This is a genomic window from Pseudomonas monsensis (genome assembly GCF_014268495.2).
GTDB lineage: Bacteria > Pseudomonadota > Gammaproteobacteria > Pseudomonadales > Pseudomonadaceae > Aquipseudomonas > Aquipseudomonas monsensis.
The window spans coordinates 4,545,001-4,773,153 of sequence record NZ_CP077087.1 but is presented as its reverse complement, the minus strand read 5'-3'; the positions used below and the strand labels follow the sequence as shown (position 1 = coordinate 4,773,153).

Below are 228,153 nucleotides of genomic sequence, written 5' to 3'. Positions count from 1 at the left end.
CAGCTGTGTCAGGAGACGGCGGGCGGATTTTAAGCCAGCAGTGGCTCGTGCTTGTCTTGTAGCGCTCAACAAGCGAGCATATGGCCCTCTGCCGTTAGTGTTGTAGGGTCCATGAAAGCGATTTTTTCTGCCGCCGGAGTCATCTTGGGTTTGCTACTGATCAGTCATGCGCCGAGTGCCTTGGCGGCAGCCGTTCAAGAAAAGCCGGCAACGGCTACCTCAGAAAAAAAGCCTGCAACGAGCGCAAAAGCGGCCCCGGACAAAAAATCGCAGCAGAAGAAAGCCGCCCCGGTGAAGAAGCGCCCGCCGATTGCGTCGAAATCAAAGTCGGCCAAAGAACTGGTGAACACACCGTTGCCGCCCGCCAGGCTCGACCTGAGTCTGCCCAAGGACATGGTTCAGGAGCTGAAACCGCCCGGCACCGTGGTGCTGCCGAAGCACGATCAGATCCTGCCGCAGTTTTTTGGCGAGAAAAACAGTGGATTCCAGCTCAACGGCCGCTTGCTCAGCAACGAAATGCAGTTGCAACTGCGCAACGAAGACCGCCGGGAAATCGAAGGCGCGGCGCTGGATTTCGAATTCAAGCAGTAATTCCTGCTCACCTGTGACCCGCAGACCAGACGCTTTGTCGGAGACTGGTCAGTCACATTCACTTATCGGTAAAAACCCCGGATCAGGGAATTTTAAACAGCCGTTTTAGCGGTTACTCTGTTCCGCGTCTCTTTAGCACATTACCCGTCGTGAGGATTTGCCCGTCATGAAATGCCGTGAAGGCTGTGGCGCTTGCTGCATTGCCCCTTCCATCAGTTCGGCGATTCCCGGCATGCCTGATGGCAAACCTGCCGGCGAACGTTGCGTGCAACTCTCGGTCGAAAACCTGTGCAGCATTTTCGGCCAGCCGGAGCGTCCCGCTGTCTGTTCCGGTTTTGCCGCCGATGTCGAAGTCTGTGGCAGCAGCTCGGAAGAGGCGATCAGGTTGATCGGCTGGTGGGAGCAAATGACGGCGGCGTGATGTGTCAAACGAACGGAACTTCAACAATAAGGAATAAGACTATGGGTTCGCTGCATCGTATCGCTGTGTTGTGTGGTTTGACTGCCGTGCTGGCTACTTCGGCGGTTCAGGCTGAAGACTGGAAGGTCGCCAAGAACGAAGACGGCATCAAGGTTTCCCTGAGCGAAGTGCCGGGTTCGGACTACAAGTCCTATCAGGGCGTGGTCTTGATGAAGACCACCATCGCCAAACTGCGCGCACTGCAGGAAGACGTTTCCGGCGCCTGTGCCTGGATTCACGAATGCAAGACCCAGAAACTGCTCAAGCACGAAGGCGATCAGAGCTGGACCTACACCCAGTTCAACACGCCATGGCCAGTCACTCCGCGCGATTCGGTGCTGCACATCACCACCGTCGAAGGCGCCGATGGCAGCCTGACCCGCAACCTTGAAGGCGTACCGAAGTACGTGCCGGAAGAGAAAGGTTTCGTGCGCGTTGCCCAGGTCAAGGGTTTCTGGAAGTTCGTGCCCAAGGGCGATCAGGTCGAAGTGACCTATCAAGTCCACACCGAGCCGGGTGGCAGTGTGCCGGCGATGGTGGCCAACAAGTTTGTCGTCGATGCGCCGTTCAACACGCTTAAAGCGTTGAAAGAACGCGCCGAGAAGTAATCGCCGCCGGTTGAGCAAAACGCCCCGATCAAGTCGGGGCTTTTTTGTTTTGTCGCTATATTGTGTTTCCAGATATGCGTTGAACGAAATTTTCACAACGTGTTCAAGACAATTCGCCCGCGCCGTTGGCACGCGGCCGCGCTACTGTGGCATTAAATGAAAGTGTCCGGCACCGAGGCAGTAATCAATGGTAATGGTGCGGGTGATCGTGCAACATTTGCGCACCGCGCAAGCCCCGGGGTCTGGAATGGCCAATAGAGGGCATGGCGCCGCTGTATTTTTGCAACTTTAACTTCCAATGGGTCCTAAAACGACATGGCAAACCCGGACGCCCTGAATCAGCAGCGATCTTCTGCTCGCCTGCTGCAACCGACCGTCAAATCGCATCTGGCCTACACGCTGCTTTGTGCACTGGTCATGATGGTGATGTTTTCCGTGCTGCGCCTCGCGCTGCTGGTCTACAACCGCGAGATGATCCTCGACACCCCGGCTTCGACCTTCATTGAAGCGTTCGCCAACGGCCTGCGTTTCGACCTGCGCCTGGTGGTGTACATTTGCATTCCGCTGGTGCTGGCGCTGTTCAGTGCCCGCGCCATGGCCGTGCGTGGTTTCTTCCGTCTGTGGCTGACGATCGCTTCGAGCATCGCGCTGTTCCTCGGCCTGATGGAGATGGATTTCTATCGCGAATTCCACCAGCGCCTCAACGGCCTGGTCTTCCAGTACGTGAAAGAAGACCCGAAAACCGTTATGAGCATGCTCTGGTACGGTTTCCCGGTGGTCCGTTACCTGCTGGCGTGGGCGATCGGCACTGTCATCCTGACCCTGGCGTTCAAAGGCGCCGACCGTGCGACCCGTCCACGCGGCCCCTTCAGTGGCGGCAACGTCGGCACCCGTCAGGTGGCGCCGTGGTACACCCGCCTGGCGGTGTTCGTGGTCTGCCTGCTGATCTGCGTCACCGCTGCTCGTGGCACCCTGCGTCAGGGCCCGCCGCTGCGCTGGGGTGACGTGTACACCACCGAGTCGAACTTCGCCAACCAACTGGGTCTCAACGGTACGCTGTCGCTGATCGCTGCCGCCAAGGACCGCATGGGCGAAGATCGCAACAACATCTGGAAAGCCACCCTGCCACAGGAACAGGCGCAGAAAGTCGTGCGCGACATGTTGCTGATGCCCGACGACAAACTGGTCGATACCGACATCGCCGCCGTGCGCCGTGAATACACGCCGCCCGCCGACAAGACCTTGCCGATCAAGAACGTCGTTGTGATCCTGATGGAAAGCATGGCCGGTCACTCGGTGGGTGCTTTGGGCGCGCCGGGCAACATCACCCCGTACCTCGACAAACTGTCGAAGGAAGGCCTGCTGTTCGACCGCTTCTTCTCCAATGGCACGCACACCCACCAGGGCATGTTCGCGACCATGGCATGTTTCCCGAACCTGCCGGGTTTCGAATACCTGATGCAGACCCCGGAAGGCAGCCACAAGCTCTCCGGCCTGCCGCAACTGCTCAGCGCGCGCAAGTATGACGACGTCTACGTCTACAACGGTGACTTCGCCTGGGACAACCAGTCGGGCTTCTTCAGCAACCAGGGCATGACCAACTTCGTGGGTCGTAACGACTTCGTCAACCCGGTGTTCTCCGACCCGACCTGGGGCGTGTCCGACCAGGACATGTTCGACCGCGGTCTGATCGAACTGAAGGCGCGGGAAAACGGCAAGCCGTTCTATGCGCTGCTGCAAACCCTGTCCAACCACACGCCATACGCTTTGCCGACACCCTTGCCGGTCGAGCGCGTGACCGATCGTGGCAGCCTCAACGAGCACTTGACCGCCATGCGTTATGCCGACTGGGCGTTGGGTCAGTTCTTCGAGAAGGCGCGTAAAGAGCCGTACTTCAAGGAAACCCTGTTTGTCATCGTCGGCGACCACGGTTTCGGCAACGAGCGTCAGATCACCGAAATGGACCTGGGCCGCTTCAACGTACCGATGCTGATGATTGCGCCGGGCATCCAGGAAAAGTTCGGTACCCGTGACCACACCGTGGGCACGCAAATCGACATCGTGCCGACCATCATGGGCCGTCTGGGTGGCGAAGTACGTCATCAGTGCTGGGGCCGTGACCTGCTCAACCTGCCGGAAGGCGACACCGGCTTCGGTGTGATCAAGCCGTCGGGCAGCGAGCAGACCACTGCCATCGTCACCGCTGACCAGATTCTCGTGCTGCCGAAGGATAAAGAAATGGCACCGAAGATCTGGCAGTACCAGTTGGGCGCCAATCCGCATGCCGAGATCGTGCCGGATGCACCGCGTACCGCTGAATTGAAACTCAAGCTCGAATCGTTCCTGCAAACGGCGACCAAGAGCCTGATGGACAATACCGCCGGCGTGATTAACGGCAAGCCGGACTGATAAAAAAACGCTGCATAAAAAAGAGGCCCCTGAGGGCCTCTTTTTTTGTCCTGCGTTTTATATCCTGCCGAGTAACAGCAAGACCAGCAGCACTACCAATACCACGCCAATAATGCCCGACGGGCCATAACCCCAACTTCTGGAGTGCGGGAAGACCGGCAGACCACCGATCAGCAACAGGATCAGGATAATGATAAGAATTGTGCCCATGTCGATTTTCCTTGTTGATAGTATTCGAGAAGTCTTGATGTTCAGGGGCGGCTGGTAATTAACTAAATCCAGACGGCTTACAAATTCCGACTGTTGTGCATGAAAAAAAATTCAATGTTTTTTTAATGTATTTGGATCGCTCCCTTATTTCCTTTGAAACAAAAAAATCGCGGCCTGGTTCCTCTCGGCCGCGCCTGCACGAATCTTGTAGGCGCTGCCGAAGGCTGCGATCTTTTGATCCTGTATTCAGCAGTCTGATGGAGCGTGGAGGGCTAAGGATCCTTCGCTACACTCCGCGCATCTTCCCCGGAACAACAAGGCTGTCTGCTATGCAAAATCGCATGATGATCACTGGCGCGGGCTCGGGTTTAGGTCGGGAAATCGCGCTGCGCTGGGCGCGTGAAGGCTGGCAACTGGCCTTGTCCGACGTCAGCGAGCCCGGTCTGCAGGAAACCCTGAAAATGGTGCGCGAAGCCGGTGGCGACGGTTTTATCCAGCGCTGCGATGTGCGTGATTACAGTCAGCTCACGGCGTTCGCCCAGGCCTGCGAAGAGAAGCTTGGCGGCATCGACATCATCGTCAACAACGCCGGCGTGGCATCGGGCGGGTTCTTCAGTGAGTTGTCGCTGGAAGACTGGGACTGGCAGATCGCGATCAACCTGATGGGCGTGGTCAAGGGCTGCAAGGCATTCCTGCCGCTGCTGGAGCAAAGCAAAGGCAAGATCATCAACATCGCGTCCATGGCGGCCTTGATGCAAGGCCCGGCCATGAGCAACTACAACGTCGCCAAGGCCGGTGTCGTAGCGCTGTCGGAAAGCCTGCTGATCGAACTGGCGCAACAGGAAGTCGGCGTGCATGTGGTGTGCCCGTCATTCTTCCAGACCAACTTGCTCGATTCGTTCCGTGGGCCGACCCCGGCAATGAAAGCGCAGGTCGGCAAGTTGCTGGAAAGTTCGCCGATCAGCGCAGCAGACATCGCCGACTATATCTATCAGCAAGTCGCCGCCGGCGAATTCATGATCCTGCCCCATGAGCAGGGCCGCATGGCCTGGGCCATCAAGCAGAAGAACCCGCAACTGCTCTACAACGAAATGACCGCGATGGCGGAAAAAATGCGCGCCAAGGCCAAACAGAACAACGGCTGAGCTTGCCCGGCGGGTGTCGCGTGGTTAGGGTGGCCGCAATGGTCACCCTGACGAGACGCTTCGATGCTCAATTACTTGTGGTTTTTCCTTGCGGCGCTGTTTGAAATCGCCGGTTGTTTCGCTTTCTTCATGTGGCTGCGTCAGGGCAAAAGTGCCCTGTGGGTGATTCCTGCGTTACTCAGCCTGACCCTGTTCGCCCTGTTGCTGACCCGCGTTGAAGCGGCCTACGCCGGTCGCGCCTATGCCGCGTATGGCGGGATTTACATTGTCGCGTCGATTGGCTGGCTGGCCGTGGTCGAGCGCGTTCGCCCGTTGAGTTCGGACTGGATCGGCGTGGCGTTGTGTGTGATCGGCGCCAGCGTGATTCTGTTCGGTCCGCGCTTCTCGGTTGCTTGAATTGACGGTTTTGTACGAAACGTCTGACGGCCTGTCGGCGTGGTGGGTGTAAGGCAAGACTGATTTGCCGGGCGCGCATTGTGTCGCACCGGCAAGCCGCGCATCTTCAGGGTTCGTTAACCCGGAAGGACGAATCCCATGCTTGTACTCAGCCGCGTCGTCGGTGAATTGATTTCAATCGGCGACGACATTTCCCTGCGCGTTCTGTCAGTGAACGGTTCCAGTGTGCGTTTCGGCGTCGAGGCGCCCCAGAAAGTCAACGTGCATCGCGCCGAAGTCTATGAACGGATCCAGCGCAAGCAGGCCTCTGAAAAGGCCCGCTGACGGGCTCAGTCGAACAGGTGCTTGGGCACGTCGTGCTTGAGCATCAATTGGCATTGCTCACTTTCCGGGTCGAAGACGATCAGCGCCTGGCCTTTGGTCAGGGCCTGGCGTACGCGCAGGACACGGGTTTCCAGCGGCGTGTCATCGCCGTTGTCGGTGCCGTCGCGGGTGACGAAGTCCTCGATCAGGCGGGTGAGGGTGTCGACTTCAAGTTGGTCGTGGGGAATCAGCATGGGCACCTCGGTTCAATCAAGGTCAGGATGCTACGGCGATTGTCGGTTGCCTGCCAGTTTTGTGTGGGGTGTACCGGCCTCATCGCTGGCAAGCCAGCCCCTACAGTTTTTGGTTGGACCACAGGGCCTGTGAGCGGCACAAGCCCTGTGGGAGCTGGCGTGCCGGCGATGCGGGCAGTCCAGCCGCTACAGTAACCGAATCAACTGTCGGAACGCTGCCCCACCAGACTGTCCACCGACGGCACCCGCGTATCACTTTCCATCTGCGTGTCGTGCTCGATCTGATGACTGAACCGGTCGAGCGACGCATTGGCCGGCGCCGCGTCGCTGGCAAACACCGGCGGACTCAGAATATAGGCCCCGAGCAAGCGACTGAGCGCCGCCAGGCTGTCGATGTGCGTGCGCTCGTAACCGTGGGTGGCGTCGCAGCCAAAGGCGAGCAGGGCGGTGCGGATGTCGTGGCCGGCGGTCACCGCCGAGTGGGCATCGCTGAAGTAATAGCGAAACAGGTCGCGGCGCACCGGCAACTCGTTTTCACTGGCCAGGCGCAGCAAATGCCGTGACAGGTGATAGTCGTACGGCCCGCCGGAATCCTGCATCGCCACGCTCACCGCGTGTTCGCTGGAATGCTGGCCGGGGGCGACCGGTGCAATGTCGATACCGACGAATTCACTGACGTCCCACGGCAATGCTGCCGCCGCGCCGCTGCCGGTTTCTTCGGTGATGGTGAACAGCGGATGGCAGTCGATCATCAATTCCTGACCGCTGTCGACGATCGCCTTGAGCGAGGCGAGCAGCGCTGCAACCCCGGCCTTGTCATCCAGGTGACGGGCGCTGATGTGACCGCTTTCGGTGAACTCCGGCAACGGATCGAACGCCACCACGTCACCGACACTGATGCCCAGCGAATCGCAATCGGCCTTGGTTGCGCAGTAGGCGTCCAGACGCAGCTCGACGTGATCCCAACTGATCGGCATTTCGTCCACGGCGGTGTTGAATGCGTGTCCGGACGCCATCAACGGCAGCACGCTGCCGCGAATCACGCCATTGTCGGTGAACAGGCTGACGCGGCTGCCCTCGGCAAACCGGCTCGACCAGCAGCCGACCGGGGCCAGGGTCAAACGCCCGTTGTCTTTCACGGCGCGCACGGCCGCACCGATGGTGTCGAGGTGCGCCGAGACCGCGCGGTCGGGGCTGTTTTTCTTGCCCTTGAGGGTGGCGCGGATCGTGCCGCGACGGGTCATCTCGAAGGGAATGCCAAGTTCTTCCAGACGCTCGGCGACGTAACGCACGATGGTGTCGGTGAACCCGGTGGGGCTGGGAATGGCGAGCATTTCCAGCAGGACTTTTTGCAGGTAGTTCAGATCCGGTTCAGGGATTTGTGTGGTCATGGAAACTCCTGATGAGTTGAGGCGCATCGATGGTTTCGATGAGGGAAAATTTGTGGTGTCTGTTGCGGCCCCTTCGCGAGCAAGCTCGCTCCCACATTTGGAATGCGTTCCTCTGTGGGAGCGAGCTTGCTCGCGAAGGCGTCAGTGGACGCGCTGCATGATCAAGAAACAGCCGGCTGACTGTGCGGAAACAGCAGATCGACAAACCGCTCCGCCGTCGGCTGCGGTTCATGGTTGGCCAGCCCGGCCCGTTCGTTGGCTTCGATAAACACGTACTCCGGTTGATCCGCCGCCGGCACCATCAAATCGAGACCAACCATCGGAATGTCCAGCGCCCGTGCTGCGCGCACGGCGGCATCGACAAGGGTCGGGTGCAGGATCGCCGTGACATCTTCCAGTGTGCCGCCGGTGTGCAGATTGGCGGTGCGCCGCACGAACAGATGCTCACCGGCCGGCAGGATGCTGCTGTAGTCATAACCGGCCGCGTGCAGGGTGCGTTGGGTTTCGTGATCCAGCGGGATCTTGCTCTCGCCACCGGTCGCCGCCTGACGGCGCCGGCTCTGCGCTTCGATCAACGCACCAATCGAATGGTGCCCGTCACCGACCACTTCCGCAGGCTTGCGAATCGCCGCCGCCACCACGTCAAAGCCAATCACCAGAATCCGCAGATCGAGGCCTTCGTGGAAGCTTTCCAGCAGCACCCGGCTATCGAATTGTTTTGCGGTTTCGATGGCGCGCTGCACCTCTTCGATACTCTGCAAATCCACCGCCACGCCCTGGCCCTGTTCACCGTCGAGCGGCTTGACCACCACTCGCTGATGCTCGTCGAGAAACGCCAGGTTGTCGTCGGCATTGCCCGCCAACTGTTGCGACGGCAGGTTGAGGCCGGCGGCTTTCAGCACCTTGTGGGTCAGGCTTTTGTCCTGGCACAGGCTCATGCTGATCGCGCTGGTCAGGTCGCTCAACGATTCCCGGCAGCGCACCCGGCGCCCGCCATGGCTGAGGGTGAACAGCCCGGCGTCGGCGTCATCGACCTGAACGTCGATGCCACGTCGATGGGCTTCTTCGACGATGATCCGCGCATAGGGATTGAACTGCGCCTCCGGTCCCGGGCCGAGGAACAACGGCTGGTTGATGCCGTTCTTGCGTTTGATGGCAAACGTCGACAGGTTGCGAAAACCGAGCTTGGCGTAGAGATTCTTGGCTTGACGGTTGTCGTGCAACACCGACAGGTCGAGATAGCTCAAGCCGCGACTCATGAAGTGCTCGATCAGATGACGGACCAGCACTTCACCGACACCGGGCCGCGAGCATTGCGGATCGACCGCCAGGCACCACAGGCTGCTGCCGTGCTCCGGGTCGTTGAACGCTTTGTGATGATTCAGGCCCATGACGCTGCCGATCACCGCGCCGCTGTCTTCATCTTCAGCGATCCAGTACACCGGGCCGCCCTGATGATGCGGGGTGAGCCGCGTGGCGTCGATCGGCAACATGCCGCGCGCCTGGTACAGCACATTGATCGCCTGCCAGTCCGCCTCGCTCTGCGCGCGACGAATGCGGAAGCCGCGAAACACCCGCGTCGCCTGACGGTAATCGCTGAACCAAACGCGCAAGGTGTCGGACGGATCGAGAAACAACTGGGTCGGTTCAAGACCGAGAATCTGCTGCGGCGCGGCGACGTACAGCGCGATGTCGCGCTCGCCGGGTTGCTCGTTGAGCAATTCCTGCGCCAGCGTCGCCGGTTCAGGAAAGGTGTGGCCGATCAGCAGCCGGCCCCAACCGCAATGCACGGCGATAGGGTCGGCGCCGAGTTCGCTGCCGTCTTCGGCCAGACGCGCCTGCAAGCGTTCATACGACGGTGTCTGACCGCGCAGCAGGCGTTGGCTGATAGCCGTGGCGTGGGGTTTCATCAATCAGATTCCTTGTTCACTGAGCCACAGGTTCAAGGCCGCCAGTTGCCACAGTTTCGAGCCGCGTAACGGGGTCAGTTGGCCTTGCGGATCGGTCAGCAGTTTGTCGAGCATCGCCGGGTTGAACAGGCCGCGATCCTGACTCGGATCAAGCAGCAGTTCGCGCACCCAGTTCAGCGTGTCGCCTTGCAAATGCTTGAGGCCGGGCACCGGGAAGTAGCCTTTTTTGCGATCAATCACTTCGCTCGGAATGACCCGTCGCGCCGCCTCTTTGAGCACCTGTTTGCCGCCGTCAGGCAGCTTGAAGCGACCAGGCACACGAGCCGACAGTTCGACCAGGCGATAGTCGAGAAACGGCGTGCGAGCTTCCAGGCCCCAGGCCATGGTCATGTTGTCGACACGTTTGACCGGGTCATCCACCAGCATCACCGTGCTGTCCAGGCGCAGGGCTTTGTCCACGGCGGCATCGGCGCCCGGTTGGGCGAAATGTTCCTTCACGAAGTCGCCGGCAGCGTCATTGGCCGTCAGCCATTTCGGCTGCACGGTGGCAGCGTAGTCGTCGTAGCTGCGGTCGAAGAATGCCGCGCGATAGGCCGCGTACGGATCCGCCGCACCGTCCACTTGCGGGTACCAGTGATAACCGGCGAACAACTCGTCGGCGCCCTGGCCGCTTTGCACTACCTTGCAGTGTTTGGCCACTTCGCGAGACAACAGGTAGAACGCGATGCAGTCATGGCTGACCATCGGTTCGCTCATCGCGCGGAAGGCAGCAGGCAGTTGTTCGATGATCTCTTTTTCGTCGATGCGCAACTGATGGTGCTGCGTGCCGTAGTGTTTGGCGATCAGGTCCGAATACTGGAACTCGTCACCGCGCTCGCCGCCAGCGTCCTGGAAACCGATGGAAAAGGTCGACAGGTTTTCCACGCCGACTTCCCGCAGCAGACCGACGAGCATGCTCGAATCGACACCGCCGGACAGCAGCACACCCACATCCACCGCCGCACGTTGGCGGATCGCCACGGCTTCGCGGGTGCTGTCGAGCACGCGGTCGACCCAGTCTTCCAGCGTCAGGTTTTTCTCATCCTCGTGCGGGCCGTAGGGCAGGGTCCACCAGGTTTTCTGTTCGGTGGTGCCATCGGCTTCAACGCGCATCCACGTGGCGGGCGGCAGCTTTTCGATGCCGGCCAGCAAGGTGCGCGGGGCCGGGACCACCGCGTGGAAATTCAGATAGTGATTGAGCGCCACCGGGTCAAGGATCGGGTTGATGTCGCCGCCCTTGAGCAGCGCCGGCAGGGCCGAGGCGAAACGCAAACGCTGACCGGTGCGCGACAGGTACAACGGCTTCACGCCGAGACGGTCGCGAGCGATGAACAGGCGCTGGGCGTCGCGCTCCCAGATGGCGAAGGCAAACATACCGTTGAGTTTCGGCAGCATTGCTTCGCCCCAGGCGTGGTAACCCTTGAGCAGCACCTCGGTGTCGCCACCGGAATAGAACGCGTAACCGAGCGCTTCGAGTTCGGCGCGCAGTTCCGGGAAGTTGTAGATCGCGCCGTTGAAGGCCAGGGACAAGCCCAGTTGACTGTCGATCATCGGCTGCGCCGAGCCGTCCGACAGGTCCATGATTTTCAGGCGACGGTGGCCCAGGGCAATCGGCCCTTGAGCATGGAAGCCCCACGCGTCGGGGCCGCGAGGCGCCAGGTGATGGGTGATTCGCTCAATGGCTGCAAGGTCTGCAGGGTGTTGATCAAAACGTAACTCGCCAGCTAATCCGCACATAAAATCCTTACCGGTTTTTCCGTTGGGGAGGGTGATTCTCAGTCAGGCCAAAATGGCCGTTACTCAGAAACTGACCCGGTGCAGTTGTGGGAGTTTTAGAACGATGAGTTATAAGGGGCGGCGACTGACCAGCGGCCAGTCGCTCTTTTTCATTTGCCGCGAATCAACGTGCGCAAGGCAAAACGGTTGGGATGGCAGGCTTCGGCGACGCTTCTGGGCAGGGGCAGCGGCTCGTTGTCCAGCCACGCCGCCAGCAGTTCGCCGGACAGCGGTGCGGTGATCAGCCCGCGTGAGCCGTGGCCGCTGTTGACATACAAGCCGTCGAGCCACGGGCAGGCAATGTCCGGCACTTGTCGCGCATCCTTGCTTAACGCCGCGTAGGCCTGAGCGAAGGCTTCGCGGTCGGCCAGCGGACCGACAATCGGCAGATAATCGGGGCTGGTGCAGCGAAAGGCGGCGCGGCCCTCCAGCGTTTCTGCAGGCAGGTCATTGATGTGCAGACGCGCCACCAGATCGCCGGAGATCTCCTCAAGCATTGCCAGATTGCCCAGGTGTTCGGCGGTCGTCGGTGTCAGGTCATCGCTGGTGAAATCGAAACTGGCGCCCAGTGTGTGTTCGCCCAGGCGTGCCGGGGCGACATAACCTTCGGCGCAGACCACGGTGCGTAGCGTCTGGCTTTCCGTGGTTTGCGGCAGGCGCGTGATCTGCCCGCGAATGCGTTTGAGCGGCAGCTCGGCACTGTGTGCAAAGCGTTTGATTTCCGCAGCGCCGGCCAATACCACCACCGGTGCGCTGGCGAGCACACGGTCGCCGGCGAGGGCTTGCCACTGACCCTCGACCTTGCGCAGTTCCAGCGCCTCGTGATGCTTGAGCAATTCGATGTTCGGTTGCGCGGCCTGTGCCTGGCACAGCGCGGGCGGATGCACCCAGCCGCCTTCGGGGTAATACAAGCCGCCGTGGCTCAGTCCGACCCCGGCCTGAATCTCGGCCTGCGGCTGGTCGAGCCAGTGCACCAGATCTTCCGGGAACGCCGCCGCCAGTTGCGCGTGGCGCTCGGCTTCCTTTGTATTGAATGCCAATTGCAGCACGCCGCAATCGTCCCAATCCGAGCCGCGTTGCAGGGTTTCCAGCAGGCGGCGGGTGTAGCCGAACCCGCTGACGATCAGTTGCGACAACGCGGTGCCGTGGGCCGACAGCTTCAGGTACAGCACGCCCTGTGGATTGCCCGATGCTTCCTGCGCCACGTCGGCATGCCGTTCCAGCAGGCTGACCTGCCAGCCCCGCGCCGCGAGACTGGCGGCGCTGGCGCACCCGGCCAGCCCGGCCCCGATCACCAATGCCCGGCGCTCACCGGTCAGCGGGGCAGGGCGGGCGAACCACGGTTTGTCTGGCGCGGGTGGCGCAACGTCCTGCGGCCAGCCGACAAATTCACCGCGCAGGATTTCCCACTTGTGGCCGATGCCCGGCGTGCGTTTCATCTTGAACCCGGCGGCATTGAGCAAGCGCCGCACCCAACCGGTGCTGGTAAAGGTGCTGATAGTCGAGCCGGGCGCGGCCAGGCGGGCCAGTTCTACGAACAGTTCGGCGGTCCACATGTCCGGGTTTTTCGCCGGGGCGAAGCCGTCGAGAAACCACGCGTCGATCTGCGCATCGAGCTGCGGCAATTGCTCCAGCGCATCGCCGATCAACAGCGTCAGCGTGACCCGGCCATTGCCCAGAATGAGCCGCTGAAAACCCTGATGGATCGCCACGTAATGGGTCAGCAACTGATCGGCCAGCGACTTCAGCTGCGGCCACAAGGCCAAGGCCCGCTGCAAGTCCGCAGGGCTCAGCGGATACTTTTCGACGCTGACGAAATGCAGGCGCGCCCCGGCCACCGCATGTTGCTCGAACAGCTGCCAGGCGCAGAGAAAATTCAGCCCGGTGCCGAATCCGGTTTCGCCGATCACCAGTCGCCCGTGCGCTGGCAACGCGGCAAAACGTTCGGCCAGACGGTTCTGTTCGAGGAATACATAACGGGTTTCTTCCAGACCTGACTGATCGGAAAAATACACGTCATCGAACACCCGCGAACGCGGGCGTCCCTGGTCATCCCAGTCGAGCTGGGCGTGGGGCAATACGGGTTTCATGGCAGGCTCGGCAATCACAAGGCGGCCATTCTAGCCGATCGGGCGCTGGGTGCTTGATCCATGGCAAGGGGGGCCAGGGTCGAATGCAGGATCATCAGCGGCTTTTGTGGCGAAGGCGCTTGCTCCCGCCGGGGTGCACAGCAGCCCCAAAACCGGTGAACGCGATGTGTCTGGAGGACCGTGGTGGCAGGTCTTGCGACTGCTGCGCAGCTGAGGGGGAGCAAGCGCCCTCGCCACCGTTGTTCATTCATTTAACTCACCTTGGCGGAGGAATTTCTCCGCCATCGCCGTGCCCAATCCGCTAGTCTTGCTGCATTCTGGAAGGAGCCGTCCCATGTTTGAATCCGCTGAAATCGGTCACGCCATCGACAAAGAAACGTACGACGAGGCGGTGCCTGCGCTGCGTGAAGCTTTGCTGGAAGCGCAGTTCGAGTTGCAGCAGCAGAAACGCTTCCCGGTGATCATTTTGATCAACGGCATTGAAGGGGCCGGCAAGGGCGAGACCGTCAAGTTGCTCAACGAGTGGATGGACCCGCGTCTGATCGAGGTACGCACCTTCGATCAGCAGACCGATGAAGAGCTGGCGCGGCCACCGGCCTGGCGTTACTGGCGGATGCTCCCGGCGAAGGGGCGGATGGGGGTGTTCTTCGGCAACTGGTACAGCCAGATGCTTCAGGGGCGGGTTCACGGTCTGTTCAAGGATCCGCGCCTGGATCAGGCGATCAACGCCGCCGAGCGTCTGGAAAAGATGCTCTGCGACGAAGGCGCGCTGATCTTCAAGTTCTGGTTTCACTTGTCGAAGAAGCAGATGAAGGCGCGGCTCAAAGCCCTGGCCGATGACCCGCTGCACAGCTGGCGCATCAGCCCGCTGGACTGGCAGCAATCGCAGACCTACGACAAGTTCGTCAAATACGGCGAGCGCGTGTTGCGCCGTACCAGCCGCGACTACGCGCCGTGGCACATCATCGAAGGCATGGACGCCAATTACCGCAGTCTGGCGGTCGGCAAGATTCTGCTCGAAGGTCTGCAAAATGCGCTCAGGCGTCAGCAGGTGCACACCGAAGAAGTCAACGCGGCACCGCTGGGTACGGCGGTCGATCAACTGAACCTGCTCGACAGCCTCGACCTCAGCCAGCAGTTGGAAAAGAAAGACTACGAAGAACAACTGATCACCGAGCAGGCGCGGTTGTCCGGGCTGATGCGCGACAAACGCATGCGCCGCCACGCTCTGGTTGCGGTATTCGAAGGCAACGATGCGGCGGGCAAGGGCGGGGCGATCCGTCGAGTGGCGGCGGCGCTCGATCCGCGTCAGTACAGCATCGTGCCGATCGCCGCGCCGACTGAAGAGGAACGTGCGCAACCGTACTTGTGGCGGTTCTGGCGGCACCTGCCGGCGCGGGGCAAGTTCACCGTGTTCGACCGCTCCTGGTATGGCCGGGTGCTGGTGGAGCGGGTCGAGGGCTTTTGCAGCCCGGCCGACTGGCTGCGCGCCTACAGCGAGATTAATGACTTCGAAGAACAGATTGCCGACGCCGGGGTCATCGTCGTCAAGTTCTGGCTGGCGATCGACAAGGACACGCAGATGGAGCGCTTTCAGGCGCGGGAGCAGATTCCGTTCAAGCGCTTCAAGATCACCGAAGACGACTGGCGCAACCGCGACAAGTGGGACGCCTACCGCGCTGCCGTGGGCGATATGGTTGACCGTACCAGCACCGAAATATCGCCGTGGACGCTGGTCGAGGCCAATGACAAACGCTGGGCACGGGTCAAGGTGCTGCGCACCATCAACCGTGCGCTGGAAGAGGCGTTCGAGAAGTCCGACAAGCGCACGAAAAAGCACAAGGACTGAACCGATGGGCACGCATACGCGGGGTGAATGATTGTCGCGGTCGGCGATGAGGTGGACTTATGCTCGGTCCACTCTCAACCGACAACAACAATGAGGTATGCCATGCGTGAAGTGGTGATCGTCGACAGCGTGCGGACCGGCCTGGCCAAGTCCTTTCGCGGCAAGTTCAACCAGACCCGCCCCGATGACATGGCGGCCCATTGCGTCAACGCGCTGCTGACACGCAATGACATCGACCCGGCCAGCGTCGAGGACTGCATCGTCGGCGCCGGTTCCAATGAAGGTGCGCAGGGCTACAACATCGGCCGCAACGTGGCAGTGCTCTCGCGCCTGGGCACCCACGTGGCCGGCATGACCCTCAATCGTTTTTGTTCCTCGGGTTTGCAGGCGATCGCCATTGCCGCCAACCAGATTGCCTCGGGTTGCAGCGATATCATCGTCGCCGGCGGCGTCGAGTCGATCAGCCTGACCCTGAAAAGCGTCAACACTGATCACCTGATCAACCCGCTGCTTCAACAGCAGACGCCGGGTATCTATTACACGATGGGCCAGACGGCCGAAGTGGTGGCGCGCCGTTATGGCGTGAGCCGCGAGGACCAGGATCGCTATTCACTGCAAAGTCAGATTCGCACGGCACAGGCGCAGGCTGCGGGGTTGTTCGATGACGAAATCGTACCGATGGCCGTGAAGTATCGGGTCGAGGACAAAACCAGCGGTGAAGTGCAGGTACTCGACGGTGTCGTCGAGCGCGATGACTGCAACCGCCCTGACACCACTTATGAAAGTCTGGCGGGGCTCAAACCGGTGTTTGCCGAGGACGGTTCGGTGACCGCGGGGAACTCCTCGCAACTGTCCGACGGGGCCTCGATGACGCTGGTGATGAGCCTGGAAAAAGCTCTGCAACTGGGACTGAAGCCGAAAGCGTTTTTCCGCGGCTTCACCGTCGCCGGTTGTGAGCCTGACGAGATGGGCATCGGCCCGGTGTTTTCGGTGCCGAAACTGCTCAAGGCCAAGGGCTTGCAGGTGGCGGACATTGATTTGTGGGAGCTGAACGAGGCGTTCGCGTCGCAGTGCCTGTACAGCCGCGATCGGCTGGAGATTGATAACGAGAAGTACAACGTCAATGGCGGCTCGATTTCCATCGGCCACCCGTTCGGCATGACCGGGTCGCGGCAGGTCGGGCATCTGGTGCGCGAGTTGCAGCGGCGTCATCTGCGTTACGGCATCGTCACCATGTGTGTGGGCGGCGGGATGGGGGCGGCGGGGTTGTTTGAGGCGGTGCGCTGAATCAGGAAGAAAGTTGTTGGCTGATAGATTGCTATCGCGAGCAGGCTCACGCCTACATTTTGGAATATGTTCCCTGTAGGAGTGAGCCTGCTCGCGATTGAATCAATCCGGTGACCGATTGGAATCCACAACCTGCATCCGCGCGATATACGCCTTTATTTCCAGCTCAGCCTTTTGCGCACTGGCAAACGGCCCCTCCAGGGTATTTTCCCGAGTGCTGAAGAACAGCTCGCCATTGACCCGACACAACCGCTCACTGCGAAAATGCGTCGCGGGGGCGCTGTCCTGAGCGCGCATACCGTACATGATCGGCCTCCTTGGTATGAAGTCAGTGAATGCATCCCATGAGCTTATGCCTGAAGCACTTGGCGCGCCTGGCCAGACGATCAACGGCAATCCGTCAATTTAATGCTGCGACCTGCACAGTTTCATTCGCGGCCTGGCCTGAACTGTCCCTGTGTTGCGCCTGCATGCGGGCCTAGAATGACCGCTCTTGTCAGCAGGCATTGGGGTTCGCATGCACATTTCATCCGGTCGCTGGGTTTACGGTCTGTTCCTGGCGCTGCTGACCGCGTTTTTGTGGGGCATTTTGCCGATCAAACTCAAGCAGGTATTGCAGGTGATGGACCCGATCACGGTGACCTGGTTTCGCCTGATGGTCTCGGGCGGCTGCCTGTTCATTTATCTGGCCTCGGTCAAGCGTCTGCCGAGCCGTAAAGTGCTGGGGCCCAGAGGCGGTTGGCTGGTGCTGATGGCGGTGCTCGGGTTGGTGGGCAATTACGTGCTGTACCTGATGGGCCTGAATCTGCTCAGCCCCGGCACCGCGCAACTGGTGGTGCAGATGGGCCCGATCATGTTGCTGATCGCCAGCCTGTTTGTGTTCAAGGAGCGTTTCAGCATTGGCCAGGGGATCGGGCTGGCGGTGCTGCTGATCGGGTTTGTGCTGTTCTTCAATCAACGTCTGGCTGAATTGCTCACCTCATTGTCGGACTACACCGCCGGCGTGTTGCTGGTGCTGTCGGCCTCGACGGTCTGGACGTTCTATGCGCTGGGTCAGAAGCAGTTGCTGACGGTGTGGAATTCGTTGCAGGTGATGATGGTGATCTACCTGTTCTGCGCGCTGTTGCTGACACCCTGGGTGCATCCGCTGGAGGCGCTGGCGCTGAGCCCGTTGCAGGGCTGGCTGCTGCTGGCGTGCTGCATGAACACGCTGATTGCCTATGGCGCATTTGCCGAGGCGCTGGCGCATTGGGAAGCGTCGCGGGTCAGTGCCACGCTGGCGATCACGCCATTGGTAACCTTTGGTGCGGTGGCGCTGGCGGCGTGGATATGGCCGGAGTATGTGCATGCCGAGCAGATCAATGGTCTGGGCTATGGCGGGGCGGTGCTGGTGGTGCTGGGCTCGGCGCTGGTAGCGTTGGGGCCGTCGTTGATTGCCGGACTCAAGGCGCGGCGGATGAAGATGGCAGCAGGCTAACCGCGTCAGGGCCATCTCGAGCAGGCTCACTGCTACAGGGGGGAACGCATCCCCCCTGTAGCAGTGAGCCTGCTCGCGATGACTTATTAAGCAATGCTACAAAATCAGCCCTTGGCGCCAGCCTCGATCATGTTCTCCGGCCGCACCCAGGCATCGAACTGTTCATCGCTCAGATACCCCAGTTGCAGCGCCGCCTCACGCAAGGTCAGGCCTTCGCTGTAAGCCTTCTTGGCGATTTCCGCCGACTTGTCGTAACCGATGTGCGGGTTCAGCGCCGTCACCAGCATCAGCCCGCGCTCCAGGTGTCTGGCCATGACGTCGGCATCCGGCTCAAGCCCGGCGATGCAGTGCTGCTGGAAGTTGCTGCAACCATCGGCGAGCAAGCGGATCGATTGCAGCACGTTATGGATGATCACCGGTTTGAACACGTTCAACTGCAAGTGACCCTGGCTCGCGGCGATGCCGATCGTCACGTCATTGCCCAACACCTGACACGCCAGCATCGACAGCGCTTCGCACTGGGTCGGATTGACCTTGCCCGGCATGATCGAGCTGCCCGGCTCGTTCGCCGGCAGCTTCACTTCGGCAAACCCTGCGCGTGGGCCGGAACCGAGCAGACGCAGGTCGTTGGCGATTTTCATCAGCGCGACGGCGAGGGTTTTCAGCGCGCCCGACAGGTTGGTCAGCGGTTCATGGCCGGCCAGTGCCGCGAACTTGTTCGGTGCGGTGACGAAGGGCAGGCCGGACAGCGCGGCGAGCTCTGCGGCAATCGCCTCGCCGAAGCCGTGTGGCGAATTCAACCCGGTACCGACCGCCGTGCCGCCCTGCGCCAGTTCACACACCGCCGGCAGCGCTGCGCGAATCGCCCGTTCGGCGTAATCCAGTTGCGCGATGAAGCCGGACAGTTCCTGACCGAAGGTGATCGGTGTGGCGTCCATCATGTGTGTACGGCCGGTTTTCACCAGTTTCATGTGGCGTGCGGCGAGTTCCGCCAGGCCGCCGGACAGCTCGGCAATCGCCGGCAGCAGTTGCTCTTGCACCGCTTGCGCGGTGGCGATGCTCATGGCGGTGGGGAAACAGTCGTTGGAGCTTTGCGAGCGGTTGACGTGATCGTTCGGGTGCACCGGCGTCTTGCCGCCGCGCGGGTTGCCGGCCAGTTCGTTGGCGCGACCGGCGATCACTTCGTTGACGTTCATGTTGCTCTGGGTGCCGCTGCCGGTCTGCCAGACCACCAGCGGGAACTGGTCGTCGTGCTGGCCGTCGAGCACTTCGTCGGCAGCCTGTTCGATCAGGCGGGCGATGTCGGCGGGCAGGTCGCCGTTGCGATTGTTGACCCGGGCGGCGGCTTTCTTGATCAGGGCAAGGGCGTGCAGGACCGGCAGCGGCATGCGTTCCTGACCAATGGCGAAGTTGATCAGCGAGCGTTGCGTCTGAGCACCCCAGTAGGCGTCGTCCGGGACTTCGATCTGGCCCAGGCTGTCGGTTTCGATACGGCTCATCGTGCACACTCCTGTTGGTCTGTTTGCGCAGTTTAGGCCCGGTCAGGCCCAGGTGGTTCCATCGGGGCGATTGTTGACCGGTAAAACCCGGTCAATCAAGCGCGGCAAGGGGCGGGGGTTGAGCCACAGCGTTTTTTAGGCGCAGAATGGGCGCCCTTGGGGTTTGACCTCGCCTGTTAGAAAAGGAAACTCGATGACTCGTCTTCGTGCCATCTGTACCGCGGTTGCACTGGTTTGCGCCAGCGGCCAGGTGCTTGCCGATACCGCCAGCCACAACGCCAGTGCCGAAGCTTTCCTGACCCTGGCGCACGCTGACAAACTGGGTACTCCGGTGTACATGCAAGTGCAGCAAATGTTCGCCCAGCGCTTTGAACAGACCAAAGCCCCGGAGTCGAAGAAAGCCGTACTGGAAACCTACCAGGCCAAGGCCAACGCCGCCCTGGACCAGGCCATCGGCTGGAACAAGCTCAAGCCTGACATGGTCAAGCTCTACACCAGCAACTTCAGCGAGTCCGAGTTGAAAGACCTGGTTGCGTTCTACCAGTCGCCACTGGGCAAGAAGGTTCTGGAAAAAATGCCGCAGCTGACCCAGCAATCGGCCCAGATGACTCAAGCCAAACTGGAAAGCGCCGTGCCGGTCGTCAACAAGCTGCTCGACGACATGACCAACGAGCTGGCACCGAAAGGCGCTGCGCCGGCCAAGAAGAAGTAAGCGGAGTTCGTGATGACCATGCAACAACGCATCGAATCGACGCTGGGCCTGCTTCAGCCTGAACATCTGCAGGTGCTGGATGAAAGCCACATGCACAGTCGCGGGTTACAGACTCACTTCAAGGCAGTGGTGGTCAGCGCGCAGTTCGAAGGCCTGAACCGGGTCAAGCGCCACCAGAAAGTCTACGGCACGCTCGGCGAGCTGATGGGCGAGTTCCATGCGTTGGCGCTGCACACCTACACCCCGCAGGAATGGGCAGAGGTGGGCGCCGCTCCGGCGTCGCCAACCTGTGCAGGAGGAGGGCACTAAAAGCAGCTGCAAGCTTTGAGCTCCAAGCCGCAAGTTAAAGCACTGCGCTGTCAGCTTGTCGCTTGAAGCTCGCCGCTTGAAGCTGCTTTTTTGCTAGAATCCGCAACGCGCCGTTCAACCGGCGCGTTTTTTTTTGAATCCGGTTCACCCTTTGCGAGGGTAGCCACCTGGAGAAATACCCATGACACAACCGATTGTCGTGGCGGCACTGTATAAGTTCGTCACCCTCGAAGATTACGTCAACCTGCGCGAGCCCCTGCTGCAAGCGATGGTCGACAACGGTATCAAAGGCACTCTGCTGATCGCCGAAGAAGGCATCAACGGCACGGTGTCCGGCAGCCGCGAAGGCATTGATGGCCTGCTCGCCTGGCTGAAGAACGACCCGCGCATGATCGACATCGACCACAAAGAGTCGTACTGCAACGAGCAGCCGTTCTACCGTACCAAGGTCAAACTGAAGAAAGAGATCGTCACCCTCGGCGTCGAAGGCGTGGATCCGAACAAAAAGGTCGGCACCTACGTCGAGCCGCAAGACTGGAACGCCCTGATCAGCGACCCGGAAGTGCTGCTGATCGACACCCGCAACGACTACGAAGTGTCGATCGGCACCTTTGAAGGCGCCATTGATCCGAAAACCACCAGTTTTCGCGAATTCCCCGACTACATCAAAGAACACTTCGACCCGGCCGTGCACAAGAAGGTCGCGATGTTCTGCACCGGCGGTATCCGCTGCGAGAAGGCCTCGAGCTACATGCTGGGCGAGGGCTTCGAAGAGGTCTACCACCTCAAGGGCGGTATCCTGAAGTACCTCGAAGAGGTGCCGCAGGAAGAAACCAAGTGGCAGGGCGACTGCTTCGTGTTCGACAACCGCGTGACCGTGCGTCACGACCTCAGCGAAGGCGACTACGATCAATGTCATGCCTGCCGCACACCGGTCAGCGTTGAAGATCGCGCTTCCGAGCACTACGTGGCCGGCATCAGTTGCCCGCATTGCTGGGACAAGCTGAGCGAGAAAACCCGCCGCAGCGCAATCGATCGGCAAAAACAGATCGAACTGGCCAAGGCGCGCAACCAGCCGCACCCGATCGGCTACAACTATAAGCAAGCATCTACCGAGGCTTAATCATGTCTGCGCGCCTGCTCTATGTGATGGATCCGATGTGTTCCTGGTGCTGGGGGTTCGCTCCGGTGGCCAAGGCACTGGTCGAGCAGGCGCAGGCCGCCGGGGTGGAGTTGCACTTGGTGGTTGGCGGCTTGCGCACCGGCAGCGGTGCGGCACTGGAGCCGACCACTCGGCGCTACATTCTCGAACACTGGCAAGCGGTCACCGAGGCGACCGGTCAGCCATTCAAGTTCGACGGCGCATTGCCGGACGGATTTGTCTACGACACCGAGCCTGCCTGCCGCGCGATCGTCACGGCGCGCAGCCTGGCACCGGATTGCGCGTGGACCTTGCTCGGCCTGATTCAACACGCGTTTTACGCTGAAGGTCGCGATGTCACCCAGGCCAGCGTGTTGGTCGATCTGGCCGAACAGGCGGGCGTACCGCGCATCGAATTTGCCGAACACTTTGACCGCGCCGAACAGCACGAAGCCACTCTGGCGGATTTCAACTGGGTGCAGGATCTGGGCATCGCCGGTTTCCCGACCCTGCTCGCCGAACGCAATGGCCAACTGGCGTTGCTGACCAATGGCTATCAACCGCTCAGCGAGCTGTCGCCGTTGCTCGGCCGCTGGCTGGAGCGCGCAGCCTGTGCCTGACCTGGCCGATGACACGTCAGCCGTAAAGCGTGTCGACCGGCTGAGCTGGGCAGAAGTCCGGCGACTGGCACTTCATCACAAAAAATCCTTGTGGATCGCCAATGGCGTCGCCGTGCTGGCAACGCTGTGCAGCGTGCCGATTCCGTTGCTGCTGCCGTTGCTGGTGGATGAGGTGTTGCTCGGTCACGGCGATGCCGCACTGAAAGTCATGAACCACGTACTGCCGGGTATGTGGCAACAAGCGGCGGGTTATATCGGCCTGATGCTGGTAGTCACGCTGACCCTGCGCTGCAGTGCCCTGTGTTTTGGCGTGTTGCAGTCGCGGTTGTTTGCGCGACTGGCCAAGGACATTGTTTATCGAATCCGCGTGCGCCTGATCGAACGCCTCAAGCGTATTTCCCTCGGCGAATACGAGAGCCTCGGCAGCGGCACAGTGACCACGCACCTGGTCACCGATCTGGACACCCTCGACAAGTTCGTCGGCGAAACCCTCAGCCGCTTTCTGGTGGCGATGCTGACCCTGGTCGGCACGGCGAGCATCCTGATGTGGATGCACTGGAAACTCGCGCTATTGATCCTGCTGTTCAACCCGCTGGTGATTTACGCGACGGTGCAGTTGGGCAAACGGGTCAAGCACCTGAAGAAACTCGAGAACGACAGCACCTCGCGTTTCACCCAGGCGTTGAGCGAAACCCTCGATGCCATTCAGGAAGTGCGCGCCGGCAACCGTCAGGGTTACTTTCTGGGTCGCCTCGGTCTGCGCGCGCAGGAGGTGCGCAACTACGCGGTCAATTCGCAGTGGAAAACCGACGCTTCCAACCGTGCCAGCGGTTTGCTGTTCCAGTTCGGCATCGACATCTTCCGTGCGGCGGCGATGCTCACGGTGTTGTTCTCCGACCTGTCGATCGGCCAGATGCTTGCGGTGTTCAGTTACCTGTGGTTCATGATCGGCCCGGTCGAACAACTGCTCAATCTGCAATACGCCTACTACGCCGCCGGCGGCGCGCTGGCGCGGATCAACGAACTGCTGGCGCGCGCCGATGAGCCGCAATATCCGGGCGGTGTCGATCCGTTCAAGGGTCGCGAAACCGTCGGCATCGAGGTTCAGGGCCTGAGCTTCGGTTATGGCGATGAGCTGGTGCTGGATCAGATGAACCTGTCCATTGCCCCGGGTGAGAAAGTTGCGATCGTCGGTGCCAGTGGCGGTGGCAAAAGTACCCTCGTGCAGTTGCTGCTGGGGTTGTACACGCCGTTGGCCGGTACCATCCGCTTCGGTGGTTCGACCCAGCAGGAAATCGGTCTGGAGCTGATCAGGGAGAACGTCGCGGTGGTGCTGCAGCACCCGGCGCTGTTCAACGACACGGTACGCGCCAACCTGACCATGGGCCGCACCCGCAGTGACGAAGCCTGTTGGCAGGCACTGGAAATCGCTCAGCTCGAAGCGACTATCCGCGCCTTGCCGGATGGCCTCGACAGTATCGTCGGGCGCTCCGGCGTGCGCCTGTCCGGCGGTCAGCGCCAGCGTCTGGCTATCGCGCGGATGATCCTCGCCGAGCCGAAAGTGGTGATCCTCGACGAAGCAACCTCGGCCCTCGACGCCGCCACCGAATACAACCTTCACCAGGCCATGGCGCGGTTCCTCAATGGCCGCACCACGCTGATCATTGCCCATCGTTTGTCAGCGGTGAAGCAGGCTGATCGCGTGCTGGTGTTCGATGGTGGTCAGGTCGCCGAAGATGGCGATCATCAACAGTTGATTGCCGACGGCGGTCTGTATGCCAAGCTTTATGGTCACCTGCAGCAGATCCAGCGCCCTTGAGTTTCGAGCCGATTTCTGTGCTTAGTGCTTGAATTGCATTGAGTAAAATCACTCGGAACGCCCGCACAGTCCCGCCATTTGCACAATCGACCTAGAGGACGGCCAAGCTGTCCCTTTGACTTGGCGAAAATTAGCCTAGGCTGAGCTGTCAGGAGCGGGATTTTCCGGTGTTCATCTGGCAGTGCTTGCGCAAGGGATCTCATGAAGCAAAAGCGGACTCTCGGAACGCCACGGTTGTTGGGCATCGTCTGGCCATTTATTGCCGTCGTGTTGTTTCAAGCGTTATTGGGCGGCGTGAGTCTTTACGTGCTCTCGGCGGTTCGCGGTTACGTCGCCGGCGAAAGTCTCTGGTCCAAGGGCCAGAAAGACGCGATTTACTACCTTAATCTCTACGCCGACAGCCGTGACGAGGCGATCTTCCTCAAGTACCGCACTGCGATCGGTGTACCGCAAGGCGGGCACCAGTTGCGTCTGGCGCTGGATCATCAGCCGCCGGATCTGGCCGCAGCGCGCGAAGGCATTCTCAAGGGGGGCAACCACCCGGATGACGTTTCCAGCCTGATCTGGCTGTACCTCAACTTTCGCCATTTCAGTTATCTGGAGACCGCGATTGACCGCTGGACGGTCGGTGACGCCTATCTAATCGAGCTGGATAACGTGGCGCAGGAGATGCACCGCAGCATTTCACAGAACAATGCCGGCAGCGCCGATATCCAGCGCTGGAAGGCACGGATTTTCGCCATCAACGATGGCGTGACCCCAGCCGCAAAAGCCTTCAGCGATGCCTTGGGCGAAGGCTCGCGGATGATTCTGCGGCTGCTGCTGTTAACCAATCTGGCCACGGCGCTGGGGCTGATCGTGCTGGCCTTGTGGCGCACGCACAAGCTGCTCAAGCAGCGTCATGCCTTTGCCGAGGCGTTGCAACTGGAGAAGGATCGGGCGCACGTTACCTTGCATTCGATCGGCGACGGGGTGATCACCACCGATGTCGACGGCGCCATCGACTACATGAACCCCGCCGCCGAAGCCATGACCCACTGGAAGGCCGAACAGGCGGCGGGCCTGCCGCTGGCGGCGTTATTCAATCTGCTCGATGACAACGCCCAGTCCGAAGGCCTGACCCTGATCGAGCACATTCTCAGCGGCAAGCTCAGTGGCGGCAGCGAGCATTCGAAACTGATCCAGCGCCTGGACGGCAGTACGGTGTCGGTGACCCTGGTCGGCGCACCGATCCGCAATGCCGGCAAAGTCAGTGGCACCGTGCTGGTGCTGCACGACATGACGCAGGAACGGCAATACATCGCCAACCTTTCGTGGCAGGCCACCCACGATGCGCTGACCGGTCTGGCCAACCGCCGCGAGTTCGAATATCGCCTGGAGCAGGCGCTGCACAACCTCACCCGCCAGGCCGGGCGGCACGCGCTGATGTTCCTCGATCTGGATCAGTTCAAGCTGGTCAACGACACGTGCGGCCATGCGGCGGGGGATGAGCTGTTGCGGCACATCTGCACCCTGCTGCAGTCGGGATTGCGCGAAGGCGACACCTTGGCGCGGCTCGGCGGCGACGAGTTCGGCATTCTCCTGGAAAACTGCGCGCCGGACGCGGCAGAAAAAATTGCCGAGGCACTGCGCCAGACCGTGCAGAACCTGCATTTTGTCTGGAAGGGGCGGCCCTTCCTCACCACCGTCAGTATTGGCCTGGTGCATGTCGCCCAGACCCCGACGACCCTGGAAGCGTCCCTGCGGGCGGCAGACATGGCCTGCTACATGGCCAAGGAGAAGGGGCGTAACCGCGTGCAGGTCTACCACGCCGACGATTCCGAACTGTCCCTGCGCTTTGGGGAAATGGCCTGGGTGCAACGCCTGCACATGGCGCTGGAAGAAAACCGCTTTTGCCTGTACGCCCAGGAAATCGCTCCGCTCAAGCCCAGTGACGGCAAAGGCGGGCACATCGAAATCCTGCTGCGTCTGCATGACGAGGCCGGTCGGATGATTCTGCCGGACAGCTTCATTCCTGCCGCTGAGCGCTATGGTTTGATGAGTCAGCTGGATCGTTGGGTCGTACAAAATGTTTTTAAGGTTATTGCTCAATGTATTGCCCAGGAACAGCAAGGGCCATTAGCAATGTGTGCGATTAATCTGTCAGGCATTACTATAGGAGATGACGCGTTTTTGCACTTTCTGCGAGAACAGTTTGTTAACTACGCTATACCTCCTGAAATGATTTGTTTTGAAATTACTGAAACCAGTGCAATTTCAAACTTGGGCAGTGCAATTAGATTTATCAATGAGCTCAAAGGCTTAGGTTGTTACTTCTCGCTAGATGACTTTTGTGCCGGAATGTCTTCGTTCGCTTATCTGAAACATTTGCCTGTAGACTTCCTGAAGATCGACGGGAGTTTCGTAAAGGATATGCTGGACGACCCGATTAACCGGGCAATGGTCGAAGTGATCAATCACATCGGGCATGTCATGGGTAAGCAGACAATTGCCGAGTTTGTTGAAACCACCCAGATCGAGCAGGCACTGCTTGAAATTGGCGTGGATTACGCTCAGGGTTATGTCATCGAGCGCCCGCAATTGTTTACCTGCGACAGTTTGCAAAGTCGGCCCGCCAGACCGCAACCGCTGTTATTCAAAGCGCCTGGCACGTTCCGTTGAAGTCTCTCGCCGATCCTTACAATCACAAATCAAAAGGAGCCGAACAGTGATCGACACATTCAACCGAACCGGACCACTCATGGAAGCTGCAAGTTATCCCGGCTGGGCACAACAGCTCATTCAGGACTGCAGCGAGAGCAAGCGCCGGGTTGTCGAACATGAACTTTACCAGCGCATGCGTGATAACAAACTCAGCGCCAGGACCATGCGTCAGTACTTGATTGGCGGCTGGCCGGTGGTCGAGCAGTTTGCGTTGTACATGGCGCAGAATCTCACCAAAACCCGATTTGCCCGTCACCCCGGCGAAGACATGGCGCGCCGCTGGCTGATGCGCAATATCCGCGTCGAGCTCAATCATGCCGACTATTGGGTGCACTGGAGTCGGGCGCATGGCGTCAGCCTGGAAGATCTTCAGGCCCAGCAAGTGCCGCCGGAACTGCATGCGCTGAGTCACTGGTGCTGGCACACCAGTTCGGCCGACTCGTTGATCGTCGCCATCGCCGCTACCAACTACGCCATCGAGGGCGCGACCGGGGAGTGGTCGGCGCTGGTTTGCTCGACGGGCGTATACGCGGCGGCGTTTCCCGAAGAAGATCGCAAACGCGCGATGAAGTGGCTGAAGATGCACGCCCAGTACGACGATGCCCACCCTTGGGAAGCTCTGGAAATCATCTGCACGCTGGCCGGCCTGAACCCGAGCAAGGCGTTGCAGGCCGAATTGCGCCAGGCCGTGTGCAAAAGCTATGACTACATGTACCTGTTTCTGGAACGCTGCATGCAACTGGAGACGTCGGAACGCTTGCTGGTCAACCGAGAGCGCAGGGTAGTCGTCGAGAGCTGATACACCGCGTAAAAATGTAGGAGTGAGCCTGCTCGCGATAGCGGACTGTCGGTCAACATCAGTGTTGGATGTCAGATCGTCATCGCGAGCAGGCTCACGTCTACAGTAGTTTTGTAGTGTCTGGAAAGGCTTAGCCCGCCATCGCCAGGCGGTTACGACCTTCGCGCTTGGCCACGTACAACGCACTGTCGGCGCGACGCAGCAGGCTGTCGGCCGATTCGCCGGGCAACAGCGTCGAGCAGCCGAGGCTGACCGTCAGTTCGATCAACTGGCCATCGGCGTAATACTCCGCCGCTTGCGCCGCATAGCGCAGTCGCTCGCCGACCATCGCTGACGCTTCGCGGCCGGTGTTCGACAGCAGAATCAGAAACTCTTCGCCGCCATAGCGAAACACCATATCGACGTTGCGCAACTGACCCTTGATCGAGGCGGCCACGGCTTTGAGCACATCATCGCCTGCACTGTGGCCGTGACTGTCATTGACCCTTTTGAAGTGGTCGATATCCAGCATCAGCACTGACAATGGTTGCAGGTGCCGGCGCGACATTTCGATCTCGCGTTGCAGGGTCTGCTCCATGGCGATGCGGTTGCCGGCACCGGTCAGCGGATCGCGCAGGGCGCTCTGGGTCGCGGCGCGGTAGAGCAGGGCGTTGCGCATCGGATACAGCAACACCGACAGCAGCGATTCGAGGTGCCCTTGCTCCTGATCGTTGAAGCGCTGATTGCGGCGGAACACCAGTTCGCCCATGTGCTCGCCTTCATGGCTCAGGCTATAGCTGACGGAATGATGACCGCGAGCACCGAACTCCAGGCGCAAGTCGCTGCCCTTGTGCACATAGTGCAAGGCGTCCAGCGGCACGAGGCGCTGAACTTCGCGGAAAAACAGACCGAGGATGCGTTGCGGTTCGAGGCTGGTTTGCAGTTGCAGGCTCAGTTGCTGGCGCAATTGCGCGAGACTGGCGGGCCGCTCCAGAAGTGGCGGCTGCTGACCGAAACCCAGGCGTTGCAATTTGGCGCTGTCGAAGTCAATTGCATTGGTCTGGGAAGGTGATTTCATATGGCGTGAGCCCCTAAGCAGTAAGTCTGTCTTACAGGCTGGGTGAGAGCGGCTATGGGCTGCGCGTCATACTGATCCATCAGTCCCGTAGGACATTTGGCGTAAGTTTAGTCTGCCTGATGTCGATTAGTCAGCTATCGAAATCGCCCCGGCGCCACTGCCTTCACACGGCATGCTTTGAGGGAATTTAGAGCGAAAGTCGTGCCATTCAGTTCAGGTTAATTAAAGCCTTTTGTATTCAATGGCTTACGATCTTGATGGGGAAAACAGCGCTGGATTTTTGACTGGCTGGTGACGGTCGGTGCTGGTAAAAGCCTGCCGCGACGGGAATCCGCCGCGGCAACAAAAGCGACGTATGGCACTACTGAGCGTTGAATGCCTGGCCGTTGATACCCGTACTGTCCGGGCCCATCAGGTAGAGATAGACCGGCATGATCTCCTCGGGCGTCGGATTGTTCAGCGGGTTTTCCCCCGGATATGCCTGGGCGCGCATGCTGGTGCGGGTGCCACCCGGGTTGATGCTGTTGGAGCGAACTGGTGCCACGCCGTCGACTTCGTCGGCCAGGGTTTGCATCAGGCCTTCGGTGGCGAACTTCGACACACCGTAAGCGCCCCAGTAAGCCCGGCCCTTGCGGCCGACGCTGCTGGAGGTGAATACCACCGAAGCGTCCTGCGACAGCTTGAGCAACGGCAGCAGGGTGCTGGTCAGCATGAACATGGCATTGACGTTGACCTGCATGACCCGCATGAAGTTGTCGCCGGAGAGTTGTTCGATTGGCGTGCGCGGGCCAATGATCGAAGCGTTGTGCAGCAGGCCGTCAAGGTGGCCGAATTCGTTTTCGATCATCGCCGCCAGTTCATCGTATTGATGGGGCAGGGCGGTTTCGAGGTTGAACGGAATTACCGCCGGTTGCGGGTGACCGGCCGCTTCGATTTCGTCATAGACCTGGGTCAGATTGGCCTCGGTCTTGCCCAGCAGCAGGACGGTAGCGCCGTGGGCCGCATAGGTTTTCGCGGCAGCTGCGCCGATGCCACGACCGGCTCCGGTGACCAGAATGACCCGATCCTTGAGCAATTCGGGGCGAGCGGTGTAATCAAACATAAAAACCTCACAATCCATTCATGAAGACCTGCTTCGCACTTGTGGCGAGGGGATTTATCCCCGATGGGTTGCGAAGCAGCCCCAGCATTCTTCCAGTTCGATTTGACGTGCAGGTTTTACGGCGGCTTCGCCGCCGATCAGGGATAAATCCCCTCGCCACAAAGGCATCCTGCAAACAGTCAGGTCAGCAACTGCAGAGTGCGCTGTCCAGCACCTTGCGCAGCTCCAGCGGATGATCCACCACTACGTCCGCGCCCCAGTGCCGCGGGTTGTCGTCCGGGTGAATGTAGCCAAAGGTCACTGCGCAGGTCTTGGTGCCGGCATCGCGCCCTGACTCGATATCGCGCAGATCATCGCCCACAAACAGAACGGTCGATGGATCCAGATCAAGCATTTTGCATGCGAGGATCAGCGGTTCCGGATCCGGCTTGCTGTTTTTCACGTGATCCGGGCAGATCAGCAGTGCAGAGCGCTCGGCCAGCCCCAGTTGCTGCATGATCGGCTCGGCAAAGCGCAGCGGCTTGTTGGTGACCACGCCCCAGATCAGATTGGCTTTTTCGATATCGGCCAGCAATTCGCCCATGCCATCGAACAGCTTGCTGTGCACGGCGCATCCCACCAGGTAGCGTTCGAGGAACTCAAGGCGCAGCTCCTCGAAGCCCGGCGATTCCGGGTCCATCGAAAACGTCACCGCGACCATCGCCTTGGCGCCGCCGGAAATTTCGTCACGGATGTGCTTGTCGTTCATCGGCGGCAGGCCGCGGTCCGTACGCATGGCCTGGCAGATGGCGATGAAGTCCGGCGCCGTGTCGAGCAGGGTGCCGTCCATGTCGAAAAGAACTGCTCTGATGGCCATCGGCTTATTCCTCGCGCAGGGTCTGGATCATGTAGTTGACGTCAACATCGTTGGCCAGCTTGTAGTGCTTGGTCAGCGGGTTGTAGGTCAGGCCGATGATGTCCTTGACGGTCAGGCCAGCCATGCGACTCCAGGCGCCGAGCTCGGACGGGCGGATGAATTTCTTGAAGTCGTGGGTGCCGCGCGGCAGCAGCTTCATGATGTATTCGGCGCCGATGATGGCGAACAGATACGCCTTCGGGTTGCGGTTGATGGTCGAGAAGAATACCTGGCCGCCGGGCTTGACCATGCGGAAGCAGGCGCGGATCACCGACGATGGATCCGGCACGTGCTCAAGCATCTCCAGGCAGGTGACCACGTCGAACTGCTCGGGCATTTCTTCGGCCAGGGCTTCGGCGGTGATCTGCCGGTATTCGACGTTGACGCCGGATTCCAGCTGATGCAGTTGCGCAACGGCCAATGGCGCTTCGCCCATGTCGATGCCCATGACAGTGGCGCCACGCTGGGCCATGGCTTCGCTGAGGATGCCGCCGCCGCAACCGACGTCGAGGACTTTCTTGCCGGCCAGATTGACTCGTTCGTCAATCCAGTTGACCCGCAGCGGGTTGATGTCGTGGAGCGGTTTGAACTCGCTCTCGCGGTCCCACCAGCGGTGGGCCAGGGCTTCGAATTTGGCGATTTCGGCGTGGTCGACGTTGCTCATGATCAATTCCTCGAAAAACTTGAAAAAGGCTGTAGTCCCGGAGTCTGTCCCGGGGTGTTTACGATTCGGTGTGGCCGCTGATGCGCTGTCCCCAGGCGCGGGCGGTGGCGCCCAGCTGTTGTTCATCCATACGCGTCAGGCGCCGGTCGTCGAGTAACTGTTTGCCGGCGACCCACAGGTGCTTCACGCAGTCGCGACCGGTGGCATAAATAAGTTGCGAAACCGGGTCGTAGACCGGTTGCTGCGCCAGGCCGGACAGGTCAAAGGCGACGATGTCGGCGGCTTTGCCGATCTCCAGCGAACCGACTTGCGCTTCGATGCCCAGGGCTCGCGCGCCGTTGAGGGTGGCCATGCGCAGTGCGCGATGAGCGTCCAGTGCGGTGGCCGAACCGGCGACGGCTTTGGCCAACAGGGCCGCGGTGCGGGTTTCGCTGAGCAGGTCGAGATCATTGTTGCTCGCTGCACCGTCGGTGCCGATCGCGACATTTACCCCAGCCTGCCACAAACGTTCTACCGGGCAGAAGCCGCTGGCCAGTTTCAGGTTCGATTCCGGGCAGTGGATCACGCTGGTGTTGCTTTCTACCAGCAGCGCTAGGTCGTCATCGCTGATCTGCGTCATGTGCACGGCCTGGAAGCGCGGGCCGAGCAGGCCGAGGCGACCGAGGCGCGCCAGCGGGCGCTCGCCACGCTGCTCGACGGCTTGCTGCACTTCGAAGGCGGTTTCGTGCACGTGCATATGAATCGACGCGTCCAGCTCCTCGGCGATCACGCGGACTTTCTCCAGGTTCTCGTCGCCGACGGTGTAGGGTGCATGAGGGCCGAAGGTGATCCTGATCCGCTCGTGGTGCTTCAGATCGCCGAACAATTCGACGCCCTGACGAATGGCTTCATCGGCGCTGCCAGCGCCCGGGATCGGGAAATCGAGGATCGGAATGGCGATCTGCGCACGAATGCCGCTGTTGTGCACGCGCTCGCTGGCGACCTTCGGGAAGAAATACATGTCAGAGAAACAGGTGATGCCGCCCTTGATCTGCTCGGCGATGGCCAGGTCGGTGCCGTCACGGACGAAATCTTCATCGACCCATTTGGCCTCGGCCGGCCAGATGTGGTTTTCCAGCCAGGTCATCAGCGGCAGATCATCGGCCAGGCCACGGAACAGCGTCATCGCCGCGTGGCCGTGAGCGTTGATCAGGCCCGGAGCGAGCAGCATGTCCGGCAATTCACGGGTTTCAGTGGCGTTACACTTCAGTGCTTCGACGCGTGGGCCGATAAATACGATGCGACCGTCGCGGATCCCCAGGCCATGCTCTTTGAGCACGACGCCAGCGGGTTCGACAGGTACCAGCCAGGTCGGCAGCAATAATAAGTCGAGCGCAATGGCAGGTTTCGGCATCGAGGTCGGTTCCAGTGCTTTTGTAAAGGATGGCGAAGTATACCCGAGCGTCTTCGCGGGGGGATCGCTATAATCGGCGGCTTTTGTTCATGAGTGCGGGGTGAGGGATGCGCGATCGACTGTTGGCTGCGGAGAAAGTAAAGGCCATCGTTTGGCGAGACGGCGCGCTCCACCTGCTGGATCAGCGTGTTTTGCCATTCGAGGAAACCTGGATCGCCTACACCAGTGCCGCGGGCGTGGCTGAAGCCATTCGTTCGATGGTGGTGCGTGGCGCGCCGGCCATCGGCATCAGTGCCGCGTATGGCATCGTCCTCGCGGCCCGTGCCCGCGTGGCCGAAGGTGGCGACTGGTATGCGGCGCTGGAAGAGGATTTCGCCTTGCTGGCCGATTCTCGTCCGACCGCAGTCAATCTGTTCTGGGCGTTGGGTCGCATGCACGATCGGCTGGATCGTCTGAAAGAGCATGCCGATCCACTGGCCGCGCTTGAAGCCGAAGCTATCGCCATTCATGAGAGTGACCGCGAAGCCAACCTGACCATGGCGCAGCTCGGCGTCGATCTGATCCGCAAGCACCAGGGTAATGCGCAGGCGATCCTGACCCACTGCAATACCGGCGCACTGGCCACCGGCGGTTTCGGTACGGCGCTGGGGGTGATACGCGCCGCTTATCTGGAAGGCATGGTCGAGCGTGTCTACGCCGACGAAACCAGGCCATGGCTGCAGGGTTCGCGACTGACCGCCTGGGAACTGGCCAACGAAGGCATCCCGGTCACGTTGAACGCCGACTCCGCCGCTGCGCACATCATGAAAACCAAAGGCGTGACCTGGGTGATCGTCGGCGCTGACCGGATTACGGCCAACGGTGATGTGGCCAACAAGATCGGCACCTATCAGCTGGCCGTGAACGCCATGCATCACGGCGTGCGTTTCATGGTGGTGGCGCCGAGTTCGACCATCGACATGACTCTGGCCAGTGGCGATGACATTCCGATCGAAGAGCGTGATGGCGCCGAGTTGCTGGAAGTCGGTGGCAAGCGTGTGGGGGCGGACGTCGAGGCGTTCAATCCGGTGTTCGACGTCACCCCGGCGGATCTGATTGATGCAATCGTCACCGAAAAGGGCATCGTCGAGCGTCCGGATACGGCGAAAATGGCTCAGTTGATGTGCCGCAAGCGCCTGCATTGATTGGCTTGATATCTGCGCTGTTCTCTTCGCGAGCAAGCTCGCTCCCACAGGTTTTGTGAGCGCCACAGAACCCTGTGGGAGCGAGCTTGCTCGCGAAGGGGTCCTAAATGTCAATAAACATCGCTAAACCAAGCCTCAATTCTGCATTCAAAGAAGCTCTGAGCTTCTCTGGTCCCCTTTAAGCCTGTCACCGGTCAACTAACTATGCTCCATGCGCATCTGGGGGATAGGTGCGTGGCGGCTCTTGTGATAACATCCGGCGTTTTCCGAGGCAGCTTCACGGAGCTGTCTTCACTGCGCAAATCCGCGATCCAATGTTGATTTGTCGTAAGTCGGTGCATGGCACTCGGCCGGCCCCGACGAGCTTCGTTGCTCCCACATGGATATGACGAAGTTTCACCAGAAAAAGGAATCAGGCTTCTCATGGGCGAACTGGCCAAAGAAATCCTCCCGGTCAATATCGAAGACGAGCTGAAACAGTCCTATCTCGACTACGCGATGAGCGTAATCGTCGGCCGTGCACTGCCGGATGCGCGCGATGGCCTCAAGCCCGTGCACCGTCGCGTACTGTTCGCGATGAGCGAGCTGGGCAACGACTTCAACAAGCCGTACAAGAAATCTGCCCGTGTTGTCGGCGACGTGATCGGTAAGTATCACCCGCACGGTGATACTGCGGTGTACGACACCATCGTTCGTATGGCTCAGCCTTTCTCCCTGCGCTACCTGCTGGTAGACGGTCAGGGCAACTTCGGTTCGGTCGACGGCGATAATGCTGCGGCCATGCGATACACCGAAGTGCGCATGACCAAGCTGGCGCACGAGCTGCTGGCTGACCTGCACAAGGAAACCGTGGACTGGGTGCCGAACTACGACGGCACCGAAATGATCCCGGCGGTCATGCCGACCCGTATCCCCAACCTGCTGGTCAACGGCTCCAGCGGTATCGCCGTGGGTATGGCGACCAACATTCCGCCGCACAACCTCGGTGAAGTCATCGACGGTTGCCTGGCGCTCATCGACAACCCTGAGCTGACCGTCGATGAACTGATGCAATACATCCCCGGTCCGGACTTCCCGACCGCCGCGATCATCAACGGTCGCGCCGGCATCATCGAAGCCTACCGTACCGGTCGTGGCCGTATTTACATGCGCGCCCGCTCGATCATCGAAGACATCGACAAGGTCGGTGGTCGTCAGCAGATCGTTATCACCGAGCTGCCGTACCAGCTGAACAAGGCGCGTCTGATCGAGAAGATCGCCGAACTGGTCAAAGAGAAGAAGCTCGAAGGCATCACCGAGCTGCGTGACGAGTCCGACAAGGACGGTATGCGCGTCGTGATCGAGCTGCGTCGCGGCGAAGTGCCTGAGGTGATCCTCAACAACCTCTACGCCCAGACCCAGCTGCAATCGGTATTCGGCATCAACATTGTTGCGCTGATCGACGGCCGCCCGCGCATCCTGAACCTCAAGGATCTGCTGGAAGCCTTCGTCCGTCACCGTCGCGAAGTGGTCACCCGTCGTACCGTGTTCGAACTGCGCAAGGCGCGCGAGCGTGGTCACATCCTCGAAGGTCAGGCCGTTGCTCTGTCGAACATCGACCCGGTCATCGCCCTGATCAAGGCTTCGCCGACCCCGTCGGAAGCGAAAGAGGCGCTGGTCAGCACCCCATGGGAATCCTCGGCGGTGGTGGCGATGGTTGAACGTGCCGGTGCGGACTCGTGCCGTCCGGAAAACCTCGATCCGCAATACGGTCTGCGCGAAGGCAAGTACTTCCTGTCGCCAGAGCAGGCGCAAGCCATTCTCGAACTGCGTCTGCACCGTCTGACCGGTCTGGAGCACGAGAAGCTGCTGGCCGAGTATCAAGAGATCCTCAACCAGATCGGCGAGCTGATCCGCATCCTCAACAGCGCCGTGCGCCTGATGGAAGTGATCCGCGAAGAGCTGGAAGTGATCCGCGCCGAATACGGCGACGTGCGCCGCACCGAAATTCTCGATGCCCGTCTCGACCTGACCCTGGGTGACATGATCCCGGAAGAAGAGCGCGTCGTGACCATTTCCCACGGTGGCTACGCCAAGACCCAGCCATTGGCGGCGTACCAGGCTCAGCGTCGTGGCGGTAAAGGCAAATCGGCGACTGGCGTCAAGGATGAGGACTACATCGCTCACCTGCTGGTTGCCAACAGCCACACCACGCTGCTGCTGTTCTCCAGCAAGGGCAAGGTGTACTGGCTCAAGACTTACGAAATTCCGGAAGCATCGCGCGCCGCCCGTGGTCGTCCGCTGGTCAACCTTCTGCCGCTGGATGACGGTGAATACATCACCACCATGCTGCCGGTCGAGGAATACACCGAAGGTCACTACATCTTTATGGCGACCGCCAACGGCACCGTGAAGAAGACCCCGCTGGAATCCTTCAGCCGTCAGCGCAGCGTCGGTCTGATCGCGCTGGAGCTGGACGAAGGCGACGTGCTGATCTCCGCGGCCATCACCGATGGCGAGCGTGAAGTGATGCTGTTCTCTGACGGCGGCAAAGTCACCCGCTTCAAAGAGTCCGACGTCCGTGCGATGGGCCGTACCGCCCGTGGTGTGCGCGGCATGCGTCTGCCAGAAGGGCAGAAGCTGATTTCGATGCTGATCCCGGAAGAAGGCAGCCAGATCCTCACCGCTTCCGAGCGTGGTTATGGCAAGCGCACCGCGATCACCGAGTTCCCTGAGTACAAGCGTGGCGGCCAAGGCGTGATCGCCATGGTCAGCAACGAGCGTAACGGCCGTCTGGTCGGTGCGGTGCAGGTGCTCGACGGGGAAGAAATCATGCTGATTTCCGATCAGGGCACCCTGGTGCGTACCCGTGTCGACGAAGTGTCGAGCCTGGGTCGTAACACGCAAGGTGTGACGCTGATCAAGCTGGCCAAGGATGAAACCCTGGTCGGTCTGGAGCGGGTTCAGGAGCCGTCGGAAGTCGAAGGTGAAGAGCTTGAAGGTGAAGAGGGCGAGGAGTTCGAAGGCAGCGTCGTGAGCGACGATGCTGGCGAAGACCAGCAACTCGACGCCGCAGCAGACGAAGAACCGCAAGAATAAGCGGGCAAACGAGGGGGCGGATGAGAATTCGCCCCCTTGTTATTTGTCCGGTATGAAATATCGACGCCCATGATGAACCCTGTGGGAGCGAGCTTGCTCGCGAAAGCGGAGTAACAGGCGACATTGTTGTTGAATGTCAGTCCGCTTTCGCGAGCAAGCTCGCTCCCACACACGATTGGCGCCGACTGATATGTGATACCACCAAATCAGAGCGAGATTGGATGTGAGCAAGCGAGCCTATAACTTCTGCGCCGGTCCTGCGGCGCTTCCTGAAGCTGTCCTGCAGCGCGCCCAGGGTGAACTCCTTGATTGGCACGGCAAGGGTTTGTCGGTCATGGAAATGAGCCATCGCAGCGATGAGTTCGTGTCCATCGCCACCCAGGCCGAGCAGGATCTGCGTGACCTGCTGAATATCCCGTCGAACTATAAAGTGCTGTTTCTGCAAGGTGGCGCCAGCCAGCAATTCGCGCAGATTCCACTGAACCTGTTGCCTGAAGGCGGCTCTGCCGACTACATCGACACCGGTATCTGGTCGCAGAAAGCCATTGAAGAGGCCTCGCGCTACGGTCACGTCAACGTTGCCGCTACCGCCAAGCCTTACGACTATTTCGCCATCCCGGGCCAGAACGAGTGGAACCTGTCGAAAGACGCCGCTTACGTTCACTACGCGCCGAATGAAACCATCGGCGGTCTGGAGTTTCAGTGGATCCCGGAAACCGGCGACGTGCCGCTGGTGGCTGACATGTCTTCGGACATTCTGTCGCGTCCGGTCGATATCTCGCGTTTCGGCATGATCTACGCCGGCGCGCAGAAGAACATCGGCCCGAGCGGCATCGTCGTCAACATCATCCGCGAAGATCTGCTGGGCAAGGCCCGTTCGCTGTGCCCGACCATGCTCGACTACAAGGTCGCGGCCGATAACGGCTCGATGTACAACACCCCGCCGACCCTGGCCTGGTACCTGTCCGGCCTGGTGTTCCAGTGGCTGAAAGAGCAGGGCGGTGTCGAAGTCATCGCCAAACTCAACGACGTCAAGCAGCGCACGCTGTACGATTTCATCGACGCCAGCGGCCTCTACAGCAACCCGATCAACAAGTCCGACCGCTCGTGGATGAACGTGCCGTTCCGTCTGGCTGACGACCGTCTGGACAAGCCGTTCCTGGCCGGTGCCGACGCGCGTGGCCTGCTCAACCTCAAGGGCCACCGCTCCGTGGGCGGCATGCGCGCCTCCATCTACAACGCCGTCGACATCAACGCCGTCAATGCGCTGGTGGCGTACATGGCTGAATTCGAGAAGGAACACGGCTGATGTCCGAGCAAGAACTCAAGGCACTGCGCGTTCGCATCGACGCTCTGGACACCAAGGTCCTCGAGCTGATCAGTGAGCGTGCGCGTTGCGCCCAGGAAGTCGCGCGAGTAAAGATGGCCTCGCTGGCCGAAGGCGAAGTGCCGGTGTTCTATCGTCCCGAGCGTGAAGCTCAGGTGCTCAAGCGGGTGATGGAGCGCAATCAGGGGCCGCTGGGTAACGAAGAGATGGCGCGGTTGTTCCGCGAAATCATGTCCTCGTGCCTGGCGCTGGAGCAGCCGCTGAAAGTGGCTTATCTGGGGCCTGAGGGCACTTTCACCCAGGCGGCGGCCATGAAACACTTCGGTCACGCGGTGATCAGCAAGCCGATGGCGGCGATCGACGAAGTGTTCCGTGAGGTGGCAGCAGGTGCGGTGAATTTTGGCGTGGTGCCGGTGGAGAACTCCACCGAGGGCGCGGTCAACCACACGCTGGATAGCTTCCTCGAACACGACATGGTGATCTGCGGCGAAGTCGAGCTGCGCATTCACCATCACTTGTTGGTTGGTGAAAACACCAAGACCGACAGCATCAGTCGCATCTACTCCCACGCGCAGTCGCTGGCCCAGTGCCGCAAGTGGCTGGACGCGCACTACCCGAATGTCGAGCGCGTGGCGGTGTCCAGCAACGCCGAAGCGGCGAAGCGGGTCAAGGGCGAGTGGAACTCGGCGGCGATTGCCGGCGACATGGCGGCAGGGCTGTATGGTCTGACGCGTCTGGCGGAGAAGATCGAAGACCGTCCGGACAACTCGACGCGCTTCCTGATGATCGGTAACCAGGAAGTGCCACCGACCGGCGACGACAAGACTTCGATCATCGTCTCGATGAGCAACAAGCCCGGCGCGCTCCACGAGCTGCTGGTGCCGTTCCATGACAACGGCATCGACCTGACCCGGATCGAAACCCGTCCGTCGCGCAGCGGCAAATGGACCTACGTGTTCTTCATCGACTTCGTCGGCCACCACCGTGATCCGTTGATCAAAGGTGTGCTGGAAAAGATCAGTCAGGAAGCAGTAGCACTCAAAGTGCTGGGTTCCTACCCGAAAGCAGTTCTCTAAGGGCGGTAGCAAATGAGTGGCAACTTCCTCGCTCTGGCACAGCCGGGCGTGCAACAACTTTCGCCGTATGTTCCGGGCAAGCCTGTGGATGAGCTGGCCCGCGAGCTGGATCTGGATCCGGCGAAAATCGTCAAACTGGCGAGCAACGAAAACCCGCTGGGCGCCAGCCCGAAAGCGCTGGCGGCGATCCGTGAAGAGCTGGCCGAGCTGACCCGTTATCCGGACGGCAACGGTTTTGCACTGAAATCCCTGTTGGCCGAGCAGTGCCGCGTCGAGCTGAGCCAGGTCACTCTGGGTAACGGTTCCAACGACATTCTCGAGCTGGTGGCGCGCGCCTATCTGGCGCCGGGCCTGAACGCAGTGTTCAGTGAGCATGCGTTTGCTGTCTATCCGATTGCGACTCAGGCCGTTGGCGCTCAGGCCAAAGTGGTTCCGGCCAAGGATTGGGGGCATGACCTGCCGGCCATGCTCGCGGCCATCGACGCCAACACCCGCGTGGTATTCATCGCCAACCCGAACAACCCGACCGGTACCTGGTTCGGCGCCGAAGCGCTGGACGAGTTCCTGCAGGATGTGCCGGAGCACGTTCTGGTGGTGCTGGACGAGGCTTACATCGAGTACGCCGAAGGCAGTGATTTGCCGGACGGTCTGGACTTCCTTGCCGCGTATCCGAACCTGCTGGTTTCGCGCACCTTCTCCAAAGCTTACGGTCTGGCGGCACTGCGCGTTGGCTACGGTCTGTCGACTCCAGTGGTCGCTGACGTGCTGAACCGCGTTCGCCAGCCGTTCAACGTCAACAGCCTCGCCCTCGCGGCAGCCTGTGCAGCATTGAAGGACGATGAGTATCTGGCGCAAAGCCGTCAGCTCAACGAGTCGGGCATGCAGCAACTGCAAGCCGGTTTCCGTGAGCTGGGTCTGGGCTGGATCGAATCCAAAGGCAACTTCATCTGCGTCGATCTCGCTCAGGTCGCTGCCCCGGTGTTCCAGGGACTGCTGCGCGAAGGCGTGATCGTGCGTCCAGTGGCCAACTACGGCATGCCGAACCACCTGCGGGTGACCATCGGTCTGCCAGCGGAAAACAGCCGCTTCCTCGAAGCGCTGCGCAAGGTTCTGGCTCGTGGGTGATGTCACTGCACTGCAATCTGCTGCACCTATGATCGGGCGCCTTGTGGTGGTCGGTCTGGGGTTGATCGGTGGTTCGTTTGCCAAAGGCTTGCGTGAAAGCGGCGTGTGTCGCGAAGTGGTCGGGGTCGATCTCGACCCGCAATCGCGCAAGCTGGCGGTCGAGTTGGGGGTGGTGGATCGTTGCGAGGACGATCTGATCGCCGCGTGTCAGGGCGCCGACGTGATTCAGCTGGCGGTGCCGATCCTGGCCATGGAAAAAGTGCTGGCCCGTCTGGCGAGCGTTGATCTGGGCGCGGCGATTCTCACTGATGTCGGCAGTGCCAAGGGCAATGTGGTGCGTGCGGCGACCGAGGCGTTCGGCGGCATGCCGGCGCGTTTCGTGCCGGGGCATCCGATTGCCGGTTCCGAGCAGAGCGGGGTGGAAGCTTCCAACGCTGAACTGTTCCGTCGGCACAAGGTGATCCTGACACCGCTTGAGCAAACCGATCCGGCGGCGCTGGCGGTGGTCGATCGCTTGTGGCGCGAATTGGGCGCAGACGTCGAGCACATGCAGGTCGAGCGTCACGATGAAGTGTTGGCTGCGACCAGTCATCTGCCGCACCTGCTGGCCTTCGGTCTGGTCGATTCGTTGGCCAAGCGCAATGAAAATCTTGAGATCTTCCGTTACGCTGCGGGCGGTTTCCGCGATTTCACAAGAATCGCCGGAAGCGACCCGGTGATGTGGCACGACATCTTCCTCGCCAATCGCGAGGCTGTCCTGCGCACACTCGATACATTTCGCAGCGACCTCGACGCCTTGCGCGACGCGGTCGATGCAGGGGATGGGCACCAATTATTGGGCGTCTTCACGCGCGCCCGGGTTGCCCGCGAGCATTTCAGTAAAATCCTGGCCCGCAGGGCCTATGTGGACGCTATGAATTCCAACGATCTGATCTTCCTGGCTCAACCTGGTGGCCGCCTTTCCGGTCGGATTCGCGTACCGGGTGACAAATCGATTTCCCACCGCTCGATCATGCTCGGCTCCTTGGCTGAAGGCGTGACTGAAGTGGAAGGTTTCCTCGAGGGCGAAGACGCCCTGGCGACCTTGCAGGCTTTCCGCGACATGGGTGTGGTCATCGAAGGCCCGCACCACGGCCGCGTGACCATTCACGGTGTCGGCCTGCACGGCCTGAAACCGGCACCGGGCCCGATCTATCTGGGCAACTCCGGTACGTCGATGCGCCTGCTGTCCGGCCTGCTGGCCGCGCAGGACTTCGACAGCACCCTGACGGGTGACGCTTCGCTGTCCAAGCGTCCGATGAATCGCGTGGCCAATCCACTGCGTGAAATGGGCGCCGTGATCGAAACCGCTGCCGAAGGTCGTCCGCCGATGACCATTCGCGGAGGTCACAAGCTCAAGGGGCTGACCTACACCATGCCGATGGCCAGCGCCCAGGTGAAATCCTGCCTGCTGCTCGCCGGCCTGTACGCCGAAGGCAAGACCACTGTGACCGAGCCGGCTCCGACTCGCGACCACACCGAGCGCATGCTGCGTGGTTTCGGCTACCCGGTCAGCGTTGAAGGTGCGACGGCTTCGGTCGAGTCCGGTGGCAAGTTGACTGCGACCCACATTGAAGTGCCGGGTGACATCTCGTCGTCGGCATTCTTCCTGGTGGCAGCGTCGATCGCCGAAGGTTCGGAGCTGGTGCTTGAGCACGTCGGCATCAACCCGACTCGTACCGGTGTTATCGACATCCTGCGCCTGATGGGTGCGGACATCACTCTGGAAAACCAGCGTGAAGTCGGCGGCGAGCCTGTGGCTGACCTGCGCGTGCGGGCAGCTAAGCTTAAAGGTATCGAGATTCCGGAAGAGTTGGTCCCGTTGGCGATCGACGAATTCCCGGTGCTGTTCGTGGCTGCTGCCTGTGCTGAAGGGCGCACCGTGCTGACCGGCGCTGAAGAGCTGCGGGTCAAGGAATCGGATCGTATTCAAGTGATGGCGGACGGCCTGTTGGCGCTGGGCGTCAAATGCCAGCCGACTCCGGACGGCATCATCATCGACGGCGGCCAGATCGGCGGCGGCGAAGTGCATGGTCACGGCGATCACCGTATCGCAATGGCTTTCAGTGTGGCCTCCCTGCGTGCCACCGCACCGATCCGCATCCATGATTGCGCCAACGTCGCGACGTCGTTCCCCAACTTCCTCGCATTGTGCGGGCAGGTCGGCATTCGTGTGGCACAAGAGGCTCAGTCGTGAAAAACATTGCACCGGTCATCACCATTGATGGGCCAAGCGGCTCGGGCAAAGGCACCGTAGCCGGGATTCTGGCCAAGCGTCTGGGCTGGAACCTGCTGGATTCCGGTGCGCTTTACCGTTTGCTCGCCTTTGCCGCGCATAACCATGGCGTTGATCTGACCAATGAAGAGCTGCTGAAGAAACTCGCCGCTCATCTGGATGTGCAGTTCATTGCGGCGACCGAAGGTCAGTTGCAGCGAATCATTCTGGAAGGTGATGAAGTCAGCGATGTCATTCGCACCGAAAGCGTCGGTTCCGGCGCTTCGCAAGTGGCTGCATTGCCCGCCGTACGCGAGGCGCTGCTGCAGCGCCAGCGTGCTTTCCAGGAAGCGCCGGGCCTGGTGGCCGATGGTCGCGACATGGGTACGGTGGTGTTTCCCGATGCACCGCTGAAGATTTTCCTGACCGCCAGTGCCGAGGAGAGGGCGCGCCGTCGATATTTGCAGTTGAAGGGCAAAGTCGAGGGTGTTAGTCTGTCGAGTCTGCTAGATGAGATCCGTGCACGCGACGAGCGTGATACCCAGCGCGCAGTGGCCCCGCTCAAACCGGCGGCCGACGCGATACAGTTGGATTCCACGGAGTTGTCCATCGATCAGGTGCTTGAACGCATCATGAGCGAGATCGCCATTCGCGATATCGCCGGGTGACCAAGAAGGTTGCAGGGGACCAGTCATAGTCCTGCGGCGCTTCTTCTATATGAAACTAACCCACACCGTCTGGGGTGTGGAGATGGGCGTATCCTTCGCCCTCATTTACAGGAATTAAAATGAGCGAAAGCTTTGCGGAACTCTTTGAAGAAAGCCTAAAAACCCTGAACCTTCAGGCAGGCTCCATCATCACCGGTGTTATCGTTGATATCGATTACCAAGCTCGCTGGGTAACCGTTCACGCTGGCCTGAAGTCTGAAGCACTCATCCCGCTTGAGCAGTTCTACAACGACGCTGGCGATCTGACTATCAATGTCGGTGACGAAGTTCACGTTGCGCTGGACTCGGTTGAAGACGGTTTCGGTGAAACCAAGCTGTCCCGTGAAAAAGCCAAGCGCGCTGAATGCTGGATCGTTCTGGAAGCAGCCTTCGCAGCTGAGGAAGTGGTCAAGGGCGTTATCAACGGTAAGGTTAAAGGCGGCTTCACTGTCGACGTTAACGGCATCCGTGCGTTCCTGCCAGGCTCCCTGGTTGACGTCCGTCCAGTGCGCGACACCACGCACCTGGAAGGCAAAGAGCTGGAATTCAAGGTCATCAAGCTGGACCAGAAGCGCAACAACGTTGTCGTTTCCCGTCGCAGCGTCCTGGAAGCCGAGAACTCCGCCGAGCGTGAAGCTCTGCTGGAATCCCTGCAGGAAGGCCAGCAAGTCAAAGGTATCGTCAAAAACCTCACCGATTACGGCGCATTCGTCGATCTGGGTGGCGTGGACGGCCTGCTGCACATCACCGACATGGCCTGGAAGCGCATCAAGCATCCTTCCGAGATCGTCAACGTTGGTGACGAAATCGACGTTAAGGTTCTGAAATACGATCGCGAACGCAACCGTGTTTCCCTGGGCCTGAAGCAACTGGGCGAAGATCCATGGGTTGCTATCAAAGCCCGTTACCCAGAAAGCACTCGCGTTACCGCTCGTGTAACCAACCTGACTGACTACGGCTGCTTCGCTGAGCTGGAAGAAGGCGTTGAAGGTCTGGTACACGTTTCGGAAATGGACTGGACCAACAAGAACATCCACCCTTCGAAAGTCGTACAAGTCGGCGACGAAGTGGAAGTCATGGTTCTGGACATCGACGAAGAGCGTCGTCGTATCTCCCTGGGCATCAAGCAGTGCAAGTCGAACCCGTGGGAAGACTTCTCTGGCCAGTTCAACAAGGGCGACAAGATCTCCGGCACCATCAAGTCGATCACCGATTTCGGTATCTTCATTGGTCTGGACGGCGGCATCGACGGTCTGGTTCACCTGTCCGACATCTCCTGGAACGAAGTGGGCGAAGAAGCCGTACGTCGTTTCAAGAAGGGCGACGAGCTGGACACCGTTATCCTGTCGGTTGATCCAGAGCGCGAGCGCATCTCCCTGGGCATCAAGCAACTGGAAAGCGATCCGTTCTCCGAGTACGTCTCGGTTAACGACAAAGGCGCAATCGTTACTGGCACCGTGAAAGAAGTTGACGCCAAAGGCGCCATCATCGTTCTGGCCGACGATATCGAAGCGACTCTGAAAGCCTCCGAAATCAGCCGTGACCGCGTTGAAGACGCGCGCAACGTTCTGAAAGAAGGCCAGCAAGTAGAAGCCAAGATCATCAGCGTTGATCGTAAGAGCCGTGTAATTCAGCTGTCGATCAAATCGAAAGACGATGCTGAAGAGAAAGAAGCTATCCAGAGCCTGAACTCCGTTCAGGAAGCTCCAGCCGATACCACTATGGCTGCTCTGCTGAAGCAAGCAATGGCCAAACAGAACTAAGTTCTGCTTGATCATGAAAAAGGGCGACTTCGGTCGCCCTTTTTTGTGCCTGCGATTTACCGATTTTTGCCGTCCTTTTTTATGAGTGTGCTTGTAGGTGAAACCAAATCATTTACCTGATGGTCTGTTTCTTTAATCGGATCAATCGCCTATTCACGACTAAGCTAGGTCTTAAGCGTGTAGTCGTCGGGCTTCGCCTGGCATAAGGAAGTGAATGAACAAGTTTATCGTCCTCTTGGCTGCTGTGGTTCTAGCGGGCTGTACCACCAGCGCCAAGACCCATGCGGTGCGAGGTGTCAGTGGCATAGAGATAGACTGCTCCGGATTGGGCTCTGGCTGGGACAAGTGTCAGCGGCGTGCGGCGAAGGAGTGCAAGGGGGCTGGATACAAGGTGATCACGCGATCTGACGATGCCAGGGATGAGGAGGAGTTTCCTTTTGGCTTCAACCCGGCAGGCTACGTCACCCGCACGATGCTGGTGATATGCCGGTAGAGCGTGTTTGCGGGTTTGATGCCCTGAAAACGGGCGTTTCGGCGCCGAGGAAGATATGTCAATCCCTGGGCTGTTCAAAATCTTCCGGGCGTGCTAAAACCTTTCAAGCGCTGATCTAGCTGCTTGAAAAAGAAGGGAAAAATATGACGAAGTCGGAGTTGATCGAACGAATTGTCACCCATCAAGGGCTACTCTCATCCAAGGATGTGGAGCTGGCCATCAAGACCATGCTTGAACAAATGTCCCAATGTCTGGCGACCGGTGATCGTATCGAGATCCGTGGGTTTGGCAGCTTCTCATTGCACTATCGTGCCCCGCGCGTAGGCCGCAATCCAAAAACCGGCCAGTCGGTCAGCCTTGACGGCAAATTCGTTCCGCATTTCAAGCCAGGTAAAGAGCTGCGTGATCGGGTGAACGAAGAGGAGGACGAGATTTGACAGTCGCGACTCTGCAGGGAGTTTTTCATGCGTAATCTCAAGCGCATGCTTCTTGGCGCATTCATTCTTTTGCTGGTGTTGGTTGTTCTGGCATTCGTTCTGGAAAACCAGCAATCGATCTCGCTGATATTCCTCGGCTGGTCGGCTCCACAACTTCCGGCATCGCTTGTAATGGTTTTGGCGTTGCTTGTCGGTATGTTGATTGGTCCAATACTCGCCTGGTTTCTGGGGCGTTCGTCCAGAGCCTCGCGCAAGCGTCTGGTCTGAAATGGCAGCGGCGGGGTATCTGTCGAAATTGCGCTCTGGTCCATCTATATCCATTAGTAAATCGTTCATTAAGCTGTAAAATGCCGCCCTTATTCGATAGCGGCCTGTTTGCGCGTCGTCAAAGGCTGGCTTCGGCAGACGCCTTTCGATGTAATGACAGTTGCGATCATGGACCGGACAGCGCTCGATTGGCGGTACTGTCAGCAACTCAAGGGTATGGTTTCGCGTGAAAATTCTAGTGACCGGCGGCGCCGGGTTTATTGGCTCGGCAGTTATTCGTCATATTATTTCCAATACAACCGACTCCGTAGTGAACGTCGACAAGCTGACGTATGCCGGTAATCTTGAATCGCTGGCGCAAGTCAGTCAGGACGAACGTTATGTTTTCGAGCGAGTGGATATCTGCGATCGCCAGCAGATAGACCGTGTGCTGCAAGCGCATCAGCCGGATGCGATCATGCACCTGGCGGCAGAGTCCCATGTCGACCGTTCGATTTCCGGGCCCTCCGAATTCATTCAGACCAACATCATTGGTACGTACACCTTGCTGGAGGCAGCACGCCACTATTGGCTGGCCCAGGACGATGTGCGCAAGGCCGCTTTTCGCTTCCACCATATCTCGACGGATGAGGTGTACGGCGACCTTGAAGGGCCTGAAGACCTGTTCACCGAAGAGACACCCTATCAACCGAGTTCGCCATATTCGGCCAGCAAGGCCAGTTCCGATCACCTGGTGCGTGCGTGGGCCAGAACCTACGGCCTTCCGACCCTGGTCACCAATTGCTCGAACAACTACGGTCCGTGTCACTTTCCCGAGAAGCTCATTCCGCTGATTATCCTCAATGCGCTGGAAGGCAAACCCTTGCCGGTGTATGGCAAAGGTGACCAGGTACGTGACTGGCTTTATGTCGAGGATCATGCCCGCGCGCTTTATAAAGTCGTGACCGAAGGTGTGGTCGGCCAGACTTACAACATTGGCGGCCATAACGAAAAGCAGAATATTGAAGTAGTGCACACGCTGTGTGCGTTGCTCGATGAGTTGCGCCCCGATTCGGCCTATTGCCCGCACGCCAGTCTGATCACTTATGTGCAGGATCGACCTGGCCACGACCAGCGTTATGCAATCGATGCCAGCAAGATCCAGCGTGAGCTGGGCTGGACGCCAGAGGAAACCTTTGAGACCGGGATCCGTAAAACGGTCGAATGGTATTTGAGCAATGCTGATTGGGTTGCACATGTGAAGAGCGGCGCCTACCAGCAATGGATCGATCAGAATTATGCGGATCGTTCGAGCCAGTGATGAAAATTCTGCTGCTTGGCAAAAGCGGGCAAGTCGGGTGGGAGCTTCAGCGCTCGCTCGCTCCGCTCGGCCAGTTGATTGCCCTTGATCGTCACGGCGCAGATGGCCTTTGCGCAGATCTCTGCGACCTCGTCGGGCTGCGCGCCACGATTCGCACGCTTCGTCCCGATGTCATTGTCAACGCTGCTGCATACACCGCCGTCGACAAGGCTGAGGTCGAGACGCAACTGGCCGATTGTGTGAACGCTCAGGCCAGTCAGGTCATGGCTGAAGAGGCGGCGGCCTTGGGGGCATGGCTGATTCACTATTCGACCGACTATGTATTCAACGGCCAGGGAACCACGCCCTGGGTGGAAACAGATGCCGTCGATCCGCTGAATCATTATGGCGCGAGCAAAATGGCTGGTGAAAACGCCATTATTGCCTCGGGCTGCAAACATCTGATTTTTCGAACCAGCTGGGTTTACGGCGCCCGGGGCAGCAACTTTGCCAAAACCATGATGCGCCTGGCCAAAGAGCGCGAAACCCTGAAGGTCATTTGCGACCAGATTGGTGCGCCAACGGGGGCGGATCTGATTGCCGATGTCACCGCTCTGGCGATTCAGCGCGTCAAGCTGGATCCGCAGTTGTCCGGCGTGTACCACCTGGTGGCCGGCGGGGAAGTGTCCTGGCATGGTTATGCGTCCTTTGTGATTGACTTTGCCCGTACCTGCGGCGAAGCGTTCGCGGTCACTGCGATCGACCCGATTCCTACCAGCGCCTATCCGACGCCGGCGTGCCGTCCCTTGAATTCTCGTTTGAATACACGGAAGTTGTGTGACGCCTTTTCTCTACACTTGCCGGACTGGCAAAGTGGTGTAACCCGAATGCTCAGGGAAATTCTGAATAAATGATCAAGACTAACCGTAAAGGCATCATTCTGGCCGGCGGCTCGGGGACTCGTTTGCACCCGGTCACCCTGGGCGTGTCCAAGCAGCTGCTGCCCATCTACGATAAACCGATGATTTTTTACCCGCTGTCGGTACTGATGCTGGCAGGCATGCGTGAAATCCTGATCATTTCCACCCCGGAGGACTTGCCGAATTTCCGCAAGTTGCTGGGTGATGGCAGCCTGTACGGGATCGAGTTGAGTTATGCCGAACAGCCAAGTCCCGACGGGCTTGCGCAAGCCTTCATCATTGGTGAAGAGTTCATTGGCGACGACCCTTGCTGCCTGATTCTCGGCGACAATATTTTCTACGGACAATATTTCACCGAGAACCTGCGCTCCGCCAATGCCCAGCCTTCGGGGGCGACGGTCTTCGGTTATCACGTTTCCGATCCGGAGCGTTTCGGGGTGGTGGAGTTCGATGCCAACGGCAGCGCGCTGAGCATTGAAGAGAAGCCGCAAAAACCGAAATCCAATTACGCGGTCACCGGCCTGTATTTTTACGATAACCAGGTCGTGGAAATCGCTAAAAACATCAAGCCTTCAGAGCGTGGCGAGCTGGAAATTACCGACATCAACCGCGCTTATCTGGAACAAAAGACGCTCAACGTCGAAATGTTGGGTCGCGGTTTCGCCTGGCTGGATACCGGTACACACGACTCGCTGCTTGAAGCCGGTCACTTCGTGCATACCATCGAGCATCGCCAGGGCTTGAAGGTCGCTTGCCTGGAAGAAATCGCGTATCACAACGGCTGGATTACCGCTGAGCAGGTCGATGCCCAGGCACAACGCCTGAAGAAAACCGGTTATGGTCAATATTTGCAGAAGTTGCTGGATCAGCCGTCGCATTGATGGCCGTTTTGCCCTTGGCGTCGGTCTGTTGCATTCAATTGTCGAGTTATTAATAGCGGGCAGCCGCTGTAGAATGGCCGACAGTATCGGGCAATGTATTCGACGCTTGTAAAGGTGCGAGTGTCATGGGTTCCGTCGCCTTGAAGCGGGCAGACGGGGCAAGGGTCCTTCACCTGATTCGGTGCAGGAACGACTAGAAACATAACTGAGCCTGCTTTCCTGAAGATCACCGCAGGAAAGGGGATTAAGGACTTAGAGCATGGAACTGATTCCCGTAATTTTGTCTGGCGGAGTGGGCAGCCGGTTGTGGCCTGTTTCCCGTGAAGCCCATCCCAAGCCCTTCATGGATTTGCCGGATGGCCAGAATCTGATCCAGAAGACGTTCCTGCGTGCTTCACGTCTTGAAGGTGTCGTGGAAGTCCTTACGGTGACCAACCGTGAGTTGCTGTTCAAGACTGAAGACGAGTACGGGGTGGTCAATACCGCCAAGCATGCGCAAGGGTTCATCCTCGAACCGTTCGGGCGCAACACTGCGGCGGCAGTAGCGGCGGCAGCATTGCAACTGGAGGCCACTCATGGCCCCGACGCCCATATGCTGGTGCTGGCAGCCGATCACCTGATCAAGGACGAAAAGGCCTTCGCCGCCGCAGTTGCCAGCGCGGTTGCGCTGGCAGGTGAAGGCTGGCTTGTCACTTTCGGTATTCAGCCGACGTATCCTGAAACGGGCTTTGGCTACATCGAAGCGCAAAAGGATGCCCCGCTCAACGGTGGTTTGAAGGTCGCGCGGTTTGTCGAAAAGCCGGATCTGGAAACCGCACAGGCTTACGTAGGTGCTGGCAACTACTTCTGGAACTCGGGCATGTTCTGCTTCCGTGTCGGCACCGTTCTGGAAGAGCTGCGTCTGCATGCGCCCGACGTCGTCGAGGCTGTTGCCAAAACCATCGAGGTGTCGCGTCTGACCTCGTCCAGCAAATACCGTTGCCTGGCTCTGGATAGCGAAAGCTTCGCCCAGGTGCCGGATATCTCCATCGACTATGCGCTGATGGAGCGCTCGGACAAGGTCGCGACCATTCCTTGCGATATCGGCTGGAGTGACATCGGTTCCTGGAACGCCGTAAGCGAATTGACTGCGCCAGACGAAAACGGCAACCGCTTCGAAGGTGAAGTGCTGTCTCACGGTTCGCGCAACAACTATGTGAACAGTGAGGGGCGTCTGACAGCTCTGGTCGGTGTGGAAGACCTGTTGGTCATCGACACCCCGGATGCGGTGATGATCGCCCACAAGGACCATGCCCAGGATGTGAAGCACATCGTCAACCAGCTCAAGGCCTGCAGTCATACGGTGCATTTGCTGCATCGCACGGTCCACCGGCCATGGGGTACCTACACCACCCTGGAAAATGGCGAGCGCTTCAAGATCAAGCGTATCGTCGTGAAACCGAAGGCTTCGCTCTCATTGCAGATGCATCACCATCGCAGTGAGCACTGGATTGTTGTCAGCGGGATGGCCGTGGTGGTCAACGACCAGCAGGAACTGATGCTCAACACCAACGAATCGACGTTCATTCGTGCCGGACACCAGCATCGCCTGATGAACCCGGGCGTGATTGACCTCGTCCTCATTGAAGTGCAAAGCGGCGATTATCTGGGTGAAGACGATATCGTGCGTTTTGAAGACAACTACGGCCGCGTTGACAAGTAACCGCGTGCTGCCAGTCATAAGCCTGGTCGGTGATTGTTTTGCCGATCAGGCTTATTTGCATGTGCCCACCTGCGACTTCAATCCCTATAGATGACACACAGCCGTGGCGCTCCCCATCCGCCGTCTCGGACTACCAGGCAAGAGATCAAAATGCATACCCCGATCAAAACCCGATGCTTCAAGGCTTATGACATCCGTGGCGAAGTGCCGTCCGACCTGAACGAGGATGTCGCTTATCGAATTGGCCGTGCAATGGTCGTTGAGCTGCAAGCTAAAAGCATTGTGCTGGGGCGAGACATGCGCCTGGAAAGCCCGATGCTCGCCGAGGCGATGACCCGGGGTTTGAGGGAGGCGGGCGCGGATGTCATAGATATCGGACTGTGCGGTACCGAAGAGGTCTATTTTGCCACCAGTGCATTCGGTGCCGACGGCGGGGTGATGATCACCGCCAGCCACAATCCAAAAGGCTACAACGGGATGAAGCTGGTCAAGTCGCAGTCGCGACCGATCAGTGGCGACACAGGCCTCAATGCGATTCGTGACCGGGTGGAAAGCGGCGATCTCGGTGCGCTGGCGGACAAGGCTGGTGAAGTTCGGCATGAGCTCGATAAGAGCCGCTACATCGATCACTTGCTCACCTATATCAACGTCGCAGAGCTCAAGCCGCTGAAAGTGCTGGCCGATCCGGGCAATGGCGCGGCCGGTCCGGTGTTGCAGGCCCTGATCGACAAGCTGCCGTTCGAATGGGTAGTGATCAATGCCGAGCCAGATGGCCATTTTCCCAACGGCGTACCCAATCCGCTGCTGCCGGAAAATCGCGAGCTGACCCGCCAGGCGCTGCTCGACAATGGCTGTGATGTCGGGCTGGCATGGGACGGCGATTTCGACCGCTGCTTCTTTTTCGATGAAACCGGCCGGTTTATCGAAGGCTATTATCTGGTCGGGTTGCTGGCAGAAATGCTGCTCAAGCAACACCCTGAAAGCAAAATCATTCATGACCCGCGCCTGACCTGGAATACCATTGATCAGGTGGAGCAGGCCGGTGGTGTGCCGGTGTTGTGCAAGACCGGGCATGCCTTCATCAAAGAGCGCATGCGTCTTGAAGATGCCATTTATGGTGGCGAAATGAGCGCTCACCACTATTTCCGCGATTTCGCCTACTGCGACAGCGGGATGATTCCCTGGTTGCTCGTGACGGCCCTGATGTCCACCACGGGCAAGACCCTGGCGCAACTGGTCGACGAGCGCATTGCTGCCTATCCGTGCACCGGCGAGATCAACTATCGCGTCGAGGATGTACCGGCGATGCTGCAGAAGGTTCTGGCGCATTATTTGCCGCAGAATCCTGAGATCGACAGAACCGACGGCATCAGCGTTTCCTTTGCCGACTGGCGTTTCAACCTGCGCGGCTCCAACACCGAACCGCTGTTACGGCTCAATGTCGAAGCCAGAGGCGATCAGGCGTTGATGTGGGCGCGTTTGAAAGAGATCGAGCTGTTGATCAAGGGCGCTTGAGTCTTCGTTTCTTTGGTATTCGACGGCGCCCGAGTCTCGATGAGCGAACCATTGCGGTGCGGGTGCAGGTTGTGAAATATCAATTCAATAGGTTCCTATTTTGAAAACGGTTTTATTGTTAAGCACCTATCCGATCGCCTCTCCCCGACACGGGGGGCAGGTCCGGGTTGCCAATATCGCGAAAACCTTTGGCGAAAATGGCTGGAGTGTGACTCATCTGGCGGTTTATGAGCCGGAGGGCTATCCGCCTTCGAGCCTGGGAGCCAACGATGTCAGTTTTCCCGCTGGCAGCCCCTTCCGGAAATACAAGGGCACCTATGTTCCCTTGATCAACGACTTGCTTTCGGGCGAATTCGCCGCATCGGAACAAGGCGGGTTCGCAGACATTCTCAAGAAATTGCCGCCGGTTATCGACGTGATTCATGTCGAGCAGCCGTGGCTGTGGCCCTTGGTACTGAAGATCCGTCAGATGCCGCAGCACGCCAATGCGTGCCTGATTTACGGATCGCAGAACATCGAGGCTCCGCTGAAGCAGGAAATCCTCGACAGCTACGCTATCAAAGGTGCGGAGCCGGTCATCGCGGATATCGAGGCACTGGAGCGCAAGGCGGCTCTTGAAGCCGATATTGCCGTGGCCGTTACCCAGGCGGATTACGACATTCTCCAGGCCTGGGGGGCGAAGAAACCACTGCTTGCCTCCAATGGAATCGCGCCTTGGTCGGCGAAGCCGGAGCTGCTCGCCAGCTGGAAAGAGCGTCTGCCGCAGTCTCCGTGGATTCTCTATGTTGCCAGCGCCCACCCGCCTAATTTCAAGGGCTTCAATGAGTGCCTCGGCAGTTCACTGGCGTGCATACCGCCGGATAGCAAACTGGTGGTGGTCGGCAGTGTGTGTGAGCACCTTGAGGCAGCGCTGCGTGACAGTCGCTGGGGACAGCTGAATCTGTCGCGTCTGCAGCTGCTCTACATGCTGCCGGATGAAGACCTGGATGCCGTGAAAACGCTGGCGCATGCGTTCCTGTTGCCGATTCCTCATGGTGGCGGTTCCAACATCAAGACGGCCGAAGCCATCTATTCGGGCAAGTACGTCATTGGCACAGAGTCGGCTTTCCGTGGCTTTGAGCAGCACCTGAATCTGCCGGAAATCAGTGTTGCCCGTACGCCGGACGAGTTTCATGCGGCGATTCGCCTGCGCCTGACGGGGCCGGCAACCATTGATGCCAACGGGCCGGACAGGGTTTCCCGCGAACCATTGACCTGGGTCCGTAGCCTTGAGTCGATCCCGCATGCAGCGGCAGAAGTCATTGAAAAGAAGGCGCAAGCATGACCACCTGGTTTGATGTAACGACCATTCTCGGCTGGCGTCGGCCGGCGGTAGGCATTATTCGCACGGAGGCAGAGGCTGCCACCCATGCACTTGAGTTGATTGCTGCGGGCGAAGATGTGAAGTTTTGCTTCTACAGTCATGCCACCGGTTACAGCGCAATTGACGCAGCCGAGGTCGCTGCCACCCTGAAAAGAATTTCTGGCGCGCACATGCCTGCGCCAGGCCGGATCGCTGCAGGCAGTTCGAATAAAAGTTCAATCGAGGCCCGGTTGAAAGAAAAGGCAATCAAGGTACTCAATCGCCTGCCGCCCAAGGTGAGCGGGCGCATTTATCAGTTCTTTCAATTGCGTCGTACCTCCATTGTCGAAGCCGTGATTGGTGTTCGACACCTGAAGTCGGCGACTCTGGCGTTCTTCAGGCCAGCCAATCGCAGCCATGTGTTCAATCCTTCGTTTCACAAGGTGCGCACCGGCGGTCATCCTTTTGCAAAGGGCGATAGTTACATCTCGGTTGGGCTGGACTGGGACAACAAGAACCTGCCGCATCTTTATGAACTCAAGAAGCAAGTTGGTCTGCGCGTCGTTCTTTTCTGCTACGACGTGATTCCGGTAAGACTGCCGCATCTGTGCGTCGGTGATGTGGCCGCCAAGTTTGCCAACTACTTTGCCGATGTTGCGTGGTGTGCGGACAAGATCCTGTGTATCTCGGAATGCACGCGCAAGGATCTGGTCGCGCTACTCGAAGAGTTGGGTGCCCCTGTGCCCGAGACAGCGGTGGTCAAGTTGGGTTGCCAGCTCTCCCATGAGTTGAGCGACACCATCAGCGCAGATGTGCAGGCCTTGTTGAAAGAGCGCTTCGTATTGTTCGTGTCGACGATCGAGCGCCGCAAGAACCATGAGGTGCTGTACCGTGCCTATACCCGTCTGATCGATGACGGAGTCAAGGATTTGCCGAAACTGGTGTTTGTCGGGATGCCGGGTTGGGGGGTAGGTGATTTGTTGTCGGATATCGCGCTTGACCCGCGGACAAAGGACTACATTCGCATCCTCAACAACGTTTCGGATTCTGACCTCATGCACCTGTATCGCAACTGCATGATGACGGCATTCCCGTCCTTGTATGAAGGCTGGGGTTTACCGGTTGCAGAAAGCCTGGCTGCCGGCAAGTACTGCCTGGCCTCCAATGCAGCGTCGATTCCCGAGGTGGGCGGGGAACTGCTGGATTATCTGGAGCCATGGGATGTGTCGGCGTGGGTCGCCGAACTGCAGAAGTATGCTTTTGATCCGCTGGCACTGGCGGCCAAGGAAGAAGCGATCAAGCGTGACTACAAACCCGTTGCCTGGAAAGACACGGCACAGTTTGTTTTTGGAAGTTTGAAGCAACATTAACGCGGGCGGTTTGCGGTGGATCAGATGCTGATCCACCGCACGTCCGGTTCAGACGATCGTATTGGTATTGAAGATGCTCAAGGGCTTGAGGATCTCCGGAGTCCCGAGCAATTCAGGGCTGGCTGACCATTTTTCGATGATGGTCGCAAAATGATCGACTGCCGAAATCACCACCTTCGCTCGAAGCACGACCGGAATGGCTTGTTCCAGCTTGTGAGCGTAATTCTCGGCGGTGAAAGTCTCTTTGGCCCATGCTTGCGCCTGTTTGCCGATCTCGGCGGCCGAAGATGGCTTGCTGCGCAGCGAAAGGAAAATCTTTTTCAGATCTTCAATCTCGTTGTCGGGCGACACTTTCAATACATATTGGTCCGGTAGTTCCTTGTAGAAACCGGTGTCGGTGACGATCGTGGCTTTGCCATAGAGCATCGCTTCAATGGCTGAAGCAGAAGCGGCTTCCAGGCTAGGCCAGCGCAGGCAACTGATCACGTCGGCTTCTCTGATGGCTTCGGACAGCGTGGCATCGTCGACTTCGTTGGAAATGATCAGTTCGACCCCACCCTTGGCGGCCATTTCGGTCAGTTTACTTTCGACGTCCGGAAGAATGGCGCCTACCAGGCGATAGCTGATGTTCTTGCGCAATGAAGCGTTGCTTGCGATGGCCTTGATGCAGCTTTCAACCCGCTTGTTCGGGTTGACATGGCCGATCGTCAGCACCTTCAGTTTGCCGTCACCTTTGCGTTCTTCTTCGGCGTCAACAGCTCCCGGTGCATCGTAGGCCAGCGGCGTCACGAAAACCGGACCTGCACACGCAGCCATTACCCGCTTGCAGCCCCAGTTACTGTGGGTGATCACACCGGTGGCCATCGAGCTGATCCATTCGGTCAGCGGGGCAGTCTCGCGTGTCGAGCTGATAAAGGTGGCGCTGTCACTGACATTGAAGTAGTTGGTGGCAATTTTGCCGCCATACCACTGAGTCAGGATGTCATTGGCCTCATCGCGTCGTTGTTGCGCCCAGCCCCAGAACAGGTGGCCAAGAAAGAAATCGTGCAGGCAAACAATGCCCGGGGCCTTATGCAGCCAGGCCACGCCACCTTCATGAAACTCGTAATTGTCGCCGATCTGGTAGACAAGGCAGTCGGCGCTGGCCACTTCTTGAGCAACCTGCTCTTCGTCGGTCCAGGGGATGGCGGTGCAACCAAAGTCGTGCGGCTCTTTGGCCAGGACATGGGCGCTCTCGGTTCGTACCAGAACAACGTGATGCTGCTGGCTCAGCAGTGCACGCACCACGAGGCGCGTCATCCGGCCAATGGCAGAGGATTTGACGCCGGGTGTGAATATGACAAGTTTCATTTGAGAAGCGCCTCGATGGTCTCGGGCCAATTGATGCCCAGCGTATTCCACAGCGCCTGGGCGCCTTCACCATACTGGATGGTCCGGGTCTTGCTCTCAAAAGCGGCATTCATGGCTTCCGCGAGACTTTCGGCGGTGGGTTCTGCCCGCCAGCCGGACTCGTGGGGGGTGACCAGGCCAAGGATCCCGCCACTGTCTGTCGTGGTGATCAGCGCTTTGCGCGCCGTTGCAGCTTCCATGGCCACATAGCCCAGCGAATCTTCGTCAAAAGGGATGTAGGCGACGGCGAGCGCCTGATTGACGTAGTTGACGTAGGTGGCACGGGGCAGGAAGCCAAGGTCAAGCTTGACGCGGTCATGCAGGCCGAATTCGTTGATGATCGAATGCAGTTGCAGCGTATCGGCATGGGACTCGGGAGGGCCGGCAATGACCAGCTTGACGCGTTGATCGGCTTTGGCGAGCGCCTGCAGGAGCAGGTACTGACGCTTCATGCTGTTGACGCGGCCACCGGCAAAAATATAGTCGCCATACTCCCCGCCGGTGAGCGCTTCCGGGTCGTTGACCGGCGGCAGCAGCACCTGCGAATCGAACCCGTTGTATTTGAGCAGGCGCTGTCGCGTGACTTCCGAGTTGGTGTAGATGTGGCGGCTCTCGGCGAAGGTTTCGTTGTCCGCGTTGATGATGGCGTTGCGAATGTCCGTACCGCTTTGGTCCGCTGGCAGATTGGTATGCCCGACATCGTACAGGTCGTAGGCCTGACGATATTGATGCAGCAGCCACAATGACTTTCTGTGGTGGCGGACCAGATACGCCGGAAACTTCAAGGCGATGACGTGATCGGTGTTGAAGATTTCCATGGTGCGCGTCATCAGCATCTGGGAGGGGATGCGCGAGGCAGGTTCCCACTGAGCCGGTATGCGCATGACTTCGGCATCGTGACCGGCAATGATCAGGTTTCTTTGCAGATTGACAGCCAGCTCTTCCGCACCGCCCCAGATGAACGGGGCCATGTTGTTTACAATCAGGACTTTCATGCCAACAGACGCTCCAGCACATGTGACCAGGAAATTTTCAAGTCAACCAATCGCTGTTTGGCGTTCTTGCCCATGGCTTCGGTGTTGCTCCGATCCCTGTACAGCTTGTCCATCGCCTGGGCCAGGGACTCGGGCGTCGGTTCGGCGATGTAGCCGTTATAGCCGTCCTTGACCAACTCCAGCACGCCACCCGAGTCGGTGGTGGTGAGAATCGGTTTTTCGGCGTGACTGGCTTCCAGGCTCGGATAGCCGTAGGAGTCCTCGTCGACCGGCAGGTAAGCGGCGGCGAGACATAACGACAGATGCTCGACCTTTTCCTCTTCAGTGATCCAGCGATCATCAAGGGTCACGCGATCTTCGAGACCGAATTCCTCGATCTTCTGCCGCAGGGAAATACCGTAGTCAGGCCCGGCCCCCGTTCCCAACAGACGCAGGCGAACCGGCGTCGTGGTATAGCTCAGTGCATCGATCAGCAAGTGCTGGCGCTTGTGATGTTCGAGGCGGCAGATATAAGCGATCTCGTCGTTGTATCCGGCGCAAAAGAACCGTTCCGATTCGAATACAGGCGGGTAGAGCACCTCGCTGTCGACATCGTTATAGGTCTTGAGTCGGTTGGATACGACCTTGGAGTTGGTGAAAATGGTCTTTGCTTCGCCCAGTGCCCTGGTATCGGCGTCAGCCAGTGCATCGCGGATGGCGCGATGCTTGGCGTTGTCCGGAAAGTCGCGATACGGGCTGTCCCACATATCGTAGAACGCACGGATATGGTGGATAAACCAGAGGATTTTATGCGGGTGAGGAATCAGGTGCGACTGGGGTCGGAAGCAGATGATCCGATCGGCGGCCTGAAGGTCCACCCAACGCAGCGCCATCATCTGCTGGAACAGCAGATCCGGTGCATCCAGTTCAGGCAGGTAGACGACTTCGACCTGATGCCCGGCAGCCGTCAGGGTAGAGGCCAGCCAGTCGACGATATTTCTTCCGCCCCCGCGGATAAAGGGCACAAAAGTGGAGCAAAGGGCGATTTTCATCAGTCTGCCAGGACCTCACGCAGGCTGGCTGCAATTCTGATGATGTCTGCCTGAGTCAGGTCCTGGTGCGTTGGCAGGTTGATGCCGCGGCCCGACCAGAGGTCCGCCACAGGGTAGACATTGTCTTCCTTGTAAGGTGGCAGAACGTGCATCGGATAGAAAACGGGGCGGGTTTCGATGCCCATCGCATCCAGTTTCTGCATGACCGCGTCGCGTTTGTGCTCGTCACCATCGGCCAGGAAGATGTTGTACATCCAGAATACCTGTTTGGCCCAGGCGGCCTCGGTTGGCAGAACGATCTTGCCCTTGAGGTCTGCCAGCGCTTCGTTGTACCAGCCGGCCAGACGATCGCGATCGGACAGTGCAGTGGCAATGTTTTCCATCTGGGCCAGACCGATGGCTGCCTGGATGTTGGTCATGCGGTAGTTGTAGCCAATCACCGGGAACCAGTACCGACGATTCGGATCCATGCCCTGACCACGGAACAGGCGCAGTTTGGCGGCCAGTTCATCGTCGTTGGTGGTGATCATGCCGCCTTCGCCGGTGGTGATGATCTTGTTGCCGAAAAAGCTGAAGGTCGCACAAGTCCCCAGGCTGCCGACTTTGCTGCCTTTTACTTCGGCACCGTGCGCCTCGGCAGCATCTTCCACCACCCAGAGGTTGTGTTTGCGGGCGATTTCATTGACGACATCCATTTGTGCAGGATGGCCATAGAGGTGCACCGGGATAATGCCTTTGGTTTTTGCAGTGATCTTGCTTTCGATCGTCTGCGGATCGATGTTCATGGTGTCGGCGCACACATCCACCAATACCGGGGTCGCCCCGCAATAGCGCACTGCGTTCGCCGTGGCAATGTAGGTCACCGTCGGGATGATGACTTCGTCGCCCGGTTGCAGGTCCAGTACTACCAGGGCCAGGTGCAGCGCAGTCGTGCCGTTATTGGTGGCGATCGCATGCTTGACGCCGCAGAAGGCTGCAAAGCTTTCTTCGAAGGCGCCGATGTATTTGCCGTTGGAAGAGATCCAGTTGGTGTCCAGGCAATCCAGCACGTAATTGCGTTCATTGCCGGCGAGCTTTGGTTGTGCAACAGAAATACGTTTCATGTTTCTTCCTTCAAATTTTGTGTAGAGCTTTGGCTGGCACGCCGACTACTGTGGTTGCCGACCCGATATTCGAAATGACCACGCTTCCGGCACCGACCATGACCGACTCACCGATGTGGATCTCGGGAATGATTTTGCTGCCGACACCGATAAAGCTCAGGGGGCCCACCTGCACGTTGCCCGCCAGCGCGCACTGAGGGGCGATATGTGCCGCGGCTCCAATCACGCAATCGTGGTCAATGGTGGCGCCGGTGTTGATGATGCAAAGGTCCGAAATCGTCGCCTCGGCATTGATGACCGCACCGGCCATCACCGCAATGCCTGTTCCCAGCAAGGCTGAAGGTGAAACCACCGCCGCCGGACTGATGGCATTGACCAGGCGGAACCCCATTTCGGTGACTTTCCGGGCCAGCTTGTTTCTCAGTGAATTCGAGCCGATGGCAATGAACGCCTGTTCGTATCCGTCCTGACGCAGGGCTGCAAGGTGATCGTCGCTTTTGAGTACGGGGATGCCCAGGCAGGTATCCGGGCTGTCCGGATTACCAACGCAATAGGCCACCTTGTCGCCTTGCGCATGCAGCAGTTCGATGCACACCTTCGCGTGCCCGCCGGCACCGACCACGATGACTTCAGTCTTCATGCGTCCTCACCTCGGGCCAGCCGCGTATTGTCCACGCGTTCACCCGGTGGGGCGTCTGCTACCGGGATATTGTTGCCGAGGCTTTTCTGTTCTATCCGGTCCAGTTGCTGTTGCAGACTTTCCAGCGAGTGCTGGCTGGAAAAGATTTTCTGTGACAACCGGGTCTGGATTTTCGCCGAGTTTGCCAGGCGCTGAAACTCCAGGACGATCTGCTGGTGCTGCTGATACTGGATCTTTTGCAGCTTGCTGAACTCTTCCAGCATTTCCTGGCGGATGGCTGCGGTGAAGTAATTGCGTAGACGAAACAAAAGCGGGCGGGTCAGCGGTCGGGCGACGCGCAAGCTGTGGTGAGCGATGCGACGAAGCGTCTGCTTTGTGTAGTGGCGAATGATCAGGCGCATGCCTGGCTGCATTGGCGCGACGTCCTCGGGTACGGCGGGACCCGTTTCGATGGTGTGTTTTGCGTGCAGTCGTCTGGATGCCAGGGTGAAGGCCACCTGGATATCCACGCCATTGCGCTTGGTACTGTTCATTGACTCAAGCTCCGAAATAGGCAGCGGTGACCGTCGCCGGGTCGCCATCCATCTTTATTTTGCCGTGTTCCAGCCACAACACCCGATTGCAGGTGTGCATGACCAGTTCGCGCGAATGGCTGGCGATTACCAGGATATTGGTCGACTTCACCAGCTCGTTCATGCGGATTTCAGCCTTGTGCTTGAAGCCTTCATCGCCCACCGAGAGCCATTCGTCCATCAACAGGATTTCCGGTTTGATCGTCGTCGATACCGCGAACGCCAAACGCAGGTGCATGCCTGACGAGTAGGTACGGATTGGCATATCGACGAAATCGCCCAATTCGGAAAACTCGATGATCTCGTCCAGCTTTTCGGCGATCTGTGCCTTGGTCATCCCGAGGATGCCGCCACGCAGGAAAATGTTCTCCCGCCCGGTGGCTTCCGGATCCGTGCCCAGCGAGATGTCGATCAGCGAGCCGATTTCACCCTTGATCACGGCAGTGCCAGTGGAGGGCTCGTAAACGCTGCTGAGCAGGCGCAGCAGGGTGCTCTTGCCGGCGCCGTTATGTCCAAGCAGTCCGACGCGATCGCCGTCGCGCAGGGTAAACGTCAAGTCTTCCAGTGCTCTGACAACTACGCGACCTTGTTGGTCCGCACCCAACTGACCGCCGGTCGCAACCTGCATCAGACGCTTTTTCAGGGATCGGCCGTTAGCGTTGTAGATCGGGAAATCTACACAAACATTTTTGAATTCGATCAAGGACATTAGTAGTTCTTCTTAGAGCCAGTAAGCGATACGGCGCTTGTAGCGACCGTAGACCACGAGCGCAATGGCCCAGCCGACGACGGCCATGCCCAGGGAAACCCACCAGTTGGTGGCAGTTGGCAATTGACCGATCAGCGGCGAACGAACCACCGACATGATGTGATAGGCCGGGTTCAGGTCCAGCAGGTACAGCCCGGCACGCTGTGGCAGCAGGCTTGGCATCCACATGATCGGTGTGAGGTAGAACACGACCTGCAACAGACTCCCGACGATTTGCGGGAGGTCGCGGTAGCGTGCGCAGAGAATCCCCAGCAGCAGGGCAATCCACGTCAGGTTGAGCAGTGCCACGGCGAAGCCCGGAATGCTCAGCAGCGCCAGCCAGGTCAGTGGCTTGCTGACCGCGAGCAGCACCAGGGGAAAGATCACGATGTTGTGACCCAGAATCAATATGTTGCGCCAGATCATGCGCATGATGTGCGCGAATAGCGGGATCGGCAGTTGTTTGATGATGCCTTCGGCCGCAATGAACCCGGTGCATCCTTCAGTAATGACCGTGGACATGAAACTCCACAGGATCATGCCGATGGCGAGGAATGGAAGGAATTCCTGAATCGGCGAATTGAAGATCTGGCCGAAAACCACGCCGATGGTACCGATCATGACGCCCATGCTGATGGTCAGCCAGAACGGTCCCAGTGCCGACCTTCTATAGCGCTGCCGGACGTCTTGCCAGCCTAGCATCCCTACTAATGAGTAGCGCCTTGTCGCGGCGATGATGTCCGACACGGCGATACTTACTGAACCATTGCGCATTAATAGCACCAGATTGTTGATCAAAAAAACACGCCATTTTAGGCTGGGGGGCGGGGAGTGTCACCCTTTCTACATTATTTCTTTGTACTGTGCGGTGCGCAGTGTCAGGTAGCGGCATGAAGCCCGCAACTTCCTGATTTTTATAGTGGGTGCCGGAGAGTGGAGTCGTGCAGAATGCAAGCCTTGTCAGTCGAAAGACTGTCACGCAATGCTGGCATTATGACTCTGTTACGTGTTGCCAGCAGCTTTGGTATCGTCGTCACGAACCGCATTCTGTATGATCTGCAAGAACTTGCGGCTCGTCGCATAGAGCTCAATGGCGCACATGACACAGCAGGGCCTGGCAAAGGCTCTTTAATGGAGTTTAGAGGAATCGCATGAAAGCTATCGTTACTGGCATTACTGGGCAAGACGGCGCCTACCTGGCGGAACTGCTGCTGGAAAAGGGTTATACGGTGTACGGCACCTACCGTCGGACCAGTTCTGTCAATTTCTGGCGCATCGAAGAGCTTGGGATTGAAAAGAATCCCAACCTGCATCTGGTCGAGTACGACCTGACCGACCTGTCGGCCAGCATCCGTCTGCTTCAGACCACCGAAGCGACCGAGGTCTACAACCTCGCGGCCCAGAGTTTCGTAGGCGTGTCTTTCGATCAGCCGCTGACTACCGGCGACATAACTGGTATGGGCTGTGTGAATCTTCTGGAAGCGATCCGTATCGTTAATCCGAAGGTGCGCTTCTATCAGGCTTCGACGTCCGAAATGTTCGGCAAGGTGCAGGCGATTCCTCAGGTTGAAAGCACGCCTTTCTACCCGCGCAGCCCTTACGGTGTTGCCAAGCTGTACGCTCACTGGATGACCATCAACTACCGCGAGTCCTACGGTATCTTCGCGACCAGTGGCATCCTGTTTAACCACGAATCGCCACTGCGCGGCCGTGAGTTCGTGACCCGTAAAATCACTGACTCCGTTGCCAAGATCAAGCTCGGCCTGCTCGACAAGATGGAACTGGGCAACCTCGACGCCAAGCGCGACTGGGGCTTTGCCAAAGAGTACGTCGAAGGTATGTGGCGCATGCTGCAGGCCGATGAGCCGGACACCTTCGTATTGGCCACCAACCGTACCGAAACCGTGCGTGATTTTGTCACCATGGCCTTCAAGGCTGTCGGCATTGATCTGTCCTGGAGCGGCGTTGCAGAAGACGAGCAGGGTACTGATGCGGCCACCGGTAAAGTGCTGGTCACGATCAATCCGAAGTTCTATCGCCCGACGGAAGTGGAACTGCTGATCGGCAATCCGGCCAAGGCCAAGGCTGCCCTGGGCTGGGAGCCGAAAACCACGCTGGAAGAGCTGTGCCGCATGATGGTGGAAGCTGACCTGCGTCGAAATGAAAAAGGATTTTCGTTCTGATGAGTACTGCCGGTAAACGCGCGCTGATTACAGGTATTCAAGGTTTCACTGGGCGGTACATGGCTGCTGAGCTTCAAGCCAGCGGGTATGAGGTGATAGGGCTGGGATCCCAGCCTTCGGATGAGCCTGGATACTTTCAGGTTGATCTGGCCGACGGTACTGCTCTGCGTGACGTGCTGGCAACTATTCAACCGGATGTCGTCATCCATTTGGCGGCGTTGGCGTTCGTCGGGCATGGTGCTGCCGATACTTTTTATCGGGTCAATCTGATAGGCACGCGGCACTTGCTCGAAGCCATTGCGGCGTGCGGCAAAGTGCCTGACTGCGTACTGCTCGCCAGTAGCGCCAATGTCTACGGCAATGCCTCCGCCGGACTGTTGAGCGAAACCACGGCGCCTGCGCCGGCCAACGATTACGCCGTCAGCAAGCTGGCCATGGAATACATGGCCAGTCTCTGGCACAACCGCCTGCCGCTGGTGATCACCCGGCCGTTCAACTACACCGGCGTCGGCCAGGCTGAAAGCTTCCTGTTGCCGAAGATCGTCGCCCATTTTCGTCAGCGTGCTGACAAGATCGAGCTCGGCAACCTGGATGTCTCGCGGGATTTCAGTGATGTCCGGGCAGTGGTCAAGGCTTATCGCGGTCTGATCGAAGCCCGGCCTTTGGGGCAAACGGTCAACGTGAGTTCTGGCAAAAGCCACTCGCTTCGTGAAGTCATCGACATGTGTTCGGCGATCACCGGTCACCAGATCGAAGTGGAAGTTAATCCGGCATTTGTCCGCGCCAATGAAGTAAAAATCCTGTGCGGTGACAATTCCCGTCTTTGCGAACTGGTCAAAGGGTGGGATACACCCGGTCTGGACCAGACGTTGAGCTGGATGCTTTCGGCGGAATAAAATGAAGCTAGTCCTGTCTGTCGAGCCGATCCGCTTTCCGCTGACCGGCATCGGCCGCTATACCTATGAACTTGCGCTGAGACTTCAGCAAAGTCCTGAAATCACTGATCTGCAATTTTTTGCCGGTCGACGTTTTTTGCCTGAACTGCCGACCGCTGCCAATGAATCCGGCAGTGGTTATGGCTTGAAGCGTGCGGTACAAAAGAACTTTCTCGCCGTAGAGGCTTATCGGTTACTGATGCCGATGCTGCGCAAGGCAGCCCTCAAGGGACATGGCGATTTTCTGTATCACAGCCCCAACTATTATTTGCCGCCCTTTGCTGGTCGAAGTGTGGCGACCTTTCATGATCTTTCGCCCTTCACCTGGGCCCATTGCCACGCGCCGCAACTGGTGCGTTATCTGCAAAAGGAACTGAAAACCACGTTGGTGAGGGCTGACGCGCTGATCACCGATTCGGAGTTCACTCGCCAGGAACTGGCGAGTTATTTCTCTTGGCCGGTCGAACGTATTCATACCGTGCCCCTGGCGAGTTCTCCAGAGTTCTACCCGCGGCCGCTCGAAGCGTTGCGCAGTGTTCTGGCTCGGCACGGTCTGGAGCCGGGTGGCTATACACTTTTTGTCGGCACCATCGAGCCGCGCAAGAACATCGAGACATTGCTCGTGGCCTATAGCCGCTTGCCGCTGGCGGTACGAGCCCGTTGGCCGTTGATCCTTACCGGCTACCACGGTTGGCGCAATGACACGATTCACGAAAAACTCGAAAGCGCCAGGCGCGAAGGCTGGGCGCATTACCTCGGGTTCGTTCCCAGTGAAGACTTGCCTGTACTGTTTGCGGGCGCACGCCTGTTCGCCTTTCCATCGCTCTATGAAGGTTTTGGTCTGCCCGTTCTGGAGGCCATGAGCTCCGGTGTGCCGGTGGTCTGCTCCAATAGTTCCTCGTTGCCTGAGGTGGCGGGCAACGCCGCTCTGATGTGCGCCGCAATGGATGTCGATGAGCTGACGCGCTTGATCGAGCGAGGGCTGACTGATCAGGCCTGGCGTGAAATCGCCGTCGTCAATGGAATGAAACATGCCCAAGGCTTTTCCTGGGAGCGTTGCGCCAGGGAAACCTTGCAGGTCTATCGAAAGGTAATCGACGGAAAATGATCAAGGTTCTGCACTTTTTCAAAACCTACTATCCGGAAACGATGGGGGGCATCGAGCAAGTCATCTTCCAGATAGCCCAGGGCGGTGCCGAGCATGGATTTTCGTCCGAAGTGCTGTATCTCAGTGAGCGGGGCGCGGCGCGCAACGAAACGGTTGGTAATCACATTACCCATCGTTCAAAGCTTGATCTGCATGTCGCTTCGACCGGTTTCTCCCTGTCTGCGTTCAAGGACTTTGCCGAGTTGGCGAAAGCGGCGGACGTGGTGCATTTCCACTTTCCCTGGCCGTACATGGATCTGGTTCATTTTGCGACCCGCCATGGCAAGCCCTCCGTGGTCAGCTACCACTCCGATATCGTCAAGCAAAAGACCCTGCTCAAGCTGTATCAGCCGTTGATGAACCGCTTTCTGGGCAGCGTTGATTGCATCGTCGCCTCGTCGCCGAACTACGTGCAAAGCAGTCCTGTGCTGTCTCGGTTTCGCGACAAGGTCGAGATCATTCCCTATGGTCTGGACAGGGCGACCTATCCGTCGGTCTCCGAGGCGAAGCTTGATTTTTGGCGCGGCAAGGTCGGTTCAAAGTTTTTCCTGTTTGTCGGTGCGCTGCGTTATTACAAAGGGCTCGACTACCTGCTCGACGCGGCGAAGATCACTGGGTTGCCTGTGGTCATTCTCGGGGGAGGGCATCAGGAGGCCGAGCTTAAGGCGCAAGCTGCGCGGCTCGGACTTTCCAACGTGCATTTTCTGGGTGGTTTGGCCGATGACGACAAAGCTGCGTTGCTGACCCTGTGCCATGCGTTTGTTTTTCCATCGCACCTGCGGTCGGAATCGTTTGGCATTTCGCTGCTTGAGGCGGCGATGTATGGCAAACCGCTCATTTCCTGTGAAATCGGTTCGGGCACGACCTATATCAATATCGCCAACGAAACCGGTTTGGTGGTTCCCCCACGTGATTCTGTGGCGCTCGCCAATGCAATGTTGGCTTTATCGAGCAATCCTGAGCTCGCAAAGATCATGGGCGAGAATGCGCTTCAGCGCTATTTGAAGGTGTTTTCGGCGGACTCAATGGTGTCTGCGTACGCTTCAATATACCGGCGCTTATTGCAAGAGTCCTGAGATCCCAGGCCTTTCCTTCAGCCGCTTGATACCTGTGTGTACTTGAACCTCACATCCGTGGGGTTTAAGAGTGCGCGTGAGGGGGGGAATTAGTTGTTATCAATGATGGCGGGAGGGGATGCAAGTCATCCTCTCCCGCCATCGTTGTGTCTTTAATTCAATTGAAAAGCCGGGCTGGAGATCGCGGCTTTAGCAATCATGAACGCTACAGGTACGGCGATTACGAACAGTATGCCGAGTGGAATCAGAACTTTCATGGGCGTCGCTTTTACACACTGCTTGGAGAGTCCAAAAGCGATCGCGCAGTAAGCCATTACATGCAACGGCAAGAAAAATCTGGTTTCAATGGCGCCCGGAAGAATGGCGAATACCGGAAGGACGATAAGCGCAAGCCAGCAAGTGCGAGTTGCCCAATGGCTGGAGTGTTGCTGTTTTCTGATAATTAGCAAAAACAGACAGATTAGGCCAAACAAGGCTGTCGCGATACTGGTTGCCGAGCGAGTATCGTTTTCCTTCGAACGGATCTTTGTGTAAGTGTCATAGTCACGCACGTCCAGTCCGTTTACAAAGTGTTTCGTGTATATCTTCAGGAAGGAAACAGGTTCGGAGAGCATTAACTTGAAATACCAGGGCAGCGTCGGAACGGTACCTTTGATTTTTAGTTCATCAGTCAGTCGAACGCCGATGGGATCGAAATAGAAAATGGGAAAGATCGCACCGGATTGAGTGTCGTATCCCGTTTCATAGCGCTGGATAGTAATGCCCCACTTCAACTGGCTGGCAAAGAGCGAAGCGTCGTTAACACTCGCAACAACGAGCGGGGTAGGAGAATCAAGGTGCTTTTGGTTTATCAGGCATTGAGGGATGGCGGTAATCGCTGCGCCTGCGACGAAGAACCCCACCATCAACAATTTCTGACGTAGCGACTGGCTTTTAAAGGCCAGCAGCGGAATGGCTGGAAGCAAGGCAATGAGGGTGAACAAATAGATCGTACGAGTATTGTATGCACCGTAGGCCAGTACACCGGCGAGGAAAATCAGGATGATCGCGATTACGGTGTTCTTTTGCTCGCTGGCTTTCAGAATCAGTGCCAGTGCACCGACAATCAAGCAAAAAGCGGGGAGATCGCTAAGTGTGTAAGCGATAAGAGGGGGGAAGAAAATCGCTACCAGCGCGGGCGCCACAAGGCGACGCATCAGTGTGATCCTGCCTCCCAGCACCTTGCTGAACACGTACGGTAGCGAGATGGTCAATGCAAATGAAAAGGCCGCAGCCTGTATCAGGTGGACTGCCAGATAACCTGTGCCGGGGTAAGCATCAAAGAATATTCTTGCGGGCGAAAGAAGGAGTGGATAGACGTACCCGCGCAATGATTTTGGAAACGAAAAGTCCCAGATTTTTGAACTTAAATCCCAATAATTGTAGGCGTCACCCAGAAAGGTTTGTGGGTTGATATACAGTTGTGCCAAAAACATTAGCAAAGTTGCCAGTATGAGTGCTGCCAGCTTTTCGCTTATCTTGATGGTGTATGTTCGTGACATTTGCGGTAGCGGATCTGTTTCAGCTTTCATTGCATCCATGTTTTTGCTCCGTATTCAGCGTCGAGTATGCAGGTGCGACGTGAAGGTGAAATCTGAAAGGCCCATACCTCTTCAGTCTATAAAGAAGAGGTATGGCGCGCTTGGAGTTATTCAGGAACTATCTTGACCCAATCCATCCGGGCGGAATATCCATAATAATCGGTGTTGGGTATGGTCTCGAACTCAAGAACATTACGTCCGGATTTTAGAAGGGCAGGGTTCACGGCTCCGCTAAACTTTCCGACTTCACTCCAGTCAACCGGAATCTCTGTGCCGTTGATGCGGAACTTCATGTTGCTTCGACTTGCTTCGTTAGGGAATGCATCGAAGAAGCCGCTGAGCGTATACCTTGCGTTTTTCGGTTCAAGATCGAAATACAGGGATGCTTTCGGAGCGTTCATCCATGCGGTAGAAATATGGTTGAACCGGCGAGGTTCCCAGTCCACGTCGCGCCACCCAGAGCCGGCTGTAGGAAGATCAAGGTTCCACCAGTTGCCGAAGCCCCAGAAGTATTCGTCGTTGGCCTGTTGGTCGCGAAATTTGAAGAAGTTAAACCATGGTTTGGTCTCGGTGATCCCGCGATACCTTAGGCTGGCGGGAGCGTTACCTGTTTCCAGTTCCTGCCGATAACTGTCGGGCAAATTGTTTGCTGCTTTCGGGTTTCTCTCTCCAATAGCAACGGTTACCACTTCCGATTTGGAAAGCTTCATGCTCGGAGTGGCGGGTGTCGGTTCCATTCCCGGGCCGCTGACCGGAGAAGGAAAGTTGAATGTCCAGTCATCCTTTCCTTCTTCGCAAGTTCCTTTGCGTTGCACAGAAGGGGTCGGTGCTTGCCATTCGTGGCTAGGCATGTAGCAAACCTGGATATTGTCGACGGGCTTGCCGTATATATAAGTGAGAACGTTTGCCAGGTCGGGGTTCAAAAACATCCAGACATGATTGAGCTGGTTGTTGTAATCGAGGATCAGCAGGGTTTTGTTGACTGCATTGCCATCAAAATTTTGCACGATGTCTCTGAGCGCAAGTTGTTGCTGTTTAGAGATCTCGATGTAATGGTGAAACTGAAACAACTGGAAGCCGAGGCCAATGAAAATGAGGGCTGCGAAGGATGTCGATGCCAGGGCTCTTGACGCCTTGCTAAGCACCCAGAGCAGCGATACCACCAACAGTGCGGCGCCAGGCTCGGCGAACAGGAATGTCCGTTGGCTGATCGCCATATGCGGAGGGGATAGCAAAAACGGAGCATAGCCAATGCAGATGAGTGCTAGGCCGATCAGACCGAGTCGAAAGATGACAGCAATGTCAGCGCTGCTTTCTTTCGATAAAGTGGATTGTTTCGATTTTTTTACGATGAAGTAAATCAGCGCCAACAGTACGGCCGTGGCGAGTGCCAGGTACCAATAGCTGTTGATCTCGATGCGAGTTATGCGCCATGCATCGATCCATCCGCCGAATATGCTGCGGAACAATCCAACTTTGAATAAGTTGGGGTAGTACGTCATCAACGTCGTAAGTGCGCTATTGCCAGCTAGCACGCTTTGATAGCTTTTGACCAATGGCGCGGTATGGATCACATAGGCGATATAGGCTAGCGCTCCGGATATCCAGATCAGGTAGTGAACGCAGTTATTTTTCAGGTGCGCAAATAACGGCTTCAAGCCTGTTTGAGTGAAGGCAACCAGAAATGGAACTGCAACCAGAAGCAAGGAGGCTTCATACATTGCGCTGGCGCAAGCCAAGAGAAAGCCTGCCGCGAGGCTAAGAAGATACGCGCGAACCCTTCTCGGTTGGTCGATGGCCGCAAGTAGCAATACGCTACCGAGTAATACCAGGCTGAGTGCCCAGTTGATATGTATCGCCCTGAACGAAAGCTGCATCGTGTCTGCAGGATAGATAATGATCAGGATGCTGGCGAACATTCCCCATTTGATGGAGCCTGTCACTCGTGTGGTTATGACGCTCAATGAGAAGCCTTTGATCGTCAAGGCAATCATCAGCAATATATGCCAGAAATTGAAGGTGTTCGGATCAAGAAAGTAAGCGACGGCGTGGGGAAATACAGTCAGTGGCCGCAAGGCGTGTGCGGGCAACGGGCTCGATATGTCCGTTACAAAAAACAGGCCCGCTCTGCTGAACAGGCCGATGACCCCCCATTCCTCGATAAGCCCGGTTAGCAGGAAGCCGAACGGTAGCCATATGAACATGACGGTGAACAGAGCTGGAGCCAGGTGGGCGAGCCAGTGCAATGATCGGCCATTGGAATGGGTTGGCATTGCAGGCAATGCCAATTTTGTAGTTGCTGTCATGGGGCGCCTGTTAATCCTTCGCGGGCTTTGTTTTGTGAGTTGCCTTAAGAACGATTTTGTTTAAAAGGTAACTTGAGGGTAGGAGCAGCAAGATGACGAGAATCGGGGCAATCGCCTTGTGCAGGTGCAAGTGCTCGACCAAAAGGTTAAGGAGCAGGGCGCCAAAAATGTATTGCACAAGATAAATGGTCGGATAAATGAGCATGCCAAGCAGCGAATGTTCGACCTTGAATACCACTTTCGAGTTGAAAAAGTAGGCGAAGACGATCCCGGCCACGTAAGCAATTGCATAAGCTATCTGATAGTCGATCAGATAGCTGAGCAATAAATAAAGGCAGTAAGTCAGTCCGGTATTAAGTCCGCCGCCGATCAGAAAGCTGATCCAGCGGCGAACTTGCGGATTGTTTTTCAGTGTATTCACAGTGCGGATTTTTTTGCGGTCAGCTTGGTGAACTCTGAATAGTCACGGATGTAGTCGTCCGCGTCGTAGTAGTCGGAGGTGAACACCAGCAAGACCGCGTCTTCAGAATATTTGTACTGAATGCCCCAGATCAGTGGTGGCAGGTAGATGCCTTTGTTCGGGGCGTCCAGCATGACTTCTGCACGGTTGGTGCCGTCATCCACGACTACGGCGCAACTGCCTTTCACGCAAATCAGAAACTGGTGGCATTTGTGGTGAGCGTGCTCGCCACGGGTTTTCTGGCTTGGTACGTTGAAGACCAGGAAGTAGCGCTTGGGCGTGAAGGGGATTTCCTTGTGGAACTCACCGACGGAGAGATCGCCACGCATGTCCGCAATGTATTTGAAGCGGTGAGTGGTGACATCGCCCACGCCGAGGCGGACAACTGCGTCTTCCTGCTCTTGCGGCTTTTGTGTCGGGGTTTTGCTGGCATCGCTGGAGGCGGAATTTTCCACGTAGCCGGTGATGCGCGCCGGAGAGCCGGTAACGATGGCGTACGGTGGCACGGATTTGGTCACGACCGCACCTGCGCCAACCATGGCGCCGGTACCGATGGTGATGCCAGGCAGAATCACTGCGCCGCCGCCAATCGAGGCGCCGTCCTGGATGACTGTCTGCGAGAACGACTCGGGGTAGACCTTGGAGCGCGGAAACTTGTCGTTGGTGAACGTGGCGTTCGGACCGATGAACACGTCGGAGCCGATGCGCAGGCCGTCCCACACGTACACACCGGATTTGATGGTAGTACGATCGCCGATGACCACATCGTTTTCGATCAAGGAGTGCGAACAAACGTTCACGTCGTCGCCGATCACTGCGTCCGGGAACACCACCACGTACTGCCAGATGCGCGTGTTTTTACCGATGTTCTTGCTTTTTACGTCAGCGCTGGCATGGATGAAAGGCTCAGACACTTGGGTTCTCCTTGTTATCGAGTTTCATGCAAACGATCGCCAGAGGCCGTTGTTTGCTGTTTTCGTAGGCGCGCCAGGCATACGTGCCCACCAGGCCTATCCCGAGCAGATTCAGCGTGCCGAGCAGCAGCACCACCGACATGGTCGCGGCATAACCCGGCACTTCAATGGCACCTGACAGTTTTGCAACGATCACCATCAAGCCGATAAACAGCGAAATCAGCGAGCCCATCGCGCCCATGCGCGTCAGCAGCCGGATCGGGTAGTCGGTGAACGCGAACACGCTGTCCATCATGTATTCGAGTTTTTTCTTGAAGGTCCAGGCCGACTTGCCTTCGAGTCGGGTCTGGCGCTCGTACTCGATAAACTTGCGGCGAAAGCCCAGCCAGAAAATCAGGGCGATCAGCGACGAGCGCGATTCGTTCAGTTGCAGCAGTTGTTCGCGGAAGGCCTTGTTGCAGCCGAAGATGTCGACGCCGCCCTTGGGCATGTCATGGACCACCAGACGGCGGTACAGGCCCCAGAAAATCGACGAGGCCATGCGGCTCGAGAGCGGATCCTGGCGGGCATTGCGGGTGCCGATGGCGACGTCGCACTCATCGTTGGACAGCGATCTGAAAAAGCTGATCAACAGCTCGGGCGGCTCTTGCAGGTCGGCCGCCATCACTCCGAAATAATCGCCTTTGGCGGCCATCAGACCGGTACGAATAGCGGGGAACGAACCGAAGTTTCGCGAATGGGCCAGCAGTTGGGCCGAGAAACGCATGCTGCCCAATGCCTGTTTGAGCAGCAGGAACGAGTCGTCAGGGCTGCCATCCACCACAAACACCACCTCGAGCTGGTTCTCGAGCGCGGTGTTCATGTCCGTCAGGGCCTGGATCAATCGGGGAATCGAATCAGCGTTTTTATAGACGGGAACGATGACGGAATATCTCATGCAGTCCATCCGTTGACTGCGGTGATCACGTTGCTGACTTCCTCGTCGGTCATTTCCGGGTAGCAAGGCAGGGTCAGGATCAGCGAAGCCAGTTGCTCGGTATTGGCCAGGCTGAGTCCGGCGAACTGCTGGCCGAATACCGGTTGCTTGTAGTCCGGGATCGGGTAGTGGACGTCGGAGGCGATCTGCGCCTCGCGCAGGTGCAATTGCAGAGCGTCGCGCTTCGGCGACTTGATCACATACAGGTGGGCAACCGACGCCAGGCCCGCGTCCTGCGCATGACTGATGTCGCTGTGGCGGATTTCGTTGCGATAGCGCGCTGCAATCTCGCGACGGCGGGCATTGCCTGCATCAAGGTGCGGCAGGAATTCGGACAAAATTGCTGCCTGCATTTCATCGAGGCGGCTGTTACGGGCGCCGTCCAGTTCAACGCAATACTTGGAAGACCAGCCGTACTGGCGCAATTGGGCCACGCGCTGAGCGATGGCCGCAGAGTTGGTCACAACGGCACCGCCATCGCCGAGTGCACCAAGGTTTTTGGTCGGGTAGAAGCTGAAGCTGGACGCATCGCCGAACGTGCCGACGCGCTGACCATCGCGTTCGGCGCCATGCGCCTGGGCGCAGTCTTCCAGCAGCGGAATGCTGTGCGTGGCGCAGTAGTCGGCGATCGCTTTGATTTCCGGTACTGCCAGGCCATACAGGTGGGTCACGACCACGGCTTTGGCGCCGGCCTCGATAGCCTGTTTGACGCCGTCCAGGGTGACGACGTGGGTGTGCAGGTCGACATCCATGAACACAGGCGTGGCGCCGATGGCCAGCACCGAGGTGGTGGTGTACATGCCGGCGTTGGCAACAGTGGCCACGGAGTCGCCTTTCTCGATGCCGAGCGCCTTGAGCGCCAGTTCGATGGCGTCGGTGCCGTTGGCGACGCTGACGCAATGACCGGCGTTCAGGTATTGCGCAAAGGCTGCTTCAAAGCGTTTGACTTCCGGCCCCAAAATCACCCAGCCGCTGGCGACCACCCGTTGCACCGAAGAGTTAATTTGCGACTGAAACTTGTCTATCTTCGCTGCAAGGTTGTTGATTTGCTGCATGGGTGCTCTCCATTTCGAAGCAAAAAGCGTCTGATATCTGATTTTTTGGCGGTGTTAGCCGAAATTCTGCATGAAGGGAAACTGAAATCCTAAATCAGGAAAGCGCTCTGATCCCTTTTCCGCACGGATTCTATCTGTACCCTGAGCCCGCTCCAACCAGCAAAGTGCATTTAGAGGAAGTTGGCTGTTTTAGCGATGATGTTGCCGCGCATTTGCAGGCGGTGTGCGAGAAGTGGCTAACCCGGCGTCGATTCAATAAACTGCCTCCCTCAAGCCGTTCTCCCTTTCAATCTTCTGACCTGCGCGGCAGAAACGGGTGATCGCCACTTTACGAAAGGACTGGCTGCAGTCTCTTTGCAGCATTCATTTTTCCCAAGGGACGCCCGTGAGCACCAAGACATTTCTGGTAACTGGTGGCAGTGGTTTTGTGGGGCGGGCACTGATCAAGCAACTGGCGGCGTCAGCGCAGCGATGCGTGGTTGCCCCGGTGCGACATAGGGAGGCATCCCTTGCGCCGGACGTGCGTCAGGTTCCGTGGGCCGGTCTGGGGAGCGGGGAGGACCTGACTGAAGCCTTGCAGGGCGTCGATTGCGTCATTCATGCCGCGGCACGGGTCCACGTCATGAACGAGGCGGTCGCCGATCCGCTGGCAGCGTTTCGTCAGGTCAATGTCGAAGGCACTCTGGAACTGGCGCGTCAGGCCGCAGCGGCGCAGGTCAGGCGTTTCATTTTCATCAGTTCGATCAAGGTCAACGGTGAAGGCACGCCACCCGGCCGTGCGTATACGGCCGACGACGTGCCGGCGCCAGTCGATCCCTACGGGATTTCCAAGTACGAGGCTGAGCAGGCTTTGCTGGCGCTGGCCGGGGCGACCGGGATGGAGGTCGTCATCATCCGTCCGGTGCTGGTCTACGGACCCGGCGTCAAGGCCAACTTTCTCAGCATGATGCGCTGGCTGGAACGCGGGGTGCCGCTGCCATTCGGCGCTGTCGACAACCGGCGCAGCCTGGTGGCCCTCGATAACCTGGTCGACCTGGTGTTGACTTGCACTGAGCATCCGGCTGCGGCAAATCAGGTTTTCCTCGCCAGTGACGGCGAAGACGTGTCAACCACGCGCTTGTTGCGCTCGCTGGGTGTGGCGCTGGGCCGGCACGCCCGCCTGCTGCCGGTGCCGGTCTGGCTGATGCGTGGCGTTGCCCGTTGGCTGGGGCGTGAGGCACTGTCGCAAAGGCTCTTCGGTTCGCTGAAGGTCGATATCAGCAAAAACCGCCAACTATTGAACTGGGTGCCTCCGGTCACCTTCGATCGCGCCTTGAGTCTGACGGCGCAGCATTTTCTGGATAATCGCCAAACATGAAGTACGGATGGTTCATCGCGTTCATCGCGCTTCTCTCCCTGGCGCTGACCTGGGCTCTGCGTCATTACGCACTGTCGCGCAGCCTGATGGATATTCCCAACGCTCGCAGTTCGCACTCAGTGCCAACCCCGCGTGGCGGTGGGGTGGCAATCGTCCTGACGTTCACTCTGGCGCTGGTGTTCCTGTGGTGGCGGGATCTGATCGCGGTCTCGCAATTCTGCGCGATTGCCGGGGCCGGGGCGCTGGTCGCCGTGATCGGTTTCATGGATGACCACGGCCACATCGCCGCGCGCTGGCGGCTGTTGGGCCATTTTGTTGCGGCTGGCTGGTTGCTCGTATGGCTGGGAGGCTTGCCTGCCCTGCGGTTCGCAGGCGTGGTGGTTGATCTGGGCGTGGTCGGCCATGTGCTGGCGGCGTTTTACCTGGTCTGGCTGCTCAACCTTTATAACTTCATGGATGGCATCGACGGCATCGCCAGTGTCGAAGCCATTTGCGTGTGTCTCGGTGCCTGCCTGCTTGGCTGGCTCGGCGGCTGGCCGCAAATGGTCTGGGCACCGCTGTTGCTGGCGGTTTGCGTCGGTGGCTTCCTGTTCTGGAACTTCCCGCCCGCGAGGATTTTCATGGGCGACGCCGGCAGCGGCTTCCTCGGCATCGTGCTGGGAGGTCTGTCGTTACAGGCAGCCACCCAGAGTGCCGAGTTGCTGTGGGGTTGGCTGATTCTGCTGGGCGTCTTCATTGTCGATGCAACATTTACCCTGTTTCGGCGTCTGTTGCGGGGCGACAAGGTGTATGAAGCGCACCGCAGCCATGCCTATCAGTATGCCTCTCGTCGGTTCGGCAGTCATCTGCCCGTCACTATGGCCGTTGGCGTGATCAATATGTTCTGGCTGCTGCCTATTGCTGTCGCGGTCACCCGTTTCGGGCTGGACGGCAGCCTGGGCGTCATTGTCGCCTATGCTCCATTGCTGGGCCTTGCAATCAGGTATCGCGCAGGTGAGCTCGAAAAAAGCTGAACAACAACCCGGTAACAGATTTGTCATTTGGGTTTAAAGTGCATGGCATTCAAGCGGATCGACCACGGGAATACGGCAGTTGAAGGGAGGAGACTGAGTGTTTGAAGAACTGATGGACAAGGTCCGGGAGCGGCTTGTCGCGCTGCCGAGACGACGCAAGCGTCTGATACAGGTGGCGACGGACATTGTTCTGGTCTGGGCCGCCCTCTGGCTGGCGTTCATCGTCCGTCTGGGCATTGATGACATGTATAACCCCTTCAGAGTGCACTTCTGGCTGTTTGTCTGCGCGCCGGTCGTGGCCATTCCCCTGTTTATCCGTTTCGGCATGTATCGGGCGGTGATGCGGTATTTCGGTAACGATGCCCTGATCGCCATTATCAAGGCTGTCAGTCTGTCTTCGCTGATTCTGGCGGTCGTCGTGTACTGGTACAGCAACCACGAAGCCGTGGTTCCTCGCTCGATCATCTTCAATTACTGGTGGCTGAGTATGGTCATCATTGGCGGCCTGCGCCTGTGCATGCGCCAGTATTTCATGGGCGACTGGTTTACGGCGGCTCAGCATGTGCCATTCACCAGTCGCGAAAACGGTTTGACCAAAGTGGCCATTTACGGTGCCGGCGTCGCTGGCAACCAGTTGGTGGCGGCGCTGCGCATGGGCAAGGTCATGCGGCCGGTGGCGTTCATCGACGACGACGCCAGCATTGCCGACCGATCAATCTCGGGGTTGCATGTCTACAAGCCCAAGCACATTCAGGAAATGATCGACGTCACCGGCGCTCAGGAGATCCTGCTGGCCCTGCCTTCCTCCACGCGGGCCCGGCGCCGGGAGATCCTTCATCTGCTCGAAGGCTTTCCGCTACACATCCGCAGCGTGCCGAATTTCACTGACCTGGCCAGTGGCAGGGTCAAGGTCGAGGATATCCAGGAAGTGGATATCGCCGACTTGCTGGGGCGTGACGCGGTGCCCGCACAACCGGACCTGCTGCAACGTTGCATCAAGGGCAAGACGGTCATGGTCACCGGTGCCGGTGGTTCGATCGGTTCGGAGCTTTGCCGACAGATTTTTGCCTTGGGGCCGACCACGCTGCTGCTGTTTGACCACAGTGAATTCAATCTCTACAGCATTTTGTCCGAGCTGGAGCAGCGTGGATGCCGGGAGTCGGTAGCTGTGCATCTGCTGCCGATCCTGGGATCCATCCGTCACCCGCACAAATTGCTCGACGTGATGAAAACCTGGCGTGTCGACACCGTCTATCACGCTGCCGCGTACAAGCATGTGCCAATGGTCGAGCACAACATTGCCGAAGGCGTGCTGAACAATGTGATGGGCACGCTGAATACGGCGCAAGCGGCGCTGCAATCGGGCGTCGCCAATTTTGTGCTGATTTCCACCGACAAGGCTGTCCGCCCGACTAACGTGATGGGCAGTACCAAACGTCTGGCCGAACTGGTCCTGCAGGCATTGAGCCGCGAGATCGCCCCGGTATTGTTCGGTGACAAGGGTAACGTGTCGAGGGTCAATAAAACCCGTTTCACCATGGTGCGCTTTGGCAATGTGCTGGGCTCCTCCGGCTCGGTGATCCCGCTGTTTCACCGGCAGATCAAATCCGGCGGCCCGTTGACCGTCACCCACCCGAAAATCACCCGCTATTTCATGACCATCCCCGAAGCGGCGCAACTGGTCATCCAGGCCGGGTCGATGGGGCAGGGGGGGGATGTGTTCGTACTGGATATGGGTGAGCCGGTGAAGATTGTCGAACTGGCGGAAAAGATGATCCACCTGTCCGGTTTGAGCATCCGCTCCGAGCGTAATCCCCAGGGCGATATCTCTATCGAGTTCACTGGACTGCGCCCAGGCGAGAAACTGTATGAGGAATTGCTGATCGGTGACAACGTGGCGGCGACCCCGCATCCGATGATCATGACCGCCAATGAAGATCACTTGCCCTGGGAAGTCCTGAAGGCGCGGCTGGGTGATTTGCTCGCGGCGGTCGAACTCGATGATTATGCTCGTGTCAGGCAGCTACTGCGCGAAACGGTCAGCGGCTACACCCCCGACGGTGAAATCGTTGACTGGATCTACCAGCAACGTCGTCTCGAACCCTGATTGTTTCACATCCTGTAACCCACGCATTTTTGACATGGGCGCACCATGACCTAAGTTTGGAGAGCAGCTTCGGAAAAGCTGCTTTCTCAAACGATGATGGAGCGTCACAAATGCGTACCGGTTACTTCTACTCTCTGATTTTCGCTTTCCTCACCAGCGCCTCGATTGCCGCAATCGCCGCACCTGTCGCGCCTTCCGATTCACCCAAGGCGCCTCTGGTGATGGAAGTGCCAGCGGCCGCCCAGAGTGCCAGGATTGATCTCAACGACGCCGATGCGGTAACGCTGCAGAAAGAGCTCTCAGGCGTGGGTGAAGCCAAGGCGAAGGCGATTGTTGCATATCGCGAAACAAACGGGCCCTTTGCCTCGGTGGATGAGCTGCTGGAAGTGAAGGGAATCGGCAAGGCAATCCTGGATCGCAATCGCGAGAAGCTGGAAGTCAACTAAGCTGAAGGTTCAACGCCAAGGGGCCGGTCATTGACCGGCCTTTTTCGTTTTGCAGTGCGAACACCTGCGGCAGGCAGGCGAGGTGCTCTCCGGAAAGGTAAAAATTACGACTATCATATTGGCTTGATATTATGCCTATAATAATTCGCCGCCCCTGAGCTGCCCGGCTCGGGGGTTATTTGCCCACTCACAAGTGTTTCAGGAGCAAAGTCATGAATTCTGTGCAGTCTCAAGGTACGGCTCTGATCACTGGCGCCTCGTCCGGTATCGGTGCGATTTACGCCGAGCGTCTGGCGGCGCGTGGTTTTGATCTGTTGCTGGTGGCCCGTGACAAGGCCCGTCTGGACAGCGCCGCCAGCCAATTGCGCGACGCTCACGGTGTGCACGTCGAGGTGTGGAAAGCGGATCTGACCCAAAAGGACGATGTGATCCAACTCGAACAGCGCTTGCGCAGCGATTCGAGCATCAGCCTGCTGGTTAACAATGCCGGCGTGGCCGCCGACGGCCCGCTGGCCAATGCCGACATGGATCAACTGGAACGCCTGATCCAGTTGAACATCACCGCCGTCACGCGTCTGGCGTCGGCCGCCGCTGCCAGTTTCGCCAAGGCAGGTCGCGGCACGATCATCAACATCGCCTCGGTCGTGGCGTTGTTCCCCGAGCGCTTCAATGCGACCTACACCGCCAGCAAGGCCTATGTGTTGAGTCTGACCCAATCGTTGAACGCGGAGCTCGAAGGCTCGGGCGTGCAGATCCAGGCCGTGCTGCCGGGCGTGACCCGCACTGAGATCTGGGAGCGCTCGGGGATCGACGCCAGTGGCATTCCGGCGGAAATGGTCATGGACGCCGGGGAGATGGTGGATGCCGCCCTGGCCGGTCTGGATCAGGGCGAACTGGTCACCATTCCATCGCTGCCCGATGCCGGCGAATGGCAGTCGTTTGTGGCGGCGCGCCATGTCATGGCGCCGAACCTTTCGCGCAGCGCTGCAGCCCAGCGCTACAAATCAGGTCATTGAATCGAACAGGGGTAATTACGGTATGAGTCAGCGTCGAGTAGTCGTCACCGGCATGGGCCTGGTGTCTCCGTTGGGCAGTGGTGTCGAAGCGGTCTGGCAACGTTTGTTGGCGGGACGTTCGGGTTTGCGTGCGCTGCCTGACGCGGTGGTCGCCGATTTGCCGGCACGGGTCGGTGGCAGCGTGCCGACACCGGAAGAAGACGCCGAGGCCGGATTCGATCCGGATCGTGCCACACCGCCCAAAGAACAGAAGAAAATGGATCGCTTCATTCTGTTTGCCATGGAGGCAGCACGCCAGGCGCTGGAGCAGGCCGGATGGCACCCTGCCGAAGCCGCCGAGCAGGAGCGTACGGCGACCATCATTGGCTCCGGTGTCGGTGGCTTTGGTGCCATCGCCGACGCGGTGCGCACCACAGACAGTCGAGGGCCTCGGCGTCTGTCCCCATTCACCATTCCATCTTTCCTGGTCAATCTCGCCGCCGGTCATGTGTCGATCCAGCATGGCCTCAAAGGACCATTGGGGGCGCCGGTGACGGCGTGCGCCGCCGGGGTCCAGGCGATTGGGGATGCTGCGCGGCTGATACGTGCCGGTGAAGCGGATATCGCCGTGTGCGGCGGTGCCGAAGCGGCAATCGACCGAGTCAGCCTCGCCGGTTTTGCTGCTGCCCGGGCGCTTTCCAGTGCTTTCAACGATACTCCCGAGCGCGCTTCACGACCGTTCGATCGCGACCGGGACGGTTTCGTCATGGGCGAGGGCGCCGGTCTGCTGGTGATCGAATCACTGGAGCATGCTTTGGCCCGTGGCGCGCAGCCACTGGCCGAGCTGGTCGGTTATGGCACCACTGCCGATGCCTATCACCTGACTGCCGGGCCGGAAGACGGCAGCGGTGCGCGGCGGGCGATGGCACTGGCGCTGGCGCAGGGTGGAATCACGCCGGCTCAGGTGCAGCATCTCAATGCGCATGCGACTTCGACCCCGGTGGGCGACCTGGGTGAACTGGCAGCGATCAAGGCGCTGTTCGGCACGCAGAATAAAATTGCCGTGACCTCAACCAAATCCGCCACCGGCCACTTGCTCGGTGCTGCCGGGGGGCTTGAAGCGATCTTCACGTTGTTGGCGATTCGCGATCAGGTGGTGCCGCCGACCCTCAACTTCGATAACCCCGACCCTGCCAGCGAAGGGGTGGACATTGTCCATGGCCAGGCGCGGTCGATGCCGATCGAATACGCATTGTCCAACGGCTTCGGTTTTGGCGGAGTCAATGCCAGCGTGCTGTTCAAGCGCTGGCAGGCTTAATCTTCGGTGTGCTTGAGGTGTTCGCGGGTAACGTCGAGGATGCGTTGCGCAAACCCGGCATCCGCGACACTGCGCGACAGCAGCAACGCGCCGACGAGCGTCGACATGATCACAATGGCGCGGTCGGCGCAGTTGTCTCCCTCAAGGTTGTCCTCGATTTGTTCCAGTCGGGCATTGAGGACCTGATCGCTGGTAGGGCTCGGTTGTCCGCGCAGGCCCAGTTCCGAAGAAATGGTCAGCAGCGGGCAACCTTCATCGGGCGATGTCCTGTGCCATTCCGACAAATAGGTATCTATGAACGCCTCGAGCGGGTTGTCTGCGGCAAAGATTTGCGCACAGACCCCGGCGACTTGTTCACCCGCCTCCTGCAAGGCTTTCTCGACCAGTTCGTCCTTGGACTTGAAGTGCGAATAGAAACCGCCGTGGGTCAGCCCCAAGGCTTTCATTAACGGTTGCAGGCCGGTCGCGCCTATGCCGTCCTTGCGAAATCGTGCCGAGGCCTCCTTGATAATGCGCTGATGGGTCTGGGCTTTATGGTCTTGCGAGTAACGCATGTGTAGCTCTCCGCAACAATGCCCCATCTTAACCAAGGAAAATTACATGGTGACTGTACTTCAACTTCTAAAAACAGCGCGGATAAGTCCAACAGGTTACTGAAATGAAAACCCCGCCAGTCAGGCGGGGTTCGGGTTCAGCGGTCTTGGGCTTCTTTGGCGTCCGCTTCGGCGTTGCGCTCGGCCACGCGTTTGCGTTCTTCATCGGTCAGTTCGACTTTGTTGGCGGTGTCGCGCAGCATCATCAATCCACCCACGATCGAGCCGATTGCAACGACCAGAATCAACCAGGCATACCAGGGCATAACGGCTCTCCTTAATGGCAGATCGACGGACGAGAATTTCGCCGTACGAAGCTGCATACCACTTTTGAGCGAAGTGACGTCGCAGTGGTTCCATTCTAGGCCGGTTATGCCGGATGCACCTTAGTTCCTTGCAGGTGCAGCCCGCGCCTGCTTGAGCTTTACAAACCGGTGAGCATTGCGTCGGCCGGTGCGTTGGCGCGCAACTGGCCGGTGAGCAGGAAGTAAGCGAAACCAACGGCCATGAAGCCGAGGAAAATCAGCCCGATCAGCGCGTTGAACCAGGCCATTGCCACCAGGCATACCACCGCCAGTACCAATGCAATCATCGGCACCAGCGGATAGCACGGCGCGCGGAAAGTGCGCTCCAGATTCGGCTCTGATCGACGCAGTTTGAACAGACTGAGCATGCTCATGATGTACATCACGATTGCCCCGAACACCGCCATGGTGATCATCGCGGCAGTGAGCGTCATACCGCCAAGGTTGATCAAGCCGTCGCTATAGATGGCAGCGATGCCAATGATGCCGCCCACGATAATCGCGCGGTGTGGCGTCTGGAAACGCGAGAGTTTTGCCAGCGAGGCCGGCAGGTAACCGGCGCGGGCGAGGGCGAAGAATTGTCGCGAGTAACCGAGGATGATTCCGTGGAAGCTCGCCACCAGGCCGAACAGGCCGATCCACACCAGCATGTGTAACCAGCCGGAGTTGTCGCCGACCACGGTTTTCATCGCCTGCGGCAACGGGTCGTTGATGTTGGCCAGCGTGCGCCAGTCACCGACGCCGCCGGCGAAGAACATCACGCCCATGGCCAGCAGCACCAGGGTCAGAATGCCACTGATATAAGCCTTGGGAATCGTGCGTTTCGGATCCTTGGCCTCTTCGGCGGCCATCGCCGCACCCTCGATGGCCAGGAAAAACCAGATCGCGAATGGAATCGCCGCGAACATTCCGGCAATCGCCGGTGCGCCGAACACGTCCGAACCGGCCCAGCCATTGAGGGCGAAATGGCTGAAGCTGAACGCCGGCGCGACCACCCCCATGAACACCAGCAGTTCGGCGACGGCCAATACGCAGACGATCAGCTCGAAGGTCGCGGCCAGTTTCACGCCGAGAATGTTCAACCCCATAAAGACGATATACGCGCCAACCGCCGCGTGTTTCGGATCCAGCGCGGGGAACTGCACATTCAGATAAGCGCCAATCGCCAGCGCAATCGCCGGTGGCGCGAACACGAATTCGATCAGCGTCGCCAGCCCGGCAACCAATCCGCCTTTTTCACCGAAGGCGCGGCGGCTGTAGGCGAACGGCCCGCCGGCGTGGGGAATGGCGGTGGTCAGTTCGGTGAAGCTGAAGATGAAGCAGGTGTACATGGTCGCGACCATGAATGAGGTCACCAGAAACCCCAGCGTTCCGGCCACGCCCCAGCCGTAACTCCAGCCGAAGTATTCCCCGGAAATCACCAGCCCGACGGCGATGCCCCACAGGTGCAACGTGCCCAGTGTGGGTTTGAGTTGTGTGTTCATGCGCTTGCTCCCTGAACGGTTTGGACAGCTTCGGAGGAGGGCGTGTGCAGTGGGCGTGCCATTGCCGTGAAACAAGTCGTAATGAGTTGAAAGCTGTCGTATCGGGGATGTTCGCGGTGGGATAGCTGCTTTTTGTGCGCCAGTTGAGTGCGATGTTGCTCGTTATGCCGTCTTCGCGAGCAAGCTCGCTGCCACATTTTTGAAATGCGCTCGCCTGAACAACGCCGACACCTTTGGGAGCGAGCCTGCTCGCGAAGAGGCCCGCCCATACGGCGCAAAACCCACCTGTAACGCCGGCATAAACCCACTCTTTACGCTTTCTTTATGCACAGCCAACACCCTCGCTCTCGTTCCTTTACAGCCTCCTTTCCGACAATGCCTCCACACGCGGCAATACGCCGTAACACGGAGATCTTCCATGAGCGTTCTGGACGGGGTGTCACTGCTATTGGCAGTGGGGCTGTTCATTTATCTGTTGGTTGCGCTGTTGCGCGCGGATCGGAACTAGGAGCGGCTATGCACAGTTATGACTATTGGCTGATCCTCGCGTTTTTCGCGGTGGTCTTGCTGCCGGCGCCGTTCCTCGGGCGCTTTTACTACAAAGTGATGGAAGGGCAGCGCACCTGGCTGACGCCGATTCTCGGCCCGGTCGAGCGCGGTTGCTATCGCGTTGCCGGGGTTGATCCGAACGCCGAGCAGAGCTGGCAGAAATACACGCTGGCGCTGCTGGCGTTCAACCTCGCCGGTTTCCTCCTGTTGTTCGCGATCCTGTTGTTTCAGGATCACCTGCCGCTGAACCCGCAAAACCTGCCGGGCCAGGAATGGACCCAGGCGTTCAACACTGCGGTCAGTTTCATGACCAACACCAACTGGCAGTCCTACAGCGGTGAAGCGACCCTCAGCTACCTGAGCCAGATGGTCGGTCTCACCGTGCAGAACTTCGTCAGCGCCGCCACCGGTCTGGCCGTGCTGGTTGCGCTGTGCCGTGGTATCGGCCGCAAGTCGACCAAGACCCTCGGCAACTTCTGGGTCGACATGACCCGCGCCACCCTCTACGGCCTGCTGCCACTGTGCCTGCTGCTGGCGCTGTATCTGGTGTGGCAGGGCGTGCCGCAGACCTTCGCGCAATACGTCAATGCGGTGACCATGCAAGGCGTTGATCAAGTGATCCCGCTCGGCCCGGCGGCCAGCCAGATTGCGATCAAGCAACTGGGCACCAACGGTGGTGGCTTCTTCGGCGTGAACTCGGCGCACCCGTTCGAGAACCCGAGCGCCTGGAGCAACCTGTTCGAGGTGTCTTCGATCATTCTGATCCCGGTGGCACTGGTGTTCACCTTCGGTCACTACGTCAAAGACCTGCGTCAAAGCCGCGCGATCATCGCCTGCATGCTGGCGTTGTTCCTGATCGGTGGCGCGACTTCGCTGTGGGCCGAATATCAGCCTAACCCGGCCCTGAACAACGTCGCCGTCGAACAGACTGCGCCGCTGGAAGGCAAGGAAGCACGCTTCGGCACTACCGCCACCGTGCTGTGGTCGGTGACCACCACCGCCGCATCGAACGGTTCGGTCAATGGCATGCATGACAGCCTCAACCCGCTCAGCGGCATGGTCGCGCTGGTCAACATGATGGTCGGCGAAGTGATTTTCGGCGGCGTCGGTGCCGGGCTCTACGGCATGTTGCTCAACGTGCTGATCGCGGTGTTCCTCGCCGGCCTGATGATCGGCCGCACCCCGGAATACCTCGGCAAGAAACTCCAGGCGCGGGAAGTGCAACTGCTGGTGGTGACCTTGCTGGTGATGCCGATTGGCGTACTGGTACTCGGCGCCATCGCGGCGACCCTGCCAGGCCCGGCGGCGACCATCAGCAACCCCGGCCCGCACGGTTTCAGCCAGTTGCTGTACGCCTACACCTCGGCCAGCGCCAACAACGGTTCGGCGTTCGGTGGTCTGAGCGCGAACACACCGTTCCACAACCTGATGCTGGGCTTGGGCATGTTGATCGGCCGCTTTGGTTACATCCTTCCGGTACTGGCCCTGGCCGGCAGCCTGGCGATGAAGAAAACCGCACCGATCGGCCAGAACAGCTTCCCGACCCACGGCCCGTTGTTCGTGACCCTGTTGACCGTGACCATTTTGCTGGTGGGCGGCTTGACCTTTCTGCCAACCCTGGCGCTCGGTCCAATCGCCGAACACCTAAGTATGGGCTTCTAAGGAATCCATCATGAATATGCATGTTCCTGCAAAACCTGCGGTGCCGGCCAAGTCGGCAGAAGCACCGAAAACCGCGATCTCGGCCCTGTGGCGTCCGGCGCTGGTGCAAGCCTTCGTCAAGCTCGACCCACGTCAGCTGGTGCGTTCGCCCGTGATGCTGGTGGTCGAACTGACGGCGATTTTCACCACCGTGCTGTGCTTCATCCCGGACAACGTCGTGCCGACTTTCGTCGCCGCGCAGATTGCCCTGTGGCTGTGGTTCACCGTGCTGTTCGCCAACTTCGCCGAAGCCTTGGCCGAAGGTCGCGGCAAGGCCCGCGCCGACAGCCTCAAGGCTGGCAGCGAAGGCCTCAGTGCGCGGCGCAAGCAGGCCAATGGCAGCTTCCAGGTGGTGCCCGCCGCCAGCCTGCGCAAAGGGGATGTGGTGCGCGTCGAAGCGGGGGAGATGATCCCTGGTGACGGCGAAGTCATCGAAGGCATCGCCGCGGTCAACGAAGCGGCGATCACCGGTGAATCGGCGCCGGTGATTCGCGAGTCCGGCGGCGACCGTTCCGCCGTCACCGGCAACACCCGGCTGGTGTCCGACTGGTTGCTGGTGAAGATCACCGCCAACCCCGGTGAGTCGACCCTCGACCGCATGATCGCGCTGGTCGAAGGCGCCAAGCGCCAGAAAACCCCGAACGAAGTGGCGCTGGACATCCTGCTGATCGGCCTGACCCTGATCTTCCTGTTGGTGGTGGTGACCCTGCAACCGTTCGCCCACTTCGCCAATGGCAGCCTGCCGCTGGTGTTCCTGGTGGCGCTGCTGGTTACGCTGATTCCGACCACCATCGGCGGCCTGCTGTCCGCCATCGGGATTGCCGGGATGGATCGCCTGGTGCGCCTGAACGTGATCGCCAAGTCCGGTCGCGCCGTGGAAGCGGCCGGTGACGTGCACGTGCTGCTCCTGGACAAGACCGGCACCATCACCTTCGGCAACCGTCGTTGCAGCGCGGTGCATGCCGCCCCCGGTGTGAATGGTCGCGAACTGGCTGAAGGTGCATTGTTCGCCTCGCTGGCGGACGAAACCGCTGAAGGCAAATCCATCGTCGAATACCTGCGCGGTCTGCACCCGCAGTCCGAGCCGGCCCTGGATACCCTGACCGCCGTACCGTTCAGTGCCGAAACCCGTTTGTCCGGTGTCGACTATCAGGGCCGGGTTTATCGCAAAGGTGCGGTGGATTCGCTGCTGAGTTTCATCGGACAAAAACGCGCTGATCTGGCCCCGGCCCTGTCGCGGGAAATCGACAAGATCGCCCAGAGCGGCGGCACCCCGTTGCTGGTCTGCGTCGACGGCAAACTGCTTGGTGTGATCCACCTCAAGGACGTGGTCAAACCAGGCATTCGCGAACGTTTCGCCGAGCTGCGCAAACTGGGAATTCGCACTGTGATGGTCACCGGCGACAACCCGTTGACCGCTGCCGCCATCGCCGCTGAAGCAGGCGTCGATGACGTGCTCGCCGAAGCCACTCCGGAGAAAAAACTGGCGCGCATCCGTCACGAACAGAACGACGGTCGTCTGGTCGCCATGTGCGGCGACGGCGCCAACGACGCCCCGGCGCTGGCCCAGGCTGACGTTGGCATGGCGATGAACGATGGCACCCAGGCGGCGCGCGAAGCGGCGAACATGGTCGACCTCGACAGCGACCCGACCAAGCTGCTGGACGTGGTGCAGATCGGCAAGGAATTGCTGGTGACCCGTGGCGCGCTGACGACCTTTTCCATCGCTAACGACGTAGCCAAGTACTTCGCGATCCTGCCGGCGCTGTTCGCGGCGATCTATCCGCAACTGGGCGTGCTGAACATCATGCACCTGACCAGTCCGCAGAGCGCGATTCTTTCGGCGATCGTGTTCAACGCCTTGATCATTGTCGTGCTGATTCCGTTGGCCCTGCGCGGTGTGCGGGTGCAGGCGGCGAGTGCGGCGGCGTTGTTGCGGCGCAACCTGCTGATCTACGGACTGGGCGGGATTCTGGTGCCGTTCGTGGGGATCAAGGCGATCGACATGCTGCTCACGGCGCTGCATCTGGTGTGAGGCTGATATCGCAGCCCCTCACCCTGACCCTCTCCCAAGGGGAGAGGGGACCGACCGAGGTGATTACGGAAGCTGCATCGACCTGAAATACCGAGCCGAATTCAGGTCTTGAACGATACAGAAATCGGCTCCCTTTCCCCCTCGCCCCCTTGGGGGAGAGGGCTGGGGTGAGGGGGGAAGAAGTCTCCCTGACACTCCACCCAAGTTGCCCAACGAATTCGAGGATTTTGCAATGTCCACAATGATACGTCCGGCCCTGAGCCTGCTGGTGCTGATGACCCTGATCACCGGCGTCGCCTATCCACTGGTGGTCACCGGTGTCGCGCAGGTTGCCTTTCCCGAGCAGGCCAATGGCAGCCTGGTGCATGACGCTGCCGGTAAAGTCCGCGGCTCGTCGCTGATCGCCCAGGATTTCGTCGGTGATGCGTGGTTTCATCCGCGTCCTTCGGCGGGCGCGTTTGCGACCGTTTCCAGCAGTGCCAGCAACCTGGCGCCGAGTAATCCGGCTCTGGCGACACGGGTCATCGACGACGCCAACAAGTTGCAAGTGCCCGGCCAGGGGCCAGTGCCTCTGGCGCTGCTGACCACCTCCGGCAGCGGCCTCGATCCGCACTTGCCACCGGCCGCAATTGCCTATCAACTGGCGCGTGTCGCGGCGGCGCGAAACGTGCCGGTGTCGACTTTGCAGCAACTGCTCGATGCGTATACCGAACAGCCGCTGGTTGGACCGCCAGTGGTGAATGTGCTGGCGCTGAACATGGCACTGGAAAAACTGTAGTTCTGTGATGTTGCCATTCGCGAGCAAGCTCGCTCCCACAGGAGGACGCGTTCCAAATGTGGGAGCGAGCTTGCTCGCGAAGGGGCCATAACGAACACCGAATCAACATCAGCAAGAGAGAACTCCCAGCATGAGCGACTCCGGCCGCGCCGATGCGCTGTTAGCAGACCTGCCCCGCGACGGCCGTGGCCGGCTCAAGGTTTTCCTCGGCGCCGCCCCCGGCGTCGGCAAGACCTACGCCATGCTCCAGGCCGCCCACACCCAACTGCGCCAAGGCGTGAAAGTCATCGCCGGCGTGGTCGAAACCCATGGCCGCGCCGAGACTGAAGCGCTGCTTGGCGGTCTGCCGCAGCAACCGCTGGTGCGCTCGGAATACCGTGGCGTCATGCTTGAAGAAATGGACCTTGACGGTCTGCTCGCGGCGAAGCCGAAACTGGTGCTGGTCGATGAACTGGCCCACAGCAACGCCCCCGGCAGTCGCCACGCCAAGCGCTGGCAGGACATTCAGGAGCTGCTCGCCGCCGGCATCGACGTGTTCACCACCGTCAACGTCCAGCACCTGGAAAGCCTTAATGATCAGGTGCGCGGCATCACCGGTGTGCAGGTACGCGAAACCCTGCCGGACTGGGTGCTGCAGGAAGCCTACGAACTGCTGCTGATCGACCTGCCTCCCCGTGAACTGCTCGAGCGTCTGCGCGAGGGCAAGGTCTACGTGCCGGAACAGGCGCGCGCGGCAATTGATGCGTTTTTCACCCAGACCAACCTCACTGCATTGCGTGAGCTGGCGATGCAAACGGCGGCCGCGCAGGTCGATAACGATCTCGCCCAGGGTTATCGCCAGCTCGGTCAGGCGGCCCCGGCAGTGCGCGGCCGTTTGCTGGTGGGCGTCGATGGCGATGCACAGGCTGAACGTCTGGTGCGTCACGCCAGTCGCGTCGCCCAGCGTCGGCATTTGCCGTGGAGTCTGGTGCATGTCGACAACGGCACGGTGCGCGATGAGCAGTCGCGCCTGCGCCTGCAAAGCGCGCAGCAATTGGCCGAGCGTCTGGGCGGTGAAGTGGTATTGCTGCGTGCCGGTGAAGTGGCGAAGACCCTGATTCAGCATGCCGCCGAACGCCGTGCGAGTCTGGTGTTAGTCGGTCAGTCGCGGCCGAGTCTGCGTCGTCGCCTGTTCGGTGGCGGGCTCGCCGCACGTTTGCTGCGGCAGGCGCATGGCCTGGAAATCAACGTCCTCGATAACGACCGTGAACACCCTCAGCAGCGCCTGCAAGTGACGCCGACGCTGGTCTGGTTCGACTATCTGCTGGCATTGGTTGCCACGGTGCTGGCCTGTGCGCTGGCGTGGGCGGTATCGAGTATTTTGCCGTTGCCGAACATCTCGCTGGTGTTCCTCGCCGCGGTGTTGCTGGTGGCGGTGCGCAGCAGTCTCGGGCCGGCCCTGGCCTGTGCCGCGCTATCGTTTCTGACTTACGATTTTCTGTTCATTCCGCCGAATTTTTCCTTCGCCATCCAGCGTGAAGAAGACGTCCTGACCTTGCTGTTTTTCCTGCTGATGGCGGCGCTCACCGGCAACCTCGCGGCGCGTCAGCGTCGACAACTGCAGGCGCTGCGTGACACCCAGGAAGAGACCACCGAACTGCTCGACCTGTCGCGCAAACTCACTGCCGCGACGGATCGTCAGGCCGTGGTCAGCGCCGCAGCGCAACACCTCAACGGCTGGAGTGATCTGCAACTGTGCCTGCTCAATCGCGACGGCCAGGGCGGCTGGAAAGTCGAGACCGGCGGGCCGCTGGAATTCAGCGAAGCTGAACGCGCCGCCGCCGACTGGGCCTGGCAACACGATCAACCCGCCGGCATGGGCACCGGCACGCTGCCGTTCGGACGTTGGTGGTGGTGGCCGCTGTCGGTCGAGGATGGGCCGCTGGCGCTGCTTGGGGTCTGCGCCAAAGAAGGCCAGACCTTGAGCGGTCAGCGTCGTCGCTTGCTCACCGCGTTGAGTCAGCCGCTGGCGCAGGCGCTGGCCCGGGCACAACTGGCGGATGATCTGGAAGCGGCGCGCCTGCATGGCGAAACCGAGCAGTTGCGCAGCGCGTTGCTGGCCTCGGTGTCCCACGATCTGCGCACGCCGCTGACCGCCATGCGCGGCAGCATCGACAGCCTGCTGGCACTCGGCGAAGCGATCCCGCTGGAGGACCGTCGCGAGTTGCTCGAAGGTACCCGCGATGAGGCCGAGCGCCTCGACCGCTACATCCAGAACCTGCTCGACATGACCCGCCTCGGCCACGGTGCACTGAAACTGGCGCGCGACTGGGTGTCGCCGGCAGACATCGTCGGCAGTTCGCTCAATCGCCTGCGCGCAGTGCTGGCGCCGTTGCAGGTCAGTGCCGATGTGCCCGGCGAGTTGCCGTTGCTGTACGTGCACGCCGCGTTGATCGAACAGGCGCTGGTCAACGTGCTGGAGAACGCAGCACGGTTCTCGCCGCCCCACGGTCGGTTGCAACTCATCGCAGGCGCCAATGACCAAGAGATTTTCTTTTCGGTCAGCGATGAAGGCCCGGGGATTCCCGAGGACGAGCGGGCGAAGATTTTCGACATGTTCTACACCGCCGCACGCGGTGATCGTGGCGGCCAGGGCACCGGCCTGGGGCTGGCGATCTGTCAGGGCATGGTCGGCGCCCACGGCGGGCGCATCAGCGTCGCCGACGGTATCGACGGCCGCGGCACCTGCATCACCTTGCACCTGCCGTTGCAGACGCAGCCGGGGATGGACGATGAAGCCTGATCGCTACTGCGCTACTCTCTTGCCAATCTTTTGTGTTGATGTGAATTCATGAGCCAGACCGCGACCATTTTGGTGATCGACGACGAACCGCAGATTCGCAAGTTTTTGCGCATCAGCCTCGCGTCACAGGGCTACAAAGTGCTGGAGGCCGGCACGGGTGCCGAGGGCCTGGCGCAGGCGGCGCTGAACAAGCCGGACTTGCTGGTGCTCGACCTCGGTCTGCCGGACATGGACGGCCAGCAAGTGCTGCGCGAATTTCGCGAGTGGGCCACGGCGCCGGTGCTGGTGCTGTCGGTGCGCGCCAGTGAAGGGCAGAAGGTGCAGGCGCTGGATGGCGGCGCCAATGACTACGTGACCAAGCCGTTCGGCATTCAGGAGTTTCTCGCACGAATCCGCGCGCTGTTACGTCAGGCGCCGGCAGGAGAAGCGCAACAGGCGGCGTTGAGTTTCGGCCCGCTGACCGTCGACCTCGCCTATCGCCGGGTGCTGCTCGACGGGGTCGAAGTGGCGCTGACCCGTAAGGAATACGCCGTGCTGGCGCAACTGGCACGGCATCCGGGACGGGTGATCACCCAGCAGCAATTGCTCAAGGACATCTGGGGGCCGACCCATACCGAGGACAGTCATTATTTGCGGATTGTGGTGGGGCATTTGCGCCAGAAACTCGCGGATGATCCGACGCAGCCGCGGTTTATCGTGACGGAGGCGGGGGTTGGGTATCGCTTGTTGAGTGAGAACAGTCTGTAGGTTTTGTGTTGGCTGGTCTGGCCTCTTCGCGGGCAAGCCCGCTCCCACAGTGGATGGTGTGCAGCACATATTTCAGTAACACCCGAGAACCCTGTGGGAGCGGGCTTGCCCGCGAAGAGGCCCGGTCAGGCTGCCGGGATTTCAGCCCTGCTCGCTGTCATAGCGATCCAGCGTATCCCGGGCAATCTCCCGTCCCAGCGCGATCAACTCCGGCGCCTTGTAAAACTCGAAAAACCGGCACACCCGTTTCGGCACGTTGATCAGGATATCCGGCGGATACCCGGCAATCTTGTACTGCGCCAGCGAGGTCTGCATTACTTCGAAACTCTGGTTGATCAGGTCGAGCAACGACGCCGGCCCGACGTTGTCGATGATGAACGAACCGGTCGCCGACTTCGGTGCGCCTTCACGCTCGGGGGCGGCCGCCGGTTGCTGGCTCTCCGGCCCGACACCTTCGAGCCACGGGTTGATGTCTGCCGCCTCGGCGCGCAACGCTTCCTGCTCAAGCATCAGTAATTGCTCGGCCTGTTTGCGGCGGAATGGCATCTTCGAACCCAGTGACGCGATCAGACTGTCAAACCGCGAGCGGAACGCGGCGGGGCGCTGGATCACCGGCAATTGGTAATGGCGCTGGTTGGTCGAGTTGAGATTGACCGCGATGATCAGATCACAATGGCTGGACACTACCGGCACGATCGGCAACGGGTTGAGGATGCCGCCGTCGACCAGCATGCGATTGCCTTGCATCACCGGGGTGAACAGGCTGGGAATCGCCGCCGAGGCGCGCATGGCCTGGTGCAGGCAACCTTCCTGAAACCAGATCTCCTGCTGGTTGGTAAGGTCGGCGGCGACAGCGGTGTAGGGGATGCGCAGGTCCTCGATATTGATTTCGCCGACGATCTTGCGGATCTGCCCGAAGACTTTCTCGCCACGAATCGCGCCGAGGCGAAAGCTCACGTCCACCAAGCGCAGCACATCGAGGTAATCCAGGCTTTCGATCCAGTTGCGGTACTCGTCGAGTTTGCCGGCGGCGTAAATTCCGCCCACCACGGCGCCCATCGAACAACCGGCAATACAGGCGATGTCGTAACCGCGTCGTTCGATCTCTTCAATGACCCCGATATGGGCATAACCCCGGGCGCCCCCGGAGCCCAGCACCAGCGCGACACGTTTTTTCATCAAGCTTCCTCCCGACAAGGTCCCACAATGCACCCTTCGACAGACGGGCTCAATCGCCGAGGTCGCTCAGTGCGCCGGTGGCGTCGTTTTTCACAATGGCGTGATGTTTCAGCGCTATCCTTTTCGCCAGCGCAGATTCGAGTCGGGCAAGGCACTTTTTTGCAGCCCGACCGTCTTACCTGCACGTCTGTTGACCTATCGTTGAGGTGTGAGTGATGAAAGCCTGGATCTGTGTGCCGTTGATGGCTCTGGCATTGGCCGGTTGCGCCGGCAAGACCGCGTACCGTGACACCTGCGGCAGCCAGCTCGATGCGGCGTGGCATGAGCTGGACCTGGCCAAGGCCGAAGGGTTTGCCGGTACGGTCAGTTATTCCAAGGCGCTGTCGTTACTGACGGCGGCGAAAACCCAGCAGCAATTCGAAGGTTTCGAAGGGTGCAGCAACAAAGCCGAGAAGGCGCGCTTCTACATTCGCGAATCCCGCGCCGGACGCTAAGCTGCTGACGTGAAGCAAGGATGCTGAGTTCGCAAAACATCAGACTCGTCCCGCAAGCCATTTGAATCAGGAGCAAGTGATGTCTGTGTTGGTTGACCGGTTGGTAGCTCATGTTCTGAGCCTGGAAGTGCGGTTGCTGGCCTGTCAGGCGCGCCTGACTGCGCGCACCGACCCCGAGGCGTTGCACGACTTGCGCACCACCGTGCGACGCTTGCGCAGCCTGTTGCGGCCGTTGCGCGGCTTGCCCGGCGTCGAGCAACTGGAAGACGCCGCGTCAGCGGTTGGCCAGGTGACGACGCCGTGGCGCGACCGTGAAGTGCTGGCGGCGTATCTGCTGCAACACCATCAGCCTGACGCCGCGCAACGGCGCATGGCGCAAATGGCCGAAGCCTACCCGGCGCTGGCGGCGAGCGCGGAGCTCAATGCGTTGCTGATGATTCTCGACGCGTTCCCGCGCTTCCTGCGGGCGTCCCAGCGGCAAGGATTGCTCAAGGACCTGGACAAACGCATTGAAAAACGTCTCGGCAAGCAATGGGAGAAACTCGACGAGGCACTGCACGATCCGGCCCACGATCGTCATCGCCTGCGCTTGCTGATCAAGCGTGTGCGCTATGGCATCGAAGCCTATCCCGAGCTGGATCGCTTGCCGAAGGCGGCGCTGAAACACTTGAAGGCCACGCAAGGGGCACTGGGTGACTGGCACGATTGCTGGCAATGGCTGGCCAAGGCGCAGCAGGAATCCGACCTGCAACCCTGTGTCGCCACCTGGCAGGCCGGGCTGATCGCGGCCGAACTCAAGGCCGACCGCGTGCTCGAAAAATTCAGCGCGACCTGCTTCAAATCCTGAATTCCCCTCAGATCCCCCCGAGGGAGCGGGCTGGCAAATCGGTGTAAGGCCTTTCTGTCAGCCCATTTGACCGGAATAGACGCTGCGGCGCTCTGCCATGCTGGTTAAGATCGCGGCATTCATTTCTTGATTGCCGAGGTTGTCATGCGCTTTTCCGATCTGCTGGAGGCGGTCCGCCGTCAACCGGAACTGACGATTCCCGCCGAGTGGGGTCAGGGCCGCGCCAGTTTTGGTGGCCTGGTGGCGGCGCTGCAATATGAAGCCATGCGCGCGAAGGTGCCGGCAGATCGCCCGGTGCGGTCGCTGGCGATCACCTTTGTCGGCCCGGTCGAGCCGCAAGTGCCAGTGAGTTTCGAAGTCGATGTGTTGCGCGAAGGCAAAGCGGTCAGCCAGGTGCTGGGGCGGGCCATGCAGAACGGGCAGGTAGTGACGATCGTGCAAGGCAGCTTCGGTGCTTCGCGACCTTCGGAAGTGGCCGTTGCGGCCTATCCGGCCGTCGACATGAAGCACTGGGAGGAATGCCAGGAATTGCCCTATATCAAGGGCGTGACCCCGGAGTTCATGCGTCATCTGGCGATGCGCTGGAGTGTCGGCGGCATGCCGTTCACCGGCACTCAATCGCGGCAGATGGGCGGCTGGGTGCGGTTGCGTGGGGACGTCAAGGAAGAGCCGGTCAATGAGGCGCATCTGCTGGCGCTGGTGGATGCATGGCCTCCGGCACTGTTGCCTTATCTGAAGAAACCGGCACCGGGCAGCACGTTGACCTGGACCATTGAATTCGTGCAACCGTTACACGATTTGAGCACGCTGGACTGGTGCAAATACCTCGCCGACATTGAATACGCCGCCGACGGTTACGGCCATGTGGCCGCCAAGCTCTGGAGCGCGCAAGGGCAATTGATTGCCATGAGTCGCCAGACCGTCACGATCTTCGCCTGAATCAATGCCGACGGTGGCGCTCACGCCAGGCGCGCCACCAGCCGCCGCTGAGGAAAAACCGTGGAAAGGTCAGGAATTGTTCGACCAGCAAGCGCGACACGGCATCCTTGCGGTCACTGAACGGCTCGGAGGCTTGCGCCTCCAGGCTGTGGCCGTGGCGCTGCAGACCCAGCGCCGCGATGATGCCGATCACACCGATAGCCACGCTGCCCAGGCTCAGGCTGAACACCCCGGAGACGATCAGCAGAAATGCCACGATGAACAGCGGTACGGCAATCAGGTGCAGCACCAGATTGGTCGGGTGCTGATGATTGTTCGGGTACGCGCGCCATTGCCACGCGGGAAGATTGGGGTGACGTTTGCCCATGTTGACTACTCCTCGATCCATGTTGAACACAAGGTTGAAGAATAGGCCGGGGCGGGTGGGGCGGCGAATCGAGGTTGGCTATGGCGGTGATAGGCACTATGGCTGGATTCGCTGGTGTCTCGGCAGACGCCAGCGCGGGCAAGCTCGCTCCCACAGTGATCTGCAGTGAGCAGCCATTTTGTGAACACCCATGAAACCTGTGGTAGCCGGCTTGCCCGCGATGAGGTCTTCAGAGTTTGAGTTGGCCTATCGCCTTGCTTAACTCCCCAGCCAACGTCGCCAACTCATTACTGGTCGTCGCTGAATCCACGGTCTGCTGCACTGTGTTCTCGGTCACATCCCGAATGCTCACCACCGCCCGATTCATCTCTTCCGCCACCTGACTCTGCTGTTCCGCAGCCACCGCAATCTGCGTGTTGCTCTCGCGCATCTGCGCCACGGCACCGGTGATTTCCGCCAGCGCTTCACCGGCCGCTTGCGCCTGTTGCACACAGTCATCGGCCTTGTACGAACTCTCCTGCATGAAATCCACCGCGTCGCGTGTGCCGGCCTGCAACGCCGAGACCATGGTGGTGATCTCGTCCGTCGAGGTCTGCACCCGTTTCGCCAGGTTGCGCACTTCATCGGCGACCACGGCAAAGCCACGGCCCATCTCGCCGGCACGCGCGGCTTCGATGGCGGCGTTCAGCGCCAACAGGTTGGTCTGTTCGGCGATGCTGTGGATCACGCTGACCACGCCGTTGATCTTCTGGCTGTCTTCGGCCAGACGCTGAATCATCTCGGCGGTCTGCTGCACGCCGCTCGATAACCCGGCGATCGAATGCTGCACCCGGGCCACCACTTGCTGGCCGCTGCCGGCCAGGCCATCGGCGGTCTGCGACAGGTCACGGGTGGCGCCGGCGTGTTGGGCGATGTGGTAAACGGTGGCGGTCATCTCGTTGATGGCGGTGGCGGCCTGATCGGTTTCGCTCTGTTGCCCGAGCATGCCGTGGCGCACTTCGTTCATGCTCGACGCCAGCCGCGCCGCGCCGACATCCAGTTGCCGCGCCGTGTTGGCAACGGTGGTGACCACTCGCTGATAACCGGCCTGCATCGCGTTAAACGCATTGGCCATCTGCCCGACTTCATCTTTGCAGGCCAGCGGCACCCGAGCGGAGAGGTCACCGCTTTTCTCGACATGCAGCATCACGTCTTTCAACGTGTTGAGCTGGCTGAGCAGAAAGCGGATCAGCAACTGCGAAGCGCCGAGCATCGCCAGCATCAGGATAAACACCGCCACCGCGTAGTTGGCGAATCGCTCGCTGAACACCTGGCTCAGGCTCGGGCCATAGGCAATCACGGCGACGTGCTGACCGTCGGCGCGGCTGAACACTTCGGCGCCCATCAGCGGGTTGTCACCGAACAGCGGCATCGGATTGATCTCGTTCCAGCCGTTGCTGTCGGTGACCTCCAGCAGCGGCTGATCATTGAGGCGGGGCGCTTCGCCGCGTTTGAAGGTCAGTACCTGATCGGCCTTGGGCAGGGCTTGCCCGGCCGGCCAGGCCTTGAGCAACTGCGCCTGAGCCTGAGCGGACGCTTGCGCGGCGTGGCTGCGAGCCTGCTGTTCAAGTTGCACGGCGTACAACACCAACAGCAGGGTGGTGACAAAGGCGACCGCGTTAACCGCCCAGAATTTGTATTTCAGCGAGATATTGCTAAGCCAGGCACCCATGGAGGTCTTCTCTGATAGCGGAAACAGCATTGGCAAGGTGCCATTATTGTGCCGCTATGCAGACTGGAAGATTTTGATATGAGTCAACAGACGATCAGGTCCCGCCCGTGTAGGAGTTAGCCTGCATTGAATTTTTAGGGTGTCAGGGAAGTGTGGGTAAACCGTAAAACACGCGGGCACATGCAGTGGTATGCGCCGCCAGATCTTCCTCGGTCTCACCTCGATGCAACGCCACTTCGCGCAACACCTCGGTCAGGTAGGCCGGTTCATTGCGGCCGTTTTTCGGTTTCGGCCGCAGGGTGCGAGGCAGCAAGTACGGCGCGTCGCTTTCCAGCATCAGCCGTCCGCGCTTGATCTCTTTGACCAGCGGGTGCAAATGCGTGCCCCGGCGCTCATCGCAGATCCACCCGGTGATGCCGATGTGCAGGTCCAGATCGAGGTAACTGAACAACGCCTTTTGCTCGCCGGTGAAGCAGTGCACCACGGCGGCCGGCAGTTGATCGCGGAAGTCTTTGAGAATCTCCAGCAGGCGCTGGCTGGCGTCGCGCTCATGCAGAAACACCGGCAACTGCAGTTCAGCGGCCAGCGCCAGCTGTTCTTCGAGGACTTTTTCCTGCTGTGGGCGCGGCGAGAAATCACGGTTGAAATCCAGTCCGCATTCACCCACGGCGACCACGTTGTTCTCTTGCAACAGACTGCGCAAACGGCGGGCGCTGTCGGCGTTCCAGTCGCTGGCCGAATGCGGATGGATGCCGGCGGTGGCGAACAGGCGCTGAGCGCTTTCATCCAGTTGCTGGCACAGTTCCAGGGCCTGTTGGCTACCCTCGACGCTGGTGCCCGTCAGTACCAGTTGGCAGACCCCGGCAGCGTAGGCGCGGTCGAGTACGGCCTGGTGTTTGTCGGCGAAACTTGGGTTGGTCAGGTTGACGCCGATATCGATGAGTTGCATGGTTGCTACCTCGGGCCGAAGGCCGGAAAGCATACCAGAGCTGTAGATTCATAAGAAAAGCCAAGAACTACAACGAGTTATAGCTGTCTTTTGATGCCGCGACGCAGTCCGGGTTGGCAGTAATGCCATCACTGTGCCAGTCTCTCGCACTTTGTCAGCGCTCCAGGCGCTCTGTTTTCGTCGGTGATTTCGACCGTTCAGCGGTGAAATTACCCCGTATTCTTTCCGGAGAGTGGATGGTTCGTCCCTCGATGTTGCTCCTGTTGTGTGGTTCGCTGCTGCTGCCGATGACGGCGGTTGCGCGCCTGCCCGGGCCGCTGCAAGCCGTACCGGCGGCCAAGGTGCGTGACTTGTCCGAGATTCGCAGCAGCCGCGTCTTGCGCGTGCTGGTCAACCAGAGCCGCAACAGCTCCGGTGAAGTTCAAGGGCAGGCCATCGGTGTCGAATACCATCGCCTGCGCGCCTTCGAGCAATACCTCAATGGCCACGCCCGTGACGGCCAGGAAATCACCCTCAAGATCATTCCCAAGGCCAAGGATCAGCTGCTGGGCGCGTTGCAGCGCGGCGAGGGTGATCTGGTCGCACCGGGCGAGTTGCTTGAACTGCAACCGGGCCATGCGGTGGCCAGCAGTGAGCCGATCGCCAGCAACGTGCCACTGGTGCTGGTCGGGATCAAGGGCGAGCGGCGTTACACCAAGGTCGAACAGCTCTCCGGCAAGACCCTGGCGTTGCCGACCGGCAGTGCGGCGGGGGAGGCGGTCAGTCAGCTCAATCAGAAACTGGCGCTGCACAAACTGGCGCCAATCAAGATCGAATGGGTCGACCCGACGCTGGCGGTCGAAGATGTGCTGGAGATGGTGCAGGGCGGCATCTTCCACCTGACCATTGTCGAGCAACCGATTGCCGAGCGTTGGGGCAAAATCTTGCCGAAGCTGCGTTTCGACCGGCAACTGATGATCAGCGAGCCGGGAGAGGAATACTGGTTCGTGCGTCGCGATGCTTCGATGCTACGGGCGAGCGTTGATCGTTTCCTCAGCGGTTACAAAAAACCGTCGAACGAAGATGCGGCGTTTCTGCGTATCTATCGGCGGCTTTACCAGGTTCACTATCCACTGGCCAGGGCTGATCGCCAGCGCCTGGAAAAACTGCGCCCGACCCTGCAAAAACATGCCCAGGCGCAGAACATGGACTGGTTGAACCTTGCCGCGCTGGCGTTCAAGGAATCGGCGCTGCAACCCAGCGCCCGCAGCGGCAGCGGCCCGACCGGGTTGATGCAAATCACGCCGTCCGCCGCCCAGCGTGTGGGTGTCAACAATATCCAGAATCTCGATGCCAACGTGCAGGCCGGCGCCAAGTACCTGGCGATGATCCGTCGCAAGTTCTTCAACAGCCCCAAGCTCAATGAGCGCGAGCGCATGGCCTTCACCCTGGCGGCCTACAACATCGGTCCCGAACGTGTGCAGGGCATGCGCGCTGAAGCCCGGCGGCGTGGGCTGAACCCCAATCAGTGGTTTTTCCAGGTCGAACGCATCGCCATGGAGCAAGTAGGAATGGGGCCTGTCAGCTATGTTAATAGCGTGAACAAGTATTACTTGGCGTTCGACCGGGAGCGGGAGTCGTTGGAGCCCGGGGCGCAAAAAATCGTCTCACGGAAATGATCTAATAAACTGATTGTTATGGCGGAATATTTGCGCTTTTAACATGAAATTTACTGATTAATATAGCGGCCAACCAACACACACAACTTCTCGCAAAAACAAGGAACGCCCCATGAGCTCTCTGATCAACAAAGTTCTGTTCACCCGCGCCGGCTACGGTCTGACCATCCTGCGCATCGCTGTCGGCGTGATCTTCGCGGCTCACGGTTCGCAAAAACTTTTCGGTCTGTTCGGTGGTTACGGTCTGGCGGGCACGGCGCAGTACATGGACAGCATCGGTCTGCACCCGGGTTACCTGATGGCCACACTGGCCGGCGGTACCGAGTTCTTCGCCGGGCTGGCGCTGATCATCGGCCTGCTGGTGCGTCCGGCAGCGCTGGGTCTGACCTTCCTGTCGCTGGTGGCCATCTTCACCGTGCACATCAGCAACGGTCTGTTCATGGCCAACAACGGCTACGAGTTTGCCCTGGCGTTGCTCGGTGGCAGCCTCGCAGTACTGATTGAAGGCGCCGGCAAGCTTTCGGTGGATCGCGCCATCGCCGGTTAAGCGCTCTGGCTCAAGCAACAGGCCCGCATTGTGCGGGCCTTTTTTGTTGCGGCTGATTCTTGACACCCATCGGTCACGTTCTCTAGGATGTTGCTCATGCGCCGATTTAAACAGCTACTTGCGGGGCGCCAGGTGACTCAGACAGTTGCCGTCAGAAGCCGGAACAGGGCTTCGAAATACCGCTAAAGCGCTGGTTCGGTGTTGCCTCTCACCTGCCATGCAGACTTTTGAGGCAGAGACACGACACGATGAATGCACTACGCCCTCCAGCACGTCCAGCGCCGATCACCGCGCATATCACCCAGCGCAACCCGAAAATCCTGCTTGGTGGCAAACATCAGCCGACGCTGTTGCGTTATCTCGATGGCTGGCCACGTCGCAGCGGCGGTCCTGCCGCGTTCCTGATCCAGTTTGTCGAAGACGGCGAGTCACTGGCACGCTTTGCCAGCGACAGTTTCGACCTGGCCGTGATTCAGGCGCCCAGCGCGGCAGATGCTGCGGAAATGATCAAACAGCTGACCCGTGTTGCGCGGCAGGGACTGATCACCCGGGGTTGAAATGCGTTACGGGTAGTCGATCGCCACGACATAGACGAATTGCTCGCCAGTCGGCGTCTGCACCCGCACTTCGGCGTCCAGCGCCTTGCCGATCAAGGCGCGGGCCAGCGGTGAGTCGATGCTTATCAAACCCAGCTTCAGATCCAGTTCATCCGGACCGACGATGCGGTAGCGCGACTGCTTGCCGTCTTCGTCTTCGATGGTGACCCAGGCGCCGAAATAGACCTTGTTCGGATCGCTGGGTTTTTCGCTGACGACCTTCAAGGCTTCCAGGCGCTTGGTGAGAAAACGCACGCGACTGTCGATCTCGCGCAGCATCTTCTTGCCGTAGGTGTACTCGGCGTTTTCCGAGCGATCACCCTGTGCCGCCGCCTCACTGACCGATTGCGTCACCTGCGGGCGGCGCACATGCCACAACTCATGAAATTCGGCGCGCATCCGCGCTTCACCTTCAGGGGTGATCAGCGCGGTGCCGGCGGTGCGGGGAGGGCGATAACGGCTCATGGCAAGTTCTTGTGATGGAGAGTGCTTGAGTCTATCAACCCTCGCGCAACACTGTCAGTGGGCTCGCGTTCAACGCGCGCCGGGTGCCGAACACTCCGGCGCCGCCAATCAAGGCCGCGCCAATCAGTGGCAATAACAGCAACCACGGGTGCGGATGCCACGGCAGATCGAAGGCGTAGCGGTACAGCACCAGGCTCACCACTTCCGAACCGATGGCCGCCAGCAAGCCGCTCACGGCGCCGAGCAAACCGAACTCGATGCGCCGCGCCTTGATCAGCAACCGCCGTTCCGCGCCGAGTGCGCGCAGCAACGCACCTTGGCGGATGCGTTCGTCCAGGGTTGCCTGCAATCCGGAAAACAGCACCGCCATCCCCGCCGCCAGCACGAACAACAACACATACTCCACCGCCAGCGTGACCTGGGCGAGGATGCTGCGCAGCTGTTCGAGCAGCGCTTCGACCTGCAGAATGGTCACTGCCGGGAACGCCCGCGACAGCTCGATGATCTGCTGATCGTGGCCGGGAGCCAGATAGAAACTGGTCAGGTAGGTCGCCGGCAGATCCCTCAAGGTGCCGGGCTGGAAGATCATGAAGAAGTTTGGCTGGAAGTTGTCCCAATTGATTTCACGCAGGCTGGTGACCTTCGCTTCTCGGTTGACCCCGCCAACGCTGAACACCAGGTGATCGCCCAGTTTCAGCTTGAGGCTCTCGGCGACTTTGCCTTCCACGGAAACGCCAGGAATCTCGTCGCCCGGCTGATCCTTCCACCATTCCCCGGCGGTCAGCTTGTTGCCGGCCGGCAGGTCGGCGGCCCACGTCAGACTGAGATCGCGCTGAATGGCGCGGTCGCCGGCCGAATCCTTGCTGACGATCTGCTGCACTGCTTCGTCGTTGATGCTGATCAGGCGTCCTGGCACCACCGGGTACAGGGGCGCTGCTTGCGCGGACACGTTGACCAAATGATCGGTGAAGGCCTGTTTGTCCGCCGGCAGGATGTTCAGGGCAAAGTAGTTCGGGGCGTTTTTCGGCAACTGGTTCTGCCAGGTGTCGAGCAGTTCACCACGCAGCAGGGCGATCAAGGCCATCGACAACAGAATCAAACCGAACGCCAATGCTTGCCCGGCGGCGGCCAGTGGATGACGCAACAACTGGCCAAGGCCCAGGCGCCACGGCAGGGAGGCGCGGGCCAGCAGGCGGCGCAAACTGTTGAGCAGCAACAGTAGCAATCCACCCAGAATGACCGCCGCTACCACACCGCCGCCGAGCAGGGCGAAGGTCAGCAGCAGGTCCAGGCTCAGGCGCCACATGATCAGGCCGAGGGCGCCCAGGGCTGCGCCGTAAACCATCCAGGTGCTCGAAGGAATCGGCAGCATGTCGCGGCGCAGTACGCGCAGCGGCGGTACACGTCCCAACGCGGCGAGCGGTGGCAGGGCGAATCCGGCCAGCGCCACCAGTCCGGTGCCGATCCCGGCAATGGCCGGGAACACTCCGCCCGGTGGCACATCACTTGGCAGCAGGTCATGCAGCAGCGCGAACAGACCCAGTTGCGCCAGCCAGCCGAGCAGCGCGCCGCTGAGGGCGGCAAGCAGCCCGAGCGCCGTCAGCTGCAGGCTGAACAACACCATGGTTTCCCGGCGCGACAGACCCAGGCAGCGCAACAAGGCACTGGCGTCGAAGCGGCGACTGGCAAAGCGATTCGCCGACAACGCCACGGCCACCCCGGCCAGCAGCACCGCCACCAGACTGGCCATGTTCAGATAACGCTCGGCTTTGCCCAGCGCGCCGCCAATCTGCCGATTGCCGTCACGGGCATCCTGAATCCGCTGGTTCGCCGCCAGCCCCGGTTTGATCAATTGCCGATAGGTTTCCAGCGCCTGCGGTTCACCGCGCCAGAGTTCGCGGTAGCTCACGCGACTGCCGGGCTGGACCACGCCAGTGGCGGCGAGATCATCGAGGTTGATCATGACCCGTGGCGTCAGGCTGTAGAAGTTGCCGGCGCGGTCCGGTTCGTAGGTCAGCACGCGCGTCAGCTTCAACGTCTTCATGCCGACGTCGATGCTGTCGCCGATCTTCAGGTCCAGTGCGGTCAGCAGGCGCGCCTCGACCCAGGCCTCACCGGGTTGCGGTTCACCGCCGGACGCTTCGACAGCGAATGGCGCCGGGGCGCTCTTCAGTTCACCGCGCAAGGGATAGGCGCGATCGACCGCTTTGATGCTCGATAGCTGAATGCCGTTGTCGGTAGCAATGACGCTGGAAAACTCCACCACCTGCGCGTGATTCAAGCGCAGCTCGGTGCCGCTGCGGATCTGTTCCTCGCGTGCCGGCGAGCTGCCTTCCAGCACCAGGTCGGCGCCCAGGAACTCGGTGGCGCGCAGCATCATGGCGCCATTGAGGCGGGCACCAAAGTAGCCGATGGCGGTACTGGCCGCCACGGCGACCACCAGTGCGAAGAACAACACGCGCAACTCCCCGGCGCGGGCATCGCGCAGCAGTTGGCGAATGGCGAGGCTGAACAGGCGCAACAGCGGCAGACGTGCCATCAAGGCTCCAGAGGGGCAACCAACAGCCCGGCTTCAAGTCGGATCAGACGCCGGCAGCGATGGGCCAGGCGTTCGTCATGGGTCACCAGCACCAGGGTGGTGCCGCGTTCCTTGTTCAATTCGAACAGCAAGTCGCTGATGCGCTCGCCGGTGTGGCTGTCGAGGTTGCCGGTGGGTTCGTCGGCGAACAGCACATCCGGCTCGGCAGCGAACGCACGGGCAATGGCTACACGTTGCTGTTCGCCACCGGAGAGCTGGCGCGGCGAATGTGTCAGGCGCTGGCCGAGACCCACGCGCTGGAGCAATTCGGTCGCACGTTCACGGGCGTCTTTGCGGCCATCGAGTTCCAGCGGCAGCATGACGTTTTCCAGTGCGTTGAGGCTGTCGAGCAACTGGAACGACTGAAAGACGAAGCCGACGTGCTCGGCACGGATGCGCGCGCGCTGGTCTTCGTCGAGATTGCTCAGGCCCTGGCCGGCGAGAATGACTTCGCCACTGCTCGGCAGGTCGAGGCCGGCGAGCAGGCCGAGCAGGGTGGATTTGCCGGAACCGGACGCGCCGACGATGGCCAGGCTGTCGCCCTTGTTCAGTTCCAGGCTGAGTTCGTGCAGGATAGTCAGTTCACCTTCCGCGCTGGGAACCACTTTGCTGAGGTTCTTCGCGGTGAGAATGCTTGCGCCCATGGAGAATCCGATGCGTGTGTGGTTTTTGAGTGCTGGCCTGGCCCTGACGTGCATGGCCCAGAACGCAGCGGCGGGTACTGTCCTGATCGTTGGCGATAGTATCAGCGCCGGTTTCGGACTGGATACCCGGTTGGGGTGGGTATCGCTGCTCGAGCAACGGCTCAAACAGGAGGGTTTCGACGATAAAGTCGTTAACGCCTCCATCAGCGGCGACACCAGTGCCGGAGGCCAGGCACGGCTGCCGGCGCTGCTTGCAGAGCATAAGCCGGAACTGGTGATCCTCGAGTTAGGCGGCAACGATGGCCTGCGCGGAATGCCGCCAACGCAATTGCAACAAAACCTTGCGGCGATGATCGACAGCTCGCGCCAGAGTGGCGCCAAGGTGCTGTTGCTCGGCATGCAGCTGCCTCCCAACTACGGCAAGCGCTACACCGATGCCTTTGCCGAGGTTTACGGCAAACTCGCCGACGAGAAGAAGATCCCGCTGGTACCGTTTTTCCTCGACGGCGTCGGCGGTCATCCGGACCTGATGCAGGCCGATGGTCTGCACCCGGCAGCCGGGGCTCAGGGCAAGTTGCTGGAAAATGTCTGGCCGACGCTAAAACCGCTGTTATGAGGCTTTTCTAGTGGCAGGCTTTCGGCTAATGTGGCGCCCCCTTATTTGGAGCCCCCAATGCCGCGTTCTGCCTGGTCCCTGTTTGCCTACCAACTGATCGAGCCTGACGAACAGCTGGATCTGTTCGCCTGCCAGGAAGTGCGGGTGCATCTGGTGACCCGTCAGCTGGAACTCGGCGGCTCGGCGGATCGCACCTTGTGCGGCAGTCTGCTGCCGGCGCAACCACGCTGGTCGAGCGTGGATCGCCGGGTGTTCCAGGATCAGCGCCTGTGTTCGTTGTGCCGGGCAATTCTGGAATCGCAGAAGCGCGGCACCTCGCCGATCTGGCCCGAGTTGCGTTTCGAACTCTAAGCTGCCCGGCGAGGCGTCCGGTGCGGGAGCGGGCTTGCTCCCATCCAAAGCACCTTGTCGCTTGCTGCGGGGTGGTCTCCCCGAATTCCCAAGGTGCGGTGTACAATCGCGCACTTATACCCTTGATGATCATGCGAAGGATTTTCCGGATGTTGCCGCGCTTTCCTGCCGTCACCCGCTGCCTGTCACTTGCCGCCCTGTGTGTGGCCGGTCCCGTTGCTGCATTGGAGTTTCCCCTGCCACCCCCCGGTGAAGACATCATCGGTCAGGTCCAGGTGATCAAAGCCAAGTACGAAGACACCTTCGCTGACCTGGGAACCAAATACGATCTGGGTTATTCGGAAATGGTCGCCGCCAACCCGGGCGTCGATGCGTGGTTGCCGGGCGCCGGTACCGAAATCGTCCTGCCGACGCGCTTCATCCTGCCGCCGGGGCCGCGCGAGGGCATCGTGATCAACCTCGCCGAATACCGCCTCTATTACTACCCGAAAGGCCGCAACGTGGTGTACACCTTCCCGTTGGGTATCGGTCGTGAAGGCTGGGGTTCGCCAATCGCGCACACCTCCATCACTGCGAAGACGCCGAACCCGACCTGGACGCCTCCGGCCTCGATCAAGGCCGAGCACGCCGCTGACGGCGATCCGTTGCCGAACGTGGTGCCGGCCGGCCCGGACAACCCGCTGGGGCCGTTCAAGTTCACCCTCGGCACGCCGGGCTACCTGATCCACGGTTCGAACAAGAAGTTCGGTATCGGCATGCGCACCAGTCACGGCTGCTTCCGCATGTTCAACAACAACGTGCTGGAGATGGCCAGCATGGTGCCGGTCGGTACTTCGGTACGCATCCTCAACGATGCCTACAAGTTCGGTCGCAGTGGCGGCAAGGTCTACCTGGAAGCGCACACGCCGATCGACGACAAGGGCAACCCGTCGGTGGTCGACAAGCACACAGCGGTGATCAACGCGATGCTCAAGCGTGACGACATCACCAACAACCTGCGTATGAACTGGGATGTGGTGCGTGATGTGGTCGCGGCTGAAGATGGCTTGCCAACCGAGATCGGCACGCCGAATACCTCGGCGCCGATTGTCTCGAGCGCGCCGATCGACCTGCAGCAGTAAGGTCTGGTCCGAACCCGTCGATGCGTCAGGCGTCGACGGGTTTTTTATTGCCCGGACGAAAGTGCGGGCAATAAAAAAGCCGACCCAAAAAATGGGTCGGCTTGATAACAATCCCGAGGGATTATTACTTGCGGCTAGCTTTGTCCAGCATACGCAGAGCACGCTCGTTAGCTTCGTCAGCAGTCTGTTGTGCTTTTTGAGCAGCAGCCAGAGCTTCATCAGCTTTACGGTATGCTTCGTCTGCACGAGCCTGGGCGCGAGCAGCTGCGTCTTCAGTAGCGGTCAGACGTGCTTCGGTTTCTTTCGATGCGCTGCTGCAACCGGTAGCCAGAACTGCGGCCAGAGCCAGAGCAGAGAATTTCAGAACGTTGTTCATCGTGTTCCCCTTCAAGGACTTTCAAATTAAGTGGCTGTCTCCTCACGATTGAGGAAATAGCCGGCGTACATACTACCCATTACTTGTAGTAAGTAAACTGACGTAGCGCAAGAAGCAAAAAAAATTGTAGGCGTTGATTCTTTTTCGAGCAACTTTTAACAGGTTGTATAAAAAACACCCAGCTGCAAGCCCCGCGCCGAGCGAGTTAATGAGAAAAAGTTCCCTTGGCCGCGTGCTGTTTTCGCAGTCTTGGCTAAAGTCTGACTAGATGACTTCGTCTACACTTTTGTTTCGGTTTTGCGTGCTGCTTCGCTTATCTTTGTCCATGTTGAGGTGACTTTAAAAAAGGCGCTGCGTCTTAAGTCTCAACATCCGGCAATGTTCAGGTGCATCGATCGGGAAGAGGGTCTCCCGCACGATCCCTGCGTCCAACGGAGCAACCCCCCGTCAACCACCCGTGATGACGAGTGCACCTTGAGCATTTTTGCCAATGGTGCCTACTATTTATCAGGTGCTCGGTTGCGCGAGATCGGTGTGGCTCTTCTCGGTGTCCATCAGGCACGGGGTGGCGTAGTTGTTCCTTCGCCGGAAAAACATCGGTAAGGTAGGGGTCAGAATCCAAGACCCGCGAGGAGTAGTGATGAGCGAGGCGTTGTCCATCCACCATGACCAGGCTGGTCATCAGTTCGAGACCAATGTGGACGGTCATCGTGCCTACCTGACATACATGGATCTGGGGAAACAGACCCTGGATATCTATCGCACGTTCGTGCCCAATGCCTTGCGTGGTCGTGGCATTGCCGCAGCGCTGACGGAAAGCGCGCTGCAGTACGCCGAAGAAATGGGCTACACGGTGATTCCGTCGTGCTCCTACGTCGAGCGCTACATGGAACGTCATCAGCGCCGCGCCGCGAAGATCTAATCGAACACACACAAAAACGCCGGGCAATGCCCGGCGTTTTTTTTATGCCTGCGAAACCTGAATCAGCTGCGCTGACGTTTCGGCAACACGTCCTTGAGCTTGGCGTGCATGCTGCGCAGGGTGTTCTCGGTGGCGGACCAGTCGATGCAGGCATCGGTGATCGACACGCCGTATTGCAGGTCGGCGAGGTCTTTTGGAATCGCCTGGCAACCCCAGTTCAGGTGACTTTCGACCATCAGGCCGATGATCGACTGATTGCCTTCCAGGATCTGGTTGGCGACGTTTTCCATCACCAGCGGCTGCAAGGCCGGATCTTTGTTGGAGTTGGCGTGGCTGCAATCGACCATGATGTTCGGCTTGATCTTCGCCTTGTCCAGCGCCTGCTCGCACAGGGCGACGCTGACCGAATCGTAGTTCGGCTTGCCGTTACCACCGCGCAGCACCACGTGACCGTAGGCGTTGCCCTTGGTGGTGACGATCGACACGCCACCTTCCTGGTTGATGCCGAGGAAGCGGTGCGGGCTGGACACCGACTGCAGCGCGTTGATCGCCACGGTCAGGCCGCCATCGGTACCGTTCTTGAAGCCAACGGCCGAAGACAGGCCGGAAGCCATTTCACGGTGGGTCTGGGATTCGGTGGTGCGCGCGCCGATGGCCGACCAGCTGATCAGATCCTGCAGGTACTGCGGGGAGATCGGGTCGAGGGCTTCGGTGGCGGTCGGCAGGCCTTTTTCGGCCAGATCCAGCAACAGCTGGCGACCGATATGCAGACCGTCCTGAATCTTGAACGAGTCGTCCAGGTACGGATCGTTGATCAGACCTTTCCAGCCGACGGTGGTGCGCGGCTTCTCGAAGTACACCCGCATGACCAGATACAGGGTGTCGGAGACTTCCTCCGCCAGCACCTTGAGGCGATCGGCGTATTCGTGGGCGGCCTTGATGTCGTGGATCGAACACGGGCCGATCACTACGAACAGACGGTGATCGGTGCCATCAAGAATGTTGCGAATGACTTCGCGGCCCTTGGTGACGGTGCGCAGGGCAGCGTCGCTCAGAGGAATATCACGCTTGAGCTGATCGGGAGTGATCAGGGTCTCGTTAGAGGCGACGTTTAGGTCGTTGATCGGTAAATCAGCCATCGTTTACTCGTCAGGTCACGGGTGCCGGCCGCCAGCGATCCCCGCGCGGCGGAGCACAGCAGATTTAAGCGCGTCGGGGAGCGGAACCTTAGCGCGTCAGACGCTGCTCGACAATGGGCACGTAACGCTTTAGAAAACTGCGTCAGTCCGGCACAGGCTGGGCGAAAGCCTTGCGCACGCTGTCGTGGGAGAACTCGTCGGCATGCTGTTCGACCCATTGCAGGGCCAGTGCCTGAATATCCTGCAGATCTTCGTGGGCGTCGTTCATGCGGCAGAAACGCTCGATCTGACACACTTGCTCACCCATTCTTGCGCTGAACAGCGTCTGTTCGTCAGTGAAGGCGATCCCCACCAGATAACCTTTTTTGCGCCGCAGACACCACGCCACGTAGCCCGGATAGCAGATATCGGCATTGAGCGTCGGCATGCGCACTTGCAGCGCCGTGCCGTGGCGCCAGGCGCGGTGGTAATTGCAAGCGATGCCGCCGAGGCTGATAGTGTGCAGCTGTTGCCTGGAAATACACTCAGGCTTGAGCAAGGTTAATTCAACCGGCACCTCGTCCGGATGAGGAATGAAACGTCCCATGAGCACAGACTCCCTGTGTCGGCCATTTGACATTGTTTCCCCCAGTATAGTGGTCGAATCCGAGCTGACCGATTTCGACGCCGACCAGCGGCTGCTGGCAATGAGCGGCGTTTCCTTGGTGATTTTCACCAGTGTCGGCTGTGCCAGTTGCCGTTTCGCCCGCGAAGTGTTGCCGGGAATGGCGCTGGCGGTGGATCGCTTGTGCTGGATCGATGCCGGCGCCAACGGCGGGTTGGTCGAGCGTTATCAGGTCTTTCATTTGCCGGCGTTGTTTGTGGTGCGCGACGGCGAGTTCTTTGGAGCATTGCACACGCGCCTGACGGCCGATGCTCTCAACGGGGCATTGGTGCAGGCACTGGGTCGAATTGCAGAGGAGTTGCCATGATGGGGGCAGTGAACAAACCGGTGGTGGGGATTATCGGTACCGGTGCGATTGGCGGTTTCTACGGTGTGATGCTGGCGCGGGCCGGCTTCGATGTGCACTTTCTGTTGCGCAGCGAGTTCTCGGCGGTGGCCGAGAGCGGCTTGCAGGTGAACAGTGCGGTGCATGGTCCGCTGGCGTTGCATCCGGTGCAGGCCTATGCGGCGGCCGAAGACATGCCTCAGTGCGACTGGCTGCTGGTCGGCGCCAAGACCACCAGCAATGCCGGTCTGGCACCGTCGATCATTCAGGCGGCGAAGCCTGACGCGAAGGTGCTGGTGCTGCAAAACGGCCTCGAAGTCGAAGACAGTTTGCGTGAGCTATTGCCCGAGTCCCTGCATCTGCTGGGCGGGCTGTGCCTGATCTGCGTGCATCGCGAGGGGCCGGGGCAGATCACGCATCAGGCCCTGGGCGCGGTCAACGTCGGTTATCACAGCGGTCCGGCGCTGGAGAATGCCGCACGCATGGCGCTGGTCGAGGAGGGCTCCGGCCTGTTCCGTGCGGCGGGCATCGAGTCGCAAGCGATGCCCGATCTGCATCAGGCGCGCTGGCAGAAGCTGGTGTGGAATATTCCCTATAACGGTCTGTCGGTGCTGCTCGGCGCCGGCACCGCACCGCTGATGGCCGATGCCGACAGTCGCGTGCTGATTCAGGCATTGATGGCCGAAGTGGTGCAGGGCGCCAAGGCCTGTGGCCACGACATGCCGCCGGGTTACGCCGACTACCTGTTCACCATGACCGAGAAAATGCCTGACTACTGGCCGAGCATGCACCACGACTTTGTGCACAAACGTCCGCTGGAGCTTGAGGCGATCTACGCCCGGCCACTGGCGGCGGCCAAAGCGGCGGGTCTCGAACTGCCGCGTATCGACGCGCTGTATCGCAGTCTTTGTTTTATCGACCGACGTAACGTTTAGGTCGATTTTTGTGTAAGGGGTGGGGGAAGGCATGGCCAAGAACATCGATGACAAACTGGTGCTGGCGATCTCGTCGCGGGCCCTGTTCGACCTGAGCGAAAGCCACAAGGTTTACCTGTCGAGCGGCGTCGAAGCCTATCGGCAATATCAGATCGAACACGAAGACGAAATCCTCGCGCCGGGCGATGCCTTCCCGCTGGTGGAAAAGCTCCTGAGCCTCAACAGTCGTCTCGGCCGCGCGCGGGTCGAGGTGATTCTGGTGTCGCGCAACAGCGCCGACACCGGCTTGCGGGTGTTCAACTCGATTCACCATTACGGCCTGGCCATTTCCCGCGCAGCCTTCGTCGGCGGGCGTAGCCCTTATCCGTACCTGAAGGCCTTCGGTTGCGACCTGTTTCTCTCCACTCACGCCGAGGACGTGCGCGCAGCGCTGGATGCCGGGTTCGCGGCGGCGACGATTCTGTCCGGCGGCGCCAGCCGTGCGGCGAGCGACGAATTGCGCATCGCATTCGACGGTGACGCAGTGATTTTTTCCGACGAGTCGGAGCGCGTCTATCAGTCTGGTGGGCTGGAAGCGTTTCAGGCCAAGGAGCGTGAGTCGGCGCGTGAGCCTTTGCGCGGCGGACCGTTCAAAGGCTTTCTCGCTGCGCTCAATCTGTTGCAGCGCGAGTTTCCCGACGACGCGTGTCCGATTCGCACGGCGTTGGTCACCGCACGTTCGGCGCCGGCCCATGAGCGCGTCATCCGCACCTTGCGCGAATGGGATATCCGTCTCGATGAATCACTGTTTCTCGGCGGCCTGACCAAATCGGCGTTTCTCGAAGCGTTTGCCGCCGATGTGTTTTTCGACGATCAGACCGGTCACTGCGAACTGGCCCGTGAAGTGGTCGCCACGGGCCACGTGCCCCATGGCATCAGCAACGAACCGCCGGTCTAAAGCCCTGTGGTTCAAGACGTTGCGTCGCCCGTCGTAGTCGCCAAGGCACTGCTAAGCTGAATCAAATCTCCGCCATGTTGGCACGCGAGGAGGTCATATGATTCGTTCGATGCTGTATGCCACTGACCTCGGTCTGTACGCACCGTTAGTGATGCAGCATGCCCTGGCGCTGGCGCGAACGTTCAATGCCGACCTGTATGTGGTGCATGCCGTGGAGCCGATGGGGCTGTTTGCCGAATCGGTGTTGCAGAGTTATCTCGACGAGCAGGCACTGAACGAATTCCACAGTCAGGGTCTGAAAACCGTCATCGCCAGTATCGAGCAGCGCGTGCTGGAAAGTTTTCGCGAAGAACTGGGTGAAGAGGGCGAGCAGGATCTGCAGCGCATTTGTGCCGTGCGTGTGCTGCAGGGCGATCCGTCGCAGGTGATTCTGGACCAGGTGCAGAAACTCTCTGTCGATTTGCTGATCGTAGGAAGTCACAGCCACGGGGTGGGCGCAGAAACGCCATTGGGGCGCACGGCGGCCCGGGTCCTGCAATTGGCCAAGGTGCCGGTGTATCTGGTGCCCTTGGTGGAGCGTCGGCGCCGGGAGGATCGCTGAGCAGGAATAATGGTCTTTTGATAAAAAAGTTCTAGATTTATTCTTCAAACCATTAATATAGTTATATACCAACGCTGATGCCCGTGGCGTCTACCTGCTTTGAGGGATTCATATGAAGCTTCAACAATTGCGCTACATCTGGGAAGTGGCGCACCACGACCTCAACGTTTCCGCTACAGCCCAAAGCCTTTACACCTCGCAACCGGGCATCAGTAAACAAATCCGCTTGCTGGAAGACGAACTCGGCGTCGAAGTGTTTGCCCGCAGCGGCAAACACCTGACTCGCGTCACGCCGGCCGGCGAGCGCATCATCACCACTGCCGGTGAGATTCTGCGCAAGGTCGAAAGCATCAAACAGATTGCCCAGGAATTCTCCAACGAGAAAAAGGGCACCCTGTCGATTGCCACCACGCACACTCAGGCGCGTTATGCGCTGCCGCCGGTGATCAGCAATTTCATCAAGCAATACCCGGACGTGGCGCTGCACATGCACCAGGGTTCGCCGATGCAGATCGCCGAGATGGCCGCTGACGGTACCGTCGATTTCGCTATTGCCACCGAGGCGCTGGAGTTGTTCGGCGATCTGGTAATGATGCCGTGCTACCGCTGGAACCGTTGCGTGGTCGTGCCGCAGGGCCACCCGTTGACCAAACTGCCGAAACTGACGCTTGAAGCGCTGGCCGAATACCCGATCGTGACTTACGTGTTCGGGTTTACCGGCCGTTCGAAACTCGACGAAGCCTTCAGCCATCGTGGCCTGACGCCGAAAGTGGTGTTCACCGCCGCCGACGCCGACGTGATCAAAACCTACGTGCGTCTGGGCCTGGGCGTGGGCATCGTGGCGAAGATGGCGGTCGACACCAAACTCGACAACGACCTGGTAGTGCTGGATGCCAGCGAGCTGTTCGAGTCGAGCATCACCAAGATCGGTTTCCGTCGCGGCACCTTCCTGCGCGGCTTCATGTGCGATTTCATCGAGAAGTTCGCGCCGCACCTGACCCGCGAAGTGATGGCCAAGGCCATTCAGTGTCACAACAAGCAGGAACTGGAAGAGCTGTTCGACGGCGTCGAACTGCCGGTTCACTAAGCGGTTGTCCTACAGCACCTCGGTGACAGCGAACTGTTGCCGGGTGCCCGCCACCAGAATCTCCACCTCATCGCCCTCGAATTTGCCCAGCAGGCTGTTGCCCAGCGGCGAGCGCGGGGTGATGACGGTAATCGGCTGACCCACCACATCGACTTTCAGGCCCGCCGCATCCGGCGCCAGAAACAGCCATTGTTCGCGACCCTTTTCGTCCTCCAGACCGAGCAGGGAGCCGACCTCGATGCCACGGCTTTCGTCGTAGGCACGCAACGTCAGGTTCTGGCACAGCGCCAGTGACTGGCGAATTTCCTCGACCCGTTTCGCCTGACCTGCTGCCAGATACGACGCTTCCAGTCCGAGGGTGTCGTACTTGTTTTCGGCGATGTTTTCCTCGTGGGTCGCGGTTTCGTAAGCGGTTTGCGCGGCGCGCTCGGCGATGTCGAGGTCAACGCGCAGTTTGTCGAGAATCAGTTGGTGGACGATGTGTTTGTTCATGATCAATCGCAGAATTGCAAAACATTGGCGCGGCTCTTTTCGCTCGGCGCGGTCTGGTCCTGTTGCAGCCAGAACTGGCATTTAGGATTTGACTGGTTGCGCGTGTTACCGCGTGCCTGATCCAGTCGCGCCTGTTGTTCGTTTTTGCGCAGGTTCTCTTCGTACTGCTCGAACAGCCGGTTTTGCGGTGGACTCTCCGGTTGGACCTGGACGGCCGGCGGATTGGCCAGTTGCTGTACCGCCTGGGCGACCGGCGCCAATTGTTCCTTGAACAGCACAGGCGCGAGCAGCCAGCAGGTCAGCGCAATGGCCAGGAACCCCAGCCACATGCCCAGGGCAATACTGCCGGTCAGGCGCAGCGCGCTAAGCTGGACAGGCAAGGGGCGACGCGGATTGGGGCGATAGGGCATGGCTGCCTCCTGGCGGATGGTTGCGGGCAAGTGGCGATTGTCGCACGAAGATTAATCGCCGTCGGCTCTTCTGCGCGAGGTCATTTATGCGGACAATCGCGGCTTTTGCCAACGGGAGTCTTGAATGTCGGATCTGAAAACCCGCTGGGATATTTTTTGCACCGTGGTCGACAACTATGGCGACATCGGCGTGACCTGGCGTCTGGCCCGGCAACTGGTGGCCGAGCATTCACTGACGGTGCGCTTGTGGGTCGATGATCTGCGTGCCTTCGAGCGTATGTGCCCCGAGATCAATATCCATGTCGCGCAGCAATGGCAGGAGGGCGTCGAGGTATGCCACTGGCCGAGCGAGTGGACACAGGCGCAAGCCGCAGACGTGGTGATCGCCGCGTTTGCCTGTCAGTTGCCGCCTGCGTACATGGATGCCATGGCCGAGCGCCAACAGCCGCCGCTGTGGATGAACCTCGATTACCTCAGCGCCGAAGACTGGGTCGTCGGTTGTCATGGTTTGCCTTCGGTGAAATACAAATCGGTGCAGAAGTTTTTCTTCTTCCCCGGGTTTCAGCCGGGCACCGGTGGCTTGCTGCGTGAACGCGGTTTGCTTGAGCGGCGTCGGCAATTTCAACAGGACGCCGCTGCACAGCGGCAATTCCTCGACAGTCTGGGGATCGTTCGCGCACCGGGCGCACAATTGATTTCATTGTTCGCCTACGAGAACACCGGTCTCGCCAGCTGGCTGGATGTGCTGGCCGCCGATGACGAACCCACCCATCTGCTGGTGCCGGAAGGGCGAATTCTCGGTGATGTTGCGCACTGGCTCGGGGTCGATTCGCTGGCCGTCGGCGACCTCAACGTGCGTCAGGCGTTGACGGTGCAGGTGCTGCCGTTCGTCCGTCAGGATCAATACGATCACCTGCTCTGGTGCTGCGATTTCAACGCGGTGCGGGGTGAAGACTCGTTCGTGCGGGCGCAGTGGGCGGGGCGGCCGATGCTCTGGCACATCTATCAGCAGGACGAAGACATCCATCTGGACAAGCTCGACGCGTTCCTCGCGCTGTATACGAAAGGGCTTTCACCGGCCGCCGCTGAGGCGATGAACGGTCTGTGGCGGGCGTGGAGTGCCGGTCAGCCGATTGGCGATCACTGGCTCAACGCCCGCAAACATTGGCCAGAACTGCAGAAAAACGCTGAAGTGTGGTGTCTGGAACAAGGCTTGCAGGCCGATCTTGCCGCAGCGCTGGTAAGGTTTTACCTAAATTGGATATGATACGCGGCCTAGATTTTTGTAAATCCCATCCAAATTCGGATATTCGCAATGAAAACTGGTAAAGAACTCAAACCCGGTACCGTGATCCGTATCGACAACGATCCTTGGCTGGTTCAGAAAGCTGAATTCACCAAGTCGGGCCGTAACAGCGCGATCATGAAGACCAAGCTGAAGAACCTGCTGACCGGTTACAAGACCGAAACCGTTTACGGTGCGGACGACAAACTGGACGACGTGATCCTGGATCGCAAAGAAGCCACCCTGTCTTTCATCAGCGGTGACTCCTACACGTTCATGGACACCACCGACTACACCATGTACGAGCTGAACGCTGAAGACATCGAAGCTGTTCTGCCATTCGTGGAAGAAGGCATGACCGACGTTTGCGAAGCCGTGTTCTTCGAAGAGCGTCTGGTTTCCGTAGAACTGCCGACCACCATCGTGCGTCAGGTTGACTACACCGAAGGTTCCGCTCGCGGTGACACTTCCGGCAAGGTGATGAAGCCTGCCAAACTGAAGAACGGTACCGAGCTGTCGGTTGCTGACTTCATCGAAATCGGTGACATGATCGAGATCGATACCCGCGAAGGCGGTTCCTACAAAGGCCGTGCCAAATAAGCATCGCTTTTCGCGGAAAGAAAAAGCCCGACCATTGAGTCGGGCTTTTTTGTGCCTGCGATTTGAGTTTCACGCAATCCCCTGTGGGCGAAGGCCGACATTGGGATTTGCGTATGGCTTCAGACGGTGGTGTGCAGACGCACGTCAACGTTGCCACGGGTAGCGTTGGAGTACGGGCAGACCTGATGCGCCGCTTCGACCAGGCTCTGTGCATCGGCCTGTTCCAGACCCGGCAGGCTGATGTGCAGGTCGATGTCCAGACCGAAACCGCCCGGGATCTGGCCGATACCAACGTGTGCGGTGATCGAGGCGTCGTCAGGGATCTTGCGTTTGGTCTGGCTGGCGACGAATTTCAGTGCGCCGATGAAGCAGGCCGAGTAGCCGGCAGCGAACAGTTGCTCAGGGTTGGTCGCAGCACCGCCGGCACCGCCGAGTTCTTTCGGGGTGGCGAGTTTGACGTCAAGGATGTTGTCGCTGGAGATCGCACGACCATCACGGCCGCCGGTGGAGGTTGCGATTGCGGTGTAGAGCGTTTGCATGGTGTGAGCCTCGTTGAGTGTATTTGTGCGCTAATTGTTTGCGCGCTAACTAAGTGCGAAGTGAATGTAGCTCGCTAATGTTTAGCGCGCAAGATATTTTTTCGAGAAATGTTCGCTTCGACGCTAAAGCGCGCGCCCGGTTATCCTGGAAAGCGCTGTTTAGACGGGTTGGCGGGGAAGTTAGGCGTGAAAAAATATTGTTCAGACAACGAAATCACAGGTAGGAGCGAGCCTGCTCGCGATAGCGGTGTAACAGTCAGTACGATGGCGCTACCGATATCGCGAGCAGGCTCACTCCTACAGTGGAACTAATGGCGGGTCAGATCAGGCTGTCCTGCAGATGGCTACGCAGTGCCTGTAACTCCGCTTGCAGCTTCTGCAGGCGTTCCAGGGTGAAGCCGCTGGCGCCCAGGATGCATTGCGGAATGGTTTGCGCCTTGTCGCGCAGCGCACGGCCCTGTTCCGTCAGTTCGACGATCACCACGCGCTCATCCTCGCGACTGCGTGTGCGGCTGAGCAAGCCTTCGCTTTCCAGGCGCTTGAGCAATGGCGTCAGCGAGCCCGGATCGGTCAGTAGTCGAGCGCTGATTTCTCCGACGGTCAAACCATCCTTCTCCCACAGCACCATCATCGCCAGGTACTGCGGATAGGTCAGGTTCAAGACCTGCAACAGCGGCTTGTAAACCTTGGTCATCATCAGCGAAGTGGAGTGCAGGGCGAAGCAGGCCTGGTTATCCAGCAGCAGGTCCTCGCAGGTATCGCGTTCGGAAGTCATGTCAAAGCCTTGTTCGAGAGTGGTCATGAATCTAGCGCCCGAACCTTTAATGCGCCAGATAATTTTCCCGTCCTAGTGCCGGCCCAGCTCGCGCTGCAGCGCCAGATCCCAGGGCGGCACCGGGCTAAACCGCGTTTTGAGGTATTCCAGCAGCAAACGGCTGCGCGAATGGGTTTGCTGTTCCATGCGTAATGCGTAGATACCGGTGGATTCCGGTTCCGGCAGACCGTGTTCGCAGAACAGCGGCAACAACTCACCGCGCAGCAGGTATTCGCTCGCCAGCCAGGTCGGCAGGTGTGCAACGCCCAATCCGGCCAGAGCGCCACATACCAGCGCTTCGGCATTGTTGGCACTCATGCGGATGCGACCCGGCCGATGCAGTTGCATCTGGCCGTCCTGCTCGAAGCGCCAGGCGAAAGGCGGGGCGAGGCCGTCCCAGTCGAGGCCGTCGTGTTCGGATAACTGCGCCGGAGCACTCGGTAAGCCTCGGCGCTTGAGATAGTCCGGGCTGGCACAGGCGATGCGCACAATACTTGCCAGCGGGGTGGCGACCAGTCGGGTATCAGCCAGTTGCCCGGCGCGCAACACCAGATCGACCTTGCCCAGATTCGATCCGGCCATGTCGACGAAGCTGTCGATCAGGTGCAATTGCACATCCAGCCCCGGGTAGAGGACGAGAAAGTCGGCAATCACTGGCGCCAGATGCCGTCGTCCGAAGGCTGCCGGCGCGTCAATACGGATCAGGCCTTCCGGCGCGCTGCTCAGGGACACGGCCTCGGCCCGGGCCAGTTGCAACTCGGCAATGATGCGCCGCGCCCGTTCGGCGAACGCCAGACCCGCGGGGGTGGCCAGCACGGCGTGGGTGCTGCGGATGAATAATTGGCTGCCGACTGCACTTTCGAGGCTGTCGATACGCCGCGCGACCGCCGATGGTGTCAGCGGATGGCGCCGCGAGGCGGCGGAAAAGCTCCCGCTTTCCAGTACATCGAGAAACAGTCCGAGTTGCTCGGTCAATTGGTTGGGGTTCATGAAAAAGCTACGCCTGTGCGAAATCTGCATAGCCATTGTGCGTCGCTGTGCGTTTCCCCGCCAGCCGTGACTGCGTAGGATGATTCGCCTGACGTAAGAGGAATTCGCCTGTGATGGAGTTTTTGTTGTACCTGTTGTTCGGCGCCGCCCTCGGTACGCTCGGTGGCATCTTCGGCATTGGTGGCGGCTTGATCGCGATCCCGCTGCTGGGCGTGTGGTTCGGCCTTGATCAGCAGATCGCTCAGGGCACCGCATTGGTCATGGTGGTGCCGAATGTGATGCTGGCGTTGTGGCGCTACCATCAGCGCAATCGCATCGAACTGCGTCATGCGATGCCGTTGGCGGTCATGGGCTTTTGCTTTGCCTGGCTCGGCTCGATCTGGGCGGTGGGTATCGACGCGCAAACCATGCGCATCGGTTTTGTCGCATTTCTTGTGGTGCTGTCGGCCTATAACTTGCTGAAGATGTTCGGCAAGCGTCCGGCGGCGACGTCCGAAATGCGTTACTCCTGGCCTTGGCTCGGCGTGCTGGGAGCGGCCTCCGGGACCATGGGCGGTTTGTTCGGTGTCGGCGGGGCAGTGGTGGCGACGCCCGTGCTGACCAGCCTGTTCGGCACCACTCAGGTGGTTGCTCAGGGTTTGTCGCTGGCCCTGGCATTGCCGAGTACCGGGGTCACGCTGGTGACGTACGCGGTGCATCATGAAGTGGACTGGATGATCGGCTTGCCGCTGGCCATCGGGGGGCTGGCCAGCATCAGTTGGGGGGTGAAGGTCGCCCACGCGATGCCGGAAAAGCTCTTGCGCGGGCTGTTTTGCGGTTTTCTGGTGCTGTGTGCGGTGATGCTCGCGTTTAAAGTTTGAAGCCTTCGACGATGTGCTCGGCCAGGCATTCGGTGATCGGCGACGGATTGTTCAGGTTGCGGATCAGCATGATGCTTGCCTCGGGTAACAGTGGCAGATCTTCGTTGGCGCCGAGAATGCGCATGTCCGGAGTGATCAGGCTTTCCAGCTGCGCGGTGATCGCCAGGCCGGCGCTCACCACCGCCATCAGCGCCGACAGGCTGGTGCTGTTATAGGCGATGCGGTATTCGCGGCCCATCGCGTCCAGTGCGTTGCAGGCCCACAAACGGCAAAAACAGTCACTGTTGAACATCGCCAGCGGCAGCGGCGTCTGTTCGTGAGCACTGAAGTTCTGTGCCTCGGCCCAGACAAAACGCTCCTTGCGCAACAACTGGCCAATCTCGTTGCCCGGCTCGCGAGTCACGATCGACAAGTCGAGATCGGTGCGCTGCAGCAGCTGTCGGGTCGATTCGCAATGCACTTCGATCTGGATCAGCGGATAGAACTGCGCAAACCGCGAGAGGATCCCCGGCAGAAAACGCATCACGTAATCATCCGGCGTGCCGATGCGCACCGTGCCGACCATGTGCGGCTCGCGCAATGTGTTGAACACTTCGCTGTGCAACTTGAGGATGCGCCGCGCATACCCGAGCAAGACCTGGCCCTCGGCAGTCAGGCGCACCTGGCGACCATCACGCTCGAACAACTGGCGCTGCAACACGTCCTCTTCCAGACGCTTCATCTGCATGCTCACCGCCGACTGTGTGCGGTTGACCATTTCGCCGGCGCGGGTGAAACCGCCCTGATCGGCAATCGCGACAAAGGTGCGCAGAACATCGGTATCAATACTGGGGTAGGCCGACAATTGATGAATCTCCGTGATGCATGCCATCAGAAACATTCGTTGGATTGATCTTAGCGTCGGCGCGAGACTTGAGCCATCCACAAGGAGGGCAACACGATGAAAGGTCAAAGAGAGTATGTAGACGAAACAAAATTTTCCGGCCACGGCCATATCGTTTCCGACCTGCTGCACAAGTTTAGCCGCTGGTACGAACTTCACCGCGAACGCGAGTTGCTCGCCAGTCTGAGTGATGAAGCGTTGAAAGACATCGGCGTCAGTCGGGCCGACGTCGAGCACGAAGCGGTGCGGCCGTTCTGGGACGATCCGATGCATAAATGATCAGGCACTTACTACACAAACCCCTTTCCGGTGAGGTAGGTTGCGAGCAGACAAGGAGATGTTCATGCCCGCGACGCTGTCCTTTTCCCTCAAACAGGCGCGACGACTGGCGCTGGCTGCCCAAGGGTTCAACGGGCGCCAGCCGTCGACCGTCAAGGCGCCACACCTCAATCGTCTGATCGAACGGCTGGGTCTGCTGCAGATCGACTCCGTCAACGCCGTGGTGCGCTCGCACTACCTGCCTTTGTTTTCCCGTCTCGGTTGCTATTCCTCTGATTTGCTCGACCAGGCTGCCTGGAGTTCGGGTAGACGTCGCACGCTGTTCGAATACTGGGGCCATGAAGCGTCGTTGCTGCCGTTGGCGATGTATCCGCTGATGGGCTGGCGGATGCAGCGCGCCAAACGTGGTGAGGACATCTATCAGCAACTGGCAACGTTCGGACGTGAACAACAGGAGACGATTCGCCGGGTTCTGGCCTCGGTCGAGGAGCGGGGCGCATTGGGCGCCGGCAGTCTGTCGACCCGCGAAGACAAGGCCGGGCCCTGGTGGGACTGGAGTGCGGAAAAGCATGCACTGGAATGGTTGTTCGCCGCCGGCGAGGTCACCGTGGCCGGCCGCCGGGGTTTTGAGCGTTTGTATGATCTGCCGGAGCGGGTCATCCCGTTGTCGATTCTGCAGCAGCCACTGCCGGATGAAGCCGAAGCGCAGCGCGGTTTGCTGCTGCACGCGGCCCAGGCATTGGGCGTGGGGACGGAAAAGGATCTGCGCGATTATTTCCGCTTGAGCCCGGGGGACGCCCGGTCGCGTCTGGCGGAACTGGTCGAGGACGGGCAGTTGCAGACCTGCGAAGTCGCCGGTTGGCGACAGATCGCCTATTGCCTGCCGGAGCCGAAAGTGCCGCGCAAAGTCGTCGCCAGTGCGCTGTTGTCGCCGTTCGATTCATTGATCTGGGAGCGCAGTCGCACCGAGCGGTTGTTCGATTTCCGCTATCGCCTGGAGATCTACACGCCGCAGCACAAACGGGTCTACGGCTATTACGTGCTGCCCTTTTTGCACAACGAGCGCATTGCCGTGCGGGTCGATCTGCGCGCCGAGCGGGCGGCGGGACGCTTGGCGGTGCATGCGCTGCACGAGGAGGCGCCGGGGCTGGAGGATGAGGGGGTGCTGGCGCTGGCTTTGAATTTGCGGAGCATGGCGGTTTGGTTGGGGCTGGAGCGGGTGCAGCTCAATTGTCAGCGTGAGAGTGCAGGGCGTTTGCGGGTGGCATTGGCGCAGATCGGCGGTGACTGAACTGGCCTCTTCGCGAGCAAGCTCGTTCCCACAGTGGATTTGTGAACGACACAGATCCACTGTGGGAGCGAGCTTGCTCGCGAATGCGGCCTCTCAGGCGCGAGATACCTGACTGATTCAGCGCCGGACTTGTTTCAGCGTTTCGGCAATCAAAAACGCCAGTTCCAGCGACTGATCGGCATTCATCCGTGGATCGCAGTGGGTGTGATAACGGTCCGACAACCCATCTTCAGTGATCGGCCGCGCACCACCGATGCACTCGGTCACATTCTGCCCGGTCATCTCGATGTGAATCCCGCCGGCATAACTGCCTTCGGCTTCGTGCACCTGGAAGAACTGCTTCACCTCGCCAAGGATCTGCGCGAAGTCGCGGGTCTTGTAGCCGCTGCTCGCCTTGATCGTGTTGCCGTGCATCGGGTCGGAACTCCACAGCACCTGCTTGCCCTCACGCTGTACGGCGCGAATCAGCGCCGGCAGGTGATCGCCGACCTTCTTCGCGCCCATGCGAGCGATCAGGTTCAGGCGGCCCGGGTCGTTGTCCGGGTTGAGCACGTCGATCAGGCGGATCAGGTCGTCCGGGTTCATGCTCGGGCCGACTTTCACTCCGATCGGGTTGTTCACCCCGCGCAGGAATTCGACATGGGCGCCGTCGAGCTGACGGGTGCGGTCGCCGATCCACAGCATGTGCGCCGAGCAATCGTAGTAATCGTTGGTCAGGCTGTCGCGACGCACGAAGGCTTCTTCGTAGTTCAGCAGCAGCGCCTCGTGGGCGGTGAAAAAACTGGTTTCGCGCAGTTGGGGCGAGCTGTCCATGCCGCAGGCACGCATGAACGCCAGGGTTTCATCAATGCGATCGGCAAGGTGGCTGTACTTTTCGGCGAGTGCCGAGTTGGCGATGAAGTCCAGGTTCCACTTGTGCACCTGATGCAGGTCGGCAAACCCACCCTGGGCGAAGGCGCGCAACAGGTTCAGGGTGGCGGTGGACTGGTGATAGGACTGCAGCAGGCGCTCCGGATCCGGCACGCGGCTCTTTTCGTCGAAGCCGATGCCGTTGACGATGTCGCCGCGGTAGGCCGGCAGGGTCACACCGTCGAGGGTTTCATCGTTGGCCGAGCGCGGCTTGGCGAACTGACCGGCCATGCGCCCGACCTTGACCACCGGGCAACCGGCGGCGAAGGTCATGACGATCGCCATTTGCAACAACACTTTAAAAGTGTCGCGAATCTTCGCCGCAGAGAACTCGGCAAAGCTTTCCGCGCAATCGCCGCCCTGCAGCAGGAACGCCCGGCCCTGGGTTACTTCGGCAAACTGCCGGCGCAGCTCGCGCGCTTCGCCGGCAAACACCAGCGGCGGGTAGCTGGCCAGAGTCTGCTCGACCTGACGCAGATGCGCGGCGTCGGGGTATTGGGGTTGTTGCTGGATCGGCAGGGCACGCCAGCTGTCAGGGCTCCACGGTTGGCTCATCACGGTCTCGAGTTTTCTAAGCACGGAAGGGCATGGTATCAGCAAATTAGTGCGTGACCTGTTCCCGCCCCATCGCCGACAATCGCCGCTTTGCCACGGCACCATAGCGGTGCCATCGCGTCACCGCGCCCGGTGACCATCAGGAGACGAAATGACTGAGGAGCGCGTCGAGCATCTGCTCGCCGAAGTACAGGATGAGTTCGGCGTGATTCGCGTGCTGGAAGTGGCTGATTACCGCTTTCTGGAGTTCGGTGATGCCATCGAGCAAAGCTGCGTGTTTACCGCCGATCCAAGCTGGCTGGAATACGACTACACCCGGGCGATGCTGATTGGCGCGCTGTGCCACGAGCAACCGGAGAGCGCGCTGTTCCTCGGCCTCGGTGCTGGCACGCTGACCCAGGCCTGCCTCAAGTTCCTGCCGCTGGAGGACGTCGAAGCCATCGAACTGCGCCCGGACGTACCGCGTCTGGCGATCGAATACCTCGGGCTGGACGACGATCCGCGGCTGTACATTCGTGTTGGCGATGCGCTGGAGTTGTTGCCGACGGCCGAGCCTGCAGATCTGATTTTCGTCGATCTGTATACCGATGTCGGTCCTGGCGTCGGGCATCTGGCATGGAGTTTCCTCGGTGACTGTCAGAAACGCCTGAATCCGGGCGGCTGGCTGGTGATCAACCAGTGGGCCACCGATGACGGCAAACCGCTGGGCGCCGCGCTGTTGCGCGGGCTCTATCACCGGCATTACTGGGAACTGCCGGTGAAGGAGGGCAATGTGATTCTGATTGTGCCGGCGGACCTCGATCAGGCGCTGGACATGCAGGCGCTGACTGCGCGGGCTGCAGCCCTGGCGCCGAAGTTGGGGTATTCGTTGCAGTCGTTGATCAATGCGATTCGCCCGGCGACCTGAGTTGTCAGTGATGGCCCCTTCGCGAGCAAGCTCGCTCCCACAGGGTTAGCGTCGGTCACAAAATCCGTGAACGACCTGGTCACTGTGGGAGCGAGCTTGCTCGCGAAGGGGCCTCAAGACCACCACAGATTCATATTCCTTTGAAGATGCCGGGTCGCCGCTCCACCAGCGACCGTACTCCCTCTTTGGCATCTTCACTGGCCAGCAACTTCTTCACCAGCGCCGGCAACCCTTGCGCCGCCGCTGTCTCACCTTCATAGCGCGCCTGCCGCGCCGACATCAACGTCGCCTGCACCCCCAGCGGTGCCTGCCGGGCAATCCGTTCGGCCAGTTCAATCGCTCGCGGCAACAAGTCTTCGCTGGCCATCACTTCCTGCACCAATCCCAGGCGCAGGGCATCGTGGGCATCAAACTCATCGCCGGTCAGCAGCCAGCGCATCGCGTTGCCCCAACCGGCGATCTGCTGAAAACGTAAAGTCGCACCACCAAAAGGAAAGATCCCACGCTGCACTTCCATCTGCGCGAAGCGGGTATTGCTCGCACACAGGTTTATATCGGCTGCCAGCATCAGCTCAATGCCGATGGTCAGGCAGTAACCCTGCGCGGCGACAATCACTGGCTTGCTCACCCGTGGCCCGACGAAAACACCCCATGGATCGCAACCGCCGGTCGGAACCTGCCAGCCCTGGGCGAGGGCCGAACTGGCGTTGACCAGATCCAGGCCAGCGGTAAAGTGCTCGCCATGCCCGAACACCACCGCCACCCGCGCTTCGCTGTCGGCCTCGAACTCGCCGTAGGCCAGGCTCAGTTCGTTGAGCAGGTCGAGGTCGAAGGCGTTGCGTTTGGCGGCTCGATCCAGGCCGATCAGGTGGACATGACCACGACGTTCACGGCTGACGCGGCCGGCGCAGGGCTGATTCATGGCTAAATCCTCGGACGGGAAGGGCGGGTGCAGCGACGGTATGTCGCAGCTCGGTGAATCGTTTAAGCGTCATCGCCCGCAGGGCCGGGCCCTTGAAAAATAGACCTTCGCCCGATTATCCGCAAAACCCCGTTACACGGCGGTGACACACGGATTCAGGCAATAAAAAAAGCTCCCTTTTTGGGCAAATTCCGGTATAGTGCGCGCCGGCCTTTAACCGGGCCGCGTTTAGGTAGCGCAATTCCCCGAAGTCAGCTTCGGCTGCACGTCCGCACTGCGGGCTCTTCCTTGACGATTCTTTTTCATTCATACGTTTTCGCAAATCCCCGCCGACAAAGCTGCCAGGGCGACTCTTGAGTCTCAACACGGCATGTGCAGCTTTGGAGCATGGGTCTTTGCGGATGCACTTAGAGGCAGACCCATGACCCAGGAAATCGGCGGCTTCGCCGCTCTTGAACTTCATCCTAATATTGTCGCTGCAGTAGTCGCTACCGGCTATGAAGAGCCTTCGGCCATTCAGCAGCAGTCGATCCCGATCATCCTCGCCGGTCACGATATGATTGGTCAGGCGCAAACCGGTACCGGTAAAACCGCTGCCTTTGCCCTGCCTATCCTGCACCGCATTGATCCGTCCAAGCGCGAGCCGCAAGCTCTGATCCTGGCCCCAACTCGTGAGTTGGCGCTACAAGTTGCAACCGCTTTCGAAACCTACGCCAAGCAAATGCCGGGCGTAACTGTTGTGGCTGTCTACGGCGGCGCGCCGATGGGCCCACAATTGAAAGCAATCCGTAATGGCGCACAGATCGTTGTCGCCACACCGGGCCGTCTGTGCGACCACCTGCGTCGCGACGAAAAAGTCCTCGCTACCGTGAACCACCTGGTTCTGGACGAAGCAGACGAAATGCTCAAACTCGGTTTCATGGACGACCTGGAAGTGATCTTCAAGGCCATGCCGGAAACCCGTCAGACCGTATTGTTCTCGGCGACCCTGCCGCAGTCGATCCGTGCCATCGCCGAGCGTCACCTGCGCGATCCGAAGCACGTGAAGATCCAGAGCAAGACCCAGACCGTTACCGCGATCGAACAGGCTCACCTGTTGGTTCACGCTGACCAGAAGACTTCGGCCGTTCTCAGCTTGCTGGAAGTGGAAGATTTCGACGCTCTGATCATGTTCGTACGCACCAAGCAAGCGACCCTGGATCTGGCCAGCGCCCTCGACGCCAAAGGCTACAAAGCCGCGGCGCTGAACGGTGACATCGCCCAGAACCAGCGTGAGCGCGTCATCGACTCGCTGAAAGATGGCCGTCTGGACATCGTTGTCGCGACCGACGTAGCTGCTCGTGGTCTGGACGTTCCGCGCATCACTCACGTGTTCAACGTTGACATGCCGTACGACCCAGAGTCCTACGTTCACCGTATCGGCCGTACTGGCCGTGCCGGTCGCGAAGGTCGTGCGCTGCTGCTGGTGACTCCACGTGAGCGCCGCATGCTGCAAGTGATCGAGCGTGTCACCGGTCAGAAGGTGGCTGAAGTTCGCCTGCCGGACGCTCAAGCCGTTCTCGATGCACGCATCAAGAAACTGACCAACAGCCTGTCGCCGCTGGTCGCTGATGCCGAATCGACTCACGGTGAGCTGCTGGATCGTCTGACCGCTGACATCGGTTGCACCCCGCGTGCACTGGCTGCAGCCCTGCTGCGCAAGGCTACCAACGGTCAGGCGCTGAACCTGGCAGCGATCGAGAAGGAACGTCCACTGGTGCCGAACAACGCACCGCGTGGCGACCGTCCTGAGCGTTCCGGTGACCGTCCTGATCGTGGTGATCGCGAGCGTCGCGCGCCAATGCCTCTGGGCGAAGGCCGTGCCCGTTGCCGTACCGCGCTGGGTGCGCGTGACGGTATCGCCGCCAAGAACCTGCTGGGCGCCATCCTCAACGAAGGCGGTCTGGCCCGTGAAGCGATCGGTCGCATCCAGGTGCGTGACAGCTTCAGCCTCGTCGAGTTGCCGGAAGATGGTCTGGATAAGCTCCTGACCAAGCTGAAGGACACTCGCGTTGCTGGCAAGCAGTTGAAGCTGCGTCGCTATCGCGAAGATTGATCCGCCCTTGGGCTGATTGATCGAACAAAAAAATCCCCGACTGGTTCGGGGATTTTTTTTGCCTGCTGCCCGGGTTCACACAAAACCCTGTGGGAGCTGGCTTGCCAGCGATGACGTCAGCCGAAGCGATAGATATCCATCCCCAGCGCACCCATCGTGAATCCCTGATGCGCCACACTGAATTCACCCCCCGCGCCCCGGGCGAAATACAACGGCAACAAATGCTCATCACTCGGATGGCTGCGCACCGCATTCGGTGCTTGCTGACGGTAGTCTTGCAGCGCCGCCTCATCATTTGCCGCCAGCTTGTCGATCATCCAGTCGCGAAAATCCCGTGCCCATGGCGCGACGCTCTCCGGACCCGCATGCCAATCCAGTTCCCGCAGATTATGGGTGATGCTCCCGGACCCGATCAGCAAAAGTCCCTGATCACGCAGCCCTGCCAGCGCACGGCCGACCCGGGTTTGCAGTGCCGGACCACCACGAGTCGGTAGTGAAACCTGCACCACCGGGATATCCGCCTGCGGGTACATCAACGACAACGGCACCCACACGCCGTGATCGAACGGCCGTTGCGGGTCGAGGCGTGCAGGCAGATGCGCGGCGTTCAGCAGTTTGGTGACTTCGGTCGCCAGTTGCGGATCGCCCGGTGCCGGGTACTGCACTTCAAACAGCGCCCGAGGAAAGCCGCCGAAGTCGTGCCAGGTTTCGGGCTGTGGATGACTACTGACCAGCAATTCGTCGCTCTCCCAATGGGCAGAGACGATCACGATGGCTTTGGGACGGGGCAGCTCGGCGGCCAGTCGGGCCAGTGCCGGGCCGCTGGCGCCGGGCTCGAGAGCGAGCATGGGCGAACCATGGGAAATAAACAGGCTGGGAAACATGGAGGGATTCCTGAGCGTTAAGATGAGCCATCTTCGGTCAGTACATTGATCTAAATCTAATATAAGTTTTAACGCATTTTGATCGGTTTTTTGGGAGTGATGCATGCAGCCTGAGTTTTGGCACAAAAAGTGGGCGTCGAATCAGATCGGCTTTCATCTGTCGGAGGTGAATCCGTATTTGCAACGGCACTGGCCGGATCTGTCGATCCCGGCAACGGCGCGGGTGCTTGTGCCTCTGTGCGGGAAAAGTCTGGATCTGGCGTGGCTGGCAGGGCGCGGTCATCAGGTGCTCGGGATCGAACTGTCGGAAAAGGCCATTGAGGACTTTTTCAACGAGCACCAGATACAGCCGCAGATCAGCGAGAAGGGCGCATTCAAAGTCTATCGCAGTGATGCCATCGAGTTGTGGTGCGGCGATTTCTTTGCGCTGACGGCGAGCGATGTGGCGGATTGCGTGGCCTTTTACGACCGCGCCGCGCTGATTGCCTTGCCCGCGCCGATGCGTGAGCGCTATGCGGCGCATCTTCAGCAGATCCTGCCGCAGGGTGTGCAAGGGGTGTTGATTACGCTGGATTACGATCAGGCGCAGATACCAGGTCCGCCATTTGCGGTGGGGGATGATGAGGTAAAGCGGTTGCTCGGGGATCTCTGGCAGGTGCAGGCGCTGGAAGAGCGGGATGTGCTGGGTGAGAGCTGGAAGTTTCTGCAGGCAGGCGTGACGCGGCTGGAGGAGCGGGTTTACCGGGTTTCTGGCCGATAGATTTTTTATTGGCAGGGCCGGCCTCATCGCTGGCAAGCCAGCCCCCACAGTGATCCGTGTTGTATCAGAGATCCAGATAACAGCACAAAAGCCTGTGGGCGCTGGCTTGCCAGCGATGGGGTCAGAACAGGCAATCCACTATCCCGAGCACAAAAAAGGCCCGCATCGCTGCGGGCCTTTTCGTTACAGATTGATCAACCGCGACGACGCAACGCGTCGATACGCTCTTCCAGAGGCGGGTGGCTCATGAACATACGGGCAAAGCCCTGTTTGATGCCACCGTTGATGCCAAAGGCGTTCAGGGTGTCCGGCATGTGCACCGGCAGGCCCTGTTCGGCGCGCAGGCGTTGCAGGGCGCCGATCATGGCGTTGGTGCCAGCCAGGCGTGCACCGGCTTCGTCGGCACGGAATTCGCGTTTGCGCGAGAACCACATGACGATCGCGCTGGCGAGAATGCCCAGCACCAGTTCGGCGAAGATGGTCGCCACGTAGTAGGCGATGCCCTGGCCTTCTTCGTTCTTGAAGATCACCTTGTCGACGAAGTTACCGATGATCCGTGCGAAGAACATCACGAAAGTGTTCACCACGCCCTGAATCAGTGCCAGGGTAACCATGTCACCGTTGGCCACGTGACCGATTTCGTGGGCCAGCACCGCTTTCACCTCGTCGGGCGAAAAGCGCTCCAGCAGACCCTGGCTGACCGCGACCAGCGCGTCGTTCTTGTTCCAGCCGGTGGCGAAGGCGTTTGCTTCGTAGGCCGGGAAGATACCGACTTCGGGCATCTTGATCCCGGCTTCGCGGGACAGTTGCTCCACCGTTTGCAGCAGCCATTGCTCATGCCGGGTACGTGGCTGGCTGATGATCTGGGTACCGGTGCTCATTTTCGCCATCCACTTGGAGATGAACAGCGAGAACAGGGAGCCGGCGAAACCAAAGACCGCACAGAAAACCAGCAGCTGACTAAGGTCGAGATCAACCCCGTTGGCCGCCATGAACCCGTTGAAGCCGAACAGGCTCAGGGTGATGCTGGCTATCAGCACGACCGCCAGGTTAGTGGCCAAAAACAGCAGGATGCGCATCATGGTTATAGAAATCTCCTCAAGCTAAAGATGTAGCGTACTGCGGGGTATATAAGGTGCTGCACCGGGCTATTCAACCGAGTGACTATTTCAAACTGTGTCCTACAGCCAATTCCCCGGTATGAAGGACAATTCTCACCGCCAATATCGAAACGGATGACGCGCGGCAGCGACCCGTCGCCATTACGCCAAGTGCGGATGAGCTGTTCGAATCGCAAGTGTAGAAGGGCTGTGGAAGTGCGGTTCACAGAAGTGTTGCTGAATCAGACAGTGCGCAACGTTCGGGCCGTTGCGCACTGCTGGCCAGTTACTGGCGGTACGACTTGAGGAAGTTGCCGATGCGGCCGATGGCCATTTCCAGGTCATCGACGCGGGGCAGGGTGACGACACGGAAGTGATCCGGCCACGGCCAGTTGAACGCCGTGCCTTGCACCACCAGCAGCTTTTCCGAGAGCAGCAGGTCGAGGACGAATTTTTCGTCGTTGTGGATCGGGCAGACCTTCGGGTCGATTTTCGGGAACGCGTACAGCGCGCCCATCGGCTTGACGCAGCTCACGCCCGGAATGTCGTTGAGCAACTCCCAGGTGCGATTGCGTTGTTCCAGCAGGCGACCCTGCGGCAACACCAGGTCGTTGATGCTCTGGTAGCCGCCCAAGGCGGTCTGGATGGCGTGCTGGCTCGGTACGTTGGCGCACAGGCGCATGTTGGCGAGCATGTCGATGCCTTCGATGTAGCTCTGGGCGTTGTGCTTCGGTCCGGAAATGGCGATCCAGCCGGAGCGGAAACCGGCCACGCGATAGGACTTGGACAGGCCGTTGAAGGTCAGGCACAGCAGGTCGGGCGCCAGCGAAGCGGTGCAGATGTGCACGGCGTCGTCGTACAGGATCTTGTCGTAGATTTCGTCGGAGAACACCACCAGGTTGTGCGCCCGGGCAATTTCCAGCATGCCTAGCAGGACTTCCTTCGAATACACCGCACCGGTCGGGTTGTTCGGGTTGATGATCACCATCGCTTTGGTGTTCGGGGTGATCTTGGCCTTGATGTCGGCCAGGTCCGGGAACCAGCCGGCGCCTTCGTCGCACAGGTAATGCACGGCGTTGCCACCGGCAAGGCTCACGGCAGCGGTCCACAGCGGATAGTCCGGGGCCGGCACCAGCACTTCGTCACCGTTGTTGAGCAATGCCTGCAACGACATCACGATCAGCTCGGAAACACCGTTGCCCAGGTAGATGTCTTCGATGCCGACACCTTCGACCTGCTTCTGCTGGTAGTACTGCATCACGGCCTTGCGCGCGCTGAACAGGCCTTTGGAGTCACTGTAGCCTTGCGCGGTCGGCAGGTTGCGGATCACATCCTGAAGGATTTCGTCCGGCGCTTCGAAACCAAATGGCGCCGGGTTGCCGATGTTCAGCTTGAGGATGCGCTGGCCTTCCTCCTCCAGTCGTTTGGCGTGCTTGAGCACCGGGCCGCGAATGTCGTAGCAGACGTTGGCGAGCTTGTTCGATTTGCTGAACTGCATGGCGATGTGATCCCGAAAATGAACGATCCAGACGGCGAATGGCCAACCGTACTGGGATTCCTGCGTCTTCGCACAGGCGGAGTCTTGCGCCGTGGCGCCGAGAATCCGTTTGAATGCGCCCGGTCTGACTGCCAGACTGGCGTGTGACGAGGCGCAATCATACGTGCCACCCGATCCGTGGAAAAGGTACAGATCGGGCTTTTTCAGCCGCTGAGGTGTGATGATGGAAAAGTTGGAAAAAACCCTGGAAGAATGGCGTGCGATGCTCGACCCCGAGCAATACAACGTGTGCCGTCTGAGTGCCACCGAACGACCGTTCTCCGGCAAATACAACGCCACCAAAACCGACGGTGTTTATCACTGTGTCTGCTGTAACGAGCCGCTGTTCGATTCCACGACCAAATTCGATTCCGGCTGCGGCTGGCCGAGCTTCTACGCGCCGATCGGCGCAAGCGCCATGACCGAAATCCGTGACACCAGCCACGGCATGATTCGCACCGAAGTGAAATGCGCCCGTTGCGATGCGCACCTGGGGCACGTATTCCCGGACGGCCCGCCGCCGACCGGTTTGCGTTATTGCATCAATTCGGTGTGCCTGAACCTTGAACCGCGCGAATGAACTTCACGTTTGAACGGTTGGATTGAACCTCGGCAGGAGCTGCCGAGGGCTGCGATCTTTTGATCTTCAAGACAAATCGAAAGATCGTCCGAATGCGGCCCGAGCCTTTGGCGGTTCCTGCGGGGAGTGATTTCAAATATTAAATTGCACACAATTTAATTGCTCGCTATGTTTGGCCTTCGTCGATAATCCGAGGACCTTGTGCCATGAGCGACAACCTGCTGAATATTCCGTGCACCACCATCAAGGGTGAGCAAAAGACCCTGGCTGATTTCGCTGGCAAAGCGGTGCTGGTGGTCAATACCGCCAGCAAATGCGGTTTCACTCCACAATACAAAGGCCTTGAGCAACTGTGGCAGACCTACAAGGACCAGGGCCTGGTCGTGCTGGGTTTCCCGTGTAATCAATTTGGCAAGCAAGAGCCGGGCAATGAAGGCGCGATCAGCGAGTTCTGCGAGCTTAACTACGGCGTCAGTTTCCCGTTGTTCAAGAAGATCGACGTCAACGGTGCCGAGGCCCATCCGCTGTTCGTGCAGTTGAAAAAACGTGCCCCGGGTGTGCTCGGCTCCCAGGGCATCAAGTGGAACTTCACCAAGTTCCTGATCGGCAAGGACGGCCAGTTGGTCAAGCGTTTCTCCCCGGCCACCAAGCCGCAGGACCTGACTGGCGAGATCGAAGCCCTGCTCAAATGAACCGCCTGCCCGTCGATTCGCTGAAGCTCGACAGCCAGTTGTGCTTCAAGTTGTATGCCGCGTCCCGGGCGGTGATTCGTGCTTACAAGCCGATGCTCGATGAGCTTGGCCTGACCTATCCGCAATACCTGGCGATGCTGGTGTTGTGGGAGTGGCAGGATTGCGCGCCGGAGCAACCGACGGTCAAGGCGCTGGGTGAGCGCCTGGCCCTGGATTCCGGGACGCTGACGCCCTTGCTCAAGCGGCTGGAGCAGTTGCAACTGGTGCAGCGTCGACGTTCGGCGCGCGATGAACGTGAAGTGCACTTGAGCCTGACCCCGGCAGGTCAGGCGCTGCGTGAGCAGGTCGGGCCGCTCAAGGCGCGCCTGCTATGCGACAGCGGGGTCGATCTGGATCGCCTCAACGACTTGCGCCACGGTCTCGATCATCTGCTGGGGCAGATCAAGGCGCTGTCGTAGCCGGAATCCATTGATCGAGCAGGGCTGCCAGTTCTTCCCGGCGGAACGGCTTGGCCAGATAGTCGCTCATGCCCGCTGCCCGGCAGCGTTCGCGCTCCTCGGACATGGCGTTGGCGGTCAGGGCGATGATCGGCAGGTCCGGCCAGCGTCCGCTCTGGCGGATCTGCCGGCTGGCTTCGTAGCCGTCCATCACCGGCATGTTGCAGTCCATCAGCACCAGATCGAACGAGTGATACTCCAGTTGATCCAGCGCCTCGGCACCGTGGGCAGCCACCACGACGTCGCAGCCCAGTTTGCCGAGCATGCCCTTGGCCACCAGTTGGTTGACCGGATTGTCCTCGACCAGCAGCACCAGCCCGCGCCGCACGTTGGGGGTTGTTTCCAGGCGAGTATCGTGGATGGCCGCGGTGTCGGGTTGCAGGGTGCGGCGCAGATTCTGATAGAGCGCATTGCGTGCCAGCGGACGCGCCTGTTGCTGCAGTGGCGCAAGGGCCGCCGCTTCTTCGCTGGGCAGGAAACTGCCGTAAGCGGTCACCAGCAGGATCGGGGCGGTGAGGGTCGGACGCAGCCCGAACAGGCATTCCGGGCAATCGGTGATCAAAACGTCAGGCGTCAGACCGAGCAGTGAATCCTCGATGGTGCGCTGCTCGTATTCAAGGCCCCAGGCCGGCAGCAGGCTTTTCAGCAATTCGGCCAGGCCACTGCTGGCGGCGGTGATGGCCAGTACCTTGCCGTGCAATGGCGCGGGTGGCAGAGCCCGGGTGTGGCAGGGCAACGGCAGTTCGGCACAGAACTGGCTGCCGAAACCGGTCTCGGAGCTGATGGTCAGGCGCCCTTGCATCGCTTCGCACAGGTTGTACGTCAGCGCCAGTCCGAGCCCGGTACCACCGTACTGGCGCGTAATGCCGGCACCGGCCTGGGTGAACGGCTGGAAGATCCTGACCTGCGCTTCCTGGGCAATGCCGATACCGGTGTCGCAGACTTCGATGCGCACGCCGTCGTTATAGGTCGACAGGCGCACATCCACGCGACCGAAACGGGTGAATTTCAGCGCGTTGGACAACAGGTTGCTGACGATCTGCCGCACGCGGGTCGGGTCTCCCAGCACCAGCGCCGGGAAGTACGGATCGATCAGGCAGGTCAGTTCAACGCTCGGTGCGGCGTTCTGCGACAACAGGTTGGCCGTGTCCTCGATCAGCGAACCCAGATCGAACGGGATGTGCTCGAGCTCCAGTTGCCCGGCATCGAATTTCGACAGGTCGAGAATATCGTTGAGCAGTTCCACCAGCACCTTGCCCGAGTCGTGGGCGATCGAAAGCTGTTGCTGTTGCTCGGCATTCAACGGCCCGTCGAGGGACAGTGCGATCATCCCCAGCAGACCGTTGAGCGGCGTGCGGATTTCATGGCTCATGTTGGCGAGGAACGCCGATCGCGCTTCGGCCATTTCCAGTGCGGTGCGGCGGGCGACTTCGAGCTCCTCGTTGGACTGACTGAGCCGGGCATTGATTGCCTTGAGCTCGGCGGTGCGCGCCGAGACAATGTGTTCCAGTTGACCGAGGTAGTCGGTCAGACGGTTTTCGGCGTTGCGCCGCTGCTGGATCTCGGTGGCGATATTTTCGAATTGTTGATTGGCCACTTTGACCAGCACACCGATTTCGTCATTGGCGTGTCCGCCCGGACAGATCAGTGAGGTCGGTTCTGCGCTGCGTGGATCGCGCCCGCTGAGTTCGCGAATCACCCGCACCAGCGGTTTGGTCAGCATCACGTAGAACAACGCCAGCAACAGGCCGGTGAGGATCAGGCTGCGGGCGAAACCGTTGAACAGGGTAATCTCGGCGCGGCGCAGAAAGCGGCTGCCGAATGCGTAGGTATCGACTTCAAGGCTCAACACCCCCAACGATTCGTTGGGCAGATGATCCAGGTACAGGCGATCCTCGAACTGGCGCTTGGCGCCGAACAGAAAATCGCTGATCACCCGGTAGCCGCTTTGCAGTTCCGGACGTTTGACGCTGGCCAGCACGTTACTGTTGTTGTCGGTCAGCTGCGCGGAGATGATCGCCGGTGAGCGCAACAGGCCCAGGGTGAGTTCCTGCGCGAGTTCGGCGTCGATGTTGTAGGCGATGCGTGATGCCGGATTGTGGCTGATTTCCAGCAAGGACAGGATTTCACGGTTGATGGAGGCGTCTTCGCTGGCATAATCGATGCCTATTTGCAGCAGACTGAGCAGCGTGCCCAGAATAAACCCGACCAGCACAGTCAGCCTGGCTTGCTTGTATGACAGCCGGTGGGTGAATTTGATATCCATGGGGTGTTGAACCACTTCCGTTTCCCTTCGCTGCTCAAGCATAGTCGATCATGTCTCGAAACCGAGGTTCCCGAATCGCCTTGTAACAAGGCGCGGCGCGGGATTATTGATCTGATTGTCGTCGCTGGATCACCATCATCACTGTGAACGTGCCCGAGGAGAAGACGTGGATTCCCGATTGAATGCTTTTCTTGAGCGCGCCGAGTCGGTTCTGGCGCGGATCGAGCCGCTGTTGCCGGCACCGCGTCCCGTCATTGACTGGAGCACCTGCCTGGCGGCGCGCTGGCAGCGCGACGGGCGCAGCGGGTATCTGCTGCCGCTGGAAGTCAGTCTCGACATGCGCCTGAGCGACCTGATCGGTGTTGATCGGCAGCTTGAGCAACTGGGTCGCAACACACAGCAATTCCTTGACGGCATGCCGGCCAACCATGCCTTGCTCTGGGGCTCGCGCGGTACCGGCAAATCGTCGCTGGTGCGGGCGCTGCTCGCCGAACACGCCGGGGCGGGTCTGCGCCTGATCGAAATCGAGCGTGACCATCTGGCCGACCTGCCGCGTGTGGTCGAGCAGATCGCCAAGTTGCCGCAACGGTTCGTGCTGTTCTGTGATGACTTGTCGTTCGAGTCCGGTGAAGGCGATTACCGCGTGCTCAAAAGTGTGCTCGACGGCTCGCTGGAGCAGGCGCCGGATAACGTCTTGCTGTACGCCACTTCCAACCGCCGCCATCTGGTGCCGGAGAAGGAAAGTGACAACGAAAACTGGAAACGCGTCGATGGTGAGCTGCACCCCAGCGAGGCCGTGGAAGACAAGATCGCGCTGTCGGACCGTTTCGGTCTATGGCTGTCGTTTTACCCGTTTACCCAGGAACATTTCCTCAACGTCGTCGAGCACTGGATCGGTCAGTTGGCCGCCAAGGCCGGTTTGAGCTGGCAGCGCGACGAAGCACTGGACATCCTCGCCGTGCGTTGGGCCACCGGCCGCGGTAACCGCAACGGACGTTGCGCGTACCAATTCGCCCGTTACTGGGTGGGACTGAAATTGTTGGAGCACAAGGCATGATTGATTTGCAACAAAGCGGCCAGGGCCTCGAAGGCTATGGCATGTTGGCCGCGCAACTGGAATCGCTGCTGGCGGACGAGCGCGATTTCATCGCCAACGCCGCGCAGTTTTCGGCGTTTCTGTTCAACCAGCTCGAGGACCTGAACTGGGCCGGTTTCTACCTCAACCGCAACGAAGAGCTGGTGCTCGGCCCGTTTCAGGGCCAGATCGCCTGCGTGCGCATTCCGTTTGGACGAGGTGTGTGCGGCGCGGCAGCTGCCAGTCGGCAAACCCAGCGGGTGGAAGACGTGCATGCGTTTCCCGGCCATATCGCCTGCGACAGCGCCTCGAACAGTGAGCTGGTGGTGCCGTTGGTCAAGGATGGCCGTTTGATCGGCGTGCTCGATCTGGATAGCCCGAAGCTGGCGCGCTTCGGCGTCGACGATCAGGCCGGCATCGAGCAACTGGCGGCGATTTTCCTGCGCCTGACCGACTGCTGATCAAGCGCTGAGGCCAGCCTTGCGCAACAGGCTGGCGGCATCCACGGCATCAATCTGCTGTGGATCGAGAAAGCGCGTGGCGTACTGCAGGTAGACGCCATCGCTGATGAACAGGCCGAACAGCGGCGCGTCAATGTGCGCTTCGCGACACATGGTGGCCATGATCCCCAGCGCTTCGCTGAGGGTCTTGGCCTTCTTGTAGGGGCGATCGGCCGCCGTTAACGCTTCGAAAATATCGGCGATCGCCATCATCCGCGCCGGCAGGCTCATGTCTTCGCGCTTCAGGCGTTTCGGGTATCCGGTACCGTCCATTTTTTCGTGATGACCGCCGGCGATTTCGGCGATGCTGTCCAGATGGCCGGGGAAGGGCAGGTGGCTGAGCATCATGATCGTCTGCACCATGTGATGATTGATGATGTAGCGCTCCTCACGGGTCAGTGTGCCGCGGGTGATGCTCAGGTTGTACAGTTCGCCGCGATTGTATTTATAACGTGGCACGTCCAGCTTGAACCCCCATGGATTGTCGTCGGGAATCAACTCGTTCTTGTCTCGTTCGAACAAATGTTCGGGCTTGTCCGCCAATAACTTTTCGCGAACCGGCAGGGTCGATGCCGGTGTTTGTGCCTGACGTCTGTTTTCTGCCCACGACACCCCCAGACGGTCATCCAGAGTGCGCATCCAGGTGCGTTGGGCAAGGTCGTTGAGGCGTTCGAGATCCGCTTCGGCCATCGCCTCACTGCCAAGATTGCAGCGCGCGACGAAGGCAAAATCGTCGTCCAGCGCGCTCAGCGTGGCGTCTCGCTCTTGCGCCAGTGTTGTCGCGTCAGCACCGAGCGCCAGTGCCTGCCAGTAGTTGATCCACGCATCGCGCTTGAGCACCTCGAAGCGGGTGCGGATCTCGTGGATGCGGTCGTTGATGGTTTCCAGTTTGGTGGCTTTATCGACGACGTATTCCGGCGTCGTGACCTTGCCGCAATCGTGCAGCCAGGCAGCGATGTGCAGGGCTTCCCATTCATCCTCGGTCGGCCGATAGGCGCTGAACGCCGGGGCCTGACTGGCCGCGGCGGCCTGGGCCAGCATCAGGGTCAGCTCCGGCACGCGTTGGCAATGGCCGCCGGTGTAGGGGCTCTTGGCATCAATGGCGCCGGCGAGCAGTTGAATGAACGCATCCAGCAACTGTTTCTGTCTGGCTTGCAGACGCTGGCTTTCGATACTCACGGCGGCGGCACCGGACACCGCTTGCAGGAACGCGATGCGATCAGGCTGCAGTTTTTCCAGATCCGCCGCCGTGCCGCTGTCGTTGACCAGCAGAATCAGCAGACCGATGGTTTCATCGTGGCGGTTGTGCAGGCGGATGCCGATCATATGAACGCGCGGCGCTTGCATGGCCAGCAGGACTTGCTGCAGATCCGCCGCCTGATCGAAACCCAGATCGCTGACCAGGCTGTTCGCACCGATCAGTTGCCTGAACCACATCGGGCCGTGGTCCTGTTGCAGGTCATGCGCCTGAATGTCGAAGTTCTCCAGGGGCTGCGGCGTGCCATTGATCACCAGCCCGTAAGGCACCATGCGCGTGTCGTCATTGTCGCGCAGATAAATCAGGCCGGCCTGGGCCTGGGCGATTCCCACGGTTTCGAACAGCACCCTGTGCAGCAACGGTGCGAAACGGGTTTCCGCGCACAGGCTGTCGGTGATGCGGAAGAAGCTCGCCAGCGTGTCTTTCATCTGCGCCATCGACACGCTCAACTGATCGACTTCCAGCACGGGTGAGCGTCGGCTCAGGGGAAAGTTGAAGTCGAAGCTGCGGATTGCGTCGGCTTCCTTGACCAGCGCATGCAAGGGTTTGACCAGAATCCGCGAGATCAGCCAGCCCAGCGGCAGACACAGCAACAACGTGGCCAGGGTCACCAGTGCGCCTTGCCAGCGCATGCGATAGGCATCGACCAACAGTTCGTCTTCGGGCACCAGCAGCGCCAGTTGCAGGCCCTTCGGCCCACCTTCCTGCATGCTGCTGCGGGCGACGATCCATTGCCGGCCATCGGCCTGCAGGCGCTTGCCAGGGTTGTCTGTCGTCAGCAACACGTGCAGCCCGGGGCTCAGATCAGCCACTCTGGCCTGGCGTGCGTTGCGATCATCGACAATCAAGCGGTCGCTGTCGGGGTAAGCCACGACGTTGCCATCAGCATCGAACAGGGCAATCTCGGTCGATGGGGTGACCCGGTGCTTGATCAGGGTGGCCGACAGTGTGGCCAGGGTCAGATCGGCACCGATCACGGCGTTCTCTCCACTGCGCCGGGCCAGCGTGGTGCCGATATTGTGGGTGGAGAAAAACACGTAGGGTTCAGTGGTGATCTGACCGGGTTGCCGGCGTGCATCGGTAAACCAGGCACGACTGCGCGGATCGTAGGCGTCGTCGCGGTTCTCCAGGCGGCTGACCGGCTGCAAGGCCTGATCGAAGAACAGCGATTGCGAGTGCGGCGTGCCCTGCGCGTCATGCTCGATGCTCCAGACTTGATAGCTTGCAGCATCCGGAGCCTTGAACCGTGTTTTCAGGGCGGCGTCGCGCAGCGGCCGGACCATGAAAAAATCGCCGTTGCTGTAACCCAGGTACAAGGAGGCGAGGTTGGGGTTGTCCGTCAGTGACTGGGCGAAGGGTTTGAGCAACGGCAAGCGTTCTTCAAGGCGCTGGGCCTGAGTGGCCGGGTTGTCCGCCAACAGACTGAGCACGTGGCGGATCGGCTGATAGGTTGCACGCAGGTCCAGGCGTACATCCTGTTCGATACGGTTGAACAGTTGTTCGCTGCTCGACAGGATGATTTTCGTGGTCTGGTGATAATTGAACAGGCCCAGCACGATGCCAGTGAGCAACAGGAGAAACGTGAACATGACGCTGATGTGCACGTGCAGCGGGAACCGGCGTTGCTCCGGGCGCAGTGGGCTGGGCATTTCAGGCTCTCCATGATGGTTAACTCACTGCTCAGCGTTCAAGCATAGTTAAGGCAGGCTCATCGTGCTTCGATCCGCGAGGGCAAGTTGTTGCCGTAACGCCTGTTCGAGTTCGAGCATGGCCCGGTCAGTCGCCGCGCAATGGCGGGCGATGTCTTCGCTCGACAATGCCTGCGCGCAGGCCTGTTCGAGTGCATCGCAACAGACGATCACCCGCGCTGCCTGGGCGATGCGGGCAGCGCCCTTGATTTTGTGGGCGACGATCGCCAGTGCGCCGAGATCGGAGGCGGACGACAGCGCGAGCAGTTCCTCCCGGTCAAGACGACTGCTCTTGAGCAGTTCAACCAGCAGGCGCCGAGCCTGCGTCGGGTCGCCACCGCACAGCAGATTCAGACTTTGCAGGTTGAAGGCCGGCGGTTGTGCCTTCGGGGTCATGCCATCGACCCATTGGCCGAGCACGCTTAGACTCAAGGGTTTGAACAGGCAGTCGTCCATGCCGGCCTGTTTGCAGCGCTGAACTTCCTCGGGCTGCGCATTGGCCGTGAAACCCAGCACGGTGCAGGGCGAGCAGCGCGTGAGCAGCTCATGCTGACGAATGGCGCGAGTCAGTTCATAGCCGTTCATCAAGGGCATGTTGCAGTCAACGATGACCAGGTCGAACTGGCCAGCCTTCCATTGCTCAAGGCCAATGCTGCCGTTCTCGGCAATGCTGAAACGATGCCCGAGAAACTCCAGTTGCTGACACATCAACAGGCGATTGGCGGGGTGATCGTCCACCACGAGGACGTTCAGCGGCGTCGGCGCAGTCTTGATAGATGGCACCTGTTGAGGGGGGCTCGCCTGGGCCGGCAGGGTTTGCAGGGGCAGAGAAACGCAGACCTGCGTGCCGATGCCTGGCTGGCTGCTCAATTGCAGATGGCCTCCCATCATTTCGCAGAGGTTGCGACTGATCACCAGACCGAGGCCGGCGCCACTTCTGGCCTGCTGACTGCTGTTTGGCGCCTGGGCAAAGGGTTCGAACAAGCGCTGCTGATCCTCGGCACTGATGCCGACGCCGCTGTCCTGCACGGTCAGTTGCATCAGCGCATGGGCAGGGGCCTCGGTTTGCATGAGGTCGAGGGTGATTCTGATCTGGCCTTGCTCGGTGAATTTGATGGCGTTGCTGATCAGATTCGACAGGACCTGCTTGAAACGCAGGGGATCCAGTTGCACGTCGACCGCGAGGTCCGGCGGATTGAAGTACGTGTGCAGGGCCAGGCTCTTCTGGCGTGCAAGACCGTCGAAGATTCGGGTGACGGACGCCACGGTTTCGACCAGGTTGACCCGCTCCGGGCACAGGCTCAGGCGTCCGGATTCGATCCGGGCAATGTCGAGAATGTCGCCGATCAGACCGAGCAGGTCTTTGGCCGAGTGGTAGGCGGTATCGATGGATGTTCGGTCCGGGTGCTGTTGATCCATGCGTCGGAGTGTCAGTTCGAGCATGCCGATCACCGCATTCATCGGTGTGCGGATCTCGTGGCTCATGGTGGCCAGGAACGTGCTTTTCGCCCGGTTGGCTTCATCGGCGCGTTCTTTGGCCGCGCGCAGTTCCTCGAAGAGCTGGCGGCGCTCACTGATGTCGATCCAGCCACCGATGACGCCTTTGACGGCTCCACTGGAATCACGATACGGGAGAATCCAGTGATAGATGGTCAGGCGGCGGTTGCCGATGTGCAGGGGACGGTCAAGTATCAACGGCGTGCCTTCGGCTACGACGCGGCGGTAATCGGCCTCAAAGGCCTGGGCTTCGAACGCGTTGCTCAGGGAGCCCTCAATCACGCTTTTGCCGATGACGTCTTCGCGCCTGGCGTTGAATGCTTCGAGGTAGCTGTCATTGCAGCTTTGCAGCAGGCCTTCGCGATCGCGAACGTAAATGGGGTGCGGTGTGCCGTTGACCAGCGAGCGCATGAACTCGAACTGATCGTTCAGGGCGCGCTCGGCTGCCTGGCGTTGCTTGATCTGGTGACGCATGTAGGCGTTCCACGCCAGTAACAGCAGGAGAACCAGCCCGGCGGCGCCGATCACTTGATAAAACAGGCGCTGATAATTGCGCCAGATATTCTGCGAGGTGGAGTAGCCGCGCCAGCGACCGTTGATCACCCCCAGTTCCTCGGGGGCGATGCTCAGCAACGCCTTGTTGATGATCGAGACCAGTTCGGTGTTGTCCCGCGCTGTTGCCAATGAGAACGCGGCCTGGCTGGTGCCGATGGTGGTGGTGATTTGCAGCGCCTGATCAAAGATCCGCGAAGAGATGAAATAGTTGGCGATCACCAGTGAGTTCACCGCGCCATCGACATGCTTTTCGGCGAGCAGCGAGACCGCGCTGAAGGTGTCCGGCGTCTCGATCAACTGGATGAGAGGAAACTCCCGGCGCAAGTACTCGACCATTGGATTGCCTTGGGCAATCGCCAGTTGTTTGCCCTTGAGCTGGCTCAGGTTTGTCGGACCATCGGCGCTCTTGCGGGTCAACAGGACATAGGAATTTTCCAGGTACGGGCGACTGAAGTTCAGGGTTTGCTCGCGTTCGGCGGACGGCAACAACGCGGCAATCAGATCGGCCTGGTGACTGTCTATTTGCCGGATCATTTCCGCGTCGTTGCGACTGCGCCGGATGTCGAAGCGCAGGCCTGTGCGCAAACGGATCAGTTCGAGCAGGTCGGCGCTGATACCGCGTAAATTGCCGCCGCTGTCGAAGAACGTCAGCGGTGCCAGCGCTTCATTCACCACCACACTCACCACGGGGTGCTGTTTGATCCAGGTTTCTTCACGCTGGGTCAGTTGCAGTTTCTGGTCGGTCAGCAACAGGTCACTGCCGGCACTCCAGCGCTTGGCGATGTTATCGCGTTCGCTCCTGGGTACGGCATTGAGTACGGTGTCGATGATCGACAGCAACTGCGGATTGTTGCGCCGTACGGCAAAGCTGAATCCCCGGGTTTCCTGCTTGCCGAAATTGGCCATGCGCACGTTATTCAGGTAGCCCTTGTTGACCATGTATTGGGTGGAAACGATGTCGCCGAGAAACACGTCGGCCTGATCGAAGGCAACCGCATTGATGGCATTCTGGTAGGAGGGATAACAAGTGATGAGCGCTTTGGGGTACAGCGCCTTGACCTCGTGCAACGGCAGATAGTGATAGACCATGCTCAGGCGCAGTCCGGCCAGGCCTTGGGCCAGGGAGCGGGTTTCGTCTTCACGGGTGACCAGCGCCGGCTGATCCCTCGCGTAGGGCACCGTCAGCGCGAGGTTCGCGTTGCCCGCCTCGAAAGCGTTCGCGGTGCCGAGCAGATCGATCTGGCCATCGACCAGGGCGCGTATCGCTGCGTCCCGGGAGGCAAAGCGCATGACACGGATCGGCAAGCCGGTGGCCTGACTGAGGAGTCCGGCGTAGTCGGCCGTCAGACCTTCGTAGTCCTTGCCGCTGACAGTCATGTCAAAAGGCGGATAGTCGGGTGCAGAGGTGCCCAGTATCAATTCTTTACGAGCACTCAGCCACACGCGTTGGGACTGTTCGAAGATGACCGGCACCGCCTCGCCTGAAGACCGGCTGAGCAGGGCATAGTCCGGTGCCGCGTTGGGCATGGCAAGGGCGTAGGTACTCAAAAAAAGAGCAACGCTCAACGCAACTAAATAGTCCTTTAAACGACTGGGCATGCGGGGTCTCACACGAGTGCGTTTCGTTTGGCCATCTCGATAAGTTCGACAAGGGATCTGGCTTTGAGCTTTTGCATCAACCGCTTCTTGTAAGTGCTGACGGTCTTGTTGCTCAAGAACATGCCCTTGGCGATTTCCTTATTGGTGCGGCCTTGTGCAAAGAGTTGAAGCACCATCAATTCGCGATCGTTGACGGACTTGAATAATTCCAGTTCGGCATAACGAATATCGTCGCTGCGAACCGGGTTCAATGCCTGACTGGGGAAATAGTTGTAGCCGGAAAGTACGGCTTTGATTGCACTGACCAGTTCGCTCAAGTCCTCTTGTTTACACACATAACCTGATGCGCCGGATTGCATGCAGCGAACGCCGAACAGCGTTGGACATTGAGCAGTGAGTACCAGGGTTTTCAATGGCGAACTCATGGCGTTGAATCGGGCCAATACCTCAAGGCCGTCGAGCTTGGGAATGCTGATGTCGAGAATGATCAGGTCTGGCATGCACTCGCGCACCATCTGCATGGCATCGACCCCGTTATCGGTTTCACCGACGACCTTGTAACCCTCATGCTCCAGCAGCATTCGAACGGCGAGACGGATGACCGGGTGGTCGTCGACAATAAAAACGGAGTTCATAATCAAATCCCATACAAGCACGAATAAAGGGCGCACCTTAGCTCAGATGAATGAGCACTCGCATGAACTGTCATGAACTCACTTGCGTTATCAGATAATTCCTACAACTAATGAGGAAAGGGACTACGACTAATCCGGGTTTGGCGTAAGGATGCTCAATTTTTTAATTGGCTTATAGTTGGCAATGGATGTTTTGCAAATGCGGCGGATTAATGGTTTTAGAGGGGCGGTTGGTGTTGTGTCAGTTGTTTATTATTTGTTTGTGTAAATGTCTGGGCGGTGAATAAAAATACCGCAGCCTTGGGGAAACAGCGTTGACCACATTAACGCTGTACATGAAACAGCCCGTATTCAACCGGCCAAGAGCGCCGGCTGAATACGTCAGGATCAATGACTGGAGCGCCCGGTCATTTCCATGGCCATGTCGCTGGCGTAGCTGTCGGTCATACCGGCGATAAAATCGATCATGCGCAGAAACGAGGTGTGCAACGAACCGTGTGGGTCCGGCGCATTGTTGCCCAGCAAGTCGAGGATGCGCCGGCTCTTGAAGGAAGGCGTACGGCCATTGTGTTGCTCCAGGGCAGCCCCGCAGAAGGCATTCAGCAGGATTTCCAGCGTCGTATAGGCGCCGATTTCGTGCAGGGTCTTGCGTTTGTCCTGGAAGATCTTCTTGCGGGCGATGTCCTTGGCGTTCAACACGCAGCGCTTGGCCGGTCCGTGCATGTGCTCAACCAGATCGCCGTGCAGCGTGCCGTCGAGCAGGGCATCCTGCTGCTCGACGAAGGCCCGGGCCGCAGCATTGGTCAAATGTTCGATGGCCTTGCCGCGCAGAATCGCCAGTTTGCGTCGGCGCGAATCCTGCGGACCGAGTTGCCGGTAGGTTTCCGGCAGGTCGTCACCGACCAGCCCCAGCAGCAGCGATTCGACTTCGCTGTAATCGAGCAGGTCCATCTCCAGACCATCTTCGAGGTCAATCAGCGCGTAGCAGATATCGTCGGCGGCTTCCATCAGGTACACCAATGGATGCCGCGCCCAGCGCTGGTCTTCCAGTTGAGGCAGGCCGAGCTTGTGGGCAATCTGCTCGAGTAACGGCAACTCGCTCTGATAGCAGCCGAACTTGTGCTTCTTGTAGCCGAGGGAGTCGGCGTGACGCGCGGTCCACGGGTACTTCAAATACGTGCCGAGGGTGGCGTAGGTCAGTCGCGTACCGCCGTCAAACTGATGGTACTCAAGCTGCGTGAGCACCCGGAAGCCTTGGGCATTGCCTTCGAAATTGAGGAAGTCAGCACGTTCTGCCTCGTTCATGCCATCGAGCCAGCCGCGCCCGGCGGCCTGCTGGAACCAGTGGCGAATGGCATCTTCCCCGGAGTGGCCGAAGGGCGGATTGCCAATGTCGTGGGCCAGGCAGGCCGATTGCACGACCATTCCCAGATCGCTGGGATCGCACCATTCGGGCAGGGCATTGCGCAGGGTTTCGCCAACGCGCATGCCCAGCGAACGGCCCACGCAACTGACTTCCAGTGAATGGGTCAGGCGTGTGTGGATATGGTCGTTGCTCGACACAGGGTGCACTTGGGTCTTGCGCCCGAGGCGGCGAAAGGCACCGGAGAAAATGATGCGGTCATGGTCTTTGTGAAAAGGGCTGCGGCCCAGTTCTTGCGGGCTGTGCAGCGGTTTTCCGAGGCGTTCGCGGTTGAGCAGGGTTTGCCAATCCAAGGCTGGTTCTCTCCGTTAAAGTGACTGTTGCCCTAGCTTCCCGGTTCATGCTGCCACCTGCAAGCGGAACTACAGCCCCACCGCATCAATATCGATCAACAGCAGCCGCTCGCCGTTATCGAAAAACTGCCCGGCCGTCAGGCAGTACTGATTGCTGGTGGCATCGCGGTAGGTGCTGGACAGGGTCAGGCGACGTTCCTCCCAGCCCTCGGCCAGCAAATGATAGAAGTAGGGTCGCCATGACCAGTTATGCCCCAGGTACCGGTTGTCGGCGACCCAGCCATGGTGCCGCCACTCCAGGTTCGGAGTCAGCTGCGTACCGTGCCGGTCGCATTGGTAAAACCGCAGCAGCCAGGGAAACGCCTCCAGATGGGGCAGGGCGCTGAGAGGTGCATGGGCCTGCGCCCAGCCCTGCAGGATCGCCATCAATTCCGCCAGTTGCTGGCGCATCCGCATCAAGCGCCCGCGCTCAGCGAGTTTCTGTTGGACATAACGCTGGCGCAACTCGGCGAAGCGCGGCACAAACGCGTCGGTAGCAAAAAAGGCTTCCTGCGCCCGCGCGAACAGAAAACCCTGCACATAACGTGAGCCGCACTCGAGGGCGAAATTCAGTTGGGCTTCAGTCTCGACGCCTTCGGCGATGATCCAGCAACCCGTCTTCTCGGCCATCTGTGCCAGCGCCTTGACCACGTCACTGCTCGGCCCGCCTCGTGCGGCGGCCTGGAACAGGCGCATGTCGAGTTTGAGGATGTCCGGCTGTAGCGCGAGCACGCGATCGAGTTGCGAGTAGCCGGCACCAAAGTCATCAATGGCGATTCTCGCCCCGGCCTCGCGGTAGCGGGCGACCACTTCGGCCAAACGCTGACTGTTGCCACCCAACTCGGTGATCTCGAACACAATGCGCTGCGCATCGACACCGTGACGCGCCAGTTGCTTGAGGCTGGGCAAGGCTTGATCGGGGCGCAGGCGACTGATCCAGCGCGGCGACATGTTCAGGCTGAGAAACCAGTCCGCCGGTGCTTGGTGCAAACGGCTCAGAGCGTTGTCGCGGATTTGCCGGTCGAGACGCCGCAGGGCGACTGCCGGCGTACGCGGATCGGCGAACAGCGGCCCGACCGAGGTCAGTTGACCGTCATTCTGGCGCAGACGACCCAGTGCTTCGACGCCTGCTATACGGCCGGTGGCGGTGTCGATGAAAGGCTGAAAGCAGGCGAGCGGTTGCCCGTCGATCACGGGGCCTCCTTAGTCGTTCTTGTTCTGATTGAACCCTGTCGACCGGGTAGGCGTGCAGGGATCGAACCTCTCGATAAAAGAGGTTCATCCCGGTGATATTGCAAGAATGCAGCCAGATGTGTCGGTTTAACGCTTGGCCGAGCTTTGCATGACCAGTTTGATCAGTGGTCCGAGGCTGGTCCCGAGTCGGATCAACCGCGTCAGGCCGCTGATACCACCGCTTTTCGCGCCTTTGCCGGTAATGAAGCCCAGCAGAGTGACAGCGGCTACGCCCCATAACGGCGCGTGTTTGATGCCGAAGCCGTCGTGCAGGTTTTGCGTCATGCCGCGCACGCGCTGCAACGGTTGCAGGACCTGTCCGGCTTCGTGGCGGATTTCCTGGCGATGCATTTCCATGCGCAGGCGAATCAGCGCCTTGCGCATTTCCCGGCGCGAGCTGTTGTGAGGCAGTTCAGGCAGGCTCATGGCAAGAGGCGCTCCCGGTCGTTGGCCAGCTCTTCCAGCGTACCGTGGAAGGGTGAGGATTCATCGAAGATCGCTGCCTTGAGGCGCAGCCCGCAGAAGATTGCCGCCAGGGTGTAGAACACGCACAGGCCGATAATCCCGGCCAGCCGGTAGGTGTCCCAGAGCAGGATCAACACCAGGGCTGACAGGCCGACCAGCAACAGCAGCGCAAACACCAGCGCCAGACCCGCAAACAACAGCAGGCTGACGGTACGGGATTTCTGCTCCTGCAGCTCGATGCCGAACAATTCGACATGGCTGTGCAGCAAACCAAGGACAGCGGCGCCCAGACGCCGCGTGGAGGAGGCGGTGCCCGCAGTCGGGCCGGATTCACCGATCGACATGATCAGCGCCGAGTGGCCAGCAGGCCAATCAGGAAGCCGACGCCAGCGGCGATACCGACCGACTGCCACGGATTGGCCGACACGTAATCCTCAGTGGCGTTGACCGCTGCCTGACCGCGATCACGCAACGTCTCTTCAGTCAGTTTCAGGGTCTCGCGGGCACGCAGCAGGCTGTCGTGAATCTGCTCACGCAACTCATCCGCCTGATCACCGGCCAAGGTCGCGGTGTGCTCGAGCAACCGTTCGGTGTCGGCAACCAACGTCTGGAAGTCGTTCATCAGGATTTCTTGAGCAGTCTTTGCCTTGATGCTGGCCATGGGTGGATCTCCGTAAGTGGCGTCTGAAGCGTTCGAGTATGAGCCTTGCGCGAAGGTTCATTACAAATGACTGGTACAACTTTTGCTGTGTGCTGGTGCGTCGTCCGGCAGTCGTGCGCTGTTGCCGGGCGTGCATGCCGGAAAACCTTAACTCAAATAATCCCGGTTCGTGTCAGGACATCGACCTCGTGCGCCAAAACGGTACAGCGAATCTGCGGATCCCTGACCGGGCGGTCGCAACTTGGTGCATGAAATGCCCGCATGAACCGCTTTGGTGCTCTTTTTTCCTTCAGGTCTGCCTCTCCATGGAAAATCTGCAAAGTGCTGTGGACACACTGGTGCACAGCTCCAATACATTGTTCATTCTGATCGGTGCGGTGATGGTGCTGGCGATGCACGCCGGTTTCGCTTTTCTGGAGGTCGGTACGGTTCGCCAGAAAAACCAGGTCAACGCGTTGTCGAAAATCCTCAGTGATTTTGCCGTCTCGACCCTGGCCTATTTCTTTATAGGCTATTGGATCTCCTACGGTGTGACGTTCATGCAGCCAGCGGCCGTTTTGAGCGCTGATCATGGGTATGGGCTGGTGAAGTTTTTCTTCCTGCTGACTTTCGCCGCAGCGATCCCGGCGATCATTTCCGGCGGCATCGCCGAGCGTGCCCGGTTTGTTCCCCAGTTGTGTGCCACGGCGTTGATTGTGGCGTTCATCTATCCGTTTTTCGAGGGGATGATCTGGAACGGCAACTACGGCCTGCAAGCCTGGTTGACCGCGCAGTTTGGCGCAGCCTTCCATGATTTCGCCGGTTCCGTGGTGGTGCATGCCATGGGGGGATGGCTGGCGCTGGCAGCGGTGCTGCTGCTCGGCCCGCGCAACGGCCGTTACCGCGATGGAAAACTGGTGGCGTTCGCGCCGTCGAGCATTCCGTTTCTGGCGCTGGGCTCGTGGATTCTGATTGTCGGCTGGTTCGGCTTTAACGTGATGAGTGCGCAGACCCTGCAGGGCGTCAGTGGCCTGGTGGCGGTCAACTCGTTGATGGCAATGGTCGGCGGCACGGTGGCGGCGTTGATCGTCGGACGCAATGACCCGGGTTTCCTGCACAACGGCCCGCTGGCCGGACTGGTGGCGGTTTGCGCGGGCTCCGATCTGATGCATCCGGTCGGCGCGCTGCTGACTGGGGCGATTGCCGGGGCGCTGTTTGTCTGGTGCTTTACCGCCGCGCAGGTGAAATGGCGCATCGACGACGTGCTGGGCGTGTGGCCATTGCACGGTTTGTGCGGGGTGTGGGGCGGCATTGCCTGTGGCATCTTCGGTCAGGCGACGCTTGGCGGTCTGGGCGGTGTCAGCCTGATCAGCCAGTTGATCGGCAGCGCCCTCGGTGTGGCGGTGGCACTGATCGGCGGCTTCGCCGTTTACGGCGTGATCAAGGCGCTGCACGGATTGCGCCTGAGTCAGGAGCAAGAGTATTACGGCGCCGATCTGTCGCTGCACAAAATCGGCGCGGTGAGTCAGGATTAGGTTTCCACATCGTCGGCACCGGGATAAAAACCGTGCAACAGACGGTAGCGACCGATGCGCACCTGATCGACTTTCTCCTGCACCTGATGCGCCGGCAGACCCAGCATGATCAAGGCATGTGAGGCGAGCATCAGGCTCGACTCCAACAGCTCCGGCACCACCTCGGTGGCGCCGGCGGCTTTCAGTTCCGCCCATTGGCTGTCGTCGCGTGTGCGCACCAGAATCGGTACATGGGCGTTGAGCCGGCGTGCTTGCGTGAGGATGCGCAGCGCGACGTCACTCTGGTCCACGGCGATCACCAGCAACCTGGCACGCAGCAGGCCGACGGCGGTGAGTAGATCGCCGCGTGTCGAATCGCCGTAGTGCACGTCGCTGTCCCCGCTTGCGGCTTCCTGAACGCGCACCGGATCGTTGTCCAGCGCAATGTAAGGCTGTTGCGCGTTACGCATGAATCGGCCGATCGACTGGCCGACCCGTCCGTAGCCGCAGATCACCACATGCTTGTCGAGGTCGGCATTGAGCGCACTGATTTCTTCGATCTGCGCTTCCTGATTGGGCTTGCGGTGCAAGGTCGCGGCAATGCGCGGGGCTGCGCGCAGTAACAGCGGCGTCAGTACCATCGAGCAAAAGGTGGTTGCCAGCAGCAGGGCGCCCAACCTGTCGGGCAGCAGGCTGTTTTGTTGCATTTGCGCCATCAGCGCGAAACAGAACTCGCCACCCTGGGCGAGGGCCAGACCACTGCGCCAGGCCGTTTCGCTGTCGCTGCCGCGCCACTTCACCAAAAGGGCCACGACGAGGCCCTTGATCACCATCAAGCCCAAGGTGAGACCGAGGATCAGCAAGCTGTGACTGACGAACAGTTGCAGGTCGATCAGCATGCCGATGCTGACAAAAAACACCCCGAGCAAAATGTCGCGGAAAGGCCGGATGTCCGCCTCGATCTGATGGCGATAATGGCTTTCGCCCAGCAACATGCCGGCGAGAAATGCGCCGAGGGCCGGCGACAGCCCCAGCAGGTGAGTCAGCCAAGCGGTCAGCAGCACGATCACCAGCGCCAGCAGCACGAACAATTCTGCCGAGCGTGACGCCGCCACTTCATGGAAAAGACGCGGCAACAACCAGCGGCTGGCCAGCAGCAGGCCGACAAACAGCAGCACGGTTTTCAACAACGTCAGTGGCAAGGCCCAGTACCACGCCTGAGTGCTGCTGCCAGCGAACACCGGCACCAACGTCAACAGCAGCACCGCGACCACGTCCTGAAACAGCAAGACACCCACGGCGTTCTGCCCGTGGCTGCTGAACACTTCACCGAGGCTGCCAAGTTCCTTGGTGACGATCGCCGTGGAAGACAACGAAAGCCCGGCGCCGAGCAGCAGCGCGGGCGTCGCGGACATGCCCAGCAGCATCAGCAACAGACCGAGCAGCGCCGTACTGATCAGCACCTGCTGACTGCCGAGACGGAATACCACCTGACGCAGGGCAATCATTTTCGACAGAGAGAATTCCAGGCCCAGCGAAAACAGCAGGAACACCACGCCCAGCTCCGCCACATCCGGCAGGTGTTCGCTCTGGTTGACCCAATCGAATGCGCTGGGCCCGACCAGCAAACCCACGCACAGGTAACCCAGCACGGGTGGTAGCCGCAGCCGACGAAACAGGGCAATCACCACGAGGGACGAGGCGAGGATAATCAACAGATTGGCAAACACTGGGCACTCCGATGTCAGGTTTTGACCTCTCAAGCGTAGAGGCAAAAAGTCCGGGAGCATCGTGTAATTGGCTTCTGGGCGAACTGATTTGCGTCAGGGTTTTGCGCGCCAACCCCCTGCAGGAGGGTTGCAGCCTTTGAGCGGCGTTGGCTCGACGGGTTTTCAGGCGCGGCCTAGAATAAGCCCACGAATTTTTGGTTGAGCGATCATGCTTCCTGAATGTCAGTTGTTCGGCACCCTGGGGTGTCATCTGTGCGAAGTCGCGGAATCCATGCTGATGGAGTTCGTCGAGCGCGGTCTGCTGGTGGAACTGGTGGATATCGCTGACGACGAGTCATGGTTTGAGGCCTACAGCCTGCGGATTCCGGTACTGCGCCGGGTCGATACCGGCGCAGAGCTGGGCTGGCCGTTCAGCGCGGATGAAGTCGTGGCCTTCTTGCGTTAATCCTTCACCCCGCTGGTCGCAACGCTTATCCATCCCTTGGCACCTCGCGGCTTATTCGGTTACTGTATGTTCATACAGTAATTGAGTCAGAGGGACGAACCGTGGTCAATGTCGAACAGTTGAAGAACAGCGTGAACCGGATGTCGGTTGACGTGGTGCGCGAGGCCGTCCTCGAGTTGCGCCTTGACGGGCTGGTCACGGAAGGCAAGACGCCGTTCAACAAACTGCATTTCAACACCTGCTTTGCCGAGATCGAAGCCTTGTTTCAGCGGGCCGGGTACCACAAGCAGCTGGATGTGGTCGGCTATCAGGGCTTGCTGTACGCCTTGTATGATCCGGGGCGCTGGGAGGCTGTCGACGTGCTGCGCTGGCTCAAGGAGTTCACGGAGGCGGCTGCGCTCAAAACGATTCCGGCCTGAGGAATCTGCGCTAGGTTCGTGGCCTCTCGTGCTGGATAATGCCGGCCTGCATTGAGGGTTCGAATTTCCGTATGTCCACATCTCCATTTTCCGCTGCGCAGAATCAGGCCAGCACGCTTTATCTGCCGCCTGGTCACTGGCTGACCGTACTCGACTGCCTGTGCGATCACTTCAGCGCCATCGGCCGCGAGCAATGGCTGGACCGGATCGCCCGGGGCCGCGTGCTGGATGGTCAGGGACAGCCGATTGCAGTGGATCTGCCCTACAAGGAAGGCCTGCGGATTCATTACTTTCGCGAAGTGCCGGACGAAAAACCGATTCCGGTGATCGAGTCGATTCTGTATGCCGATAACCATCTGGTGGTCGCCGACAAACCGCATTTCCTGCCGGTGACGCCGGCCGGCGAGTATGTGGAGCAGACATTACTGCGCCGGTTGATCCGACGCCTCGACAATCCCCATCTGGTGCCGCTGCACCGGATCGACCGGCATACGGCGGGACTGGTGATCTTTTCCGCCAATCCGCAGTCCCGTTCTGCTTACCAGTCACTGTTCCCGACGCGGCAGATCGACAAACGCTATGAAGCCATTGCGCCGGCGCTGCCCGGACTGGAATTTCCCCTGATCCATAAAAGTCGCCTGGTCGATGGCGAACCGTTTTTCCGCATGCAGGAAGGGCCGGGCGTCAGCAACACCGAAACAGCGGTTGAGGTGCGTGAGAAAAACGGCGATCTATGGCGTTATGGCCTGTATCCGGTCACTGGCAAGAAGCATCAACTGCGGGTACACATGACCGCGTTGGGGGCGAGTATCTGCAACGATCCGTTTTACCCGGATGTATTGAAAGATGTTGAGGATGACTACGCCAATCCGTTGAAGCTGCTGGCGCAAGGGCTGCGGTTTGTCGACCCGGTGACCGGTGAGCTGCGCGAGTTCGAGAGTCGAATCACCCTGCAGTGGTGATATCACCGGACTTTCCGAGCGCCCATGAAAAAGCCCGCATCGAATGCGGGCTTTTCTGTATCGGGTGTCGACCCGGAGCTTACAGCTCCTTAACGGTACGAACCTGATCCTTGTTGATGCGAGTTTCTTTGCCGTCCAGCTGTTTGAACTCGTAGAAGCCCGAATCATCATCGTATTTCGGGGTGTCGACGGCCTGGATTTCGCGACCGTCATTCAAGGTGATCACTGTTGGCGACGAGCAACCTGCGAGGGTAGCCAGGCCCAGTGCGAGCATGAAAGTGGCGAGGGTCCGTTGAGTCATGAGTGTGTCTCCGAATGGGAATTCTTTTGGTTACTGAGCTTGAGACGTATACAAGGCGTGAGAGTTCCTTGAATGGTGTCAGTCTGACACAGTGTTGTGCGAACTTAACAGTTCAGGGGTGTTGAGGTTGGCCAGCCGCGGGTCATTGTCCGGGCATTGCAACGCGGTGGCACCGAGACCGCGCATCACCCGGCCGGGGCTGCGTTCACCGGCGTTCCAGGCGGTTTCGAAGGCCGGCAGAAGCGCAACCGGAATCACGCAGAGCAAAGGTTCCCAATGTTCATCGTGGCGCAACATTAAAGGTTTTTCAGGTTGCAATTGAGCGGCTTCGCGCATGCTTTGCACGAGTGCCGCGTCGATTCGCGGCACATCGCACGGCAATACCAGCAAATGCGAATGGTGCGCGACTTTCAGGCCGGCACGAATGCCGGCCAGGGGGCCCGGAAAATCGCCTTCGTCATCCACCACCAATTGATCGGCGAACGGTGCGTACCGCTCGCGATTGCGATTGCAGGAAATGATCAAGTCATCGGTCAGATCACGCACCTTGCGCTGCAAATGGGCGATCAAAGGCTCGCCCAGCCACTCGACCAACCCTTTGTCCTGGCCACCCATGCGTTGGCCGCGTCCACCTGCCAGGAGCAGGATGGAGCAGGGCGGCAATTGGGTATTCAGCGTCATGGCAGCTCTCCGGTAGGGCGGCGGGAAATGGGGGCGCTGTGATATAACACCGGGCTGTTTCCCCTACAACTGGACGAGCCTATGAAAGCCAAGGCTGATGTACCTTTCGTGCCGCTCAATATAGCGGTGTTGACGGTCAGCGATACCCGAACTCTGGAAACCGACACTTCAGGCCAGGTCTTCGTCGACCGCTTGACGGCCGCCGGCCATCTTTTGGCCGAACGGGTTCTGCTCAAAGATGATCTCTACAAAATTCGCGCGCAAGTTGCCAACTGGATTGCCGACGACGTTGTGCAGGTGGTGTTGATCACCGGCGGTACCGGTTTTACCGGGCGTGACAGCACGCCGGAAGCCGTTGCCTGTCTGCTCGACAAGCAGGTCGACGGGTTCGGTGAGTTGTTCCGGCAGATTTCGGTGGCGGATATCGGCACCTCGACCGTGCAATCGCGGGCGTTGGCCGGTCTGGCCAATGGCACGCTGGTGTGCTGCCTGCCGGGTTCGACCAACGCGGTGCGTACCGGCTGGGACGGGATTCTGGGTGAGCAACTGGACGCTCGTCACCGTCCGTGCAATTTCGTCACCCACCTGAAGCAGGCGGCGCCTTGTGAATCCCGTGGGTAAGCCGGGCAAGACCGGTAGCTTGCTGCCTGTCGAGGTGGCGTTGGCGCGGTTGCTGGAAATGGCCGAAGCCACGCCCATCACAGAGCATGAGTATTTGCCTCTGGCGCAGGTCGAGGGGCGGGTGCTGGCTGAAGATCTGGTGTCGACCCTCGATTTGCCACCTTGGCCCAACAGTGCGATGGATGGTTATGCCCTCAACCTGGCGGACTGGACGGGGGAAGCCATGCCGGTCAGTCAAAAGGTGTTCGCCGGGCAGGCTCCGCAGCCATTGACCCCGGGGACCTGTGCGCGAATCTTCACGGGCGCACCAGTGCCACCGGGCGCCGATTGCGTGGAAATGCAGGAAAACGCCGAGGTTGGGGCGGATGGTCGCGTACGTTTCATCGAGACAATGGCGGTCGGGCAGAACATTCGTCCGCAAGGCCAGGAAACCACCGTCGGCGAGCTGATCCTGACGGCGGGGACTCGACTCGGCCCGATCGAGCAAGGTCTGTGCGCGTCGCTGGGGCGCGCCGGACTGAACGTCGTGCGCAAGGTACGCGTGGCGGTGATCTCCACCGGCGATGAGTTGGTCGAACCGGGTCAGGCGCTGGGGCCGGGGCAGATTTACAACAGCAATCGGGTGGTGCTCTGCAGTTGGCTGCAGCGCTTGGGCTGTGAGGTGGTCGATGCCGGTATTCTTCCGGATGACCTGGCCGCGACCCGCGCCCGCCTGGGTGAGCTGCAGGATGTCGATCTGATTCTTTCCACCGGCGGCGTATCGGTGGGTGAAGCGGATTTTCTGGGTATCGCCTTGCGCGAAGAGGGTGAACTGGCGCTGTGGAAACTGGCGATCAAGCCCGGCAAGCCCCTGACGTTCGGTCATTTCCGCAACGTGCCGGTCATTGGTCTGCCGGGTAATCCGGCCTCGACGCTGGTGACCTTTGCGTTGTTGACCCGGCCTTATCTGTTGCGACGCCAGGGTGTGCAGGATGTCGAGCCACTCAAGTTCACGGTGCCAGCAGGTTTTGTCTGGCCGATGGCGGGCAGTCGGCGTGAATACCTGCGGGGCCGGCTCGAACAGGGACGGGCGATTATTTATCGCAACCAGAGCTCCGGTGTGCTTCGCAGTGCCGCGTGGGCAGACGGCTTGGTGGAAGTGCTGGAGGGCCGAACGTTGCTTGAAGGCGATGCGGTGGTCTTCATTCCGCTGAGCGACCTTTTGGGGTGACTCCCGCCTTGCAAAGGCAGGCTTCGATGAATATCAGCGAAGCCTGCCACGATTGGCCCGCTCAATGGCTGATCAAGGTTACGAGCTGGTCGAACCGGCTATTGGCTACCCAGCCCAGCAGCGCCAGCACAACAGCGGTTGCTCCCGCCGAGTAGGCCAATCGGTGCTTGATCGTTTTGACGTCACCGCGAACCTCGTCCATGTCCCGCCGAATGTATTTCAGGTGGGTTTCCAGCTCGGTCACACGAGGTTCCATATTCACTTCTCCAGTGGTTCTGGTGTTTTGCCCAAAACCGGATTTGATGTTCGCGTGTTGTTCTTCCAGGCCGGGCACCGAACACACCGGTATTCTCGCCTCAAGGCTTCCCATGGGAAAAACCACCGGCAGTTTCAACGGTACGCTTGCTGACGCTTCCGGCGCTCGAACGCCAGGAGGTATTGGGGGTGTATCCACTCATTAAATGCACATCCGTGTGGTGTTGAATTGAAAATTGATACCGCCTGCGCACGTTGAAGCATTGGTCGAGGTGGGTCAATTAAGCCGATTCCGTATGTTTTGTACGAAAAAATACCGCTGTGTAGGACGCGGTGCTCCGATGGGCGAATTAATTGCGGTGCCTGTGGCTTTTTTGCGTGTCTGAGTGGTCAAGATGTTTCAACCGATTCATTTCAGGGAGTGACGCTATGAGTGAGCGCCGGGCGCTGTTGATTCTGCATGGCAAGCAAGCGTTGAACGAGGCGGTCCGTACCGCCGTCGAGCAAAAGCGCCAACAAGGCTGGGAACTGGCGGTACGTCTGACCTGGGAAGCGGGCGACGCCCAGCGATGGGTCGAGCAGGCGCTGGCGGACGGCTACAGGACGATTATTGCCGGTGGCGGCGACGGCACTTTGCGCGACATCGCCGAGGCCTTGGCGGCGCATCCGGGCAAAGCCAGCCTGGTTCTGCTGCCGCTGGGCACTGCCAACGACTTTTCACGGGCAGCGGGTATTCCGCTGGAGCCGGCCGAGGCGCTTGAACTGCTGGATGTGCCGCCCAGGGATATTGATCTGGGTGAAGTAGGCGGGCAGATTTTTCTCAATATGGCCACCGGCGGTTTCGGCAGCCAGGTGACGGCCAATACCTCGGAGGATCTGAAAAAGGTGCTGGGCGGCGCGGCTTATCTGTTTACCGGTCTGTCGCGTTTCAGTGAGTTGCATGCCGCGTACGGCGAATTGCAGGGCCCCGACTTTCACTGGAGTGGCGAGTTGCTGGCCCTGGGGATCGGCAATGGTCGCCAGGCGGGTGGCGGGCACGTGTTGTGTCCCCAGGCGCTGGTCGACGACGGCTTGCTGGACATCAGCATCCTGCCGGCGCCGCAGGAACTGGTGGGCACCTTGAAAAACCTGCTCAGCGACGGTTTCGGGATCGACAATATGTTTGTCCGCACCCGTTTGCCGTGGGTCGAAATCAAAGTGGCCGAAGGGCTGTACATCAATCTCGATGGCGAGCCGCTGGAGGGCGACAGCATGCGGTTCGAGGCGCGACCGGCAGCGTTGCGCGTGCATTTGCCGGAGCACTCGCCGCTGTTGGGCGGCGTGCCTGCGGTCAGTCGTCCAGACTGATGATCTGTTCACGTACGGCGAACAGCACCAGGCCCGCCACGTCGTAGATCTGCAGGCGCTTCATGATCTGCGAGCGGTGGGTTTCTACCGTTTTGATGCTCAAACCCAGGCCGTTGGCGATTTCCCGCGTGGATTTTCCACGCACGATCAGGCGCAATATTTCCAGCTGTCTGGCGGTCAGGTTGTGCGAGTCGCTGGTTTCCGGCGCCTGCTTCTGATTGCGGGTCAGTGCCTGGTTGATCACCGTGTGGGCGATGGCCGGACTCAGGTAGCGTTCGTTGTTGCGCAACGCTTCCAGCGCGTGTTCGAGTTCGGTGGCCGTGGTGTCCTTGAGCAGGTAGCCGTGGGCGCCGGACTCCAGCGCCTGCATGATCAGGGCGGGGTCGGTGTGCATCGACAGGATCAGCACTTTGCTCTGCGGGCGCACGCGTTTGAGCCGTTGCAGGGCTTCCAGGCCACCGGTTTCTTTCATGGATATATCCAGCAACACGATATCGGGATTCAGTTGCTCGACCATTTCGAGCAACTGCGAGCCGTCATTGGCTTCGCCAATCACCGCGTAACCGGGAATATCCAGCACCAGAGCGCGCACGCCGGCCCTGATCAGCGAGTGGTCATCCACCAGAAGTAAGTTGCAAGTCAACGCATAACCTTATTCGTACTGGCCCGCTCGAGTGCCCGCGGCGCCCAGGGGAAGAGTGCTTCGATTCGAGTGCCTTTGCCAGGCTCACTGCTGACGCTCAGGGTGCCACCCAGTTGCTCGATCCGTTCGGCCATCCCGGCCATGCCGCGTTGTCCTTCTCGCCCGGGATCGACAGCCGGGGCGAACCCCTGACCGTCATCGCTGATCAGCAACGTCAGGCCTTGCGGCAACCGTTGTACACGAATCAGCAGATTTTTCGCCTGGGCGTGACGCAGAATATTGGTGACCGCTTCCTGGGTGATTCGAAAGGCGGCGACCGCCATTTCTTCCGGAATGCCATTGAGCCGCTGCTGGCAATCAAGGCTCCAGTGCACGTTGGTGTTGGCCATGGTCTTGAGCAAGTGCGCACGCAGGCTGGCTTCAAGACCGAGACTGGTCAACTGTCGTGGATTGAGAATGGCCGAAACATCGCGCACTTTGTTCAGCGTTTCTTCCAGGGTGTCGCACAGGGTTGTGCAGTGTTCCTGCAGATCTTCCGGTATTCGCCTTTTCAGCCACTCACTCTGCAGCTTGGCGGCCGTCAGCAATTGACCGATATCGTCGTGCAGTTCGCGACTGAGTCGGTGACGCTCGTTTTCCTGAACTTCCAGCAAGCGGTCGGCGAGTTCCTGTGGCTGGAACTTGATCGATTTGCGCGACAGCCGATATTGCACCCAGACACACGCGGTCGCGGCGAAGTTGAGCAGCAGCAGCCCGACGTGAACGGGCGCGGAAAAACCATAGGTCAGCAGACTGCCAAGCGCTGCCGCGATACACAGTATGAGTGTGAACCGGCGGGCGTTTTCCCGGGAAGGTGGCCATGTGATGATTGACTTGAGGCTGGCGTACATAACGGATGGAGCCAATGGATGTTCGCTGCGGGTAGATCGACCGGTCGCGGGCGGATCTCTGTCTGGAAATACTGTCAATAATGTTATTGGTTTCAACGCGGATCAGTAAGCGAAAGTTGACGGCAAACTTTGCATGATTGTCGATCACTGAAGTCACTGTGCCATTAATTGAAAGCAACTAATGGGCGGCATAATACCACTTAAGATACCGTTGGTCGCGTTTGCTATATATGTCCAATGAGTCAGGAAATACGCCGTGTTGGACGCGAGTTCCATTATGGAAACCCCGTTTAATTGTCTTGCGTGGATATCGCCGGCAGCGCAAGTTGATGGCTTTAGCTGCACACAGGAAAACCCTGAGGTCGCCGGAAAAGATCCGTCTCGGTCAGGCGCAATTATTTAATTCGTTATGTCGCTGGCAGGTATGAACTATTCATTTGCGACATGTGGCATGGCAGTCTCACTGAGCAGCTCAGTGTCTACTCGCGCCGGTCAGGCCTGTCGCTCCGACCAGGAAAGGGGCGCCAAACGTTTGCCCGTCATGGCTGGCTGGAACCGGGTCTGGCCGACCTGGAAGGCAAATGCCTCGATCAGCGAAGCCTGTTCGCTTTCATCGAGGCTCAGCTGGCCGGTGCTCGGATCGACCAGCTCAAGCTGCCAGGCCATCAAGGTCAGGCAGTCCTGCAAGGCTTGCAGCGCCTGTTCGTGCAGGTCGATCTGATCCTGGGCCTGAATGAGCAGATCGTGGATATTCAGGGAAAACTCGGACACCGCCTCAAGCGCCAGGGCCTGGGCCCGGCTCGCGAGTTTGAGCAGCGTGCTGAGCATGCAGTCGATGGCGTCCTTGTCATTGCTGATCAGTTGCAGGTGACTGAGGCATTCTTCGGACTTGGCCAGGAGCGTTTCGGCCTCGACAAGAAATTCGGGGAACCGCTGGGTCCACTCTTTACGGTCGATAGGCATGCTTATCTCCACAACGTCATGTCTGATGAGGGAATGCCGTGTGTGCCGACGATCATGCACCGTCGCGAGATCGCGCCCCACTGCGCAGGTGCACAGATCCGGGGTTTCGAGAGGATGTGTTTCCACTGACCTGCGATCGCACACAATAGCCTGACTCCGTTCATGCAATGAGAATGGCGTCACATTAATGGCTATTGGATATTGCGAACATCAGGTTGGGCCTGATTGTGACTAGGGGAATCCCTTAGGCGCGGGAACCTAACGTGCGAACCGAGGTCGCGCCGTCAGGACTGTAGCAGATGAAATCACGAGAGCCAGTAAAGCATGATGTTAATGTGACATCAATGCCCGGCTGTGGCATTTTGATGGCGAATTTTGCGGGAATCAAGATTCGTTATTTACCGCCGATAACCCTTCTTAGTGAATTCAACAGAACAAGCCCAGGAGTCATTGATGGCCGGCATTCTCGACACGGTAGACCAACGCACGCAACTGGTGGGTGAGAATCGCCTGGAAATTCTCATGTTTCGACTGGCCGGACGCCAATTGTTCGCAATCAACGTGTTCAAGGTGCAGGAAGTCCTGCAACTGCCGAAACTGACCTTGATGCCACAACGTCACCCGTTCGTGTGCGGTGTGGTCAATCTGCGCGGGCAGACCTTGCCGGTGATCGACCTGTCCCAGGCGATCGGCATGCGTCCGTTGGTGCCCGGTCCGAACAGCACGATCATCGTGACCGAGTACAACCGTTCGGTGCAGGCGTTCCTGGTCGGTGGCGTGGACCGCATCGTCAACATGAACTGGGAAGCCATCCTGCCACCGCCGACCAGCGCTGGCCGCCAGCATTACCTGACGGCCATCAGCAAGGTCGACGATCAACTGGTGGAAATCATCGACGTCGAGAAAGTGCTCGCCGAAATCGTCCCGTACAACGCCAAGGTGTCCCGCGACAAACTCGATGATCCGGTGCTGGAGCGCGCCCGTGGCCGTGAAGTGCTGCTGGTGGACGACTCCAACGTGGCGCTCTCGCAATTGCGCGACACCCTCGGCCAGCTCGGGGTGAAAATGCACATTGCCAGCGACGGTCTGAAGGCGCTGAACATGCTCAAGGCCTGGGCTGACACCGGCGTGAACATGACCGACAAATTGCTGATGGTCTTCACCGACGCGGAAATGCCGGAAATGGACGGCTATCGCCTGACCACCGAAATCCGTAACGACCCGCGCCTGCGTGGGCTGTACGTGGTGTTGCACACGTCGCTGTCGGGCAGTTTCAACGACTCGATGGTGAAGAAGGTCGGCTGTGACAACTTCCTCTCCAAATTCCAGCCGGACAAACTGGTCGATGTAGTGCGTCAGCGTCTGATGCTGGATGAAGTGCCGGCCTGATCACACCACCCCACGGCATCCGTAGGCGCTGTCGAGTGAAGCGACGCTGCGCCTGCGTTGTCGTGCAGTGCCCGATCTCAGGCTTTGATTCGCAGATAAAGCTCGTATAGGGTGGCTTTCTTTAGCCACCAGGGAGCTGGCCATGCTGCGTCTGAGCGCGCTTTATCGTTACCCGTTGAAATCCGGCAAGCCCGAGATTCTGCAATCGATTGGCCTGGACAAACTGGGCCTTGAAGGTGACCGCCGCTGGATGCTGGTGGACGAGGCCAGCGGACGGTTCCTGACCCAGCGCGCCGAAGCGAAAATGAGCCAGCTGGCGGCGCTGTGGAATGCGCAGGGCGGGTTGACCCTGAGCGCTCCCGGGCACGCAGCGCTGGAGGTGCCATTGCCTGAGGCTGATTCCGACCTGCGCGGCGTGACCATCTGGCGCGATACCTTGCGCGTTCCGGATGCCGGCGACGAAGCGGCCCGCTGGGTCAGCGAGTTCATTGGCAAACCCACGCGGCTGGTGCAGGTGCCACTGAGTCGCGCTCGCATGACTCAATCCGGTTATGGCCATGAGGACGACCAGGTTGCGTTTGCCGACGGCTTCCCGTTGTTGCTGATCGGTGAGGCGTCGTTGCAGGACCTGGTACAAAAGGTTGGGCGGCCGCTGGAGATGCTGCGTTTCCGACCGAATCTGGTGATCGAGGGCAGCGAGGCGTTCGCCGAGGATGGCTGGAAGCGGATCCGTATCGGTGATGTTGAGTTCCGGGTCGTGAAGCCGTGCTCGCGGTGCATTCTGACCACCATCGATCCGCAGACCGGCGAGCGCAGTGCCGATCGCGAACCGCTGGCGACCTTGCAGAAATACCGTGCCCAGGCCGACGGCGCAATGTTCGGGCAGAATCTGGTCAACGACAGCAACGGTCAGCTGCAAGTCGGAATGCCGGTGGAGATCCTCGAGTAACCGGCCCTGAAATGAAAATGCCCGTGTCCTTGGACACGGGCATTTTTTTGCGCCGGGAAAAACCGCGGTGTCAGCCGCGGTATTCGCACAGGTAAGCGGTGTCGACGGCGACTTTCAGCTGGAACTTGCTGTTGGCCGGAACGTTGAACTGGCTGCCGGCGGCGAAGGTTTCCCAGTCGTTGCTGTCCGGCAGTTTGACCGTCAGAGCGCCGGAAACGACGTGCATGATTTCGCGCTGGCTGGTGCCGAATTCGTATTCGCCCGGGGCCATGACGCCGATGGTCGCCGGACCTTCAGCAGTGCCAAAGGCGATCGACTTGACGGTGCCGTCGAAGTACTCGTTGACTTTAAACATGGGCGATTCCTCGAAAAAGGGCTAAAAAATGGAGGCGGCCAGTATGCACAAGGCTTCTGGCGCCGTCACCTGCCTGGCGACTGTCCAGTGAGTTCTCGAATTGACCCTAGAGTGGCAAGACCAGCGGCAGCAACCGCGCAGTGTTGCGCGCATCTTCCAGGGCGCGATGCTGTTGGCCACTGAACTGCAAGCCGGCCAGTTGCAATGCACCGTTGAGGCCCAGCGGTCGCTCCAGGCGTCGCGCCTTGGCAAAGCGCTGCTTGAGGTTCATGTGCGGCACCCGGCCCAAACCGCTGTCGAGTTGCAGGCGCTGCCACTCTTGCAGCAATTGCTTTCGGTCGTAATCGCCCCAACTGGCCCAGCCTTCGAGCCGCGCCTGATGCTGGGCGAGCCAGCGCTCGAACGCCGGCCAGACTTCGCTTAACGGCTGCGCAGCGTCGATATTGGCCTGGGTGATGTGCGTCAGTTCACGGCAAAACGGCGTCAGCAAGGGCCGCCGAGTCGGTTTGACGAAGCGCTGAAAGTGATCCTGCTCGCGTCCGGCGCGATCGACGAGTGTTGCGCCGATCTCGATAATTTCCATCTCGGTGACTGGCCAGCCCCCCTCATCGGTGGTGGCTTCCAGATCTATGACCAGCCAGTGTGGCATCGCAGGGTTCCTGATTTCCGCGTCCTGATTCATCAGAGCGTAGTCAAACCCGGCGTTTGTGTCTGGGCGACTACTCGACCTGCAACAGAACCTGACGATTTTTTACCTGATCGCCAACCTTGACCTGCACCCGCTTGAGCACGCCGTCGATGCCGGCCTTGAGCGGATGCTCCATTTTCATTGCTTCCAGCACCACCAGCAGCTGACCTTTGCTGACCGCGCTGCCTTCGCTGACCAGGACGTCGACGATGGCGCCGTCCATCGGTGCCTTGAGGGTGCCGGAACTGACGCTGATCTGACTGCTGATGATGGCGTGAGTTCGATCCTCCAGATGCAGACTGCCGGGATGGACGAACAGCCACAGTTGATCGGCCGCCTGGCGAAAAGCATGGCGTTGCTGCAGGCCATCGATTTCCAGGGTCACTGAACGTGCATTGCAGTTGATGAGTTTCAGTTCGAATGTGCGCTCAAGCACCTGTACCTGAAAACAGCCATCGCGCCCGGCATGCAGTTGCAGCGTCCAGTCCTGGTCGTCGAGGCCGAGGCGATAATGCAGCGGCACACTGGCGTTGTTGCGCCAGCCTTTCAATGAGGTGCGATGCCCTTGGGCGGCGGCCTGGTAAAACAGGACGGCGGCCATTGCCAGTTGCTCGGCACTCGGCACGTAGCGATGCAGGCTGGGGTGATCGCTGAAGTACTCAGGGATGAACGCCGTGCTGAATTCGCCACGGATGAACTGCGGGTGCTGCAGCAGGCTGGCCAGCAACCGTTGATTGCTTTGCACACCCAGCAACACGCTGTCCTGTACCGCCCGCAACAGTTTGCGCCGGGCTTCGTCGCGGGTCGCGCCGTGGGCGATCAGTTTGCCGAGCATCGGGTCGTAGAACGGGCTGATCGACTGGCCTTCGTACAGGCCATGATCGATGCGGGTGCCGGGTTGCAGCGCCGGTTCCCACGCGGTGACGCGACCGGTCTGCGGCAGGAAATCCTGCGCCGGATCTTCGGCATAGAGGCGCACCTCCATGGCATGGCCGTCGAGCACGACCTGGTCCTGCGTCAGCGGCAGTGGTTGCCCTTCGGCGACCAATAGCTGCCAGGCGACCAGGTCCAGCCCGGTGATCAGTTCGGTCACCGGATGCTCCACCTGCAGCCGGGTATTCATCTCCAGAAAGTAAAACTGCCCACGTGCGTCGAGCAGAAATTCCACGGTGCCGGCGCCGACATAGTTGACAGCGCGTCCGCCCTTGAGCGCCGCTTCCCCCATGGCCTGACGCAGCTCGGCGGTCATCACCGGGCACGGTGCTTCTTCGATGACTTTCTGATGGCGGCGCTGGACGGAGCAGTCACGTTCGCCGAGGTAGATGAGCTGGCCATGTTGATCGCCGAACACTTGCACTTCGACGTGCCGGGGTTCGATCAGCGCCTGTTCGAGGATCAACTCGTCGCTGCCGAACGCGCTCATTGCTTCCGAGCGGGCGGTGCGCAGTTGCGCCGGCAAATCGGTTGCGCTGTGCACCAGGCGCATGCCGCGACCACCACCGCCGGCACTGGCCTTGATCATCAGTGGATAGCCGATGTGTTCGGCTTCGCGCAGCAAGGTGGCATCGTCCTGCGCGGCGCCCTGGTAACCGGCGATGCACGGCACGCCGGCGTCGAGCATGGCGATTTTCGACAGGCGCTTGCTGCCCATCAGCTCGATGGCCTCGGCACTCGGGCCGATAAAGGTCAGGCCAGCCTCTGCGCAGGCCCGGGCGAACCCGGCATTTTCCGAGAGGAAGCCGTAGCCGGGATGGATCGCGTCGGCGCCGCTACGGCGCGCGGCGTCGAGGATCGCCGGGATGTTCAGGTAGGACTGCTGCACCGGTGCCGGGCCGATGTTCACTGCCTGGTCGGCCATCTGCACGTGCAGAGCATCGGCGTCGGCGTCGCTGAACACGGCGACCGTGCGATAGCCCAGAGCCTGGGCGGTGCGCTGGATGCGGCAGGCGATTTCACCGCGGTTGGCGATCAGGATTTTGTGGATGGCGGGCATAGTCTTGTTCCTGAAATTGTGGCGGTGAATGTGTTGGCCTCATCGCGTGCAGGCTCACTGCTACAGATAGTGTGAGTGACGCAAATCCCCTTGTAGGAGTGAGCTTGCTTACGATGCTTTTAAAGGGCCCACCCGGGTTTACGCTTTTGCACAAAGGCCATGGTGCCCTCGATCCCTTCGGCCCCGGTTACCGCCTCGCTGAACCACTGCGCCGCCTCATCCAGCAATTCACTCGACGGTTGCCCGGCGCTGGCCAGCAGTAACTTCTTGGTCATGGCGTTCGCCTCTGGTGCGCAACACAACACATGCTGCAGAACCTCATCGAGGCGCTCGGCCAGCGCCTGCGGGTCCTGCTCGACAAAGTGCACCAGCCCCAGGCGTCGTGCCTGATGGCCGTCGAAGCGCGCCGCGGTCAGTGCCAGTCGGCGGGTTTCGGTGAGGCCGATGCGCTGCACCACGAACGGGGCAATCTGCGCCGGCAGCAGGCCGAGGCTGGTTTCCGGCAGACCGAACTGCGCCTGGTGATCGGCGATGGCGATGTCACTGACGCAGGCCAGGCCGAACCCGCCGCCCAGCACTGCGCCCTGTAGCACGGAGATCAGCACTTGCGGCGCGTGCTGAGCTTCCTCCAGCAGAGCGCCGAAAGCGCGGTTCAACTCGCGATAGGCTGCCGCCCCCTGGGCGCGGGCATTGGCCATGTCCTTGATGTCGCCACCGGCACAGAAATGGCCGCCGGCGCCACTGAGCACCAGAGCGCGAACACGGCGGTCATCCCGCACAGCCGCCAACACCGCACGCAGTTCCGCAACCATCTGCAGGCTCATCGCATTGCGGCTGTCCGGGCGATTGAGGGTGATGTGCAACACGCCGCCATGCTCTTCGAGCAGTAGCGTCTGGCAAGTGGGCAGGGGGCTCATTTGTTTTTCCCCGGCAGGATGCCCATCAGTTTGCAGATGATCCCGAGCATGATTTCGTCGGCGCCGCCGCCAATCGACACCAGCCGCACATCGCGATAGGCGCGTGCTACCGGGTTGTCCCACATGAAGCCCATGCCGCCCCAATATTGCAGGCAGCTGTCGCTGACTTCGCGGCCGAGGCGTCCGGCCTTGAGCTTGGCCATCGACGCCAGACGCGTGACGTCCTGGCCCCTCACATACTGCTCGGTAGCCTGATAGACCAGCGCGCGCAGGCATTCGATTTCAGTCTGCAACTCGGCAAGGCGGAAGTGGATCACCTGATTGTCGATCAGTGCGTTGCCGAAGGTCTTGCGCTCCTTGCAGTACTCGATGGTGCTGTCGACGCAATATTCCAGGCCCTTGATCATGTTCGCCGCACCGAACAGGCGTTCTTCCTGAAACTGCAGCATCTGCATCATGAAGCCGGCGCCTTCGTGGCCGATGCGGTTGCGTTGCGGCACGCGAACGTTATCGAAAAACACCTGGGCGGTTTCCGAACTGCGCATCCCGAGTTTGTCCAGGTGCGAACTGAGGCTGATCCCCGGGGTGTTCATCGGCACCATGATCAGTGACTTGTTGATGTGCGGCTTGTCGTCCGAGGTGTTGGCCAGCAGGCAGATGAAATCGGCGCTCGGCGAGTTGGTGATCCACATCTTGCTGCCGTTGATCACGTAGTCGTCGCCGTCCTTGCGCGCGCTGGTTTTCAGCCCGGCGACATCGGAGCCGGCGCCGACTTCCGAGACGCCGATGCAGCCGACCTGCTCGCCGGTAATCGCCGGCCGCAGGAACTCTTCACGCAATTCATCAGAGCCGAAGCGGGCCAGCGCCGGGGTGCACATGTCGGTCTGCACGCCGATCGACATCGGTATGCCGCCGCAATGAATGGTGCCGAACTCTTCGGCGGCGACAATCGAGTAGCTGTAATCCAGGCCCATGCCGCCGAACTTTTCCGGTTTGGAAATCCCCAGCAGACCGAGGTCGCCCGCCTTGCGAAAAATCTCGTGGATCGGAAAGCGTCCGGCCTTTTCCCACTCGTCGACGTGCGGATTGATCTCGTGTTCGACGAACTGGCGAACGGTGCGGCGCAGGGCTTCGTGTTCCGGGGTGAAGATCATTTTTATTGTTCTCCTTGGGGTCCGTGGCAGTCAGAAGCGGCTGACGCCGAAGCTGTTGGGTTGCAGCGTGCGAATGTCGGCCTCGTGGCAGATGTCCAGCAGGTAGCCGAGCAGGGTGCGGGTGTCGCGCGGATCGATCAGGCCGTCGTCCCACAGGTTGGCGCTGCCGTAGAGTGCGGTGGACTGGCTGTCGAGTTTCTGCGCAGTGACCTGCTCGAGCATGTCGAGCATCTTCGGGTCCGGCGTCAGGCCATCCTTGAGCTGTTTGGCTTCAGTGACGATGCGCAGGACTTTACCGGCCTGCGCGCCGCCCATCACCGCCGTGCGGCTGTTCGGCCAGGCGAAGATGAAGCGTGGATCGAGACCGCGCCCGCACATCGCATAGTTGCCCGCGCCGTAGGAGCCGCCGACGACAATCGTCAGTTTAGGCACCCGCGCATTGGCCACTGCCTGAATCAGTTTCGAACCGTGCTTGATCACGCCTTGCTGTTCGGATTCGGTGCCGACCATGAACCCGGTGGTGTTGTGGAAAAACAGCAGCGGCGTCTGGCTCTGGTCGCACAACTGAATGAACTGTGCGGCCTTGCTCGCGCCGTTGGGCGTGATCGGGCCGTTGTTGCCGATGAAGCCGCAGGCGCGGCCCTGGATCTTCAACTGGCCGCAAAGGGTTTGCTGGTCGTACTCGCCCTTGAATTCGAGGAAGTCCGACTCGTCGGCGATCCGCGCAATGATTTCGCGCACGTCATACGGCTTTTTCGCATCGTCCGGAATCAGTCCGAGCAACTCCTCGATGGGGTACAGCGGTTCCTTGTATTGCGGCTCCGGCAGCCACGGCAGTTGCTCGTTCCACGGCAACATACGGAGGATTTCACGCACCTGACGCACGCCGTCGGCGTCGTTCTCGGCCAAGTATTCGGCAGTGCCGGCAATTTGTGCGTGCATCTCCGCGCCGCCCAGTTCCTCATCGGTGGCCACTTCTCCGGTCGCGGCTTTGAGCAGCGGTGGCCCGGCGAGAAACAGCTTGGCCTTGCCGCGCACCACCACGACGTAATCCGACAGACCCGGCTGATAGGCACCACCCGCCGTGGCCGAACCGTGCACCACGGTAATCTGCGGCAAACCCATTGCCGACATGCGCGCCTGATTGGCGAAGCTGCGTGCGCCTTCGACGAAAATTTCTGCGGCGTAATTAAGGTTGGCGCCGCCGCTTTCGGCAAGGGTGATCAAAGGCAGTTTGTTTTCCTGGGCGATCTGCTGCAGGCGCAGGGACTTTTTCAGGCCGCTCGGCGAAATGGTGCCGCCCTTGATCGCACTGTTGTTCGCCACCACCATCGCGCGCACGCCGCAGACGTAGCCGATACCGGCAATCAAGCCGCCACCGGCGGCGCTGCCGTCCTTGTCGTCGTGCAGTTTGTAGCCGGCCAGGCTCGCCAGTTCGAGGAACGGTGCGCCGGGGTCGAGCAACAGGTTCAGGCGTTCGCGGGGTAGCAATTGCCCGCGCTTGTCGAATTTCGCCTTGGCTTCGGCGGCTTTGTTCAACAGGTTCTGTTCGAGTTGCTGGACGTGCTCGATGGCCGCGAGCATCGCCGCGCGGTTGCGGGCGAAGTCTTCGCTGTGCGGATCGAGTCGTGACTGGATCTGCGCCATGGTTTATTCCTTATCCTTGAGCACGTCGGGCAAGTACGCCCGGTGGAACCCGTTGAATGATTCGCTGTGGGTCGCCTTGTGCAACGGCCACGCACGGCTGCCGAGGCTGGCGGCACCGTCGATTTTCAAGGTGCTGCCACTGATGAACGCCGCCGCCGGGCTGAGCAGGAACACAATCGCCGCACTGACTTCCGATTCCGTGCCGATGCGCTTGAGCGGCACGTGTTCGCGCAAGGTCGGGATCACCGCTTTGAAGGCGCCTTCGTAGGTGTCCATGCCGCTGGAGGCGATCCAGCCCGGTGCTACTGCGTTGACCCTGACCCCGGCGTAACCCCACTCGACGGCGGCAGTCTTGGTGAAGTTGTCCATGCCCGAACGCGCCGCGCCGGAGTGGCCCATGCCGGGCATGCCACCCCACATGTCGGCGAGCATGTTGACGATGTTGCCACCGTGCTTGCTCATCGACTGGTTGAACACTTCCCGGGCCATCAGGAAGCCGCCGACCAGATTGGTGCGCAGTACGGTTTCAAAACCTTTCTGATTGATCGAGGCCAGGGGGGAGGGGTACTGGCCGCCGGCATTGTTGACCAGTCCATGAATCGGCCCGTGTTCGGCGATCAGTTCGCGGACCCGTTGTTTCACCGCTTCTTCGTCACGGATGTCGCAGGCTTTCCAGTGCACACGGCCGCCGTCCTCGGCGATTTCGGCGGCGACTTTTTCGAGCTTTTCCGGTTTGCGCCCGACCAGCAGCACATTGGCGCCGAGCGCCGCCAGTTCATGCGCGGTACAACGCCCGATGCCGCTGCCACCACCGGTGACGATGAGGGTCTGGCCGCTGAACAGATCGTTTCTGAAAACCGACGCGTAAGCCATGCACACCATCCTCTAGTCGAACTGTTCGGCGATGCTCTGCGGCACCGGTATCTGGATTTCCAGCAGTTGCTGGGCGAAGGCTTTGCCTTGGGGGTCGATGCGCAGGCTGGCCACGCCGCCGCCGCCAAGGGCGTTTTCCAGGAGGAAATTCAGGCTGTGGGTGCCGGGCAGGTACCAGCGCTCGACGCGGCCATGGATCGGATCGAGCACGTGGCTCATCCAGTCGACGATGACGGCCGGGGTCAGCGCCTCGGCGATCCACGGCAGGTAGTCGGGTTTACGCGGCATGACGCCGATGTTGCTGTGGTTGCCCTTGTCACCGGAGCGCGCCACGGCCAGTTTCACCAGCGGCACACTGGCGTCGGCCCGGCCTTGAGGCCTGGGTGGCTGATCGGGCGCTGGCAGCGCCTGGCTGTCGAGTGGCATGGGCGCCGGCAGGGCGCAGGGGTGCCGTTTGCCTGCGATATCGACTTCGAGGTTGCAGACACTTTTATCGATCAGGAACGAGAACAGGCGGATCACCGGGTATACCGTCGGCCGGCCGCCGACAATACCGGTCAGTCCCGGCGCCATGCCGGTGGCCGCTTGGGCGATTTCCCGGGAGAACAGGACCAAGGCATGTTTGTCCGCATGGCGCACGGCGATCTTGATCACCACTTCGCGGCTGTCGCGGCGCCGCCCGTGGGGGCCATAGGTGGCTTCGCTGCCGAGCAGTTCGATATCGGTTTCGCTGTAGGGCCCCCAGCCGCGCTGGCTGAACATCCCGGATGTCTTGTCGATGATCGCCTGACTGACGCGCCTGGCCTTCTCCACCGCGTCGATACCGGCGATCAGGCAGCTGGCGGTGCAGCGAAAACCGTCCGGGTAGGTGGCGCTGACCTTGTACTTGTCGCTTGGTGGCAGGCCTTTGGCACCGTGCACATGCACGGCGTTTTTGCCTTGTTGCTGGAGTTTGACCTGTGTGAAGTCACAGACCACATCGGGCAACAGATACGCCTGCGGGTCGCCGATTTCATAAAGCATCTGCTCGCCAACGGTGAGCGGCGTGACCAGTCCACCGGAACCTTCGGGTTTGCTGACGATGAACTGGCCGTCGCTACTCACCTCGACGATCGGGAAACCGATGTGTTCGTAATCCGGCACGTCGCGCCAGTCGGTGAAGTTACCGCCGGTGCATTGTGCGCCGCATTCGATGATGTGCCCGGCCAGAGCGGCCTGGGCAAGTTTGTCGTAGTCATGCCACGACCAGCCGAACTCATGCACGAGGGCCGCGCTGACCACCGCACTGTCGACCACTCGCCCGGTGATGACGATGTCGGCACCCAGTCGCAGCGCTTCGACAATCCCCGGTGCGCCGAGGTAGGCGTTGGTCGATACGCACATCGGCGGCAACGGCGCACCACTGAACATTTCACTGACGCCGCCGAGTTGTTTGAACTGCGGTTGCAGGTCATCGCCAAGTAATACGGCGATTTTCAGCGCGACCCCGGCCTTGTCGCAGGCGGCTTGCAGAGCGGCGGCGCAGGCTTGCGGGTTGATGCCGCCGGCATTGCTGATCACGCGGATTTTCTGCTTCGCCAGTTGTGACAGCAGTGGCGTGAGGACTTCGATGAAGTCACCGGCAAAACCCGCTTGCGGATCCTTCATGCGAGCGCCCGCCATGATCGACATCGTGATCTCGGCGAGGTAATCAAACACCAGATAATCCAGGCGTCCACCGCCTACAAGCTGCGCGGCGGCGGTGGAGGTGTCTCCCCAGAATGCGCTGGCGCATCCGATGCGGACGGTGGTGGGCATTTTTATCTCCGACTCAGAAACCTGCGACAGAAGTGTCTGGAGGCTACCAAGCAAGCGCTTGGTTTGTAAACAGCTGAAATATCTTCTGCCCAAGCGCTTGCTTGGTCGTCGTCGGCGGCTTAAATTGCGCGCAACCCTGTGGTTTCAGGGGGCAACAGACTGATCGACTGTAGGAGAGAACGGGTGGACGAGCAAAAAGCCCTGAGGGTCATGCGCGAATTGGTCGATCAAGGCCAGTTGACCGACCCGGACAGCGCCCGCGGCAAATTGCTGCAAGTGGCGGCTCACCTGTTTCGCAACAAAGGCTATGAGCGCACCACAGTGCGCGATCTGGCCGGCGCGGTCGGTATCCAGTCGGGCAGCATTTTTCATCACTTCAAGAGCAAGGACGAAATCCTCCGTGCGGTGATGGAAGAAACCATTCGCTACAACACGGCGTTGATGCGAGCGGCGCTCGCCGAAGCGAGCAATGTGCGTGAACGCGTGTTGGCGCTGATTCGCTGCGAATTGCAATCGATCATGGGCGGCAGCGGTGAAGCCATGGCGGTGCTGGTGTACGAATGGCGTTCGTTGTCCGAGGACGGCCAGGCCAAAGTCCTCGCGTTGCGCGATATTTACGAAGCGATCTGGTTAGAGGTGCTGGGTGAGGCCAAGGACGTCGGGTTTATTCGCGGCGATGTATTTATTACCCGACGTTTCCTCACTGGCGCGTTGTCCTGGACCACCACCTGGTTCCGTGCCGGCGGCAGTTTGAGCCTCGATCAACTGGCTGACGAGGCATTGATTCTGGTGCTCGAAGAGCGTTGAGCCACTTTCTATCGGGCCGGGAAACTGGCTAACTGGGCGAAACCGCCTAGCTTGAATGCATTGATCGGTATTTTTTCGGGGAGTGGGGTGTTTTGAAGTCTTCGCCAGTTCGGACGGCCGCTGGGCTGATGCTCGCAGCGCTGGCTGCATTATGGGTTTTGCCCGCGCAGGCAGCGCAATTGGTTCGGGTGGGTGCAGCGCATTTTCCGCCTTACACCATTCGCCCGGAAAACGGGGCCGACACCGGCCTGTTGCCGCAACTGGTCGAGGCGTTGAATCGGTTGCAGAGCGACTATCAGTTTGTCCTCGTGCCGACCTCGATTCCCCGACGGTTCGGTGATTTCAAACAAGGCCGGATTGACATGGCGATCTTCGAGAACCCGGAGTGGGGCTGGAAGGACATTCCCCACTCGGACGTCGACATGGGCCTTGAGGACGCGGAGATTTTCGTCGCGCAACGGGAGGACGGTCGCCAGCAAAACTATTTCGCCGATCTGTCGGGCAAGCGTCTGGCGCTGTTCAGCGGTTATCACTATGAATTCGCCAACTTCAATGCCGACCCGAAGTATCTCGCCCAGAACTACAACGCCACACTGACCTATTCCCACGACAGCAACCTGTTGATGGTTCTGCGCGGCCGCGCCGATATCGCACTGGTGACCCGTTCCTATCTGTTCGATTACCTGCTGCGCAATGAAAAGGTGCGCGAGGCGTTGCTGGTCTCGCAGCGTATCGATCAGGTCTACCACCACTACGCCATTCTTCGCCCGACCGCACCGATCACCGGTGAAGCGTTCGGCAAGTTGCTCAAAGGCCTGCGCGACAATGGCGAAATGCTGAAAATTTTCGAGCCGTACAAGATCGCGGTAGTGCCGGTGCCGAAGTAACGGCGTGTCATGCCCTGCCGTTGGTCGGATACTCGGGCGACCCTGTCAGATCTGACAGTAGACGCCGTATTGGCTTCAGGTTTTGATTCCTTTTCACACCCGCTCGTTGCGAGCGGCTTGAGAAAAAGGAATTTGCCATGTCCAATCCGTCCCCGATTTCATTGCGCTGTGTGCCTGCTCCATTCGTAGAGCAAGCCAGCGAGAATGTCCTCACCTTGAACAAACCCGATGGCTCGACCGGCATTACAGTCGAAGTGTCGAGGTGGCCTTTTATGGCGCTCAGACAACCGACGACATTGCATGCCTGTGGTCAGACGAGCGATGGTTCGCCAATCATGTTGCGCGTCGCCGATGCAGAGCCATTGACGCAGCAGGAGTTCGAGGAAGGCTGGCGCAGGACGATTGCGTGGGATGACTTGCAGGATCTGAAACACAACAGTCAACTGGTGTTGGTCTTTCAGGCGGCCCTGAATGATGCGGGTTGTGATTGCCCACTGCTGTTTCCACCGCTCAGCCTCAAAGTGCGGGTTCCCTTCGAGGATCTGACGACCTTCTCCGAGGCTGAAGAAGCGCCCTGGAACGGCTGGAAAAAAGGCCCGGCTGCACTGGATCCCAGAGATCTGCTTGTGACCAAGTACGGCGACATCTACGTTCTCGACAACCACACGTACACCAACGCATCGGCTGGCATCATTCTGGAAAAAAACTTCGTGAACCTTGAAGCCGGCACGCGTTATGAATTCGGTCTAGAGGTTCGTCGAACCAACACCAGCTCCAGTGTGCCGAGTCTGTCGCTTGCAGCAGGCACCCAGCACGTCACTGAAGCCAAGGGTTTTCCAGCCATGACCTGGGAATCACTGGAGGGCACGTTTACCGCGGATTCTTCGCAGTGCACGTTGGCAATCATCAGTCATACGGCGAGTGGCAGCGGAAACGATTACGCCATCAGCAAGATCTGGGTCAAGTCTGTTTAGTGCGAGAGCGGTGAGTTTGTCAGCCTCATGGAGCCCCGCCAGCAAACAGCATCGCTGGATTGTTGGTGGGGATCTCTAAATTTTCCGGGCGCGATCACGTTCCAGCATTTAACTGTCGACGAATATCGTGAGCCCGACCCATGCCCAATCTGAATGACCTGACTGCCCTGGCGTTGCCTTCGGGCCGTCACCTCGCAGCCGATGCCACTGAAAGCCGTTTGAGCCTGAGCCTGGACGGACAGCCGCTGATTCGTCTGCGCCTCGAACGTGATGGCAAGGGACCGATCCAGCTCGATGAGCGTTATGCGCTGCCTGTGGGGCAAGCGCTGTGGGCAGCCTGTTACTGGTTGTTCGCCCGCGATCCCGCATGTCAGCAATTGACCTGGCAACTGGATCAACCGCCGACCGACGCCTTGCGCAGCGGTTTGCTGGTGAGCACCGAGGTCGCTGGCGAGTACCGCTGCCAGCGCACGCTGTTCTGGCAACTGCCGCAACCGTGGCTGGGCACTTCACTGGCTGGCAGCTATCCGCAGCACATGGTCATCAGCCAGGGCAGGCGCCATCCGCTGCGTCCGGTGAAGCCGCGCGGTGAAGTCTATCGGCGTTTCGATGCGCGTCTTGGCGCGTGGATTTCCCTGCGTTCGCTGGAAATCGAAGAGGATTTGCCACGCTTCCATCGCTGGCAGAACAGCCCGCGGGTCGCCCGTTTCTGGCAGGAAGAGGGCAGCATCGAGCAGCACCGCGAGTACCTGAGCAAACTCGAAACCGATCCACACACCCTGACGCTGATCGGTTGTTTCGACGATCAGCCGTTTGCCTATTTCGAGGCGTATTGGGCGAAAGAGGATCGCATCGCGCCGTTCTACGACGCCGATAATTACGACCGCGGCATTCATATGCTGGTGGGGGAGGAGGAGCATCGCGGGCCGCACAAGGTGGCGAGTTGGCTATCGGCGCTGGTGCATTACCTGTTTCTCGATGATCCGCGCACGCAACGCGTGGTGGCCGAGCCGCGTGCCGACAACGCGAAGATGATCGGGCATATGCAGAACCAGTGCTTCCACTGCGAGAAGGAATTCGACTTTCCGCACAAACGCGCGGCGCTGATGCTGCTGGGGCGCGAGCGGTTTTTTGATCGGTGCACGTTGGCGTAAAAGCAAAAGATCGCAGCCTTCGGCAGTTCCTGCATGAAACGTATTCCTCTGCAGGAGCTGTCGAAGGCTGCGATCTTTCTTGGCCGCGAGCCGGGCTTAGCGACGACCCAACGATGCCGCATCCCCACGACTGCCCGACACCTTGCGGCAGTGCACCAGGGCATCACGAATCATGAAGTTGACCAGGGTCGGCGAGACGCCGAGTTCCTTGGCGATGTCCTTTTGCGGCACGCCGTGCAGGCGGTACATCTCGAACGCATAACGGGTGCGGCTGGGCAGCTCGGTCAGCGCGTCGGCAATGTGTTCCAGGGTCGAGAAGTTGATGTGTGAGGTTTCTGGCGAAGCGCCCTGAATGACCACATTCAACCCTTCCTCTTCGGGGCCCGAATACTTCTGCTCCAGCGCTTGTTTGCGGTAGTGATCAATGGCGAGGTTGCGCACGATCTGGAACAGATAACTCAGTTGAGCCTTGATCGAGGACGTGATCGGTGGCGCCGATTGCAGTCGGAAAAACGCATCCTGCACCACGTCTTCGGCACGCGACCGGCACCCGGTAATGCGGGCGGCGATTTTGACCAGAATCAGTCGATTGTCGACAAAGGCCTGAAGTAGCGGTGAATCGCACCTGCTTGTGGATACTTGTTCCGTCATGGAAATCACCTTGCTGCCAATAGGTTAGTGGGACGGCTGGGGGAGGGGCCGTCCTACACATCGAGCGACAAATTATGTTGAATGATAATGATTGTCAATTGAGAAGGAGAAGTAATGCGCCACAAAGGTGCGTTCTGAGAACTGCGACACGCCGCCACACCCCAGCCCTGTTGGCGCTCCCGCCCGCTGACTAATTATTTCCAGACGTCATCCGTTCTCATTGGTGAATGGCTCCGGCTGCATAGCCCCGGCCAGCCAGCATTCCCAAGCCTTGCGTGGTCGGCACAGACCGCGCCCTGCATGCCCTTGAAGGGGCGTGACGCAGCAACCCGATTCCACTAGCAAGCCGACTTCAGGCAGGAAACCTCATGACCGACGCGTTCGAACTCCCCAGCACCCTGGTCCAAGCCCTCCAGCGCCGCGCGGCCCTGACGCCGGATCAACTGGCCTTGCGTTTTCTCGCTGAAAACCCAGAGCAGGCTGTGGTACTCAGCTATCGCGAACTCGATCAGCGCGCCCGCAGCATCGCGGCCGCGCTCCAGGCTGAAGCCGAATTCGGCGATCGCGCGGTGCTGCTGTTCCCCAGCGGCCCGGACTACGTTGCGGCGTTCTTTGGTTGCCTGTACGCCGGAGTGATTGCGGTCCCGGCCTATCCGCCGGAGTCGACGCGTCGCCACCATCAAGAGCGTCTGCTGTCGATCATTGCCGACGCCGAGCCGCGTTTGCTGCTGACCAGCGCCGACCTGCGCGATGCCTTGCAGCAGATCGACGGCGCGCCGCCGCTGTTGTGCGTCGACACCCTCGACAGCGCACTGGCCGAGCGTTGGGTTGAACCGACGCTGCCGCCAGAGCACATCGCTTTCCTGCAGTACACCTCCGGTTCCACCGCGCTGCCCAAAGGCGTGCAGGTCAGCCACGGCAATCTGGTTGCCAACGAATTGCTGATTCGCCACGGCTTCGGCATCGACGTGAACCCCGACGATGTGATCGTCAGCTGGTTGCCGCTGTACCACGATATGGGCCTGATCGGCGGTCTGCTCCAGCCGATTTTCAGCGGTGTGCCGTGCATTCTGATGTCGCCGGCGTACTTCCTCGGCCGACCATTGCGCTGGCTCGAAGCGATCAGCCAATACGGCGGCACCATCAGCGGCGGACCGGATTTCGCTTACCGCTTGTGCAGCGAACGGGTCAGCGAATCGGCACTGGAGCGGCTCGACCTGAGCCGCTGGCGCGTGGCCTATTCCGGCTCGGAACCGATCCGTCTCGACACCCTTGAACGCTTCGCCGAGAAGTTCACCGCGTGTGGCTTCAGCGAAGACAGTTTCATGGCTTCTTACGGTTTGGCCGAAGCGACGCTGTTCGTGGCCGGTACTGCGCGTGGCACCGGCATTCCGGCGCTGCGCGTGGACGATCAGGCATTGGCGCAAAACCGCGCCGAGCCGGGCGACGGCAGCCCGATCATGAGTTGCGGCATCAGTCAGCCAGAGCACGCGGTGCTGATCGCCGACCCGGTCACGCTACAGGAGCTGGCTGACAACGCCGTCGGCGAAGTCTGGGCTGCGGGCCCGAGCATCGCCCGCGGTTACTGGCGCAACCCCGAAGCCAGCGCCAGGACTTTCGTCCAGCACGCCGGCCAGACCTGGCTGCGCACCGGCGATCTGGGCTTCGTTCGCGATGGTGAACTGTTCATCACCGGGCGTCTGAAAGACATGCTCATCGTGCGCGGTCACAACCTGTATCCGCAGGACATCGAGCAAACCATCGAGCGCGAAGTCGAGGTGGTGCGCAAGGGCCGGGTCGCGGCATTTGCGGTTTCTCAGGACGGCGAGGAAGGCATCGGCATCGCCGCGGAAATCAGCCGCAGCGTGCAGAAAATTCTCCCGCCCGAAGCGCTGATCAAAGCCATTCGCCAAGCGGTGGCCGAGGCTTATCAGGAAGCGCCGAGCGTGGTGGTGCTGCTCAATCCGGGCGCCTTGCCGAAGACCTCCAGCGGCAAGCTGCAACGTTCCGCCTGCCGCAATCGTCTGGCCGACGGCAGCCTCGACAGCTATGCGCTGTTCCCGTCCGCGCACGCCTCCAGCGTCGAATCAGCCGTGCAAACCAACGAACTCGAAGCCCTGATCGGCAGGATCTGGGCCGAGCAGCTCAACGTGCAACAGGTCAACGCCGACGACCACTTTTTCCTGCTCGGCGGTAATTCCATCGCCGCCACGCAAGTGATTGCCCGGGTGCGTGAAGCGCTGTCGCTGGAGCTGAATCTGCGCTTGCTGTTCGAGGCGCCGACCCTGTGCGCATTTGCCGCCGCCGTGGCGCAACAGCAACAGGACGGCGGCAGCGCTCAAGGGCAAATCAACACGCTCTCGCGCAGCGAGCCAATCGCGCAATCCCTGGCACAAAACCGTCTGTGGATCACTTGGCAGCTCGACCCGCACAGCAGCGCCTACAACATTCCCGGTGCCCTGCGTCTGCGCGGCGAACTGGACCAGGACGCCGTGCGCGCCAGCTTCCAGCAACTGATCGAACGCCACGAATCGCTGCGCACGCGCTTTTTCGAACGCGACGGCGTGGCCCTGCAACAGGTCGAGGCGGCGACTGAATTCAATCTGCAATTGATCGACATCAGCGACCTGCCAGCCCACGAGCGTGAAGCCCGCGCGCAACAGATCCGTGAAGACGCAGCGCGCACCCGGTTCGACCTGGAAAAAGGCCCGCTGCTGTGGGTGACGCTGGTGCGGCTCGGCGACGAAGATCATCAACTGCTGGTGACGCTGCACCACATCATCGCCGACGGCTGGTCGCTGAACCTGCTGATCGACGAGTTCTCGCGCCTGTACGCTGCTGCCACCCAAGGCCAGCGCGCCGACCTTGCGCCGCTGCCGACCCAATACGCCGACTACGGCAACTGGCAGCGCCAATGGCTGGCGCAAGGCGAGGGCGAGCGACAACTGGCGTACTGGAAAGCACAACTGGGCGACGAACAACCGGTGCTGGAACTGGCCACCGATCATCCTCGCTCGGCCAGACAATTGCACAGCGCCGCCCGCCACAGCGTGCGCCTCGGCGTCAGCCTCAGCGATGCGATCAAACAGACCGCCCAGGCCCACCAATCGACGCCGTTCATGCTGTTGCTCGCGGCCTTGCAGAGCCTGCTGCACCGCTACAGCGGTCAGCGCGACATTCGCATCGGCGTGCCCAATGCCAACCGTCCGCGCCTGGAAACCCAAGGCCTGATCGGCTTCTTCATCAACACCCAGGTGCTGCGTGCCGAGGTCGATTCGCACCTGTCGTTTGTCGAGTTACTGACGCAGACCCGCGAGGCCACGCTCGGCGCTCAAGCCCATCAGGACTTGCCGTTCGAACAACTGCTCGAAGCCTTCCCGCAGGCTCGCGAACACGGCCTGTTCCAGGTGATGTTCAACCACCAGCAACGCGATCTCGGCGCGCTGAAACGCTTGCCGGGGCTGCTCGCCGAAGAATTGCCGTGGCACAGCCGCGAGGCCAAGTTCGACCTGCAACTGCACAGCGAAGAGGATCGCAACGGGCGCCTGACTTTGTCCTTCGACTACGCCGACGAGTTGTTCGAAGCGGCGACCATCGAGCGTCTGGCCGAACACTTCAGCAACCTGCTGCGCGCCGTCTGCGAGCAGCCGCAACAGGCGATCGGCGACCTGCAATTGCTCACGCCGTGCGAGCACGAACAGCAACAGGCATGGAGCGTCGCGCCATGCTCCCCGGCGCCACAATGGCTGCCGGAGCGGCTCAACGATCAGGCGCGGCAGACCCCGGAACGCACTGCGCTGGTGTGGGACGGCGGCAGTCTCGATTTCGCCGAATTGCACGCCCAGGCCAACCGCCTCGCGCATTACCTGCGCGACAAAGGGGTCGGCCCGGACGTATGTGTGGCGATTGCTGCCGAGCGTTCACCGCAACTGCTGATCGGCCTGCTGGCGATTCTCAAGGCCGGCGGTGCCTATGTCCCGCTGGACCCGGATTACCCGGCCGAGCGTCTGGCCTACATGCTCAGCGACAGCGGTGTCGAACTGCTGCTGACCCAGACCGCATTGCTCGACCGTCTGCCGGCCCGCGACGGCGTCAGTGTGATCGCGATGGACGCGCTGCACCTGGAAAACTGGCCGAGTCAGGCGCCGGGTCTGCACCTGCACGGCGACAACCTCGCCTACGTGATTTATACCTCGGGTTCCACCGGCCAACCGAAGGGCGTCGGCAACACTCACGCCGCCTTGGCCGAACGTCTGCAATGGATGCAAAGCACCTACGGCCTCGATGAAACCGACGTGCTGATGCAAAAGGCCCCGATCAGTTTCGACGTGTCGGTGTGGGAGTGCTTCTGGCCGCTGATCACCGGCGCGCGGCTGTTGATTGCCGCGCCGGGCGAGCACCGCGATCCGCATCGCATCGCCCAACTGGTTCAGCAATATGGCGTGACGACGTTGCACTTCGTGCCGCCGCTGCTTTCGCTGTTCATCGACGAACCGCTCAGCGCCGAATGCACCAGCCTGCGTCGGCTGTTCTCCGGTGGTGAAGCGCTGCCGCCAGAACTGCGCAACCGCGTGTTGGCGCAACTGCCGGCGGTGCAATTGCACAACCGTTATGGCCCGACCGAAACCGCGATCAATGTCACCCACTGGCACTGCACAGCGGCTGATGGCGAGCGTTCGCCGATCGGCCGGCCGTTGGGCAACGTGATCTGCCGCGTACTCGACGCCGATCTCAATCCGGTGCCGGCCGGGGTGCCGGGTGAACTGTGCATCAGCGGCATCGGTCTCGCTCGCGGTTACCTTGGTCGCCCGGCGCTGACTGCCGAGCGTTTCGTGGTCGATCCGCTGGGTGAGCAGGGCGCGCGTTTGTACCGCACCGGTGACCGCGCACGGTGGACCTCGGACGGTGTGATCGAATACCTCGGTCGTCTCGATCAGCAGGTCAAACTGCGTGGCTTCCGTGTCGAGCCGGAAGAAATCGAAGCGCGCCTGCTGGCTCAGGAAGGCGTTGCCCAAGCCGTGGTGCTGGTGCGTGAAACCGCTGCCGGCGCGCAACTGATCGGCTATTTCACTGCCGCCGATGGCAGCGAAGATCAGGACGCACTGATCGCCCGTCTGAACACCGCATTGGCCGCCGAGCTGCCGGAATACATGGTTCCGGCGCAACTGATGCGTCTCGAACAAATGCCCCTGAGCCCCAGCGGCAAACTCGACCGTCGCGCCTTGCCCGAGCCGCAGTGGCAAGTCCGCGAGCATGTCGAGCCGGTCACTGAGCTGGAACAACAGATCGCCGCGATCTGGCGCGAAGTACTGGGGCTGGCGCAAGTCGGTCTGCGCGACGACTTTTTCGCCCTCGGCGGGCACTCGCTGCTGGCCACGCAAATCATCTCGCGCAGCCGTCAGGCCTGTGACGTCGAGTTGCCGCTGCGCGCCTTGTTCGAACACAGCGAACTTGGCGATTTTGCCGAGCAGATCCGCCTGATCCAGGCCAGCGGCAAGACCAACCAGCAGCCACCGATTGCAAAAGTCGACCGCAGCCAACCGGTGCCGCTGTCCTATTCGCAACAGCGCATGTGGTTCCTCTGGCAGATGGAACCGGACAGCCCGGCGTACAACGTTGGCGGCATGGCGCGCCTGCGTGGCGTGTTGCATGTCGAGCGTTTCGAGGCGGCGTTGCAGGCATTGATCCTGCGCCACGAAACCCTGCGCACCACCTTCCCGAGCATCGACGGCGTGGCCCGGCAGCAGGTGCATGCCGAGACGGGCGTACGCATGGGCTGGAAGGATTTTTCGAAACTGCCGGCTGACCAGCGTGAGCAGAAGGTGCAGCAACTGGCCGATGCCGAAGCGCACCTGCCGTTCGATCTGGAAACCGGGCCGCTGTTGCGCGCCTGTCTGGTGAAGACCGCCGAACATGAGCACTACTTTGTCCTGACCCTGCACCACATCGTCACCGAAGGCTGGGCGATGGACATCTTCGCCCGCGAACTCAGCGCGTTGTATGAAGCGTTCGTCGATGACCGCGACTCGCCGCTGGAGCCGTTGCCGGTGCAGTACCTTGATTACAGCGTCTGGCAGCGCAACTGGCTGGAGTCCGGTGAACGTCAGCGCCAACTCGACTACTGGACCGCGCAACTCGGACGCGAACATCCGCTGCTGGAGCTGCCCGGCGACCGTCCGCGTCCGCCGGTGCAAAGCCACCAGGGCGAACTGTTCCGTTTCGACCTCAGTGATGATCTCGCTGCCCGTGTCCGTGCCTTCAATGCGCAAAACGGTCTGACCCTGTTCATGACCATGACCGCCGCGCTCGCCACCTTGCTCTACCGCTACAGTGGCCAGACCGACCTGCGCATCGGTGCGCCGGTGGCCAACCGTATCCGCCCGGAAAGCGAAGGGCTGATCGGCGCGTTCCTCAACACCCAGGTGCTGCGTTGCCAGCTCGACGGCCAGATGTCGGTGGGTGAGTTGTTCGAGCAGGTGCGCCATACCGTGATCGAGGGCCAGTCGCACCAGGACCTGCCGTTCGATCATCTGGTCGAAGCCCAGCAGCCACCGCGCAGCGCCGCGTACAACCCGCTGTTCCAGGTCATGTGCAATGTGCAGCGCTGGGAGTTCCAGCAAAGCCGCCTGCTCGCCGGGATGACCGTCGAGTACCTGGCCAACGATGCGCGGGCGACCAAGTTCGACCTCAACCTTGAAGTCACCGACCTCGACCATCGCCTCGGTTGCTGCCTGACCTACAGCACTGATCTGTTCGATGAACCGACCATTGCACGCATGGCCTGCCATTGGCGCAATCTGCTCGAAGCGCTGATCAGCGATCCGCACCAACGCCTCAGCGAGTTGCCGCTGCTGGCGGCGCCAGAACAACAGCAACTGATCGACAGCCTCGGTGCGGAGCCGGGCGAACATCGCCTCGATCAGTGCATCCATCACCTGTTCGCCGAGCAGGCGCTGGCCCGTAAAGACGCGCCGGCCCTGACGTTCGCCGGGCAGACCCTGAGCTACGCCGAACTCGACGCCCGCGCCAATCGCCTGGCCTGGGCCCTGCGTGAACGCGGCGTCGGTCCGCAAGTGCGGGTCGGTCTGGCGCTGGAGCGCTCGCTGGAAATGGTTGTCGGCCTGCTGGCGATTCTCAAGGCCGGCGGCGCGTACGTGCCGCTGGACCCGGAATATCCGCTCGACCGTTTGCACTACATGATCGAAGACAGCCGCATTGGTCTGCTGCTCAGCGATCGGGCAATGTTCAATGCTCTTGGTGATCTGCCGCCGAGCGTGGCGCGCTGGAGCCTGGAAGAAGACAGTCCGGCACTGGCCGGCTACCCGGCCACCGAGCTGCCGTTGATCAGCTTGCCGCAGCATCAGGCGTACCTGATTTACACCTCCGGTTCGACCGGTAAACCGAAGGGTGTGGTGGTTTCTCACGGCGAAATCGCCATGCACTGCCAGGCCGTGATCACGCGTTTCGGCATGCGCCCGGACGACTGCGAACTGCACTTCTATTCGATCAACTTCGACGCCGCCACCGAGCGGCTGCTGGTGCCGCTGCTCAGCGGCGCGCAAGTGGTGCTGCGGGCGCAAGGGCAGTGGGATGCCGAAGAAATCTGCGGTTTGATCCGCCGCCACAAGATCAACGTACTCGGTTTCACCCCGAGCTACGGCAGCCAGTTGGCGCAGTTCCTCGCCACGCAAAATCAAACGCTGCCGGTGCGGATGATCATCACCGGCGGCGAAGCGCTGACCGGTGAACACCTGCAGCGGATTCGCGCTGCGTTCAAACCGAGCCTGTTTTTCAACGCCTACGGCCCGACCGAAACCGTGGTCATGCCACTCGCCAGTCTGGCCCCGGAAGTGCTGGAAGAAGGCGCCGGCAGCGTGCCGATCGGCAGCGTGATCGGCGACCGCCTGGCGTACATCCTCGACGCCGATCTGGCGCTGGTGCCGCAAGGCGCGACCGGTGAGTTGTTCGTCGGCGGCGCCGGTCTGGCGCAGGGTTATCACGACCGCCCGGGCATCACGGCCGAGCGTTTTGTCGCCGACCCGTTTGCCGCGAATGGCGGGCGCATGTACCGCACCGGCGACCTGGTGCGCCAGCGTGCCGATGGCTTGGTGGAGTATCTGGGGCGGATCGACCATCAGGTGAAAATTCGTGGTTTCCGCATCGAACTGGGCGAGATCGAAACCCGCCTGCTTGATCACGCTTCGATCCGTGAAGCGGTGGTGCTGGCGCTGGATGCGCCGAGCGGCAAACAACTGGTTGCCTATCTGGTCAGCGAAGTCGCCGAGCAAGGTGAAGTACAACAGGCCGAACTGCGCGACGCATTGAAGGCGCACCTCAAAGCGCAACTGCCGGACTACATGGTGCCGACGCACCTGATCCTGCTGGCGCGCATGCCACTCACCGCCAACGGCAAACTCGACCGCCGCGCCTTGCCGGCGCCGGACCCTGAGCTCAATCGTCAGGACTACGTCGCCCCGAGCAACGAGCTGGAACAGGCCCTGGCGCAGATCTGGTGCGAAGTGCTCAACGTCAAGCAGGTCGGCCTCAACGACAACTTCTTCGAACTCGGTGGCGACTCGATTCTGTCGATTCAAGTGGTCAGTCGGGCGCGGCAGCAAGGCATCCATTTCAGCCCGCGGGACCTGTTCCAGCATCAGACCGTGCAGACCCTCGCCGGGGTCGCCAGCCGCAGCGAGCAAGTGACTGCCGAACAGGGGCTGGTCAGCGGTGACTCGGCGCTGACGCCGATCCAGCACTGGTTCTTCGACACTGAAATCCCGGAGCGTCAGCACTGGAACCAGGCCTTGCTGCTGGAGCCGAGCGTGGCGCTGGAACCGCAGCGTCTGGAGCAGGCGCTGCTGGCGGTGATCGAGCAGCACGACGCCTTGCGTCTGCGCTTCACCCAGGCCAACGATCAGTGGCAGGCCACGCATCAACCGGTGTCCGATGCCAATGTGTTGTGGCAGGTGCGGGTGCCCGCGATGGAGCAGTGCCAAGCGTTGTACGCCGATGCCCAGCGCAGCCTCGAACTGCAACACGGCCCGCTGTTGCGCGCGTTGCTGGTCGATGGACCCGAAGGTCAGCAACGGCTGTTCATCGCGATCCATCACTTGGTGGTCGACGGTGTCTCGTGGCGCGTGCTGCTCGACGATCTGCAAACCGTGTATCGCCAACTCGACGCCGAACAAGCGGTGAAGCTGCCGGCGAAAACCAGTGCCTTCAAGGACTGGACGGCACGCTTGCAGGCCTACGCCGGCAGCGAATCCCTGCGCGAAGAACTGAACTGGTGGCAGACGCAACTGGCCGGGCCGAGCGCCGACCTGCCATGCGAAAACCCGCAGGGTGGACGGCAGAACCGGCATGCGCAAACCGTCAGCGTGCACCTCGATGCCGAGCGTACTCAACAATTGCTGCAACAGGCGCCGCGTGCCTATCGCACGCAGGTCAACGACCTGTTGCTGACTGCGCTGGCCCGCGTCTTGTGCCGCTGGAGCGGGCAGCCGTCGGCGCTGATTCAGCTCGAAGGCCACGGCCGCGAAACCCTGTTCGACGAGATCGACCTGACCCGCACCGTCGGCTGGTTCACCAGCGCCTATCCATTACGCCTGACCCCGCACAACATTGAAGAAGCGGCCGGGCAGGGCGCTTCGATCAAGGCGATCAAGGAGCAACTGCGCGCGGTGCCGCACAAAGGCCTGGGCTATGGCGTCCTGCGTTATCTGGCCGATGACCTCAGTCAGCGCAGCATGGCGGCGTTGCCCAACGCACCGGTCACCTTCAACTACCTCGGCCAGTTCGACCAGAGTTTTGGCAGCGATGCGCTGTTCCGTCCTCTCGATGAACCGGTCGGCGCCGCCCACGATCCGCAGGCGCCGCTGCCCAACGAGTTGAGCATCGACAGTCAGGTGTATGGCGGTGAACTGCTGCTGCGCTGGACCTTCAGCGCCGAGCGATATGACGCGCAGACCATCGTTGATCTGGCCGACGCCTACCTCGGCGAACTGCAAAGCCTGATCGCCCATTGCCTGCAAGACACGGCCGGCGGGTTGACGCCGTCGGACTTCCCGCTGGCGAAACTGACTCAGGCGCAACTCGATGCGTTGCCGGTGCCGGCGGCGCACATCGAAGACGTCTATCCGCTGACGCCGATGCAGGAAGGCATGCTCCTGCACACCTTGCTCGAACCGGGCACGGGCCTGTACTACATGCAGGATCGCTACCGCATCAACAGCGAACTCGATCCCGAGCGTTTTGCCCAGGCCTGGCAAGCGGTGGTCGCCCGTCACGAAGCGCTGCGTGCGTCGTTCTGCTGGAACGTCGGCGAAGACATGCTGCAAGTGATTCACTCCCCGGGGCGCACGCCGATTGAGTACCTGGACTGGAGCACCGTTGCCGAGGACGAGCAAGAACCGAAGCTGCAGGCGTTGCTCAAAAGCGAGCGCGAGACCGGTTTCGATCTGCTCAATCAGGCACCGTTCCACCTGCGCCTGATCAAGGTCGGCGCGGCGCGTTACTGGTTCATGATGAGCAACCACCACATCCTGATTGATGCCTGGTGCCGCTCGTTGCTGATGAACGATTTTTTCGAGATCTACACCGCCCTCGGTGAAGGTCGCGAAGCGCAATTGTCGGTGCCGCCGCGCTACCGCGATTACATCGGCTGGCTGCAACGCCAGAGCCTGGCCGAGGCGCGCCAGTGGTGGCAGCAGAACCTGCAAGGGTTCGAGCGCACCACGCCGATCCCGAGCGACCGGCCGTTCCTGCGTGAACATGCCGGCGAAAGCGGCGGCATGATCGTCGGCGACTGCTACACCCGCCTCAAGGTCGAGGACGGTGCACGTCTGCGTGAACTGGCCCAGGCCCATCAACTGACAGTGAACACCTTCGCTCAAGCGGCGTGGGCCTTGGTGCTGCGCCGCCTGAGCGGTGATCGTGACGTGCTGTTTGGTGTGACCGTGGCCGGGCGTCCGGTGGACATGCCGGAGATGCAACGCACCGTCGGCCTGTTTATCAACAGCATTGCCCTGCGGGTGAAAATGCCCGAGGACGATCAGCGCAGCAGCGTGCGCCAGTGGCTGAGCGCGCTGCTCGACAGCAACATGCAACTGCGCGAGTACGAATACCTGCCGCTGGTGAACATTCAGGAACAGAGCGAACTGCCGAAAGGCCAGCCGCTGTTCGACAGCCTGTTCGTGTTTGAAAACGCGCCGGTGGAAGTCTCGGTACTGGACCGTGCGCAGAGCCTCAACGCGACCTCGGATTCTGGCCGCACCCACACCAACTTCCCGTTGACGGCGGTGTGTTATCCGGGCGATGACCTTGGGTTGCATCTGTCGTATGACCAGCGCTACTTCGACGAGTCGACCATCGAGCGCATGCTCGGCGAGTTCAAGCGTCTGTTGCTGGCGCTGGTCGATGGCTTCCATGGCGACATGGCCGAACTGCCGTTGCTGGGCCGTGAGGAGCAGGACTTCCTGCTGCACGGTTGCAACCAGAGCGCACACGATTATCCACTGGAGCAGAGCTACGTGGCGCTGTTCGAAGCGCAGGTGGCGGCGCACCCGCAACGCATCGCTGCCACATGCCTGGATCAGCAACTGAGCTATGCCGAGCTGAACCATAACGCCAACCGCCTCGGCCATGCCCTGGTCGCAGCCGGGCTGCAGATGGATCAACCGGTGGCGTTGCTGGCCGAGCGTAACCTCGATCTGCTCGGGATGATCATCGGCAGCTTCAAGGCCGGTGGCGGTTACCTGCCGCTGGATCCCGGCCTGCCGGGCCAGCGCCTGCAACGCATCCTTGAGCTGAGCCGGGCGCCGGTGCTGGTGTGCAGTGCCGCCTGCCAGGCACAGGCGCAGGCCTTGCTGGATGAATTCAGCTGCGCCAACCGTCCGCGTCTGTTGGTCTGGGAAACGCTGCAAGCGCAGACGACATCGGTGGAAAACCCGGGTATTCACAGCGGCCCGGACAACCTCGCCTATGTGATCTACACCTCGGGCTCGACCGGCCTGCCGAAAGGCGTGATGGTCGAGCAGCGCGGCATGCTCAACAACCAGTTGAGCAAGCGTCCGTACCTCGATCTGAGCGACGCCGATGTGATCGCACAGACCGCTTCGCAAAGCTTCGACATTTCGGTCTGGCAGTTCCTCGCCGCGCCGCTGTTCGGCGCTCGGGTGGACATTGTGCCGAACACCATCGCCCACGATCCGCAGGGTTTGCTGGTGCACGTGCAGGCGCAGGGCATCACCGTGCTGGAGAGCGTGCCGTCGCTGATACAAGGCATGCTTGCCTCGGAGCGCCTGAGCCTCGACGGCCTGCGCTGGATGCTGCCGACTGGCGAAGCGATGCCGCCGGAACTGGCGCATCAGTGGCTGTTGCGTTATCCGCAGATCGGGCTGGTCAATGCTTACGGTCCGGCAGAATGTTCCGATGACGTGGCGTTTTTCCGCGTCGATCTGGCCTCGACCCGCGGCAGCTACTTGCCGATTGGTACGCCGACCGACAACAACCTGCTCTATCTGGTCGATGGCGCGCTGGAATTGGTGCCGTTGGGTGCGGTGGGGGAGTTGTGCGTGGCCGGTACTGGCGTCGGTCGCGGTTACGTCAGCGATCCGCTGCGCACCGCGCCGGTGTTCGTACCGAACCCGTTCGGCGCGCCGGGCGAGCGTCTGTACCGTACCGGTGACCTGGCGCGGCGCCGCAGTGACGGTGTGCTGGAATACGTCGGTCGGGTCGACCATCAGGTGAAGATTCGCGGTTACCGCATCGAACTGGGTGAAATCGAGGCGCGTCTGCACGAGCAACCGGAAGTCCGTGATGCGGCGGTCGGGGTGCAGGAAGGGGTCAACGGCAAGCACCTGGTCGGCTATCTGGTCGCGGCGGATTCGGCGCTCAATCCGAGCGAACGCCTGGAACGGATCAAGCAACGCCTGCGCAGCGAACTGCCGGAATACATGGTGCCGCTGCACTGGTTGTGGCTGGATCAGCTGCCGCATAACGCCAACGGCAAACTCGACCGCAAGGCCCTGCCGGCGCTGGAGATCGGCCAGTTGCAGAGCGCGGATTACCTGGCCCCGCGCAACGAGCTGGAGCAGACCTTGGCCGATATCTGGGCCGAGGTGCTGAAGGTCGACAAGGTCGGCGTGCGCGACAACTTCTTCGAGTTGGGCGGGCATTCGTTGCTGGCTACGCAGATCGCTTCGCGGGTGCAGAAAACCCTGCAACGCGATGTGCCGCTGCGGGCGATGTTCGAGTGCAGCACGGTGCAGGAACTGGCCGAGTACATCGAAGGCCTGGCGGCCAGTGACATCACCGAGGACAAGGTGGATCGGTTGAATGACCTGATGGCGGAGCTGGAAGGGTTGTAATCTGCGGCCCCATTGCTGGCAAGCCAGCGCCCACACTGATCGAACGTGTTCACAACATTTGTGTGCAGCGTAGAACCTGTGGGAGCTGGCTTGCCAGCGATGGCGTCAGTGAATTCAACACAAATAAACCGGCACATTCACGTACATTTCCCAGGTTGACGACAAACTACCGGCAGCTCAGGCTGCCGGTTCTCTTTTTCTACCGCGGGGGTGGTCGATGGCTTTTTTCACGGTTGACGGACAAGCGCTGCACTACATTGATCAAGGCACCGGCCCGGCCGTGTTGCTGGCGGGCAGTTATCTGTGGGACACCGCCATGTGGGCGCCGCAGATTGCTGCACTGTCGCCGCACTATCGGGTGATCGCCCTGGATCTTTGGGGCCACGGTGAGTCCGGCGCGTTGCCGCAAGGCACCACTTCGCTGGACGACATCGCCCGTCAGGTGCAGGCGTTGCTCGATCACCTGGAGATCGACCAGGTCACTCTGGTCGGGTTGTCGGTCGGAGGCATGTGGGGCGTACGCCTGGCATTGTCGGCGCCGCAACGGGTCAACGGCCTGGTGCTGATGGACACTTACGTCGGCGTCGAGCCAGAGCCTACCCGCCAGTACTATTTTTCGCTGTTCAAGCAGATCGAAGAGTCCGGCGAAATCTCTGACCTCTTGCTCGACATCGTCGTGCCGATCTTCTTCCGTCCGGGCATTGATCCGCAGTCGGCGCTTTACCAGGATTTCCGCGCGAAACTGGCGGCGTATTCGTCTGACCGTCTGCGCGACAGCATCGTGCCAATGGGGCGTATCACCTTCAGTCGGGATGATCTGTTGCCACGCCTGGGCGAGTTGAATGCGCAGGCCACGCTGGTGCTGTGCGGCGATCAGGACAAACCACGGCCACCGGCGGAAACGCAGGAAATGGCTGAGTTGATTGGTTGCCCGTGGGTGTTGGTGCCGGAGGCAGGGCATATCTCCAGTCTGGAGAATCCGGCGTTTGTGAACGAGGTGCTGTTCAGCTTCTTGAGCGAGCGCAACCGCCACACCGCGTAAACGTTCTTCGCGAGCAAGCCCGCTGCCACAGAGGATTTCAGTCCAGGGTGGCAGCGGGCTTGCTCGTGAAAGGGCCGCCAGGTTTCGAAAGGTCCGGAGCTATTTCGGGCCGAGAATCTTCGCCAGCTTGTCCGGCGAAGGCGCCCCTTGCTGTTGTTGCAGCTCACCCTTGTCGTCCATGTAGAAAATCGCCGGGGTCGCCTGCAAGTCCAGGTCCTCCATCAACTGCATGTTGGCCGCCAGTTTGGTCTGCACCGCCGCCGGAATGTCCTTCAAGGCCTTGAGCGAACTGGCTTTGCCAGCCTTCTCGTGATCCTCCAGCGCCTTGGCCGGATCCTTGGCTGCCAGCAGCGCGGCGGACTTGCCCGGGCTGTCTTCGCGAATGATCCCGACCATGATGTGCCGCAACTGCACTTTGCCGGCCTTGACCCAAGGGCGTGCCTGTTCCCAGAACATGTTGCAGTACGGGCAGTTCGGGTCGCTGAACAGGTACACCGTGCGCGGTGCATCCTTGTTGCCGTCCTGAATCCAGTTGCTAGCCTCGAACTTGGCCCAGACTTCCTTGGCCATCGGCGCATACACCAGTTTCTGCAACGGTTCGCTGCTCAGGTCTTTGCCGTCGGCGTCGTACAGGTTGCCGAGCAGCACGTGCTTGCCATCCGGGGTGAGGTAGAGCGCCATGCCACGGTTCTGGTATTGCGCCGCGTAACCACGCAAACCATCAGGCGCATCGAACTGGCCGACGATTTTTGCGCCTTTGGCCTCGATCTGCTTGATCGCGGCAGGCAGTTCTTCAGCAGCCTGCAGCGACGGCAAATGCAACAGGGCAGCGCCCATTGTCAGCGTCAGCAGGTGGCGGAGGCGGGGCATGGCAGTTTCCTTGCAGAGGTGGCCGGAGCAATGGCCGGGTTCGATTGGGAGTGTGGTGCATCGAAATTTTCCAGTGCGCGAGCCAGACTGGCATTGGACAACTCACCCAGGTGGCTGCTCAGCAGGCGACCGTCGGGGCTATAGAACAGGGTAGTCGGCAATGCCATGGAGCCCACGGCTTGGCCCACTTGGCCGCTGCGGTCGAACAACACATTGGTCAGGCTCAGGCCCTGGGTTTCGAGAAATGTCGCCACGCTTTGCATGCTCTCGCCCTGATTGACAAACAGGAAGGTCAGGTCAGGCCGTTGCAGTTGAGCATTTTCCAGGACCGGCATCTCGCGCCGGCACGGTGGACACCAGGTCGCCCACAGGTTGATCACCAGCGGACCGCCCTGATAATCGCTGAGCTTGATGGTTTCACCGGCTGCGTTACGCAGGGCGATGTCCGGCAGACGGGTGCCTTGTTCGTAAATGTTCAGTGACAGGGTCGCCAACAGCCAGAACAGCACACCACTGGCCACGCCAAAACCCAGCGGGCGCCGCAACCCCGGGCGCCGCCAGCCGCGATACAGCGCAACGAGCAGCAACACGATCACCCCCGGCCAGGCGAGGAAGCCGCCATCGCGCAGGTCGACGATCTGCCACGGGTCATTGCGATAATGCGACCAGTACACCGCCACGAACGCGATACGCGCCGCCAGCATGCCTAGCAGGAACAGACTGAACAGCGCCGACTCGGGGTTCTCGCCACCGCGTTTGGCCACCCGCCAGCCGACAAAGGTCGCCAGCGCCAAGGCACTGATCAGCAGCAGATGGTTCAGCGCGATGGCAAAGGTGCCGAGGGTGAAAGTCAGCATTAATGAGCGTCTCGGGTGGTGGTCCAGCGTTGCAGGAACGTCTCGGCATCGACTTCGCCGGTGATGCGCTGGCTGCGGCGCTCTTCACCGTCGGCGCCGATCCAGACGAAACTCGGTGGGCCCGGAACCTTGTAACGGCCAAGCAGTTCGCGGCTGGCCGCATTGTCAGCGGTGACATCCAGCCTGAGCAGACGCACGTCGCTCAGCGCCTGCATCACCTTGGCCTGGCCAAACACCTGCTTCTCCATGACTTTGCACGACACGCACCAGTCGGCGTAATAATCGAGCAGCACCCACTGGCCCTGGGCCGTGGCGGCATCCAGTTCGCGTTGCAGTGCTGCGGGGTCCTTGATCGTGGTGAACGCTTCATGACCGCTCGGTGCCGCGCTGGCCACACGGCCGGCGCTGTATACCTGCAAGGGTTGATACGGATCGTCGCCGCCGCCCGCCGCGCCGATCATCAGCAGGCTGCCCCACAGTCCCAACAACAACGAGATGGCGCCGAACACCTGCGCGACCCGGCCATACCCTTCCGATTGCTTCCAGGCGCAGAACGCGGCGATCAGCAGCAGCGCGCCGCACAGGCCCAGCCACAACGACGAATCCAGTACCGGGCGCAACATCAGCAACGCGGTGGCGAGGAACAGGAAACCGAAGATGCCCTTGAGCAGATTCATCCAGGCGCCGGGTTTGGGCAGGAAGCGATTGCCGACGGTCACCAGCAACAACAACGGCACACCGATGCCGATGCCCAGCGCAAACAGAATCAAGCCGCCGTGCAGCGCGTTACCGCTCTGGGCGATATACAACAGGGCTCCGGCCAGTGGTGCGGTCATGCATGGGCCGACCAGCAGACCGGACAAGGCGCCCAGCACACCGGCACCGATCAGGCTGCCACCGCTGCGGCTGCGCGAGGCGTGTTCGAGGCGATCGCGCAACGCCACCGGCAATTGCAGTTCAAAGAAGCCGAACATCGGCAGTGCCAGCACCACAAATACCGCAGCGAACGCCCCCAGCAGCCACGGGTTCTGCAACCAGGCCTGAAGGTTGGCGCCCAGCAGCGCGGCAATCACGCCCATGGCGGCGTACACCAGTGCCATGCAGATCACGTAACTGCTGGCGAGCGCAAAACCACGACGGGGTGTCGCGCCACTGCCGACGATCATGCCCGCCAGAATCGGCAACATCGGCAACGAGCACGGGGTAAACGCCAGCAACAGGCCAAGGCCGAAAAACACCAGCAGACTCCAGCCCAGCGCCCGCTGTTGCAGACTGCTGGCCAGGGCTTGATCCGGTGCTTCGTCGCTCGCCGTGGTGGCGGATGCCTTGCCGCCCAGATCAATGACCCGGGTTTGCGGCGGATAACACAGTCCGGCATCGGCACAGCCCTGGTAACTGACCTTGATCTGCCCGCTGGCCGTCGCCGGGATTTTCACTTCCAGGCCTTGGCGATACACCGGTTGTTCACCGAAAAACTCGTCGCTGTGGGACTCGCCCTCAGGCAGCGCTGGTTGTTGCGCCGCCGCCAGACCGTCGAATTTCAGGCGTTTCTGGTACAGGTAATAGCCGTCGGTGATCTGCCAGAACAACTGGGTTTCCCCAGACTCCAGACGTTCGGAGGTGAGCACGAAAGCCTTGTCGACCGGCAGAAACTCCGGTTTTGTATCAAATGGATTGTTTCCAGCCTGGGCCAGGCTGGACATCAGCAGAGCAAACAAAAGAAAAAAATGACGCATGGAGGAGCCTTGTCCCTGTGCAAGTGAGGTGCACAATGGGCGGTGGCGATTAACCGATGATTAACCGGCCGAGGCGCCCGGTTCAAGGCAGGCCGCAGAGCAAACCGGGCCAGCTGTCTTCATCCACATCGATAGGGCCGTATTCCACCCGATTGCGCTGCATGTTGTAGCAAATGTATTGGTTGTTGTTCAGGAAAATGTAGAAGTAACTGGCCGCGAACGTACGATCATTCTGCACCGCCGTGATGATCCTGTCCCGGTAAGGCTCAAGGCCCGGCCAGGATTCGGCGTTGATGCTCTCGTGCTGGATATCGCTGTTGGACAGGTTGATTGCGACGGTATGGCCGTCATTCATGAGAAACCGGAACACCTGGCTACTGGAACCGGTCATTTGCCACCAGGTACCGGCAACGATGCGCTCAAAGTAAGGGCGAAGTCGTGCCCAGACGGTATTTTCCAGAGGCTCCATGCTGCGGACCTTATCCAGGTCCTGATCGTATTTACACACCATCGGTCGGCCATTGTCGCTATAAAAAAGCCACAAGACATCGTCGTCGAAGCCACTTTGTGCGTCAGGAATGATTCCCGTGGTGGTGAATCCAAAACGCAGATTGCGTACGTGTCGATGAAATTCGCCCCAGTTATCGGCGTTGACTTCGGCGGGATATTCGGCGGGCACCCGGTTGGTGCCGATGTTGAAGCGTGAATAGGTATTGGAGTCCTTGAAAAAAAAGTAGATCCGGTCAGGCCCCGAGCGCCAATCCACGGCGACGACATTTTTTAAATGAGGCATTGTTCTTAAATCCGTTTAAGGGTTGTAGTAGCAGTCAGTTTCGACCGCAGGCTAAACCAGCACCAAACGGATAGACAGGCGCAAACTGTTTCAGTGTTGGTAATCAAACCGATGGCAAGTCTGACCTGGTCGAATTCCAGGTCACACAGCGAGCGGGTTACCGTGCGGCGCGCTTTCCGTCAGCCGACGCGGCGGCCATAATTGCCACTTAATCCTCGCCTGTTTGACTCGCCTTTTTATTCATGGAGCGCCCATGCACGTATTGGTTTGCGAAGACGACGAGTTGATCGCCAGCGGGATCGTTGCCGGTCTGACCGCTCAGGGCCTGACGGTCGAACACGTCAACACCGCGTCCAAGGCGCGGGCGATGCTCAAGGTCGCCGAATTTGACGTGATGGTGCTCGATCTCGGCCTGCCCGACGAAGATGGCCTCAAGTTATTGCAACAACTGCGTCAGAGTGGCCTGGAGATTCCGGTGCTGATTCTGACCGCGCGCGACTCGGTCACTGACCGGGTCGACGGTTTGCAGGCGGGGGCCGACGATTACCTGCTCAAGCCATTCGATCTGCGCGAACTGTTCGCGCGCCTGCAAACCCTGCTGCGGCGGGTGGCCGGGCGCAGTGTCAACCTGATCGAACACGGTGCGCTGACCTACGACCCGAGCAGTCGCGAGACCACTCTGGCCGGGCAACCGGTGGACTTGTCGCGGCGCGAGCAATCGCTGCTTCAAGCGTTGCTGCACAACCGTGGCCGGGTGCTGTCCACCGAGCAGTTGAAGGACAGCGTCTACGGCTTCAACGATGAACTGGAGAGCAATGCGCTGAACGTGCATATCCATCACCTGCGCAGCAAACTCGGCAAGGGCATCGTCGAAACGGTGCGCGGCCTCGGCTATCGCCTGGGCCCGGCCGACGGTGGAGATCAAGGCAAGTGATGAGTCTGCGACTGCGCCTGAGCCTGACCCTCGGCGCCGCGTTTGCGCTGATCTGGGCGCTGGCGGCGGCCTGGATGCTCAGCGATCTGCGCAATCAGATGATGTTTTCCCTCGATCAGCGGCTGGTGGCCTCCGCACGCATGGTCGCCGGGCTGCTGGAGCAATTGCCGGCCTTGCCGAGCAAGGGCGAGGGCACGCATTTCAGTGCCGAACAGTTGAACATTCCCGGCGGTATGGCGTGCCAGGTCAGTTCGTTGCGCGGGGAAATTCTCGCCCGCAGTCACAGCAGTCCCGAGCAGGCTCTGGAAGCCGAGAAAATGGGCTTTCACGATCAGATGATCGACGGTGCGCCGTGGCGCAGCTTTACCCTTGCCCGAGGCGATGTCCGCATCACCACAGCCGATCGGCAAATCGAACGCGAAGCGTTGAACATGTCGATTCTGCTGGCCGCTTCGGTGCCGGTGGGTGTGGCATTGCTCGGTTGTCTGTGCCTGCTGTGGCTGGGGATCAGACAGGGCCTGGCGCCGCTCAACCGACTGCGCGAAGCCTTGATGCGGCGTAATGCCGATTCGCTTGAACCGCTGCAATTGCAATCGTTTCCCAGTGAATTGAAACCGTTGCTCGACACCCAGAATCAACTGTTCCAGCGCATTGGCAAAACCATCGAGCGTGAACGCCGCCTCACCGGTGACGCCGCCCACGAACTACGCAGCCCGCTGACCGCAATCAAGACTCACCTGCAAGTGGCGCGCATGACCGAGGGCAGCGCCCGTGATCAGTCGCTGGCGCGGGCCGAGGAGGGCGCCGACCGCCTGCACCGCACCCTTGAGCAATTGCTGTTGCTGGCGCGGGTCGAGGGCAGTCTGTCGTTCGATGACGGCTCGCAGTGCAGCGCCGAGCAAGTCGCCAGGCTGGCGATTGCCGACGCCACCGGCGGTGAGCGCCTGCGGATCCAGTTGAAACTGCCGGCCGATCTGTCGACCGCTGCGCTGCAGATGCCGGCGGTGCTGTCGATTGCGGCGCTGCGCAACCTGCTCGACAACGCCCTGCGTCATACGCCGCAGGACTGTGCAGTCGAACTGAGCCTGGAAACCATCGGCAACCGCGTGCGCTTTGTCGTGCGCGACCATGGCCCGGGCATCCCCCCGGACGATTTGCAGCATTTGACCCAGCGCTTCTGGCGCAATGGTCAGAGCACCGGTTGCGGCCTCGGTCTGGCGATCGTTCAGGCAATCGTTCAGCGTTGCGACTGTGCGCTGCACTTCGACAGCCGCCCGGACGGTTTGCGCGTGGAGTTGACCATGCCGTTGCAAGCCGTCTGAGTTCACCCCGTCAGCTCTGTGTATTGGCACATCAAATGTAACTTCTCTCCATTAGTCATCCGGCCGCTGCGGGGTTAAGGTCGCTGCAGCTTTGACTCAATGGATTGAGGGGATCGCGCCATGGAAGCACCCATCTGTATTCGTCCGGCCACCCTGGCCGACACCGGCATTATCAGCCGCATCATCGAGCGTTCGATCCGCATCGGTTGTGCACTCGACCACCGCAACAATCCCCGGCAAGTCGATGCCTGGGTCCGCCAGCAGTCCGCCGGACACCTCTGTACGTGGCTCGCCGATGCACGTTTCTACCTCAACCTCGCCCTGTTGCAGGACAAACCGGTGGGAGTCGGCATGGCCCTGGCCAGTGGCGATATCACCCTGTGCTACGTGCAGCCGGAGTGCTTCCGCCGTGGCGTCGGGCGGGCGCTGATGGATGATCTTCAAGGCTGGTTGCGCCTGCGCGGGGTGCAGCGGGTCAGTCTCAATAGCACCCGTACCGGCGAGGCGTTCTATCGACACCTGGGCTATCGCCAAGCGGCGCCGCCCTTGACCCATGAAGGTTTGCAGACTCTGCCCATGGTCCGGTCGTTTCCCGCCTGCGCCTGACAAACGATCAAGTGCCTAAATCCTCGGGACGCTTAAGCGTTTCCAGAACAGGAAAACCTGCATGTGCGCTCCGCGACCGGAACGCGCACCTGTCCAGTGTGCTGTTTTGGTCACTATCCATAGCGTATTGAGGGGTCGAGAGATGTCAGTCGCCACCAGCCTTATCGAACATTCATCGGCCCGGGTCGCCTCGGTGCCGGCCGAAACGTTGTACCAGTTCCATGAATCACCGTTGCTCGCTCGCCAAAGCCAGCAGGAATCCAATGCGCGCAGTTATCCACGGCGCATTCCCCTGGCGCTCAAGCGTGCCAAGGGCCTGTACGTCGAAGATGTCGAAGGACGCAGCTTCATTGACTGCCTGGCCGGTGCCGGCACGTTGGCACTGGGGCATAACCACCCGGTGGTGATCGAGGCGATCCAGCAAGTGCTGGCCGATGAGTTGCCGCTGCACACCCTCGACCTGACCACGCCGGTCAAGGATCAGTTCGTGCAGGATTTGTTCGGTCTGCTGCCGCCGGCGCTGGCAGCGCAGGCGAAAATCCAGTTCTGCGGCCCGACCGGCACCGATGCCGTGGAAGCCGCGCTGAAACTGGTGCGCACCGCGACCGGGCGCAGCACCGTGCTGTCGTTCTCTGGCGGTTACCACGGCATGAGCCAGGGAGCGTTGAGCCTGATGGGCAGCCTGGGGCCGAAAAAACCGTTGGGCGCCTTGCTCAGTAACGGCGTGCAATTCATGCCGTTCCCTTACGACTACCGCTGCCCGTTCGGCCTCGGTGGCGCGGCTGGTGTCAACGCCAACCTGAGCTATCTGGAAAACCTGCTCAACGATCCGGAGGCCGGCGTGCAGTTGCCGGCGGCGGTGATTGTCGAAGCGGTGCAGGGCGAGGGCGGTGTGATTCCGGCGGACATTGAGTGGCTGCGCGGTTTGCGCCGTATCACCGAGAAGGCCGGCGTGGCGTTGATCGTCGACGAGATCCAGAGCGGGTTTGCTCGCACCGGCAAGATGTTCGCCTTTGAACATGCCGGCATCACCCCAGACGTAGTGGTGCTGTCCAAAGCCATCGGTGGCAGCCTGCCGCTGGCGGTGGTGGTCTACCGCGACTGGCTCGATACCTGGCAGCCGGGCGCCCACGCCGGCACGTTCCGTGGCAACCAGATGGCGATGGCCGCCGGTTCTGCGGTGATGCGTTATCTGGTCGAACACAAGGTGTGCGAGCACGCCGAAGCCATGGGCGCACGTCTCAGCGAGCATCTGCGCATTCTGCAGCGTGACTTCCCGCAACTGGGCGATATCCGTGGGCGGGGCCTGATGCTCGGGGTTGAACTGGTCGATCCGAGTGGCCCGGTGGACGCGCTCGGTCATCCACCGGCCTTCGCTCGCCTGGCGCCGCTGGTGCAGCGCGAGTGCCTCAAGCGCGGCCTGATCCTCGAACTGGGCGGTCGTCACGGCGCGGTGGTGCGTTTCCTGCCGCCGCTGGTGATCACTGCCACCGAAATTGATCACGTCGCCGAGATCTTCGGTCGCGCGTTAGCCGCTGCCACCGCTGCGCTGTAAATTTTTTGCCGCGCCGCACGTTCTTTCTACATACCCGGCTGCACCTGTGGTGCAGCCCACCTTACAACGATGGAGAACCAGCATGACGTCAGTATTCGACCGCGAGGACATCCTCTTTCAGGTCGTGGTCAACCACGAAGAGCAGTATTCGATCTGGCCGGACTACAAAGCCGTGCCGCAAGGCTGGCGCACCGTGGGCAAGAGCGGCCTGAAAAAGGAATGCCTGGCCTACATCGAAGAGGTCTGGACCGATATGCGCCCACTGAGCCTGCGGCAGAAAATGGAAGCGCAGGTTGCCGCGCAATAAGCTGCCGGGCAAAAAGAAACCCGCTGAACCGGAGACGGTCAGCGGGTTTTTTCATGCCCCGGATTTGTGTTGGCTGGGCAGGCCCTATCGCTAGCAGGGTAGCGATGAACGGTAACGCGGTTTCGGCTGAAACTAAGCCCCGCTCAGACCTTTGAGCAGCAAATCCACATTACCCTCAAGCTCCGCCACCGGATCCGCCGCATCGGTGCTCAACACCACCAGACGACTACCCGATTCGGCAATCGCCGCTTTCACTGGCTCCGAAGGCTGGCGATGATGCAGTACCACCGCGACATCGTTGTCCTTGAGCGTTGTCGTGAGTTTCTTCAGATCCTCTGCCGTCCACTCCGCATCCGGTCGAGGATCCTGGCCGATCAGTTCCAGGTTCATGCTGCCGATCAGATAACCAAAGTGATCGCTCAAACTCATCACGCTCAGATTGTCAGCGCTGGCCAGACGCGCCTCACTGTCGGCACTGAGTTTCAGCAGACGCTGTTTCAATGCCGCCAGATTCGCCTCAATGGCAGGCTTGGCGCTAGGGGCCAGGCGCACCAGGTCCGCCGCCATCACGTCGGCCATGCGCCCCATGTTATTGCTCGCCAGCCAGGGCTGACTGTTCAGGCCATCAACCTTCAGGCCCGGTTGCACGGCAATGCCGGGCAGGGCGCCGTCCACCGGGCGCGCGGCGTCGACTTCAACGATGCGGATATTGCTGCGCCGGGCGATCGGGTACAGCGGATCATCGGCCCACAGCGAACGCACGCCGATCACGGCATCGGCATCGGTCGCCAGTTTGCTCAGCGCCGGAGCACCACGACCGGTGAAGTACGCGGTCTGACGACTGCCCGGCAGGTTTGCCGGTGCCGCACGTTCAAGGTTGACGTCAGTGCCTTTGAGCAGCACTTCGCTCAAGCCGTAAGTGATCGGCAACGAGGCCAGCACGCGCAGGGGCTTGGCGTTTTCGGCCGCCAGCAACGGTGTGCCGACCACACCGCACAGCGTGATGGCCAGGGTCAGGTGTTTCAGTGAAAACATCATTTATCCAAGATTCCCTTTCAGACTCGGGACAACCCCGCGCGCGATGGCGGCGAGGGCGAAGGCAATGCCGGCGACCAGAATGATCGCGGCGCCGGACGGAATCGGCAGATCGAACACGATCGGCGCCAGAATCCCGCACAAGGTGCTGACCGTGGCGATCACTACCGAGCACCCGAAAAAGCCTTTCAGCGACTGGCTGAGCAACCGCGCAGCGGCGGCGGGAATCACCAGCAGGGCGCCGACCAGAATCGCACCGATCACTTTCACTGCGGCGACGGTGATCAGCGTCACCAGAATCACGAACAGATAATCCAGGGTCTTCACGGCCACGCCACGTACCGCCGCCAGTTGCGGGTTGAAACTGGCGAGCATGATGCGGTTGTACAGCGGCAGCGCCAGGGCCATGACCAGCGAACCGACGATGGCCAGCACCGCCAGATCATTGCCATTGACCGTCAGTACCGAGCCGAACAGCACGTTTTCCAGAATGTGCACGTTGATCTTGCCCGCCAGAATCAGCAGCAGGCTCGCCCCCAGGGCCAGCGATACCGAGAGGAACACGCCGATCAAGGTGTCCGGCGCCAGACCCGTGCGGTTGCGCAGGTAATTAAGCAGAATGCCGAACAACAGGCAGTAACCGAACAGGCTGCCGTACGGCCCGGTGTAGGGTTCGCCAAGCAGAATGCCGATGGCCACGCCGGTCAGCGCCGCGTGGCCGACCGCTTCAGAGAAAAACGCAAAGCGCTTGACCACCACCAGCGTGCCCAGGCCGCCGAGTACCGGACCGATCAACAGCCCGGCAAGCAGCGCATTGACGACAAAACCGTAGGCCAATGCTTCCGGCAGATAACCGGACGAGGCCCAACCCTGGACCATCAAACGGAAGGCTTCGTAACTCATCAGGCACCACTCCGTGGATGGGTCGAGAACAAGGTCAGCAGGCGTTCCGGGGTCAGTGCCTGTTGCGGCGTGGCGTCGAACAGCACGCGACGGTTGAGACCGGTGACGCGATTGGCCAGACGGCCAACGGCTTCCAGGTCATGCTCGATCCACAACACGGTAATGCCTGCGGCACGCCAGTCTGCGAGCAGGCGTTCGAACACCTGAATCCCTGCTTCATCGAGGGCCGACATCGGCTCATCGAGGACCAGCAATTGCGGCGCCGGGATCAAACCCTGGGCGAGAAGCACGCGCTGCCGTTCGCCGCCGGACAAGGCGCCCATGCGGCGTTTGCGTTTGTCCTGCATGCCGACGCGTTCCAGCGCTTCACCGATGGCGCCGGCGTAGTGCTTGCTCAAACCGAGAAACGCCGGGCGACGCTGGCACATGGCGGCCATGAAATCGTCGACCGTCATTGGCAAGCCGCGATCGAACTCCAATGCTTGTGGCACGTAACCGATGGTGCCGGGCGCGCCGGGCCATTGCAGGCTGAGCTGGCCCTGATGCGGCATCTGCCCGAGCAAGGTCTTGATCAGCGAACTCTTGCCGCCGCCGTTGGGGCCAACCAGTGCGTGCACGCTGCCGGGCTGCACCTGAAAGCTGACGTTGTCGAGAATGGTTGTGCGGCCGAGCGTCAGACTGACCTGCGCAAATTCCAGCGTCGGCCCCGAAACCTGTGGGAGCGACGGTGCAACGATTCGACTTGCTCGCGAATGCGGTGTGTCATTCAACAATGATGTCGGCAGGTCCGGCGCCTTCGCGAGCAAGCTCGTTCCCACCGGGGTTTCGGTGTTGTCGGCGATCAGGTTTTCTTTGGAAGTCATGCGCCAGACTCCTGAATCGCCCGCACCACGGTGTTGAGGTTGCCGGTCATTTCCTTTTCGTATTTGTCGGCGGTGTATTCGCCATAGGAAATGTGCGACAGCGGGTACAGCTTGACGCCGGACTCACGCTGGATGGTTTCGACGTACGTCGACGGGAAGTCCATCTCCGAGAAGATCACTTTCACGTCGAGTTCGCGCAGTTGATCGATGGTCTTTTTCAATTGGCTCGGACTCGGCTCGATGCCGTGAGCCGGTTCGACCACGGCGGTCACTTCCAGACCAAACTCGCGCAGCAGGTAGTCGTAAGCCGCGTGCACCGTGGCCACGCGCAGTTCGGCGTTCGGCGCCTGGGTCAGTTTGGCCAGTGCGTCGGCGCGCATCTGCCGCAGGCGTTTACCGTAGGCGCGGGCGTTCTGGGTGTAAGTCTTGGCGTTGTCCGGGTCGAGCTTGCCCAGTTCGCGGGCGATGTTGTTGACCTGGGCAATGGACGCGCTGATCGACAGGAACGTGTGCGGATTCACCACTTTGCCGGCCCCGCGCGCGGCGGTACCGGTGGCGGCCAGCAGCGGCACGTTTTCGTTGGCTTCGATGGTCTTGATGTTCGGCGTTTCACTGGCGGCGATCATGCGGTCGGCGAAGTCGTCATGGCCGACCCCGTTGAGCACGATCACGTCCAGTCCGCTGATGCGTTTGATGTCTTCGGCCCGGGGCTCGTAGGCGTGCGGGTTGAAGCCGGCGGGAATCAGCGGCACCACGTCGGCCTTGTCGCCGACGATGTTCGCCACGTAGCTGTAATAAGGGTGCAGGGTGATGCCGATGCGCAGGCGCTTGGCCGGATCGGCGCTGACCAGCGGGCTCAGCAGGCAGACGCAAAGGCCAGCCAGAAACAGACGCAACAACGGACGGCGAGGGGATGAAATAGACATGGGCAAACGGTCTTCTCTCGAATGCGGGCGAAGGATCAATGGCGATGTTCGCGGGTAACCCCGGCATCGAATTGCGCGACGATCTGTTTCCAGCCGGCAGCGGACAGGGCGGCGGCGTCCAGCTGTTTCGGGGTTTGCACGGCCACGTCACGGTTGAGCCAGATGTCCGGCGCGGCCTGCGCGTCGGCGCCGGGCAGCATCACGAACGAACCGGCGACGGCAGGCGTCTGGCTATGGCCGAAATAGGCGCTGTCCGCCAGCAATTGCCAGGCGTGGCCGCCGCGACTGACCGAACTGGCATCCTGGGCAAACGGCGCGAATCCTTCATCGGCAAGATTTTGCGGAGTCGGCAGGGTGTGCTGTTCTTCGCGCAGCAGGCGAATTTCGTCCAGCGTCACCCGCAGGTCGGCATAGATGCCTTGCTCGGCGGCGCTGAGATCGCGGCGGGCGTCCAGCTGGTTGCTGGCGACCGGCTCCGGCTCATGGTCCACCCCGCGCCACGCCACCACCGAACCGGCAATCGCCAGAATCAGCAGGCACAACAGCAGCACATTGAGGGTTTCATGCCCGGCGCCGGCCGGGCGCACGATGTGTATGGTTGGCTTCGTCATGGGGCCTCGATATCGGCTTGGTCGATCTCGACCACGTGGCCGGGGCCCGCGTCGAACAGCACGTAGAATTCGCCACCGGGCTTCTTGAAGGTCAGGGTCGAATCGGCACCCAGTTTGCCCGGTACCAGAATGGTCTCGTCATAACCGATCACATCGAGGGTCACCCCTGGCGCACCGCTGCCGTCGGAAAAACCGCCGGTGCATCTGATCTGCTCAGCGTCGATGGCTTTGCACTCGCACATCGGGTTATGCGCCAGGGCGCCGGTACTGAAACCGGCGCCGAGCACCAGCAGGGCGGCACTCAACCGCAGGCGCAGAGAGCGTTGAGAGCGGGTCATGGTTTGGCTCCTTGTTTGTTCAGCCAGGCCAGCGTGGCGGGGGAGGCCTGGCTCAATGGGATCGAGGCCTGATGCATGCTGCCGTCCCAGCCTTCCATGGTGATCCACAGTTCGGCGTCGGGACGGGTCTTTTCCGGGATCGGCATTTGCGTGCCCATGCGGTAGGGGGTGCCGAAGAAAATGGTGCCGGCGGCGCGCAGGCTGCGTGGCTTGCCGATGCGCAGGTAGGTGGCCTTGACCTGCTCGATGCAGGTGTCGCAGAGCGCAGCGCTGAAGTTCTTCATGTAGCCGGCCGGGCCAGTGAGTACCGGCGCTTCGTTGCGCAGTTCGGCCAGGCGCAGGCTCCACGGACCGACCTGGATGTCGCCGATTTCCCGTTGCCCGAGACCGCTGTCGCCGCGAAACAGCGAGGCGTCGGCGAAGTACTTGGGCATGAAGCCCAGCGGGATCAACAACAGCAGGACATTGATGTGGAAACGCCATTTGCGCCACAAGCGTGACAGGGGCGAAGGTGGCGTGGTCGCCTTGGACTTGCTCACAGGCTGGCCTCCGAAGGTTCACGGCTCATGACCGGTTGCGCCTTGATGCGGTTTTTCTTGTCCTCGCGCTTGAGCGCGTTGGCCGTGGCCAGGGCGGTGCGCTTGGTCCAGATCAGCAGGCCGCTGAGTACCATCAGGCTCAGCAGCAGGCCGAAGAAGAACCAGATCAGCTTGATCCAGATACCGCCGAAGTCACCGGTGTGCAGCGGGCGCATCGACTCGGTGACGAACTCCAGCGAGGAACGATCGGAGAGCAACCGTGAAGCGGCCATGTCGCCGTTGTACGGGTTGAGCGTGGCGGTCTGGAACATCAGCGGATACCAGCCGCGTCCACCGACGCTCATGTGGCTGTAGGCATTGCCCGGCAGGCTGACGAAACTGGCTTCCAGCCCGGGAATCTTCTGCTGGGCGATTTCGACGGCCCGGTCCAGGCTGATCCGTGGTGGCGGTGTGCCGGCCGCGGAAATCGGCACGCTCTCACGGGACATTGCCGGAATGATCGGCTCGCTGGAGATGGAAATCTGGTTGTCGAACAGAATCGCGCGAATCAGGAACCAGATGCCGGTGATGGAGATCACCGCGATGAACCAGATCGACCAGATGCCGCACAACCGATGGAAGTCGCCCCAGAAGATCCGGGCGCCATGGCGCACTCGCAGGGTCGGGCGCAGGAAGCCTTTCCAGAATTTTTTGTAGACCACCAGGCCGGTGATCAACGACACCAGCATCGGCACGCCGAGGAATGACACCAGGTACCAGCCCCAGCTGTAGCCGTTGGTGAACGGCACCAGCCACCAGCCATGCAGGGCGCGGGTGAAGGCTTTGAAATCGAAGCTGGGCGCGGTGCCCTGGATCACCCCGGTGTACGGATTGACGTAGACCGTCAGCGAGCGCCCGTCGGGGTAGCTGACTTCAACGTCCAGGGCAAAGTGCGACTCGTCCGGCCGGCTGATGCTTTGCACCAGGGTTTGCGGTTCGGCGGTTTTGATCGCCGCCAGAACCTCGTCGTAGCTGAGCCGTGGGGCGTCGTCCGACGGCGGGCTGGCGCGCATTTGCGGGTTGGCCAGCCAGACGATTTCCTGACTGACCACCGCCAATGTGCCGGTGACACAGACGATCAACACAAAAAACCAGATCGGTAACGCCAGCCAGCTATGCACCAGGAACCACAGTTTGGAGCGGGATTTCTTCGACATGATTGCGCGTCTTGATAGCGGTGAAAGGGCGCGTGGCTACGGGCTTCGCAGCACGGCATTCCCCGAAAGACCGGTCGTGGCTTTTGCCTACGCGAACGGTCTGCATCTCTATAGGACGGATGAGCAAGGCAAATCCCGATAAAGGATATGAAAGTAAATGTTTCGCAGTTCGCTCGATGCCCTCCCACAGGGGGCGTTCGAGGCCGGGATTGAACACGATTCATGATCTGCGCCATCACTGTCCGCCGATTGATGGCCAGCCCCCGCTCCCTATGATGGAAACCACACGGTTTCCTTGAGTGAGCGCTTTGATGACCCCCAGAACCCTCTACGACAAACATATCGACTCGCACACGGTGTGCCGCCTCGACGATCAGGGCCACGTGCTGCTCTATATCGACCGGCAGGTGATCAACGAATACACCAGTCCGCAGGCCTTCAGCGGTTTGCGGGCTGCCGGCCGCACGGTCTGGCGGCCGGGCACGGCGCTGGCGGTGGTCGATCACGTCAACCCGACGGCGCCGCTGCGGGTCGCCGCAATGCCCGATGCCGGTGGGGCGCGGCAGGTGTCGTATCTGGCGGAAAACTGCCGTGACTTCGGGATCGAACTGCTCGACATCCTCGACAAGCGCCAAGGGATCGAACATGTGATCGCCCCGGAGCAGGGTTTCATCCTGCCGGGCATGGTCATTGCCGCTGGCGACAGCCACACCACGACCTACGGCGCGCTGGGTGCATTCGGTTTCGGCATCGGCACCTCCGAGATCGAGCACCTGCTGGCCTCGCAGACCCTGGTCTATAAACGCCTGAAAAGCCTGCGAGTGACCGTCGATGGCGAACTGGCGCCGGGCCTGACGTCGAAAGACCTGATCATGGCGCTGATCGGCCGGATCGGCGCGTCCGGGGCCACCGGTTACGCCATCGAATTCTGCGGGGCGACCATTGATGCCCTGAGCGTCGAAGCCCGCATGACCATCTGCAACATGGCGGTCGAGGCCGGCGCCCGCGGCGCTTTCATGGCCCCGGATGAGAAAGTGTTCGCTTATCTCAAAGGCAAACCACGTGCGCCGCAAGGTGAGCTGTGGGAACAAGGCCTGAAGACTTGGCGCGAATTGCGCAGTGATCCCGGGGCGCTGTTTGACCGGGAAATCCACCTCGATGCCCGTGAACTGGAACCGATGGTCACTTGGGGCACCAGTCCGGACCAGGTTGCCCCGATGGGCGCGCGAGTGCCCGATCCGCAAACCGTCAGCGATCCGATCCTGCGTCAGGACATGCGCCGCGCCCTCAACTATATGGGCCTGGAACCGGGCATGGCGCTGAGCGATATCGTCATCAGCCACGCTTTCATTGGCTCGTGCACCAACGCCCGGATCGAAGACCTGCGCGATGCCGCCAGTGTTGTGCGTGGTCAGCAAGTGGCCGGGCATGTGCGGGCGATGATCGTGCCCGGCTCCAGTGAGGTGCGTGCCCAGGCCGAAGCTGAAGGCCTGGCGCATATCTTTATCGACGCCGGGTTCGAATGGCGTCAGTCCGGTTGTTCGATGTGCCTGGCGATGAACGATGACGTGCTCGCCCCCGGCGACCGCTGTGCTTCCAGCACCAACCGCAATTTCGAAGGCCGCCAGGGTGCCGGTGCGCGTACCCACCTGATGAGCCCGGCGATGGTCGCCGCCGCCGCGATCCGCGGTCGTCTCACCGACATCCGCCACTTTGGAGAACGCCCATGAGCCTGCAACCCTTCACCCACGTCAGCGGCCAGGCCGCGCCATTGCTGGCGGCCAACGTCGACACCGACGTGATCATGCCCAAGCAGTTTCTCAAAGGCATCGACCGTCAGGGGCTGGATCGCGGATTGTTTTTCGACCTGCGATTCCGGGCGGATGGCACGCCCGATCCTGCATTCGTGCTGAACCAGCCTGCGTGGCAGGGTGCGAGTTTTCTGGTGGTCGGTCCTAACTTCGGCTGTGGTTCCAGCCGTGAACACGCGGTGTGGGGCTTGCAGCAAATGGGCATTCGCGCGCTGATCGGCAGCAGTTTTGCCGGGATCTTTTTTGATAACTGCCAGCGCAACGGGGTGTTGTTGATTACCCTGGACGGCGCGCAGGTACAGCGGATCGGAGCGCTTGTCGGGCAGCCTGAAACGGCGCGGATCAGCATTGATCTGGAGGCGCAACACATTGCCCTGGCGGATGGCAGCGTAATCGGGTTCCAGATCGACACTTTGCGCAAAACCGCGCTGCTGCTGGGGCTGGACGCCATCGGCAGCACCTTGCAACGCCGCGAACAGATCAAAGATTTCGAACGCCAGCACCTGGCCAACAACCCTTGGCTTTCCTGATATCCCTGTGTAGGCGTGAGCCTGCTTGCGATGGCGGTGTGTCAGGTACAACGGTCCTGACTGAACCATCGCTATCGCGAGCAGGCTCACTCCTACAGGGGGGGCGGGGCTACAGCGATAACCCTTTGAAATGTTCCTGCAAGAACTCTACGCACGCGCGCAATTTTCCCGAATGTGCCAGCCGCGTCGGGTACACCGCCCAGACGTTCGCGCTCTGGCTGTAGTCCTCCAGCACCTGCACCAGCCGCCCTTGCGCCAGCAGCGGTTTCACATCCCACAGTGAGCGCAGTAACACCCCGCGTCCGTCCAGCGCCCATTGCAAGACAATCTCGCCGTTGTTTGACGACAATGGCCCACTGACCCGCACGCTCTCTTGCCCGCCATCGCGATCCAGATTCCAGATGCCGAAGGCGTTGTCGCGCTCCTTGATCACCAGGCAATCGTGCTGTTGCAGTTCATCCAGGGTCTGCGGTGTGCCGCGACGTTGCAGATAACCGGGGGCGGCGCACAGCACCCGCCGGTTACTGGCCAGACGCCGGCCGAGGTGCTGGCCGGGAATGTCATCGCCAACGCGGATCTCCAGGTCAAAGCCTTCGTTGATGATGTCCACCACCCGGTCGAACAGGTCGAGGCGAATTTCCAGGTGCGGATAACGTTCCGCCAGCAACGACACCGCGGGTGCCACGTGATTGCGCCCGAAACCGAAACTGCTGCAGATGTGCAAACGCCCACGTGGGCTGTCGTGCGCGTCGGACAGCTCGTCGTGCAGTTGCTGAAAGTCATCGAGAATGCGCAACGCCCAGCGCTGCACCCGTTCGCCGTCCTCGGTCAGCGAGACACGACGACTGGTGCGGTGCAGCAGACGAGTGCCGAGGGTGGTTTCGAGAATCTGGATGCGTTTGCTGACGTAGGCCGGTGACAGGCCCAACTCATCGGCCGCGGCGGCGAAGCCGTTCTGGCGGATCACGGTGAGCAGCACACGCAGGTCTTCGGGCAGGGGCACGGTGTCTTTCTTCTGGGACATGTCAAAAACGAACACTGGCGGCACAAGCCGCCAGAATAGCATTGCCGTTGGCGGCGATTACTCGGTGGCAACTCTGGCTTTGGCGGCACGGGCATGACGGCCGGACTTGAGGGCGATGGGCGCGAGTTTGTCGCGATCCAGTTCACCCTCCCACGCGGCGATGACCAATGCAGCAACCGCGTTGCCAATGATGTTGGTCAGTGAACGGCATTCGGCCATGAAACGGTCGACGCCGAGGATCAGCACCATCGCCGCCACCGGCACGGTCGGCACCACGGCCAGGCTCGCCGCCAGCGCGACAAATCCGGCACCGACCACGGCGCCTGCACCTTTGGAGGTGAGCATGGCCACCGCCAACAAGGTCAGCTGTTGTTCCAGCGACAAGTCGATATTGGTCGCCTGGGCAAGGAACAACACCGCCAGGGTCATATAGATGTTGGTGCCATCCAGGTTGAAGGTGTACCCGGTCGGCACCACGATGCCGACCACGCCTTTCGAAGCGCCCAGGCTTTCCAGTTTCTGGATCAGTTGTGGCAACGCTGATTCGGAGGAGCTGGTGCCGAGCACGATCAGCAGTTCAGCCTTTATATAGCCGAGCAGTTTGAAAATGCTGAATCCGGCGTACCGCGCGATCGCGCCGAGCACGCAGGCCACGAAGATAAACGCGGTCAGGTAGAACGTGCCGATCAGCTTCAACAACGGCAGCAGCGAGCCGACCCCATACTTGCCAATGGTGAAGGCAATCGCGCCGAACGCGCCAATCGGTGCCACCCGGGCAATCATGCCGACAATGCGGAAGAACACTTCACTGGCCTGATTGATGATGCCCACCAGCGGCCGGCCCTTTTCACCGACCATCACCAGCGCCACGCCAAACAGCACCGAAACGAACAGCACCGGGAGAATTTCTCCCTTGGAGAATGCGTCGAAAAACGTCGTCGGGATCACATGCAGGAGAAACCCGGTGATGCCTTCGCCGTGCTCGGCCTGACCGACAAAACCGGCAATCGCCGAGGAGTCGAGGGTCTTCACGTCAATGTTGAAAGCGGCGCCGGGATGCAGCAGATGCGCGGCAAGGATGCCGATCACCAGGGCGAGGCTCGATACCACTTCGAAGTACAGCAACGCTTTGCCGCCGACCCGGCCGACCTGTTTCACGTCGTGCATGCTGGTGATGCCGGAGACCACCGTGCAGAAGATGATCGGGCCGATGATCATCTTGATCAGTTTGATGAAACCGTCACCCAGCGGCTTGAGTTCGACTCCGGCCTGCGGCCAGTAATGGCCGATCAGCACGCCGAGGGCGATGGCGACGAGCACCTGTACATAAAGGGTTCCCAGTAGTTTTCGAATAGTCATTGTTATTATCTCGAGACGGATTTCGGGCATGACGATCCCGCACGGGCCAGTCGAGGCCCGTGGCAGGAAACGGTTCAGGTCAGGGCGAAGCGGCGGTCAGCGCAAAAAGGCCAGCGCTTCGGCGAGCAACAGTTCCGGGACTTCTTCGGCGAGGTAGTGGCCGGCGGGCAATGCCTGGCCACTGACGTCGGCTGCCACCTGCTGCCATTCCTTGAGCGGATCGAAGCAACGCCCGACGGTGCCTTCGGCGCCCCACAACACGCGCAGCGGCAACTTCAGGTGGTGTCCGGCGGCGATGTCGGCGCGGTCGTGCTGCAAGTCGATGTCGGCGCTGGCGCGATAGTCTTCGCAGATGCCGCGGGCACTGCCTGGTCGTTGCAGACAGCGTCGATATTCCGCGAAAGCCTCGTCGGTGAACGGCTTGAGCCCGGCACTGCGGCTGCCCATCACGCTGCGCAGATAAGCCTCGGGATCGGCTTCGATCAGGGTTTCCGGCAATGGCGCCGGGCGGATCAGGAAGAACCAGTGCCAGTAGGCGCGGGCAAATGCTTCGTTGGTCTGCGTGTACATCGACAGGGTCGGCGCGATATCGAGCAGCATCATGCGCTGCACGGCATCCGGGTGATCAAGGGCCAGGCGGTGGGCGACCCGCGCGCCCCGGTCGTGGGCGAGTATCGAAAACCGCTCGAAGCCCAGCGCTTGCATCAACTCGACATTGTCGCGGGCCATTTCGCGTTTCGAGTAATTGCGGTGCAGCTCATCGGCGGCGGGGCGAGCGCTGTCGCCATACCCGCGCAGATCGGCGGCGACCACGGTGAAGTGTTCGGCCAGTTGCTCGGCAATCTTGTGCCAGATCACGTGGGTTTGCGGGTGACCGTGCAGCAGCAACAGGCCCGGTCCGCTGCCGCCGACGCGGCAGGCAATGTCGACGCCGTTGACGTGGCGCTGGTCCTTGAGAAATCCGGCAAACATCGGGCTGATCCTTTTTCAGGGTTCTTGTTGGATGCATCCTGAAAGGGTGTGGCGCTGGGGGCAATACGGGAAGCGTGGTGTGGCTGTTCATGAAGTGTGTTGCGTGTTGCGTGTTGCGTGTGCCGGCCTCTTCGCGGGCAAGCCCGCTCCCACATTTGGAATGCGTTCCCTTGTGTACAAGCGGGCTTGCCCGCGAAGAGGCCATTGCTGGCGCCGAACAAACTCAGCCTTGCTGAAACATCTCCAGCGCCCGCTGCCGAATCTGCGCTTCGGTCAGATCTTCCTTGCGCGAAGCGAGAAACCACAGGTGCCCATAGGGATCCTTCAACGTCCCGCTGCGATCCCCGTAAAACTGATCCTTGACCTCGGACACCGTCGTCGCCCCGGCGTCGAGTGCCCGTTGAAATGATTTGTCGACATCGGTGACATACAGATGCAAACCGACCGACACCGCGTTGTCCGGGCCGCTCAACGGCCCCTGATCGCAAGGCGTACCGAGCATGATCGCGCTGTCGCCGATGCGCAGCTCCGCATGGCCGATTCGGCCGTCGGGCATGTCCAGACGCATGACTTCGGTGGCACCGAAGGCTTTCTTGTAGAAGTCGATGGCTTCGGTGGCCTTATGGATGCCGAGATACGGGGTAATGCTGTGATACCCCTCGGGAATGGGTTTGACGCTCATGACGTTCTCCCTGATTGTTGTTCTATAAATTGGGCTTCACCGGTTTTCCGGAAGAATCACTATAGAACTGTCCTGACGGCCAGGATTTTCAACCGACGAGCAGCACCCGCAAGGCCACGCTCACGTTGACCTTGTGGCAAGCTCCCTCGCCACAACGAACGATTAAGGCTCGACGGGAAAATGCGCCCCCGGCCCCTGTTCCCCCAGCACATCGCCCTGATTGCGCAGCGGACACGCCTCCATCGACAGACACCCACAGCCGATGCAACCGGTGAGCCGGTCGCGCAGCAGGGTCAGTTGGTTGATCCGCTCATCCAGTTCCTGTCGCCATTGCTCGGACAAAACCTTCCAGTCCGCCGCCGTCGGGGCGCGATCCTCCGGGAGCCGCTTCAGCGCCTCGCCAATCTCCGCCAGGGGGATGCCCAGACGCTGGGCGACTTTGATCAATGCCACCCGCCGCAACACCGCCCGTGGATACCGCCGCTGATTGCCGGCATTGCGCTGGCTCTTGATCAGTCCCTTCGATTCATAAAAGTGCAGGGCCGTGACCGCGACGCCGCTGCGGGCCGCGACTTCGCCGACGGTGAGCGGCTTGTGTACGTTTTCCTTGGTGATCATTGCAAAATGCTCTTGACCTTGACTTAACTAGAGGTTTTACCCTGCAGGCCTTCGAGTCGCAAGATTCGTCTAACGCCGAGTGGGGGCTTTCCATGAAAAACCGCAGCTTTACCCAATTGATCGAATTTGAAATCGAACCCCGTCAGCAACCGGCTCTGGTCAGCGCGCTGTCGGTGCAGACCGAACGCCTGGCCCAGCGTTACGACGGTTTCGTCAGCGCCAGTGTGCAGGCCAGCGACGATGGCCGGCGTGTGCTGAGCTTTCTGCAATGGCAGAGTCGTGAGGCGGGAGAGGCCGCGTTTCGCAGTTTCGAAAGCGGCGAGCAAGACTTCTGGCAACTGATCCACGCCCATCACGCGCGGACCATCACGTTCAACTCCTTCCAGGTGCTGAGCAGCATTGCCCGCAGTCACGACGATGCGCTGCACTGCAACCTGGTTGGCTAGATCGACAACTGGATCAAACGCTCACCTTGCAGGTTCTCGCTATGTCGCCGCTTGTTCACCGCCAGTTCACCGATCTTGATCAGGCGCGTGCGCGTGACGTTGCGGCTCAGACCGAGCAGCGCCGCCGTATGCACCTGGTTGTAATGGCAGAAGCGATAAGCGGCGCGCAGCAAGGCGTCTTCGACTTTTTCGTGCAACGCACCGGCCTGTTGCGCGAAGAGTTTTTCAAAGGCTTGTTCCAGCAAGGCTTCCGGTGAATCGTCGGCACTGCTGTGGTGATCGTCCGGTCGCTCGATGCGCAGGTTTGACAGGCGCAGATCATCACGCTCGATCACGCCGTTGCGGCAGATCAACAAGGTGTGATGGATGACGTTTTCCAGCTCGCGGATGTTGCCCGGCCAGCCGTAGGCGCGCAGTTTGTGCTCGGCGCCGGGGCTGATACTGACGCGGCCGTAACCCAGACGCTGGCTGTAGGCCTCGATGAAATGCCGGGTCAGCGGCAGGATATCGCCGGGCCGTTCGCGCAACGGACTCAGTTCCAGATTGACCACATTGAGCCGGTAATACAGATCTTCGCGAAAGTTGCCGGCATTAATGGCCTTCTCCAGTTGCACGTTGGTGGCCGCCAGCACCCGCACGTCGATGGGAATGCTCTTGCGCGAACCGAGGCGCACCACCTCGCGCTCCTGCAACACGCGCAACAACTTCACCTGAATCGCCATCGGCAGATCGCCGATTTCGTCAAGGAACAAGGTGCCGCCATCAGCTTCCTCGAACCACCCGGCCTTGGCGCTCAGGGCGCCGGTGAACGCGCCTTTTTCGTGACCGAACAATTCGGCTTCCACCAGCGATTCGGAAAACGCTCCGCAATTGACGGCGATGAATGGACGATGACGGCGATGGCTCAGGTTATGAATATGCCGCGCCACCAGTTCCTTGCCGGTGCCGGTCTCGCCGATGATCAGCACGCTGGCCTCGCTCGGCGCGACCTGTTGCAGGTGCGCGAGCAATGCCTGGGATTTCGGGTCTTCGAACACCTGCGCGGTAGCGCGAATCGACGTCGCCAGGGCGGGTGAGGGCGGTAGGGTCAGCAGTTGCATGGGCGCGTCCTTATAGAGGCAGGATCAGGAATAGAACGTCGGCACTGGCAGGGACTGGTTCAGCGCCCAGTCGCCCAACTCGTGGAGTTTGTAATCCAGCGGGTCGTGCAGGGTTTGCGTACGCAGGTTGCGCCAGTGGCGGTCGAGGCGCAGCGAGGCATGGGTGGACCGCGCGCCGGTCACCTCGAACAGACGGCTGCAGATCTCCAGGCTCTGGCGGCTGGCCGCGACTTTGGCCGTGGCAATCGCGGTGGCGACATGGCCGCGCTCTTCAGCGCTGAGGCTCGTACCCTTGGCCCACGCGGCATCGAGCAATGCCGCGGCGCGCTCGACCAGCAGGCGGATGCCTTCCAGGGCGACCCAGAATTCGCCGTAATGGGCGAGCACGTAAGGATCTTCGCGCACATCGCGGGCCGACGATTTGTGCCACAGCCGGGTTTCCTTGAGGGTGTAGTGCCGCGCTTCCTCGAAAGCGCCTTCGGCGATGCCGAGAAACATGTGGGTGAAGGTCAGTTGCGCGATCAACGGCCGCAGGCAGGCGAACGGTGTGCTCAGCGGGCCGGGATCGAGGAGCAATTCCGACTCCTCGACCCGCACCCGTTCGAACGTGGCGCTGCCGCTGTCGGTCTGGCGCTGGCCGATGTTGTTCCAGTCATCGTGCAGGGTGATGCCACTGCGCCCGCTGGGGATCGCTGCGATCAGCAACTTGCCGCCGGCGTTTTCATCCACCGCCGAGGCGATCAGCATCTGCGAGTCGCTGGCGCCGGAGCAGAAGCTTTTCTTCCCGGAAAACTCGCGCCAGCCGCCGAGATCCTTGACCACGGTGCGGGTGTCGAGGGGATTGAGCGCATTGCCCCAGAACCAGTTCTGCCGCGCCGTCTGTTCGAACCAGGGTTGCCATTGTTCCGGGCGGGAAAACAGGCGCACGGTGGCGAGCATCAAGTGATGAAAACCGAAGACGTGGGCGATGGAGCTGTCGACCTTGGCGAACTCGCGCACGATCTGCAGGGTTTCGCTCCAGCTCGCGCCGAGGCCGCCGTAGCGAACGGGAATGCTCAGGGCCAGCAGGCCACTGTCGCGCAGGGCATCGCGCTCAGCCTTCGGCGTGCCTCCACGTTCGTCGCGCTCGACGGCTGTCAGGGCAAATTCGGCGGCCAGTTGGCGGGCGGTCTGAAGTGGGGAAAGCAGGGTACTTTGCGGTTTGGCAGTCACACGGTGTTCCTCGAAATCGATTGCAGTCCCTCTGTGGGCGCGGGTCAGGACTTGGTGGGCAGCACATCATTGGCGATCATTTCGCCAAACGGCCCGGTGAGGTTGGTCACGCCGCGCCCGGCCAGGCTCGCGTAAGGTTCCGGCAACAGTGGGAACACCAGTTCGGCAAAACGGTAAGCCTCTTCCAGGTGCGGATAACCGGAAAAGATAAAACTCTCGATGCCCAGGTCCGCGTATTCCTTGATCCGCGTCGCCACTTGTTGCGGATCGCCGACCAGCGCGGTACCGGCACCGCCGCGCACCAGACCGACACCGGCCCACAGGTTTGGCGCGATTTCGAGGTTGTCGCGACGGCCATCGTGCAAAGCCGCCATGCGCCGCTGACCCTCGGAGTCGAAACGCGAGAAGGATTTCTGCGCGGCTTCAATGGTTTCGTCACTGATGTGTTCAATCAGCTTGTCCGCGGCTTTCCACGCCTCTTCGGCGGTCTCGCGCACGATCACATGCAGGCGAATGCCGAACTTGACCTTGCGTCCGTGCCGCGCGGCGCGCTCGCGCACATCAGCCAGTTTTTCCGCGACGGCGGCGGGTGGTTCACCCCAGGTCAGGTAGACATCGACCTGTTCGGCGGCCAGGTCATGGGCCGCGTCGGACGAACCGCCGAAGTACAGCGGCGGGTAAGGTTTCTGCACCGGTGGGTACAGCGCTTTGGCGTTCTGCACTTTCAGGTGCTTGCCCTCGAAATCCACCGCCTCACCTCGCAACACCCGGCGCCAGATTTGCAGGAATTCGTCAGTGACTTCATAGCGTTCGCTGTGACTGAGGAAACTGCCGTCACCACGGTTCTCATCCGGGTCGCCACCGGTCACGACGTTGATCAACAGGCGGCCGTTGGACAGTCGGTCCAGCGTTGCCGCCATGCGCGCCGAGACAGTGGGTGAAATGATCCCCGGTCGGATCGCCACCAGATAGCGCAGGCGTTCGGTCAAAGGCACCAGCGCCGACGCGATCACCCACGAGTCTTCGCAGGAGCGCCCGGTGGGAATCAACACGCCGTGATAGCCGAGGCTGTCAGCGGCCTGGGCCACTTGTTTCAGATAATTGAGGGTGACCGGGCGGGCGCCTTGTGTCGTGCCCAGATAATGGCCGTCACCGTGGGTCGGCAGGAACCAGAAAACATCCATGAACAGCTCCTTAAGCGATCTTCAGCAACGGTTTGATTTGTGTGGCGAACAGCGGCGCGGCGCGTTCGGCGGCGAGACGGATACGCGCCTTCAGCGGTTCGCTGGTGATCTGGTAATCGACAAAATCGGCCTCGGTGGCATAAACGCCGATCGGCAGGGTGACTGCCTGGAAGAAGCTGAACAGCGGGCGCAACTGGTGATCGAGCACCAGCGCATGGCGTTCGCTGCCACCGGTGGCGGCTAACAGGACGGGGGTGTCGATCAGTGCGTTGAGGTCGATCAGGTCGAACAGATGCTTGAGCAGACCCGGGTAGGACCCGCGATAAACCGGCGCAGCAACAATCAACAGGTCGGCCTGTTCGATGGCGCGCAGTTCGGCCTCGATTTCGGCGCTCAACTCCTGACGCGAAAGGGCGCCGCCGAGCGGACGGGCGATGTCGCCGAGTTCGATCAGATGACTCTCGATCGACAAATGCCCGGCCAGTTCGGCGAGCAGCGCCTGGGTCAGCACCAGGGTACGGGACGGACGCCAGGTGCCGCCGGAGAGGGCGACGACTTTCAGGGGACGCGACATGTTCAGTTCCTTTTTCAACAGTTGCTCAACGAGCAGTGAGTAAGTCACCGGACTTGAGCAAACGCTGTACCAATTCCTGGAGAGCCCGGTTTAAGGGGCGTTGAGCGTTATCGTGATGATCTGCTGTGTGAGTTTCAGGTGGCTTTGTTGAATGACTGTTGGCTAGGCAACAGTTGCTGGAGCAACAGTCGCCAAGGCATGCAGGGATTTATAAAGGCTGTTTGTTATTCCGCAAAAGAACCTTAATTGATATTTATAGAGCTTTCGGAGATATGCGACGCCTCTGTGGATTTTCTGATAGCCACTATTGAGCGTGTTGATTTTTGCGCGAGCGGGGGCGGGCGTAGCCTTTGTCCATCGACTCCGATTGTTCGCCAGGACGCTCCCCATGAATCGCTTACTGACTGTTTCCCTGTTGCTCGCTGTCTCCGTACTCGCCGGTTGTGCCAGCCATGTATCCCCGGAACTGCGCCCCTACACCGCAGAAGAATCCCGAGAACTGGCGATGGAGGCGCTCAATCGCAGCGGCCTGTCCTTCGACGAATACCACGCGAAAAAAGCGCAATTAGTCGGTCAGCCACAGAAGACGCTCGGTTTCGACCAGAAGGGTGAGATGAGCGCCGGGCGTGCCGTACAGTTGCACGGCCGTCCAAGCTGAAAAAAAATTGTACTGCTCGAAATTTTCGCTAACTGTCCGTGGGTTTGCCGCGTCGCGTGGGATAGGGTCAACACCTGAATGACCCTGCCGGATTGCTGCCATGACCCTCTCGCTTGATCTTTTGTTGGGCTTTGCCCTGTTTGCCCTTGTCACCTCGATTACCCCGGGGCCGAATAACACGATGTTGCTGGCATCAGGCGTTAACTTCGGGTTCAACCGCACCATCCCTCATATGCTCGGCATCACCTGTGGATTCTTCGTGCTGGTGCTCGCGGTGGGCTTTGGCCTGGGCGCGGTGTTTCAGACATATCCACTGCTCTACAGCGTTCTGCGTTACGTCGGCGCAGCGTATCTGCTGTACCTGGCCTGGAAAATTGCCCATTCGGGGCCGGTCGCAGACAACGCTGACGGCGAGGCAAAACCGATCAGCTACCTCGGCGCAGCAGCCTTCCAGTGGGTCAATCCCAAGGCATGGATCATGGCCATTGGTGCCATCAGCACTTACACGCCGATGCAGGGTTACTTCACCAATGTCGTGGTCATTGCAGCGGTGTTCGCCATCATCAACCTGCCGAGTGTCGGCCTCTGGGCGGCGTGCGGCACGCTGTTGCGCAATGTGCTGAAGGAGGCGCGCTGGTTGCGCGTGTTCAACTGGGGCATGGCGGCGTTGTTAGTGATCTCGTTGTATCCGTTACTTCTCGAAAGCTTTAGCTGACGCATTGCTTCAACCGCCGGCCCGATGCCTGTTAAGCTCGGCTTCAGGAGCGTTCCTACGCACTTTTAAATGAAGTTGTTCTTCTTTAACGGCATCCGATCAGGTATTGATGACGCTCTCGAACCGACGCGCAGCTCACAAGGCTGCGCTTTGCCGTTTGCAGACACGAGCCTCCTGATCCCGGAACACGCTCTGCGAGTCTTTTATGAACATACGTCCGTTGTATTTCGATTACGCCGCCACCACCCCGGTGGACGAGCGGGTCATCCAGGTGATGATCGAGTGTCTGGGCTTTCACGGTAACTTTGGCAACCCGGCCTCCAGCTCCCACGCCTTCGGCCAGCAGGCCCGGCACACGGTCGAGCAGGCGCGGCGGCAAGTCGCCGAACTGGTCGGCGCCGAGGCCCGGCAGATTGTCTGGACTTCCGGTGCCACTGAATCCAACAACCTCGCCCTCAAGGGTGTCGCCCAGGCTCGCGGCGTGTCCGGCGGTCACCTCATCACCAGTCAGATTGAACACAAGGCCATCCTCGATACCGCCCGCCAGTTGCAGGACGCCGGCATCGCCGTGACTTATCTGGTGCCGGACGCCGATGGCCTGATCACCCCGCAAGCGGTCAGCGAAGCGATGCGCGATGACACCTTTCTGGTGTCGCTGATGCTGGTCAACAATGAACTCGGCACGGTCAACGATGTGCAGGCCATTGGCGAAGTCGTGCGCGGCCGCGAGGCGTTGTTCCATGTCGATGCGGCGCAGGGTGCGGGCAAAGTGAAGATCGACCTGGCGCGCTGGCCGGTCGATTTGATGTCCTTTTCGGCACACAAACTCTATGGCCCCAAGGGCATTGGTGCGTTGTACGTCGGCCCGCGGGCGCAGCAGCGTTTGCAGGCACAGATTCACGGCGGCGGTCACGAGGGCGGCTTGCGCTCCGGCACCCTTGCGACCCATCAGATTGCCGGCATGGGCGCTGCATTCGCCCTGGCTGCAGAAGCATTCGATGAAGAAAAACAGTCCATCGTTGCCCTGCGCGAGCGTCTGCTTGAGCAATTGCTGAGCCTGCCGGGCGTGCGCCTCAATGGCAGCGCCAGCCAACGCATTCCGCATACCTTGAGCCTGACGTTCAGCGAAGGCGAGTTCAACAGCGCGGCGCTGAGTCATTCGATTGCATTCTCTGCGACCTCTGCCTGCAACTCCGCGAGCAACGCACCTTCCCACGTGTTGTTGGCGCTGGGGCATGACGCGCAACTGGCCGCGCGTACCCTTCGCTTGAGCCTCGGCCGTTTCACCACGGCCGAAGATATCGACAAGGCTGTCGAACTGATCAAGACCGCCTGCGCCAGTGCTCCGGCATTCTGGGCGACCGGGCTTTAACCAGCCGCCTGACGGCGACGAACAATAACGATGAAGTGATTAGCAGGAGACATGATGAGTACCCAGACCTCGACCGAAGGATCGGTGCCCCAGCGCCTGGCGCACACCCGTGAACTGATGCGTCGCGAAGGCATACACGCGCTGCTGGTGCCGTCCGCCGACCCGCATTTGTCGGAATATCTGCCGGGTTACTGGCAGGGCCGCCAATGGCTTTCGGGTTTCCACGGATCGGTTGGCACCTTGATTGTCACTCCTGATTTCGCCGGTATCTGGGCCGACAGTCGTTACTGGGAGCAGGCGACCAAGGAACTCACAGGCAGCGGTATCGAGCTGGTCAAATTGCAACCGGGTCAACCGAGCCCGCTGGACTGGCTGGCCGAGCAGACCCCGGAAGGGGGCGTGGTCGCGGTCGACGGTGCGGTCATGGCTGTGGCCTCGGCGCGCACCTTGAGCAGCAAACTCGAGGCGCGTGGCGCCCGTCTGCGTACCGATATCGACCTGTTGAATGACGTCTGGAGCGATCGCCCGAGCCTGCCAAACGCACCGATCTATCAACATCTGCCGCCGCAGGCGACCGTCAGCCGTGGCGAAAAACTCGCCAGGTTGCGCGAAACCTTGGAGGAACGCGGGGCTGACTGGCATTTCATCGCCACCCTCGACGACATCGCCTGGCTGTTCAACCTGCGCGGCGGCGACGTGTCGTTCAACCCGGTTTTTGTTTCGTTTGCGTTGATCAATCAACAGCACGCCACGCTGTTCGTTGCACTGAGCAAAGTCGATGCTGATTTGCGCTCGGTGCTGGAGAAGGATGGCGTGACGCTGCGCGATTACAGCGAAGTCGCCGATGCGATGCGCGCTGTGCCGAGTGGCGCAAGCCTGCTGGTGGACCCGGCGCGAGTCACCTGCGGTTTGCTGGATAACCTCGACAGCGGTGTGAAACTTGTTGAAGGCCTCAACCCGACGACACTGGCCAAGTCGCAAAAGAATGAAGCCGACGCGCAGCACATCCGCAAAGCGATGGAGCAGGACGGTGCCGCGTTGTGTGAGTTCTTCGCCTGGCTGGAATCGGCGTGGGGCCGCGAGCGCATCACCGAACTGACCATCGACGAAAAACTCACCGCAGCCCGTGAACGTCGTCCGGATTATGTATCGCTGAGTTTCAATACCATTGCCGCCTTCAACGCCAATGGCGCGATGCCGCACTATCACGCCACCGCAGAAGAGCACGCGGTGATCGAGGGGGATGGGCTGTTGCTGATCGACTCCGGGGGGCAATACCTGGGCGGCACCACCGATATCACGCGGATGGTGCCGGTCGGTACGCCGACCGAAGAGCAGAAACGCGATTGCACCCGTGTGTTGAAAGGCGTCATCGCATTGTCGCGGGCACATTTTCCGAAAGGCATTCTGTCGCCGCTGCTGGACGCCATCGCCCGTGCACCGATCTGGGCAGAAAGTGTGGATTACGGTCATGGCACCGGTCACGGTGTCGGCTATTTCCTCAATGTTCACGAAGGCCCGCAGGTGATTGCCTATCAGGCGGCGCCCGCTCCGCAGACGGCAATGCAGCCGGGGATGATCACTTCCATCGAGCCCGGCACTTATCGTCCAGGTCGTTGGGGCGTGCGCATCGAAAACCTGGCGATGAACCGCGAGGCCGGGAGTAGCGAGTTCGGCGAGTTCCTCAAGTTTGAAACCTTGACGCTGTGCCCGATCGACACGCGTTGCCTGTTGCCGTCACTGCTGACTCAGGAAGAAAAGCAGTGGTTTAACGCTTACCACGCCGAAGTTCGCGAGCGTTTGAGCCCGCTGCTCGAGGGCCCTGCGCTCGAGTGGCTGAACACCCGCACCGCTGCCATCTGACCGGCTGAAGCTCAGGCGCTGACACCAGCGCCTGAGTCACAGGCTTGGGCTAAAGCTGGCGCAATGCCTGCTCGACAAAGTCCAGACGATCCTGGCCAAAAAACATCTGGTTGCCGATAAACATGGTCGGCGCTCCGAAAACCCCGCGTTTAACGGCGGTTTCGGTATTTTCCTTGAGCGCAGCCTTTACCGTTTCGTCATTGGTCAACGCCAGGACTTCGGCGGGATCGAAGCCGTGCTCGCTCAACAGCGCCGCGACGGTCGCCGGCTCATCGAGAGGACGGCCCTCGACCCACAACGCGTTGAACAGGCAATCGATAAACGCGTGAAAGCGTTCAGGCTGGCGCAACTGGATGCCGGTGACGGCGCGCATCAACATAAGCGTGTTGATCGGAAAGTGCGGATTGAATGTCAACGGCACGCCGTAGCGTTTGGCGTAGCGATCCAGATCCTGAAACATGTAACGGCCTTTGGCCGGAATCATCGCCGGAGAGGCGTTGCCGGTCGCTTTGAACACACCTCCCAGCAACATCGGGATGTAAATCAACTTGCTGTCGGTTTCGGCACACAGTTTCGGTAACTGGGTATAAGCCAGATAAGTGGCCGGGCTCCCTAGGTCGAAATAGAACTCAACGGTTTTACGCATCGTCGCTTCTCTCTATTTATTGTTATGAAGTGGGGCTTACCAGCGCTCGTTCCATGGGCGCAGATCCAGCTCGAATGTCCACGCGTCCCGTGGCTGGTTGTGCAGATACCAGTAATTCTCGGCAATGTGTTCGGGATTGAGTATGCCGTCCTGATCCTTGGTGGCGTATTTTTCGGGGAAGCTGTTGCGGATGAAGTCGGTGTCGATGGCGCCGTCCACCACCACGTGAGCAACGTGGATGTTCATCGGCCCCAACTCCCGCGCCATGCTTTGCGCCAGAGCGCGAATGCCATGCTTGGCACCGGCGAAGGCGGCAAACCCGGAAGCGCCGCGCAGCCCGGCGGTCGCACCGGTGAACAGAATCGTGCCGCGTTGGCGGGTGACCATGCGTTTGGCCACTTCACGGGCATTGAGGAAACCTGAGAAACAGGCCATTTCCCAGATCTTGAAATACTTGCGTGCGGTTTCTTCGAGAATGCTGCAAGGCACATTGGCGCCGATGTTGAAGACGAACGCTTCGATTGGGCCCAAGCGGGTTTCGATGTCTTCAATCAGTGCGATGACGTCTTCTTCCTTGCGCGCATCGCAGGCAAATCCGTGGGCTTCGCCACCTTCGGCATTAATCGCCTCTACCAGTGGCTGCAATTTGTCGGCGCTGCGTCGGGTCAGACAGGCGACGTAACCTTCCCTGGCGAAACGCCTGGCAATGGCGCCGCCCGTCGCATCGCCTGCACCGACCACCAATACGACCTTGTTGTTATTCATGGGGATTCCCTTTAGTAAACGATCGTTAAGTGAACGAACGTTATGCTAGGATCCGGGCAACGTCAAGACGAGCAATTCGGGGCACATTCATGCGTTACTCTGCCAGTCACAAACAGGAAACCCGGGACAAGCTATTGCACAGCAGTGCGCTCTCGGCGAAGCGTTCCGGGTTTTCCACGGTAGGCGTCGATGGCTTGATGAAGGCGATTGGACTGAGTGGCGCGGCGTTCTACAGTCATTTCTCTTCGAAGGATGCGTTGTTTACGGCCATCGTTGAGCGCGAACTGGGTCAAAGCCTGGAGCGCCTGGGCGGGCAGGGCACGCAGGACCGGACGCGACTGGAGCGCTGTCTCAAACACTATTTGAGCATGTCTCATGTTGAGCAGCCCGAGGCCGGCTGCGCGTTGCCGGCGCTGGGCGCGGAAATCGCCCGTTCCGAATTGCAGGTGCGCGAGCAGGCCGAGTTGTGGATCTGTCGGCTGCAGAAAAGCTGGGCGCAAATACTGGAAAGCGACAGCCTCGCGTGGTCGATTCTGTCGCAGTGTGTCGGGGCATTGGTGGTGGCGCGGATGCTGGCCACGCCGGACATTCAGCGCGAAGTGCTGAAGTCCAGCCATGAAGAAATCGGTCGCCAGCTCGCCGGGGAGGGCTGAACTATTTGCAAATGACGATCATGCTGCGGCTGGTATAACCGGCAGGGTTGAGGCCAAACGGATAATCACCCGGCTCTTCTACGGTGTCTCCGGACTTGGCGATGACTTTGTAGCCTTTTGGAGCGCAGGAGTTGGCTGCGCTGGTGTAGCACTTGTCCCAAGAGGACGACAGTCCAGAACAATTGATATGCAGCCCTTTTTTGCCGTGTTTTACCTGGGTCTTCGACGTCGCCGCACAGCCCGCAATCGCGAGTACAGCGATAAGTATCAAAATTCGTTTCATTACCGTCCTTATAGCGGCCGCGAGTCTGACGCTCGGGTCTGCCTGTCTTCGCTTGCGCTCTGAGCGCTTTCAAATCCCTGCTCGAAAAATCCATGTATGGCATCAAGTTAAGGCCTAAACATGGCCTAAATGAGCGCCAATTGCCAGACCTTCGTGAAATCCCGCTTCAATCTGCCGCAATGGCAGGTTTGGCGGCGCTGCCCATGGTCAGGGTGGCGCCGACGGAAGCCAGAATAATGCAGAGGATGGCCATCCATTGTGACAGTGAGAGGTATTCCTGCAGGAATAACAGGCCAGACAAGGCGCCGAATGCAGGCTCGATGCTCATCAACGTACCGAAAGTACGGGCGGGCATGCGCGTGAGTGCAACCATTTCCAGGGTGTAGGGCAGGGCGGTGGACAAGATGGCGACGCCAATGGCGACAGGTATCAGTGACGGTGTCAGCAGCGCAGTGCCGGCATGCACGATACCGATCGGCGCAACAAACAGTGCAGCGATCATTACACCTAGAGCCGCGGTGGTGACGCCGTTGTCAGCCCCAGCCTTTTGACCGAACAGAATATAGAGCGCCCAGCAGACGCCGGCCCCTAACGCATAACCGGCACCCAGCAGATCAATCCCGCTGGAGGTTGCGCCCGTCGGAATCAAGAGCAGCAATCCGATGGCGGCGAGGCCGATCCATAGAAAGTCGATGGCTCGACGCGATGCATAGATGGCAACCGCCAATGGACCGGTGAATTCAAGCGCAACCGCGATTCCCAGCGGCACGGTGCGCAGGGACATATAGAAGAGGAAGTTCATGCCACCCAATGCCATGCCGTAGACGATCACGGTGCGCAATGATCTGGAGGTCAGCCTGGCACGCCATGGGCGCAGCAGTAGCAACATGATTACACTGGCGAAGACTAATCGCAGCGTGGTGGTGCCTTGGGCGCCTACCACCGGGAACATGCTCTTGGCCAAAGACGCGCCGGACTGGATTGACCCCATGGCTATTAACAGCAGGCCAACCGGGAACAGCATTGAGGCAAGAGAGCGAGGTTGGTCATTCATTGCGCGGCATCGTCCAAGGTAAGAGCAGGGTATTGTTGTAGATATTGGGCAATATACTGCGCATTCACTGCGGTGGCGTCTATATATAGGTCGTTTTTTCTTGGAACGATAGAAAAACAGAATTAAGTGTTGACGGCAGATTCTGGAAGTCTATAATTCGCCCCACTTCCGGCGCAGTCGAAACGGAAAACTCCTTGAGATTCAATGAGTTACGCAGTTTTCGACGGTGGCTTGCTTCAGTTCATCGAAGCCTGGAAGGAGTTGGAGATGCCGGTTGATCTGGTGCTTTCAACGGTTCGATCTTCTCGGTCGAAAGCGGAGAAAAAGAGGTGTTGACAACAGCGAGTAACGCTGTAGAATTCGCCTCCCGCTAACGAGAGATCGGAAGCGCAAGTGGTTGAAGTTGTTGAAGAAATCTTCGAAAACTTCTGAAAATAATCACTTGACAGCAAATGAGGCTGCTGTAGAATGCGCGCCTCGGTTGAGACGAAAGATCTTAACCAACCGCTCTTTAACAACTGAATCAAGCAATTCGTGTGGGTGCTTGTGGGGTCAGACTGATAGTCAACAAGA

209 protein-coding genes (1 of these 209 only partly in view) are annotated in these 228,153 nt (G+C 60.2%); 108 read left to right on the top strand and 101 right to left on the bottom strand.

Features of this window, described 5'->3' with window-relative positions; translation table 11 throughout:
• The 5 genes from HV782_RS20985 to HV782_RS20965 form a co-directional block, all read left to right on the top strand.
• Positions 1–33, top strand: partial view of an aminotransferase-like domain-containing protein gene (locus tag HV782_RS20985; RefSeq protein WP_123466720.1) — the final stretch only. Its footprint begins 1,407 nt before the window's first position; only the last 33 of its 1,440 coding nucleotides appear in the window; its start codon lies off the left edge, out of view; the stop codon is at positions 31–33.
• Positions 34–111: 78 nt separating this feature from the next.
• A complete protein-coding gene (locus tag HV782_RS20980; RefSeq protein ID WP_186745012.1) occupies positions 112–591 on the top strand; it encodes a translation initiation factor 2 in 480 nt (159 codons plus the stop codon).
• Positions 592–757: 166 nt separating this feature from the next.
• Entirely contained in the window at positions 758–1,012 is a 255-nt protein-coding gene (locus tag HV782_RS20975; RefSeq protein ID WP_123466716.1) for a YkgJ family cysteine cluster protein, read from the top strand.
• Positions 1,013–1,053: 41 nt separating this feature from the next.
• On the top strand, positions 1,054–1,659 hold the full coding sequence (locus tag HV782_RS20970; protein WP_123466714.1) for an START domain-containing protein: 606 nt from the start codon (positions 1,054–1,056) through the stop codon (positions 1,657–1,659).
• Between the two features lie 315 nt (positions 1,660–1,974).
• Positions 1,975–4,068, top strand: a complete 2,094-nt coding sequence (locus HV782_RS20965) for an LTA synthase family protein (RefSeq protein WP_186744903.1) — start codon at positions 1,975–1,977, stop codon at positions 4,066–4,068.
• Between the two features lie 57 nt (positions 4,069–4,125).
• Here the strand turns inward: HV782_RS20965 and HV782_RS20960 are convergent, their stop codons facing one another.
• On the bottom strand, positions 4,126–4,284 hold the full coding sequence (locus HV782_RS20960) for a DUF3309 family protein (protein WP_169432680.1): 159 nt from the start codon (positions 4,282–4,284) through the stop codon (positions 4,126–4,128).
• A gap of 323 nt (positions 4,285–4,607) precedes the next feature.
• Here HV782_RS20960 and HV782_RS20955 point away from each other — a divergent pair, with 323 nt between their 5' ends.
• From HV782_RS20955 to csrA, 3 genes are all read left to right on the top strand, one after another.
• The gene (locus tag HV782_RS20955) at positions 4,608–5,423 is read left to right on the top strand and encodes an SDR family oxidoreductase (protein WP_128615059.1); all 816 of its coding nucleotides are present in this window, start codon (positions 4,608–4,610) and stop codon (positions 5,421–5,423) included.
• A 63-nt stretch (positions 5,424–5,486) separates the two neighbouring features.
• Positions 5,487–5,819 carry a YnfA family protein gene (locus HV782_RS20950; RefSeq protein ID WP_123466708.1) on the top strand — a complete coding sequence of 111 codons (333 nt, stop codon included), beginning with the start codon at positions 5,487–5,489 and terminating at the stop codon, positions 5,817–5,819.
• A gap of 138 nt (positions 5,820–5,957) precedes the next feature.
• On the top strand, positions 5,958–6,143 hold the full coding sequence (gene csrA / locus HV782_RS20945; RefSeq protein WP_123466706.1) for a carbon storage regulator CsrA: 186 nt from the start codon (positions 5,958–5,960) through the stop codon (positions 6,141–6,143).
• A gap of 5 nt (positions 6,144–6,148) precedes the next feature.
• Here csrA and HV782_RS20940 read toward each other — a convergent pair whose 3' ends face one another.
• The 5 genes from HV782_RS20940 to mnmC form a co-directional block, all read right to left on the bottom strand.
• Positions 6,149–6,376, bottom strand: a complete 228-nt coding sequence (locus tag HV782_RS20940; RefSeq protein ID WP_003199186.1) for a YheU family protein — start codon at positions 6,374–6,376, stop codon at positions 6,149–6,151.
• A gap of 200 nt (positions 6,377–6,576) precedes the next feature.
• On the bottom strand, positions 6,577–7,767 hold the full coding sequence (locus HV782_RS20935) for an osmoprotectant NAGGN system M42 family peptidase (protein ID WP_105705262.1): 1,191 nt from the start codon (positions 7,765–7,767) through the stop codon (positions 6,577–6,579).
• Positions 7,768–7,928: 161 nt separating this feature from the next.
• Complete coding sequence (gene ngg, locus HV782_RS20930) at positions 7,929–9,677, bottom strand: N-acetylglutaminylglutamine synthetase (protein ID WP_186744901.1); 1,749 nt, start codon at positions 9,675–9,677, stop codon at positions 7,929–7,931.
• A gap of 3 nt (positions 9,678–9,680) precedes the next feature.
• Positions 9,681–11,453 carry an N-acetylglutaminylglutamine amidotransferase gene (locus HV782_RS20925; RefSeq protein WP_123466702.1) on the bottom strand — a complete coding sequence of 591 codons (1,773 nt, stop codon included), beginning with the start codon at positions 11,451–11,453 and terminating at the stop codon, positions 9,681–9,683.
• Positions 11,454–11,602: 149 nt separating this feature from the next.
• Complete coding sequence (gene mnmC, locus HV782_RS20920) at positions 11,603–13,582, bottom strand: bifunctional tRNA (5-methylaminomethyl-2-thiouridine)(34)-methyltransferase MnmC2/FAD-dependent 5-carboxymethylaminomethyl-2-thiouridine(34) oxidoreductase MnmC1 (protein WP_186744899.1); 1,980 nt, start codon at positions 13,580–13,582, stop codon at positions 11,603–11,605.
• 334 nt (positions 13,583–13,916) lie between these two features.
• Between mnmC and pap the strand changes: the two genes are divergently transcribed.
• Together pap and HV782_RS20910 are read left to right on the top strand one after the other, a co-directional pair.
• Positions 13,917–15,431 carry a polyphosphate:AMP phosphotransferase gene (pap, locus tag HV782_RS20915; protein WP_186744897.1) on the top strand — a complete coding sequence of 505 codons (1,515 nt, stop codon included), beginning with the start codon at positions 13,917–13,919 and terminating at the stop codon, positions 15,429–15,431.
• Between the two features lie 102 nt (positions 15,432–15,533).
• Complete coding sequence (locus HV782_RS20910) at positions 15,534–16,718, top strand: thiolase family protein (protein ID WP_186744895.1); 1,185 nt, start codon at positions 15,534–15,536, stop codon at positions 16,716–16,718.
• A gap of 102 nt (positions 16,719–16,820) precedes the next feature.
• Here the strand turns inward: HV782_RS20910 and HV782_RS20905 are convergent, their stop codons facing one another.
• Complete coding sequence (locus HV782_RS20905) at positions 16,821–17,024, bottom strand: DUF6316 family protein (RefSeq protein WP_186744893.1); 204 nt, start codon at positions 17,022–17,024, stop codon at positions 16,821–16,823.
• A gap of 211 nt (positions 17,025–17,235) precedes the next feature.
• On the opposite strand from HV782_RS20905, the gene HV782_RS20900 reads away from it, so the two are divergent.
• A complete protein-coding gene (locus HV782_RS20900) occupies positions 17,236–18,195 on the top strand; it encodes a DMT family transporter (protein ID WP_186744891.1) in 960 nt (319 codons plus the stop codon).
• Between the two features lie 104 nt (positions 18,196–18,299).
• Here the strand turns inward: HV782_RS20900 and HV782_RS20895 are convergent, their stop codons facing one another.
• Entirely contained in the window at positions 18,300–19,694 is a 1,395-nt protein-coding gene (locus tag HV782_RS20895; protein WP_186744888.1) for a class II fumarate hydratase, read from the bottom strand.
• Between the two features lie 193 nt (positions 19,695–19,887).
• Here HV782_RS20895 and HV782_RS20890 point away from each other — a divergent pair, with 193 nt between their 5' ends.
• The 7 genes from HV782_RS20890 to HV782_RS20860 all read left to right on the top strand — a co-directional run bounded on the left by HV782_RS20890 (position 19,888) and on the right by HV782_RS20860 (position 27,797).
• Positions 19,888–20,406: a DUF2059 domain-containing protein gene (locus HV782_RS20890; protein ID WP_003226938.1), complete on the top strand. Its 519-nt coding sequence runs from the start codon at positions 19,888–19,890 to the stop codon at positions 20,404–20,406.
• Between the two features lie 12 nt (positions 20,407–20,418).
• Positions 20,419–20,715, top strand: a complete 297-nt coding sequence (locus tag HV782_RS20885) for a BolA family protein (RefSeq protein ID WP_123466688.1) — start codon at positions 20,419–20,421, stop codon at positions 20,713–20,715.
• Between the two features lie 181 nt (positions 20,716–20,896).
• Positions 20,897–21,838, top strand: coding sequence for an oxygen-dependent tRNA uridine(34) hydroxylase TrhO (trhO, locus tag HV782_RS20880; RefSeq protein ID WP_186744886.1), 942 nt, complete (start codon positions 20,897–20,899; stop codon positions 21,836–21,838).
• Positions 21,839–21,873: 35 nt separating this feature from the next.
• Positions 21,874–22,476, top strand: a complete 603-nt coding sequence (locus HV782_RS20875) for a DsbA family protein (protein ID WP_177490506.1) — start codon at positions 21,874–21,876, stop codon at positions 22,474–22,476.
• Complete coding sequence (locus tag HV782_RS20870) at positions 22,469–24,295, top strand: ABC transporter ATP-binding protein (RefSeq protein WP_123466682.1); 1,827 nt, start codon at positions 22,469–22,471, stop codon at positions 24,293–24,295. The genes HV782_RS20875 and HV782_RS20870 overlap by 8 nt, the downstream gene beginning before the upstream one ends.
• Positions 24,296–24,496: 201 nt before the next feature.
• Positions 24,497–26,956 carry an EAL domain-containing protein gene (locus HV782_RS20865; RefSeq protein ID WP_123466680.1) on the top strand — a complete coding sequence of 820 codons (2,460 nt, stop codon included), beginning with the start codon at positions 24,497–24,499 and terminating at the stop codon, positions 26,954–26,956.
• 79 nt (positions 26,957–27,035) lie between these two features.
• Entirely contained in the window at positions 27,036–27,797 is a 762-nt protein-coding gene (locus HV782_RS20860) for an iron-containing redox enzyme family protein (protein ID WP_189655776.1), read from the top strand.
• A 130-nt stretch (positions 27,798–27,927) separates the two neighbouring features.
• Here HV782_RS20860 and HV782_RS20855 read toward each other — a convergent pair whose 3' ends face one another.
• From HV782_RS20855 to HV782_RS20835, 5 genes are all read right to left on the bottom strand, one after another.
• A complete protein-coding gene (locus tag HV782_RS20855) occupies positions 27,928–28,854 on the bottom strand; it encodes a GGDEF domain-containing protein (RefSeq protein WP_123466674.1) in 927 nt (308 codons plus the stop codon).
• Positions 28,855–29,215: 361 nt separating this feature from the next.
• Positions 29,216–29,956: a YciK family oxidoreductase gene (locus HV782_RS20850; RefSeq protein WP_123466672.1), complete on the bottom strand. Its 741-nt coding sequence runs from the start codon at positions 29,954–29,956 to the stop codon at positions 29,216–29,218.
• A gap of 184 nt (positions 29,957–30,140) precedes the next feature.
• Positions 30,141–30,812 (bottom strand): N-acetylmuramic acid 6-phosphate phosphatase MupP, encoded by a 672-nt coding sequence (mupP, locus tag HV782_RS20845; RefSeq protein WP_123466670.1) that lies wholly within the window; start codon positions 30,810–30,812, stop codon positions 30,141–30,143.
• Between the two features lie 4 nt (positions 30,813–30,816).
• Positions 30,817–31,515 carry a bifunctional 2-polyprenyl-6-hydroxyphenol methylase/3-demethylubiquinol 3-O-methyltransferase UbiG gene (gene ubiG, locus HV782_RS20840; protein WP_123466668.1) on the bottom strand — a complete coding sequence of 233 codons (699 nt, stop codon included), beginning with the start codon at positions 31,513–31,515 and terminating at the stop codon, positions 30,817–30,819.
• A gap of 58 nt (positions 31,516–31,573) precedes the next feature.
• Complete coding sequence (locus HV782_RS20835; protein ID WP_186744884.1) at positions 31,574–32,908, bottom strand: TRZ/ATZ family hydrolase; 1,335 nt, start codon at positions 32,906–32,908, stop codon at positions 31,574–31,576.
• 107 nt (positions 32,909–33,015) lie between these two features.
• On the opposite strand from HV782_RS20835, the gene mtnA reads away from it, so the two are divergent.
• The 18 genes from mtnA (at position 33,016) to HV782_RS20745 (ending at position 55,628) form a co-directional block, all read left to right on the top strand.
• A complete protein-coding gene (gene mtnA, locus HV782_RS20830; protein WP_186744882.1) occupies positions 33,016–34,092 on the top strand; it encodes an S-methyl-5-thioribose-1-phosphate isomerase in 1,077 nt (358 codons plus the stop codon).
• A 423-nt stretch (positions 34,093–34,515) separates the two neighbouring features.
• A complete protein-coding gene (gene gyrA, locus HV782_RS20825; RefSeq protein WP_123466661.1) occupies positions 34,516–37,170 on the top strand; it encodes a DNA gyrase subunit A in 2,655 nt (884 codons plus the stop codon).
• Between the two features lie 223 nt (positions 37,171–37,393).
• Entirely contained in the window at positions 37,394–38,479 is a 1,086-nt protein-coding gene (serC, locus tag HV782_RS20820) for a 3-phosphoserine/phosphohydroxythreonine transaminase (RefSeq protein ID WP_186744880.1), read from the top strand.
• Positions 38,479–39,573: a prephenate dehydratase gene (gene pheA, locus HV782_RS20815; RefSeq protein WP_016770924.1), complete on the top strand. Its 1,095-nt coding sequence runs from the start codon at positions 38,479–38,481 to the stop codon at positions 39,571–39,573. Before serC ends, pheA begins: the two co-directional genes overlap by 1 nt.
• A gap of 12 nt (positions 39,574–39,585) precedes the next feature.
• Positions 39,586–40,698 (top strand): histidinol-phosphate transaminase, encoded by a 1,113-nt coding sequence (gene hisC / locus HV782_RS20810; protein ID WP_128614695.1) that lies wholly within the window; start codon positions 39,586–39,588, stop codon positions 40,696–40,698.
• 28 nt (positions 40,699–40,726) lie between these two features.
• A complete protein-coding gene (locus tag HV782_RS20805; protein WP_264082482.1) occupies positions 40,727–42,934 on the top strand; it encodes a bifunctional prephenate dehydrogenase/3-phosphoshikimate 1-carboxyvinyltransferase in 2,208 nt (735 codons plus the stop codon).
• A complete protein-coding gene (gene cmk, locus HV782_RS20800; RefSeq protein ID WP_064391442.1) occupies positions 42,931–43,620 on the top strand; it encodes a (d)CMP kinase in 690 nt (229 codons plus the stop codon). Before HV782_RS20805 ends, cmk begins: the two co-directional genes overlap by 4 nt.
• Before the next feature lie 119 nt (positions 43,621–43,739).
• Positions 43,740–45,422 carry a 30S ribosomal protein S1 gene (gene rpsA, locus HV782_RS20795; RefSeq protein ID WP_025113090.1) on the top strand — a complete coding sequence of 561 codons (1,683 nt, stop codon included), beginning with the start codon at positions 43,740–43,742 and terminating at the stop codon, positions 45,420–45,422.
• Between the two features lie 214 nt (positions 45,423–45,636).
• The gene (locus HV782_RS20790) at positions 45,637–45,915 is read left to right on the top strand and encodes a hypothetical protein (protein ID WP_123466655.1); all 279 of its coding nucleotides are present in this window, start codon (positions 45,637–45,639) and stop codon (positions 45,913–45,915) included.
• 143 nt (positions 45,916–46,058) lie between these two features.
• A complete protein-coding gene (gene ihfB, locus HV782_RS20785; protein WP_119429682.1) occupies positions 46,059–46,352 on the top strand; it encodes an integration host factor subunit beta in 294 nt (97 codons plus the stop codon).
• 27 nt (positions 46,353–46,379) lie between these two features.
• Positions 46,380–46,619, top strand: a complete 240-nt coding sequence (locus HV782_RS20780; protein WP_123466653.1) for a LapA family protein — start codon at positions 46,380–46,382, stop codon at positions 46,617–46,619.
• Between the two features lie 226 nt (positions 46,620–46,845).
• Complete coding sequence (gene rfbB, locus HV782_RS20775) at positions 46,846–47,919, top strand: dTDP-glucose 4,6-dehydratase (protein ID WP_186744875.1); 1,074 nt, start codon at positions 46,846–46,848, stop codon at positions 47,917–47,919.
• Positions 47,919–48,812, top strand: a complete 894-nt coding sequence (gene rfbD, locus HV782_RS20770) for a dTDP-4-dehydrorhamnose reductase (protein WP_123466649.1) — start codon at positions 47,919–47,921, stop codon at positions 48,810–48,812. Before rfbB ends, rfbD begins: the two co-directional genes overlap by 1 nt.
• Positions 48,809–49,699 (top strand): glucose-1-phosphate thymidylyltransferase RfbA, encoded by an 891-nt coding sequence (rfbA, locus tag HV782_RS20765; protein WP_123466647.1) that lies wholly within the window; start codon positions 48,809–48,811, stop codon positions 49,697–49,699. Before rfbD ends, rfbA begins: the two co-directional genes overlap by 4 nt.
• 259 nt (positions 49,700–49,958) lie before the next feature.
• A complete protein-coding gene (locus HV782_RS20760) occupies positions 49,959–51,401 on the top strand; it encodes a mannose-1-phosphate guanylyltransferase/mannose-6-phosphate isomerase (RefSeq protein WP_123466645.1) in 1,443 nt (480 codons plus the stop codon).
• 150 nt (positions 51,402–51,551) lie between these two features.
• Complete coding sequence (locus tag HV782_RS20755) at positions 51,552–52,916, top strand: phosphohexomutase domain-containing protein (protein ID WP_186744872.1); 1,365 nt, start codon at positions 51,552–51,554, stop codon at positions 52,914–52,916.
• Positions 52,917–53,016: 100 nt separating this feature from the next.
• Entirely contained in the window at positions 53,017–54,240 is a 1,224-nt protein-coding gene (locus HV782_RS20750) for a glycosyltransferase family protein (protein WP_148050916.1), read from the top strand.
• The gene (locus HV782_RS20745; protein WP_186744870.1) at positions 54,237–55,628 is read left to right on the top strand and encodes a glycosyltransferase family 4 protein; all 1,392 of its coding nucleotides are present in this window, start codon (positions 54,237–54,239) and stop codon (positions 55,626–55,628) included. Before HV782_RS20750 ends, HV782_RS20745 begins: the two co-directional genes overlap by 4 nt.
• A 48-nt stretch (positions 55,629–55,676) precedes the next feature.
• On the opposite strand, the gene HV782_RS20740 is transcribed toward HV782_RS20745, so the two are convergent.
• Genes HV782_RS20740 through HV782_RS20705 form a run of 8 tightly spaced genes read right to left on the bottom strand, consistent with a single transcriptional unit; the run spans position 55,677 to position 62,880 of the window.
• A complete protein-coding gene (locus HV782_RS20740; RefSeq protein WP_186744868.1) occupies positions 55,677–57,029 on the bottom strand; it encodes a glycosyltransferase in 1,353 nt (450 codons plus the stop codon).
• A complete protein-coding gene (locus tag HV782_RS20735; RefSeq protein WP_186744866.1) occupies positions 56,975–58,012 on the bottom strand; it encodes a glycosyltransferase family 4 protein in 1,038 nt (345 codons plus the stop codon). Before HV782_RS20735 ends, HV782_RS20740 begins: the two co-directional genes overlap by 55 nt.
• Positions 58,009–59,043 carry a glycosyltransferase family 4 protein gene (locus HV782_RS20730; protein WP_186744863.1) on the bottom strand — a complete coding sequence of 345 codons (1,035 nt, stop codon included), beginning with the start codon at positions 59,041–59,043 and terminating at the stop codon, positions 58,009–58,011. The genes HV782_RS20735 and HV782_RS20730 overlap by 4 nt, the downstream gene beginning before the upstream one ends.
• Entirely contained in the window at positions 59,043–60,146 is a 1,104-nt protein-coding gene (locus HV782_RS20725; protein ID WP_123466631.1) for a DegT/DnrJ/EryC1/StrS family aminotransferase, read from the bottom strand. Before HV782_RS20725 ends, HV782_RS20730 begins: the two co-directional genes overlap by 1 nt.
• Positions 60,147–60,156: 10 nt before the next feature.
• Positions 60,157–60,786 (bottom strand): acetyltransferase, encoded by a 630-nt coding sequence (locus HV782_RS20720; protein WP_123466629.1) that lies wholly within the window; start codon positions 60,784–60,786, stop codon positions 60,157–60,159.
• Positions 60,783–61,319: a hypothetical protein gene (locus HV782_RS20715; protein ID WP_186744861.1), complete on the bottom strand. Its 537-nt coding sequence runs from the start codon at positions 61,317–61,319 to the stop codon at positions 60,783–60,785. The genes HV782_RS20720 and HV782_RS20715 overlap by 4 nt, the downstream gene beginning before the upstream one ends.
• A 4-nt stretch (positions 61,320–61,323) precedes the next feature.
• Positions 61,324–62,067 carry an ABC transporter ATP-binding protein gene (locus HV782_RS20710; protein WP_123466625.1) on the bottom strand — a complete coding sequence of 248 codons (744 nt, stop codon included), beginning with the start codon at positions 62,065–62,067 and terminating at the stop codon, positions 61,324–61,326.
• A gap of 12 nt (positions 62,068–62,079) precedes the next feature.
• A complete protein-coding gene (locus HV782_RS20705; RefSeq protein ID WP_123466623.1) occupies positions 62,080–62,880 on the bottom strand; it encodes an ABC transporter permease in 801 nt (266 codons plus the stop codon).
• 377 nt (positions 62,881–63,257) lie between these two features.
• Here HV782_RS20705 and gmd point away from each other — a divergent pair, with 377 nt between their 5' ends.
• The 4 genes from gmd to HV782_RS20685 are packed head-to-tail and all read left to right on the top strand — an operon-like array spanning position 63,258 to position 67,447.
• Positions 63,258–64,289 carry a GDP-mannose 4,6-dehydratase gene (gmd, locus tag HV782_RS20700; RefSeq protein WP_123466621.1) on the top strand — a complete coding sequence of 344 codons (1,032 nt, stop codon included), beginning with the start codon at positions 63,258–63,260 and terminating at the stop codon, positions 64,287–64,289.
• Positions 64,289–65,185, top strand: coding sequence for a GDP-mannose 4,6-dehydratase (locus tag HV782_RS20695; RefSeq protein ID WP_123466619.1), 897 nt, complete (start codon positions 64,289–64,291; stop codon positions 65,183–65,185). Before gmd ends, HV782_RS20695 begins: the two co-directional genes overlap by 1 nt.
• Before the next feature lies 1 nt (position 65,186).
• Entirely contained in the window at positions 65,187–66,332 is a 1,146-nt protein-coding gene (locus tag HV782_RS20690) for a glycosyltransferase family 4 protein (protein WP_186744857.1), read from the top strand.
• Positions 66,329–67,447 carry a glycosyltransferase family 4 protein gene (locus HV782_RS20685; protein ID WP_275970824.1) on the top strand — a complete coding sequence of 373 codons (1,119 nt, stop codon included), beginning with the start codon at positions 66,329–66,331 and terminating at the stop codon, positions 67,445–67,447. Before HV782_RS20690 ends, HV782_RS20685 begins: the two co-directional genes overlap by 4 nt.
• A gap of 152 nt (positions 67,448–67,599) precedes the next feature.
• On the opposite strand, the gene HV782_RS20680 is transcribed toward HV782_RS20685, so the two are convergent.
• The 6 genes from HV782_RS20680 to HV782_RS20655 all read right to left on the bottom strand — a co-directional run bounded on the left by HV782_RS20680 (position 67,600) and on the right by HV782_RS20655 (position 74,738).
• Positions 67,600–69,027, bottom strand: a complete 1,428-nt coding sequence (locus tag HV782_RS20680) for a hypothetical protein (RefSeq protein WP_186744855.1) — start codon at positions 69,025–69,027, stop codon at positions 67,600–67,602.
• A 107-nt stretch (positions 69,028–69,134) separates the two neighbouring features.
• The gene (locus HV782_RS20675) at positions 69,135–71,333 is read right to left on the bottom strand and encodes a hypothetical protein (RefSeq protein ID WP_186744853.1); all 2,199 of its coding nucleotides are present in this window, start codon (positions 71,331–71,333) and stop codon (positions 69,135–69,137) included.
• Between the two features lie 10 nt (positions 71,334–71,343).
• A complete protein-coding gene (locus HV782_RS20670; protein ID WP_225931032.1) occupies positions 71,344–71,754 on the bottom strand; it encodes a GtrA family protein in 411 nt (136 codons plus the stop codon).
• Complete coding sequence (locus tag HV782_RS28775; protein WP_186744851.1) at positions 71,751–72,707, bottom strand: WxcM-like domain-containing protein; 957 nt, start codon at positions 72,705–72,707, stop codon at positions 71,751–71,753. The genes HV782_RS20670 and HV782_RS28775 overlap by 4 nt, the downstream gene beginning before the upstream one ends.
• A complete protein-coding gene (locus HV782_RS20660) occupies positions 72,700–73,644 on the bottom strand; it encodes a glycosyltransferase family 2 protein (RefSeq protein ID WP_123466607.1) in 945 nt (314 codons plus the stop codon). Before HV782_RS20660 ends, HV782_RS28775 begins: the two co-directional genes overlap by 8 nt.
• Positions 73,641–74,738 (bottom strand): DegT/DnrJ/EryC1/StrS family aminotransferase, encoded by a 1,098-nt coding sequence (locus tag HV782_RS20655; RefSeq protein WP_123466605.1) that lies wholly within the window; start codon positions 74,736–74,738, stop codon positions 73,641–73,643. Before HV782_RS20655 ends, HV782_RS20660 begins: the two co-directional genes overlap by 4 nt.
• A gap of 385 nt (positions 74,739–75,123) precedes the next feature.
• Between HV782_RS20655 and HV782_RS20650 the strand changes: the two genes are divergently transcribed.
• The 6 genes from HV782_RS20650 (at position 75,124) to fabF (ending at position 81,974) form a co-directional block, all read left to right on the top strand.
• A complete protein-coding gene (locus tag HV782_RS20650) occupies positions 75,124–76,095 on the top strand; it encodes a UDP-glucose 4-epimerase family protein (protein ID WP_186744849.1) in 972 nt (323 codons plus the stop codon).
• Positions 76,092–77,108, top strand: a complete 1,017-nt coding sequence (locus HV782_RS20645) for an MraY family glycosyltransferase (protein WP_186744847.1) — start codon at positions 76,092–76,094, stop codon at positions 77,106–77,108. Before HV782_RS20650 ends, HV782_RS20645 begins: the two co-directional genes overlap by 4 nt.
• A gap of 112 nt (positions 77,109–77,220) precedes the next feature.
• Complete coding sequence (locus tag HV782_RS20640; protein WP_123467306.1) at positions 77,221–79,215, top strand: polysaccharide biosynthesis protein; 1,995 nt, start codon at positions 77,221–77,223, stop codon at positions 79,213–79,215.
• Between the two features lie 110 nt (positions 79,216–79,325).
• Positions 79,326–79,661, top strand: coding sequence for a ComEA family DNA-binding protein (locus HV782_RS20635; protein WP_123466599.1), 336 nt, complete (start codon positions 79,326–79,328; stop codon positions 79,659–79,661).
• 212 nt (positions 79,662–79,873) lie between these two features.
• Positions 79,874–80,677 carry an SDR family NAD(P)-dependent oxidoreductase gene (locus tag HV782_RS20630; protein WP_186744844.1) on the top strand — a complete coding sequence of 268 codons (804 nt, stop codon included), beginning with the start codon at positions 79,874–79,876 and terminating at the stop codon, positions 80,675–80,677.
• A gap of 22 nt (positions 80,678–80,699) precedes the next feature.
• Positions 80,700–81,974: a beta-ketoacyl-ACP synthase II gene (gene fabF / locus HV782_RS20625; RefSeq protein WP_186744842.1), complete on the top strand. Its 1,275-nt coding sequence runs from the start codon at positions 80,700–80,702 to the stop codon at positions 81,972–81,974.
• Here the strand turns inward: fabF and HV782_RS20620 are convergent.
• The 3 genes from HV782_RS20620 to eat all read right to left on the bottom strand — a co-directional run bounded on the left by HV782_RS20620 (position 81,971) and on the right by eat (position 84,356).
• Positions 81,971–82,528, bottom strand: a complete 558-nt coding sequence (locus HV782_RS20620) for a TetR/AcrR family transcriptional regulator (protein WP_123466593.1) — start codon at positions 82,526–82,528, stop codon at positions 81,971–81,973. The genes fabF and HV782_RS20620 overlap by 4 nt on opposite strands.
• Positions 82,529–82,665: 137 nt before the next feature.
• Entirely contained in the window at positions 82,666–82,833 is a 168-nt protein-coding gene (locus HV782_RS20615) for a DUF2897 family protein (RefSeq protein ID WP_064503201.1), read from the bottom strand.
• Between the two features lie 158 nt (positions 82,834–82,991).
• The gene (gene eat / locus HV782_RS20610) at positions 82,992–84,356 is read right to left on the bottom strand and encodes an ethanolamine permease (protein WP_186744840.1); all 1,365 of its coding nucleotides are present in this window, start codon (positions 84,354–84,356) and stop codon (positions 82,992–82,994) included.
• A 418-nt stretch (positions 84,357–84,774) separates the two neighbouring features.
• Here eat and kdpF point away from each other — a divergent pair, with 418 nt between their 5' ends.
• The 6 genes from kdpF to HV782_RS20580 all read left to right on the top strand — a co-directional run bounded on the left by kdpF (position 84,775) and on the right by HV782_RS20580 (position 92,948).
• Positions 84,775–84,864, top strand: coding sequence for a K(+)-transporting ATPase subunit F (gene kdpF / locus HV782_RS20605; RefSeq protein ID WP_007899818.1), 90 nt, complete (start codon positions 84,775–84,777; stop codon positions 84,862–84,864).
• Positions 84,865–84,872: 8 nt separating this feature from the next.
• Positions 84,873–86,567, top strand: coding sequence for a potassium-transporting ATPase subunit KdpA (gene kdpA, locus HV782_RS20600; protein WP_186744837.1), 1,695 nt, complete (start codon positions 84,873–84,875; stop codon positions 86,565–86,567).
• A 10-nt stretch (positions 86,568–86,577) separates the two neighbouring features.
• The gene (gene kdpB, locus HV782_RS20595; protein ID WP_186744835.1) at positions 86,578–88,641 is read left to right on the top strand and encodes a potassium-transporting ATPase subunit KdpB; all 2,064 of its coding nucleotides are present in this window, start codon (positions 86,578–86,580) and stop codon (positions 88,639–88,641) included.
• A 232-nt stretch (positions 88,642–88,873) separates the two neighbouring features.
• Positions 88,874–89,419, top strand: a complete 546-nt coding sequence (gene kdpC / locus HV782_RS20590; protein ID WP_186744833.1) for a potassium-transporting ATPase subunit KdpC — start codon at positions 88,874–88,876, stop codon at positions 89,417–89,419.
• A gap of 130 nt (positions 89,420–89,549) precedes the next feature.
• A complete protein-coding gene (locus HV782_RS20585; protein WP_123466583.1) occupies positions 89,550–92,201 on the top strand; it encodes a DUF4118 domain-containing protein in 2,652 nt (883 codons plus the stop codon).
• Between the two features lie 48 nt (positions 92,202–92,249).
• Entirely contained in the window at positions 92,250–92,948 is a 699-nt protein-coding gene (locus HV782_RS20580) for a response regulator (RefSeq protein ID WP_123466581.1), read from the top strand.
• 141 nt (positions 92,949–93,089) lie between these two features.
• Here the strand turns inward: HV782_RS20580 and HV782_RS20575 are convergent, their stop codons facing one another.
• A complete protein-coding gene (locus tag HV782_RS20575; RefSeq protein WP_186744831.1) occupies positions 93,090–94,127 on the bottom strand; it encodes a patatin-like phospholipase family protein in 1,038 nt (345 codons plus the stop codon).
• Between the two features lie 215 nt (positions 94,128–94,342).
• Between HV782_RS20575 and HV782_RS20570 the strand changes: the two genes are divergently transcribed.
• The 3 genes from HV782_RS20570 to HV782_RS20560 all read left to right on the top strand — a co-directional run bounded on the left by HV782_RS20570 (position 94,343) and on the right by HV782_RS20560 (position 96,407).
• Positions 94,343–94,621 carry a hypothetical protein gene (locus tag HV782_RS20570; protein WP_123466578.1) on the top strand — a complete coding sequence of 93 codons (279 nt, stop codon included), beginning with the start codon at positions 94,343–94,345 and terminating at the stop codon, positions 94,619–94,621.
• Positions 94,622–94,700: 79 nt separating this feature from the next.
• Positions 94,701–95,468 (top strand): CHAD domain-containing protein, encoded by a 768-nt coding sequence (locus HV782_RS20565; protein WP_217890327.1) that lies wholly within the window; start codon positions 94,701–94,703, stop codon positions 95,466–95,468.
• A gap of 144 nt (positions 95,469–95,612) precedes the next feature.
• Positions 95,613–96,407: an acyl-CoA thioesterase gene (locus tag HV782_RS20560; protein ID WP_123466576.1), complete on the top strand. Its 795-nt coding sequence runs from the start codon at positions 95,613–95,615 to the stop codon at positions 96,405–96,407.
• Between the two features lies 1 nt (position 96,408).
• On the opposite strand, the gene HV782_RS20555 is transcribed toward HV782_RS20560, so the two are convergent.
• The 3 genes from HV782_RS20555 to HV782_RS20545 form a co-directional block, all read right to left on the bottom strand.
• On the bottom strand, positions 96,409–96,774 hold the full coding sequence (locus HV782_RS20555; RefSeq protein ID WP_186746479.1) for a DUF962 domain-containing protein: 366 nt from the start codon (positions 96,772–96,774) through the stop codon (positions 96,409–96,411).
• Between the two features lie 229 nt (positions 96,775–97,003).
• Positions 97,004–98,485 carry a methyl-accepting chemotaxis protein gene (locus HV782_RS20550; protein ID WP_123466573.1) on the bottom strand — a complete coding sequence of 494 codons (1,482 nt, stop codon included), beginning with the start codon at positions 98,483–98,485 and terminating at the stop codon, positions 97,004–97,006.
• 142 nt (positions 98,486–98,627) lie between these two features.
• Positions 98,628–99,434, bottom strand: a complete 807-nt coding sequence (locus HV782_RS20545) for a TatD family hydrolase (RefSeq protein ID WP_128616469.1) — start codon at positions 99,432–99,434, stop codon at positions 98,628–98,630.
• A gap of 236 nt (positions 99,435–99,670) precedes the next feature.
• On the opposite strand from HV782_RS20545, the gene HV782_RS20540 reads away from it, so the two are divergent.
• From HV782_RS20540 to HV782_RS20530, 3 genes are all read left to right on the top strand, one after another.
• Positions 99,671–101,092 (top strand): MltF family protein, encoded by a 1,422-nt coding sequence (locus tag HV782_RS20540; RefSeq protein ID WP_186746477.1) that lies wholly within the window; start codon positions 99,671–99,673, stop codon positions 101,090–101,092.
• A gap of 112 nt (positions 101,093–101,204) precedes the next feature.
• Positions 101,205–101,639: a DoxX family protein gene (locus HV782_RS20535; protein WP_007908568.1), complete on the top strand. Its 435-nt coding sequence runs from the start codon at positions 101,205–101,207 to the stop codon at positions 101,637–101,639.
• Between the two features lie 248 nt (positions 101,640–101,887).
• Positions 101,888–102,196 carry a class I SAM-dependent methyltransferase gene (locus HV782_RS20530; protein ID WP_123466568.1) on the top strand — a complete coding sequence of 103 codons (309 nt, stop codon included), beginning with the start codon at positions 101,888–101,890 and terminating at the stop codon, positions 102,194–102,196.
• Between the two features lie 6 nt (positions 102,197–102,202).
• Here the strand turns inward: HV782_RS20530 and greB are convergent, their stop codons facing one another.
• Genes greB through HV782_RS20515 form a run of 3 tightly spaced genes read right to left on the bottom strand, consistent with a single transcriptional unit; the run spans position 102,203 to position 105,922 of the window.
• Positions 102,203–102,700 (bottom strand): transcription elongation factor GreB, encoded by a 498-nt coding sequence (gene greB / locus HV782_RS20525; protein WP_123466566.1) that lies wholly within the window; start codon positions 102,698–102,700, stop codon positions 102,203–102,205.
• A 34-nt stretch (positions 102,701–102,734) separates the two neighbouring features.
• Positions 102,735–105,239, bottom strand: a complete 2,505-nt coding sequence (locus tag HV782_RS20520; RefSeq protein WP_186746475.1) for an ABC transporter permease — start codon at positions 105,237–105,239, stop codon at positions 102,735–102,737.
• Entirely contained in the window at positions 105,239–105,922 is a 684-nt protein-coding gene (locus HV782_RS20515) for an ABC transporter ATP-binding protein (protein WP_007908572.1), read from the bottom strand. Before HV782_RS20515 ends, HV782_RS20520 begins: the two co-directional genes overlap by 1 nt.
• Positions 105,923–105,932: 10 nt before the next feature.
• Between HV782_RS20515 and HV782_RS20510 the strand changes: the two genes are divergently transcribed.
• The 3 genes from HV782_RS20510 (at position 105,933) to HV782_RS20500 (ending at position 108,010) form a co-directional block, all read left to right on the top strand.
• On the top strand, positions 105,933–106,538 hold the full coding sequence (locus tag HV782_RS20510) for an arylesterase (protein ID WP_186746473.1): 606 nt from the start codon (positions 105,933–105,935) through the stop codon (positions 106,536–106,538).
• 57 nt (positions 106,539–106,595) lie between these two features.
• Entirely contained in the window at positions 106,596–106,889 is a 294-nt protein-coding gene (locus HV782_RS20505) for a hypothetical protein (RefSeq protein ID WP_007955656.1), read from the top strand.
• 149 nt (positions 106,890–107,038) lie between these two features.
• A complete protein-coding gene (locus HV782_RS20500) occupies positions 107,039–108,010 on the top strand; it encodes a L,D-transpeptidase family protein (protein ID WP_123466563.1) in 972 nt (323 codons plus the stop codon).
• Positions 108,011–108,134: 124 nt separating this feature from the next.
• Here HV782_RS20500 and oprI read toward each other — a convergent pair whose 3' ends face one another.
• A complete protein-coding gene (gene oprI / locus HV782_RS20495; protein WP_025113130.1) occupies positions 108,135–108,386 on the bottom strand; it encodes an outer membrane lipoprotei OprI in 252 nt (83 codons plus the stop codon).
• Between the two features lie 640 nt (positions 108,387–109,026).
• On the opposite strand from oprI, the gene HV782_RS20490 reads away from it, so the two are divergent.
• Positions 109,027–109,308, top strand: a complete 282-nt coding sequence (locus HV782_RS20490) for a GNAT family N-acetyltransferase (RefSeq protein WP_003226804.1) — start codon at positions 109,027–109,029, stop codon at positions 109,306–109,308.
• A gap of 62 nt (positions 109,309–109,370) precedes the next feature.
• Here the strand turns inward: HV782_RS20490 and HV782_RS20485 are convergent, their stop codons facing one another.
• Together HV782_RS20485 and HV782_RS20480 are read right to left on the bottom strand one after the other, a co-directional pair.
• A complete protein-coding gene (locus HV782_RS20485) occupies positions 109,371–110,447 on the bottom strand; it encodes a 3-deoxy-7-phosphoheptulonate synthase (protein WP_102900377.1) in 1,077 nt (358 codons plus the stop codon).
• Positions 110,448–110,589: 142 nt separating this feature from the next.
• Positions 110,590–111,033, bottom strand: a complete 444-nt coding sequence (locus HV782_RS20480; protein ID WP_123466561.1) for a PilZ domain-containing protein — start codon at positions 111,031–111,033, stop codon at positions 110,590–110,592.
• On the opposite strand from HV782_RS20480, the gene HV782_RS20475 reads away from it, so the two are divergent.
• The 5 genes from HV782_RS20475 to cysB all read left to right on the top strand — a co-directional run bounded on the left by HV782_RS20475 (position 111,032) and on the right by cysB (position 114,996).
• A complete protein-coding gene (locus tag HV782_RS20475) occupies positions 111,032–111,418 on the top strand; it encodes a thioredoxin family protein (protein ID WP_186746471.1) in 387 nt (128 codons plus the stop codon). The two genes, HV782_RS20480 and HV782_RS20475, sit on opposite strands and share 2 nt — an antisense overlap.
• The gene (locus HV782_RS20470; protein WP_186746469.1) at positions 111,415–112,371 is read left to right on the top strand and encodes a putative 2-dehydropantoate 2-reductase; all 957 of its coding nucleotides are present in this window, start codon (positions 111,415–111,417) and stop codon (positions 112,369–112,371) included. Before HV782_RS20475 ends, HV782_RS20470 begins: the two co-directional genes overlap by 4 nt.
• Positions 112,372–112,402: 31 nt before the next feature.
• The gene (locus tag HV782_RS20465) at positions 112,403–113,308 is read left to right on the top strand and encodes a 5'-nucleotidase (RefSeq protein WP_123466556.1); all 906 of its coding nucleotides are present in this window, start codon (positions 112,403–112,405) and stop codon (positions 113,306–113,308) included.
• A gap of 97 nt (positions 113,309–113,405) precedes the next feature.
• Positions 113,406–113,909 (top strand): universal stress protein, encoded by a 504-nt coding sequence (locus tag HV782_RS20460; protein ID WP_123466554.1) that lies wholly within the window; start codon positions 113,406–113,408, stop codon positions 113,907–113,909.
• A gap of 112 nt (positions 113,910–114,021) precedes the next feature.
• Positions 114,022–114,996 carry an HTH-type transcriptional regulator CysB gene (gene cysB / locus HV782_RS20455; protein ID WP_007908591.1) on the top strand — a complete coding sequence of 325 codons (975 nt, stop codon included), beginning with the start codon at positions 114,022–114,024 and terminating at the stop codon, positions 114,994–114,996.
• Between the two features lie 9 nt (positions 114,997–115,005).
• Here the strand turns inward: cysB and HV782_RS20450 are convergent, their stop codons facing one another.
• Positions 115,006–115,488: a GreA/GreB family elongation factor gene (locus tag HV782_RS20450; RefSeq protein ID WP_128615999.1), complete on the bottom strand. Its 483-nt coding sequence runs from the start codon at positions 115,486–115,488 to the stop codon at positions 115,006–115,008.
• A 2-nt stretch (positions 115,489–115,490) separates the two neighbouring features.
• Positions 115,491–115,898: a hypothetical protein gene (locus HV782_RS20445; protein WP_186746467.1), complete on the bottom strand. Its 408-nt coding sequence runs from the start codon at positions 115,896–115,898 to the stop codon at positions 115,491–115,493.
• A gap of 124 nt (positions 115,899–116,022) precedes the next feature.
• Between HV782_RS20445 and earP the strand changes: the two genes are divergently transcribed.
• Positions 116,023–117,165, top strand: a complete 1,143-nt coding sequence (gene earP, locus HV782_RS20440) for an elongation factor P maturation arginine rhamnosyltransferase EarP (RefSeq protein WP_186746465.1) — start codon at positions 116,023–116,025, stop codon at positions 117,163–117,165.
• A gap of 48 nt (positions 117,166–117,213) precedes the next feature.
• On the top strand, positions 117,214–117,783 hold the full coding sequence (locus tag HV782_RS20435) for an elongation factor P (RefSeq protein ID WP_123466546.1): 570 nt from the start codon (positions 117,214–117,216) through the stop codon (positions 117,781–117,783).
• 119 nt (positions 117,784–117,902) lie between these two features.
• On the opposite strand, the gene HV782_RS20430 is transcribed toward HV782_RS20435, so the two are convergent.
• The 3 genes from HV782_RS20430 to HV782_RS20420 all read right to left on the bottom strand — a co-directional run bounded on the left by HV782_RS20430 (position 117,903) and on the right by HV782_RS20420 (position 120,126).
• Complete coding sequence (locus HV782_RS20430) at positions 117,903–118,322, bottom strand: organic hydroperoxide resistance protein (protein ID WP_007964807.1); 420 nt, start codon at positions 118,320–118,322, stop codon at positions 117,903–117,905.
• A 319-nt stretch (positions 118,323–118,641) separates the two neighbouring features.
• A complete protein-coding gene (locus HV782_RS20425; protein ID WP_186746483.1) occupies positions 118,642–119,097 on the bottom strand; it encodes a MarR family winged helix-turn-helix transcriptional regulator in 456 nt (151 codons plus the stop codon).
• Positions 119,098–119,169: 72 nt separating this feature from the next.
• Complete coding sequence (locus tag HV782_RS20420; RefSeq protein WP_186746462.1) at positions 119,170–120,126, bottom strand: LysR family transcriptional regulator; 957 nt, start codon at positions 120,124–120,126, stop codon at positions 119,170–119,172.
• A gap of 110 nt (positions 120,127–120,236) precedes the next feature.
• Here HV782_RS20420 and HV782_RS20415 point away from each other — a divergent pair, with 110 nt between their 5' ends.
• Positions 120,237–120,986 (top strand): sulfite exporter TauE/SafE family protein, encoded by a 750-nt coding sequence (locus tag HV782_RS20415; RefSeq protein ID WP_177490676.1) that lies wholly within the window; start codon positions 120,237–120,239, stop codon positions 120,984–120,986.
• Here the strand turns inward: HV782_RS20415 and HV782_RS20410 are convergent.
• Positions 120,976–121,830, bottom strand: coding sequence for a LysR substrate-binding domain-containing protein (locus HV782_RS20410; protein WP_177490677.1), 855 nt, complete (start codon positions 121,828–121,830; stop codon positions 120,976–120,978). The two genes, HV782_RS20415 and HV782_RS20410, sit on opposite strands and share 11 nt — an antisense overlap.
• 96 nt (positions 121,831–121,926) lie before the next feature.
• On the opposite strand from HV782_RS20410, the gene HV782_RS20405 reads away from it, so the two are divergent.
• Positions 121,927–122,148, top strand: a complete 222-nt coding sequence (locus HV782_RS20405) for a DUF1127 domain-containing protein (protein ID WP_123466535.1) — start codon at positions 121,927–121,929, stop codon at positions 122,146–122,148.
• A 64-nt stretch (positions 122,149–122,212) separates the two neighbouring features.
• The gene (locus HV782_RS20400) at positions 122,213–123,439 is read left to right on the top strand and encodes a winged helix-turn-helix domain-containing protein (RefSeq protein WP_186746460.1); all 1,227 of its coding nucleotides are present in this window, start codon (positions 122,213–122,215) and stop codon (positions 123,437–123,439) included.
• Positions 123,440–123,556: 117 nt separating this feature from the next.
• On the opposite strand, the gene HV782_RS20395 is transcribed toward HV782_RS20400, so the two are convergent.
• The gene (locus HV782_RS20395) at positions 123,557–124,903 is read right to left on the bottom strand and encodes a class II 3-deoxy-7-phosphoheptulonate synthase (protein WP_186746458.1); all 1,347 of its coding nucleotides are present in this window, start codon (positions 124,901–124,903) and stop codon (positions 123,557–123,559) included.
• Positions 124,904–125,054: 151 nt separating this feature from the next.
• Between HV782_RS20395 and HV782_RS20390 the strand changes: the two genes are divergently transcribed.
• A complete protein-coding gene (locus HV782_RS20390) occupies positions 125,055–125,810 on the top strand; it encodes a spermidine synthase (protein ID WP_186746456.1) in 756 nt (251 codons plus the stop codon).
• 130 nt (positions 125,811–125,940) lie between these two features.
• Here the strand turns inward: HV782_RS20390 and HV782_RS20385 are convergent, their stop codons facing one another.
• Entirely contained in the window at positions 125,941–126,732 is a 792-nt protein-coding gene (locus tag HV782_RS20385; protein ID WP_186746454.1) for a crotonase/enoyl-CoA hydratase family protein, read from the bottom strand.
• A gap of 421 nt (positions 126,733–127,153) precedes the next feature.
• Here HV782_RS20385 and HV782_RS20380 point away from each other — a divergent pair, with 421 nt between their 5' ends.
• Entirely contained in the window at positions 127,154–128,827 is a 1,674-nt protein-coding gene (locus HV782_RS20380; protein ID WP_007964821.1) for a DEAD/DEAH box helicase, read from the top strand.
• Positions 128,828–128,943: 116 nt separating this feature from the next.
• Here the strand turns inward: HV782_RS20380 and HV782_RS20375 are convergent, their stop codons facing one another.
• Positions 128,944–129,711 carry a DODA-type extradiol aromatic ring-opening family dioxygenase gene (locus HV782_RS20375; RefSeq protein ID WP_186746452.1) on the bottom strand — a complete coding sequence of 256 codons (768 nt, stop codon included), beginning with the start codon at positions 129,709–129,711 and terminating at the stop codon, positions 128,944–128,946.
• 103 nt (positions 129,712–129,814) lie between these two features.
• On the opposite strand from HV782_RS20375, the gene HV782_RS20370 reads away from it, so the two are divergent.
• Positions 129,815–130,471: a thiopurine S-methyltransferase gene (locus tag HV782_RS20370; RefSeq protein ID WP_186746450.1), complete on the top strand. Its 657-nt coding sequence runs from the start codon at positions 129,815–129,817 to the stop codon at positions 130,469–130,471.
• A 194-nt stretch (positions 130,472–130,665) separates the two neighbouring features.
• Here the strand turns inward: HV782_RS20370 and htpX are convergent, their stop codons facing one another.
• Together htpX and HV782_RS20360 are read right to left on the bottom strand one after the other, a co-directional pair.
• Positions 130,666–131,553 carry a protease HtpX gene (gene htpX, locus HV782_RS20365; RefSeq protein ID WP_123466521.1) on the bottom strand — a complete coding sequence of 296 codons (888 nt, stop codon included), beginning with the start codon at positions 131,551–131,553 and terminating at the stop codon, positions 130,666–130,668.
• A gap of 304 nt (positions 131,554–131,857) precedes the next feature.
• A complete protein-coding gene (locus HV782_RS20360; RefSeq protein ID WP_123466519.1) occupies positions 131,858–133,069 on the bottom strand; it encodes a pyridoxal phosphate-dependent aminotransferase in 1,212 nt (403 codons plus the stop codon).
• Between the two features lie 223 nt (positions 133,070–133,292).
• On the opposite strand from HV782_RS20360, the gene msrB reads away from it, so the two are divergent.
• From msrB to HV782_RS20345, 3 genes are all read left to right on the top strand, one after another.
• The gene (gene msrB / locus HV782_RS20355; RefSeq protein ID WP_123466517.1) at positions 133,293–133,688 is read left to right on the top strand and encodes a peptide-methionine (R)-S-oxide reductase MsrB; all 396 of its coding nucleotides are present in this window, start codon (positions 133,293–133,295) and stop codon (positions 133,686–133,688) included.
• A 206-nt stretch (positions 133,689–133,894) separates the two neighbouring features.
• On the top strand, positions 133,895–134,380 hold the full coding sequence (locus HV782_RS20350) for a glutathione peroxidase (protein ID WP_123466515.1): 486 nt from the start codon (positions 133,895–133,897) through the stop codon (positions 134,378–134,380).
• Positions 134,377–134,838, top strand: coding sequence for a MarR family winged helix-turn-helix transcriptional regulator (locus tag HV782_RS20345; protein WP_123466513.1), 462 nt, complete (start codon positions 134,377–134,379; stop codon positions 134,836–134,838). The genes HV782_RS20350 and HV782_RS20345 overlap by 4 nt, the downstream gene beginning before the upstream one ends.
• Here HV782_RS20345 and HV782_RS20340 read toward each other — a convergent pair.
• Positions 134,822–137,143 carry a hybrid sensor histidine kinase/response regulator gene (locus HV782_RS20340; protein ID WP_128613603.1) on the bottom strand — a complete coding sequence of 774 codons (2,322 nt, stop codon included), beginning with the start codon at positions 137,141–137,143 and terminating at the stop codon, positions 134,822–134,824. The two genes, HV782_RS20345 and HV782_RS20340, sit on opposite strands and share 17 nt — an antisense overlap.
• Positions 137,144–137,309: 166 nt before the next feature.
• On the opposite strand from HV782_RS20340, the gene HV782_RS20335 reads away from it, so the two are divergent.
• Positions 137,310–138,200, top strand: a complete 891-nt coding sequence (locus HV782_RS20335; protein WP_123466509.1) for an ATP-binding protein — start codon at positions 137,310–137,312, stop codon at positions 138,198–138,200.
• Positions 138,197–138,679 (top strand): GAF domain-containing protein, encoded by a 483-nt coding sequence (locus HV782_RS20330; RefSeq protein WP_123466508.1) that lies wholly within the window; start codon positions 138,197–138,199, stop codon positions 138,677–138,679. The genes HV782_RS20335 and HV782_RS20330 overlap by 4 nt, the downstream gene beginning before the upstream one ends.
• Here HV782_RS20330 and HV782_RS20325 read toward each other — a convergent pair whose 3' ends face one another.
• The 8 genes from HV782_RS20325 to HV782_RS20290 form a co-directional block, all read right to left on the bottom strand.
• Positions 138,680–141,625, bottom strand: a complete 2,946-nt coding sequence (locus HV782_RS20325) for an HD domain-containing phosphohydrolase (protein WP_186746447.1) — start codon at positions 141,623–141,625, stop codon at positions 138,680–138,682. It abuts the gene before it with no gap.
• A 48-nt stretch (positions 141,626–141,673) separates the two neighbouring features.
• Positions 141,674–145,315: a transporter substrate-binding domain-containing protein gene (locus tag HV782_RS20320; RefSeq protein ID WP_186746445.1), complete on the bottom strand. Its 3,642-nt coding sequence runs from the start codon at positions 145,313–145,315 to the stop codon at positions 141,674–141,676.
• An 8-nt stretch (positions 145,316–145,323) separates the two neighbouring features.
• On the bottom strand, positions 145,324–145,950 hold the full coding sequence (locus HV782_RS20315; protein ID WP_123466502.1) for a response regulator transcription factor: 627 nt from the start codon (positions 145,948–145,950) through the stop codon (positions 145,324–145,326).
• 387 nt (positions 145,951–146,337) lie between these two features.
• Positions 146,338–147,666 carry a deoxyguanosinetriphosphate triphosphohydrolase gene (locus tag HV782_RS20310; RefSeq protein ID WP_128615821.1) on the bottom strand — a complete coding sequence of 443 codons (1,329 nt, stop codon included), beginning with the start codon at positions 147,664–147,666 and terminating at the stop codon, positions 146,338–146,340.
• A 69-nt stretch (positions 147,667–147,735) separates the two neighbouring features.
• On the bottom strand, positions 147,736–148,899 hold the full coding sequence (locus HV782_RS20305; RefSeq protein WP_186746442.1) for an EAL domain-containing protein: 1,164 nt from the start codon (positions 148,897–148,899) through the stop codon (positions 147,736–147,738).
• 126 nt (positions 148,900–149,025) lie between these two features.
• On the bottom strand, positions 149,026–149,364 hold the full coding sequence (locus HV782_RS20300; RefSeq protein ID WP_186746440.1) for a hypothetical protein: 339 nt from the start codon (positions 149,362–149,364) through the stop codon (positions 149,026–149,028).
• Positions 149,361–149,747: a phage holin family protein gene (locus tag HV782_RS20295; protein ID WP_123466494.1), complete on the bottom strand. Its 387-nt coding sequence runs from the start codon at positions 149,745–149,747 to the stop codon at positions 149,361–149,363. Before HV782_RS20295 ends, HV782_RS20300 begins: the two co-directional genes overlap by 4 nt.
• A gap of 2 nt (positions 149,748–149,749) precedes the next feature.
• On the bottom strand, positions 149,750–150,064 hold the full coding sequence (locus HV782_RS20290) for an ElaB/YgaM/YqjD family protein (RefSeq protein WP_123466492.1): 315 nt from the start codon (positions 150,062–150,064) through the stop codon (positions 149,750–149,752).
• A 305-nt stretch (positions 150,065–150,369) separates the two neighbouring features.
• Between HV782_RS20290 and HV782_RS20285 the strand changes: the two genes are divergently transcribed.
• Positions 150,370–151,578 carry an ammonium transporter gene (locus tag HV782_RS20285; protein WP_186746438.1) on the top strand — a complete coding sequence of 403 codons (1,209 nt, stop codon included), beginning with the start codon at positions 150,370–150,372 and terminating at the stop codon, positions 151,576–151,578.
• On the opposite strand, the gene HV782_RS20280 is transcribed toward HV782_RS20285, so the two are convergent.
• A complete protein-coding gene (locus HV782_RS20280; RefSeq protein ID WP_186746436.1) occupies positions 151,575–153,287 on the bottom strand; it encodes a cation:proton antiporter in 1,713 nt (570 codons plus the stop codon). The genes HV782_RS20285 and HV782_RS20280 overlap by 4 nt on opposite strands.
• Positions 153,288–153,495: 208 nt before the next feature.
• On the opposite strand from HV782_RS20280, the gene HV782_RS20275 reads away from it, so the two are divergent.
• From HV782_RS20275 to HV782_RS20265, 3 genes are all read left to right on the top strand, one after another.
• Positions 153,496–153,732: a glutaredoxin family protein gene (locus HV782_RS20275; RefSeq protein ID WP_123466486.1), complete on the top strand. Its 237-nt coding sequence runs from the start codon at positions 153,496–153,498 to the stop codon at positions 153,730–153,732.
• A 101-nt stretch (positions 153,733–153,833) separates the two neighbouring features.
• Positions 153,834–154,151: a transcriptional regulator gene (locus HV782_RS20270; protein ID WP_123466484.1), complete on the top strand. Its 318-nt coding sequence runs from the start codon at positions 153,834–153,836 to the stop codon at positions 154,149–154,151.
• Positions 154,152–154,222: 71 nt separating this feature from the next.
• On the top strand, positions 154,223–155,113 hold the full coding sequence (locus tag HV782_RS20265; protein WP_186746434.1) for a pseudouridine synthase: 891 nt from the start codon (positions 154,223–154,225) through the stop codon (positions 155,111–155,113).
• A 79-nt stretch (positions 155,114–155,192) separates the two neighbouring features.
• Here HV782_RS20265 and HV782_RS20260 read toward each other — a convergent pair whose 3' ends face one another.
• Both HV782_RS20260 and mobA read right to left on the bottom strand, forming a co-directional pair.
• The gene (locus HV782_RS20260) at positions 155,193–155,414 is read right to left on the bottom strand and encodes a YgdI/YgdR family lipoprotein (protein ID WP_007908660.1); all 222 of its coding nucleotides are present in this window, start codon (positions 155,412–155,414) and stop codon (positions 155,193–155,195) included.
• A gap of 78 nt (positions 155,415–155,492) precedes the next feature.
• Positions 155,493–156,095, bottom strand: a complete 603-nt coding sequence (mobA, locus tag HV782_RS20255) for a molybdenum cofactor guanylyltransferase MobA (protein ID WP_186746432.1) — start codon at positions 156,093–156,095, stop codon at positions 155,493–155,495.
• A gap of 81 nt (positions 156,096–156,176) precedes the next feature.
• On the opposite strand from mobA, the gene moaB reads away from it, so the two are divergent.
• Together moaB and HV782_RS20245 are read left to right on the top strand one after the other, a co-directional pair.
• Positions 156,177–156,716 carry a molybdenum cofactor biosynthesis protein B gene (gene moaB, locus HV782_RS20250; RefSeq protein WP_123466480.1) on the top strand — a complete coding sequence of 180 codons (540 nt, stop codon included), beginning with the start codon at positions 156,177–156,179 and terminating at the stop codon, positions 156,714–156,716.
• On the top strand, positions 156,700–157,926 hold the full coding sequence (locus tag HV782_RS20245; protein ID WP_186746430.1) for a molybdopterin molybdotransferase MoeA: 1,227 nt from the start codon (positions 156,700–156,702) through the stop codon (positions 157,924–157,926). The genes moaB and HV782_RS20245 overlap by 17 nt, the downstream gene beginning before the upstream one ends.
• Positions 157,927–157,987: 61 nt before the next feature.
• On the opposite strand, the gene HV782_RS28650 is transcribed toward HV782_RS20245, so the two are convergent.
• A complete protein-coding gene (locus HV782_RS28650) occupies positions 157,988–158,296 on the bottom strand; it encodes a hypothetical protein (RefSeq protein WP_225931097.1) in 309 nt (102 codons plus the stop codon).
• 314 nt (positions 158,297–158,610) lie between these two features.
• On the opposite strand from HV782_RS28650, the gene yegS reads away from it, so the two are divergent.
• Positions 158,611–159,528 (top strand): lipid kinase YegS, encoded by a 918-nt coding sequence (gene yegS, locus HV782_RS20235; protein WP_128615828.1) that lies wholly within the window; start codon positions 158,611–158,613, stop codon positions 159,526–159,528.
• Here yegS and HV782_RS20230 read toward each other — a convergent pair.
• The 3 genes from HV782_RS20230 to HV782_RS20220 all read right to left on the bottom strand — a co-directional run bounded on the left by HV782_RS20230 (position 159,512) and on the right by HV782_RS20220 (position 162,024).
• On the bottom strand, positions 159,512–160,171 hold the full coding sequence (locus tag HV782_RS20230; RefSeq protein ID WP_123466472.1) for a response regulator: 660 nt from the start codon (positions 160,169–160,171) through the stop codon (positions 159,512–159,514). The two genes, yegS and HV782_RS20230, sit on opposite strands and share 17 nt — an antisense overlap.
• Complete coding sequence (locus HV782_RS20225) at positions 160,168–161,061, bottom strand: sensor histidine kinase (protein WP_123466469.1); 894 nt, start codon at positions 161,059–161,061, stop codon at positions 160,168–160,170. The genes HV782_RS20230 and HV782_RS20225 overlap by 4 nt, the downstream gene beginning before the upstream one ends.
• 492 nt (positions 161,062–161,553) lie before the next feature.
• Complete coding sequence (locus tag HV782_RS20220; protein ID WP_123466468.1) at positions 161,554–162,024, bottom strand: hypothetical protein; 471 nt, start codon at positions 162,022–162,024, stop codon at positions 161,554–161,556.
• A 453-nt stretch (positions 162,025–162,477) separates the two neighbouring features.
• Here HV782_RS20220 and HV782_RS20215 point away from each other — a divergent pair, with 453 nt between their 5' ends.
• Positions 162,478–163,413, top strand: coding sequence for a chemotaxis protein CheV (locus tag HV782_RS20215; protein ID WP_003226705.1), 936 nt, complete (start codon positions 162,478–162,480; stop codon positions 163,411–163,413).
• 142 nt (positions 163,414–163,555) lie between these two features.
• Positions 163,556–164,362, top strand: coding sequence for an MOSC domain-containing protein (locus tag HV782_RS20210; protein ID WP_186746428.1), 807 nt, complete (start codon positions 163,556–163,558; stop codon positions 164,360–164,362).
• Between the two features lie 70 nt (positions 164,363–164,432).
• Here HV782_RS20210 and ppnP read toward each other — a convergent pair whose 3' ends face one another.
• The 8 genes from ppnP to HV782_RS20170 form a co-directional block, all read right to left on the bottom strand.
• Complete coding sequence (ppnP, locus tag HV782_RS20205; protein ID WP_007973461.1) at positions 164,433–164,717, bottom strand: pyrimidine/purine nucleoside phosphorylase; 285 nt, start codon at positions 164,715–164,717, stop codon at positions 164,433–164,435.
• A 106-nt stretch (positions 164,718–164,823) separates the two neighbouring features.
• A complete protein-coding gene (locus HV782_RS20200) occupies positions 164,824–165,366 on the bottom strand; it encodes a 3'-5' exonuclease (RefSeq protein ID WP_186746426.1) in 543 nt (180 codons plus the stop codon).
• A 70-nt stretch (positions 165,367–165,436) separates the two neighbouring features.
• The gene (locus HV782_RS20195; protein WP_186746424.1) at positions 165,437–167,398 is read right to left on the bottom strand and encodes an acetyl/propionyl/methylcrotonyl-CoA carboxylase subunit alpha; all 1,962 of its coding nucleotides are present in this window, start codon (positions 167,396–167,398) and stop codon (positions 165,437–165,439) included.
• 119 nt (positions 167,399–167,517) lie between these two features.
• Positions 167,518–168,315, bottom strand: coding sequence for an enoyl-CoA hydratase/isomerase family protein (locus tag HV782_RS20190; RefSeq protein ID WP_128615832.1), 798 nt, complete (start codon positions 168,313–168,315; stop codon positions 167,518–167,520).
• A complete protein-coding gene (gene atuD, locus HV782_RS20185) occupies positions 168,312–169,469 on the bottom strand; it encodes a citronellyl-CoA dehydrogenase (RefSeq protein WP_186746422.1) in 1,158 nt (385 codons plus the stop codon). The genes HV782_RS20190 and atuD overlap by 4 nt, the downstream gene beginning before the upstream one ends.
• Positions 169,470–169,499: 30 nt before the next feature.
• Positions 169,500–171,116, bottom strand: coding sequence for a geranyl-CoA carboxylase subunit beta (gene atuC / locus HV782_RS20180; RefSeq protein ID WP_186746419.1), 1,617 nt, complete (start codon positions 171,114–171,116; stop codon positions 169,500–169,502).
• 3 nt (positions 171,117–171,119) lie between these two features.
• A complete protein-coding gene (locus HV782_RS20175; RefSeq protein ID WP_123466451.1) occupies positions 171,120–171,989 on the bottom strand; it encodes an SDR family oxidoreductase in 870 nt (289 codons plus the stop codon).
• A gap of 12 nt (positions 171,990–172,001) precedes the next feature.
• A complete protein-coding gene (locus HV782_RS20170) occupies positions 172,002–173,786 on the bottom strand; it encodes an acyclic terpene utilization AtuA family protein (protein WP_186746417.1) in 1,785 nt (594 codons plus the stop codon).
• Positions 173,787–173,969: 183 nt separating this feature from the next.
• Here HV782_RS20170 and HV782_RS20165 point away from each other — a divergent pair, with 183 nt between their 5' ends.
• From HV782_RS20165 to HV782_RS20150, 4 genes are all read left to right on the top strand, one after another.
• A complete protein-coding gene (locus tag HV782_RS20165; protein ID WP_186746415.1) occupies positions 173,970–174,593 on the top strand; it encodes a TetR/AcrR family transcriptional regulator in 624 nt (207 codons plus the stop codon).
• Between the two features lie 92 nt (positions 174,594–174,685).
• A complete protein-coding gene (locus tag HV782_RS20160) occupies positions 174,686–175,480 on the top strand; it encodes a substrate-binding periplasmic protein (RefSeq protein WP_123466445.1) in 795 nt (264 codons plus the stop codon).
• Positions 175,481–175,617: 137 nt separating this feature from the next.
• A complete protein-coding gene (locus HV782_RS20155; protein ID WP_128614544.1) occupies positions 175,618–176,454 on the top strand; it encodes a sugar-binding protein in 837 nt (278 codons plus the stop codon).
• Positions 176,455–176,594: 140 nt separating this feature from the next.
• Complete coding sequence (locus tag HV782_RS20150; protein WP_123466441.1) at positions 176,595–177,608, top strand: GNAT family N-acetyltransferase; 1,014 nt, start codon at positions 176,595–176,597, stop codon at positions 177,606–177,608.
• Between the two features lie 96 nt (positions 177,609–177,704).
• Here HV782_RS20150 and HV782_RS20145 read toward each other — a convergent pair whose 3' ends face one another.
• On the bottom strand, positions 177,705–178,259 hold the full coding sequence (locus tag HV782_RS20145) for an RNA polymerase factor sigma-70 (RefSeq protein ID WP_123466439.1): 555 nt from the start codon (positions 178,257–178,259) through the stop codon (positions 177,705–177,707).
• Positions 178,260–178,627: 368 nt separating this feature from the next.
• On the opposite strand from HV782_RS20145, the gene HV782_RS20140 reads away from it, so the two are divergent.
• On the top strand, positions 178,628–191,626 hold the full coding sequence (locus tag HV782_RS20140) for a non-ribosomal peptide synthetase (RefSeq protein WP_186746413.1): 12,999 nt from the start codon (positions 178,628–178,630) through the stop codon (positions 191,624–191,626).
• 217 nt (positions 191,627–191,843) lie between these two features.
• A complete protein-coding gene (locus HV782_RS20135) occupies positions 191,844–192,668 on the top strand; it encodes an alpha/beta fold hydrolase (RefSeq protein ID WP_123466436.1) in 825 nt (274 codons plus the stop codon).
• 99 nt (positions 192,669–192,767) lie between these two features.
• Here HV782_RS20135 and dsbG read toward each other — a convergent pair whose 3' ends face one another.
• The 4 genes from dsbG to HV782_RS20115 form a co-directional block, all read right to left on the bottom strand.
• Positions 192,768–193,538 (bottom strand): thiol:disulfide interchange protein DsbG, encoded by a 771-nt coding sequence (gene dsbG / locus HV782_RS20130; protein WP_123466433.1) that lies wholly within the window; start codon positions 193,536–193,538, stop codon positions 192,768–192,770.
• Positions 193,514–194,395, bottom strand: a complete 882-nt coding sequence (locus HV782_RS20125; protein WP_186746411.1) for a TlpA disulfide reductase family protein — start codon at positions 194,393–194,395, stop codon at positions 193,514–193,516. The genes dsbG and HV782_RS20125 overlap by 25 nt, the downstream gene beginning before the upstream one ends.
• Entirely contained in the window at positions 194,395–196,131 is a 1,737-nt protein-coding gene (gene dsbD / locus HV782_RS20120) for a protein-disulfide reductase DsbD (RefSeq protein ID WP_186746409.1), read from the bottom strand. The genes HV782_RS20125 and dsbD overlap by 1 nt, the downstream gene beginning before the upstream one ends.
• 82 nt (positions 196,132–196,213) lie before the next feature.
• Complete coding sequence (locus tag HV782_RS20115; protein WP_186746406.1) at positions 196,214–196,924, bottom strand: hypothetical protein; 711 nt, start codon at positions 196,922–196,924, stop codon at positions 196,214–196,216.
• Positions 196,925–197,177: 253 nt separating this feature from the next.
• Between HV782_RS20115 and HV782_RS20110 the strand changes: the two genes are divergently transcribed.
• From HV782_RS20110 to HV782_RS20090, 5 genes are all read left to right on the top strand, one after another.
• On the top strand, positions 197,178–197,858 hold the full coding sequence (locus HV782_RS20110) for a response regulator (protein ID WP_007908710.1): 681 nt from the start codon (positions 197,178–197,180) through the stop codon (positions 197,856–197,858).
• Positions 197,858–199,180, top strand: coding sequence for an ATP-binding protein (locus HV782_RS20105; protein WP_186746404.1), 1,323 nt, complete (start codon positions 197,858–197,860; stop codon positions 199,178–199,180). Before HV782_RS20110 ends, HV782_RS20105 begins: the two co-directional genes overlap by 1 nt.
• Positions 199,181–199,300: 120 nt before the next feature.
• Positions 199,301–199,786, top strand: coding sequence for a GNAT family N-acetyltransferase (locus HV782_RS20100; RefSeq protein ID WP_186746401.1), 486 nt, complete (start codon positions 199,301–199,303; stop codon positions 199,784–199,786).
• Between the two features lie 142 nt (positions 199,787–199,928).
• Positions 199,929–201,341 carry an aspartate aminotransferase family protein gene (locus HV782_RS20095; protein WP_186746399.1) on the top strand — a complete coding sequence of 471 codons (1,413 nt, stop codon included), beginning with the start codon at positions 199,929–199,931 and terminating at the stop codon, positions 201,339–201,341.
• Positions 201,342–201,423: 82 nt separating this feature from the next.
• Complete coding sequence (locus HV782_RS20090; RefSeq protein ID WP_123466418.1) at positions 201,424–201,648, top strand: MbtH family protein; 225 nt, start codon at positions 201,424–201,426, stop codon at positions 201,646–201,648.
• A gap of 132 nt (positions 201,649–201,780) precedes the next feature.
• Here the strand turns inward: HV782_RS20090 and HV782_RS20085 are convergent, their stop codons facing one another.
• The 8 genes from HV782_RS20085 to HV782_RS20050 are packed head-to-tail and all read right to left on the bottom strand — an operon-like array spanning position 201,781 to position 208,059.
• On the bottom strand, positions 201,781–202,686 hold the full coding sequence (locus HV782_RS20085; RefSeq protein WP_186746397.1) for a metal ABC transporter substrate-binding protein: 906 nt from the start codon (positions 202,684–202,686) through the stop codon (positions 201,781–201,783).
• Positions 202,687–203,586, bottom strand: coding sequence for a metal ABC transporter permease (locus tag HV782_RS20080; protein WP_123467302.1), 900 nt, complete (start codon positions 203,584–203,586; stop codon positions 202,687–202,689).
• A complete protein-coding gene (locus tag HV782_RS20075; protein WP_128616204.1) occupies positions 203,586–204,449 on the bottom strand; it encodes a metal ABC transporter ATP-binding protein in 864 nt (287 codons plus the stop codon). The genes HV782_RS20080 and HV782_RS20075 overlap by 1 nt, the downstream gene beginning before the upstream one ends.
• Positions 204,446–205,375, bottom strand: a complete 930-nt coding sequence (locus HV782_RS20070) for a metal ABC transporter substrate-binding protein (RefSeq protein ID WP_186746388.1) — start codon at positions 205,373–205,375, stop codon at positions 204,446–204,448. Before HV782_RS20070 ends, HV782_RS20075 begins: the two co-directional genes overlap by 4 nt.
• 35 nt (positions 205,376–205,410) lie before the next feature.
• Positions 205,411–205,986, bottom strand: coding sequence for a DUF6162 family protein (locus tag HV782_RS20065; protein ID WP_186746386.1), 576 nt, complete (start codon positions 205,984–205,986; stop codon positions 205,411–205,413).
• Complete coding sequence (locus tag HV782_RS20060) at positions 205,983–206,324, bottom strand: hypothetical protein (RefSeq protein ID WP_186746384.1); 342 nt, start codon at positions 206,322–206,324, stop codon at positions 205,983–205,985. The genes HV782_RS20065 and HV782_RS20060 overlap by 4 nt, the downstream gene beginning before the upstream one ends.
• Positions 206,321–206,863 (bottom strand): PA2404 family protein, encoded by a 543-nt coding sequence (locus HV782_RS20055; RefSeq protein ID WP_186746382.1) that lies wholly within the window; start codon positions 206,861–206,863, stop codon positions 206,321–206,323. The genes HV782_RS20060 and HV782_RS20055 overlap by 4 nt, the downstream gene beginning before the upstream one ends.
• Positions 206,860–208,059: a PepSY-associated TM helix domain-containing protein gene (locus tag HV782_RS20050; protein WP_186746380.1), complete on the bottom strand. Its 1,200-nt coding sequence runs from the start codon at positions 208,057–208,059 to the stop codon at positions 206,860–206,862. Before HV782_RS20050 ends, HV782_RS20055 begins: the two co-directional genes overlap by 4 nt.
• Positions 208,060–208,370: 311 nt before the next feature.
• Here HV782_RS20050 and leuC point away from each other — a divergent pair, with 311 nt between their 5' ends.
• Together leuC and leuD are read left to right on the top strand one after the other, a co-directional pair.
• Positions 208,371–209,789, top strand: a complete 1,419-nt coding sequence (gene leuC / locus HV782_RS20045) for a 3-isopropylmalate dehydratase large subunit (protein WP_186746378.1) — start codon at positions 208,371–208,373, stop codon at positions 209,787–209,789.
• On the top strand, positions 209,786–210,400 hold the full coding sequence (leuD, locus tag HV782_RS20040) for a 3-isopropylmalate dehydratase small subunit (RefSeq protein WP_186746376.1): 615 nt from the start codon (positions 209,786–209,788) through the stop codon (positions 210,398–210,400). The genes leuC and leuD overlap by 4 nt, the downstream gene beginning before the upstream one ends.
• Positions 210,401–210,509: 109 nt before the next feature.
• Here leuD and HV782_RS20035 read toward each other — a convergent pair whose 3' ends face one another.
• From HV782_RS20035 to soxR, 5 genes are all read right to left on the bottom strand, one after another.
• Positions 210,510–211,424 carry a LysR substrate-binding domain-containing protein gene (locus tag HV782_RS20035; RefSeq protein WP_185015805.1) on the bottom strand — a complete coding sequence of 305 codons (915 nt, stop codon included), beginning with the start codon at positions 211,422–211,424 and terminating at the stop codon, positions 210,510–210,512.
• Between the two features lie 57 nt (positions 211,425–211,481).
• Positions 211,482–212,783, bottom strand: coding sequence for a dicarboxylate/amino acid:cation symporter (locus HV782_RS20030; protein WP_186746374.1), 1,302 nt, complete (start codon positions 212,781–212,783; stop codon positions 211,482–211,484).
• Between the two features lie 96 nt (positions 212,784–212,879).
• Positions 212,880–213,755, bottom strand: a complete 876-nt coding sequence (locus HV782_RS20025; protein ID WP_186746372.1) for an alpha/beta fold hydrolase — start codon at positions 213,753–213,755, stop codon at positions 212,880–212,882.
• Between the two features lie 223 nt (positions 213,756–213,978).
• On the bottom strand, positions 213,979–214,437 hold the full coding sequence (locus HV782_RS20020; protein WP_186746370.1) for a VOC family protein: 459 nt from the start codon (positions 214,435–214,437) through the stop codon (positions 213,979–213,981).
• A 162-nt stretch (positions 214,438–214,599) separates the two neighbouring features.
• The gene (gene soxR / locus HV782_RS20015) at positions 214,600–215,055 is read right to left on the bottom strand and encodes a redox-sensitive transcriptional activator SoxR (RefSeq protein WP_123466391.1); all 456 of its coding nucleotides are present in this window, start codon (positions 215,053–215,055) and stop codon (positions 214,600–214,602) included.
• A 92-nt stretch (positions 215,056–215,147) separates the two neighbouring features.
• On the opposite strand from soxR, the gene HV782_RS20010 reads away from it, so the two are divergent.
• Positions 215,148–215,501, top strand: coding sequence for an antibiotic biosynthesis monooxygenase (locus tag HV782_RS20010; protein WP_123466389.1), 354 nt, complete (start codon positions 215,148–215,150; stop codon positions 215,499–215,501).
• Here the strand turns inward: HV782_RS20010 and HV782_RS20005 are convergent.
• The 4 genes from HV782_RS20005 to msuE are packed head-to-tail and all read right to left on the bottom strand — an operon-like array spanning position 215,498 to position 219,571.
• Positions 215,498–216,601 carry a sigma-54 interaction domain-containing protein gene (locus tag HV782_RS20005; RefSeq protein WP_186746368.1) on the bottom strand — a complete coding sequence of 368 codons (1,104 nt, stop codon included), beginning with the start codon at positions 216,599–216,601 and terminating at the stop codon, positions 215,498–215,500. The two genes, HV782_RS20010 and HV782_RS20005, sit on opposite strands and share 4 nt — an antisense overlap.
• 24 nt (positions 216,602–216,625) lie before the next feature.
• Positions 216,626–217,813 (bottom strand): acyl-CoA dehydrogenase family protein, encoded by a 1,188-nt coding sequence (locus HV782_RS20000; protein WP_186746366.1) that lies wholly within the window; start codon positions 217,811–217,813, stop codon positions 216,626–216,628.
• Between the two features lie 44 nt (positions 217,814–217,857).
• Entirely contained in the window at positions 217,858–218,997 is a 1,140-nt protein-coding gene (gene ssuD, locus HV782_RS19995) for an FMNH2-dependent alkanesulfonate monooxygenase (protein ID WP_186746364.1), read from the bottom strand.
• Between the two features lie 10 nt (positions 218,998–219,007).
• On the bottom strand, positions 219,008–219,571 hold the full coding sequence (gene msuE, locus HV782_RS19990) for an FMN reductase (RefSeq protein ID WP_186746362.1): 564 nt from the start codon (positions 219,569–219,571) through the stop codon (positions 219,008–219,010).
• 388 nt (positions 219,572–219,959) lie between these two features.
• Here msuE and HV782_RS19985 point away from each other — a divergent pair, with 388 nt between their 5' ends.
• The 4 genes from HV782_RS19985 to HV782_RS19970 all read left to right on the top strand — a co-directional run bounded on the left by HV782_RS19985 (position 219,960) and on the right by HV782_RS19970 (position 224,179).
• A complete protein-coding gene (locus HV782_RS19985; RefSeq protein ID WP_186746360.1) occupies positions 219,960–220,229 on the top strand; it encodes a hypothetical protein in 270 nt (89 codons plus the stop codon).
• A gap of 100 nt (positions 220,230–220,329) precedes the next feature.
• Entirely contained in the window at positions 220,330–220,944 is a 615-nt protein-coding gene (locus HV782_RS19980) for a LysE family translocator (protein WP_186746358.1), read from the top strand.
• A 205-nt stretch (positions 220,945–221,149) separates the two neighbouring features.
• Entirely contained in the window at positions 221,150–222,316 is a 1,167-nt protein-coding gene (locus HV782_RS19975) for an aminotransferase class V-fold PLP-dependent enzyme (protein ID WP_123466374.1), read from the top strand.
• Between the two features lie 54 nt (positions 222,317–222,370).
• The gene (locus tag HV782_RS19970) at positions 222,371–224,179 is read left to right on the top strand and encodes an aminopeptidase P family protein (RefSeq protein WP_186746355.1); all 1,809 of its coding nucleotides are present in this window, start codon (positions 222,371–222,373) and stop codon (positions 224,177–224,179) included.
• Positions 224,180–224,228: 49 nt separating this feature from the next.
• Here the strand turns inward: HV782_RS19970 and HV782_RS19965 are convergent, their stop codons facing one another.
• Positions 224,229–224,825: a 2-hydroxychromene-2-carboxylate isomerase gene (locus HV782_RS19965; RefSeq protein WP_186746353.1), complete on the bottom strand. Its 597-nt coding sequence runs from the start codon at positions 224,823–224,825 to the stop codon at positions 224,229–224,231.
• A 36-nt stretch (positions 224,826–224,861) separates the two neighbouring features.
• On the bottom strand, positions 224,862–225,590 hold the full coding sequence (locus tag HV782_RS19960; protein WP_123466368.1) for an SDR family oxidoreductase: 729 nt from the start codon (positions 225,588–225,590) through the stop codon (positions 224,862–224,864).
• 89 nt (positions 225,591–225,679) lie between these two features.
• Here HV782_RS19960 and HV782_RS19955 point away from each other — a divergent pair, with 89 nt between their 5' ends.
• Entirely contained in the window at positions 225,680–226,243 is a 564-nt protein-coding gene (locus HV782_RS19955; RefSeq protein ID WP_186746351.1) for a TetR/AcrR family transcriptional regulator, read from the top strand.
• Position 226,244: 1 nt separating this feature from the next.
• On the opposite strand, the gene HV782_RS19950 is transcribed toward HV782_RS19955, so the two are convergent.
• Positions 226,245–226,526, bottom strand: a complete 282-nt coding sequence (locus tag HV782_RS19950; protein WP_123466364.1) for a hypothetical protein — start codon at positions 226,524–226,526, stop codon at positions 226,245–226,247.
• Between the two features lie 166 nt (positions 226,527–226,692).
• Complete coding sequence (gene rhtA, locus HV782_RS19945) at positions 226,693–227,580, bottom strand: threonine/homoserine exporter RhtA (RefSeq protein ID WP_128615674.1); 888 nt, start codon at positions 227,578–227,580, stop codon at positions 226,693–226,695.
• Positions 227,581–228,153: the final 573 nt, after the last annotated feature.

Excerpts from the sequence above, each read along its gene's own strand:
- HV782_RS20980 (WP_186745012.1), top strand. The coding sequence starts at position 112 with ATGAAAGCGATTTTTTCTGCCGCCGGAGTCATCTTGGGTTTGCTACTG.
- HV782_RS20975 (WP_123466716.1), top strand. The coding sequence starts at position 758 with ATGAAATGCCGTGAAGGCTGTGGCGCTTGCTGCATTGCCCCTTCCATC.
- HV782_RS20970 (WP_123466714.1), top strand. The coding sequence starts at position 1,054 with ATGGGTTCGCTGCATCGTATCGCTGTGTTGTGTGGTTTGACTGCCGTG.
- HV782_RS20965 (WP_186744903.1), top strand. The coding sequence starts at position 1,975 with ATGGCAAACCCGGACGCCCTGAATCAGCAGCGATCTTCTGCTCGCCTG.
- HV782_RS20955 (WP_128615059.1), top strand. The coding sequence starts at position 4,608 with ATGCAAAATCGCATGATGATCACTGGCGCGGGCTCGGGTTTAGGTCGG.
- HV782_RS20950 (WP_123466708.1), top strand. The coding sequence starts at position 5,487 with ATGCTCAATTACTTGTGGTTTTTCCTTGCGGCGCTGTTTGAAATCGCC.
- csrA (WP_123466706.1), top strand. The coding sequence starts at position 5,958 with ATGCTTGTACTCAGCCGCGTCGTCGGTGAATTGATTTCAATCGGCGAC.
- HV782_RS20940 (WP_003199186.1), bottom strand. The coding sequence starts at position 6,376 with ATGCTGATTCCCCACGACCAACTTGAAGTCGACACCCTCACCCGCCTG.
- HV782_RS20935 (WP_105705262.1), bottom strand. The coding sequence starts at position 7,767 with ATGACCACACAAATCCCTGAACCGGATCTGAACTACCTGCAAAAAGTC.
- ngg (WP_186744901.1), bottom strand. The coding sequence starts at position 9,677 with ATGAAACCCCACGCCACGGCTATCAGCCAACGCCTGCTGCGCGGTCAG.
- HV782_RS20925 (WP_123466702.1), bottom strand. The coding sequence starts at position 11,453 with ATGTGCGGATTAGCTGGCGAGTTACGTTTTGATCAACACCCTGCAGAC.
- mnmC (WP_186744899.1), bottom strand. The coding sequence starts at position 13,582 with ATGAAACCCGTATTGCCCCACGCCCAGCTCGACTGGGATGACCAGGGA.
- pap (WP_186744897.1), top strand. The coding sequence starts at position 13,917 with ATGTTTGAATCCGCTGAAATCGGTCACGCCATCGACAAAGAAACGTAC.
- HV782_RS20910 (WP_186744895.1), top strand. The coding sequence starts at position 15,534 with ATGCGTGAAGTGGTGATCGTCGACAGCGTGCGGACCGGCCTGGCCAAG.
- HV782_RS20905 (WP_186744893.1), bottom strand. The coding sequence starts at position 17,024 with ATGTACGGTATGCGCGCTCAGGACAGCGCCCCCGCGACGCATTTTCGC.
- HV782_RS20900 (WP_186744891.1), top strand. The coding sequence starts at position 17,236 with ATGCACATTTCATCCGGTCGCTGGGTTTACGGTCTGTTCCTGGCGCTG.
- HV782_RS20895 (WP_186744888.1), bottom strand. The coding sequence starts at position 19,694 with ATGAGCCGTATCGAAACCGACAGCCTGGGCCAGATCGAAGTCCCGGAC.
- HV782_RS20890 (WP_003226938.1), top strand. The coding sequence starts at position 19,888 with ATGACTCGTCTTCGTGCCATCTGTACCGCGGTTGCACTGGTTTGCGCC.
- HV782_RS20885 (WP_123466688.1), top strand. The coding sequence starts at position 20,419 with ATGACCATGCAACAACGCATCGAATCGACGCTGGGCCTGCTTCAGCCT.
- trhO (WP_186744886.1), top strand. The coding sequence starts at position 20,897 with ATGACACAACCGATTGTCGTGGCGGCACTGTATAAGTTCGTCACCCTC.
- HV782_RS20875 (WP_177490506.1), top strand. The coding sequence starts at position 21,874 with ATGTGTTCCTGGTGCTGGGGGTTCGCTCCGGTGGCCAAGGCACTGGTC.
- HV782_RS20865 (WP_123466680.1), top strand. The coding sequence starts at position 24,497 with ATGAAGCAAAAGCGGACTCTCGGAACGCCACGGTTGTTGGGCATCGTC.
- HV782_RS20860 (WP_189655776.1), top strand. The coding sequence starts at position 27,036 with ATGGAAGCTGCAAGTTATCCCGGCTGGGCACAACAGCTCATTCAGGAC.
- HV782_RS20855 (WP_123466674.1), bottom strand. The coding sequence starts at position 28,854 with ATGAAATCACCTTCCCAGACCAATGCAATTGACTTCGACAGCGCCAAA.
- HV782_RS20850 (WP_123466672.1), bottom strand. The coding sequence starts at position 29,956 with ATGTTTGATTACACCGCTCGCCCCGAATTGCTCAAGGATCGGGTCATT.
- mupP (WP_123466670.1), bottom strand. The coding sequence starts at position 30,812 with ATGGCCATCAGAGCAGTTCTTTTCGACATGGACGGCACCCTGCTCGAC.
- ubiG (WP_123466668.1), bottom strand. The coding sequence starts at position 31,515 with ATGAGCAACGTCGACCACGCCGAAATCGCCAAATTCGAAGCCCTGGCC.
- HV782_RS20835 (WP_186744884.1), bottom strand. The coding sequence starts at position 32,908 with ATGCCGAAACCTGCCATTGCGCTCGACTTATTATTGCTGCCGACCTGG.
- mtnA (WP_186744882.1), top strand. The coding sequence starts at position 33,016 with ATGCGCGATCGACTGTTGGCTGCGGAGAAAGTAAAGGCCATCGTTTGG.
- gyrA (WP_123466661.1), top strand. The coding sequence starts at position 34,516 with ATGGGCGAACTGGCCAAAGAAATCCTCCCGGTCAATATCGAAGACGAG.
- pheA (WP_016770924.1), top strand. The coding sequence starts at position 38,479 with ATGTCCGAGCAAGAACTCAAGGCACTGCGCGTTCGCATCGACGCTCTG.
- hisC (WP_128614695.1), top strand. The coding sequence starts at position 39,586 with ATGAGTGGCAACTTCCTCGCTCTGGCACAGCCGGGCGTGCAACAACTT.
- HV782_RS20805 (WP_264082482.1), top strand. The coding sequence starts at position 40,727 with ATGATCGGGCGCCTTGTGGTGGTCGGTCTGGGGTTGATCGGTGGTTCG.
- rpsA (WP_025113090.1), top strand. The coding sequence starts at position 43,740 with ATGAGCGAAAGCTTTGCGGAACTCTTTGAAGAAAGCCTAAAAACCCTG.
- HV782_RS20790 (WP_123466655.1), top strand. The coding sequence starts at position 45,637 with ATGAACAAGTTTATCGTCCTCTTGGCTGCTGTGGTTCTAGCGGGCTGT.
- ihfB (WP_119429682.1), top strand. The coding sequence starts at position 46,059 with ATGACGAAGTCGGAGTTGATCGAACGAATTGTCACCCATCAAGGGCTA.
- HV782_RS20780 (WP_123466653.1), top strand. The coding sequence starts at position 46,380 with ATGCGTAATCTCAAGCGCATGCTTCTTGGCGCATTCATTCTTTTGCTG.
- rfbD (WP_123466649.1), top strand. The coding sequence starts at position 47,919 with ATGAAAATTCTGCTGCTTGGCAAAAGCGGGCAAGTCGGGTGGGAGCTT.
- rfbA (WP_123466647.1), top strand. The coding sequence starts at position 48,809 with ATGATCAAGACTAACCGTAAAGGCATCATTCTGGCCGGCGGCTCGGGG.
- HV782_RS20760 (WP_123466645.1), top strand. The coding sequence starts at position 49,959 with ATGGAACTGATTCCCGTAATTTTGTCTGGCGGAGTGGGCAGCCGGTTG.
- HV782_RS20755 (WP_186744872.1), top strand. The coding sequence starts at position 51,552 with ATGCATACCCCGATCAAAACCCGATGCTTCAAGGCTTATGACATCCGT.
- HV782_RS20745 (WP_186744870.1), top strand. The coding sequence starts at position 54,237 with ATGACCACCTGGTTTGATGTAACGACCATTCTCGGCTGGCGTCGGCCG.
- HV782_RS20735 (WP_186744866.1), bottom strand. The coding sequence starts at position 58,012 with ATGAAAGTCCTGATTGTAAACAACATGGCCCCGTTCATCTGGGGCGGT.
- HV782_RS20730 (WP_186744863.1), bottom strand. The coding sequence starts at position 59,043 with ATGAAAATCGCCCTTTGCTCCACTTTTGTGCCCTTTATCCGCGGGGGC.
- HV782_RS20725 (WP_123466631.1), bottom strand. The coding sequence starts at position 60,146 with ATGAAACGTATTTCTGTTGCACAACCAAAGCTCGCCGGCAATGAACGC.
- HV782_RS20720 (WP_123466629.1), bottom strand. The coding sequence starts at position 60,786 with ATGAAGACTGAAGTCATCGTGGTCGGTGCCGGCGGGCACGCGAAGGTG.
- HV782_RS20715 (WP_186744861.1), bottom strand. The coding sequence starts at position 61,319 with ATGAACAGTACCAAGCGCAATGGCGTGGATATCCAGGTGGCCTTCACC.
- HV782_RS20710 (WP_123466625.1), bottom strand. The coding sequence starts at position 62,067 with ATGTCCTTGATCGAATTCAAAAATGTTTGTGTAGATTTCCCGATCTAC.
- HV782_RS20705 (WP_123466623.1), bottom strand. The coding sequence starts at position 62,880 with ATGCGCAATGGTTCAGTAAGTATCGCCGTGTCGGACATCATCGCCGCG.
- gmd (WP_123466621.1), top strand. The coding sequence starts at position 63,258 with ATGAAAGCTATCGTTACTGGCATTACTGGGCAAGACGGCGCCTACCTG.
- HV782_RS20695 (WP_123466619.1), top strand. The coding sequence starts at position 64,289 with ATGAGTACTGCCGGTAAACGCGCGCTGATTACAGGTATTCAAGGTTTC.
- HV782_RS20690 (WP_186744857.1), top strand. The coding sequence starts at position 65,187 with ATGAAGCTAGTCCTGTCTGTCGAGCCGATCCGCTTTCCGCTGACCGGC.
- HV782_RS20685 (WP_275970824.1), top strand. The coding sequence starts at position 66,329 with ATGATCAAGGTTCTGCACTTTTTCAAAACCTACTATCCGGAAACGATG.
- HV782_RS20680 (WP_186744855.1), bottom strand. The coding sequence starts at position 69,027 with ATGGATGCAATGAAAGCTGAAACAGATCCGCTACCGCAAATGTCACGA.
- HV782_RS20675 (WP_186744853.1), bottom strand. The coding sequence starts at position 71,333 with ATGACAGCAACTACAAAATTGGCATTGCCTGCAATGCCAACCCATTCC.
- HV782_RS20660 (WP_123466607.1), bottom strand. The coding sequence starts at position 73,644 with ATGAGATATTCCGTCATCGTTCCCGTCTATAAAAACGCTGATTCGATT.
- HV782_RS20655 (WP_123466605.1), bottom strand. The coding sequence starts at position 74,738 with ATGCAGCAAATCAACAACCTTGCAGCGAAGATAGACAAGTTTCAGTCG.
- HV782_RS20645 (WP_186744847.1), top strand. The coding sequence starts at position 76,092 with ATGAAGTACGGATGGTTCATCGCGTTCATCGCGCTTCTCTCCCTGGCG.
- HV782_RS20640 (WP_123467306.1), top strand. The coding sequence starts at position 77,221 with ATGGACAAGGTCCGGGAGCGGCTTGTCGCGCTGCCGAGACGACGCAAG.
- HV782_RS20635 (WP_123466599.1), top strand. The coding sequence starts at position 79,326 with ATGCGTACCGGTTACTTCTACTCTCTGATTTTCGCTTTCCTCACCAGC.
- HV782_RS20630 (WP_186744844.1), top strand. The coding sequence starts at position 79,874 with ATGAATTCTGTGCAGTCTCAAGGTACGGCTCTGATCACTGGCGCCTCG.
- fabF (WP_186744842.1), top strand. The coding sequence starts at position 80,700 with ATGAGTCAGCGTCGAGTAGTCGTCACCGGCATGGGCCTGGTGTCTCCG.
- HV782_RS20620 (WP_123466593.1), bottom strand. The coding sequence starts at position 82,528 with ATGCGTTACTCGCAAGACCATAAAGCCCAGACCCATCAGCGCATTATC.
- HV782_RS20615 (WP_064503201.1), bottom strand. The coding sequence starts at position 82,833 with ATGCCCTGGTATGCCTGGTTGATTCTGGTCGTTGCAATCGGCTCGATC.
- eat (WP_186744840.1), bottom strand. The coding sequence starts at position 84,356 with ATGAACACACAACTCAAACCCACACTGGGCACGTTGCACCTGTGGGGC.
- kdpF (WP_007899818.1), top strand. The coding sequence starts at position 84,775 with ATGAGCGTTCTGGACGGGGTGTCACTGCTATTGGCAGTGGGGCTGTTC.
- kdpA (WP_186744837.1), top strand. The coding sequence starts at position 84,873 with ATGCACAGTTATGACTATTGGCTGATCCTCGCGTTTTTCGCGGTGGTC.
- kdpB (WP_186744835.1), top strand. The coding sequence starts at position 86,578 with ATGAATATGCATGTTCCTGCAAAACCTGCGGTGCCGGCCAAGTCGGCA.
- kdpC (WP_186744833.1), top strand. The coding sequence starts at position 88,874 with ATGTCCACAATGATACGTCCGGCCCTGAGCCTGCTGGTGCTGATGACC.
- HV782_RS20585 (WP_123466583.1), top strand. The coding sequence starts at position 89,550 with ATGAGCGACTCCGGCCGCGCCGATGCGCTGTTAGCAGACCTGCCCCGC.
- HV782_RS20580 (WP_123466581.1), top strand. The coding sequence starts at position 92,250 with ATGAGCCAGACCGCGACCATTTTGGTGATCGACGACGAACCGCAGATT.
- HV782_RS20575 (WP_186744831.1), bottom strand. The coding sequence starts at position 94,127 with ATGAAAAAACGTGTCGCGCTGGTGCTGGGCTCCGGGGGCGCCCGGGGT.
- HV782_RS20570 (WP_123466578.1), top strand. The coding sequence starts at position 94,343 with ATGAAAGCCTGGATCTGTGTGCCGTTGATGGCTCTGGCATTGGCCGGT.
- HV782_RS20565 (WP_217890327.1), top strand. The coding sequence starts at position 94,701 with ATGTCTGTGTTGGTTGACCGGTTGGTAGCTCATGTTCTGAGCCTGGAA.
- HV782_RS20560 (WP_123466576.1), top strand. The coding sequence starts at position 95,613 with ATGCGCTTTTCCGATCTGCTGGAGGCGGTCCGCCGTCAACCGGAACTG.
- HV782_RS20555 (WP_186746479.1), bottom strand. The coding sequence starts at position 96,774 with ATGGGCAAACGTCACCCCAATCTTCCCGCGTGGCAATGGCGCGCGTAC.
- HV782_RS20550 (WP_123466573.1), bottom strand. The coding sequence starts at position 98,485 with ATGGGTGCCTGGCTTAGCAATATCTCGCTGAAATACAAATTCTGGGCG.
- HV782_RS20545 (WP_128616469.1), bottom strand. The coding sequence starts at position 99,434 with ATGCAACTCATCGATATCGGCGTCAACCTGACCAACCCAAGTTTCGCC.
- HV782_RS20540 (WP_186746477.1), top strand. The coding sequence starts at position 99,671 with ATGGTTCGTCCCTCGATGTTGCTCCTGTTGTGTGGTTCGCTGCTGCTG.
- HV782_RS20535 (WP_007908568.1), top strand. The coding sequence starts at position 101,205 with ATGAGCTCTCTGATCAACAAAGTTCTGTTCACCCGCGCCGGCTACGGT.
- HV782_RS20530 (WP_123466568.1), top strand. The coding sequence starts at position 101,888 with ATGAATGCACTACGCCCTCCAGCACGTCCAGCGCCGATCACCGCGCAT.
- greB (WP_123466566.1), bottom strand. The coding sequence starts at position 102,700 with ATGAGCCGTTATCGCCCTCCCCGCACCGCCGGCACCGCGCTGATCACC.
- HV782_RS20520 (WP_186746475.1), bottom strand. The coding sequence starts at position 105,239 with ATGGCACGTCTGCCGCTGTTGCGCCTGTTCAGCCTCGCCATTCGCCAA.
- HV782_RS20515 (WP_007908572.1), bottom strand. The coding sequence starts at position 105,922 with ATGGGCGCAAGCATTCTCACCGCGAAGAACCTCAGCAAAGTGGTTCCC.
- HV782_RS20510 (WP_186746473.1), top strand. The coding sequence starts at position 105,933 with ATGCGTGTGTGGTTTTTGAGTGCTGGCCTGGCCCTGACGTGCATGGCC.
- HV782_RS20505 (WP_007955656.1), top strand. The coding sequence starts at position 106,596 with ATGCCGCGTTCTGCCTGGTCCCTGTTTGCCTACCAACTGATCGAGCCT.
- HV782_RS20500 (WP_123466563.1), top strand. The coding sequence starts at position 107,039 with ATGTTGCCGCGCTTTCCTGCCGTCACCCGCTGCCTGTCACTTGCCGCC.
- oprI (WP_025113130.1), bottom strand. The coding sequence starts at position 108,386 with ATGAACAACGTTCTGAAATTCTCTGCTCTGGCTCTGGCCGCAGTTCTG.
- HV782_RS20490 (WP_003226804.1), top strand. The coding sequence starts at position 109,027 with ATGAGCGAGGCGTTGTCCATCCACCATGACCAGGCTGGTCATCAGTTC.
- HV782_RS20485 (WP_102900377.1), bottom strand. The coding sequence starts at position 110,447 with ATGGCTGATTTACCGATCAACGACCTAAACGTCGCCTCTAACGAGACC.
- HV782_RS20475 (WP_186746471.1), top strand. The coding sequence starts at position 111,032 with ATGAGCACAGACTCCCTGTGTCGGCCATTTGACATTGTTTCCCCCAGT.
- HV782_RS20480 (WP_123466561.1), bottom strand. The coding sequence starts at position 111,033 with ATGGGACGTTTCATTCCTCATCCGGACGAGGTGCCGGTTGAATTAACC.
- HV782_RS20470 (WP_186746469.1), top strand. The coding sequence starts at position 111,415 with ATGATGGGGGCAGTGAACAAACCGGTGGTGGGGATTATCGGTACCGGT.
- HV782_RS20465 (WP_123466556.1), top strand. The coding sequence starts at position 112,403 with ATGGCCAAGAACATCGATGACAAACTGGTGCTGGCGATCTCGTCGCGG.
- HV782_RS20460 (WP_123466554.1), top strand. The coding sequence starts at position 113,406 with ATGATTCGTTCGATGCTGTATGCCACTGACCTCGGTCTGTACGCACCG.
- cysB (WP_007908591.1), top strand. The coding sequence starts at position 114,022 with ATGAAGCTTCAACAATTGCGCTACATCTGGGAAGTGGCGCACCACGAC.
- HV782_RS20450 (WP_128615999.1), bottom strand. The coding sequence starts at position 115,488 with ATGAACAAACACATCGTCCACCAACTGATTCTCGACAAACTGCGCGTT.
- HV782_RS20445 (WP_186746467.1), bottom strand. The coding sequence starts at position 115,898 with ATGCCCTATCGCCCCAATCCGCGTCGCCCCTTGCCTGTCCAGCTTAGC.
- earP (WP_186746465.1), top strand. The coding sequence starts at position 116,023 with ATGTCGGATCTGAAAACCCGCTGGGATATTTTTTGCACCGTGGTCGAC.
- HV782_RS20435 (WP_123466546.1), top strand. The coding sequence starts at position 117,214 with ATGAAAACTGGTAAAGAACTCAAACCCGGTACCGTGATCCGTATCGAC.
- HV782_RS20430 (WP_007964807.1), bottom strand. The coding sequence starts at position 118,322 with ATGCAAACGCTCTACACCGCAATCGCAACCTCCACCGGCGGCCGTGAT.
- HV782_RS20425 (WP_186746483.1), bottom strand. The coding sequence starts at position 119,097 with ATGACTTCCGAACGCGATACCTGCGAGGACCTGCTGCTGGATAACCAG.
- HV782_RS20420 (WP_186746462.1), bottom strand. The coding sequence starts at position 120,126 with ATGAACCCCAACCAATTGACCGAGCAACTCGGACTGTTTCTCGATGTA.
- HV782_RS20405 (WP_123466535.1), top strand. The coding sequence starts at position 121,927 with ATGAAAGGTCAAAGAGAGTATGTAGACGAAACAAAATTTTCCGGCCAC.
- HV782_RS20400 (WP_186746460.1), top strand. The coding sequence starts at position 122,213 with ATGCCCGCGACGCTGTCCTTTTCCCTCAAACAGGCGCGACGACTGGCG.
- HV782_RS20395 (WP_186746458.1), bottom strand. The coding sequence starts at position 124,903 with ATGAGCCAACCGTGGAGCCCTGACAGCTGGCGTGCCCTGCCGATCCAG.
- HV782_RS20390 (WP_186746456.1), top strand. The coding sequence starts at position 125,055 with ATGACTGAGGAGCGCGTCGAGCATCTGCTCGCCGAAGTACAGGATGAG.
- HV782_RS20385 (WP_186746454.1), bottom strand. The coding sequence starts at position 126,732 with ATGAATCAGCCCTGCGCCGGCCGCGTCAGCCGTGAACGTCGTGGTCAT.
- HV782_RS20380 (WP_007964821.1), top strand. The coding sequence starts at position 127,154 with ATGACCCAGGAAATCGGCGGCTTCGCCGCTCTTGAACTTCATCCTAAT.
- HV782_RS20375 (WP_186746452.1), bottom strand. The coding sequence starts at position 129,711 with ATGTTTCCCAGCCTGTTTATTTCCCATGGTTCGCCCATGCTCGCTCTC.
- HV782_RS20370 (WP_186746450.1), top strand. The coding sequence starts at position 129,815 with ATGCAGCCTGAGTTTTGGCACAAAAAGTGGGCGTCGAATCAGATCGGC.
- htpX (WP_123466521.1), bottom strand. The coding sequence starts at position 131,553 with ATGATGCGCATCCTGCTGTTTTTGGCCACTAACCTGGCGGTCGTGCTG.
- HV782_RS20360 (WP_123466519.1), bottom strand. The coding sequence starts at position 133,069 with ATGCAGTTCAGCAAATCGAACAAGCTCGCCAACGTCTGCTACGACATT.
- msrB (WP_123466517.1), top strand. The coding sequence starts at position 133,293 with ATGGAAAAGTTGGAAAAAACCCTGGAAGAATGGCGTGCGATGCTCGAC.
- HV782_RS20350 (WP_123466515.1), top strand. The coding sequence starts at position 133,895 with ATGAGCGACAACCTGCTGAATATTCCGTGCACCACCATCAAGGGTGAG.
- HV782_RS20345 (WP_123466513.1), top strand. The coding sequence starts at position 134,377 with ATGAACCGCCTGCCCGTCGATTCGCTGAAGCTCGACAGCCAGTTGTGC.
- HV782_RS20340 (WP_128613603.1), bottom strand. The coding sequence starts at position 137,143 with ATGGATATCAAATTCACCCACCGGCTGTCATACAAGCAAGCCAGGCTG.
- HV782_RS20330 (WP_123466508.1), top strand. The coding sequence starts at position 138,197 with ATGATTGATTTGCAACAAAGCGGCCAGGGCCTCGAAGGCTATGGCATG.
- HV782_RS20325 (WP_186746447.1), bottom strand. The coding sequence starts at position 141,625 with ATGCCCAGCCCACTGCGCCCGGAGCAACGCCGGTTCCCGCTGCACGTG.
- HV782_RS20320 (WP_186746445.1), bottom strand. The coding sequence starts at position 145,315 with ATGCCCAGTCGTTTAAAGGACTATTTAGTTGCGTTGAGCGTTGCTCTT.
- HV782_RS20315 (WP_123466502.1), bottom strand. The coding sequence starts at position 145,950 with ATGAACTCCGTTTTTATTGTCGACGACCACCCGGTCATCCGTCTCGCC.
- HV782_RS20300 (WP_186746440.1), bottom strand. The coding sequence starts at position 149,364 with ATGAGCCTGCCTGAACTGCCTCACAACAGCTCGCGCCGGGAAATGCGC.
- HV782_RS20295 (WP_123466494.1), bottom strand. The coding sequence starts at position 149,747 with ATGTCGATCGGTGAATCCGGCCCGACTGCGGGCACCGCCTCCTCCACG.
- HV782_RS20290 (WP_123466492.1), bottom strand. The coding sequence starts at position 150,064 with ATGGCCAGCATCAAGGCAAAGACTGCTCAAGAAATCCTGATGAACGAC.
- HV782_RS20285 (WP_186746438.1), top strand. The coding sequence starts at position 150,370 with ATGGAAAATCTGCAAAGTGCTGTGGACACACTGGTGCACAGCTCCAAT.
- HV782_RS20275 (WP_123466486.1), top strand. The coding sequence starts at position 153,496 with ATGCTTCCTGAATGTCAGTTGTTCGGCACCCTGGGGTGTCATCTGTGC.
- HV782_RS20265 (WP_186746434.1), top strand. The coding sequence starts at position 154,223 with ATGTCCACATCTCCATTTTCCGCTGCGCAGAATCAGGCCAGCACGCTT.
- HV782_RS20260 (WP_007908660.1), bottom strand. The coding sequence starts at position 155,414 with ATGACTCAACGGACCCTCGCCACTTTCATGCTCGCACTGGGCCTGGCT.
- mobA (WP_186746432.1), bottom strand. The coding sequence starts at position 156,095 with ATGACGCTGAATACCCAATTGCCGCCCTGCTCCATCCTGCTCCTGGCA.
- moaB (WP_123466480.1), top strand. The coding sequence starts at position 156,177 with ATGAAAGCCAAGGCTGATGTACCTTTCGTGCCGCTCAATATAGCGGTG.
- HV782_RS28650 (WP_225931097.1), bottom strand. The coding sequence starts at position 158,296 with ATGGGAAGCCTTGAGGCGAGAATACCGGTGTGTTCGGTGCCCGGCCTG.
- yegS (WP_128615828.1), top strand. The coding sequence starts at position 158,611 with ATGAGTGAGCGCCGGGCGCTGTTGATTCTGCATGGCAAGCAAGCGTTG.
- HV782_RS20225 (WP_123466469.1), bottom strand. The coding sequence starts at position 161,061 with ATGTACGCCAGCCTCAAGTCAATCATCACATGGCCACCTTCCCGGGAA.
- HV782_RS20220 (WP_123466468.1), bottom strand. The coding sequence starts at position 162,024 with ATGCCTATCGACCGTAAAGAGTGGACCCAGCGGTTCCCCGAATTTCTT.
- HV782_RS20215 (WP_003226705.1), top strand. The coding sequence starts at position 162,478 with ATGGCCGGCATTCTCGACACGGTAGACCAACGCACGCAACTGGTGGGT.
- HV782_RS20210 (WP_186746428.1), top strand. The coding sequence starts at position 163,556 with ATGCTGCGTCTGAGCGCGCTTTATCGTTACCCGTTGAAATCCGGCAAG.
- ppnP (WP_007973461.1), bottom strand. The coding sequence starts at position 164,717 with ATGTTTAAAGTCAACGAGTACTTCGACGGCACCGTCAAGTCGATCGCC.
- HV782_RS20200 (WP_186746426.1), bottom strand. The coding sequence starts at position 165,366 with ATGCCACACTGGCTGGTCATAGATCTGGAAGCCACCACCGATGAGGGG.
- HV782_RS20195 (WP_186746424.1), bottom strand. The coding sequence starts at position 167,398 with ATGCCCGCCATCCACAAAATCCTGATCGCCAACCGCGGTGAAATCGCC.
- HV782_RS20190 (WP_128615832.1), bottom strand. The coding sequence starts at position 168,315 with ATGAGCCCCCTGCCCACTTGCCAGACGCTACTGCTCGAAGAGCATGGC.
- atuD (WP_186746422.1), bottom strand. The coding sequence starts at position 169,469 with ATGATCTTCACCCCGGAACACGAAGCCCTGCGCCGCACCGTTCGCCAG.
- atuC (WP_186746419.1), bottom strand. The coding sequence starts at position 171,116 with ATGGCGCAGATCCAGTCACGACTCGATCCGCACAGCGAAGACTTCGCC.
- HV782_RS20175 (WP_123466451.1), bottom strand. The coding sequence starts at position 171,989 with ATGGCTTACGCGTCGGTTTTCAGAAACGATCTGTTCAGCGGCCAGACC.
- HV782_RS20170 (WP_186746417.1), bottom strand. The coding sequence starts at position 173,786 with ATGCCCACCACCGTCCGCATCGGATGCGCCAGCGCATTCTGGGGAGAC.
- HV782_RS20155 (WP_128614544.1), top strand. The coding sequence starts at position 175,618 with ATGTCCAATCCGTCCCCGATTTCATTGCGCTGTGTGCCTGCTCCATTC.
- HV782_RS20150 (WP_123466441.1), top strand. The coding sequence starts at position 176,595 with ATGCCCAATCTGAATGACCTGACTGCCCTGGCGTTGCCTTCGGGCCGT.
- HV782_RS20145 (WP_123466439.1), bottom strand. The coding sequence starts at position 178,259 with ATGACGGAACAAGTATCCACAAGCAGGTGCGATTCACCGCTACTTCAG.
- HV782_RS20140 (WP_186746413.1), top strand. The coding sequence starts at position 178,628 with ATGACCGACGCGTTCGAACTCCCCAGCACCCTGGTCCAAGCCCTCCAG.
- HV782_RS20135 (WP_123466436.1), top strand. The coding sequence starts at position 191,844 with ATGGCTTTTTTCACGGTTGACGGACAAGCGCTGCACTACATTGATCAA.
- dsbG (WP_123466433.1), bottom strand. The coding sequence starts at position 193,538 with ATGCCCCGCCTCCGCCACCTGCTGACGCTGACAATGGGCGCTGCCCTG.
- HV782_RS20125 (WP_186746411.1), bottom strand. The coding sequence starts at position 194,395 with ATGCTGACTTTCACCCTCGGCACCTTTGCCATCGCGCTGAACCATCTG.
- dsbD (WP_186746409.1), bottom strand. The coding sequence starts at position 196,131 with ATGCGTCATTTTTTTCTTTTGTTTGCTCTGCTGATGTCCAGCCTGGCC.
- HV782_RS20115 (WP_186746406.1), bottom strand. The coding sequence starts at position 196,924 with ATGCCTCATTTAAAAAATGTCGTCGCCGTGGATTGGCGCTCGGGGCCT.
- HV782_RS20110 (WP_007908710.1), top strand. The coding sequence starts at position 197,178 with ATGCACGTATTGGTTTGCGAAGACGACGAGTTGATCGCCAGCGGGATC.
- HV782_RS20105 (WP_186746404.1), top strand. The coding sequence starts at position 197,858 with ATGAGTCTGCGACTGCGCCTGAGCCTGACCCTCGGCGCCGCGTTTGCG.
- HV782_RS20100 (WP_186746401.1), top strand. The coding sequence starts at position 199,301 with ATGGAAGCACCCATCTGTATTCGTCCGGCCACCCTGGCCGACACCGGC.
- HV782_RS20095 (WP_186746399.1), top strand. The coding sequence starts at position 199,929 with ATGTCAGTCGCCACCAGCCTTATCGAACATTCATCGGCCCGGGTCGCC.
- HV782_RS20090 (WP_123466418.1), top strand. The coding sequence starts at position 201,424 with ATGACGTCAGTATTCGACCGCGAGGACATCCTCTTTCAGGTCGTGGTC.
- HV782_RS20085 (WP_186746397.1), bottom strand. The coding sequence starts at position 202,686 with ATGATGTTTTCACTGAAACACCTGACCCTGGCCATCACGCTGTGCGGT.
- HV782_RS20080 (WP_123467302.1), bottom strand. The coding sequence starts at position 203,586 with ATGAGTTACGAAGCCTTCCGTTTGATGGTCCAGGGTTGGGCCTCGTCC.
- HV782_RS20075 (WP_128616204.1), bottom strand. The coding sequence starts at position 204,449 with ATGACTTCCAAAGAAAACCTGATCGCCGACAACACCGAAACCCCGGTG.
- HV782_RS20070 (WP_186746388.1), bottom strand. The coding sequence starts at position 205,375 with ATGTCTATTTCATCCCCTCGCCGTCCGTTGTTGCGTCTGTTTCTGGCT.
- HV782_RS20065 (WP_186746386.1), bottom strand. The coding sequence starts at position 205,986 with ATGACGAAGCCAACCATACACATCGTGCGCCCGGCCGGCGCCGGGCAT.
- HV782_RS20060 (WP_186746384.1), bottom strand. The coding sequence starts at position 206,324 with ATGACCCGCTCTCAACGCTCTCTGCGCCTGCGGTTGAGTGCCGCCCTG.
- HV782_RS20050 (WP_186746380.1), bottom strand. The coding sequence starts at position 208,059 with ATGTCGAAGAAATCCCGCTCCAAACTGTGGTTCCTGGTGCATAGCTGG.
- leuC (WP_186746378.1), top strand. The coding sequence starts at position 208,371 with ATGACCCCCAGAACCCTCTACGACAAACATATCGACTCGCACACGGTG.
- leuD (WP_186746376.1), top strand. The coding sequence starts at position 209,786 with ATGAGCCTGCAACCCTTCACCCACGTCAGCGGCCAGGCCGCGCCATTG.
- HV782_RS20035 (WP_185015805.1), bottom strand. The coding sequence starts at position 211,424 with ATGTCCCAGAAGAAAGACACCGTGCCCCTGCCCGAAGACCTGCGTGTG.
- HV782_RS20030 (WP_186746374.1), bottom strand. The coding sequence starts at position 212,783 with ATGACTATTCGAAAACTACTGGGAACCCTTTATGTACAGGTGCTCGTC.
- HV782_RS20025 (WP_186746372.1), bottom strand. The coding sequence starts at position 213,755 with ATGTTTGCCGGATTTCTCAAGGACCAGCGCCACGTCAACGGCGTCGAC.
- HV782_RS20020 (WP_186746370.1), bottom strand. The coding sequence starts at position 214,437 with ATGAGCGTCAAACCCATTCCCGAGGGGTATCACAGCATTACCCCGTAT.
- soxR (WP_123466391.1), bottom strand. The coding sequence starts at position 215,055 with ATGATCACCAAGGAAAACGTACACAAGCCGCTCACCGTCGGCGAAGTC.
- HV782_RS20010 (WP_123466389.1), top strand. The coding sequence starts at position 215,148 with ATGAAAAACCGCAGCTTTACCCAATTGATCGAATTTGAAATCGAACCC.
- HV782_RS20005 (WP_186746368.1), bottom strand. The coding sequence starts at position 216,601 with ATGCAACTGCTGACCCTACCGCCCTCACCCGCCCTGGCGACGTCGATT.
- ssuD (WP_186746364.1), bottom strand. The coding sequence starts at position 218,997 with ATGGATGTTTTCTGGTTCCTGCCGACCCACGGTGACGGCCATTATCTG.
- msuE (WP_186746362.1), bottom strand. The coding sequence starts at position 219,571 with ATGTCGCGTCCCCTGAAAGTCGTCGCCCTCTCCGGCGGCACCTGGCGT.
- HV782_RS19985 (WP_186746360.1), top strand. The coding sequence starts at position 219,960 with ATGAATCGCTTACTGACTGTTTCCCTGTTGCTCGCTGTCTCCGTACTC.
- HV782_RS19980 (WP_186746358.1), top strand. The coding sequence starts at position 220,330 with ATGACCCTCTCGCTTGATCTTTTGTTGGGCTTTGCCCTGTTTGCCCTT.
- HV782_RS19975 (WP_123466374.1), top strand. The coding sequence starts at position 221,150 with ATGAACATACGTCCGTTGTATTTCGATTACGCCGCCACCACCCCGGTG.
- HV782_RS19970 (WP_186746355.1), top strand. The coding sequence starts at position 222,371 with ATGAGTACCCAGACCTCGACCGAAGGATCGGTGCCCCAGCGCCTGGCG.
- HV782_RS19965 (WP_186746353.1), bottom strand. The coding sequence starts at position 224,825 with ATGCGTAAAACCGTTGAGTTCTATTTCGACCTAGGGAGCCCGGCCACT.
- HV782_RS19960 (WP_123466368.1), bottom strand. The coding sequence starts at position 225,590 with ATGAATAACAACAAGGTCGTATTGGTGGTCGGTGCAGGCGATGCGACG.
- HV782_RS19955 (WP_186746351.1), top strand. The coding sequence starts at position 225,680 with ATGCGTTACTCTGCCAGTCACAAACAGGAAACCCGGGACAAGCTATTG.
- HV782_RS19950 (WP_123466364.1), bottom strand. The coding sequence starts at position 226,526 with ATGAAACGAATTTTGATACTTATCGCTGTACTCGCGATTGCGGGCTGT.
- rhtA (WP_128615674.1), bottom strand. The coding sequence starts at position 227,580 with ATGAATGACCAACCTCGCTCTCTTGCCTCAATGCTGTTCCCGGTTGGC.